Source organism: Streptomyces sp. WAC05374, assembly GCF_004353505.1.
Classification (GTDB): Bacteria; Actinomycetota; Actinomycetes; order Streptomycetales; family Streptomycetaceae; genus Streptomyces.
Map to the genome: position 1 here is coordinate 56,893 of NZ_SMNQ01000008.1, position 230,686 is coordinate 287,578.

A 230,686-nucleotide genomic window follows, 5' to 3' on the forward strand; every position below is an offset into this window, starting at 1 on the left:
GCTCCGCGGCAGCCGTACGCAGAACCGGCGCGCCGCGCGGGTGCGCAACGCGTACCGGATCGCCAGCGCGCACACCACGCCGAACAGCAGCGCCCGCGCGGAGTTCAGCGACCCGGACAGGTCGCCCGCACCGAGGCTGATCGCGACGGTGAGCATCAGCCAGCCGACCGCGTCGATGGCGATGGCCGACGCCAGCGCGAGCCGGCCCGCCGCCGACTCGCCCATGCCCCGGTCCGCCAGGATGCGGGACAGCACCGGAACAGCGGTGATCGACATGGCCACCGCGACCATCAGCACGAACGCGGGCAGCGGTGCGCCGCCGCGGACCGCCGGGCCGGCGGTGAGGAGCACCCATCCGGTGAGCAGCAGACCGGTGAGCAGGGGAGGCACCAGGGAACCGGCGGCGACCCAGGTGACGGTCCGGCGCGGCGGCCGGTCCGGGCCGATGCGGAGTTTGTGCGCGAGGCCGACGAGGAAGAGCACCAGGCCGATCTCGCCGAAGAGTTTGAGCAGGTCGAACACGGGGCCGGGCAGCAGCGCGTCGAGGGCGGTCTTGCCGAACAGGGCGATCACGGCGGGCCCGGCCAGCAGGCCCACCGTGATCTCCCCGATGACCTCCGGCTGACGCAGCCGCCGGGCGGCCGACCTGCCCGCCGCTGCGAGCAGCAGGACGACGGCGAGCGCCGTCACCGCGTGCGTGACCCGCAGCAGGAGGTCCAGGACGTCCATGACGTGGGGGGTCCTTCCCGATCAGCTCGTCGCGGGGTCAGCTCAGCCGGGTGAAGTAGTCGTACGCCTTGGGCAGCACCTGGGTCAGCCGCTGCGTCTTCTCCCGGATCTGCTCGAACTCCCGCTGGGCGGCTGCGCCGTCGGCCAGGGCCAGCGCGGGGGAGGGCTTGAGCTCGATGCCGCCCATGCCGAGCAGGATGCACATGTACGAGTACGGCGGGAGCCCGTGGTAGTACGGGTAGACCGTCTCCGAGTCGGGAAGCTGTACCTTCCACTTCTCGATGCGCTCGGCCAGGGAGTCGGGGATCTTCCGGGTCTTGGTGTCGCGCCAGTACTGCGTGTCGTTGCGCTTCGCGGCCACGTAGTGCAGCACCAGGAATTCCCGTACGCCGTCCATCACATGGGAGATGGCGCTGTTGTACAGGTCGCGGTGCGTCTCGTTCCAGTCCGCGGCCGGGAAGTTCTTGACGAGCTGCTCGATGGCGTGGTGGATGAAGAAGATACCGGTGGATTCCAGCGGCTCCACGAATCCGCTGGAAAGGCCGATGGCCACGCAGTTCTTTACCCACGAATTCCGGCTGCGGCCGATGCGCATACGGATGTGATTGGCCTCGACATCGGCGGCGGCGGGTCCGACGAATTCGCGGAGCGTGCGCTCCGCCTCCTCCGGGGAGAGGTAGTCCTTGGCGTACACGTATCCGGTGCCGACACGGCCCGTCAGCGGAATCGTCCAGATCCATCCGGCGTCCTGGGCGGTCGCCGTGGTGCAGGGGAGAATGCCGCGGCGCTCCATGTCCATGGGCACCTGGAGCGCGACCGCGCTGTCATTGGGAAGGGTGTCCTGGTAGGAGATGAACGGCTCCTCCAGGGCCTGGTTCACCAGCAGGCCGCGGAATCCGGTGCAGTCGATGAACAGGTCGCCGGTGAGGTCGCCGTGCTCGGCCGTGCGCACCTTCGAGATCCAGCCGCGGTCGTCCAGGGAGACCTCGCGGACGTCGTCCACGATGTGCGTGACGCCGCGCTCGACGGAGTACGTCGTCAGGTACTTGGCGAGCAGCGCGGCCTCGAACTGGTACGCGTAGGGGAACTGCGTCTTGCCCTGGTGCTCGGACATCGTCAGGCCCTGCATCTCGTCCGCGCCCTCGTCGAAGGGCTGGTCGATCAGGGTGCCGTCCCGGTGGCGGGGGCTGAGGCCGGCGTCGATGACGGAGGCCATCACGAAGCAGTCCTTGTCGAACCGGTCCGTCGGGCCCTGCTTGAGCCACCAGTCGGTGAGCGGGAAGCCGTTGACCGACCGCATCTGCTCGAAGGGGTGGTAGAAGTAGTGGCCCTTCTCGCGCCAGTTCTCGAACCGGACGGCGAGCTTGTACGTGGCGTTGCATGCCGGCATCCAGTCCTTCTCCTTGAGCCCGAGGAACTCGAAGAAGTGGCGGATGTCGCTGAACGTGGCCTCGCCGACGCCGACCGCGCCGATGTTCCCGGATTCCACGAGCGTGATGTTTATTCGGTCACCGAACGCGGCCTTGAGGTAGGAGGCCGTCATCCAGCCCGCCGTCCCGCCGCCCACGATCACTACGTTGTTGAGCACTGATTACTCCCGTCGGTAGCTCCACGAGTTCCGGTTCCGGAAGGCCGGATTTCCGGTCGCCGATGGCACCGGCCCGACCGTGCATTTCTCGGGGTGGCGCCACCGATGAAGAACCCTAGGCAGGCGCGGAAGGGCGGAACAGATCATTAAGCGTTGGACGAAAATCGCAGGCCGTCACCATGCTTGACGCGATGTCAGCACTGTGTCAGCGGGAAGCGGCAACATTGCCGCGCGAATGGTGGCGGGCGTCGGCCCAGTGGCGTACCGCACCGGGGTGGCAACGGGTCGCCCGCATACTGCAATGGAGTTGTGCATGACACAGCAAGTCCATGTCCCGCCGTTCGCCGTGATTCCCGGCGCCCAGGTGGACCGTGTGCTGTCCGGCAACGAGAAGGGCACCGTCGACCTGGTGGAGGCGGCGTACCGGGTGCACGGCGAGGGCGACACGGTCAACCCGCCCTCGTACTTCCTGCGCTTCCCCGACCGCCCCTCCGCACGCATCATCGCCCTGCCCGCGTCGATCGGCGGCGGTACGCGGGTCGAGGGGCTGAAGTGGATATCGAGCTTCCCGCAGAACGTGGGCCGCGGCATCCCCCGCGCCTCGGCGGTGCTGGTGCTCAACGACTACGACACGGGCTACCCGTTCGCCTGTCTGGAGAGCTCCATCATCAGCGCGGCCCGCACCGCCGCCTCGGCGGCGCTGGCGGCCGACCGGCTCTCCCGCGGCCGCACCCGGCCGGCCCGGGTGGGCTTCGTGGGGACCGGGCTCATCGCCCGGCACATCCACACCTATCTGGCCCGGACCGGCTGGGACTTCGACGAGGTGGGCGTCCACGACCTGTCCGCCGAGCACGCCGCCGGCTTCCGCTCGTACCTCGGGGAGAGCGGGGTGCGGGGCCGGATCACCGTGCACGAGCGCGCCGAGGACCTGGTGCGCGGCAGCGACCTGGTGGTGTTCGCGACCGTCGCCCCGGCCCCGCACGTCACCGACCCGGACTGGTTCACGCACAATCCGCTCGTCCTCAACGTCTCGCTGCGCGACCTGGCTCCCGAGGTGCTGCTCGCCTCGGCGAACGTGGTCGACGACGTCGAGCACTGCCTGAAGGCCGACACCTCCCCGCACCTGACCGAGAAGCTCACCGGCGGGCGGGACTTCATCGACGGGACGCTGTACGACGTGCTGACCGGGCGGCTGACGATGCCCGCCGACCGGCCCGTGGTCTTCTCCCCGTTCGGGCTCGGCGTCCTCGACCTCGCCGTCGGCAAGCACGTGTACGACATGGTGCGCGCCGGCGGGGACCTTCACGTCGTCGACGGCTTCTTCCACGAGATCGACCGCTACGGGCGCGCCGGCGAGGCCGGCGGCCGTACCTGAGACGGGGTGGTCCCAGTGCCCGTGATCTCCGCGCCGGAGGACTTCCATGTGGACGATCTCTATGTGGACCTCCGGCCGGCCCTCGACACAGCGCTCTACCTGAAGTGCGAGGGCTTCAACTTCGCCGGCTCCATCAAGCTGAAGGCCGCGGCGTCGATGATCGCCGACGCCGAGAGCAGAGGGGCGCTCACCGGCGACTCGGTCATCGTGGAGTCCTCGTCGGGGAACCTCGGTGTCGCCCTCAGCATGATCGCGGCCGACAAGGGTTACCGCTTCCTGTGCGTCACGGACACCCGCTGCAATCTGGTCACCCGGCGGCTGATGGAGGCGATGGGCGCCCAGGTGCACATCATCACCGAGCCCCATCCGGAGACCGGCTTCCTGGGCGCCCGGCTCGACCACGTACGCCAGCTCTGCGCGTCCGACGACCGCCACCTGTGGCTGAACCAGCACGCCAACCCGTACAACTGGCTGGCCCACTACCGCACCACCGCCCCCTCGATCGCCACCCACTTCCCCGACCTCGACGTGCTGTTCGTCGGCGCGGGCACCACGGGCACGCTCATGGGCTGCGCGCGCTACTTCAAGGAGTCCGGCCGTCCGGTGACGGTGGTGGCCGTCGACTCGGTCGGCTCGGTCACCTTCGGCGGCCCGCCCGGGCTGCGGATGATCCCGGGGCTGGGCGCGGGCGTACGGCCGCAACTGCTCGACGAGTCGTTCGTGGACGACGTGGTGCACGTCCCGGAGGTGGAGGCGATCCGGGTCGCCCACCGGCTGGCGACGGCCGGCTTCCTGTTCGGCGGCTCCACCGGGACGGTCATCGCGGGGGCCTCGGGGTGGCTCGCGGAGCACCGGCCGGACGGGCGGGCGACGGCGGTGGCGATCTCGCCGGACCTGGGGGAGCGGTACCTGGACTCGGTGTACCAGACCAACTGGGTCAGTGACATCTACGGCTCGCACGCGCTGGACCGGGACGCGCTCCGGTCCCGCTGACGACCGTCGCCGCAGGTCAGTACGGCTCCCGTCGCCCCCAGGTGACGGGAGCCGTGTCGTTGTGCCCGCGTCCGGAGGCGTCGGGACCGCGCCAACCGGAACCGATCCGGCCACCGTGCGGGCTTACGGTTGACGCATCTCACCATCACCTGTCATCGTCGACTTACACCCGTTGGGCGGTCATGACGACCCTGAAGGAGCTGGGACAGTGAAGAAGCAGCCGATCACCGTGAGGGTGGCGAGCTGGAGCGCCTTGAACCCGGGGCGTGCGATCGCCACATGGTTCGCGTTCGTGGCCCTGTGCCTGGCCGTGGGCATCGCGGTGGGTACCAACAGCGCGGTCGCCAAGGACTACCAGGTGGGCGAGTCCGGCCGGGCCGAGGCCATCGCCACCGCGGCGGGCCTGGAGCGCAAGCCGACCGAGCAGATCATGTTCAGCGCCCGGTCCGGCGCGCTGGACGAGGCGAAGGCCCGCGAGGCGGCCCAGGACCTGACCGGCCGGATGAAGGGGCTGCCCGAGGTCCTCGAGGTCGAGGAGCCGGTGCTCTCCGGGAACGGCCGGATGCTCATGGTCGAAGTGACCATGAAGGGCGTCAAGCGCGAGGCGATGAAGCACGTCGACCCGCTCCAGGAGCAGACGGCCGCGGTGCAGAAGGCCAACCCCGACCTCGTCGTCGAGGAGACCGGTGACGCCTCGGTCAGCAAGGGCCTGAACAAGCAGCGCAGCGACGACCTCGCCCAGACCGAGATGATCACCTTCCCGGTCACCCTGGTCACCCTGCTGATCGTGTTCGGCTCGCTCGTGATGGTCGGCGTCCCGCTGCTGCTGGCGCTCTCCTCGATCGCCGCCGCGGTCGGCCTGTCCATGGTGGTCTCCCACCTGATCCCCGACGCGGGCGTCGGCATGAACGTCATTCTGCTCATCGGCATGGCGGTCGGCGTCGACTACACGCTCTTCTACCTCAAGCGCGAGCGCGAGGAACGCGACAAGGCGGCGGGCACGCTCAGCCCCGAGGCGCTCGTCGGCATCGCCGCCGCGACCGCCGGACGCGCCATCATCGTCTCCGGCCTCGCGGTGATCATCTCCAGCGCCACCCTGTTCCTGGCCACCGACATCATCTTCTCCTCGCTGGCCACCGCCACCATCCTCGTGGTCTTCGTCGCCATGGTCAGCTCGGTGACCGTCCTGCCCGGCCTGCTCGTCAAGATCGGCCGGCGCACCGACCGCCGCGCCGCCCGCGCCGCGGCACGCGGCAAGCAGCTCCGCCAGCGGCACCCCGAGCGCACCGGCCGGGTGTTCACCGCCCTGCTGAACCCGGCGCGCAAGCACCCGGTGGCCACGCTGATCGTGTCCACACTGGTCATGGTCGGCCTGGCGCTGCCGGCGTTCGGCATGGAGCTGCGCGTACTGAACAAGGACACGCACTCCCGCGCCATCCCCGAGATGCAGACCTACGACAAGCTCAACGACGCCTTCCCGGACCGCCGTTCCGAGCACTGGGTCGTCGTACGCGCCGAGGACGACCGGAAGGCCGAGGTCGCCACGGCACTCGACGCGCTCGCCCAGCGCGCCAAGGGCGACCCGATGTTCTCCAAGAACCCCCCGGCCGTGGAGACGTCGAAGGACGGACGGGTCAGCGTGATGACCCTCGCCGTGCCGCACCGGCTCAGCTCGCCCGAGGCGACCGGCTCCCTGGAACACCTGCGCCAGGACTACCTGCCGGCCACGCTCGGCACGGTGGAGGGCGCCGAGTACGGCGTCGACGGGCCGGTCGCGGTCGACGTCGACTACCTCAAGCACCAGAACGACAAGCTGCCGATCGTCGTCGGGTTCCTGCTGCTGCTGACCTTCCTGATGACCGTGCTGGTCTTCGGCTCGATGGTCATCGGCCTGGTGGGCGTCCTGCTCAACCTGCTGTCCGTCGGCGCGGCCTTCGGCCTGGTGGTCGTCTTCTTCCAGTGGGGCCTGGCCTCCACCGTCTTCGGGTTCGACGAGAGCGCCACCAACGCCATCGGCTCGCGGGTGCCCCTCTTCCTCTTCGTGATCCTCTTCGGCCTGTCGATGGACTACCAGGTCTTCGTCGTCAGCCGCATCAAGGAGGCGGCGCTGAACGGGGTGCCCACGCGGCAGGCGGTCCTCGACGGCATCGAGAAGTCGGCCAAGGTCGTCACCAGCGCGGCCATCGTGATGGTCACCGTCTTCGCCAGCTTCATGTTCCTGCACCTGGCCGAGATGAAGCAGATCGGCTTCAGCCTCGCGGTCGCCGTCCTCCTGGACGCCTTCATCATCCGCGTCATGATCCTGCCCTCGGCCCTGATCCTGCTGGGGGACGCCAGTTGGTGGCCCTCCACGAAGATGCGGCGCGCCCGGCGCGCCGCCGTACCGGGAACCGGTGAGGGCCACGCGGCCACCACCACCGCCCCGGCGGCTCACCTCCGCTAGCCGCCGGGCCACAGACGGGCGTCGGACCGGGTCCCCCGCCGGTTCGGCGCCTGTTCCCGTTCGCCCCATACCATTTCGGTACGCGAACACCGCCGAGATGGTATTTCCTCCGGTCGAGTGATCCTGGGCAGAATTTCCAGCGGCTGCCGATAGCTATGGGGGTTTCAGGACGTGGAGATCAACCTGCTGGGATCGCTTTACCTGACACAAGGACGCGAGCAGTACACCATGGCGTCGAAGCGGGCAAGTGTCGTATTGACGCTGCTGGCTCTCTCGCCCGGTTCGCCGGTCCTCTTCGACCAGATCGTGGACGAGTTGTGGGCGGACCGGTCGATGACCAACGCGCGCAACGCACTCCAGGCCAACGTCGGACGACTGCGCAAATTCCTGAAGATGGTCACGGGCCGGGACGGCGACGCGCTCGTCCGAACGGTGGGCAGTGGTTACGTCCTCGATGTCCCGGCCCATGTCGTGGACGCACACAGGTTTGTCGAGTTGGCCGATACGGGCGCCGCACTCGTCCACCGCGACCCGGCCGAAGCCGTTGTGCGGCTCGAATCGGCACTCGCCCTGTGGCGCGGCCCGGCCCTCCTGGACACCTGTGACGGCCTGCGCTGCCGGGTCCAGGCGGCCCACCTGGAGGAGCGCCGGATCACCGCGTACGAGGACCTCACGGCGGCCCGGCTGCGGGTCGACGCGGAACGCGTTCCGCTGGCCGAATTGCGCCAACTTGCCATTGAGCACTCGGGTCGTGAGCGGCTCAGTGAGCTGCTGATGCTCGCGCTCTACCGCGACGGCCGGCAAGCGGAGGCCCTCGAGGTCTTCCACGGCGCGCGCCGCCGCCTCGCCGACGATCTCGGCCTGGAGCCGGGGCGCGGGCTGCACCGTGCCTACCAGGCGATCCTCACCCAGGACGACGTCCTGGGCGAGCCGCGCCAGGTGCTGCTCCACGCCGGCCGCGCATAGCGGCCCTCCGGGCCCCCGGGGTCCGTCCCCGTCCGATCCGTGTTCACACCGCATTCATTCGGGGCAAACCTTGTGAAGTCCCCGTGGAGAAAAGTGCGGTGGACGCGCTCTGGGCGTCCTGTTAGCGTGTGAATCACCTCGGCATTTTCATGCCGGGGTATCGCACGTTGAGCATTCGGGTGCACGGGGGTAATGTGAACATAGAGTTACGGCATGCCAGAATAGTGACCGTCATAGAGCGGGTCGGAAGCATTTCGAAGGCGGCGACCGAGCTGAGCGTCCCGCAATCCAGCCTGACCGCACAGTTGAGACGGATTGAAAATGCCGTGGGCGGCAGACTGTTCGTACGGTCCTCCGCCGGTGTCGTTCCCACCTCGCTGGGCGAACGGCTCATCCCCATGCTCACCGAACTCGTCCAGCGCGCCGACATGGTGATTGTCGAGGCGGCCGCCCACGCCTCGAAAGTCTTCCGTTTCGGAAATTCCGAGTGGACGCCACCGTCCCTGCACAGCGCCCTCCAGTCCTCCCTGCCCTCCACGGAGGTGCAGACCGAGACGCTCAGCCCCGCCGCCGCCGTGGACGCGGTGCGCCGCGGCTGGCTCAGCGCCGCGCTGGTGCCCTGCATGTCCCTCGTCGAACCGGACGACACCACCGAACTGGCCCTCGACACCGCCGTCATCGTGCGCGAACCGGTCTGGCTCGCCGTGCCCCGGGGCCATCCGCTGTCCGACGGGCCGGCCGTGGAGACCCGCCACCTCGCCTCCCTCAACTGGGTCCGCTACGCCCGCGACCACTGGTTCCACCCCATCGAGAAGCAGCTCTTCACCCGGTTCCCGCGCACCGAACCCGAGGTGCTGCACTACGTGGACGGCCACCACGAGGCCATGAGCTGGGTGCGCGACGCCAACGCGGCCGCCCTCACCACCCCCACCGGCGCTACCAGCGACGTCTCCCTGGTGCCCATCTCCGGGACGGAGAGCACCGAGATGGTCATGGTCTGGCGCAGCGGCTCCGTCGCCCGCGCCACCCTGGCCCGGCTCGTGGAGACCGTGCGCGGCTACTACTGCGCGTACGCCCGGACGATCCCCCGCTACTGGGACTGGATGAAGGAACACCCGGCCGACTTCCCCGAGTTGCTGCGCTACCTCAGGACCGTCTGAGCGCTGTCAGCCGGCCATCAGCCCGCTGTCAGGGTGGTTCGCCAGCATCGTCGGCATGACGACAGCGAACCGCGTGGACGCCGACGGCCGTGCCACGATCAAGGAAATTATCTGCGACATCCTCGAGATCGACGCGGAGGAGATGACCGACACCAGCCGCTTCAAGGAGGACCACGAGGCGGACTCGATGGGCGCCATCGAGATCCTCTCGCAGCTCGAGCGCGCCTTCGGGATCGACATCGACCAGGCCGAACTGGCCCGGATGGTCAACCTCGAGGGCGTCGTCACCGTCGTCGACGAAGCCGTGGCGGCCAAGGCGGCCTCCCACTAGCCATCGGCACCGGACGACGGGAGCGCAAGGTGTACGACAACGACCAGCGGCCGCCGCGCCGAGTGGTGATCACCGGGCTCGGCACGGTCAGCAGCATCGGGCTCGGCGTCACGGCCTTCCTGGACGGACTGCGGTCCGGACGCAGCGGGGTCAAGCCGATCACCGCCTTCGACACGACGGGTTTCGCGCACGCCAACGGGTGCGAGGTCGACGACTTCGACCCGGCCGAGTGGATCCGGCGGGTCGACCCCGACGAGCTCGGGCGGGCCACACAGTTCTCCGTCGCCGCGGCCCACATGGCGGTGGCGGACGCGGGCCTGACCCTGGAGGAACTCAGGGCGCGCCGGGCGCTGGTCTCCGTCGGTACCACCGACGCGGAGTCCCGCGACCTCGACGCCCTCGTGGACGTCCAGCTCAAGGACGGCCCCGAGCAACTGCCGCCCGGCGTGGTGCGCCGGGCGCAGGCGGGCCGGCTGTCCACCGGCATCGTGCGGGAACTGGGCCTCACCGACGTGGAGGCCCTCACCCTGCCCACGGCCTGCGCGGCCGGCAACTACGCCATCGGCAGCGGCTTCGACGCCATCCGCGGCGGCGAGGTGGAGGTCGCCCTGTGCGGCGGCGCCGACGCGGTGTGCCGCAAGACGTTCGCCGGGTTCTACCGGCTCGGCACCATCGCACCCGAGGTGTGCCAGCCGTTCGACAAGGACCGCAAGGGCATCCTGACCGGCGAGGGCGCCGGCATCCTGCTGATGGAGAGCCTCGAGTCGGCGCGGGCGCGCGGCGCCCGGGTCTACGCCGAGGTCCTGGGGTACGGGCTCAACTGCGACGCCCACCACCCCGTCGCCCCCGACCAGGGCAGCCTGGCCCGGTGCATGGAGGTCGCGCACCGCAACGCGGGGGTCAAGCCCGAGGACATCGACTTCATCTCCGCGCACGGCACCGGCACCCGGGCCAACGACGTGACGGAGGCCGGGGCCATCCGGCAGGTCTTCGCCACGCCCCCGCCCACCATCTCCATCAAGTCGATGATCGGCCACTCCATGGGCGCGGCCAGCGCCCTCGCCTCGGCCGCCTGTGCGCTGGCCCTCACCGAGGGCTTCATCCCGCCCACCATCAACCACCGGGAGACCGACCCCGAGTGCGGCCTGGACTGCGTGCCCAACGAGGCGCGGCCCGCCGAACTGAACGTCGTGCAGAACAACGCGCTCGCCTTCGCGGGCAACAACGCCGTGCTGATCCTCGGCCGCTACCGGGAGGCGGAGTGATGTCCCCACTGGTCCTCACCGCCTGGTCGGCGGTCTCCCCGTACGGCGTCGGCAGCGGGCCCTTCACCGAGGGCGTCAACGCCGGGCGCAGCGCCGTCGCGACGCTGGACCGCACCGCGTTCCCCGGCCCCTTCGACCGGGGCGGTCTCGTCCCGGACTTCACCGCCGCCGAGTACGTCGGCCGCAAGGGCACCCGGACGATGGACCGGGTGACGGCCATCGCGGTGACCGCGGTCGGCCGGCTGCTGGCGTCCTGCGACGCCGAACCGGTCCAGCGGCCCGAGCAGACCGCCCTCGTCCTGGGCACCGGCTCCGGCAGCGTCCAGAGCATCATGGACTTCACCCGCGACTCCCTGGCCGGCGAGCGCCCGTACCACGTCGACCCGGCCCGCTTCCCGAACACCGTGATGAACCGCGCCGCCGGGCAGAGCGCCATCTGGCACGGCATCAAGGGCCCCAACACCACGGTCGCGGGCGGCTGGCTCACCGGCCTGCTCGCCCTCAGCTACGCGGTGCGGCTGCACCGCGGCGGGCACTGCGCCCGGGTGCTGTGCGGCGCCGCCGAGGAGTACTCCACCCAGCGGGCCTGGCTGGAGTGGCACGGCCGCACCGCCGAGGAGCGGTCCGCACCGCTCGGCGAGGGCAGCGCGGTGTTCCTGCTGGAGACGCCCGAGGACGCGGCGGCCGCCGAGCGGGCACCGCTGGCCAGGATCCGCACGACCCGCTTCCGGGCGTACGGGGAGCAGGGCGAGGCGCGGGCCGCACTCGCCGCCTGTGTGCGCGACGCCCTCGAGACCACCGGCGTGGCCGCCGAGGACGTCCGCCTGGTGGCCCCGCTCGGCGCCGGCGGTGAGCTGGCCGCCCTGGAGGAGGCCGGGGTCACCGACGCGCTCGGCGCGACGGACGTCCGCTGGATCCGCTGCCGCCCTCTGCTCGGCGACACCTCGGCCGCCTCCACCAGCCTGCAACTGGCCGCCGTCCTCGCCGCCGCCGGCCCGTCCGGCCTCGCGCCCGGCGAAGCGGCCCTGGTCACCGGCATCGAACGCGACGGCACCGTGGGCTGCGCCCTGCTGTCCGGCGCCTGACCGGCCCCACCACCGCCACCCCCCACGGCCCCGGCCGCCCGGGGCAGCCGCCCCGGGTGCGCCGGGGCGGCTGCCTGCCCGCGCGCGGAAGGCACCGTCACAGTCAAGGAGACATCAGCATGTCAGCGAACGACCGCCCCGTCGCCCTGGTGACCGGAGGCTCCCGGGGAATCGGCCGCCACGTGGTGACCCGGCTCGCCCGGGACGGGTACGACGTGGCGTTCTGCTACCAGTCGAACAAGGAAGCCGCCGACGCCGTGGCCGAGGAGGCCGGCGCGGCCGGGGCACGGGTGCACACCGCGCAGGTCGACGTGGCCCGTCACGACGCCGTACGCGGCTTCGTCCGCGACAGCGAGAAGGCGCTGGGGCCGCTGGGCACCGTCGTCTCGTGCGCCGGCATCGTGCGCGACAACCCGCTGGTCATGCTTGCCGAGGAGGACTGGGACGCGGTGCTGCGGGTCAACCTCGACGGCACGTACAACGTCTGCAAGGCCGCCGTGTTCGCCATGATGAAGCGCCGCACCGGATCGGTGATCACCCTGTCGTCGGTGGCCGGCGTGTACGGCAACGCCACCCAGACCAACTACTCGGCCACCAAGGCCGGGATCATCGGCTTCACCAAGGCGCTCGCCAAGGAGTCCGGCCGCTACGGCATCCGTGCCAACGCCGTCGCCCCCGGATTCATCGAGACCGACATGCTCTCCGGCCTCGCCGACGACCACGTGGCGAAGATGACCGAACGCATCCCGCTCGGCCGGTTCGGCCGGCCCGAGGAGGTCGCCGACCTGGTCGCCTTCCTCGCCTCCGACCGCGCCACCTACATCACCGGCCAGGTCTTCGGCGTCGACGGCGGCCTCGTCGTCTGAAGCCCCCACCCACACCGGAAGGCGGGACACCCCCATGCCCAAGAAGAACAAGACGCCGCGCTTCTACTTCTCGCTGCGCAGCCCCTACTCCTGGCTCGCCCACCGGGAACTGACCGCCCGGCACCCGGAGCTGGTCGACCGGCTCCAGTGGGTGCCGTTCTTCGAGCCGGACCCCGAGAGCGCACGCCTCCTCACCGAGCAGGGCGGCACCTTCCCGTACTCCGAGATGTCCCGGGAGAAGAACCGGTACGTCCTCCAGGACGTCGGCCGCCTCACCAAGGCCCGGGGCATCACCGTGACCTGGCCCGTCGACCGGAAACCGGTGTGGGAGGTGCCCCACCTCGGCTACCTCGTCGCCGCCCGCGAGGGACGCGGCCAGGACTACATCGCCGCCTGCTACCGGGCCCGGTTCGGCGAGGGCCGCGACATCTGCGACCGCGCCACCGTCGCCCTCATCGGCGACCGGCTCGGCCTCGACCCGGAGCGGCTCGCCGGCGCGAGCGACGACCCGGAACTGCGCGCCGAGGGCGTGCGCGCCCTGCTCGACGTGTGCCGGGACGGCGTCTTCGGCGTTCCGTTCTTCGTGCACGGCTTCACCCGCTTCTGGGGACTCGACCGGTTCGACGCCTTCGTCGAGCACCTCCGCTCCCAGGCCCTGCCCGCCACCTCCGTACCCGAGCCGCTCGTCGGCGCGGTCGGCCTCGGCCGGTCGGCCGACGACGGGCACGCGGGCGGCTGCGGCTGACGGGCGTCAGCCCTGAATCAGCCCGCTGTCAGCGCGCTCGTCGACGATCGACGGTGTGAACTCGATGACCTTCGCTAGGGGATTGGTATGACGACTCAACGCCACACGGCCGGCCTGCCGCTCACCGCCGGGCAGAAGGACATCTGGTTCGACGAGAAGCTGTCCGGCGGCGGCGCCACCTACAACACCGCCATCTACTGGGACATCCGCGGGCCGCTCGACCAGCGGGTGTTCCGCGCCGCGCTGGAACGGCTCGTGGCGGAGTCCGAGTGCCTGCGCGCCCGCTTCACCGACGTCGACGGCGAGCCCCGCCAGTTCGTCGAGGAGCTCACCGAGCTGCCGCTGACCGTCACCGACGTCAGCGGCGCCGACGACCCGGCCGGGGCGGCCCGTGCGGCGATCCGCGCCGACCTGCGCGTCCCGCTCGTGCCGACGGCCGAGCCGTACGTACCGCTGTTCCGCCTCAGCGTATTCACCCTCGCCGAGGACCGCACCTTCTTCTGCCTGCTCAACCACCACCTTGTCTCCGACGGGTTCAGCTACGTCATCTACTGGCAGCGGCTGTCCGCCATCTACGAGGCGATGCTCGCCGGGACCTCCCTCGACGAGGGCCGCTTCCCGCCGCTGAGCACCCTGATCGATGCCGAGGCCGCCTACGGGGACTCCCCGCGCGCCGAGCGCGACCGCGCCTACTGGGAGGAGCGGTTCGCCGACCGCCCCGAGCCCGTCAGCCTCGCCACCCGCGACGCCGAGCCCGCGCAGGGCTTCCGGCGCGAGGAGACCGTCCTGCCGGAGGGCACCGCCGAACGGCTCCGCGCCGTCGCCTGGGACGCGCGGGTCACCTGGCAGACCGTGCTGGTCGCCGCCCTCGGCGCGTACACCCGGCGGATGGCCGGCACCGACGACGTCATCCTCTCCCTGCCCGTCACCGCCCGGGTCGGCGGCACCATGCAGGGCATACCCGGCATGGTCGTCAACTACGTGCCGCTGCGGCTGCCCGTGACGCCCGGCATGACCCGCGGCGACCTGCTGGCCGCCACGTACACCGCGTTCTCGCAGGCGCTCAAGCACCAGCGCCACCGCGTCAGCCGCATCCGCCGCGCCATGGGCCTGGCCAGCGACGACCGGCGGCCGTTCGGGCCGTTCATCAACATGATGCCGCAGATCGAGAAGCTGGCCATCGGCCCCTGCGACGCCACCCTCTACAGCCCCTCCACCGGCCTCGTCGACGACCTGGAGTTCACCGTCGCCGACAAGGGAGCCGACGGCATCGGCGTCGACCTCAGCGGCAACGAGTCCCGCTACGAGCAGGACGAGGTCCGCGCCCACCTGCGGCGCTTCACCGACTTCCTGGACCGGTTCGTCACCGCGGCCGCCGACGCGCCGCTCGACACCCTCGACCTGCTCGCCCCCGGCGAATCCGACCTGCTGGACGCCGCCCTGACCGGTCCCGTACGCGCCGAGCCCTACCGAGGCGTCGTCGAGCGCGTACGGGACCACGCCACCACCCGCCCCGGCGCACCGGCCGTCACCGACGACGGCGGCACCCTGACATACGCCGAACTCGCCGGCCGGGCAAGCGCCCTGTCCCGGCGCCTCGCGGACGGCACCGGACCGGTGGCCCTGCTCACCGAACCGGGGCGCGACTTCGTCACCGCCGAACTGGGCGTGCTCGGCTCCGGCCGCGCCTTCCTGCCCCTCGACCCGCGCGCCCCGCTGGCCCGCCTCACCGGCCTGCTCACCGACAGCGGCGCCACCTGCGTGCTGGCCGACTCCACCCACCACGCCCTCGCCCGCCGGGCGGCCGGTGACCTGCCCGTCCTGCTCCTGGACGGCGCCCAGGACCCCGCCGACGACCTCGCCCCCGTCGCCGGAGGCCCCCTGGACCTGGCGTACGTCATCTACACCTCGGGCTCCACCGGCAAGCCCAAGGGCGCCATGGTGCAGCGCGGCGGCATGATCAACCACCTGCTCGCCAAGGTCGAGGAACTGGGCCTGGACCACACCGACGCCCTCGTCCACAACGCGCCCGTCACCTTCGACGTCACCGTCTGGCAGACCCTGACGACCCTCCTCGTCGGCGGCCGCGTCCGTGCCGTCTCCCGCGACGACGCCGCCGACCCCGACGCCCTGTTCGGCGTCATCGCGGCCGAGCGCCTCACCGTCCTGGAGGTCGTGCCGTCCCTGCTGCGCGCCACCCTGGACGCCTGGGACACCACCGGGCAGGCGCCCCAACTGCCCGCCCTGCGCTGGATGATCTCCAACGGCGAGGCCCTCCCCGCCGGCCTGTGCGCCCGCTGGTTCGCCCGCCACCCGCACATCGCGCTGGCCAACGTCTACGGACCCACCGAGTGCTCCGACGACGTCACCCACGCCTACGCCCGCACCGCCGCCGACATCCGCGCCGACGACGCCTCCATGCCCATCGGCCGCCCGCTGCGCAACACCCGCCTTTACGTCCTCGGCGACGACCTGCGGCCCGTCCCGCAGGGCGTCCCCGGCGAGCTGTTCATCGCCGGCACGGGCGTCGGCCGCGGCTACCTCGGCGACCCCGGCCGCACCGCCACCACCTTCGTACCCGACCCGTTCGCCGCCGACGGCACCCGCATGTACCGCACCGGCGACCAGGTGGTGCTGCTCGCCGACGGGCAACTGCTCTTCACCGGGCGCCGCGACCACCAGGTCAAGATCCGGGGCCAGCGCATCGAGCTGGGCGAGGTCGAGGCCGCCCTGCGCGCCCTGCCCTCTGTCGGTGACGCCGTCGCCGCCGCCGTCACCGACCCGGCCGGCCACCAGCGGCTGGTCGGCTACGTGGTCACCGACGCCGACACCGCCGCCGTCCGCGAGCGGCTCGCCGAGGTGCTGCCCGACCAGATGGTGCCGTCCCTGCTGCTCGCCCTGCCCGAACTGCCCCTGACCCCGCACGGCAAGGTCGACCGCAAGGCCCTGCCCGCCCCCGACTTCACCACCGTCCACACCGGCGGCGCGCCGCGCACCGACGCCGAGCGCATCCTGTGCGAGGTGCTCGCCGAGGTCCTCGGGCTGCCCCGGATCGGCGTCGACGACAGCTTCTTCGCCCTCGGCGGCGACAGCATCAGCGCCATCCAGGTCGTCAGCCGCGCCCGCAAGGCCGGCCTGGCCGTCACCTCCCGGGACGTCTTCCAGCACCGCACCCCCGCCGCCATCGCCGCCGTCGCCCACCTGACCGGGCAGCGGGCGGAGGCGGTCATCGAGGACGGCGTCGGCGAGATCCCGCTGACCCCCGTCATCGACCAGTTCCGCGAGGAGGCCTCCCACCTCCCCGCCGCCACCCGCCAGTACGCCCAGTACGTGACCGTCTCCGTGCCCGACGGCGCCGACACCGCCCGCCTGGAGGCCGTCATCGGCGCCCTCCTCGACCGGCACGACGCGCTGCGGATGCGGCTCACCGCGCCCGTCCCGGGCCTGTGGAACCTGGAGGCCCTCCCGCCGGGCGCCGTCGCCGCCTCCGACGTGCTCACCACCGTCCCCGTGCCGGCCGGCACCGACCCGGACACGGTCCTCGCCGAACAGATCGAGGCCGCCCGCGCCGCCCTGAGCCCCGAGGACGCCCGGCTCGTACGGGCCGTGCTCCTCGACCCCGGGCCCGCCGCGCCCCGCCGGCTGCTGCTGGTCATCCACCACCTGGCCGTCGACGGGGTGTCCTGGCGCATCCTGCTCGGCGACCTCGAAACCGCCTGGCACGCCGTCACCGCGGGCCGCGACATCCGCCTCGACCCGGTCCCCACCTCCTACCGGCGCTGGGCCCGCACCCTCACCGACCACGCGCGCACCGCCGCCCGCGTCGCCGAACTCCCGCTGTGGAACGCCCAGTACGAGGGCGGTGCCGCCGAACTCGGCGACCGCCCCCTCGACCCGGCCCGCGACGTCCACGGGACCGCCGGCCGGCTGCGGATCGAGCTGCCCGCCGACCGGACGGAAGCCGTCCTCACCCGCGTACCCGCCACCTTCCACGCCGAGGTCAACGAGGTCCTGCTCACCGGCCTCGCCCTCGCCCTCACCGACCACGAACGCCGCCGCACCGGCCGCACCGCCACCCGCGCCCTGGTCGAGCTGGAGGGCCACGGCCGCGAACACCTCGGCGACGACACCGACCTGTCCCGCACCGTCGGCTGGTTCACCAGCGTCTTCCCCGTGGGCCTCGACGTCGGCGAACTCGACCGGGCGTCCGTGCGGGACGGCGGCGACGCCTGCGGCACCGCGCTCAAGCGCGTCAAGGAGACCCTGCGCGCCCTGCCCGACCACGGCTTCGGCCACGGCCTGCTGCGCCACCTCAACCCCCAGACGGCCGGCGCCCTGGCCCGCCGCGCCACCCCCCGCGTCGGCTTCAACTACCTGGGCCGCTTCAGCACGGACACAGGCGGCGACTGGGCCATGCGGGCCGGCGCCTCCGGCCTCACCGCCGCGCCCGACACCCCGCTGCGGCACGCCCTGGAAGTCGTCTCGATGACCGAGGACCGCCCCGAGGGGCCCGTGCTCGTCGCCGAATGGACCTGGGCGGACGGCCTCCTCGCCGAGGACGACGTCCGGCGCATCGCCGACGACTTCTTCCGCGCCCTCGGCGCCCTGGCCGACCACGCCGGCCGGCCCGGCGCCGGCGGCCGCACGCCCTCCGAGTTCCCCCTGGTCACCGTCACACAGGCGGAGATCGAGGCGTACGAGAACGACACCGACGGGCTCCAGGACATCCTGCCGCTCTCCCCGCTCCAGCGCGGCCTGCTCTTCCAGGCCCAGTTCGACCGGCACGGCATGGACGCCTACACCCTCCAGGTCGTCATGGACGTCGACGGTCCGCTCGACCGGTCCGCGCTGCGCGCCGCCGTCGCCGCCCTCCTCGACCGCAACCCGGGCCTGCGGGCCGCGTTCCGCGAACGGGACAACGGCGACCCGGTCCAGCTCGTCCCGGCCACCGTCGAACTGCCCTGGACCGAGACCGACCTGACCGGCGTCCCGGCGGCGGACGTCGACGCCGAGGTGAAGCGGCGCACCGACGAGGAGTGGCTGCACCGATTCGACGTCACCCGCGCCCCGCTGACCCGCTTCTCCGTGTACCGACTGGGCGAGGACCGCCACCGCGTCGTGTGGACGGCGCACCACATCCTGGTCGACGGCTGGTCGCTGTCCGCCGTCCTCGCCGAGGAGCTGGTGACGCTCTGGTCCAACGGCGCCGACCCCTCCGCGCTGCCGCCCGTCGCCCCCGTACGGGCCTACCTGGAGTGGTCCGCCGCCCAGGACAAGGAGGCCGCGCGGGAGGCGTGGCAGAAGGAGCTGGCCGGCATCGACGAGCCGACCCGGCTCGGCCCCGCCGACCGCGGCCGCGTCTCCGTCCTGCCCGAGACCCTCGCCACCGAACTGCCCAAGGCGCTGACCGACGCCGTGACCGCCTGGGCCCACGCCCACGGCCTGACCATGAACACCGTCGCCCAGGGCTGCTGGGCCGTCGCCCTCGGACGGCTCACCGGCCGCCAGGACGTCACGTTCGGCGCGGTGGCCTCCGGGCGCCCCGAGGAACTCCCCGACGTCGAGCAGATGGTCGGCGCCTTCATGCACACCCTCCCGGTGCGCGTGAAGCTCGACCCGTCGCTGACGCTCGAGGCGATGCTGGCCGACCTCCAGGACCGTCAGCTCCGCCTGGAGCGGCACCAGCACCTCGGCCTCGCCGACGTCCAGCAGGGCGCCGGGATCGGCGAGCTGTTCGACACGGTCGTCAGCTTCCACAACTACCCCTCCGGCGTGCTCGACCGCATCGGCGAGCGCATCCCGGGGCTCGGCATGCGCGCCTGGGAGGCCCGGGTCATCGCCGAATACCCCCTCGCCCTCGGGGTGTTCCCCGGCGCGCGGGCCGGTGAGCCGATGCGCCTGGAGGCCCAGTACCGGCCCGACATCTTCGGCCCCGACGAGGTGGACGCGATCCTGCGCCGCTTCACCCGCGTCCTCCAGGCCCTCGCCGACGCGCCCCGCACCACGCTCGGCACCCTCGACGCCCTCGGCGCCGACGAGCGCCGCCTGCTGCTCGACGACTGGTCCGGCGCGGCCGCCACGGCCGCCCCCGCCACCACGCGGGCCACCGACGTCTTCGAGACCCGCGCCGCCGCGGCACCGCACAAGGAGGCCGTCGTCCTCGGCGCCGACCAGGTCGCGTACGAGGAGCTCAACGCCCGCGCCAACCGCCTCGCCCGGCTCCTCGCCGACCGGGGCGTCGGCCCCGAGCAGGTCGTCGCCGTGATGCTGCCCCGCACCCCCGAGATGGTCGTGGCCGCCCTCGCGGTGCTCAAGGCGGGCGCCGCCTACCTGCCCGTCGACTCCGCCTACCCCGTGGACCGCATCGCCTACATGCTCGACGACGCCCGCCCGGTGGCCCTGCTCACCGACACGGCGACCGCCGGACGCACGGGCGCCCTCGGCGTCGACACCCTGGTCCTCGACGAGCCCGGAACGGCACAGCGGCTCGCAGCCCTGCCCGGCACGGACCTCGCCGACACCGACCGGGTGAGCCCGCCGCGGCCCGAGCACCCGGCGTACATCATCTACACCTCCGGCTCCACCGGCCGGCCCAAGGGCGTCGTCGTGGCCCACACCGGGCTGCTCGCCATGGTCGCGAGCCTCGTCGAGCGCTTCGGGCTCGACACCGGCACCCGGGTCCTCCAGTTCGCGTCCTTCAGCTTCGACGCCTCCGTCTGGGAGTTCATGCTCGCGCTGCTGACCGGCGGCACCCTGGTGATCGCCGACGAGGAGTGCCGCACCCCCGGCGCTCCGCTGGTCGACCTGATCAACCGGGCCCGCGTCAACCTCGCCGGACTGCCGCCGGTCGTCGTCGGCGGCCTGCCCGAGGGCAGCACCCTCCCCGCCGACCTGCGGCTCGCCGTGGCCGGCGAGGCCGTCCCCGCCGAGATCGTCGAACGCTGGGCCGGCCACGTCCGCCTCTACAACGGCTACGGCCCCACCGAGGCCGTCGTCAGCTCCACCGTCAGCGGCCCCCTCAGCGGCACCGGGCGCCCGCCCATCGGCCGCCCGACCACCGCCCACCGCGTCTACGTCCTGGACCGGCACCTGCGGCCCGCGCCCGTCGGGGTCGTCGGCGAGCTGTACGTCGGTGGCGGCCTCGCCCGCGGCTACCTGGCCCGCCCCGAGCTGACCGCCCAGCGCTTCGTGGCCGACCCCTTCGGCCCCGCCGGGCAGCGCATGTACCGCACCGGCGACCTGGTGCGCTGGCTCCCGCACGGCGAACTCGACTACGTCGGCCGCGCCGACGACCAGGTCCAGCTCCGCGGCTTCCGCATCGAGCTCGGCGAGATCACCTCGGCCCTGCTGGCCCAGACCGGCATCGACCAGGCCACCGTGGTCGTCCGCGAGGACGAGGCGGGCGACCGCCGCCTGGTGGCCTACGTCGTGGCCGCCGACCCCGCCGCCCTCTCGGACGCCTCACTCAGCGGCACCCTGCGCGAACGGCTCGCCCAGGTGCTGCCCGACTACATGGTGCCCTCGGCGGTCGTCGCCCTCGAAGCCATGCCGCTCACCCCGCAGGGCAAGCTCGACCGCAAGGCGCTGCCCGCGCCCGACCTCGCCGGAGCCGCCCGGGGCCGTGTCCCGCGCACGCCCGTGGAGGAGATCCTCTGCGGCCTGTTCGGCGACATCCTCTCCGTACCGCACGTCTCCATCGACGACGACTTCTTCGAGATCGGCGGCCACTCGCTGCTGGCCACCCGGCTGATCAGCCGCGCCCGCACGGCGCTGGGCGTCGAGCTGCCGATCCGCGCCCTGTTCGAGGCCCGGACCGTCAGCGCCCTCGCCGCCGTCGTCGAGGCCGCCGCCCACGCCCGGCCGCCGCTGCGGCCCGCGCCCAAGGACGCCGTACGCCCGCTGTCGTTCACCCAGCAGCGGCAGTGGTTCCTCAACCGCCGCCAGGAGCACGCCGACGGCACGTACAACACCCCGATGGCCTTCCGCCTGACGGGCCGGCTGGACGCCGCCGCCCTCCAGGCCGCCCTGACCGACGTGGCCGAGCGGCACGAGGTCCTGCGCACCGTCATCCCCGACACCGACGGCGTGCCGTCGCTGCGGGTGCTCGACGCGCGCACCGGCGGACCGGTGCTCAAGGCCCGCACGGTCACCGAGGAGGGCCTGGCAGCGGCGCTGGCCGCCGAGGCCGACCAGGGCTTCGACCTCACCGCCGAACCGCCGCTGCGCGTACGCCTGCTGTCCACCGGACCGGACGAGTGCGTGCTGCTGCTGGTCTTCCACCACATCGCCTTCGACGGCTGGTCGATCGTGCCGCTGCTCACCGACGTGTCCACCGCCTACCGGGCCCGCTGCGCCGGGCGCGCCCCGCAGTGGGCGCCGCTGCCGGTGCAGTACGCCGACTTCGCGGTCTGGCAGCGCGAGCTGCTCGGCTCCGAGGACGACCCGGACAGCGTCGTGTCGGGTCAGCTCGCCTTCTGGCGGGACGCCCTGGCCGGCCTGCCGGAGGAGCTCGCCCTGCCCACCGACTTCCCGCGCCCCGAGGTGGCCGGGTCCTCCGGTGACGTGGTGATGTTCGACCTGGAGCCCGAACTGCACGGCGCGCTGACCGACATCGCCCGGCAGACCGGCACGACCGAGTTCATCGTCTTCCAGGCCGCCCTGTCGGCGCTGCTGACCCGGCTGGGCGCCGGCACCGACATCCCGCTGGGCGTCTCGGTCGCCGGACGCACCGACGAAGCGCTCAACGACCTCGTCGGCATGTTCATCAACTCCCTGGTGCTGCGCGGCGACACCAGCGGCGACCCCACCTTCCGCGAGCTGCTCGACCGGCTCCGGGAGACCGACCTCGCGGCCTACTCCCACCAGGACGTGCCGTTCGACCAGGTCGTCGACGCGCTCAAGCCGGCCCGCTCGCTCTCCAGGCACCCGCTGTTCCAGGTGGTGCTGAGCGTGCAGAGCCACGGCGACCAGCCGCTGACCCTGCCCGGCCTGACGGTGAAGCCCGAGTACGTCGGCTCCGACCGGGCCAAGCTCGACCTGGTCATGGAGCTGCTGCCGTGGCCCGGCGAGGGCGGCATGCGCGGCCTGTTCAACTACAGCACCGACCTGTTCACCCGGGCCACCGCCGAGCGGATGGTCGCGCAGTTCCAGCAGGTGCTGCGCACGGTGGCGGCCGACCCCGGTGTCCGGCTCAGCGGCCTGGAGCTGCTGACCGGCGAGGAGCGGGAGCGGGTGCTGCACACCTGGAACGACATCGCGCGGGAGCTGCCGCCGGCGACGCTGCCCGACCTGTTCGCCGAGCGGGCCGCCCGCACCCCGGACGCGCCCGCCGTCGGGACGGGCGCCCACGCCCTGACGTACGCCGACCTCGACGCCCGCTCCCACCGGCTGGCCCGCCATCTGATCGCGACGGGCGCCGGCCCCGAGCAGGTCGTCGCCGTCGCGGTGCCACGCCCCGCCGACCGTGCGGTCGCCGTGCTGGCGGTGCTCAAGGCGGGCGCGGCTCATGTGCCGCTGGCGGCGGACGAGCCGGCCGGCCGGGTCAAGGCCCTGTTCGCCGACACCCGCCCGGTGTGCGTCCTGACCACGGCGGGCCTCGCGGGCCGGCTCCGCAGCACCGGCGTGACCACCGTGGTCCTCGACGGACCGGAGGTGCGCGCGGGCTCGTCCGAGCCGGTCACCGACGCCGACCGTACGAGTCCGCTGCGGCCCGAGCACGCCGCCTACCTGATCCGCACCGAGGACACGGCGGGCCGCCCGCGCGGCACCGTCGTCGAGCACCGGGCGGCCGCCGCCCACCTCACCTGGGCGCTGGAGACCGGCCGGGCCGCGGCCACGACCGGCCTGTTCGGCCCGCTGCTCGCCGGCACCGGCGTACCGGCCGACGAGCCGCTGCCGCTGGACTGGGCGACGCCGCAGCCGGTCACGCCCGTCCGGGGCGCCTGGAACACCCGGGTGTACGTCCTGGACGAGTGGCTCAGCCCCGTACCGCCCGGTGTGACGGGTGAGTTGTACGTCGGCGGGCCCGTGCTCGCCCGCGGCTGCGCGGGCCGGCCCGGCGCCACCGCCGAGCGGTTCGTGGCCGACCCGTTCGGCCCGGCGGGCTCACGGCTCCACCGGACCGGGGTGCGCGTCAAGTGGGACCAGGAGGGCAACCTGCTGGACCCCGGCGCGTCCGCCGCTCCGGCGCCCCTGGACGACACGGCCGCCGGGACGGGCGGCGAGCCCCTCAGCCCGGCGGAGGAGGTGCTGTGCGGGATCGTGGCGGACGTGCTGGGTGTGGAGGCGTTCGGTGCCGAGGAGAACTTCTTCGAGGCGCCGGGGGCGAGCATGGACAGCATGAAGTCGCTGCGGCTGGTGAGTCTGGCGCGCAAGGCGGGGCTGGAGGTGAGCATCGCGGACGTCTTCGTCCACCAGACGGTCCGTGCCCTCGCGGCCACCCTCACGGCGGAGCGGCTGAGCCCGGCGGAGGAGGTGCTGTGCGGGATCGTGGCGGACGTGCTGGGTGTGGAGGCGTTCGGTGCCGAGGAGAACTTCTTCGAGGCGCCGGGGGCGAGCATGGACAGCATGAAGTCGCTGCGGCTGGTGAGTCTGGCGCGCAAGGCGGGGCTGGAGGTGAGCATCGCGGACGTCTTCGTCCACCAGACGGTCCGCGCCCTCGCGGCCACCCTCACCGCCAAGCCCCCGGCCCCCGCCCCCGATCCGGCGCCGGTACCGGCGCCCACTGCCCGCCAGAGCACCCGCATCATGGCGGACGCCATCGACGCGACCGACAGCCTCGAGCACGCCGACCCGTTCGCCCCGGTGCTGTGCATCAGGCCGACCGGCAGCCGCCCGCCCGTCTTCTGCCTGCACAGCGGCGTCGGATTCGCCCTGTCGTACCTGCCGCTCACCCGCCACCTCGGCGAGGAGTACCCGCTGTACGGCCTCCAGGCGCCCTGCGTCGTCGCCGGCGCGCCGCTGCCCGGCAGCATCGAGGAGATCGCGGCCGACTACATCCGGACGATCAAGGAGGTGCGGCCCGAGGGCCCGTACCACCTGCTCGGCTGGTCCCTCGGCGGCCTGCTCGCCTACGAGATCGCCGTCCAGCTCCGGCTGGCCGGGGACGAGGTCGGCCTGGTCGCCAACCTGGACTCCTACCCGCGCACCGGCGTCAGCGACGAGCGGGACGAACAGAGCCTGCTCGCCTGGCTGCTGGAGGGCATCGGGCACCACCGGTCCGAGTTCGGCGAGCGCGACCTCGTCCCCGGGGACGTCCTCGACGCGCTGCATCGCGACGACAGCCCGATGGCACGCATGGGGGAGCAGCGCATGACCCGCATGGTGGACCTGATGATCCACCACCAGTCGCTCAACACCCGCTACCGGCCCCGCGACTTCGACGGCACGATGCGGCTCTTCCTCGCCGAGCGGTCGGAGTGGGGCGAGGCCGGCACCGGCCAGGTGGAGAAGGGCCCCGACAAGGACCGGCTCTGGAAGCCGTACTTCACCGGCGACCTGCGCGTCCACCGCCTCGACTGCACCCACGACGACATCCTCAACCCCGGCCCGCTCGCCGAGCTCGGCCCCGTCGTCGCCGCCGAGCTGGACCGGTTCCACCAGGAGCGGGACGGACGTGAGCGGTCATGACGACAGCGACGTACGAAGGAACCGGCCGCCCCGGCGCCCTGGGCGCCCTGCTCACCGAGGTCCTGGCCGTCACCGGCCGCCGGCTGCACCACCTGGGCCGGGCACCGGGACGCGTGGTCGGCGTGGCGCTCAGCCCGCTGGTGTCGATGGTGATGCTCGGCTACCTCTTCCGGGACGCCATCAGGCTCCCGGCGGGCGGGGAGTACGGCGAGTACGTCTTCGCCGGCGGTGCCGTCCAGGTCGCCCTCGCCTGCGTCGGGCCGACCGCGATCTCGGTCGCCATGGACTTCAAGGGCGGACTGGTCGACCGGTTCCGGTCCCTGCCCATCAGCCGGTCCGCGGTGCTCTTCGGGCACACCCTCGCGGACCTGCTGGTGGGGCTCCTCGGACTGGCCGTCGTCACCGGCGCCGGGCTGCTGCTCGGCTGGCGGACGCGCACCGGGGTCCTGCCGACGCTCGCCGCGTTCGGGCTCATCGCGCTCTTCGTGTACGTGATGCTGTGGCTCGGCGTCCTGCTGGCGATGACCCTGCGCAACGTGGAGACCATCAGCGTCGTCACCCCGTTCATCGTCGTGGTCCTGCCGTTCCTGTCCAACGCCTTCCTCGCCCCGCAGTCCATGCCCGCGGCGATCCGCCCCGTCGCGGAGTGGAACCCGGTCAGCGCCGTGATCGCGGCCTGCCGCGACCTGTGGGGCAACCCGGCGACCTCGGGGGGCAGCTTCCCCGCCGAGCACCCGGTGGCCGTGGCCGCCGTGACGCTCGGCGTGCTGTTCGCCGTCTGCTCCGCCGTGAGCCTTCGCCGCTACCGCACCGCGGGCTCCTGAACCCGCCGCCTGGAGGAAAACCGACCATGACCACGCAGCAGCCCGCGCCCGCGGACGCGACCGGCACCACGCCGCCACTCCCGCTCGGCGCGTACGACCTCACCGACCCGCAGACGTTCCTCGACGTCGACCCGCACGCCCTGTGGCGCCGCTTCCGGTCCGAGAGCCCGGTCCACTGGCACGCCACCGACACCCCGGTGCCCGGCTTCTGGGCGGTCTCCACCTACGCCGACGTCGTCACCATCTACCGGGACAACAAGCGGTTCACCTCCGAGCAGGGCAACGTCCTCGCCACCCTGCTCCAGGGCGGCGACTCCGCCTCCCGCAAGATGCTCGCCGTCACCGACGGCCCGCGGCACCGCGAGATCCGCAACCTGATGCTCAAGTCCTTCTCGCCCCGCGTCCTGGAACCCGTCGTCGCCGGCGTCCACCGCCGCACCCGGGAACTCGTCGCCGAGGCCCTGGAACGCGGCGAACTCGACTTCGTCACCGACGTCGCCGACCACATCCCGATCAACACCATCGGCGACCTGATGGACGTCCCCGCGGCCGACCGCGAACGGCTCGTCGAGTGGAACACCCAGACCCTGTCCCGGCACAGCTCCGAGGACAGCATGCTCGACGAGGTGATGGCCCGTAACGAGATCCTGCTCTACTTCTCCGAACTGGCCGCCGAACGCCGCCGCAACCCCGGGGACGACGTCATCAGCGCCCTCGCCACCGCCACCGTCGACGGCGAGCCGCTGTCGGAGGAGGAGATCGTCTTCAACTGCTACAGCCTCATCCTCGGCGGTGACGAGTCCAGCCGCATGTCCTCCATCGGCGGCCTCATCGCGTTCTCCGAGAACCCCGAGGAGTGGCGCAGGCTGAAGGACGGCGAGGTCTCCGTCGACAGCGCCACCGAGGAGGTGCTGCGCTGGACCACCCCCGCCATGCACTTCGGGCGCCGCGCCCTCGTCGACGTACCCGTACGCGACCAGGTCGTCCGCGCCGGGGACGTGGTCACCCTGTGGAACAGCTCGGCCAACTTCGACGAGGACGTCTTCGCCGACCCGTACCGCTTCGACATCGGCCGCACGCCCAACAAGCACGTGGCGTTCGGGCACGGACCGCACTTCTGCCTCGGTGCCTTCCTCGGCCGCGTGCACGTGAACGCCATGGTCGACGCGCTGCGCACCATGGTGTCCGGCATCCGGCTCCAGGGCCCGCCGCAGCGCCTCTACTCCAACTTCGTCCACGGCTACAGCGGACTGCCGGTCGGCCTCACCGCCGAACCGGCCGCGGACGCCGCGGCGGGGAAGGCGGGCTGACATGCGGGACACGGACATACGGGAGGAGAGGCGGACCACGGGCGGCACCACCCTGGCCGTCCTGCACATCGAGGGCGGCGTCGAGTCCTGGGACGCCGGCCGACTGGGCGAGGTGCGCCACCGGGTGGAGGAACTGCTGGCCGAGTGCGGCGCGGTGATGCTCCGCGGACCGGGCGTGGCGGACGCCGACGAGTTCCACCGGGCCGTCACCGCCTTCGGCGACCCGCTCATCGACAGCTACCGCGGCGGCAACACCCCGCGCATGGCGGTCTCCGACGGCGTGTTCACCTCCACCGAGTACCCGGCGCGCTTCGACATCTCGCTCCACAACGAGCTGTCCTACGCCCACCGCTGGCCCAGCCGGCTGTTCTTCTGCTGCCTGGTCGCGCCGGAGACGGGCGGGGCCACCCCGGTCTGCGACGGCCACGCCCTCCTGGCCGACCTGGACCCGGCGGTCCGTGCGCGCTTCGCGTCGGGCGTCGTCTACCGCCAGCACCTGCACGGCGGGCTCGGCCTCGGCAAGTCGTGGCAGGACACCTTCGAGACCGACGACCGCGGTGTGGTCGAGGAGTTCCTGGCGGCCTCCGAGGCGGAGTACCGGTGGACCGCCGAGGGCGGGCTGCGCGTCAGCCAGCACCGCCCGGGCGTCCGCGCCAACCCGCTCACCGGCCGGGACGTCTGGTTCAACCAGGCCGACCAGTGGCACCCGTCGAACCTGCCGGGCGACGAGGGGCGGACGCTGCTGTCCCTGATCGACGACGTCGACGACCTGCCCCACTGGGTGACCTACGGCGACGGCACGCCCATCCCGGAGGAGGACCTCGCCGAGGTGCGCGCGGCCGCGCGGCGCAACAGGCTCGTCGAGCCCTGGCGCCCCGGCGACATCATGATCGTCGCCAATATGTCGGTGCTGCACGGCCGGGAGGCGTACACGGGACCGCGCAAGGTCGTCGTCTCGATGACGTGACCCGCGCGAGGCGTACGTACGGAGGCCCGGTCACCGCGACCGGGCCTTCGCCGTTCCGCCGCCGCTACGACCGCGACGCGAAGACCGAGTGGCGGCCCGACTCCACCAGGCCGTCGTCGCCGAGCGGGGCGACGGTGAACCCCCGGTCGCGCAGCTCCGCGCAGAGCACGTCCAGCCGGCCCTCGGTGGCCGTGCCCGGCTCGTCGTGCACCTCCAGGGCGATCCGCCCGATCAGCGGCCAGTGCGCCTCGTCCACCCCGCGCAGCACCTCCGCCTCGGCCCGCTGCACGTCCACCTTCAGCATGTCGACGCGGTCCAGGCCCTCTTCGGCGATCACGTCCGACAGCCGCCGCGTCGGGCACACGTACGGCACCTCCCGGAACTGGTACGCCAGCATCTCGTCCAGCAGCTCCACGTCCTCGCCCAGCTCCGCCGCGGCCGGCTTGTCGAGCACCTGGCGCTTGATGAACTCCCGGTCCGCCTCGGTCTCCGCGTGCGACGAGCGGGCCGACATCGTCGTGTAGCCGGGGTAGAAAGTGAAGTCCGCCTCCCCGTCAGTGTCGGACAGCGCGCACCGGAAGAGCTTCGCCGGCACGCCGTACGCGGCCATGTTCCGCTCCAGCTTCTCGAAGACCGGAGGCAGCGGCTCGAAGGCGTGGATGCGTGCGTCCGGGCACACCGTGCGCACGAACAGCGAGTAGAGCCCGATGTTCGCCCCCACGTCGAAGACCACGGCGTCCGGCGGCAGGGTCACCCCGTCCGGGAGGTAGGCGCGGCGGACGAAGATCTCCTCGTAGAGGAACGCGGTCTCGTGGGCGTTGACGCCGGCGATCCGGCTCGGATCGATCCCCATGGCGCTCTCCTGACTGGTCGCGGACGTACGGCGGTTCCAGCGTGCCGCAGCGTGCTGACGGGGTGCTGACGCTCCGTCGCCCCCGCCACCAGGGACTTTCGCCGAATGCTTAAGGAGGTGGTTGCCTCCCTCGCGCCTCCCTAGTGTCGATTTTCCACCAACCTGCCGGAGGCACAGATGAGCGTTCTCGACGAGATCGTCGAAGGGGTGCGTGCCGATCTGGCGGTGCGCATGAAGGAGGTGCCCGAGGCGGCGCTGCGCGAGCGGGCGGCCGCCGCCGGGCCGCCGGTGGACTGTGCCGCCCTGCTGCGCACGGGGGAGGGGCCGTCGGTCATCGCCGAGGTGAAGCGGGCCAGCCCCTCCAGGGGCGCGCTCGCCGAGATCGCCGACCCGGCCGCCCTCGCCGCCGAGTACGCCGCCGGGGGCGCCGCCGTGATCAGCGTGCTGACGGAACAGCGCCGGTTCGGCGGCTCGCTGGCCGACCTGGACGCCGTACGGGCACGGGTTCCCGTCCCGGTGCTGCGCAAGGACTTCACCGTCGGCGCCTACCAGCTCTGGGAGGCGCGGGCACACGGCGCCGACCTGGCGCTGCTGATCGTGGCCGCGCTGGACCAGCCCCTGCTGGCCGACCTGGTGGCGCAGGCCACGGAGATCGGCCTGACGCCGCTGGTGGAGGCGCACGACGAGGCGGAGGCGGAGCGGGCGGTCGCCGCCGGGGCCCGGGTGATCGGCGTCAACGCCCGGGACCTGCGGACCCTGGACGTGGACCGCGGGACGTTCGCCCGCGTGGCGCCGCACCTCCCGGACGGTGTGGTCAAGGTCGCCGAGTCGGGGGTGCGCGGCCCGGTCGACGTCGCCGGGTACGCGAGCGCCGGCGCCGACGCGGTCCTGGTCGGCGAGGCCCTCGTCACGGGCCCCGTCCCCCGCGCCACGCTCGCCTCCTTCCTCTCGGCCACCCGCCGTGCCCCGGTGAGGTGAGCCCGGGGGCCACGCAGGCCCCCCGGCCCCCTCCAGCCCTCACACCGCCACCGCCACCGCCTCCGACCGTTTCGTCGTGACGGCGGCCCACCGCTCCAGGACCGCGGCCGCCGAGCCCGAGTCGATGGACTCGGCGGCCCGCGCCACACCGGAAGCCAGCCGCTCGGTGACGGAGCCCCGCCCGCCCGACGGCTCCAGCGCCGCGAGCCCCGCCGCGGCGGACAGCAGGACCGCGTCCCGCACCGGGCCGGACGCCCCGGCGAACACCTCCCGCGCCACCCGGGCGTTGTGCGCCGGGTCCCCGCCCCGCAGGTCCTCCGGACGCGCGAGCGCCATGCCCAGGTCGCGCGGGTCGAACACCTCGGCCCGCACCGCCGAACCGCTCACCGACCAGACCGTGGAGGTCGTGGTGACCGTCAGCTCGTCCATCCCGTCGTCGCCCCGGAACACCAGCGCCGACACCCCCCGCCGCGCCAGCACGCCCGCCAGCAGCGGTGCCAGCCGCGCGTCCGCCACACCCAGCGCCAGGGCCGTCGGGCACGCCGGGTTGACCAGCGGCCCCAGCGCGTTGAACACCGTGCGCACACCCAGCTCCCGGCGCGGCCCGGCCGCGTGCCGCATCGCCGGGTGGAACGCCGGCGCGAAGCAGAACGTGATGCCCGTCTCCTCCGCGACCTCCGCCACATCGGCCGGCGGCAGCCGCAGCGCCACCCCCAGCTCCTCCAGCACATCGGCCGAACCGCACGCGGACGACGCCGACCGGTTGCCGTGCTTCACCACCCGCGCCCCGGCCCCGGCCGCCACGACGGCCGACATGGTGGAGATGTTGACGCTGTTCGAACCGTCCCCGCCGGTCCCGACGATGTCCACCGTCGGCCCGGGCACCTCCAGCGGCACCGCGTGCCGCCCCATGGCCCGTACCAGGCCCTCGATCTCCTCGACCGTCTCGCCCTTGGCGCGCAGCGCCACCAGCAGCCCCGCCAGCCGGACCGGCCCGGCGGTGCCCGACATCACCTCGTCCATCGCCCAGTCGGTGTCGTCGGCGGTCAGACTCCGGCGCTCCAGCAGCGTGTTCAGCAATTCCGGCCAGTTGGGGGAAACCTGCGGTTCGGCGGTCACGGGAATTCTCCTTGGACGGCACCTGAGGAAATGTCTCCGTCCAGTCTCCGAATGACGACGAGCACCCACCAGACCACTGCCCGCCGAGATATACGGACCAATCCGAAGGGGGGAGGGCCCCCATGGCCCTGCACATGGCGGTCGAGGTCGTCAGGGATTCCGAGACATCCCTGACCGCCCAGATCCAGAGCTTCATCAAGAGAGAGATTTCCGAAGGAATTCTCCATCCCGGCACCCGCCTGCCCTCCAGCCGACGACTCGCCCACGACCTGGACGTCTCGCGCAGCGTCGTCGTCGAGGCGTACGGCCAGCTCGTCGCCGAGGGCTACCTGGAGGCCACCCAGGGCGCCGGCACCCGGGTCGTCACCCACATCGACGCCGCACCGCCCGTCGTCCCCACCCTGCTGGACGAGGGCGGCCACGTGCCCGCCGTCCGCTGGGACCTGCGCACCGGAGGCCGCAACCTGCCCGCCTTCCCGCGCCGCGAGTGGCTCGGCTGCTACCAGCGCGTCCTCCAGTCGGCCGCCCCCGCCGACCACGACTACCCGCCGCTCGCCGGCGAGCCCGGCCTGCGCGCCGAACTCGCCCGGTACCTCGGCCGGGTGCGCGGGGTGCGCGCGACCGCCGACCAGGTCATGGTCGTCGCGGGGTTCGCCCAGGCGCTCGGCCTGCTCTGCGCCGTACTGCGCCAGGACGGCACCGGCGCCCTCGGCATCGAGGACCCGGGCCACCCCGGACAGCGGCAGTTCGTCCAGGAGAGCGGGGTGCGCCCCGTCCCCGTCCCGGTCGACGAGGAGGGCATCGACGTCGAGGCGCTCGCCGGCACCGGGGTGAGCGCCGTTCTCGTCACGCCCGCGCACCAGTTCCCCACCGGCGCCGTCCTCTCCGCACGCCGCCGGGAGGCGCTGGTGCGCTGGGCACGCGACACCGGCGGCCTGATCATCGAGGACGACTACGACGGGGGCCTGTGGTACGAGCGCGGCCCGCGCCCCCTCGCCCTCCAGCGCCTCGCCCCCGACCACGTCGTCTACGCGGGCACGGCCAGCAAGTCGCTCGCCCCCGGGCTGCGCCTGGGCTGGCTCGCCGCGCCACCGGACCTGCTCGCCCAACTCCTGCGCACCCGCGCCCGCCACGACCTGGGCACCGAGAGCCTCACCCAGCTCGCCTTCGCCGAACTGCTGCGCAGCGGACTGTTCGACCGCCACCTGCGGCGCCTCAACGCCCACTGCCGGGACCGCCGCGACACCCTCGAGGAGGCGGTCCGCCGGTACCTGCCGGGCGCCCGCGTCATCGGCCGCGCGGCGGGCCTGCACGCCTACGTCGGGCTGCCGCGCGGCACCGACGAGGCGGCGCTCGTGGCGGCCGCGCTGCGCCGCTCGGTGGTGGTGCGCGGCGGCGCGGCCTACCACGTCCGCCCCCGGTGGGACGCGCCCGCCCTGGTGGTGGGCCACGCGCACCTGCCGCGCTCGGGCGTGGCGGAGGCGGTACGGGCGATCGGCGAGGCCCGCCGCCTCAGGTGAGCGCCGCCCCCGCCCGCGTACCCCGGGCGGTCGCCAGGAAGTTCTCCATCATCGTCAGCCCCCCGGTCGTCATGATGCTCTCGGGGTGGAACTGCACGCCCTCGACGGGCAGCGTGCGGTGCCGCAGGCCCATCACATAGCCGTGGTCCACGGCGACGGCCGTGGTCACCAGCTCGTCCGGCAGCGGCTCGGCGACCACCAGCGAGTGGTACCGGGTGGCCTCCAGCGTGTGGCCCAGCCCCGCGAACACCCCCGCCCCGTCGTGCCGCACCGTGCTCGTCCGCCCGTGCATCACCTGATCGGCCACCTCGACCCGCCCGCCGTGGGCCAGCGCGATCGCCTGGTGCCCCAGGCACACCCCCAGCAGCGGCACCCGCCCGGCGAACGCGTGCACCAGCTCCACGTGGCCCGACTCGGCGGGGTGACCGGGACCCGGGCCCAGGACCACCGCGTCCGGCCTCGAGGCGACCAGCTCCCCGGGGGGACGGGTCAGCGACCGCACCACCTCCGTCCGGGCGCCCAGCGTGCGCAGGTACTGGTCGATGATGTGGACGAAACTGTCGTACGCGTCGATCAGCAGCACCCTCGGCCCGCTCACGGCAGCAGCTCCTCACCGGTCAGCGCCCAGTGGGCGGCCCCCATCTTCGCCAGCGTCTCCCGCCACTCCGCCTCCGGCTCCGACTGGGCCACCATGCCCGCCGAGCTCTGCGTGGAGTACGTCGTCCCGTCGTACTCGACCGTCCGGATGCACAGCGCGAACTCGCTCCACCCACGCACGTCGGCCAGCCCGACCGCCCCCGCGTAAGCGCCGCGCCGCTCGCGCTCCAGACCGTCGATGATCTCCATGGCCCGCACCTTCGGCGCGCCGGTCATCGTCCCGGCCGGGAAGGTCGCGCGCACCGCCCGCCAGGTGTCGACGCCCTCCTCCAGCCGTCCGGACACCGTCGAGACCAGGTGAAAGACGTGCGAGTAGCTCTCCACCGCCATCAGCCGGTCCACCGGCTGGGTGCTGGGCCGGCTGACCCGGCCGATGTCGTTGCGGCACAGGTCGACGAGCATGATGTGCTCGGCCTGCTCCTTGGTGCTCTCCCGCATCTCCTTCACGCGCCGCTGGTTCTCCTCCTCGTCCGCGCCGCGCCGCGCCGTCCCGGCGATCGGGCGCATCACGATCTCGTCGCCCTCGATCCGGAAGAACAGCTCCGGGCTGGCACCGATCAGCGTGCTGCCCGCCCGGGGCATCAGGTACATGTACGGGGAGGGGTTGCGGGCGCGCAGCCGCCGGTAGACGTCGACGGGCGTCAGCGTCGTCGTCACGTCGATGCGGTGGCCGATCTGGATCTGGTAGATGTCACCGACCCGGATGTGCTCCAGGCACACCCCGGCCCACTCCAGGAACGTCTCACGGCTGACGCTGTCGCGCACCGACAGCGGGACGGGCGCCTCCGGCACGGCGGCCGGACGCCCGCCGGCCCGCTCCCGCGCGGCCTCGCCGGCCATCACCGCGACGGCGTCGGCGGTGCCCGGCGCCCGCCGCGGGAACGCGGCGCTCTCCGCCCGCAGCAGCCGCACCTCACCGGTCGTCAGGTCGTACCAGACGGTGTCCCGGAAGAGCGTGAGCGTGATGTCGGGCCCGTTCGGCGCCTTGGTCCGGGCGGGCAGCGTCTCCATGTGCCAGACCGACTCGTACGCGAACGAGGTCAGGAACCCGAAGGCGTACGACGTGTCCGGCACGTCCGTGGCGACGTCGAACAGCCCCTGCGCCCGGGCCAGCAGCTCCCACACCGCGTCGCCGTCGCCGGGCAGCTCCAGATGGTGCGCCGCCCCCTCCGGCGCCGCGGCCCCGTCCCGCAGGCCCGCCTCCGTGGCGGCCGCCACGAGGGCGTCCACCACACGGGGGGCGCCGTCGATCTCGGCGTACCCCGCGAACACCCGGATCTCCGCCAGGCGCCCGAACCCGACGGCCGCCCACCGGCGGTCGGGCTCGGCGCCGTCCGCGCTCTCGAAGAGGAACACGCCCTCCTCCCCGTGGACGGCACGCAGCCGCTCGTACACATCGAGGCAGTCGTGCCCGGGCAATCGCGTCGCGGTGACCCGCACCGCGATCCTTTCCGCTTTCCGCATGGTGAACTCCCGTCGACAGCAATGCGATCAGCAAAACAGCGCGCGCGGCGGCCGTGCCAGACCAATCAATTGCCGTTCATGCGGACCACTTGGCCAATTGCTTGACCCGGTGCGCCCGGTGCACTGAGCTGATCCGTGTTTCCACCGGCCACAGGCAAGAGCGAAGGGAACCGAGGACGATGAATTCACCATCCTGGCGGGATTTCCCCGCGGCCCAGCAACCGCAGTGGCCGGACGAGGCGGAACTGGGCGCCGTGACGCGGTGGCTGGCCGCCGCGCCCCCGCTGGTCTTCGCCGCCGAGTGCGACCTGCTGCGCCGCCGCATGGCGGCGGTCGCCCGGGGCGAGGCGGTCCTCCTCCAGGGCGGGGACTGCGCCGAGACCTTCGAGCGGGTCACCGCCGACGCGATCCGCGGCAAGCTCCAGACCCTGCTCCAGATGGCCGTGGTGCTCACGCACGCCACCGCCCTGCCGGTCGTCAAGATCGGCCGGATGGCCGGGCAGTACGCCAAGCCCCGTTCCTCACCCGTCGAGCGGCGGGACGGCACCGAACTGCCCTCCTACCGCGGCGACGCGGTCAACGGGCTGGAGTTCACGGCCGGGGCCCGGCGCCCGGACCCCTGGCGCATGCGGCGGATGTACGAGAGCTCCGCCATGACCCTCAACCTCGTCCGGGCCCTGACCACCGGCGGCTTCGCCGACCTGCGCCAGGTCCATGCCTGGAACCAGGGCTTCGTCGCGGACTCGCTGGCCGGTGAGCGCTACGAGCAGCTCGCGGACGAGATCGACCGCAGCCTCGCCTTCATGCAGGCGTGCGGCGTGGACACCGGCGAACTGGACACGGCCGAGTTCTTCGTCGGCCACGAGGGCCTCCTGCTCGACTACGAGTCGGCCCTCACCCGCGCCGAACCGGACACCGACCGCACCTACGCCACCAGCGGCCACCTGCTCTGGATCGGCGAACGGACCCGCGACCTCGACGGCGCCCACGTCGCGTACTTCTCCCGCGTCCACAACCCCATCGCCGTCAAGCTCGGCCCGACCACCACGCCCGACACGGTGCTCGGCCTCATCGACCGGCTCGACCCCCGGCGCGAACCCGGCCGGCTGACGTTCGTGGTCCGGGCCGGAGCCGACCGCGTCCGTGACGTGCTGCCCGACCTCATCGAGAAGGTCACCGCCGAGGGCGCCCTGGTGTGCTGGGTCAGCGACCCGATGCACGGCAACACCATCACCGCGCCCAGCGGCCACAAGACCCGCAGCTTCGACACGATCCTCGACGAGGTGCGCGGCTTCGTGGAGGTCCACCGCGAGCTGGGCACCCACCCGGGCGGCGTGCACGTCGAACTCACCGGCGACGACGTCACCGAGTGCGTCGGCGGCGGCAACGCGGTGCTGCCCGAGAACCTGCACCACCGCTACGAGACGGCCTGCGACCCGCGCCTGAACCACACCCAGTCGCTGGACCTGGCGTTCCTGCTCGCCGAGATGTACCGCGACCGCCCCGGCGTCCTCAGCTCCCGGCCGGCTCCCCGTCGATGACCGCGAAGGGCGGCTCCCCGGCCAGGTAGAAGTGGTCGCCGGGGAGCGTCCGGAACCGGAAGGCGCCCCGCGTCCGGTCCCGCCAGGCGGCTGCGTCGGCGGCCGGGACCCGCGGATCGCGGTCCCCGACGAGCGCCGTGACGGGACACCGCAGCGGCGCGCTCCGGCCCGGGCCGTAGGAGGCGAGCATCCGGAAGTCGGCGCCGATGTAGGGCATGACCAGCTCCACGAAGGCCGGGTTGCGCAGCAGTTCGGCGTCCGTGCCGCCCAGTTCCACCAGCGTCCTGGCGATCGACTCGTCGTCCCAGGTGGTGGCCACGTCGGGGTCCGGCCGCAGCAACTGCGGCGCCCGGGCGCCCGAGGCCACGAAGTGCTCCACCCGGACCCCCTCGTCCTCCAGCGCCCCCACCACCTCGTATGCGACGATCGCGCCCATGCTGTGGCCGAAGAACACCGTGGGCCGGTCGTCCATCCAGGGGCGCAGCGCCGCCGCTATGTCACCGGCCATCGTGGCCAGCTCGGTGGCGGGCGGCTCGGCGATGCGCTCGGCCCGGCCCGGATAGCACACCGCGTGCACCTCGAACCCCGTCAGCGCCTTGCCCCAGCCCCGGAAGAAGTAGGGCGAACCGCCGGCGTGGGGAAAACAGACCAGCCGCCGGTCCGCGAACGGCCGTGGCTCGACGCACTGTGTCCACATCTTCTGCCCCCAAGGCCCCGCGTCGTGTGCATGTCGCCTCCACGATCCTGACCGGGACTGACACGCCGCTGACGCCGCCACCTCGGCCCGGCCCGCCGCGTTAGGGGTGTCGACCGCCGCGTACCGCCGACGCGCGAGCCCGACCGCTGGAGCCCCCGTGACCACGTGCAGCGTCCCCCTGACCCCCGTACCCGGCCCCCGTGGCCTGCCCGTGCTGGGCAACCTGCCGGAGTTCGGCAGGGACCCGCTGGCGTTCCTGACCAGGCTGCGGGACGAGTACGGGGACGCCGTGCGCTGGTCGCTGGGGCCTCGGCGGGGCCTGTTCCTGTCCCACCCCCAGCACATCGCCGAGATGCTGACCGCCCGTGAGCACGCGTACGAGATCCTGGAGATCGGCTGGGCGTTCAAGCGGGTCGTCGGCCAGAGCGTGATCATGAGCAAGGGCGACGACTGGCGCCGCAAGCGCTCACTGGTGCAGCCGACGGTCCGGCCGCGCCAGGTGAGGGCCTACGCGGCCACCATGGTCGACTGCGCCCGGTCCGCGGCCGGCCGGTGGCGGGAGGGCGAGCGGATCGACGTCCAGCGCGAGATGGCGCTGATCACCCAGCGGGTCGTGCTGCGCTGCCTGTTCGGCAACGACCTGGGCGACGCGACCCGGGCGCTGGCCGGGGCGATGAACGTGGCCGAGCACGTGATCGGCGCCGAGCTGCGGAGCATGAGCCTGTTCATGCCCGGCTGGGTCACCACCCCGGCGCGGCAGCGGCTGCGGGCCGCCGTGGCGACCATCGACGGCGAGGTGCACCGGCTCATCCGGGCGCGGCTGCGGGACGCGGCCGGCGCCGCCGGGACGGCCGAGGACCGCGACGACCTGCTGAGCCGGCTCCTCGCGGCCCGCGACGAGGACGGCCGGCCGCTGTCGCCCCGCGAGGTGCGCGACGAGGCGGTCACCCTGTGGGCGGCCGGCCACGAGACGACGTCGACCGCCCTGACCTGGATGTGGTACCTGCTGTCGGCGCACCCGGCGGTCCGGGACCGGTTCGAGGCCGAACTCGACCGCGTGCTCGGCGGCCGCCCGCCGGCCATCGACGACTACGAACGGCTCACCTGGACCCAGCAGATCGTCAAGGAGAGCCTGCGGCTCTACCCGCCCGCCTGGCTCCTCGCCGGGGTCGCCCGCGAAGGGGCCACCCTCGCCGGCCGGCGCATCCCCGCCCGCACCATCGTCTGGTGCAGCCAGTGGACCACCCACCGCGACCCGCGCTGGTTCCCCGAGCCCCGCGCCTTCCGGCCCGAACGCTGGGACGCCGACAGCCCCGACGCCGTGCCGGACCACGCCTGGTACCCCTTCGGCGGCGGCCAGCGCACCTGCCTCGGCGCCCGCTTCGCCCAGGTGGAGGCCGTCCTGCTGCTGGCCACCCTGGCGCAGCGCTTCCGCCTGGACCTGCCGGCCGCCGGGGTGACGCCCCGGGTCGGCCTGTTGCTCCAGCCGTCGGCGCCCCTGATCGCCACGCTCCGGGCCGCGCCGTGACGCGGGGGACGGGCGCCCTGCCGTGACGGCGGGGCGAGGCGGTCCCGCTACAGCGTCCGGGGGACGTGCTGCGTCACGCAGTGCACCCCGCCGCCGCCCCACCCGAGGGTGCGCGCCGGGGCGCCCACGACCTCGCGGGTGGGGAACAGGGTGCGGAACTGGGCCAGGGCCAGGGAGTCGGCCGGTTCACCGGACAGCGGCACGACGACGCTGCCGCCCGTCTCGTAGTAGTTGGTGTAGCTGAACGTCTCCACCAGCAGCCCGTTGTGCCGGTAGTGCGGCTGGTGGTGCAGCTCCACGATCTCGAACCGGCGTCCGCGCGCGTCCGTGGCGTCGCGCAGCACCGCCCGGTTGGCCGCCATCCGGGCGTGGTTGGGGCTGGAGGGGTCGGGCTGGGTGTGGAGGAGGACCTTGGCCGGGCCGAGGTACGCGGCGACGAGGTCGACGTGCCCGTTGGTGATGTCGTCGTTGTGCAGCCCGTACGGCAGCCAGACGACCTTGCTCGCCCCGTACGCGCTCAGCAGCGCGGCCTCGATCTGAGCCCGGGTCATGGAAGGGTTGCGGTTGGGGTGGAGCAGGCACTCCTCGGTGGTGATGAGGGTGCCCTGCCCGTCCGTGACGACCGCCCCGCCCTCCAGGACCATGTCGACGGGCCGCCGCTCCACGCCCAGGTGGTCGCAGACCCCGACGGGCAGGAAGTCGTCCTTGTCGTACGGGTACTTCTCACCCCAGCCGTTGAACCGGAAGTCCAGCCCGACCTTCCGGGTCCTGCCCGCGTCGACGGCGAATACCGGGCCCGTGTCGCGCGTCCAGCAGTCGTTGACCGGGTGCTCGATCACGGTGACCGTACTGCCGCACCGGGCGCGGGCCTCCGCGCCGCGGCCCGGCTCGGCGACCATGAGCACGGACTCGAAGCGGGCGATCTGCCGGGCGATGCCGGCGATCTCGTCCTGGACGTCGCGCAGCAGCCCGCCCCAGCCGACGGCCGGGTCCCAGGGCCAGGCCATCACACAGCCGGAGTGCGCCTCCCACTCCGCCGGGGCGTGGAACACGGTGGTGACCTCCTTGCTCATGGCGCCGACGGCGCGGCCGGGGACCAGCAGGGCGGCCGCGGCGGCCGTCAGCGCGGCGCCGCCGAAGGCCCTTCTGCTCAGGTGCGGTACGCGGGACGTACGGGGCGTGCGGGGCAGGCTCATGTCGTCTCTCCTCGGCGGTACGTGACGGGGCTGCGGGACGTGCGGAGGTGCGCCCGGGACGGGGGACGGCCACCCGGGTGGAGGGGAGGAGCGGGGCGGGGCGGGCGGGGGAGCCGTCAGGAGGCGTCGGCCGCCGGCGCGGTGGACCCACCGGCGCCCGGAGCGGCGGACGGGCCCCCGTCCGCGCCCCCGTCCGCGTCGGCGGGTGCGGCGACGTCCGGTGCGGCGGCCGCCGCACCGGACGTCGCGGATCTTGTCCTGCGGGCGGCGGACCACCAGGTAGACCAGCCCGGCGAGGATGATCACCGCGGTGCCGATGAGCCCGGCCCACACCTGGTACCAGGGCGCGCCCGGCGGGGCGAGGATGGTGCGCGGCCAGCAGACGTTGACCACCTCGAAGGCGGTCCACAGCACGGCAAGTGCGTTCAGGACGGTGCCCTTGCGCCCCTGCCGGATGTGCCCGGCCGGCACCCACGTGCCGCGCAGGCGGGCGACCAGGGCGGCCAGCGAGGTGAGGAAGAACGGCAGGAAGGTCGCCGCCGTACCGAAGGCGATCAGGCTGCCGATGGCCGTCGCGTCGAGACCGAGCAGCAGCGCCGTACCGCTGACCAGGGTGGACGCGACCAGACCGCCGATCGGCGCCTGGCGCCTGTTGACCTTCCGCACCTGCCGGGAGAAGGGGAAGACCCCGTCGCGGGCCAGCGAGTACAGCCCGCGCGCCGCGCCGCCCTGCGAGGCCATGGCGCAGGCGAGGAAGCCGACCAGGACGACGGCCACGAACGGCTTGTCGGACCAGGAGCCGAAGGAGTGCACCACCGCCGTGGTCACCGGGTCGATGTCCTCGCCGAGGACGACCTTCTCGGGGGCGGGGTGGGACAGGGCGACGGCCATGGCGTTGAGGATCACGACCGCGCCGACGCTGAGCAGCGCCCACCACATGGCGCGGGGCACCTGCCGGCCCGCGTCCCTGGTCTCCTCGGAGGTGGAGACGCAGGCGTCGAACCCGATGAAGGCCCAGCCCGCCACGGCGACGGCCGCCAGGAAGGCGAGCACGGTGGAGCCGCCGGACAGGGCCTCGGCGCCCATGGTGTCCGTGAACAGGACGAAGTCGTGCTCGCGGAAGAACAGCAGCAGCGAGAAGCCGACCAGGACGGAGGCCACCGCCTCGGCGCCGATGCCCAGCGACACGATGAGGCTCAGGACCCTGATCCCGTACGCGTTGATGAGCATGCAGCCCAGCAGGATGCCGACGGCGACCGCCACCATCGCCCCGGGCGTGGGCGTGATCCCGAAGAGCGCGAACACCCAGGGGGCGGCGAGGTAGGCCACGGTGGTGTTGCCGAACATCACGGCGAACTGCCACACCCAGCCGCCCATCCACCCGAAGGCGGGCCCCATCAGGCGGCGGCTCCACTGGTACGGGCCGCCCGCGAGCGGCCACTGGGACGCCAGCTCGGAGTAGACGTTCACGACCAGGCACTGGCCGAGCAGCACCACCGGCAGCGCCCAGATCCAGGCGGGGCCCGCGACGGTCGTGCCCACCATGGCCACCGCGTACAGGGCGACGACGGGCGACACCACGGCGAAGCCCATGGAGATGTTCCCCAGGATGCCGAGGCTGCGGCGCAGCTCCTGCCGGTAGCCGAGGTCGCCCAGGCGGGCGGCGTCGGCGTCGGCGTCATGCGTCCTGGGCGGGGAGGGCGTGGGCTTCATGGTCACCTCGTGCAGCTAAATCTAACGTTGTTAGGTATCGGGGTGCGGGGAACTTAACGCGCCATTGGCCGAATGTGAACCCCTCCCGCCCGGTAACCTGTCGGCGGAACCGAGGGGGAACACCGCGATGGGCCGACCGAGCCAGCCGCTGCTGAGCCGCGAGAGCATCGCGCGCACCGCCCTGGAGCTGCTCGAGGAACTGGGCCCCCAGGCCCTGACCATGCGGGCCCTCGCCCAGCGCCTCGGAGTGCGCGGGGCGTCCCTCTACCACCATGTGGCGTCCAAGGACGATCTGCTCGACGCCGCACTGGAGCGGATCAACGAGGAGATCGACCTCGCCCCGCTCGACGACCCCGACTGGCGCGAGGGCATCGCCGCGTACGCCCGCGGCTACCGCCGCGTCTACCTCCGCCACCCGCACATGATCGCCCTGGTGGCCCGGCGCCGGGTGGAGGCGGACAAGGCCCTGCGCGGCTACGACAGGCTGATCGCCGCCCTCGTCCGGATCGGCTGCACCCCCGCCAGGGCGGCCGAGGTCGCCGCCGCACTCGACTATCTGGTCCTCGGCTCCGCCCTGGAGACCTTCACCGCCGGCTTCACCCGCGCCCCGGACGGCTACCGCCCCGCGTACCCGTCCCTCGCCGGCGCCCTCGAAGGTGCCGGCGACGACCCCTCGGGCCTGGCCGGCCTCGACGACCGCGGCTTCGAGACGGGCCTCGCCCTCCTCCTCGACGGCCTCGCCGCCACCGTGGCGTGAACCCGCCCCGGCGCGCCGGACGGAGCCGGCGGCCCGTGCGGCGCACCTCCGGCGCCGCCCGCCCGCGGCGGGGCGCCCGGGCCGGCGGAGGGCCTCCCGCGACCGCTTACCCTTGAACAATGACCAGCAGCAGCGACCGGAGCCTCGCAGTGGACGTTCAGGGACCCAAGAGCTACGAAATCCGCACCTATGGGTGCCAGATGAACGTTCATGACTCCGAGCGCCTCTCCGGCCTGTTGGAGGAAGCCGGCTACGTCCGCGCCCCCGAGGGTTCCGACGGCGACGCCGACGTCGTGGTCTTCAACACCTGCGCGGTCCGCGAGAACGCCGACAACAAGCTGTACGGCAACCTCGGCCGGCTCGCCCCGAGGAAGACCCAGCGGCCCGGCATGCAGATCGCCGTCGGCGGCTGCCTCGCCCAGAAGGACCGCGACACGATCGTGAAGAAGGCGCCGTGGGTCGACGTCGTCTTCGGCACGCACAACATCGGCAAGCTGCCGGTGCTCCTGGAGCGCGCCCGCATCCAAGAGGAGGCCCAGGTCGAGATCGCCGAGTCGCTGGAGGCGTTCCCCTCCACGCTGCCGACCCGGCGCGAGTCCGCCTACGCCGCGTGGGTGTCCATCTCCGTCGGCTGCAACAACACCTGCACCTTCTGCATCGTCCCCGCGCTGCGCGGCAAGGAGAAGGACCGCCGTCCCGGCGACATCCTCGCCGAGATCGAGGCCCTGGTCGCCGAGGGCGTCTCCGAGATCACCCTGCTCGGCCAGAACGTCAACGCGTACGGCTCCGACATCGGCGACCGCGAGGCCTTCAGCAAGCTGCTGCGCGCCTGCGGCTCCATCGAGGGCCTGGAGCGGGTCCGCTTCACCTCCCCGCACCCGCGCGACTTCACGGACGACGTGATCGCCGCCATGGCCGAGACGCCCAACGTCATGCCGCAGCTCCACATGCCGCTCCAGTCCGGCTCGGACACCGTCCTGAAGGCGATGCGCCGCTCGTACCGCCAGGACCGCTTCCTCGGCATCATCGGCAAGGTCCGGGAGGCCATCCCGCACGCCGCGATCTCCACCGACATCATCGTGGGCTTCCCCGGTGAGACGGAGGAGGACTTCGAGCAGACCATGCACGTGGTGCGCGAGGCCCGCTTCGCGCAGGCGTTCACCTTCCAGTACTCCAAGCGCCCCGGCACCCCGGCGGCGACCATGGACGGGCAGATCCCCAAGGAGGTCGTGCAGGCCCGTTACGAGCGCCTGGTCGCCCTCCAGGAGGAGATCTCCTGGGAGGAGAACAAGAAGCAGGTCGGCCGCACCCTGGAGGTCATGGTCGCGGAGGGCGAGGGCCGCAAGGACGGCGCCACCCACCGCCTCTCCGGCCGCGCGCCCGACAACCGCCTGGTCCACTTCACCAAGCCGGAGCAGGAGGTGCGCCCCGGCGACGTGGTGACCGTCGAGATCACCTACGCGGCCCCGCACCACCTCCTGGCGGAGGGCCCCACGGCCCACGTCCGCCGCACCCGCGCGGGCGACGCCTGGCAGAAGCGCACCACCGCCGCGGCCGCCAAGCCCGCCGGCGTCATGCTCGGCCTGCCCCGGATCGGCGCCCCCGAGCCTCTCCCGCCGGTCACGGGCGGCTGCACGGTCGGCTGACCCGGCGCCGGACAGTCCCACCCGGGCCGGGCCCGCACGGCCCGTCGCCCGGCTCCCACGGCCGGCGTCGGCACGTGGGAGCAGCGGGGCAGCGGCTACGCTGCGGATCATGCTTGTCGCCGCCGCCGTCTGCCCCTGCCCGCCGCTCCTCGTGCCCGACGTCGCCGCCGGGGCCGCGCCCGAGCTCGACAGCGCCCGTACGGCGTGCTCGGACGCGCTCGCCGTGCTCGCCGCCTCGCGCCCGGACCGGCTCGTCGTGATCGGGCCGGAGGCGGGCGAGGGCCTCGAGCGGTACCCGGCCGGCTCGGTCGGCGACTTCCGGGGCTTCGGGGTCGACGTCCGGGTACGGCTCGGTGCGGGTGCGGGTGCGGGTGCGGGTGCGGGTGCGGGTGCCGGTGGCGACCGGCCGCTGCCGCCCTCGCTCGCCGTGGGCGCCTGGCTCCTGGGGCGCGCCACCTGGGCGGACGCCCCCGTGGAGGGGCTCGCCGTGGGCGAGCGGCTCGCGCCCGCGCGGTGCGCCGAGGCCGGCCGGGAGCTCGCCGCACGGGCCGGGCGGGTCGCCCTGCTGGTGCTGGGTGACGGCAGCGCGTGCCGCAGTGTCAAGGCGCCGGGCTACTTCGACGACCGCGCCGCCGCCTTCGACGAGCGGGCCGCCCGGGCGCTCGGCTCCGCCGACACCGGCGCCCTCGCGGCCCTGGACGAGGGCCTGGCGTACGAGCTGAAGGCGGCCGGACGGGCGCCCTGGCAGGTCCTCGCGGGCGCCGCCGAGGGCGCCGGCCTGGAGGGCCGCCTGCTCCACGAGGACGCCCCGTACGGCGTCGCCTACTTCGTCGCCGCCTGGTCCTGACCCCGGCAGGCGGACGGCCGTGGAGCACGGGTGGTGCTCCACGGCCGTCCGTCCGGGTGCCGTGGCCGGCGGTAACGGGGTCAGGGGGCCGGCGGCGTCGGCGGCGTCGGCGGCGTACCGCCCTCGTCCTTGTGGGCGATCCGGCCCAAAGCGTCCTTGGCCTTCCCCGTACCCGATTCGATCTTGTCGCTGTACTTGCCCTTGGTCCTCCGGTCGACCATCTTCGCGGCCTTGTCCAGACCGTGGTCGATCTTGCCCTCGTGCTGCTGCGCGAGGCCGGACACCTTCTCCTTGGCGGGGGCGAGCTTGGCCTTCAACGAATCCAGGAAGCCCATGGGGCACCTTCCCTCGGAGTAACCGTCGTAAGTGATGTTACTTACGGGCGCTCTCTCCGGCCTCGTTGTCCGCCGCCTCCTCGGCCGACTGCTGCTTGGGAATCTCCACGCCCTCGGCGGCGCCCTCGGTGGCCGCGGCCTCGTCCGGCTGCCCCGTCGCCTCGGCGGTGTCCGACGCCTCCGGCTCCGCGCTCTCCGCACCGGCCTCCGCGACGACGGTCGCCGCCGCCGCCTCCTCCGAAGACTCCTCGGACTTTTTCCTGCGAAACCGTGAAAACACGCCCATATCAACTCCAAAGCGTACTCGTGTGGGCGAAATTCCGCCTCGTCCGGAGCGTCCCATTGCGTCGCTCCGAGCGGCCGGTCCGTAAACCGGCGGTCGGAACCTCGCAACAGGCAACGACGCCGATGTCGTGCCGTCACGTAACTCGTTCGGGGACGGCCCTGAAGGTTTGCGAGACTGGGACGGTGAGAAGTGCAACCCCCGCCCCGCGGGTCATCGCCGTCGTCGGCCCCACCGCGGCCGGAAAGTCCGATCTGGGCGTCCACCTCGCCCAGGAGCTGGGCGGAGAAGTCGTCAACGCCGACTCCATGCAGCTCTACCGGGGGATGGACATCGGCACCGCCAAACTGACGCCCGAGGAGCGCGGTGGCATCCCCCACCACCTCCTCGACATCTGGGACGTCACGGAGGCGGCCAGCGTCGCCGAGTACCAGCGCCTGGCCCGTGCGGAGATCGACCGGCTCCTCGCCGCCGGCCGCACGCCCGTCCTCGTCGGCGGCTCCGGGCTGTACGTACGCGGGGCCATCGACGCCCTGGAGTTCCCCGGCACCGACCCCGCCGTGCGCGCCCGCCTCGAGGCCGAGCTGGACGAGCGCGGCTCCGGCGCCCTGCACGCCCGCCTCGCCGCAGCCGACCCCGAGGCCGCGCGCGCCATCCTGCCCAGCAACGGCCGCCGCATCGTGCGGGCCCTCGAGGTCATCGAGATCACCGGCCGGCCCTTCACCGCGAACCTCCCCGGCCACGACTCGGTGTACGACACCGTCCAGATCGGCGTCGACGTCGCCCGCCCGGAGCTCGACGACCGGATCACCGCGCGCGTGGACCGGATGTGGGAGGCCGGGCTCGTCGACGAGGTGCGCGCCCTGGAGGCCCGCGGCCTGCGCGAGGGCCGCACCGCCTCCCGCGCGCTCGGCTACCAGCAGGTCCTGGCCGCGCTCGCGGGGGAGTGCACCGAGGAGGAGGCGCGCGCCGAGACGGTACGCGCCACCAAGCGCTTCGCGCGCCGCCAGGACTCCTGGTTCCGCCGCGACCCGCGCGTCCACTGGATGAGCGGCGCCGCCGCCGACCGCGCGGAACTTCCGCATCAGGCGCTGGCGTTGGTCGAACGAGCGGTTACAGCCTGATCACGTGATGGCATCGGGACGCCCTGCCCGTCATTCCAGCGGTCGGGGCCGTGCCATCATCGAGCATCGATCGACCAGTGGAACCCTAGTTGGGAGGGCGCGTGGCGATGGAGGCCGGCCCTCGCGACAGAGAACACCAGGAAGCACCGGACGAACCCCAGGTGGCCAGCAACGCACCGGGCCTGAGCCCGGACGGTCCCGACCTCAACGAGGACGGGACGCAGGAGATCACCCCCGACGAGGTCGAGGTCGAACTGCGCCCGCAGCGCAAGCTGCGCATCTGGCAGCTCGCCCCCATCGTGGGCCTCGCCGTGATCGGTTCGCTGATGTTCGGCTTCCCCCTCGCCTTCGGCTCGGGCGACGGCGGCGCGGTCCTCGCCATGCTGGGCCTGCTGCTCTGCGGCTGCGCCGCCGGCTGGGGCATGATGGCCGCCCGCCGCGTGGGCTACACATGGCCCGGCCTGCCCGCCCGGGGCTCCGGCGAGCGCCCCGACTGGCGCGTGATCGCCCTGTACGCGGTCGGCGTCGCCGTCCCGGTGGTCCTCGCCGTCTGGCGCGTCGCCCGGCTGCGCTGACGCGTCCCGGTGGCCGCCGGGCGGGCTGACCGGCCCGTTGCCGGACCCCACCCGTAGGATTGATCCCGTGACCACCGAACCCGTGACCAGCGCGCCGATCGCCTTCCTCAAGGGCCACGGCACGGAGAACGACTTCGTGATCGTGCCCGACCCGGACAACGCCATCGACCTGCCCGCCGGTGTCGTCGCCCGTCTGTGCGACCGCCGCGCCGGCATCGGCGGCGACGGGGTGCTGCACGTGGTCCGGTCCGCCGCGCACCCCGAGGCGCGCGACATGGCCGGCGGGGCCGAGTGGTTCATGGACTACCGCAACGCGGACGGGTCGGTGGCCGAGATGTGCGGCAACGGCGTCCGGGTCTTCGCCCGCTACCTCCAGCACGCGGGGCACGTCACCGCCGGGGACGTCGCGGTCGCCACCCGCGGCGGCGTCAAGCGCGTCCACCTCGCCAAGAACGGTGATGTCACCGTCTCCATGGGCCGCGCCCGGCTCCCCGAGGACGGCGTCACGGTCACCGTCGGCGCCCGTAGCTGGCCCGCGAGGAACGTGAACATGGGCAATCCGCACGCGGTGGCCTTCGTCGAGGACCTCGACCACGCGGGCGACCTGCGCACGGAGCCGCCGTACGAGCCGGCCGCCGTCTACCCCGAGGGCGTCAACATCGAGTTCGTCGCCGACCGCGGCCCCCGCCACGTGGCCATGCGCGTCCACGAGCGCGGCGCCGCCGAGACCCGCTCGTGCGGCACGGGCGCGTGCGCGGTGGCCGTCGCGGCCGCCCGGCGCGACGGCGCCGACCCCGCCGCGACGGGGACCCCGGTCACGTACACCGTGGACGTCCTCGGCGGCACGCTGGTGATCACCGAGCACCCCGACGGGGAGATCGAGATGACCGGCCCCGCGGTGATCGTCGCCGAGGGCAGCATCGCCCCGGAGTGGCTCGCCTCCCTCCGCGCCTGAGGCACGCGGCCCGCTCGCGGTGATCACCCGCCGCGCTCGTCCCGTGTGCTCGTTCGGCATGCTCGTCTGAGACCCGAGCTGAACCTTTGCGCACTCGTCGCTCGAATGGGTGATCCCGTTCACGCTGGGCGAGAGCGGGTCAGCGCTACGTGGTGGGCTCGGTAGCATCAAGCACCGGCCCGGCGGGCACGCCTTGCCCGCCCCACCGCCGGTCGACGCCGTCGGAGGTGCCCATGAGCGCAGAGGCCACCAACCTGAGTGCCGAGGCCACGAACCCCGCGCCCAGCCGTCGGCGCGGCCGCCCGAGGATCGACCTCCGGAGGCTCGGCCGCGCCGCCCTGCTCGGCCCCGGAGCGCGGGACCGGCTGCCCGACGCCATCAGCCATGTCGCCGAGGCCCACCGCGCCCACCACCCGGACGCCGACCTCGCCGTCCTGCACCGGGCCTACCTGCTGGCCGAGTCCTCGCACCGGGGCCAGTTCCGCAAGAGCGGCGAGCCCTACATCACCCACCCGCTGGCCGTCACGCTCATTCTCGCCGAACTGGGTGCCGAGACCACCACCTTGACCGCCTCCCTCCTCCACGACACGGTGGAGGACACGGACGTGACCCTGGATCAGGTGCGGGAGGAGTTCGGCGAGGAGGTCTGCTACCTCGTCGACGGCGTCACCAAACTGGAGAAGGTCGACTACGGCGCCGCCGCCGAGCCCGAGACCTTCCGCAAGATGCTCGTCGCCACCGGCAACGACGTACGCGTCATGTCCATCAAACTCGCCGACCGGCTGCACAACATGCGCACCCTCGGCGTGATGCGTCCCGAGAAACAGGTCCGCATCGCCAAGGTCACCCGCGACGTCCTCATCCCGCTCGCCGAACGGCTCGGCGTACAGGCCCTCAAGACCGAGCTGGAGGACCTGGTCTTCGCCATCCTCCACCCCGCCGAGTACGAGAACACCCGCGCCCTGATCGCCGACAACGCCACCGCCGGGGACGCGCTCGCCGCCATCGCCGACGACGTCCGGGGGGTGCTCAGGGAGGCCCGCATCCCTGCCGAAGTGCTCGTACGGCCGCGCCACTTCGTCTCCGTGCACCGCGTCCGGCTCAAGCGCGGCGAACTGCGCGGGACCGACTTCGGACGGCTGCTCGTCCTGGTGGGGGAGGACGCCGACTGCTACGGGGTGCTCGGTGAGCTGCACACCTGCTTCACGCCGGTGATCTCCGAGTTCAAGGACTTCATCGCCGCCCCCAAGTTCAACCTGTACCAGTCGCTGCACACGGCCGTCGCCGCGCCCGACGGAGCCGTCGCCGAAGTCCTCATCCGTACGCACCAGATGCACAAGGTCGCCGAAGCGGGCGTCGTCGCCCTCGGCAACCCGTACGCGGCGCCGGCGGAAGGCGCCGAATGCGCGGGCGAGGACGGCGAACGCACCGACCCCACCCGGCCCGGCTGGCTCTCCAGGCTCCTCGCCTGGCAGCAGGCCACTCCCGACCCCGACACCTTCTGGACCTCGCTCCGCGCCGACCTGGCCCAGGACGGCGAGATCACCGTCTTTCCCCCGGACGGCGGCACCCTCGCGCTGCCCGCCGGCGCGACGTGCGTGGACGCCGCGTACGCCCAGTACGGCGAGGCGGCCCACACCTGTGTCGGCGCCCGCGTCAACGGCCGCCTGGCCGCGCTGGGAACGGTCCTGAACGACGGGGACACCGTGGAGCTGCTGCTCGCCCGGGGCGAGGCGGGGCCGGACAGCCGCCCGGCGGACCGGCCCGGCGACGCGGCCCCCGGCGACGACCCCCGCGAGACCCCCGCCCAGGGACGCCCGGGCGCCGCCGCCCCCGCTGCGGCCGGTCCGGCAGACGCGAACCGGCCCGGCGACGCGGACCGGACCGGCGACGCCCCGGGCACCCGTGCCCTCGGCGCCCTGGAGGCCCATGCCGCCGAGGACCCGGCCGCCGGCACCTGTTCCGGCGACCCCGGCCCCGGCACCCCCGGCCCCGGCACCCCCGGCCCGGACGACCTCGGCGCCGACGACCCGGCCGCCGGGCCGTCGCCCGACTGGCTGCGGCACGCCCGTACGCCGGCCGCCCGGATCGCCATCACCGGCTGGCTCGCCGCGCACCCCGAGGGCGTGAGGGTCCCGGCGGCCGCGCCCCGCCGGCCGGCCGCCGCCATGAGCGCCGACCACGCGCCCGCCCGGGAGACCGGGGCCAGCGCGGTCGTGACCGGCCTGCCGGACGCGCCCGTACGGCTCGCCCGCTGCTGCACGCCCGTCCCGCCCGACGCGGTCACCGGTTTCCCGGTGCGCGGCGGGAATGTCACCGTCCACCGCGTCGGATGCCCCGCCGTACGGCGCATGGAGGCGGCCGGGCGGGTACCGGTCGAGGTGCGGTGGGGCGAGACGGCCGAGTGCCGGGTCACCCTGGTCGCCGAGGCGTTCGGACGGCCCCGGCTGCTCGCCGACCTCACGGAGGCCATCGCGACGGCGGGCGCGGCGATCGTCTCGGCCACCGTGGAGCCGCCCAGCGAGCAGCGCGTACGGCACACGTACACGCTCCAGCTCCCCGACGCCGCCGAGCTCCCCGCCCTGATGCGCGTCATGCGCGACGTGCCGGGCGTCTACGACGTGAGCCGCCCCCAGCAGCCGGCCACCACCTCCACCATCTGACCTCGCCGGCTCGAGGTCGACCGAACACCGGCCGACCGCCGACCGAGCCTTGACCGACTTCGCTCGTCCTTGACCGAGTCCGTCCGAGCCCGTCCGAGTCCGCGCCCGAGTCCGTCCGAGTGCGTTCGCGTGCGCGGAGGCGCGCGCCGTCGCGGTACCGGGTCGGCGCGCTGGTAGCGGTTGCTCCATGCCCCTCTCATCGCGTGCACCTCGCACCACCCGCACCACCCGCACCTCGCGGCGCCTCCGCGTGGCGCTGGTCGCGGCGGCCTCGGCCGGTCTCCTCGGCGCGGCGCTGCCCGCTGCCGAGCCCCTCGGCATCGGCGACCCCCTGTTCCCGCAGCTCGGCAATCCCGGGTACGACGTCCTCGCGTACGACATCGCCCTCACCTACCGGGGTGACAACACCAAGCCGCTGGACGCCGTCACCAAGATCGACGCACAGGTGACCGATCGCCTCGAGCGCATCAACCTGGACTTCACGCACGGCACCGTGCGCACGGTCGAGGTCGACGGGCGGCCCGCCGGGTTCGCGACCAGCGGCGAGGACCTGGTCATCGAGCCGGCGCGGGCGATCGGCCCCGGCGAGCGGGTGCACATCGCCGTCACCCACACCAGCGACCCGGCCGGCCCCAGGAACGCGGGCGGCTGGGTCCGTACCGCCGACGGTCTGGCGATGGCCAACCAGGCCGACGCCGCGCACCGCGTCTTCCCGGGCAACGACCACCCCGCCGACAAGGCGTACTTCACCTTCCGCGTCACGGCGCCCAAGGGCCTGACCGTGGTGGCCAACGGGCACAGGGTGGCCCGGGCACTCGCCGGCGACACCCAGACCTGGCTGTACCGGGGTGACCGGCCCATGGCCACCGAGCTGGCCCAGGTGTCCATCGGCCGCTCCACCGTGGTCCGCCGCACGGGCCCCAACGGCCTGCCCATCCGTGACGTCGTGCCGTCCGCCGACGCCGACCGGATGGAACCCTGGCTGAAGAGGACCCCGGCCCACCTGGAGTGGATGGAGCGCAAGGTCGGCCGCTACCCCTTCGAGACGTACGGCGTGCTCGTCGCCGACGCCGAGACCGGCTTCGAGCTGGAGACCCAGACGCTCTCCCTCTTCGAGCGCTCGCTGTTCACCAGGGGCACGCTCCCGAAGTGGTTCGTCGAATCGATCATGGTGCACGAGCTGGCCCACCACTGGTTCGGCAACAGCGTCTCGCCACGCCGCTGGGCCGACCTGTGGCTCAACGAAGGACACGCCACCTGGTACGAGGCGCTGTACGCGGAGGAGACGGCGAAGCAGCCCCTGGAGCGGCGCATGCGCCAGGCCTACCTCGACTCCGACCGCTGGCGCGCGGCGGGCGGGCCGCCGGCCGCGCCCAGGCCACCCGCCGCGGGTCAGAAGATCAGCCTGTTCCGGCCGGTCGTCTACGACGGCAGCGCCCTGGTCCTGTACGCGCTGCGGCAGGAGATCGGCGAGGACGCCTTCGAGCGGCTGGAGCGGCGCTGGGTGACGCGGTACGCGCACGGGACGGCGAGCACCGCCGACTTCGTACGGCTCGCCTCGGAGGAGGCCGGGCGGGACCTGACCGAGTTCCTCCACGGCTGGCTGTACGCCGAACGCACCCCCAAGATGCCGGGCCACCCGGACTGGCGCAGCAAGGCTCCGGCCAAGGGCGCCACCAAGGCCCCGGCCCCCGCCGCCAAGCGCTGACCGGCCCTCTTGACCAGCCCTCCTGACCGGCCCTTTCGCGCCCCGGAAATCGGGGTGACGGGCCCGGCGGTACCGTGCGACCATCAACGGGTCGGCGGCGCTGCCGGGTCCCTGGAATGCCAAGGGCCCGCCCCGGGAATCATTCGGGGGAGTCACGCGTTGTGACTGACGTACCGAGTACTGTTCGAGCCGTTCGGGCCCTCCGGGCCGCTCGGACGACCCCACTACGTAAGGATCCAATGACCTCCTCTTCATCCCCTTCCCAGGACGCGCAGAGCTTCGCGGACAAGAGCCGCACGGAAAGCCTTCGGGCCGATGCCCTGATGGAAGAGGACGTCGCCTGGAGCTACGAGATCGACGGGGACCGGGACGGCGACCAGTTCGACCGCTCCGAGCGTGCCGCGCTGCGCCGTGTGGCGGGCCTCTCCACCGAGCTCGAGGACGTCACCGAGGTCGAGTACCGGCAGCTTCGCCTGGAGCGCGTCGTGCTGGTCGGCGTATGGACCTCGGGGACCGTCCAGGACGCGGAGAATTCCCTCGCGGAGCTGGCGGCGCTCGCCGAGACGGCGGGCGCGCTGGTGCTCGACGGAGTGATCCAGCGCCGTGACAAGCCGGACCCGGCCACGTACATCGGCTCCGGCAAGGCGTACGAGCTGCGCGACATCGTGCTCGAGACCGGGGCCGACACCGTCGTCTGCGACGGTGAGCTCAGCCCCGGCCAGTTGATCCACCTCGAGGACGTCGTCAAGGTCAAGGTGGTCGACCGGACCGCCCTGATCCTCGACATCTTCGCCCAGCACGCCAAGTCCCGAGAGGGCAAGGCGCAGGTCTCGCTGGCCCAGATGCAGTACATGCTGCCGAGGCTGCGAGGCTGGGGCCAGTCGCTGTCCCGGCAGATGGGTGGCGGTGGCTCCGGTTCCTCGGGCGGCGGCATGGCCACCCGTGGTCCCGGTGAGACCAAGATCGAGACGGACCGGCGTCGGATCCGCGAGAAGATGGCGAAGATGCGCCGGGAGATCGCGGAGATGAAGACCGGCCGCGAGATCAAGCGGCAGGAGCGGCGGCGCAACAAGGTCCCGTCGGTCGCCATCGCCGGCTACACCAACGCCGGCAAGTCGTCCCTGCTGAACAGGCTCACGGGCGCGGGCGTCCTGGTGGAGAACGCGCTGTTCGCCACCCTCGACCCGACCGTGCGCCGGGCCGAGACGCCGAGCGGCCGGCTGTACACGCTGGCCGACACCGTCGGCTTCGTCCGGCACCTGCCGCACCACCTCGTCGAGGCGTTCCGCTCCACCATGGAGGAGGTCGGTGACTCCGACCTGATCCTGCACGTGGTGGACGGCTCGCACCCGGCGCCGGAGGAGCAGCTCGCCGCCGTGCGCGAGGTGATCCGCGACGTGGGCGCGGTGGACGTGCCCGAGATCGTGGTGATCAACAAGGCGGATGCCGCTGACCCGCTCGTACTCCAGCGGCTCCTGCGCATCGAGCGGCACTCGATCGCGGTGTCGGCGCGGACCGGCCAGGGCATCGACGAGCTGCTCGCGCTGATCGACGCCGAGCTGCCGCGACCGCGGGTCGAGATCGAGGCGCTCCTGCCGTACACGCAGGGCGCGCTGGTCTCGCGTGCGCACGCCGAGGGCGAGGTGCTCTCCGAGGAGCACACGTCGGAGGGCACGCTGCTCAAGGCGCGGGTGCACGAGGAACTGGCGGCGTCGCTGGCGCCGTACGTGCCCGCGGCGCACTGATCGCGGCGCGCTGACCGCGGCGTTCTGACCGCGGCGACGGCGGCACCGGCCCGCGGCGGCGGCGGCTCGACCGGCACCGTCCGGCCACGGCGCCACGGCCGCCGTGCCGAGTGAACGGCCGAAGGCCCGCCCCCTCCTGGTGAGGGGGCGGGCCTTCGCCGTGTCGCTTACCCGCGTGCTCGCGGCCGCCTACTGGCCGGCGAACTTGTCACTCATCATCGTGTAGATCTGCTCCGCGCCCCGGTCGAGCCGCGGACCGGCGAGCCAACCGGCGGTCACCGGGCCGATGGAGGTGTTGGACACCAGCGCCAGCTTGTTGCCCGGCTTCTCGATGAACCAGCCACCACCGGAGGAACCGCCCGTCATGGTGCAGCCGATGCGCCACATGGTCGGCGTACCGGGCGCGAGGGTGAGGCGGCCGGGACGGTCGACGCACTTGTGCATCAGCGCACCGTCGTACGGCGCGCCGGCCGGGTAGCCCCAGGCCCCCATCGCGGGGATGCCCATGGCCTCGGGGGCGGCGAAGTCGATGTCGAGGGCGACGCCGACCGTCTCCTCCAGCGACTTGGTGCCGTTCTCGGGCTTCACATGCATCACGGCGTAGTCGTACGGGGCGCCCTCGCCGCCGGTGGGACCGCCCTGCGAGATCCACTCGCCGGAGGTCGCCACCCAGTCCGCCCAGTAGACGCCGTAGGGGGCGACCTCCTGAGGCTGCGCGCTCTCGAGCTGCGCCGGGGACTTGCCCAGGTCGTTGTACGCCGGGACGAAGGCGATGTTGCGGAACCAGCCGCCCGCCTTGCCGGCGTGCACGCAGTGGCCGGCGGTCCAGACGAGGTTGGACTTGCCGGGGTTCTTGGGGTCCTTGACGACGGTCGCGGAGCAGACCATCGAGCCCTCGGGGGCGTCGAAGAACACCTTGCCGACCGGAGCGGCGTTCTTGTGGTACGGCTTCTCCTCGGCCACGGCCTGGACCGGCCGCGGCTCGGGGTCGGTGGCGCCCTGGTCACCGGTGGCGGCACCGGCGGCCATGGTCTTCTGCGGCGACTTGGCGGACTGCATCCGCTCGGGCTTCCACAGCCCCTCGATCACCGGGTTGACGAAGTCCTTGGCCTCACGCAGCCACTTGTCCTTGTCCCAGTTCTTCCACTCGCCGTTCTTCCACTTCTCCGGGTCGACGCCGTGCTCCTTGAGCTTGTCGGCGAGGTCGGCGGGAAGCTCGGCCCCTCCCTGTCCACCGCCCTGGCCGTCGGCGGGCGTCGCCGAGGCAGGCGTGTCGGCCGCCTTGTCCTCCGTGGGGCCACAGGCGGTGGCCGTCAGCGTGAGCGCCGCGGCCAGGCCGGTGGCGGCCAGGAGCGGACGTATGGATCGCATGAGAACGATTCCCCCTGATAGTGCATGTGCTGTGCGAAATGCCATGAACCTGTCACGCAAGCGGGCGGTCCTCCGGGACCGCCCGCCTGAGAATGCGCACCTACTCTATGCCGGTCGTGGCACAGCCAGTTGCCGTTCGGCCCGGACCTGCACGGAGTCTCCACCGGCACCGCGCCGGCACCGTCCCCGCCGCGCCGGCACCGTCCCCGCCGGGTCGGCACCACCCCGGGCTGCGGCCGCGCGGGCAGCGGCCGCTCGGCACCGTCACCGCCATCGGACGTGCCGGACGCGCCGGGTGGGCGGCGCCCCGGCACTCGCCGGAACGCCCGCTCCACCCGCCCCGTCAACGAGCCGGCCCCGTGGCCTACCTGCCGGCGAACTTCTTGCTGACCGCCTCGTAGATGCCCTTCGCCTCGTCACCGAGACGCGGACCGGCCAGCCACCCCGCCGTCACCGGGCCGATGGAGGTGTTGGACACCAGCGCGGGCTTGCCGTCCTGGCCCTGCGCGACCCAGCCGCCGCCGGAGGAACCACCGGTCATCGTGCAGCCGATGCGGTACATCGTCGGCTGCTGCGCGTCGAGCGACAGCCGGCCCGGCTTGTCCGCGCACTGGAACATCTGCTGGCCGTCGAACGGCGGCGCCGCCGGGTACCCGGTCGCCTCCATGTTCGCGATCTTCGGCGCGGCCGGTGCGTTGAACTCCACCGGAAGCGCCGAACCGACCGTCTCCTCCAGCGACTTGCCGTTGCCGCCCTTCTCCGGCGTCACATGGATGACCGCGTAGTCGTACGGAGCGCCCTGACCACCGGTCGCGGCACCCTGGGAGATCCACTGCTCGGAGGTCTGCGCCCAGTCACCCCACCACACGCCGTAGGGCGCCATCTCCTCGCGGGTCGCCTTCTCCAGCTCGGCGCCGGTCTTGCCGCTGTCGTTGTACGAGGGGACGAACGCGATGTTGCGGTACCAGCCGCCGTCCTTGCCCGCGTGCACACAGTGGCCCGCCGTCCACACCAGGTTGGACTTGCCCGGGTTCGCGGGGTCCTTCACCACGGTCGCCGAGCAGACCATCGAACCCTGGGGGCCGTCGAACAGGACCTTCCCGGCCTCCGGGACGCCGGAGTGGTACGGCGCCTTCACGGCCTGGGCCTCCACCGGCTCGGGCGTCGGGTCCGTGACGCCCTCGTCACCGGAGATGTCCTCGTCCTCGACCGGCCGTTCGGGCTGCTCGGCATCCCTCATCCGGTCCGGGTCCCACAGGTCCTCGATGATCGGGTTGACGTAGTCCTTGGCCTCACGCAGCCACTTGTCCTTGTCCCAGTTCTTCCACTCGCCGTTCCGCCACTTGTCCAGGTCGATCCCGTGCTCCTTGAGCCGGTCCTTCAGGTCCTCCGGAATCGTGATCTTGCCGTCGGACGTCTGGCTCGCGGAGGCGGTCGGCTCACCGCCCGCGTTGTCCTCGCTCGGGCCACAGGCTGTGGCCGTCAGCGCCAGCGCCGCGGCGACGGAGGCTGCGGCGAGCAGCGGACGAATGGGTCGCATGTCGTGATCCCCCTGGGACTTCGTGACAGAGCACTGCTGAGTACTCCTGAACTCGGCTGAAACGGCACCGGAGTGCGGCCCCCAACTATGCCGGTGCCGATGGGGACGGCGTGCGGCAGGGCCGTGGTTCCCCCACCGCAAGGATCTTCGTCGTGACCGTGATCAGACACACATGCCGTCGTTGGTACGTACGGGGGACACGAGGTCGGTTCCCCACACCGGCCCGCGGCGGACCAGCTACACACCGATGGACAACGGAATCGTTACCGGGAGGACCCCAAGTCGTGGCCGTGACCGAATCAGCCCCGGTGGCACCGACGTCCAGGCAGGAGGGGATTCTGCGGCGCCAGTCACTGCGTGAATCGGCCGCCCGCACCTATGCGCGCTCCTTGCCCATCGTCCCCGTGCGGGCGCGCGGACTGACGATCGAGGGCGCCGACGGACGGCGCTACCTCGACTGCCTCTCCGGCGCCGGCACACTCGCTCTCGGGCACAACCACCCGGTCGTCCTGGAGGCCATCAAGAAGGTCATCGACTCCGGGGCCCCGCTCCACGTCCTCGACCTCGCCACGCCGGTCAAGGACGCCTTCACCACCGAGCTGTTCGCCACCCTTCCCAGCCAACTCGCCGACGACGCCCGCATCCAGTTCTGCGGCCCCGCCGGCACGGACGCCGTCGAGGCGGCGCTCAAGCTGGTGCGCAACGCGACCGGCCGCGGCGGCCTCCTCGCCTTCACCGGCGCGTACCACGGCATGACGGCCGGTGCCCTGGCCGCCTCCGGCGGCGCCACCGACGTACGGGTCACCCGCCTGCCCTTCCCGCAGGACTACCGCTGCCCCTTCGGCGTCGGCGGCGAGCGGGGCGCCGACATCGCCGCCCGCTGGACCGAGAACCTCCTCGACGACCCCAAGTCCGGCGTCCCCACCCCCGCCGGAATGATCCTCGAACCGGTCCAGGGCGAGGGCGGCGTGATCCCCGCACCCGACACCTGGCTGCGCCGGATGCGCGCGATCACCGCCGACCGTTCCATCCCCCTCATCGTCGACGAGGTGCAGACCGGCGTCGGCCGCACCGGTGCCTTCTGGGCCGTCGAGCACAGCGGCATCGTCCCGGACGTCATGGTCCTGTCCAAGGCCATCGGCGGCTCCCTCCCCCTGGCCGTCATCGTCTACCGGTCCGGGCTGGACGTCTGGCAGCCCGGCGCCCACGCGGGCACCTTCCGCGGCAACCAGCTCGCCATGGCCGCCGGCGCGGCCACCCTCGCGTACGTCCGCGAGAACCGCCTCGCCGAGCGCGCCGCCACCCTCGGTGCCCGCATGCTCGGACAGCTCCAGGGCCTGGCCGCCACCGACCCCCGCATCGGCGACGTCCGCGGCCGGGGACTCATGATCGGCATCGAGCTCGTCGCCCCCGACACCACCGCCGACGTCCCGCCACCGGACCCCGCCCTCGCCGAGGCCGTCCAGCGCGCCTGCCTCCAGCGCGGCCTCATCGTCGAACTCGGCGGCCGCCACAACGCCGTCGTACGCCTCCTCCCCCCACTGACGCTCACCGACGAACAGGCGACGGCCGTCCTCGACCGCTTCGCCGACGCGCTCGCCGGAACCACACGCACCACCCCGCCCCCCAGCGCCCCAGGACCGTCCTGCTGAACCCGAACCTCCTCACCAGAAAGACCCCTCCGTGAACCCCATCCCCGTACCCCAAGCGCCCGGCGCCGACGGCCCTCCGACCGCTCCCGGCGGCCCGCGCCCGGGCGAGTCGACCACAGTGCCCCGGCAGCACACCGGAGGGTACGAAGACCTGCCCGGTCCCACCGCGGCCGGCACCCGTGACCACCTCGACACGGCCGACCACCTCGACCACCCGGACGCCCACCACGCCGCCGACGCCGCGACCATCGAGAACCTCCTCCGCTGCTGGGTGCGGGAGAAGAACCTCGCCCAGCCGGCCGGGAGGACCCTGCGCATCCCGCTCGACGCCAGCGGCACCGCCCTCCTCGTCCCCGTCCACTACTGGTCGCCCACCGGCTGGCACCGCTTCGGCCGCCCCGTCCTCGAAGGCGCCCCGCACACCGCCCCGCCCGCCGACGCGGTGACCGTCGCCGCCCTCATCAGCCGCGAATCCGCCCCCGCCGACGGCCCCCACAGCGATCGCCAGGACCCCCCGCACCACGGGACGCACCAGGACTCCCGGGACCACCGGGCGCACCACGCGGCCCAGGGGGACCGCCGGGCGCACCTGGCCGCCCAGGGCATCGAGGCCCAGCGCGGCCACCGGCCCCATGACCAGCGGACCGCCCATGACGTCCGGGACCCGCAGGACCATCGCGACACCCGGCACCGTCCGGCCCAGCGGGACCAGCAGGAGCGCCGGGACGGCTCCGACCTGGTCGGACGGGTCGCCGACTCCACCCGCCGTACCGCCGAGTTCATCGCCCACCGGCGCCGGCACCCCGGCCCCACCGCCGACGCCGACCTCTTCCTCACCGCCGAACAGTCCCTGCTGCTGGGTCACCCCCTCCACCCCACGCCCAAGAGCCGCGAAGGACTCTCCGACTCCGAAGCCCGGCTCTACTCACCCGAACTGCACGGCTCCTTCCCCCTCCACTGGATGGCCGTCGACCGGTCCGTACTCGCCACCGACTCCGCCTGGACCGAACAGGGCCGCCCCCGGAGTGCCGAGCACCTCACCGCCCGCCTCGCCGGCGACCTCACCCTCCCCGCCAACACCGCGGCTCTGCCCCTGCACCCCTGGCAGGCCCGCGAACTGCTCCACCGCCCCGCCGTCACCGAACTCCTCTCCGCCGGTCTTCTCCACGACCTGGGCCCCCACGGAGACCCCTGGCACCCCACCTCCTCCGTCCGCACCGTCCACCGGCCCGGCGCGCCGGCCATGCTCAAGCTGTCCCTCGGCGTACGGATCACCAACTCCCGCCGCGAGAACCTCCGCAAGGAACTCCACCGGGGCGTCGAAGTGCACCGGCTGCTGCGCACCGGCCTCGCCGAGGAGTGGCAGGCCACCCACCCGGGCTTCGACATCGTCCGCGACCCGGCGTGGCTGGCCGTCGACGCCCCGTCCGGCGAACCCGTCCCCGGACTCGACGTCATGCTCCGCCACAACCCCTTCGGCCTCGGCGACGACGCCGTCTGCATCGCGAGCCTCACCGCGCCACGCCCCTGGCCCGGCAGCACCCGCATGCGCTCGCGCCTGGCCGTCACCGTGTCCCGGCTCGCCGCCCGCACCGGCCGGCCCACCGGAGCCGTCGCCGCCGAGTGGTTCCTGCGCTACCTCGACCAGGTGGTCCGCCCCGTCCTCTGGCTGGACGGCACGGCAGGCGTAGCCCTGGAGGCCCACCAGCAGAACACCCTGGTGATCCTTGACCCCGACGGCTGGCCACGCGGCGGCCGCTACCGCGACAACCAGGGCTACTACTTCCGTGAGTCCCACCGGGCCGCACTGGAACGCCGCCTCCCCGGCATCGGCGCCCGCAGCGACACCTTCGTCACCGACGACGTCACCAACGAGCGCTTCGCCTACTACCTCGGCATCAACAACGTCCTCGGCGTCATCGGCGCCTTCGGCGCACAGGGCCTGGCCGACGAGCGCCTCCTCCTCGCCGCCTTCCGCCAGTTCCTCACCACCGCCACGAGCCTCGGCTCACCACTGCCGGCCTTCCTGCTGGAGAGCTCGACCCTGCGCTGCAAGGCCAACCTTCTGACCCGGCTCCACGGCCTCGACGAACTCGTGGGCCCCGTGGAGACCCAGTCCGTCTACGTCACCATCACCAACCCCCTTCGCCGCTGACGGACACACCCCCGCCCGAACCGCCGAGAGGACAGCGCCCCGTGCCCCCCACCGATGCGAGCTCCGACACCGGTTCCCATTCCTCCGTGCCGACCGGCCTGGGCACGGAGGACACCCTGGACCTACGGTTGCCGGACGAGCTGATCAAGCTGTTCGGCGCGGACGACCCGGCCATCGGCCACCAGCCGCTGGACCGCGGTGCCGACGACCTGCTCGACACCCTCGCGGGCTGGGGCCCTGCCCCCACTCCTCTCGGCACGTTCCAACTCGTGCCCGTACGACTCGAGCGCGACCTCACCCTCCTCACCCGGTGGATGAACGACCCGGCCGTCGCCGCCTTCTGGGAACTGGCCGGGCCCGAATCCGTCACGGCCGCCCACATCCGCGCGCAACTGACCGGCGACGGACGCAGCGTGCCATGCCTGGGCGTGCTCGACGGCACGCCCATGAGCTATTTCGAGATCTACCGCGCCGACCTCGACCCGCTGGCCCGCCACTACCCGGCGCGACCTCACGACACCGGTATCCACCTGCTGATCGGAGGCGTCGCCCACCGCGGCCGGGGCATCGGCACCACCCTGCTCCGAGCCGTCTCCGACCTCGTCCTCGACAACCGCCCGCGCTGCGCACGCGCCATCGCCGAACCGGACATCCGCAACACCCCCTCCGTCTCGGCCTTTCTGAGCGCCGGCTTCCGCTTCTCCGCCGAACTCGACCTTCCCGACAAGCGAGCTGCCCTCATGATCCGCGACCGCACCCTGCGACACGTGCTGTGAACAGCCTGCTGCTTTACATACACCGCTCGACCCGCATCGGTTCCACTCGGAGGAGGCCCCGTGCCGAAGTCCCCTGCCACCCCTGACTCCGCGGAGCCGCCAGCCCCGCCGATCGCGTCCGCCGCAGTGATCCCCCCTGCCTCGCAGCCACCACAGGCCCCCTCCGCCGCAGACGCTTCATCAAGAACCACCACCCCGTCAGCCCCGCCGACAACCGCCACCCCACCGGCCCCGCCGGAACTCAACCCGCAGGCATGGGCCCGGGCCTCCCGCCACCTGCTCGCCAAGATGCTCGGCGAATTCGCCTACGAAGAGCTCATCGAGCCGACCCCGCTGCCCACCGCGCAGGACGTCAACCGCGCCGCTGTGGGGTCCGCCCCCCAGGGCACACCGACCCCGTCGGCCGCAGCAGGCACCCCGGATGTGCCAGAGACGCCGGCCGCAGATGACCGGCCGACCGCACCGGGCGAGCCGGCGCAGTCGGACCAGCGGGCCACGCCGGACCAACAGCCCATGCCGGACCAGCCGACCACGCCGGACCAACACTCCACGCCGAACCAACAGCCCACGCCGGACCAACAGCCCACGCCGGTCCAACACTCCACGCCGGACCCATCGACCACGCCCGTCCAGCCGACCACCCCCGACCAGTCGGTCACAGCCAACCACCCAGCCGGCCAGCCGCTCACCCACCCGTACACGCTCACGCTCGACGACGGCTCCGTACTCGCCTTCGCGGCCCGCCGGACCGCTTACGGCAGTTGGCGGGTCGACCCCGACTCGATCACCCACGACGGCCGTCCCTTCACCGACCCGCTGGACTTCCTGGTCCAGTCACGTCACCTGCTGCGGCTGGACGGCGCCACGCTCGGCCACCTCCTCCGCGAGCTGACCATCACCCTCGCCGCCGACGCCCGGCTGCACCACACCGCGCTTCCGGCCGGCCGGCTCGCCGACCTCGGATACGCCGAACTCGAGGGCCACCAGACCGGCCATCCGTGGATCGTCTTCAACAAGGGCCGCATCGGCTTCTCCGCCTCCGACGCCGCCCGCTGGGCACCCGAGGCACGCCGATCCGCACCGCTGCCCTGGATCGCGGTCAGCACCGGGATCGCCGCGTACCGCGGCGTACCCACGCTCGACACCCCCGCGCACCTCTACGAGCGCGAGCTCGGCCCCGCCGTGCGCAACACCTTCGCCACCGCGCTCCGGACCCGGGGACTCGACCCCGCGAGGTACCTCTACCTCCCCGTACACCCCTGGCAGTGGGACGAGGTGCTGCTGCCCCTCTACGCGCCCGCCATCGCCGAGGGCGCGATCGTGCCCCTGCCCACCGACAGCGACCTCCGGCTGCCGCAGCAGTCCATCCGTACGTTCCTCAACGTCAGCCGTCCCGACCGGTACAGCGTCAAACTCCCCCTGTCCGTGCTCAACACCCTCGTCTGGCGCGGACTGCCCACCGAGCGGACCCTCGCCGCTCCCGCCGTCACCGCCTGGGTCCAGGCACTACGTGATGGAGATCCGTTTCTGCGCGACGACTGCCGTGTGATCCTCCTCGGCGAGGTCGCCTCCGTCACGGTCGAGCACCCCCTGTACGACAACCTCCCCGAGGCTCCCTACCAGTACAAGGAGCTCCTCGGCGCGATCTGGAGGGAACCGCTGCGCCTCCCGCCCGGCGAGCGCGGGCGCACCCTCGCCTCCCTCCTCCACACCGACCCCGAGGGCCGGGCCTTCACCGCCGAGCTGGTGACCCGCTCGGGGCTCCGCCCCGAAACCTGGCTCCGCCACCTCTTCGCGGCACTCCTCCCACCCCTGCTGCACTTCCTGTACCGCTACGGCACCGTCTTCTCCCCGCACGGCGAGAACGCGATCGTGGTCTTCGACGACCGGGACGTCCCCGTACGCCTGGCGATCAAGGACTTCGTCGACGACATCAACGTCAGCGCCCGCCACCTGCCCGAGCACGACACGATGCCGGAAGAGGTACGGCAGGTGCTCCTCACCGAGGAGCCCGGCTTCCTGACCCAGTTCATCCACTCCGGCCTCTTCGTGGGGGTCTTCCGCTATCTGGCGCCTCTGTGCGAGGAGCAACTGGGAGTACCGGAGGAGGAGTTCTGGTCACTCGTACGGGCAGAGATCCAGCGACACCACGCGCGCTTCCCGGACCTCAAGGACCGTTACGAGCTGTTCGACCTGCTCACACCGCGTATCGAGCGGCTCTGCCTCAACCGGAACCGGCTGCACCTGGACGGTTACCGCGACCGCTCCGACCGGCCGCACGCCGCCATCCACGGCACCGTCCCCAATCCGCTCGCGTGATCCGATTGTCAGTGCCGCGCCGTAGGGTGGACTGGCTATGACGAAGCCATCCCTCCCCGAGCTCCTCCACGCCGCCGTCGCCGCCGTCGGAGGCGTGGAACGGCCAGGCCAGGTCACCATGGCCGAGGCCGTCGCGCAGGCCATCGACGACGGCTCCCACCTCCTGGTCCAGGCCGGCACGGGCACCGGGAAGTCCCTCGGGTACCTGGTGCCCGCGCTGGCGCACGGCGACCGGGTCGTGGTCGCGACCGCGACGCTGGCCCTCCAGCGGCAGCTCGTCGAGCGCGACCTGCCGCGCACGGTGGACGCGCTCCATCCGCAGCTCCGCCGTCGCCCGGAGTTCGCGATGCTCAAGGGGCGCTCGAACTACCTCTGCCTGCACCGCCTGCACGAGGGCGTCCCGCAGGACGAGGAGGAGGGGCTCTTCGACCCGTTCGAGGCGGCCGCGCCCAGCAGCAAGCTCGGCCAGGACCTGCTGCGCCTGCGCGACTGGTCGGACGAGACGGAGACCGGGGACCGGGACGACCTGACGCCAGGCGTGTCGGACCGCGCCTGGTCGCAGGTCTCCGTCACCTCCCGCGAATGCCTCGGCGCGTCGAAGTGCGCGTACGGTGCGGAGTGCTTCGCCGAGGCCGCGAGGGAGCGGGCCAAGCTCGCCGACGTCGTCGTCACCAACCACGCGCTGCTCGCGATCGACGCGATCGAGGGCGCCCCGGTCCTTCCGCAGCACGAGGTACTGATCGTCGACGAGGCCCATGAGCTGGTCTCCCGTGTCACCGGCGTCGCCACGGGAGAGCTCACGCCCGGGCAGGTCAACCGGGCTGTGCGCCGTGCGGCCAAGCTGGTCGACGAGAAGGTCGCCGATCAGCTCCAGACGGCGGCGGAGGGCTTCGAGCGGCTGATGGAGCTCGCACTGCCGGGCCGCCTGGAGGAGATCCCCGAGGACCTGGCCTACGCGCTGATGGCCCTGCGCGATGCGGCGCGGGCGGTCATCACGTCCCTCGGCTCCACACGCGACAAGTCCGTCCAGGACGAGGACGCGGTGCGCAAGCAGGCCATGGCCTCCGTGGAGAACGTCCACGCTGTCGCCGAGCGCATCACCCAGGGCTCCGAGTACGACGTCGTCTGGTACGAGCGCCACGACCGCTTCGGTGCGTCCCTGCGGGTGGCGCCGCTGTCCGTCTCCGGCCTGCTGCGCGAGAAGCTCTTCGCCGAGCGGTCGGTCGTCCTCACCTCCGCCACGCTCAAGCTCGGTGGCGACTTCAACGGAGTCGGCGCCTCTCTCGGTCTCCCGCCGGAAGGCACCGTCGGCACGGAGGACGAGGACGTCCCGGTGTGGAAGGGGATCGACGTCGGCTCACCCTTCGACTACCCGAAGCAGGGAATCCTGTACGTCGCCCGGCATCTGGCCACCCCCGGCAGGGAGGGCAGCCGGGGCGACATGATGGACGAGCTCGCCGAGCTGGTCGAGGCCGCCGGCGGCCGTACGCTCGGCCTCTTCTCCTCCATGCGGGCGGCCCAGGCAGCGGCCGAGGAGCTGCGCGGGCGGCTCGACAAGCCGATCCTGCTCCAGGGCGAGGACACCCTGGGCGAGCTGATCAAGAACTTCGCGGGGGACGCGGAGACCTGCCTCTTCGGCACGCTGTCGCTGTGGCAGGGCGTCGACGTTCCGGGGCCGAACTGCCAGCTCGTCGTGATGGACCGCATCCCGTTCCCCCGGCCCGACGACCCCCTGATGAGCGCCCGCCAGAAGGCGGTGGAGGAAGCGGGCGGGAACGGTTTCATGGCGGTCGCGGCGACGCACGCCGCGCTGCTCATGGCCCAGGGCGCCGGCCGGCTGGTCCGTGCCACGGGCGACCGGGGCGTGGTGGCCGTACTGGACCCGCGCCTGGCCAACGCGCGGTACGGCAGTTACCTCCGCGCCTCGCTGCCGGACTTCTGGTACACGACGGATCGCAACCAGGTGCGCCGCTCCCTCGCCGCCATCGACGCCGCCGCCAAGTCCTCCGGCGCCTGACGCTCACGTCCTGCCGGGGCTTCGGCCGGTACGTCCCCGGGCCGCGCCGGACAAGGGGCGCGGGCCCCCGTAAGCGCCTGGCGCCCGGACGCCGCCCTGCCCGGACCAGCCGTTACGCCTCCCAACGTGGCCCGCAGTCGGGGGCCACGTTGGGAGGCCGCACGTAGCGGCCCTGAGCGGCGCAGCGCGGCCGTATGAGTGGGTCCTGGCGCCTCGGCGCAAGCTGATCATGGTGGAGCCCGGGAGCAGGGCGGACGCGGGCCTGCACAGGGCGCCGGGCCAGCGCGGTGCTGTCACCGGGAGAGGTCACGAGGCAAGGGCATCCCGGGCATGAGCAGGGCCCCGGGACCGGCGCAGGTGGTCCCGGGGCCCGGTCGGGGCCGGCGCGGTGTGTCACACGCGCCGCAGTACCGCCACCACCTTGCCGAGGATGGTCGCCTCGTCACCAGGGATCGGCTGGTAGGCCGCATTGTGCGGGAGCAGCCAGACGTGGCCGTCCTCGCGCTTGAAGCGCTTGACCGTGGCCTCGCCGTCCAGCATGGCCGCCACGATGTCGCCGTTCTCCGCGACCGGCTGGCGGCGGACCGTCACCCAGTCGCCGTCGCAGATGGCGGCCTCGATCATCGAGTCGCCGACGACTTTGAGCACGAACAGCTCGCCGTCGCCGACAAGCTGGCGGGGGAGGGGGAAGACGTCCTCGACCGACTCCTCGGCGAGGATGGGGCCACCGGCCGCGATACGGCCGACCAGCGGGACGTACGACGCGGCGGGCTTGCCCGTGGTGTCGGTGGGCTGGGTGCTGGGCTGGTCGGAACCACGGACTTCGTAGGCCCGGGGGCGGTGCGGGTCCCGGCGCAGGAAGCCCTTGCGCTCGAGGGCCATGAGCTGGTGGGCCACCGAGGAGGTGCTGGACAGCCCCACCGCCTGGCCGATTTCCCGCATCGACGGCGGGTAACCGCGCCGCTGCACCGAGTCCCGGATGACCTCGATGACCCGCCGCTGCCTGTCCGTGAGCCCGGAGCTGTCCGCCCGAATGCCTGGAGGTCGGCCGGGCAGGGCGCGCGCCGGCTTGGCGGGCCCCTCCGCGTTCGTGGTCACATCATTCATGGCATGCACCGGCTCGAGTCGGCCCTGGGAACGGTCCTGGGCAGTGATGGTGGCACTGTCTGCGGTGGTGGTCACGTCGGCCCCTCTCGAAATGGTCTCCCTAGGCGGACAACGGTAGTTGCTTTCGAAAGGTTGCGCCAAACACACGTTCGAGTGAAAAATTGCAGATTGGCTTACATGTGCGTGTGACTAGGTGTATGTGCGATCACTTGCTGATCTTCACGCCAGCGATGCCGGAGCAATGACGCGGCGACGATCTTGCGGTGGCGCTTATGGGGAGTGGTGCTCGTGCGGTGTCAATTCAAGCCATCACGGTAACCCCCGCCGCCATGGCCGGGTGAGGCGGGGCGGCGGGCGGTGCCGCTGACGCGGACTCGCGGGCGTCGATTCCCGGACGCCCTGGACACCGCGGGCGCTGCGGACGCCGAGGGTTTTCGGAGGCAATGGACCTTGCCGGTGGGGCGCGAGGCCCCGGCAACATCACTCCGGTCGATTCCGTAGCGTAATCACCGAGGCGATCACGGCGAATCCGGTCGTCCGAGGCGGTCATTGCGGATCATTCGCCGGTCCCGCTCGGCGTCCTGCGCGGATGTCTGCCGCGTGCGCCGTTCCTCGAAGGCCTCCCGCGATCCTGGGTGATCGCCGGCGGGTCTCCAGTCTGTCATTCCCGGCCCCCGAATCGGTGGCGCCGCGCCCCCTCGCGTAGGCTCTGGGCCGGCCACCGATACCGCGGCGCGCGACACGCGCCATGTGCTCAATGGACCACGAGACACCAGATCTAGTGGTTGGATTGCACCGGCCACCCACAAGTTGTGGTCCCCGGTCATCTCGGGGTGGTGGTCATCGCCTATGCTTGTGGCTGCTTCGAGGGGCTCTGACGGGCCCTGACGAGGCTATTCAGTCGTGCTGTGAAGGAGGGTTGGGAGATGCACTGCCCCTTCTGCAGGCACCCCGACAGCCGTGTCGTCGACAGTCGCACCACCGACGACGGGACGGCCATCCGCCGCCGCCGCCAGTGTCCCGACTGCTCCCGCCGTTTCACCACGGTGGAGACGGCGTCACTCATGGTGATCAAGCGCAGCGGGGTCACCGAGCCCTTCAGCCGCACCAAGGTCATCTCCGGTGTGCGCAAGGCGTGCCAGGGGCGCCCGGTCACCGAGGACGCCCTCGCCCAGCTCGGCCAGCGGGTCGAGGAGGCGGTGCGCGCCACCGGCAGCGCGGAACTGACCACTCATGACGTCGGACTCGCCATACTCGGCCCGCTGCGGGAACTCGACCTCGTCGCGTACCTGCGCTTCGCGTCCGTGTACCGGGCGTTCGACTCACTCGAAGACTTCGAGGCCGCCATCGCGGAACTCCGTGACGGCCGGCCCCCCGCGGAGGACAGCGGGACCGGCGCGACCCCCGAGGTCCCGGTTCCCGCGGCTGCCGCCGACTGATCACCGGTCCGGCGTGGGACCGGCGATCGGCCGCTGAGCGGCAGCGGCACATGACGTGTCACGGGTGCTGTGCGTGGTGCCCGTGACGACAGACAGAAACCGTGCCTTGGGAAGATCTGGGCACTTCAGGGTGTTTTTGCCCGTATATGGGAGGCGGCATGACAGAGACGGCGAGCGGCCCGGCACGAGGGTCCCGTACCAAGGGGTCCAAGGTGAACAAGGGTCTGCGTATCGAGCGCATCCACACCACCCCCGGCGTGCATCCGTACGACGAGGTCGTGTGGGAGCGTCGTGACGTCGTCATGACCAACTGGCGCGACGGCTCGGTGAACTTCGAGCAGCGTGGCGTCGAGTTCCCCGACTTCTGGTCGGTGAACGCGGTCAACATCGTCACCAGCAAGTACTTCCGCGGGGCCGTCGGCACCCCGCAGCGCGAGACCGGTCTCAAGCAGCTCATCGACCGGATCGTGAAGACCTACCGGAAGGCCGGTGAGGAGTACAACTACTTCGCCTCGCCCGCCGACGCCGAGATCTTCGAGCACGAACTGGCGTACGCCCTCCTGCACCAGATCTTCAGCTTCAACTCCCCGGTGTGGTTCAACGTCGGCACGCCGCAGCCCCAGCAGGTCTCCGCCTGCTTCATCCTGTCCGTCGACGACTCCATGGAGTCGATCCTCGACTGGTACAAGGAAGAGGGCATGATCTTCAAGGGCGGCTCCGGTGCCGGCCTGAACCTCTCCCGCATCCGCTCCTCCAAGGAGCTCCTCTCCTCCGGCGGCAATGCCTCCGGCCCGGTCTCCTTCATGCGCGGCGCCGACGCCTCCGCCGGAACGATCAAGTCCGGTGGCGCCACCCGCCGTGCCGCCAAGATGGTCATCCTGGACGTCGACCACCCCGACATCGAGGACTTCATCGAGACCAAGGTCAAGGAGGAGGAGAAGATCCGCGCCCTGCGCGACGCGGGCTTCGACATGGACCTGGGCGGCGACGACATCACGTCCGTCCAGTACCAGAACGCCAACAACTCCGTCCGCGTGAACGACGAGTTCATGAAGGCAGTGGAGTCCGGCAGCAAGTTCGGCCTGCGTGCCCGTATGACCGGTGAGGTCATCGAGGAGGTCGACGCCAAGGCGCTCTTCCGCAAGATGGCCGAGGCCGCGTGGGCGTGCGCCGACCCGGGCATCCAGTACGACGACACGATCAACCACTGGCACACGTGCCCGGAGTCCGGCCGCATCAACGGCTCGAACCCGTGCAGCGAGTACATGCACCTGGACAACACCTCGTGCAACCTCGCCTCGCTGAACCTGATGAAGTTCCTCAAGGACGACGGCAAGGGCAACCAGTCGTTCGACAGCGAGCGCTTCGCCAAGGTCGTCGAGCTGGTCATCACCGCGATGGACATCTCGATCTGCTTCGCGGACTTCCCCACCCAGAAGATCGGCGAGAACACCCGCGCCTTCCGCCAGCTCGGCATCGGTTACGCCAACCTCGGCGCCCTGCTGATGGCCACGGGTCACGCGTACGACTCCGACGGCGGCCGTGCGCTCGCCGGTGCCATCACCTCCCTGATGACGGGCACCTCCTACAAGCGCTCCGCCGAGCTGGCCGCGGTCGTCGGCCCGTACGACGGCTACGCCCGCAACGCCGAGCCGCACAACCGCGTGATGAAGCAGCACGCCGACGCCAACGCCAAGGCCGTCCGCATGGACGACCTGGACACCCCGATCTGGGCCGCCGCCACGGAGGCCTGGCAGGACGTGATCCGCCTCGGCGAGAAGAACGGATTCCGCAACTCCCAGGCGTCCGTCATCGCCCCGACCGGCACCATCGGCCTGGCGATGTCCTGCGACACCACCGGCCTGGAGCCCGACCTCGCCCTGGTCAAGTTCAAGAAGCTGGTCGGCGGCGGCTCGATGCAGATCGTCAACGGCACGGTCCCGCAGGCGCTGCGCCGCCTCGGCTACCAGCCGGAGCAGATCGAGGCGATCGTCGCCCACATCGCCGAGCACGGCAATGTGATCGACGCCCCCGGCCTCAAGCAGGAGCACTACGAGGTCTTCGACTGCGCCATGGGCGAGCGTGCCATCTCCGCGATGGGCCACGTCCGCATGATGGCCGCCATCCAGCCGTGGATCTCCGGCGCGCTCTCCAAGACGGTCAACATGCCGGAGACGGCGACCGTCGAGGAGGTCGAGGAGATCTACTTCGAGGCGTGGAAGATGGGTGTCAAGGCGCTCGCGATCTACCGCGACAACTGCAAGGTCGGCCAGCCCCTCTCCGCCAAGAAGAAGGAGCAGGAGAAGACCGAGGTCACCGAGAAGGCCGAGGAGACCATCCGCGCGGCGGTCGAGAAGGTCGTCGAGTACCGTCCCGTCCGCAAGCGGCTCCCCAAGGGCCGTCCGGGCATCACCACCTCCTTCACGGTGGGCGGCGCCGAGGGCTACATGACGGCCAACTCCTACCCGGACGACGGTCTCGGTGAGGTCTTCCTGAAGATGTCGAAGCAGGGTTCGACGCTCGCGGGCATGATGGACGCCTTCTCCATCGCCGTCTCCGTGGGCCTCCAGTACGGTGTGCCGCTCGAGACGTACGTCTCGAAGTTCACCAACATGCGCTTCGAGCCGGCCGGCATGACGGACGACCCGGACGTGCGGATGGCGCAGTCGATCGTCGACTACATCTTCCGCCGCCTGGCGCTGGACTTCCTGCCCTTCGAGACCCGCTCGGCGCTCGGCATCCACTCGGCCGAGGAGCGTCAGCGCCACCTGGAGACCGGTTCGTACGAGCCGGCCGACGACGAGATGGACGTCGAGGCCCTGGCCCAGTCCGCCCCGCGTCAGCAGGAGGCCCCGAAGGCCGTGGCCGCCGCGCCGGCGAAGACGGAGGAAGCGGCTCCGGCCCCGAAGCAGGCGCACACCTCGGCGGAGCTCGTCGAGATGCAGCTCGGCATCAGCGCGGACGCGCCGCTGTGCTTCTCGTGCGGCACGAAGATGCAGCGGGCCGGTTCCTGCTACATCTGCGAGGGCTGCGGGTCGACCAGCGGTTGTAGCTGACGCAGCCGATGCGGCCGCCGTCGCGGCCGCTGACGCCGACTGACTGATCGGAAAGGGGGAGCCGGAACATCCGGCTCCCCCTTTCCGTGCGTGCGTGCTCGTCTCGCGTGTGCTCGGGTCGTCCGTGCTCGCCACGCTTGTGCTCGCGTCGTGTGGCTCGCGTCGCGTGTGCTCGGGTCGTCCGTGCTCGCCACGCGTGTGCTCGCCACGCGTGTGCTCGCCACGCGTGTGCTCGCCACGCGTGTGCTCGCCACGCGTGTGCTCGCCTCGCGTGTGCTCGCGTCGTGTGGCTCGCGTCACGCGTGGGGAGGTGCGTGGGGAAGCGTGTGCACGGGCGCGTGTCCGGCGCGCCGGCTCAGGCGGGTTCGGTGCCCATCAGCTCGGTGAAGGACTGCGGGTCGGCGTCGAAACCCCGTACGGCACGGCGCCAGCCCCATCCCCCCGTACCGTCGCGGAGGAATTCCACGACCGTGACGGCGGTGGCGTTGCCGAGGTCGGTGAAGTCGTAGCTGTCCAGCTCCTGGTAGCCCTCCTTCACCAGAACCAGGGCATTGGTGATGTCCGAGAACGTCCTCCGTCCGCCACTCTGCTGTATGGCCACGCCCACGACCACGCGCGCGTAGGCCGGGGAAAGGCGGTTCAGCTCCAGGGTCATGGCCTCGTCGAAGCCGAAGCCCTGGCCGGTGCGGCTGTCCCGGTTGAGGGTGATCGTCCCGTCCGGCGAACGGCTGCCGAAGTGCACCAGGTAGGCGGGTGCGCCATGAGGGTCGTCCGCCTGGTAGACGGCGGCGATGATGTCGAGGTCGTGATCGGGTACGCCCGCGGGGCTCGGATCCCACTTGAGCGTCACCTCGACCTTGCCGACCCCCTTGTTGACACTGTTCATGGGTTTCCCCTCTCTCGCGCGGACGTGGTCAACTGCCCGTGACCCGTAGCTCTTTGCTTATGGTGTCACGCGCTCAGTGGGGTATCCGGCGTGGCGGCCGCTGCCGGGGGACCTCGTCCCGGAAGGCCTCGATGCGGCTGCTGACCTGACGGATGAGGTGGGTGTCCTCGATGCGGTCCAGGTAGAGACAGCGGCGGGCCACGCCCTCCAGCTCGAAGGCGAAGTAGATCGCCATGAGGGGGTTGATGAACAGCTCACTGCCACGGGTGCGGGAGGTGAACTGGACGTCCCCGAAAGAGCCCTGGACGGCGGCCGCTATGGAACCGTTGACGATGCTCGGGAAGTCGGGCGTACGGCTCCGCGCGTGCGCCACCGCGTCCACGAAAAGAGCACCCTCACGCGTGGTCCGGGGGACGGAAAAGGCTCCCAGGTAGGCGCCGTCCCTCTCCAGGGTGGCAATGTTTTCCAGAACCAGGCCGTGGCTGACGCCGTGGTACGCGTCGACGCCGAACCCGATCGAGGCGATGAGGCGCTCGGGCACCTCCAGACCGGCGAGGGCGGCGACGCTGGCGAGGTCCTCCTCGGGCGTACCGAGTCCGGACTCGTCGCCCCGCATGAGGATGTCCGTCCCGCCGTCGACGAGGACGACCGCGTCGATGCCGTAGTGCTCGATCAGCGCCTTGTACGCCGCACGCAGCGGCTGGACCCCGACACGGGAGAAGGCGTGGACGGTGCTGGGCAGGCGGTGCAGCGCCAGCCATTCGGCGAGGGTGCGCTCCGGGAAGTACGTCTGATGCGGTGCTGATTCCGGGGTGACGACGGCGACGTCGGGCGCCAGCCACGCGTCGAGGGGGAGGCCCTCGATGGAGCTGAAGGCCAGGTTGGCGAGGTGGACCTCTTTGCCCTGGTGGCGCAGTGACAGGGCGAGCGGGAGCCCGGCGTAGATGTCGAATCCGCCACCGGCGCCCGCGACGAGGACGCGCTCGGCCGATTCGAGGCGGGCGAAGAGCGGGTTGACGTGCAAGGAGGTCATCCGGCCATTGTGCCGGGGCGTTGATGACCATGGTCGGAGGTATTTTCGACTCGTACCCGGACGTGTGTGCCACCACCGGGAACCGATGGGTGTGCGCTGCGCGAGACCGGGAACGGCGCGAGGTCCGGCGCCGTACGATGGCGCGGTGCTGGTCAAGTGGATTCGCTGCACCGTGGTGGACCGACGTGGGTTCGAGCGGGGACAGCGGAAGTGGGCGGGGCTGTTGGGTGAGCCGGGATTCCGTGGGCAGGGCGGCGGTTGGAGCCGGAGCCGACCCGGCGTCGCGCACGTCTTCGCCTTCTGGGAGAGCCGCCCCTTCTACGACTCGTTCATGGCGCGCTCACACGACCGGCTGGCGGCCTCGCAGTCGGGCACGTACAAGGACATGCAGGTCAAGCTGTTCGACCACCGCTTCGACGTGAAGACGGGATTCGAGCCCCGTTTCACCGACGCCGACGTCGTCCGCGTCGCGCACAGCCGGATTCGTGAGGAGCGGGTCGAGCACTACGCGCTGATGCAGGAGAAGGTGTGGAACCCGGCCATGGCCGGTTCCCCGGGCATGCTGCGCGGCATGTTCGGGGAGGCGCCCGGAAACGAGTTTCTCGTCCTGTCCATGTGGCAGTCCGCCGCCGAGCACGGCAAGTACCGCACGGAGCGCGTGGAGCGCCTCGCCCTGCGCGCCCAGATCGAGGCGGACGTGGCGGCGCTGACCGGGGACGTCGTGGACCTGGAGTCCGCCTGGACGGTGTGAGGCGGGGCTGTGGGGGGCGGCGCTGCCGCCCAACCCTCACCCGGCCGGGCAGCACCCGGCTCCCACCGCAGGGCCCGATCCCCCACCCGGCAGACACCACCCGCCCCGCACGCCGGTCAGCCCCAGGCGCCCCACGCCTCACGCCTCACGCCCCCACGCGACGCCGGGGTCCTGCGATGGCGGAGCGGGTACGCCGGATGGAGCCGGGACACCGGGCCGGGTGGTCCCGGCCGGAACCGCCGATCTAGGGTCGTGGCATGGCACGACCGCGGCGCATCGTCCTCCTGCGGCACGGCGAATCGGAGGGCAATGCCGATGACACCGTGTACGAACGCGAGCCCGATCACGCGTTGAGGCTCACCGAGCGGGGCAGGCGGCAGGCGGAGGAGGCCGGCGAGCGGCTCCGGGCCCTGTTCGGGGACGAGCGCGTGAGCGTCTACATCTCGCCGTACCGCCGCACGCACGAAACCTTCCGGGCGCTCCGGCTCGACCCGGCGCTCGTACGGGCCAGGGAGGAACCGCGGCTGCGCGAGCAGGACTGGGGAAACTGGCAGGACAGGGAGGACGTCCGGCTCCAGAAGGTGTACCGGGACGCGTACGGGCACTTCTTCTACCGCTTCGCCCAGGGCGAGTCCGGGGCCGACGTGTACGACCGGGTCGGCGCCTTCCTGGAGAGCCTCCACCGCAGCTTCGAGGCGCCCGACCACCCGCCGAACGTGCTGCTGGTCACCCACGGCCTCACCATGCGGCTGTTCTGCATGCGCTGGTTCCACTGGACGGTGGCGGAATTCGAGTCGCTGTCCAATCCACCCAACGGCGACACCCGGATACTGCTGCTCGGCGAGGACGGGCGCTACAGACTTGACCGGCCGTTCGAGCGCTGGCGAACCCCCGAGTCGTACGGCACCACCGGATAGAGTGGCAGGGCGATGACCGCTGAATCCTCTTCCGACCGGCGCTTCGACCGCGCCCTGGCCAGCCTGCGCGGCCTGGCCGTGGGGGACGCCCTGGGCTCCCAGTTCTTCGTACCCGCCAACTATCCACTGCTCAAGCGGCGAGAGCTGCCGCCCGGGACCTGGCAGTGGACCGACGACACCGAGATGGCCTGCTCCGTCCTGGCCGTGCTCGCCCGGCACGAACGCGTCGACCAGGACGCACTCGCCCGCTCGTTCGCCGAGCACCACGACTTCGACCGCGGCTACGGCCCGGCCGTCAACCGGATGCTCCGGCTGATCCGCGAGGGCGGCGACTGGCGGGAACTGGCGGCCGGACTGTTCAAGGGGCAGGGCTCCTGGGGCAACGGCTCCGCCATGCGCATCGCACCTCTGGGCGCCTGGTACGCGGACGACCCCGAGCAGGCGACGCACCAGGCGGAGATCTCCTCGTACACCACCCATCAGCACCGGGAAGCCGTCGTGGGCTGCATGGCGGTCGCGGCCGCCGCCGCACTCGCCGCCGATCCGGCGGGGCCGCCCAAGCCGGAGGAGCTGCTCGACGGAGTCGTCGCGCTGGTGCCGCGCAGCGCCGTGGGCGCGGGGCTGCGCCGGGCCCGCGACATGCTGGACTACGGCGACGCGGCGACGGTGGCGGCGGTGCTGGGCAGTGGCCGGCGTACCAGCGCCCACGACACGGTGCCCTTCGCGCTCTGGTCGGCGGCCCGTGCCCTGGGCGACTACGAGAGGGCGTTCTGGACCACGGCACAGGTGGGCGGGGACGTCGACACGACGTGCGCCATCGCCGGGGGAGTGGTGGCCGCCACGGCAGCCGGGGCCCCGCCGGCCGAGTGGCTGGAACGGACCGAGGCACTGCCCGACTGGGTGCCCGCCGGGCCGGTCGGCCGCTGACGCACGTGTCACGGTCCTGACACAGAGCGGGGGCCGAACGGGGTGAGGACCGGTTCCCGGGCATACCCTTTCGGCCACGCCGCCGCGTTGATCATGACAAGCGCGCGCTGACCAGACACCGGGGCCGTACGACACCGCCGCCATGACGTGTACGACGTGTGCGGGCCCCGGTCGGGAGGGGGTCCCGTGCCAGACACGCCGTCCGCATCGCCATCACCGGAGCCGGAGCCGTCGCCATCAAGTCCGGTGGAGCCGGAGCCGTCGCCATCAAGTCCGGTGGAGCCGGAGCCGTCGCCATCGGGTCCGGTGGAGCCGGAGCCGTCGCCATCGGGTCCGGTGGACCCGGAGCCGTCGCCATCAGGTCCGGCGGACCCGCAGCCGCAGCCGCAGCCGTCGCCGTCCGCGGAGCCGCAGCCGTCCGCGGAGCCGGCGCCGTCACCGGCGCGCCCTGTGGAGTCGAAGCCGTCACCGTCGGGGGAGCCCGAGTCCGGACCGGCCGTGGAGCCGCGGCCGTCACCGGGCGCGGGCGCGGGGGGTGCGGCACCGGCTGCTGCTCCCTTCGTGGACGCTGGACCGCCGGGTGCCCGGGCACGCGCCGGGGCGGGGGCGGCGGCCATGGTTCCGCCCGGGTTCAGGCCCGTCGCTCCGCCGCCGGTCGAGACCTGGCTGACGCGCATACGTCCCCGCCCGCCCGGTCCGATACCGGCGGCCGCCCTCTGGTCGGCCCTGGCCACGGCCGTCTTCAGCGCCCTGCTGCTCGGTGACGGCCTCGGACTGAACCTGCTGATCGTCGCCGTACCGGCCACCCTCACCGTCTACTTCGCCGCCGCCGCGTCCGGCCGCCGCCTCCGCCCCTGGACCATGGTGTGGGGGCTGGCCGGTCTGGCCCTGCTGGTGGTACCCGCACTGCGCGACGCGGGCTGGCCCACCTTCCTCGCCGTCGTGTCCGCCGTGGGCCTGGCGTCGCTCGCCCTGCACGGCAGCCGCACCTGGCTCGGCATTCTCTTCAGCCCCGCCGGCCTCTTCGACTCGATCGGTTCGGGTCTGGTCTGGGGCTGGCGCGGACTGCGTGAGCGGGCGGGCGGCGCACAGGGCCGGGTGGGGCCGGTGCTGCGTACGATCGCCGTGGCCGCGGGCCTGCTGATCGTGTTCGGCGCGCTGTTCGCGGGCGCGGACGCCGCCTTCGCCGACCTGATCGGCTCGCTGGCGCCGGAGGTGTCGGTCACGGACGGGCCCTGGCGCTTCATCCTGTTCGCCCTGGGCCTGGTGGGTGCGCTCGCCGCCGCCCGTACCGCCGCCGCGCCGCTGCGATGGGACGGAGTGAAGGTCCGGCCGGGCCGACCGCGAGCCCGGCTGGAATGGGCGCTTCCGCTCATCGTGCTCAACCTGCTCTTCGCCGCCTTCAACGCCGTCCAGCTCACGGTCCTCTTCGGCGGTTACGAGAAGGTGCTGAACCAGACCGGCCTCACCTACGCCGAGTACGCACGCCAGGGCTTCTGGCAACTGCTCTGGGCGACCCTGCTCACGCTGGCCGTCATCGGCCTGGCCCTCCGGTGGGCGCCTCGCGACGGTGCCCGCGACCGCACCCTGGTCCGGTCCGTGCTCGGCACCCTTTGCCTGCTCACCCTGGTGGTGGTGGCCTCCGCGCTGCGGCGGATGGATCTGTACGTCGACGCGTACGGGCTCACCCGGCTGAGGGTCTCGGTGGCCGCGATGGAGCTGTGGCTGGGCCTCGTACTCGTACTGATCATGGCCGCCGGCATCGTCGGCGCCCGGCGCCTGCACCTGCCGCGCGCGGTCGCGGTGAGCGCGGCGGCCGGCGTCCTCGCCTTCGGGCTGGTGTCGCCGGACGGCCTCGTCGCGGAGCGGAACGTACAGCGCTATGAGAGGACCGGCAAGATCGACATCGGTTATCTGGACGGGCTCTCGGCGGACGCCGTGCCCGCGCTCGACAGGCTGCCCGAACCCCTGCGGTCCTGTGCCCTGCGGAACATCGCGAGCGACCTCGGTGCCGACGAGACACCCTGGTACGGGTCGAGTCTGGGGGAGACCCGCGCCCGGAGCATCCTCGACGAGCGCGGTGTCTCGGTCGAGGGCTACACCTGCACGCCGCGGCGCGACGACATCGGCGACGAGTTCGACGAGTACGACTACTGACGGCTGTGCCGGAAGGACCAGAGGACCGGACGGGAACGGGAGCGAGTGCCACGCTCCTGTCCCGCCCGGTCCGGCCGTGCCCGGCGTGCATCTGTGCCGCCTCTGCCTCCGGTTGTGTGCCGCCATCCACTGAGAAGCCTGCTTCGGTGTTCCGCCTCGTCATTCACGAATGCGACAGTGTGATGGCTGAGCGGTGCCGAGGGTCGATCCTAGGGGCAGTGAGCTGCTCCACACGCCTCATCAGGTGGGCGGTAGCTGGGTTGGGCTGCGGGCCCAGGGCGCCGAAGCCCACGTGTCCCTCGGCCTGGCCGGCGAGGGGTTGCCGGTCTGACGCTGCTCCCGCCCGATGTGTGCGGAAGTGAACGAGCTGAATCGGTTGCGGCGGAAATGCTCGACCGGGTCGTGATTCCGTTCCCGTGGCCGCCGACCGGCTGAACGAGCGCTGGTGGGGAAGGAGCGCCGCTCGTACGCGGTGCCCGCCGGGACCGGCGTCGCGGCGGGCCTCCATGGCCGGATCGCAATCCGGGTATCGCGGGCGGGGTCGGGCGGCGTAACCTGTCTGGCGCCATGCCGTACGAACCACCCACCCACACCGTCGAGCGCTCGATCAGAGCGACCACCGGCGCCAAGATCATCGCCGGAGTCGACGAGGTCGGACGCGGAGCGTGGGCCGGTCCCGTCACGGTCTGTGCCGCTGTCACCGGACTGCGCCGGCCACCCGCCGGACTGACCGATTCCAAGCTCATCAGCCCCAAACGCCGTGCTGAATTGGCCGAGGAACTGGAGAAGTGGGTCACCTCGCACGCCCTCGGGCATGCCTCCCCGGAGGAGATCGACGAGCTCGGGATGACCGCGGCACTGCGCCTGGCCGCCATCCGCGCCCTGGACGCACTCCCCGTGCGCCCTGACGCGGTGATCCTGGACGGCAAGCACGACTACCTGGGGCAGCCCTGGCGGGTCCGTACGGTGATCAAGGGCGACCAGTCCTGCATCGCCGTGGCGGCCGCCTCGGTTCTCGCCAAGGTGCGGCGGGACGCGATGATGGCCGAGCTGGAGGCGGAGTCCGAGCAGTACGCCGTCTTCGGGTTCGGGGACAACGCCGGTTACCCGTCGCCGGTGCACAAGGCCGCGCTCCGGGAGTGGGGCCCCACGCCGTACCACCGGCTCAGTTGGGCGTACCTCGACGCGCTGCCCCAGTGGCGGCACCTCAAGAAGGTCCGTATCTCCGCGGAGGCGGCCGAACTCGAAAGCGGGGGCCAACTCGGCTTCGATTTCTGAACGCCGGGCAGCGCCCCGCCCAACAGCCGGCCGCATTCGAGCATCAGTTGTATGCGTCATCCGTACACGTCGCATGTATGCGCCACCCGCCGGTGCCACTCGCACCGGCGTTTGATAAACATCCAGTTATGCCTCTCATCCCCGAGGAGCCTCAGATTCACGAGAGTGCCCAGGGTCCCCGCGCCACTCCGGCCGCAGGCCGCCCCGCGCCGACCCCCCGACCCGTACCCGGTCCGCGTTCCGCGGCCTCGCCGCGCCCCGGTCGCCCGGGTCCCGGCCCGGCCCGGCCGACCCCTCCGGCGACGACGCCCCGCCAGCACAACGGCGCGGCGCAGCCCCCGGTGCCCCGTCCGGAGAATCGTTCCGCGCAGCGTTCCGCGGCGCGGACCCAACCGCAGATCCAGTTGATCCCCGCTCCCGCGGACGGCGCGCTCGACGCCGCCGAAGAGGCGGTCGACCTGCTGCTCGAGACCGGCCGTGCGCCGGGCGACATCCTCGTCCTGACCACCGGTGACCCGCACCCGTGGGCGACCCACGAGCTGTCCTTCGGCGACGCCGCCTACTGGGCCCAGCACGACGCCCGTGACGACGTGTTCTTCGCCGACGCGGCCGCCGTGGAGCGTGCCTCGACCCGGCCCGTGGTGGTCGTCGCGGTCAACGGCGGCGGCGACGACGCGGCCGTCCGTGCCCTGCCGGCGGCGATGACCCGCGCGAGCGCGCTGCTCATCGTGTGCGGCGATCCGCAGCGGATCAACTCCGTGCTCGGCGCGGGCGTCTGAGCCACCCGGCCCAGCGCCCGCCGCCGGGCCGGCACCTGGCTTCCGGCTCGGTGGTTGGCTTCGGGTGCCTGGCGTCCGGTTCGGTGGCTGGTCTCCGGCTCGGTGGTTGGCTTCGGCTTGGTGGTTGGCTTCGGGTTGGTGCCTGGCGTCCGGTTCGGCGCGTGACTCCGGTCTCGTGCCTGCCATCCGGCCCGGTGCCTGAAGCCGGGCCCAGTAGTGGCTACTGCCCGGCGCCGCCCCTGCCCTGCGGCACCGCGCCGGGCGTCCGGTGCCACCGGTCGGCGACGCCGCCCGGGTGCGAGGGTGAAGGTTCGGCTGCCACATGGTCGGCCATGCCTCGCCCGGCCACTACCCTCCGCCCGGCGATACCGCCTCGGCGGTGCCGGATGGCGGCCTGCCAGTGGGTCCGGTTCAGTGGCGCGTCCGGCTGGTCGGTTGCCGCTTGCGGCGGCATCGAGCGATGGACCGCCCGTCGGCTGCCGGTGTGGCAGTTCGTTGCGGCCACCGGCCCGGCCATGGGCCATGGGCGGGCGGTGGTGGATGGATGATCGCGTCAGCGGGCCGCCGTGCGCCGCAGCGGCTCGGCCGCGCCGCTCGCGGTGCGCGGGGCCGGCAGTATGTCGTCGGCCGACGCGTCCGCCAGGTCGCCCGGCGTCGAGGTCGAGTGGGGGCGTCGCCCGCCGCGTCCCTCACCGAGCACGTGCCAGCCGCTGCGGGTCAGCGTGATGTACGCGCCGCAGCGCAGCCCGTGCAGCGTGCAGGCGTCCCGCAGGCCCCACATCCAGGCCCCGTCCTCCTCCGTCCACCGTTTGTCGCCGTCACGGCAGTAGAGCAGGACGGCGGTACGCACCGGAGTGCGACGCCGCAGATCGTGAGGTATGACCCTGCGCAGGTGCGCGAGCAGGGAGTTGCGGAACTCCCAGCCGTCCGCGGGCACGGCGCGGCGCGCGAACGAGGCGCTGGCCGTCAGCCGCTCCTCGTGGTCGAGGACGGCGACGACGGCGGTGGCGGGTGTCGGCCGGTGGCGGGCGTGCAGGCCGCTGACGACCTCGCGCGGATTGCGCAGCAGCGGAATGCCGGCCGCCGCCCACTCGGCGGGTTCGAGCATTCGGGCGAGGCGGCTGGCGGAGTCGGCGGGCGTGCTGATCGAGGTGGCTGCGGACGAAGCGAATCCGAAGGTCACGGTCCTCCCTTCGCATACGCGCCCACAGAGCGGGCAGGGTCGAGTGAGGGACGCACCGGCACAGCCCTTCCGGACCGCGAACGGGCCGTGCGGGGAGCGGATTCCAATTCTTGCTGGCGGAACGGGCAAGCGGCAACGAGCAATTGAGGCCGCTGACTGGAATGGGCTGGTATGACGCTCATATCCTTCCCAGTCAGCCCCGGGATGACGCGTCCCCTCATCCCTGAACGGCGAGGACCAGCGGAAACACCCCCTCCGCGCCTGCCCGGCGCAGCAGCCGTGCCGCCACCGCCAGTGTCCAGCCGCTGTCCGAAAGGTCGTCCACCAGCAGTACGGGCCCACCGGCCGCGGCCAACTCCTCGGCCAGCTCGGGCGGAACCGTCAGGGCACGGTGCAGCCCCAGCACCCGCTGCGCGCTGTTGGTCCGCGAGATCCTGGCGTCCACCGCCTCCGGTACGTACGCGACGGAACCGAGCAGCGGCATCCTGCCCACCTCGGCGATGCGGCGGCCCAGCGAGCCCACCAGCAGCGGCCTGCTGTGCGAGGCGACGGTGACGACTCCCACTGGCCTGGGCGGGGCGTCCGGCGCGCCGGAGGCCCAACCACCCGGTCCCTTCGCCCAGTCGGCCAGCACATGGACGACGGCGTTCACCACGTCGTCCGGTACCGGCCCGTCCGCCGCCGTCGGCGCCAGCATCGGACGCAGCCGGTTGCCCCACCCGATGTCGGACAGCCTGCCGAGTGCCCGCCCCGGGTAGGACAGCTCACCGGCCGGGATGCGGCCCTTGAGGTCGACACCGGCGGCCGGCAGTCCGGTCGGCCACATCTTGCGCGGCTCGACCTCCACGCCGGGACGCCCCAGTTCACCCCGGGCCGCGTCCAGTGCCGCCGCCGACACCTTGGCGTCGAACCGGGGCCCCGCACAGTTGTCGCAGCGCCCGCACGGGGCCGCCTGCTCGTCGTCGAGCTGCCGTCGCAGGAACTCCATCCGGCAGCCCGTCGCCGAGGCGTAGTCACGCATCGCCTGCTGCTCGGCCTCCCGCTGGCGGGCCACCCACGCGTACCGCTCGGAGTCGTACGACCAGGCCTGTCCCGTGGCGGTCCAGCCACCCTTCACCCGGCGTACCGCACCATCGACGTCGAGCACCTTGAGCATCGTCTCCAGGCGCGTACGGCGCAGCTCGACGAGGGGTTCCAGGGCCGGCAGGGACAGCGGCCGGTCGGCGTGTGCCAGCACATCGATCGTCCGCCGCACCTGTTCCTCGGGCGGGAAGGCCACCGAGGCGAAGTACTGCCAGATGGCTTCGTCCTCCTTGCCCGGGAGCAGGAGGACCTCCGCGTGCTCGACACCGCGCCCGGCCCGGCCGACCTGCTGGTAGTACGCGATGGGGGAGGACGGCGAACCGAGGTGTACGACGTATCCGAGGTCCGGCTTGTCGAACCCCATGCCCAGCGCCGAGGTGGCCACCAGCGCCTTGACCCGGTTGGCCAGCAGGTCCTCCTCCGCCTGCTGCCGGTCCGCGTTCTCCGTGCGGCCCGTGTACGAGGCCACGATGTGGCCGCACTGGCGGAGGTACGCGGTCACCTCCTCGGCCGCCGCGACCGTGAGCGTGTAGATGATTCCCGAGCCGGGGAGTTCCCCGAGGTGGTCGGCGAGCCAGGCCAGGCGGTGTGCCGCGTCCGGCAGCCGCAGCACCCCGAGGCTCAGGCTCTCCCGGTCCAGCGGGCCGCGCAGGACGAGCGCGTCCGTGCCCGCCCCGGTGCCGAGCTGTTCGGCGACGTCCGCCGTCACTCGTGCGTTGGCGGTCGCGGTCGTGGCCAGGACGGGAACGCCGGGCGGCAGGTCGGCGAGCATGGTGCGCAGCCGCCGGTAGTCGGGCCGGAAGTCGTGGCCCCAGTCGGAGATGCAGTGCGCCTCGTCGACCACCAGCAGACCGGTGGCGGCGGCCAGCCGTGGCAGGACCTGGTCGCGGAAGTCGGGGTTGTTGAGCCGCTCCGGACTGACCAGCAGCACGTCGACCGCGCCCTCGGCCACCTCCTGCTGGATCGTCTCCCACTCCTCGGTGTTGGAGGAGTTGATCGTCCGGGCGTGGATTCCGGCCCGGGCCGCCGCCTCCACCTGGTTGCGCATCAGCGCGAGCAGTGGCGAGACGATCACGGTCGGGCCGCTTCCCCGCTCGCGCAGCAGTGAGGTGGCGACGAAGTACACGGCCGACTTGCCCCAGCCGGTGCGCTGCACCACGAGCGCCCGCCGCTTCTCGGCGACCAGCGCCTCGATCGCCCGCCACTGGTCCTCCCGCAGCCGTGCGGAACCGCTGTCGTCCCCGACCAGGCGGGCGAGCACGGCGTCGGCGGCCGCACGGAGATTACTGGGTCCTGCGTGGGTCGTGTGCTCCATGCCCCCATGCAACAGCACGGGTCTGACAACGGCGAACCAGCCTCGGCGCGGCGCCACGACCCAGTCGCGACCGCACGCGTATACCAGCTCGGCGTCCGGCGCGCGAGCGACCCGGCGGGGCTGTGGACAGCGGCGATCCGCAGTGATCCGGAGTTATCCACAGGGGTCGACGGCCGAGGCCGTTCGCCGGGATCGTCGTGGCCATGAACAAGCATCACGACACCACCGGACCCACCGACGACCAGCAGCAGATCACCCTGCGAGGTCCTGCCGAACTGGCCGACGCCCTGCCGTACATGATGGGTTATCACCCCACCGACTCGATCGTGATGGTCGCGCTGCACGGCGACCGCGGCCGGTTCGGCGGCCGCCTCAGGCTCGGTATCCCGCGCTCCCCGCGCGAGTGGCCGCCGGTCGCCGAGCAGCTCGCCGAATGCCTCATCGAGGGCTGCGAGCGGCGCGGCTCCCGGCCGGACGGCATCGTCGTCTTCCTCTGCCAGGACCCGGCCGAGGGTGAGACGGGCCGCCGCGTCATGGAGCGCCTGCGGCCTCTCGCCCAGCGGCTGCGCACCGCCTGCGGCACCCTCGACGTTCCTGTGTACGAAGCGCTCTGCATCTCCGACGGCCGCTTCTGGTCCTACTGCTGCCCCGACACCCGCTGCTGCCCGCCCGACGGCAACCCCCTCGCCCTGCCCGGTACGTCGGTGATGGCGGCCGCCGCGGCCTACGCCGGCATCCAGGTGCGCGGCTCGCTGCGGGACATGGAGGAGCGGCTGCGACCGTGGCCGTACGGGAAGGCCACGGCCACCGAGCAGCTTCAGGCGCTCGACACCGCCGGCGCCGCCCTGGTGCCCCGCATCCTCGACCAGGACGGCCGTGACACGGTGCGCGTGGAGACGATCGAGCTGGCGGAGCGGCTCGTGCGGCGCCTTGCGGACGGCCCGCGGGTCATGGACCCGGCGGCGGCCGACGCGCAGGACGACGCGCTGATCGGCCACGACGAGGCGGCCTCGGTCATCCTCGGGCTCCAGGACCGGGAGACCCGGGACCGGGCTGCGGAGTGGATGGAGGGGGAGCAGGCGGCCCCCGCCCTGCGACTCTGGCGCGCACTGGCCCGCCGCTGTGTGGGCGCCTACGTCGAGCACTCCGCCGCGCCGCTGACCCTCGCCGGCTGGGTGGCCTGGTCGACCGGCGACGAGCCCAGCGCCCGGGTGGCGCTGGGGCTCGCGCTGGAGGTCGACCCCGAGTACGTCTTCGCCAGGCTCCTGCACCAGGCGTGCAACGAGGGCCTGGACCCGGAGTCGCTGCGCCGGTGCCTCCGCCAGGAGCGCGACGCGCGTGCCGCGGCCGAGGCACGGGCCGGGTCCGAACCACAAAGCGCTACCGGGCCCCAGGCCGCTACCGGGCCCCAGGCCGCTACCGGGCCCCAGGGCGGGGCAGGGACCACCGCCGGATCCGGCGCACCGACAGCACCCGGGGCACGAAGCTCCTCCGTGGCACGAACCGCCTCCGGGACACGAACCGCGTCCGGTGCCCGCGTGGGCTCCGCTGCGCGGGTGTCCTTGAGCGTGCGCAAGGCGGGTCGCCGTCGTACGAGGCTTCGGCCGGTGCGGCAGCCGGCAGCGGACCGGGGTGCCCCCACCCCACGCCCCGGGACGGTCGGGCCGGAAGGGGGCGCTGCCCCGTCCCGGCTCCGGGCGGCCCGTCGCAGCGGCGGGCGCGGGACCAGGAGCGGACGGTGACAGCCGTGACCACGACAGGGGTGGCGCCGTTGCCTTCTGTGGCGGAGTCGCCCGACCCGTTCCGTCGTACCTCCAGCGACTGTCCGGAGCGCACAGAAGGCTCAGCACACCACCCATGGACCGCTCTGTCCCCTCCCGGCCCCACGGCCCGCCGTTCCGACAGCCGTCCGCCACCGGGCTCGCACGCCCGGGCCCCGGGCGGCCCCCCGGTGAGCTGCCGCCCGTGCACGACGCCCTCGTCTGCGTCGCCCTGCCCTCCTTCACCGTCTCGGCACCGCACGGCCAGCTCACCGGTCAGGGCCTCGAAGGCGTCTACCAGTCCGGCCGCCGCGTCCTCTCCCGCTGCCACCTGCGCGTGGCCGGCCGGGACCCGGTCGTGGTGCAGGGCCGGATGCTCTCCGCCGACCGGGCCAGGTTCGCCGCCGTGGTCCGCACCGCCGCGGACCTCGGGCCCGATCCGGGTGTGGTGGTGGAACGGTCCAGGGACGCGGACGGCACCGAACGGATCACCTTCCGCAGCGCAGTGGGCCGCCCCCTGCGGCTCCCCGTCGAGATCGCCCTCGGCACCGACCTCGCGGAGCTGGGCGCCGTCGCCTCCGGACGGCCCTGTCCGGAACTGCGCCCGACGGTCCACGGCTCGGGGCTCCGCTGGTCGGCCTCCGACGGTGCCTGTGCGACCGTCAGCGTGGAACCGCCTCCCAAGGACACGCTCGCCTCGTCCGGACTGCTGTGCTGGGAGCTGGAGCTTCAGCCCGGCCGTGCCCGCACCATCACCATCGACGTCCGGCTGCGCTCCACCCGCACCGCGCCGCGGCCCGTGGGCGCCCGCACGGGCGGCCACAGCGTCCCCGAGGCCCGCGCCGAGGGCGACGATCCCCGCGCGGAGAAGCTTCTCCAAGCCGGCCTCGGTGACCTGCGTGCCCTTCTCGTGCGCGATCCGGACCACCCGGCCGACCTCCACCTGGCCGCGGGCGTGCCGTGGCGCTGCGGCCCCGCCCCGGCGGAGGCCCTGTGGGCCGCCCGCATGGTCCTGCCACTCGGCACCCAGCTCGCCGCCACCACCCTGCGCACCCTCGCCCGTGCCCAGCTCACCGGCCCCGGCCCCGGAGCGGGACGTATCCCCGGGCCGCTCCGCGACACCGGCCCCCACCTGCCGCCGAGCTGCACCGGCACAGAGGCGACCCTGGCCTTCCCCGTCGTGCTGGCCGAGGCCCGGCGCTGGGGCCTCCCGGAGCAGGACGTCGCACAGTTGCTCCCGGCGGCCGAGCGATGCCTGCAGTGGCTGCGCGCCACCGCCGACGAGAGCGGCCTGCTGTGCGAGCCGGGACCGGTCCGGCTCCAGCGCGCCGAGACGCAGGCGCACGCCCACCGGGCCGCCCTGCTCGGTGCCGACCTCCTGGAGGCCTGCGGCCGTCCCGGCGCGGACGACTGGCGGGACTGGGCGCACCACCTGCGCCACCGGTTCCGGGAGGAGTTCTGGCTCGACGACCGCACGGGCGGGCGCCCCGCCGCCGCGCGTACACCCGAGGGCCGGCCGCTGCCCCACCTGGGAGGCGGCGCAGCCCACCTGCTCGACACCGGTCTCCTCGGCGGCGGCTTCGCCGAGGGGCTGCTCGACAAGGTGCAGACCGAGCAGCTCGCCAGACTGCTCGGGAGCCCCGCCCTGGACACCGGATGGGGGTTGCGCGGCCTCGGAGCCAAGGAGCCGGCCTACAACCCCTTCGGTCACCGTTCCGGGGCGGTACGGGTCCATGAGACGGCCGTCGCCGTCAGCGGCCTGGCCGCGGCCGGCTACGACAAGGAGGCGACGTCCCTGCTGCGCGGCCTGCTCGACGCGGCCGAGTCCTTCGCGTACCGGCTGCCCGAGATGTACGCGGGCGACCAGCGCACGAGCGACAGCGTTCCGGTGCCGCACCCCGCCGCGTGCCGCCCTGCCGCCATCGCCTCGGCCGCCGGCATCCAGATACTCACCACCGTGGCCGGAATCCGCCCCGACGCTCCGGCGGGCACGGTCGCCCTGCACCCCATGCCCGGTGCCCCCCTGGGCGCGCTCCGGCTGTCCGGGCTGTGCGTCGCGGGGGCGCCGTTCGCGGTGCGGGTCAGCCGGCTGGGGCTGGGCATGGTGGAGGAGGCAGCCGCCGGTCTGCAACTGGGAGTGTGACCCGGTGCGGGCCCGGCCGTGTCGCGAAGGCACGCCGACCGTGACGGGGGAGGGAGAAGTGACCACCGGGGACACCGGGGGACGTGTTTATCGTCAGGAAGACGACTATGATCGCCGCATGTCCCCCTACGACCCATCGGCCTTTCCGCCCTTCGCCGTGACCGTCGACCTGGTGGTGCTCACGGTTCGCCGTCATGCGCTGTGCGCACTGGTCGTACGGCGTGGAGAACCGCCGTTCCAGGGACGCTGGGCGCTGCCCGGCGGGTTCGTACGGCCCGACGAGGACCTCGGTGCGGCCGCCGCACGCGAGCTGGTCGAGGAGACGGGCCTGTGCGCGCACGATCCGGGCACGCCGCTCCCGGAAGCCGGCAACGGCGCCCACCTCGAGCAGCTCGCCACGTACGGAGACCCCAAGCGCGACCCCCGCATGCGAGTCGTCAGCGTCGCCCACCTGGTGCTCGCACCGGATCTCCCCGCGCCTCGGGCGGGCGGTGACGCCAACAGCGCCCGCTGGGCACCCGTCGAGGAGCTGCTCAGCCAGGAGGGCGTTTCGGACCGGGAGGGCGAGCAGCCGGCGCCGCTCGCCTTCGACCACGCGCGCATCCTGGCCGACGGGGTGGAGCGCGCCCGCTCGAAGATTGAGTACTCGTCACTGGCCACGGCCTTCTGCCCGCCCGAATTCACCGTCGGCGAGCTGCGCCGGGTCTACGAGGCGGTGTGGGGGGTGGCCCTCGACCCGCGCAACTTCCACCGCAAGGTGACCGGTACGCCAGGGTTCTTGGTGCCCTCCGGGGGCACCACGACTCGTCAGGGCGGCCGGCCCGCCCAGCTCTTCAGAGCCGGAGGAGCGACCCTGTTGAACCCGCCGATGCTGCGTCCGGAGGTCTGACACCTCCGGCACCATTCCTCAATCCTGCGCAAAAAGTCCGAAATGTAGCGTTATCTTGCTGCGGTACCCGCCCTGCCGCCGAGCGGTTCCTCTACCGCGGGAGAAGCGATGCTCCAGGCAATCGGACTGACCAGCACCCCCCGCCGCAACCGTCCGCCCGCCGTGGACGATCTGACCTTCGAGGCCCGGCCCGGCGGTGTCACCGCACTGCTCGGCGCCACCGGCTCCGGCAAGAGCACCGCCCTGCGCATGATGCTCGAACTCGAACCCGGCCGCGGCGTCACCTACTTCCGCGGCCGCCCCCTGCACCGCATCGCCCACCCCGCCCGCGAGGTCGGCGTGCTCCTCGGCGACGTACCGGGCCACCCCGCACGGACCTGCCGGGGCCAGCTCCGGATGCTCTGCGCGGCCGCCGGCGTACCCGCCTCCCGCGCCGACGACATGCTCGACATCGTCGGCCTCGCCGGTCTGCGCGAGCAGCGGCTCGGCACCCTCTCCCTCGGTATGGAGCGCCGACTGGCTCTCGCCGCCGCCCTGTTGGGCGACCCGCACACCCTCCTCCTCGACGAACCGGCCGCCGGACTGTCGCCCCGCGAGAACCACTGGCTGTTCAACCTGCTGCGGGCCCACGCCGCCCACGGCGGCACCGTGCTCTACACCACCGCCGACCCCAAGGAGGCCGCCCGCACGGCGGACCACGTCGTCACCATCGACCAGGGGCGGCTGGTCGCCGACCAGGAGGCCGCCGCCTTCGCCCGAACCCGGCTGCGCCCCCGCGTCGCCGTCCGCACCCCGCACGCGGCCCGCCTCGCCGCGGTCGTCAGCCGCGAGGCACGGGCGGCGCAGCGCTCCGTCGAAGTGGTCGCCGAGGAGGGCAACCGGCTGTGCGTGTACGGCAGCGACTGCGCGGAGATCGGGGAGACCGCCTTCCGCCACGGTGTCCTCCTCCACCAACTCGCCCACGAAACCGGCGACACGGGCCCGGTCCCCACCCCCGCCGCAGCCTCCGCCCAGGCCCCTCACATCCCGGCCCCCACCCAGGCTTCCGCCCCCGCGTCCTGCCCCGACCCGGCCACGCCGCCCGGACCCGCAGCCACCACCAGCGCCACCGGAACCGTCTCCACCCCCACAGCAGGCGCTCCCGAGCACCTGAGACTCTCCCTGCCCGAGCCGCAACCGGTGCCTTCGGCCTCGCCCCTCCCCGCCGGAGCGGTCGCCACCGGGGCGACCCTCGAACAAGCCGAGCCCCCCGCCCCCACACCCGTCCCGGCAGCGCGCCCCCAGCCGGACACGGGCCTGCTCCCGCCCCCGCTCGCCCCCAGGCCCGTGCGCAGCCCCCTGCGCCCCTTCCGGTACGAACTGCGCCGACTCCTCGGCGTGCCCGTGACGTACCTGACCGCCGCCGCCGTCCTCGTCGCGTCCACCTTTCTCGCCGTGTTCCTGGCGCGGTTCGGCGGCACGCCCCTGCCCACCGTGCTGGCCGCCTGGCCGGGGCTGCTCCCGCTGCCGCCCGCCGCCCTGGGCGCCGGTCTGCTGGGCGCGCTGTCCTTCGGGGACGAGTACCGCCACCCCGTCCTCTCCTCCGGCCGCGGCACCGTCCCGCGCCGCCTCGGCCTGCTCCTCGCCAAGGTCACCGTCACGGCGGCCACCGCCCTGCTGCTCGCACTCCTCGTCGCCCTGGCCGACTTCGGTGCGCTGCGCCTGGTGTACGGCGGTGACGTGATCCCCGTACCGGGAAACTGGCCGGCGCTCTGTGCGAGTTGGGCCGGCCTCTCGGTGGGCTGCGCCTGGGCCGGACTTCTGGCGGCGGGGTTGTTCCGGGCCACCGCCGCGGGTGTCGCGGCCGTACTCGCCGTGCCGGTCGTCATCACCCCGCTCGTACAGCTCGTGGAGAGGACACTCGCAGGCGCGTCCGTGCGTTCGATCGCGGGGCTCCCCGCCAGGTTGCGCGAACTCGCCTGGACGCAGTGGCCGTACGAGATCGATCGCTGGCTCCTCGCCGGGGCGCGGCTGGTCGCTCAACCCGTGGGTACGGCGCTGGTCCTGTCACTCACGACCCTCGCGTGCGCTTATCTGTTCACCGGGCTGCGGCGCAGGGCCCGTTGGTGACCGAGCGGTGACCAAAGCGCTCCAAACGGTCACAACTCCCTAGGAAATTGCCCGGTTCCTTCCGATAAGGCGTCAATTGAAGAGCGAGCGCCGATCACCCTTTCGTGTGCTTTTCACCAAAGACCTCAAGGGTCGTGGAGACCGCGCCGACAAAGGATGCGTGAGTACCCTTGCGCACACCATGATGACCGCCGCCCGCCCCGTGGAGACCGGCCTCGCGGCCCCGGGCGGACTGGACCGCTACCCCTTTGCGGAGGCCCCCGTCGCCGACCGCGTCGGGCCTCCCGCCTGGGAGGGCGCCGACACGGAGCTGGGCCGGGTGGGCCGGCGGACCGCCGGAAGCCGCGGCCGCGGACTGCACGGCCAACTCGTCCAGCAGCTCGGCCAGATGATCGTCTCCGGCGACCTGGGTGCCGACCGGCCGCTCGTACCCGAGGAGATCGGCCAGCGCTTCGAGGTCTCCCGCACCGTCGTGCGCGAGTCCCTGCGCGTCCTCGAGGCCAAGGGGCTGGTCAGCGCCCGCCCGAACGTCGGCACCCGCGTCCGCCCGGTCAGCGACTGGAACCTGCTCGACCCCGACATCATCGAGTGGCGCGCCTTCGGCCCGCAGCGCGAGGACCAGCGCCGGGAGCTGAGCGAGCTGCGGTGGACGATCGAGCCCCTGGCGGCGCGCCTCGCCGCCGGGCACGGCCGTGAGGACGTCCAGCAGCGGCTCGGCGACATGGTCGAGATCATGGGCCACGCTTTCGCGCAGGGTGACGCGATCACCTTCTCCCGCGCCGACGCGGAGTTCCACAACCTGCTGATCCAGCTCGCCGGCAACCGGATGCTCGAGCACCTCTCCGGCATCGTCTCCGCCGCCCTCCAGGTTTCCGGCGCTCCCGCCATTAGCTGTGACCGCCCCAGCGAGCCCTGTCTCGCCCACCACGCGCGCATCGTCGACGCCCTGGCCGCCGGCGACGGCCCGGCCGCCGAGGCGGCCATGCGCCAACTGCTGACGGTGCAGCCGGAGGTGGAGCGGGTCGTTCCCGCCCCCCGCGAGCACTGAGCCCGGCCGGCATCGAGCCGGCCCGCAGCGGCAGGCCGTCCGGCGCATGAAGCACCACGTCGCCTTCGCGTACGGCGTGTGTCGCCGGGCCCCAGGGGTCACCCCCGGGGGGCCCGGCGCGCCCCGCCCCGCCCCACGAAGCGGCGCAAGCCGAACGCCCCGGCCGACCGTGCGGGCACCTCCGGGAACCGCGCTCGATAACGCGCCCACTGCGTCGGGCCCGCCGGACAAAGGGTCCGAGCACCGGAGGCCACCTCCGCAGGAGCCCCGCACCGGGGCCCACGCGCCACAGCCGGCCGGCCCGCCAAAGGCGGCCCGCACCACCCGGGGCCTGCGCCACAAGAGCCCCACCTCACATGGCTCACGCCCCACGGACGCCGCAAACTCCTACGCGCCCCAGACGGTCCGCACCCCACAGGCGCCACACACCACCCATGCACCACAGGCGCCACAGACGGCCCGTCCGTCGCACGAGCCGCAGACAGCCCCACCCGTCACACGAGCCACAGACAGCCCGCCCGTCACAGGCGGCCGGACGGCCGCTCGCCCGGCGACAGCCCGTACCCATGGCGGAAACAGAAGGGATTCGGTGGCCCGATGGGGGGTGACCTCCGGGTCTGGGGGTATTTGGATGCATACGGGGTGTGACTCGGGCCACGCGAATTGGGCGTAACGCTCCTCGAAGCCCTGCGATGACCTAAGAGGTGACAGCCGAGGAGGGAATACAGCCGCCGTTCATGGCGCTGTCCACCTCCGAGGTTCAGCCCGCGTCGTCGGCACATCCCCAGCCGACGGTCGTCGGCTCCGGCCCGATCATGGGCGGGGCCGGAAGCCGTTTCCATCGTTCCGAGAGGTTGTTCGTGTCGGCCAGCACATCCCGTACGCTCCCGCCGGAGATCGCCGAGTCCGAGTCTGTGATGGCGCTCATCGAGCGGGGAAAGGCTGATGGGCAGATCGCCGGCGATGACGTGCGTCGGGCCTTCGAGGCTGACCAGATTCCGCCAACCCAGTGGAAGAATGTTCTGCGCAGCCTCAATCAGATCCTCGAGGAAGAGGGTGTGACGCTGATGGTCAGTGCAGCGGAGTCGCCGAAGCGCACCCGCAAGAGCGTCGCAGCGAAGAGCCCGGCAAAGCGCACCGCCACCAAGACCGTCACCGCCAAGACGACCGTGACGAAGCCCGTCGCGGCCGCCGCCGCGGCTCCGGCGGCCCAGAGCGCGGACGCCCCGGCCGACGAGGCCGGTACCCCCGCCAAGAAGGCGGCCGCCAAGAAGACCGCCGCGAAGAAGACGGCGGCGGTGAAGAAGACCGCCGCAAAGAAGACCACCGCCAAGAAGACCACGGCAAAGAAGGACGCCGACGAGGTCCTCGAGGGCGAGGAGCTGCTCGAGGACGTCGCGCCCGGCAAGGGCGAGGACGAGGAGGCCGAGGGCGAGAACAAGGGCTTCGTGCTCTCGGACGAGGACGAGGACGACGCGCCCGCGCAGCAGGTCGCCGTCGCCGGTGCCACGGCCGACCCGGTCAAGGACTACCTGAAGCAGATCGGCAAGGTCCCCCTCCTCAACGCCGAGCAGGAGGTCGAGCTCGCCAAGCGCATCGAGGCCGGCCTGTTCGCCGAGGACAAGCTGGCGAACTCCGACAAGCTGGCCCCCAAGCTCAAGCGTGAGCTGGAGATCATCGCCGAGGACGGCCGCCGCGCCAAGAACCACCTGCTGGAGGCCAACCTCCGCCTCGTGGTCTCCCTGGCCAAGCGGTACACCGGCCGCGGCATGCTCTTCCTGGACCTGATCCAGGAGGGCAACCTGGGTCTGATCCGCGCGGTCGAGAAGTTCGACTACACCAAGGGCTACAAGTTCTCCACGTACGCCACCTGGTGGATCCGTCAGGCGATCACCCGCGCCATGGCCGACCAGGCCCGCACCATCCGCATCCCGGTGCACATGGTCGAGGTCATCAACAAGCTCGCGCGCGTGCAGCGCCAGATGCTCCAGGACCTGGGCCGCGAGCCCACCCCGGAGGAGCTGGCCAAGGAGCTCGACATGACCCCGGAGAAGGTCATCGAGGTCCAGAAGTACGGCCGCGAGCCCATCTCGCTGCACACCCCGCTCGGCGAGGACGGCGACAGCGAGTTCGGTGACCTGATCGAGGACTCCGAGGCCGTGGTCCCGGCCGACGCGGTCAGCTTCACGCTCCTCCAGGAGCAGCTCCACTCGGTGCTCGACACGCTCTCCGAGCGTGAGGCCGGCGTGGTCTCCATGCGCTTCGGCCTGACCGACGGCCAGCCCAAGACGCTGGACGAGATCGGCAAGGTCTACGGCGTGACCCGTGAGCGCATCCGCCAGATCGAGTCCAAGACCATGTCGAAGCTGCGCCACCCGTCGCGTTCCCAGGTGCTGCGCGACTACCTCGACTGAGCCGTCCGAGGTCTCGTACGAGACGGAGGGCCCGGTTCCCGGAGGGGAGCCGGGCCCTCCGGCGTACCCGCGACCGGTGGCGGGCCTTCCGGGGCACCCACCACCAGCGCCGGGCCCTCTGGCGTGTCCGTGCCGCTGGGGTGCGGGGCGCGCCGCGCTGGTCGACTCTGGGTGAAGCTGGTTCACCGGAGAGTCAGGAGACCGCATGCGTCGTCCCATCAGCCGGAAGCGGACCGCGGCCGTTGCCGCCATCGTGGCCACGGCGGTCCTGCCACTCAGTACGCCCGCGCCCGCGACCGCGGACAGCGTCGTCGTCGGAGGACAGCCGGTGCGCGCCTCCGACAGTCCCTGGGCCGTCGCCCTCTCCAGCCGTGACCGGTTCGGGGGTACGCGCGCGGGGCAGTTCTGCGGCGGTGTCGTCGTCGCGCCCACCAAGGTGGTGACCGCCGCGCACTGCCTGGGGCCGACGGTGCTGGGTACCGACGCCAAGGAGCTGACCGACCTCAAGGTCATCGCCGGCCGCACGGAGCTGCGCGAGGCGGGCGGGCAGGAGATCGCGGTGACCGGGGCGTGGATCAGCCCCACGTACGACGCCGACACGCAGTCCGGGGACCTGGCCGTGCTCACGCTGGCGAGCGCGCTGCCGCCTACGTACGTCATCAAGGCCGCCCGGCGGGGCGATCCCGCCTACCGTCCCGGGACGAGCGCCGCGGTGTACGGCTGGGGCGACACGACGGGCGGGGGATCCTACGCGTACGGGCTGCGCTCGGCGAACGTACGGGTGCTGCCGGACGAGGTGTGCGCGCGGGCCTACCCGGCGCAGGGCGGCGGGGGGTACATGGCCGCCACGATGCTGTGCGCGGGGGACCCGGAGGGCGGCAGGGACGCCTGCCAGGGCGACAGCGGGGGACCGCTGGTGGCGCGCGGGCGCCTGATCGGGCTGGTCTCGTGGGGCAGCGGCTGCGGTGAGCCGGGCAGCCCGGGGGTGTACACACGGATCTCGGCCGTCCTGCCGAGGTTCTGACCGCGACGCGCGGTCGCCGGCCCGTGGCCACCGTCAGGAAGCGGCGGGAGAGCCCGGGGGCCGGTGGATGGCCTGCGGCCACCGTCAGGAAGCGGCGGGGAGCCCAAGGGGCCAGTGGGTGGCCTGCGGCCATCACAAGAAAGCGGCGGGGGACCCCTGTGGAGGCCGGACCGGTCCAGGAGCGGTTGACGTCGGGTGGGGCCCATCACGTCACAGCTCGGCGCCCGTGAGGCGTCGGCGGCACCCGTAACGGCTCTCCGCTCCGCATGAGCGCTCCCGCCCGTACAGCGCGGCTGACGCGCCCGCGCGGCACCATTCGGTGAACGCCCTCACGAGGCGCCCGCACGCGGCACCGCCAGCGCCCCCGAAGACATGTGATGAGAACGGGCGACCGCCCCCTGGTGTGGAGGGGGCGGTCGCCCGTCGGCCGGTCCTGGACCGGTCCCTGGCTCGTCGTGGATGCGAGTGTCAGCGGTCCTCTTCGACTGCGTTCGGCACGGTGGTGAGCCGGTCCGTCTCATCCTGTATTTCCGCGGCGATCTTCTTGAGTTCCGGCTCGAACTTGCGCCCGTGGTGGGCACAGAAGAGCAGTTCACCACCGCTGGTCAGCACGACGCGCAGATATGCCTGGGCGCCACAGCGGTCGCAGCGGTCGGCGGCCGTCAGCGGGCTCGCGGGGGTCAGAACAGTAGTCACGTCGCCTCTTCTCTAGCTCGACGAGCTGTCGTACCAGGGTCAACATCCAACCAGGCCGAAAACGTTCCCGCTCGTGGCTTTTCCCTGAAAGTTTTTCCAGGGAGGCTGTCTGCTGCCGGTTGGCGGCGAATGAGCCGTATTGCTGTGCTCTACGGGTTTCGCGTTGCTTGTCTCGTTCAGTCTCGTGCAGCCCTCCCGGCTGGTTGCCGGTTGTTCATGAGGACGTGCCCGGAGCCTAAATGGTTCATGCCTGGAAGGGAACGTGATGTCCACGTCACCCCATCGAGGGATCGAACACCCTTGCGACTCTGGACTAGCATGAGTTTTCACATGGGTGGCGTGACAACGGCTCTACCAGGCCTCTGTACGCTCTGACCCGGTGACAGAAGCGTGGCTCTACCCCCACAGGCCACTTTCCAAATTCAGCGAGGAGCGAACCGCGTGACCGCCGAGACGTCCGTGCCGTCCAGTGCGCTGCTGACCGCAGACCGTGACGGTTCCAACTACACCGCGCGGCACCTGCTCGTCCTTGAGGGGCTCGAGGCGGTTCGCAAGCGGCCCGGCATGTACATTGGGTCCACCGACAGCCGGGGCCTGATGCACTGCCTGTGGGAGATCATCGACAACTCCGTCGACGAGGCCCTGGGCGGGTACTGCGACCACATCGAGGTCATCCTCCACGACGACGGCTCGGTGGAGGTCAGGGACAACGGCCGCGGCATCCCGGTCGACGTCGAGCCGAAGACGGGCCTTTCCGGCGTCGAGGTCGTCATGACCAAGCTGCACGCCGGCGGCAAGTTCGGTGGCGGTTCGTACGCCGCCTCCGGCGGTCTGCACGGTGTGGGCGCCTCCGTGGTGAACGCGCTGTCGGCCCGGCTGGACGTCGAGGTCGACCGCAGCAGCTCCACGCACGCCATCAGCTTCCGCCGCGGCGTCCCGGGGATCTTCACCGAGTCGGGCCCCGACGCCCCGTTCGACCCCGCCAACGGGCTGCGCAAGACCAAGCGCGTGCCGAAGACCCGCACCGGCACCCGCGTGCGGTACTGGGCGGACCGCCAGATCTTCCTCAAGGACGCCAAGCTCTCCCTGGAGACCCTGCACCAGCGCGCCCGCCAGACCGCCTTCCTGGTGCCGGGCCTGACCATCGTGGTCCGCGACGAGCGCGACCTCGAGGGCCAGGGCAAGAGCGAGGAGACGTTCCGGTTCGACGGCGGCATCAGCGAGTTCTGCGAGTACCTGGCGCAGGACAAGGCCGTCTGCGACGTGCTGCGGCTGACCGGCCAGGGCACGTTCAAGGAGACGGTGCCCGTCCTGGACGAGCGCGGCCACATGACGCCCACCGAGGTCACCCGTGAGCTCGGCGTGGACGTGGCCCTGCGCTGGGGGACGGGGTACGACTCCACGATCAAGTCGTTCGTGAACATCATCGCCACGCCCAAGGGCGGCACCCATGTGACCGGCTTCGAGCGCGCGATCACCAGGACCGTGAACGAGGTGCTGCGCTCCGCGAAGCTGCTGCGCGTCGCCGAGGACGACATCGTCAAGGACGACGCCCTGGAGGGCCTCACCGCCGTGGTGACCGTCCGGCTCGCCGAGCCGCAGTTCGAGGGCCAGACCAAGGAGGTCCTCGGCACGTCGGCGGCCAACCGGATCGTCGCCAATGTGGTCGCCAAGGAGCTGAAGGCGTTCCTGACCTCCACCAAGCGGGACGCCAAGGCCCAGGCCCGCGCGGTGCTGGAGAAGGCCGTCGCCGCCGCGCGTACCCGGATCGCCGCCCGTCAGCACAAGGAGGCGCAGCGCCGCAAGACCGCGCTGGAGTCCTCTTCGCTGCCGGCGAAGCTGGCCGACTGCCGCAGCGACGACGTGGAGCGCAGCGAGCTCTTCATCGTCGAGGGTGACTCCGCGCTGGGTACGGCCAAGCTCGCCCGGAACAGTGAGTTCCAGGCGCTGCTGCCGATCCGAGGAAAGATCCTCAACGTGCAGAAGTCGTCCGTCTCGGACATGCTCAAGAACGCCGAGTGCGGCGCGATCATCCAGGTCATAGGGGCGGGCTCCGGCCGGACCTTCGACATCGACGCCGCCCGGTACGGCAAGATCGTCCTGCTGGTGGACGCCGATGTCGACGGCGCCCACATCCGCTGCCTGCTGCTGACGCTGTTCCAGCGCTACATGCGGCCGATGGTCGAGGCGGGCCGCGTCTTCGCCGCCGTACCGCCGCTGCACCGCATCGAGCTGATCCAGCCCAAGAAGGGCCAGGACAAGTACGTGTACACGTACTCGGACAACGAGCTGCGGCAGACGCTGCTGGAGTTCCAGCGCAAGGGTGTCCGGTACAAGGACTCCATCCAGCGTTACAAGGGCCTCGGTGAGATGGACGCCGACCAGCTCGCGGAAACCACGATGGACCCCCGGCACCGCACCCTGCGCCGGATCAACATCGGCGACCTGGAGTCGGCGGAGCAGGTCTTCGACCTGCTCATGGGCAACGACGTGGCGCCGCGCAAGGAGTTCATCACCAGCTCCGCCGCGACCCTCGACCGCTCCCGCATCGACGCCTGACCCGTCCCGGGCACTCCTGATGCCCCGGCTCCCCAGTGTGGCGGAGCCGGGGCATCGGTCGTCAAGGTCACCTGATGGGGTGAAGACCACGGAGAGAAGAGTCCGGGATCTTCCCGGTCTGCCCATCCTTGTGCACGCGGCCGAAACGGTTCGCCGACAAGGAGAGTTGATCGGTGGAGAACAGGGAAGGACACGATCCCGCGACGGCGCGGATCGATGACCCTTGGTATGACGCGCCGGCCTCCGGCTGGTGCGAGGCGGAGGGCGCGCCGGCCCGGGCGGCAGCCGTGCCCGGCCCCACCGGGCCGCCTCAGGAGCGGCCGCGCGGTGCGGCCGACATCTACCTGGAGGTGCAGCGCAGCGCCGCCTTCCAGGAGGTGCGCGGCCGTTACCGGCGCTTCGTCTGGCCCGCCGTCCTGGCCTTCCTCACCTGGTACCTCGCCTACGTCGTGGCGGCGACCACGGCCCCGGAGCTGATGGCCCGCCCGGTGGCCGGGGCGGTGAACGTGGCCATGGTCGCGGGGCTCGGCCAGTTCCTCACCACGTTCCTGCTGACCTGGGCGTACGCCCGCCATGCCCGGCTTCACCGCGACCGTGCCGCGCTCGACCTGCGGTGGGCCGTGTTCGACCGGGAAAGAGGGCAGGAACCGGTGCGAGGGGCGGTCCAGCGTTGACCGGCGACCACCAGGTACTGGCCCTCCTGCTGTTCAGCGCCTTCGTCGCGGGCACCCTGGCGATCACGACCTGGGTGAGCCGGCACCGGCGCGGATCGGCGGAGGAGTTCTACGCCGGAGGGCGGCTGTTCTCGCCCATGGAGAACGGCTTCGCCCTCGCCGGCGACTACATGTCCGCCGCGTCCTTCCTGGGCATCTCCGGCCTGATCGCCCTCTTCGGCTATGACGGGATGCTGTACTCCGTCGGGTTCCTGGTGGCCTGGCTCGTCGTGCTGCTCCTCGTCGCCGAACTCGTACGCAACTGCGGACGGTTCACGCTCGCCGACGTGATCGCGGCGCGCATGCGGGAGCGGCCGGTGCGGATCGCGTCGGGAACTTCCTCGGTCACCGTGTCCGTTCTCTATCTGGTGGCGCAGATGGTGGGGGCCGGCAGCCTCGTCGCGCTGCTGCTGGGCGGGACGAGCGAAGCCGCGCGCTCGTGGACCGTGATCGGCGTGGGTGCACTGATGGTGATCTATGTGTCGTTGGGAGGGATGCGGGCCACCACCTGGATCCAGATCGTCAAGGCCGTGCTGCTGATGGCGGGGGCGCTGGCGCTCACCGTGCTGGTGCTGATGCGGTTCCACGGCGACATCGGCCACCTGCTGACCACGGCGGCGGAGCGCAGCGGTCACGGCCTGGCCTTCCTCTCGCCCGGTCTCAAGTACGGCGGGGACTGGATCTCGCGCCTGGACTTCATCAGCCTCGGTCTGGCGCTGGTCCTGGGCACCGCCGGACTGCCGCACATCCTGTCCCGCTTCTACACCGTGCCGACCGCGCCGGCCGCCCGCCGCTCGGTCGTCTGGGCCATCGGCCTCATCGGCGGTTTCTACCTGATGACGATCGTCCTGGGCTTCGGCGCGGCCGCGATCGTCGGTACCGAGGAGGTCCGGGAGTCGAACGCCGCCGGCAACACGGCGGTGCCCCTGCTCGCCCTCGACCTGGGCGGGGGAGCGGGTTCGACCGGAGGGGCGGTGCTGTTCGCGGTGGTCGCCGCGGTGGCCTTCGCGACGATCCTCGCCGTCGTCACGGGCATCACCCTGGCCTCGTCGGCCTCGGTCGCCCACGACCTGTACGCCTCGCTGAGACGGCCGCACAGGAAGCGTCCGCAGCGGTACGGGGAGGTGGCGGTGGCGCGTGTCGCGGCCGTCGGCATCGGCGCGGTCGCCATCGGCCTCGGCCTGCTCGCCCGGGACCTGAACGTCGCCTTCCTGGTCGGCCTGGCGTTCGCGGTGGCCGCCTCGGCGAACCTGCCCGTGCTGCTGTACTCGCTGTTCTGGCGGAACTTCACCACGCGCGGGGCGGTCTGGTCGGTGTACGGAGGGCTCGTCCCCGCCGTGCTGCTGGTGGCTCTCTCACCGGTCGTCTCCGGCAGCCCCGACGCGCTCTTCCCCGGCGTGGACTTCCAGGTCTTCCCGCTCCAGAACCCCGGCGTGGTCTCCATCCCGCTGGGCTTCCTCGCCGGCTGGCTCGGCACCGTCACCTCGCCGGAGGCCCCGGACGAGGCCAGGCACGCCGAGACGGAGGTACGTGCCCTCACGGGCGCGGGTGCGGTGTAGGCGCCCTACGACGCGGCCCATGTGTAGCGGTGTTCGGGGCGACCGGTCTCGCCGTACCTCAACGACAGACGCACCCGTCCCGCCCGCTCCAGCAGCTTCAGGTACCGCTGGGCCGTCTGCCGGCTCACCCCCGCCAGCTCCGCGATCTCCTGCGCGGACAGCGGGCCTTCGGCGGCCAGCAGCACCTGCCGGACGAGCTCGGCCGTGGTGGGGGAGTGCCCCTTGGGCAGATCGGGCGCCCCCGAACTCACCGACAGGGCACCGAAGATCCGGTCCACCTCCGCCTGCTCGGCCTCACCACCCCCGTCGAGCGTGCGCCGTAGCGCCGCGTACGCCTCCAGCTTGGGCCGCAGCCCCGCGAAGTTGAACGGCTTCACCAGGTACTGGAGCGCGCCATGGCGCTGAGCCGCCTGCACGGTGGCCACGTCACGGGCCGCCGTCACCATGATCACGTCCGTCTGGTGCCCGCGCCGGCGCAGCTCCCGTACGACCGCCAGCCCGTTCTCGTCCGGCAGGTAGTGGTCGAGCAGGATGAGATCGACCGGCAGCTCCTCGACCCGGGCGAGCGCCTCCGCCGCCGTGTGCGCCCGCGCGACCACCTCGAAACCGGCAACCTTGGCCACGTACGCGGCATTGATCTCCGCCACCCGGACGTCGTCGTCCACGACCAGCACCCCGATCACCGCGACCCCCCGGGCGCGGCCGCCTCCGCCTCAGCACCGTGTGACCGCGGCGGCTCGGGTGCCTCGGGCTCCGTCAGGGCCTCCGGGAGGACGACGGTGAACTCGGCACCGCCGCCGGGCGCCTCGCCCACCCGGGCGCTGCCGCCCTGGCGCTGCGCCAGGCGCCGCACCATGGCCAGCCCGAGCCCGCGGCGGCCGCCGTGCGCGGGGCGGTCCTTGGTGGACCAGCCCTCCGTGAAGACCAGCTCCCGCCGCTCGGCCGGAACCCCCGGCCCGCTGTCCGCGACCCGCAGGACCGCCGTACGTCCCTCCGCGCGGAGCTCGACCTCCACGAGCGGTTCGGCCGATCCGGCGGCGGCGTCGACGGCGTTGTCGACGAGGTTGCCGACGACCGTCACGAGCTCCCGCGGCTCGACCAGTCGGTCCGGCAGCAGCGTCCCCGCCGTCAGGCGCAGCGAAACGCCCCGCTCGGCGGCCACCGTGGCCTTGCCCACGAGCAGTGCGGCCAGCAGCGGATCATGGACCTTCTCCGTGACCTGCTCGGCCGTCGCCCGGTGCACGCCCACCACTTCGGTGACGAACTCCACCGCCTCCTCGTGCATCTCCAGCTCCAGCAGCCCCAGCAGCGTATGCATCCGGTTGGCGTGCTCATGGTCCTGGGCGCGCAGGGCGTCGATCAGGCCGCGCGTGGAGTCCAGCTCGCGCCCGAGCCGCTCCAGCTCCGTCCGGTCGCGCAGCGTGGCCACGGCGCCCCCGTCGTCCGTCGGCATCCGGTTGGCGATCAGCACCCGCTGCCCGCGCACGGTCACCAGGTCCTCGCCGGTGACCCGCCCAGCCAGCACGTCCGTCGTACGCCCCTCGCCGAGTACCTCCTCCAGCGGCCGGCCGGTGGCCTCCGGTCCCACACCCAGCAGCCGCTGCGCCTCGTCGTTCAGCAGCCGGACCCGCCCGGCTCCGTCCAGCGCGACGACACCCTCCCGGATGCCGTGCAGCATCGCCTCACGCTCGGCGAGCAGGGCCGAGATGTCGGAGAAGGCCAGGTCGTGCGTACGGCGCTGGAGGCGGCGCGAGATCAGATAGGCGGCCAGCGCCCCGACCGCCAGGGCGCCGCCCGCGTACGCGAGCAGCCCCGGGATCGCGGCGAGCAGCCGGGCCCGCACGCTGTCGTACTCGATGCCCACGGACACCGCGCCGACGATCCCGCCCGACGCGTCCCGCAGCGGAACCTTCCCGCGGGCCGACCGCCCGAGCGTGCCGCTGTCGATCTCCATCACGTCCCTGCCCGCCAGCGCCGCGCTGGGATCGGTGGAGACCACCCTGCCGATCTGAACGGGATCGGGATGGGACCAGCGCACCCCGCGCCGGTCCATGATCACCACGTACTCGGCGCCCGTCGCCCGTCGGATCCGCTCGGCCTCCGCCTGCACGGGGCCGGTGGCGTGCGGCGGCGTGCCGGTCAGCTCCTCCGCGACGTCGGCCGAGGCGGTCGCCTCCGCGATCGCCAGGGCCCGGCGCATCGCCTGATCGTCGAGCTGCGCGCTCAGCGGCGCCAGGAAGAGGCCGGTGGCCAGCACCGTCACGCCGGCCACGATGGTCAACTGCATCAGCAGGACCTGCGAGAACACCCGCTGCGGCCAGCCGAACCGGCGGCGCCGCCCGGCCGGCCCGTGCGCGGCCGGCGCGGCGGGGGCGGACGACGAGGTCGTTGCGGGGCTCATGCCAGGAACCGTAAAGGGAGCCCCGGCCCCGGCGAAATGTCTCGCGTCACGCCGACCCGGCCGGGCCGGTCCCGGGGCCCGCCCGCCGGCGGAGCGCCCTGCCCCCGCCCGCCTATCCTGGGGGCCGCAAGCCGCCGAACGCGGAGCCGACCGAGAAGGGTGCCCCTTGAGCAGCGTGCCGCAGCAGATCCCCGTCGTCGTCCTCGCGGGATTCCTCGGGTCGGGAAAGACGACCCTGCTCAACCATCTGCTCCGCAGCGCCAGAGGCACCCGCATCGGCGTCATGGTCAACGACTTCGGGTCCATCGAGATCGACGCCATGACCGTCGCCGGGCAGGTCGGCTCGACCGTCTCCCTCGGCAACGGCTGCCTGTGCTGCGCCGTCGACGCGAGCGAGCTCGACACCTACCTGGAGGTGCTGACCCGGCCCTCCTCCCGCCTCGACGTCATCGTCATCGAGGCCAGCGGCCTCGCCGAGCCGCAGGAACTGGTGCGGATGATCCTCGCCAGCGACAACGAGCGGATCGTGTACGGCGGCCTCGTCGAGGTCGTGGACGCGGCCGAGTTCGACGCCACCCGGGAGCGGCACCCCGAGACCGACCGACACCTCGCCATCGCCGATCTCGTCGTCGTCAACAAGGCCGACCGGGTCGCCCCCGAGGAGCTGCGGCGCGTCCACGCGGCGGTCACCGGGCTCGCCGACCGGGCCGCGGTGATCGACGCCGCGTACGGCAGGGTCGACCCTGAGCTGCTCTTCGACCGCGCCGCCCGCACCGACGACGGCGGCCCCCGCCAGCTCACCTTCGAGGACCTGGACGATCAGTACGTCGTCGGGGACGCCCACCCGCACGCGGCGTACGAGACGGTGTCCTTCACGGCCGGCGAACCGATGCACCCGCGCCGACTGCTGGACTTCCTCGACTCCCGCCCCGAGGGCCTCTACCGGATCAAGGGATTTGTCGACTTCGGCGCCGCCGACCCGGCCAACCGCTACAGCCTGCACGCGGTCGGCCGCTTCCTCCGCTTCTACCCCGAGCCCTGGCCGTGCGGCGAAGAGCGCCTCACCCAGCTCGTCCTCATCGGCTCAGGCACCGACGGCGGCGCGCTGCTCAAGGCCCTGGACGACTGCCGCGTCACCGGCCCGCAGGACGCCCCGGAAGAGCACACGATGTGGGGCGTCCTGCGCTACGTACCGGAGCCCGGGGAAGCGGCCGACGGCGACCGCCCATAAGGGCGTTCCCGGCCCCGGCGGGCCATTTCCCGGCGCTGACGGCCACCGGCGCGCCCACCCCCCGGCGGGCGCGCCGTGAACACGCCCACCCCTCGGGCGGGCGCGCCGTCACTGACCGGACCGTTACGACGCCGGGCCCGCCAGCACTGCCACCGGCTTGTCCAGCGGCGTGCCCGAACCGTCCCGGCGCGGGTCGGCCTCGGGAAGCTCCACCGGGGTGCCGTTCTGCTGCGCGGCGCGCGCCGGTGCGGCGCCCGCCCAGGCGAGCACCAGGACGTCCTCGCCCTTGAGGAACCGCTGGCAGCGCACGCCGCCCGTCGCGCGGCCCTTGCGCGGGTACTGGTCGAACGGCGTCAGCTTCGCCGACGTGGCCGCCGTCGGGTCCAGGGAGCCGGCCGCCCCGGCGGCCGTGAACACCACCGCGTCCTGGGCCGGGTCGACCGCCGTGAACGAGATCACCTCGGCACCCGCCGCCAGCTTGATACCGGCCATACCGCCCGCCGGACGCCCCTGCGGCCGCACCTGGGAGGCCTGGAACCGCAGCAACTGGGCGTCCGAGGTGATGAAGACCAGGTCCTCCTCGCCCGTGCGCAGCTCGGCCGCGCCGACGATCCGGTCACCCTCCTTGAGGGAGATGACCTCCAGCTCGTCCTTGTTCGCCGGGTAGTCCGGCACCACCCGCTTGACCACGCCCTGCACCGTGCCGATCGCCAGGCCGGGCGACGACTCGTCGAGCGTCGTGAGACACACGACCGACTCGTCCTTCTCCAGCGTCAGGAACTCCGACACCTGGGCCCCGCCCGACAGGTTCGGCGCGGACGCCGTGTCCGGCAACTGCGGCAGGTCGATCACCGACAGCCGCAGCAGCCGCCCGGTCGACGTCACCACGCCCACCTCGCCGCGCTGCGTCGCGGGCACCGCCGAGACGATCACGTCGTGCTTGGTGCGCCTGCCACCGCTGTCCGGCAGCGGCTCACCACTCGCCGTACGGGCCAGCAGCCCCGTCGACGACAGCAGCACCCGGCACGGGTCGTCCGCCACCTCCAGGGACGCGGCCGCGACCGGCGTGCCCGCCGACTCCAGCAGGACGGTGCGCCGCTCCGTACCGAACTTCTTGGCCACCGCGGCCAGTTCCGACGAGACCAGCTTGCGCAGCTCGGCGTCCGACTCCAGGATGCGGGTCAGCTCCGCGATCTCGCTGTTCAGCCGGTCGCGCTCGCCCTCCAGCTCGATCCGGTCGAACTTGGTCAGCCGGCGCAGCGGCGTGTCGAGGATGTACTGCGTCTGGATCTCGCTCAGCGAGAAGCGCTCGATCAGCCTCTCCTTCGCCTGCGCCGAGTTGTCGCTCGACCGGATGACACGGATGACCTCGTCGATGTCGAGCAGCGCCACCAGCAGGCCCTCGACCAGGTGCAGCCGGTCGCGCTTCTTGCCGCGCCGGAACTCGCTGCGGCGCCGGACCACCTCGAAGCGGTGGTCCAGGTAGACCTCCAGCAGCTCCTTCAGCCCCAGCGTCAGCGGCTGGCCGTCGACCAGCGCCACATTGTTGATACCGAAGGACTCCTCCATCGGCGTCAGCTTGTAGAGCTGCTCCAGCACGGCCTCCGGGATGAAGCCGTTCTTGACCTCGATGACCAGCCGCAGCCCGTGCTCACGGTCGGTGAGGTCCTTGACGTCCGCGATGCCCTGGAGCTTCTTCGACGCCACCAGATCCTTGATCTTGGCGATCACCTTCTCCGGTCCGACCGCGAAGGGCAGTTCGGTGACGACCAGGCCCTTGCGGCGCGCCGTCACGTTCTCCACGGTCGCCGTCGCACGGATCTTGAAGGTTCCGCGGCCGGACTCGTACGCGTCCTTGATCCCGGACAGGCCCACGATCCGGCCACCGGTCGGCAGGTCCGGACCCGGCACGTACCGCATGAGGGTCTCGAGGTCGGCGCCCGGGTGCTTGATCAGGTGCCGGGCGGCGGCGATGACCTCGCCCAGGTTGTGCGGGGGCATGTTGGTCGCCATGCCCACGGCGATCCCGGACGCGCCGTTGACCAGCAGGTTCGGGAAGGCGGCGGGCAGCGCGACCGGCTCCTGCTCCTGGCCGTCGTAGTTCGGCGAGAAGTCGACGGTGTCCTCGTCGATCGACTCCGTCATCAGGGACGTCGCGTCGGCCATCCGGCACTCGGTGTACCGCATGGCGGCCGGCGGGTCGTCGTTGCCCAGCGAGCCGAAGTTCCCGTGTCCGTCCACCAGCGGCAGGCGCATCGAGAACGGCTGAGCCATGCGCACCAGCGCGTCGTAGATCGACGCGTCACCGTGCGGGTGCAGCTTGCCCATCACCTCGCCGACGACGCGGGCGCACTTGACGAAGCCGCGCTCCGGCCGCAGCCCCATCTCGTTCATCTGGTACACGATGCGGCGGTGCACCGGCTTCATGCCGTCGCGTGCGTCCGGCAGGGCCCGGGAGTAGATCACCGAGTACGCGTACTCGAGGAAGGAGCCCTGCATTTCGTCGACGACGTCGATGTCGAGGATCTTCTCCTCGAAGTCGTCGGGCTGCGTGGTCTTCGTGCTGCGGCGGGCCATCGCGGCTGCGGCTCCTTCACCAACAAGGTTGATCTGACGCCGACCATTGTGGACCGTCCCACTGACAACGCCGACCGCGACCCGGAAGAGGGACGCGACGGGGAACCGGGAACTTCGCCGGGTGTCAGTCCGCTTGCATACAGTGGCAGGACTTCCACAGCGGTCCGCGGCGGGTCGCAGCAGGTGAATACAGTGGCAGGACCACCGCGGCGCCCCGCGGCGGACTTTCCGCACAGCGATCGAAGGGACGTACATGCCCATGGGTCACACGGCCACAGCCCAGGCCGGCTCCGGCGGCCTGACAGCGACCGAGCACCGCCTGGCCAACGGCCTGCGCGTGGTGCTCTCCGAGGACCACCTGACCCCGGTCGCCGCGGTCTGCCTCTGGTACGACGTCGGCTCGCGCCACGAGGTGGAGGGCCGCACCGGCCTGGCCCACCTCTTCGAGCACCTGATGTTCCAGGGCTCGAAGCAGGTCCACGGCAATGGCCACTTCGAGCTGGTGCAGGGGGCCGGCGGCTCGCTCAACGGCACCACCAGCTTCGAGCGCACCAATTACTTCGAGACCATGCCCGCCCACCAGCTCGAGCTGGCCCTGTGGCTGGAAGCCGACCGGATGGGCTCGCTGCTCGCCGCGCTCGACGACGAGTCCATGGAGAACCAGCGGGACGTCGTCAAGAACGAGCGCCGCCAGCGCTACGACAACGTTCCCTACGGCACGGCCTTCGAGAGGCTCACCGCCCTCGCCTACCCGGAGGGCCACCCCTACCACCACACACCGATCGGCTCCATGGCCGACCTGGACGCCGCCACCCTCGAGGACGCGCGGAACTTCTTCCGCACGTACTACGCGCCGAACAACGCCGTCCTGTCGGTCGTCGGAGACATCGACCCCGAGCAGACGCTCGCCTGGATCGAGAAGTACTTCGGCTCCATCCCCTCCCACGACGGCAAGCAGCCGCCCCGGGACGGGACGCTGCCCGAGACCATCGGCGAGCAGCTCCGCGAGGTCGTCGAGGAGGAGGTCCCGGCCCGTGCCCTGATGGCCGCCTACCGGCTCCCGCACGACGGCACGCGCGAGTGCGACGCCGCCGACATCGCCCTGACCATCCTGGGCGGCGGCGAGTCCTCGCGCCTGCACAACCGCCTGGTGCGTCACGACCGCACGGCCGTGGCCGCCGGCTTCGGCCTGCTGCGCCTGGCCGGAGCGCCCTCGCTCGGCTGGCTGGACGTCAAGACGTCCGGCGGCGTCGAGGTGCCGGACATCGAGGCCGCCGTCGACGACGAGCTGGCCCGGTTCGCCGCCGAGGGCCCGACCTCCGAGGAGATGGAGCGCGCCCAGGCACAGCTCGAGCGCGAGTGGCTGGACCGGCTCGGCACGGTCGCCGGCCGCGCGGACGAACTGTGCCGGTACGCCGTCCTGTTCGGCGACCCGCAGCTCGCCCTGACCGCCGTCCAGCGCGTCCTGGACGTCACCGCCGAGGAGGTGCAGGCCGTCGCCAAGGCCCGCCTGCGCCCCGACAACAGGGCGGTGCTGGTCTACGAACCCGTCAGCACCGACCACAGCGAGCAGGAAGAGAAGGGGGCCGGCCAGTGAGCGACGCCGCCACGTCCTTGACGTCCATGGAGTTCCACCCGCGGCCCCGCCCCGGGACCGCCAAGCCCTGGGCCTTCCCCGCCCCCGCCCGCGGCACGCTCGACAACGGCCTGACGGTCCTGCGCTGCCACCGTCCCGGCCAGCAGGTCGTGGCCGTCGAGATCTTCCTCGCCGCCCCGCTGGAGGCGGAGCCGCAGGGCCTCGACGGCGTCGCCACGATCATGGCGCGAGCCCTGTCCGAGGGCACCGACAAGCACTCGGCCGAGGAGTTCGCCGCCGAGCTGGAGCGCTGCGGCGCCACCCTCGACGCGCACGCCGACCACCCGGGCGTGCGGATCTCCCTCGAAGTCCCGGTCTCCCGGCTCACCAAGGCCCTCGGGCTGGTCGCGGAGGCCCTGCGCGCCCCCGCCTTCGCCGACAGCGAGGTCGAGCGCCTCGTCCGCAACCGGCTCGACGAGATCCCGCACGAGATCGCCAACCCCTCCCGCCGGGCCGCCATGCAGCTCTCCAAGGAGCTCTTCCCGGCCGACTCCCGGATGTCGCGGCCCCGGCAGGGCAGCGAGGAGACCGTCGCCCGCATCGACGCCTCCGCCGTACGCGCCTTCTACGAGGCGCACATCCGCCCCGCCACCGCCACCGCGGTCGTCGTCGGCGACCTCACCGGCGTCGACCTCGACGCGGTGCTCGCCGACACCCTCGGCGCCTGGACCGGCGACCTGGCCGAGCCGCGCCCCGTGCCGCCCGTGACGGCCGACGACACCGGCCGCGTGGTCATCGTCGACCGCCCCGGCGCCGTGCAGACGCAGCTTCTCATCGGCCGCATCGGCGCCGACCGGCACGACCGGGTCTGGCCGGCCCAGGTGCTCGGCACCTACTGCCTGGGCGGCACCCTCACCTCCCGCCTGGACAAGGTCCTGCGCGAGGAGAAGGGCTACACCTACGGCGTACGGGCCTTCGGCCAGGTGCTGCGCTCCGGCCCCGAGGGCAACGGCGCGGCCATGCTCGCCATCAGCGGCTCGGTCGACACGCCCAACACGGGTCCGGCGCTGGAGGACCTGTGGAAGGTGCTGCGCACCCTCGCCGCCGAGGGCCTGACCGACGCCGAGCGCGAGACGGCCGTGCAGAACCTGGTGGGCGTCGCCCCGCTCAAGTACGAGACGGCCGCCTCCGTCGCGGGCACCCTCGCCGACCAGGTCGAGCAGCACCTCCCGGACGACTACCAGGCGCAGATGTACGCGCGACTGGCTGAGACGGGCACAGTGGAGGCCACCGCTGCGGTCGTCAGCGCCTTCCCGACGGACCGTCTGGTCACGGTCCTCGTCGGCGACGCGGCACAGATCAAGGAGCCCGTCGAGGCGCTCGGAATCGGTGAAGTGACCGTTGTCACCGGCTGATTGACGCGGCCGCTCACCGACGAGCGACGCGGCCCCTCACCGACGAGGGACCGTGAGCAGCGGACCCCGGCATTCCGCCCGATGCCGGGGTCCGCCCGTTTGTCCGCTTTGTTGCGGAGGTTCGGTGTCTGCCCTGTGGCGTGCGCTACAAAAAACCGTGTCTGTTTGGTGATTGAAAGATCGGCCGCTTAGCGTCTAAGCGCTGCCCGACCGGTACCCGCCGCACCCGCGGCACCGGGCAGCGATCGCCGAGTCCCCGTCAGGCGCGAGCCTGGGGAGCCGGGGACCCATGAAGTCCCTGGGGTGAATCGGACGCCTTCGCACCCGCGGAGGGGCCCGTAGGAGACCTTCCTGCTCCGAACCCGTCAGCTAACCCGGTAGGCGAGAGGGAAGGAAAGGACCAGCCACTTCATGGCGTTCACCCGTGCCACCGGGAAGCACCGTGCCCCGAGCCGTCTGAGCCGTAAGAGCGCACACGTCGCCGGAGTCGCGGCCCTCGCCACCACCGGCGTCATCGGAACCCTCGCTTCCCCGGCGCTCGCCGCCGCACCCGACGCCGCCCCGGGCTCGCTGGAGGACACCGGCCTCAACCAGGCGGTCATCACCGACACGCTCGCCGAGCAGCTCGACGCCCAGGCCGAGGCCCAGGAGCTGGAGGCCCAGGAGGCCGCCGCCAAGGCCGCCGCCCAGGCGAAGGCTGAGGCGGAGGCGAAGCGCAAGGCCGAGGCCCGCGTGAAGGCCGCCCGCGAGGCCAAGGAGCGCGCCGACCGCGAGGCCGAGCGCCAGCGGCTCAACGCCTTCCAGCTCCCCATCGCCGGCACGTACGTCAGCACCGGCTACCAGACCGGCGGCGCCATGTGGTCCTCCGGCAGCCACACCGGCATCGACTTCCACGCCGCCTCCGGCTCCACCGTGGTCTCCGTGGGCGCCGGCACCGTCGTCGAGGCGGGCTGGGGCGGCGCGTACGGCAACAACGTCGTGATCCGGATGAACGACGGGACGTACACCCAGTACGGCCACCTGTCGTCCGTGAGCGTCTCGGCCGGCCAGACCGTGATGCCGGGCCAGCAGATAGGCCTCTCGGGCTCCACCGGCAACTCCTCCGGACCGCACCTCCACTTCGAGGCCCGCACCGGCGCCGACTACGGCTCCGACATCGACCCGATCGCGTACCTGCGCTCCCACGGCGTCAACGTCTGACCTTCGTGTGCGTTCCTCAAGGCCCCGGTCCGGGATACGGACCGGGGCCTTCGCCGTGTCCGGGCGTCCCGGAGGCGACGTCCTGGCCAAAAAGAACTCCATGGATTCCGGGTGGCTATCGGAAATTCCGGCCCCCTGCAATAGAGTCACGGAACAGACGTCGAGCGGTTGAGTTTCGCGCGGATTAAGGTGGGGGTTCTGGTATGCGCATTCCGGCGCACTCGGTTTGCACGGCGATCCGCGACGACATCGTCACCGGCGTGTACGAGCGGGGCAGCCGGCTCACCGAGGAGCACCTGGCCCGCCGCTACGGCGTTTCACGCGTCCCGGTCCGCGAGGCGCTGCGCACCCTGGAGTCGGAGGGCTTCGTCACCACCCGCCGCCATGTCGGCGCCTGTGTCGCCGAGCCGACCGAGCACGAGGCGGCCGACCTGCTGGAGATGCGTACGCTGCTGGAGCCGCTGGGCGCCGCACGAGCCGCCCAGCGCCGCACGGAGGCCCACCTCAAGGTGCTGCGCGGACTGGTCAGGCTCGGCCAGGAGCGGGCGCGCCGCGGCCAGCGGGAGGACCTCCGCTCGCTGAGCGGCTGGTTCCACGAGACGCTCGCCCAGGCGTCCGGCAGCCCGGCGCTGACCACCCTGCTCACCCAGCTCCGGCACAAGATCGCCTGGATGTACGCGGTCGAGCAGCCGGACCGGCCGGCGGAGGCCTGGGCCGAGCACGGTGCGATCGTCGACGCCGTCGCGCGCGGCGACGCCGACCGCGCCCGGGCGCTCACCGCGCTCCACGTCGAGCGGTCGCTGCCCCTGCACCGGCTGCGCCGCCCGGAGCGTCCCGAGCGCCCGGCCGGCCATGTGAGGACTTCGCAACATCGCGTAAACACCGCGAGCGCCCGCAATTAACAGCGGCACCGTATACAAAGAGGGGGAATTCCGCCCCCTATTTCGCATGCCCGGAAATAAGTGCGCCCCTCGAAAGAATGGCCGCGGGTGAAGCCGTGTGGCGCTCGGCAATGCGATGGGGAAATGCGGCCGGGTGAGGGCGGCCCGGGGTGCGGGCGGCGTCCCCGGCAAGCGAGGCGGACCCCGGGGACGGATGGGCGCCCGGGGGCAAGGGAGGCGGACCCCGGGGACGGGAACGGGCGACCCCGAGGGACCAGAAAGGAGCCGCACCCACCGTTTCCGGGGGCGCGGCTCCTTGTGCTGCGGTCGTGCGGGGCGGTCAGACCGTCTCGGGAAGCTCCTCGAGGCCCTCGGCGACCAGCTTCGCCAGGCGGTCCAGGGCGGCGTCCGCGCCCTCGGCGTCCGAAGCGAGCACGATCTCCTCGCCGCCCTGCGCGCCCAGGCCCAGCACCGCGAGCATCGACGCGGCATTGACCGGGTTGCCATCGGCCTTGGCGATCGTCACGGGGACGCCGGCGGCCGTGGCGGCACGGACGAAGATGGAGGCGGGGCGGGCGTGCAGGCCCTCGGCCCAGCCGACGTTGACGCGGCGCTCAGCCATGGTGTTGCCCTTCGAGTCTCGGCGGTTGTCTAGACCAGTTGTGGAACTCAGTCTCTCATGTCCGGCGGGGTGCTCTCACCGGCCCCGTCCGCACGGGCGGCCGACCGGCCCGTCCCGCCCCCGCGCGGCCACTCCCGCGTCCGTCGCTCCGCGTTGTCGCTCTGCGTTGTCCACAGCACCTCCGCGAGCGTCTGTCGGCCCCGTACCCTGGGGCCCATGCGGACCCCGTCGGATCAGCCGGAACACGTGTACCCCGACCACTGGGAGGCCGACGTGGTGCTGCGGGACGGCGGCACCGCGCGGATCAGGCCGATCACCACGGATGACGCCGAGCGCCTGGTCAGCTTCTACGAGCAGGTCTCGGACGAGTCGAAGTACTACCGGTTCTTCGCACCCTACCCCCGGCTCTCAGCCAAGGACGTGCACCGCTTCACCCACCACGACTACGTGGACCGGGTGGGGCTCGCGGCCACGATCGGCGGCGAGTTCATCGCGACCGTCCGTTACGACCGGATCAACGCGCAGGGCCTGCCCGCCAGCGCCCCCGCCGACGAGGCCGAGGTCGCCTTCCTCGTCCAGGACGCCCACCAGGGGCGGGGCGTCGCGTCCGCGCTGCTCGAACACATCGCCGCGGTCGCGCGCGAGCGCGGCATCCGGCGGTTCGCGGCCGAGGTGCTGCCCGCCAACAATAAGATGATCAAGGTGTTCACGGACGCCGGGTACACCCAGAAGCGCAGCTTCGAGGACGGCGCCGTACGCCTCCACCTCGACCTGGAGCCCACCGACCGGGCCCTCGCCGTGCAGCGCGCGCGTGAACAGCGTGCCGAGGCGCGGTCCGTGCAGCGGTTGCTCGCGCCCGGCTCCGTCGCCGTCATCGGCGCCGGCCGCGCCCCCGGCGGGGTCGGCCGCACCGTCCTGCGCAACCTCCTCGAAGCGGGGTTCACCGGCCGTACGTACGCCGTCAACCGCGCCCTGCCCGAGGGAACGACCTCCCTGGACGGGGTGCCCGCCCACCGTTCCGTCGCCGACATCGGGTCGCCCGTCGACCTCGCCGTCGTCGCCGTACCGGCGGAGCGGGTCCCCGAGGTCGTCGCCGACTGCGGCGAACACGGCGTACAAGGGCTGGTCGTCCTGACCGCCGGTTACGCCGAACAGGGCGCCGACGGCCGGGAGCGGCAGCGGGAACTGGTGCGCCAGGCCCGTTCCTACGGGATGCGGATCATCGGTCCCAACGCGTTCGGGATCATCAACACCGCGGCCGGCGTGCGGCTCAACGCCTCGCTCGCCCCGCACCCGCCGGTGCCCGGGCGGATCGGACTGTTCACCCAGTCCGGCGCCATCGGCATCGCCCTCCTGTCCGGACTGCACCGGCGCGGCGCCGGCCTGTCGTCCTTCATCTCGGCGGGCAACCGCGCGGACGTGTCGGGCAACGACATCCTTCAGTACTGGTACGACGACCCCGACACCGATGTCGTGCTGCTCTACCTCGAATCGATCGGCAACCCCCGCAAGTTCACCCGGCTCGCGCGGCGTACGGCGGCGGTCAAGCCGGTCGTCGTCGTCAAGGGCGGCCGGCACAGCGGCAGCGCGCCCCCCGGGCACGCGGTACCGGTCACCCGCATCCCGCACACCACGGTCGCGGCGCTGCTCCGCCAGGCCGGTGTCATCCGCGTCGACACGGTCACCGAACTGGTCGACGCCGGCCTGCTGCTCGCCGGGCAGCCCCTCCCGGCGGGCCCGCGCGTGGCCATCCTCGGCAACTCCGAGTCGCTGGGCCTGCTGACGTACGACGCCTGCCTCACGGAGGGGCTCAGGCCGCTGCGGCCGCGCGACCTGACGACGGCGGCCACACCGGAGGACTTCCGTACCGCCCTGTCCGAGGCCCTCCGGAACGACGCGTGCGACGCGGTCGTCGTCACGGCCATCCCCTGGGTCGGCGAGAACGGGGTGACCGAGTCCGGCGACGGCGAGGTCCTCGCCGAGGCACTGCGGGCCGCCTCCGCGGAGGCACCGGCGAAACCGGTGCTGGTCGTCCACGTGGAGATGGGCGCCCTCGCCGACGCCCTCGCCGCCGCGACCAGCACGGGCCCCGCGGCACCGCCCGCCCCGGCGGTCACCCCGCGCACCGCACCCCCGACGCCACCCGCGCCACCGGCCACACCGACCGCCCCCACCACTCCGGGGACCCCACCCACCCACCGCATCCCCGCCTACCCCGCCGCCGAGCGGGCCGTACGGGCGCTGGCCGAGGCGGTCCGGTACGGGCAGTGGCGGCGCCAGGTGACCGACCCCGGGCGCGTCCCCGAGTACGAGGGCATCGACGAGGCGGGTGCCGCCGCGCAGATCGAGCGGGCGCTCGCGCGTGACGTGGACGAGCGCGGCGTCACCCTGCCTGCCGACGCCGCCAGGGAACTGCTCGGGCGCTACGGCATCCCCGTACGCCCCGCGCTGCCCGCGCCCACCCCCGACGCCGCCGTCCGTGCCGCCGCCGGGCTCGGGTACCCGGTCGCGCTCAAGACCACCGCCCCGCACCTCCGCCACCGCCCCGACCTCGGCGGCGTACGCCTCGACCTGGCGACCGAGGAGCAGCTCCGGACCGCGTACGACGAGCTGACCGAGACCCTCGGCAAGCCCGAGGAGCTCCAGCCGGTCGTCCAGGCCATGGTTCCGCGCGGCGTCGACACCGTCGTCCGCGCCGCCATCGACCCCGCCGTCGGCGCCGTGCTGTCGTTCGGGCTCGCGGGCGCGCCCTCCGAGCTGCTCGGGGACACCGCCCACCGCCTCGTCCCGGCCACCGACCGGGACGTCGCCGAGCAGATCCGCTCCATCCGCACCGCCCCGCTCCTGTTCGGCTGGCGTGGCTCCGCGCCCGTGGACACCGCCGCCCTCGAAGAGCTGCTGCTCCGGGTGTCACGACTGGTCGACGACCACCCGGAGATCGTCGCCGTGGCGCTGGAACCGGTCGTCGTCGCCCCGCAGGGCCTGTCCGTCCTCGGCGCGACCGTCCGGCTCGCCCCCCCCCCCCCCCCCCCCCCCCCCGCGCCCCCCCCCCCCCCCCCCCCGCCGGCCCCGCGCCGCCCCAGCCGGCGACCCGGCTCCCGAGCGTGCCGTGCAGTCACCGCGCCCCCGTAGGATGGAGTCCATGGCGAAGACCGGTACGACCACCCAGGGGCTGCGCGCGGCGATCGAGCGCAGCGGCTACTACCCGGCCCTTGTGGCCGAGGCGGTGGAGGCCGCCGTCGGCGGGGAGCCGATCGCGTCGTACCTGGTCCACCAGGAGACCACCTTCGACGCCAACGAGGTGCGCCGCCACGTCACGGTCCTCGTCCTGACGGCCACCCGCTTCATCGTCAGCCACACCGACGAGCAGAACGCGGACACCAGCTCGCCGACGCCGTACGCCACCACCTCCACCGAGTCGGTCAAGCTCGGCCGCATCTCGTCCGTGGTCCTCAGCCGCGTGGTCGCCAACCCCGAGTCGTACACGCCCGGCACGCTGCCGCGCGAGGTGGTGCTGACCATCGGATGGGGCGCCGTCTCGCGGATCGACCTGGAGCCCGCCGCCTGCGGCGACCCGAACTGCGACGCCGACCACGGCTACACCGGCAACTCGACGGCCGACGACCTGAGCCTGCGCGTCAGCGAGGCCGGCGACGGCCCCGAGACGGTCCGCCAGGCCCTCGCCTTCGCCCAGGCGCTGTCCGAAGCCACCGCGGCCACCCGCTGATGGCCCAGCCCGCACACATGGCGTCCGCCTGGCCCGACGAGCCGACGCCGCTCGCCCTCGGCACCGCGCCCGTACCCGAGTACGGCTCCGGCTCCCTCGCCGACCTGCTGCCGACGATCGCCGCCGGCCTGGACGTACCCGGCTTCGAGCACCGGATCGCCGAGCTGACGCCGGCCGACCGGAACTGCGTGTTCCTGATCGACGGCCTCGGCTGGGAGCAGATCAAGGCCCACCCCGACGAGGCCCCCTACCTGACGTCGCTGCTCGGCGGCTCCCGGGGCGGCTCCGGCCGGCCCATCACCGCGGGGTTCCCCGCCACCACCGCGACCTCGCTCGCCTCGGTCGGCACGGGACGCCCGCCCGGCGAGCACGGCCTGCCCGGCTACACCGTGCGCGACCCCGCCGTCGGCGAGCTGATGAACCAGCTCCGCTGGAAACCCTGGACGCCGCCGCACGTCTGGCAGCCGTACCCCACCGTGTTCCAGCTCGCCGACGCGGCGGGCGTCCACACCGCGCAGGTCTCCTCACCGACCTTCAGGGAGACGCCGCTCACCAAGGTCGCCCTCAGCGGCGGAACGTTTCACGGGCGGCTCACCGGCGAGGAGCGGATGGACCTGGCCGCCGAGCAACTGGCCGCCGGGGACCGCTCCCTCGTCTACACGTACTACAGCGAGGTCGACGGCAGCGGCCACCGCTTCGGCGTCGACTCCGACGCCTGGCGGGGCCAGCTCATGTGCGTCGACCGGCTCGTCCAGCGCCTCGCCGACCAGCTCCCGCCCCGCACGGCGCTGTACGTCACCGCCGACCACGGCATGATCGACATCCCGTTCGACGAGCAGTCCCGCATCGACTTCGACGAGGACTGGGAGCTGCGCGCCGGAGTCGCCCTGCTCGGCGGAGAGGGCCGCGCCCGCCACGTCTACGCCGTGCCCGGCGCCGAGGCCGACGTACTGGCGTGCTGGCGCGAGGTGCTCGGCGAGCAGTTCTGGGTGGCGAGCCGCGACGAGGCGATCGCGGCCGGCTGGTTCGGCCCGGCGATCGACGAGCGCGTGCACGGCCGGATCGGCGACGTCGTCGCCGCCGCCCACGACGACGTCATCATCACGGCGTCCGTCAACGAGCCGAACGAATCCGCGATGGTCGGTGTGCACGGGTCGATGACACCCGTCGAGCAGCTCGTTCCGCTGCTCGAAGTGCGTACGTGACGTACCCGCGCAGCCGTACGTCCGTACACCCACCCTCCACCGTCCCGACCCGAAAGGCCGTCACCTCCCCATGCCCGAGCTCGTGTTCTTCTCCGGAACCATGGACTGCGGAAAGAGCACCCTCGCTCTCCAGATCGAACACAACCGCTCCGCACGCGGCCTGCAGGGCATGATCTTCACCCGTGACGACCGCGCGGGGGAGGGGAAGCTCTCCTCCCGGCTCGGCCTGGTCACCGACGCCGTCGAGGCCGCCGAGGGCTTCGACTTCTACGCCTATCTCGTCGCCCACCTCTCCAAGGGCGGCCGCTGCGACTACGTGATCGCCGACGAGGCGCAGTTCCTCGCGCCCGAGCAGATCGACCAGCTCGCCCGTGTCGTCGACGACCTCGAACTGGACGTCTTCGCCTTCGGCATCACCACCGACTTCCGCTCCAAGCTCTTCCCCGGCTCCCAGCGACTGGTCGAACTCGCCGACCGGGTCGAGGTGCTCCAGGTCGAGGCCCTGTGCTGGTGCGGCGCGCGAGCCACCCACAACGCGCGCACGGTCGGCGGCGAGATGGTCGTCGAGGGTGCCCAGGTCGTCGTGGGCGACGTCAACGCCGGTGACGACGCCGGTGAGGTCGGGTACGAGGTGCTCTGCCGCCGCCACCACCGGCGCCGTATGACGGCCGCCACCGCCCGCGCCGCCGCCCTCTCCCCGGACGTCCTGCCGGTCCCGTACGAGGACGACCAGCTCACCCCGGGCCGGCCGGCCGCACGCTAGTTCACCGTCGGCAGGCCCCACGGTGGTTCACCGTCGGCCGGCTGAACGGTGGTTCACCCCCGGCCGACCTCACGGTGGTTCACCCTCGGTTGGCCCCACGGTGGTTCACCCTCGGCCGGCCGACCGCACGATCGTGAACACCGCGCCCTCGGGGTCCACGACGGTCGCCAGCCGCCCGGCCGGGTCGTCGCGCGGAGCCTGAAGCACGCGGCCGCCCAGCTCCGTCACCCGCTGCGCCGTGGCGTCGGTGTCCGCGACCTCGAACCAGGTCATCCAGTGGGCGCCCCGGTCGCGCGGCAGCGCGTTGCCGACCCCGCGCAGCGCGGCGACGGGCCGGCCGTCCACCTTCAGGGTCACCAGGTCCGGACCGGCCGGGGGGACGGGATCGGTCTCGTACCCGAACACCGTTTTGTAGAACTTGCCGACCGCCTCCGTCTCCTGCGTCAGCAGCTCGTTCCACGTGGGCGTGCCCGGGACGCCGACGACGGCCGTGCCGAGGTGCGCGGCGGCCTGCCAGACCCCGAAGACGGCGCCCGTCGGGTCGGAACAGATCACCAGCCGCCCCGCGTCGGCGGCGTCCAGTGGCCCGACGGCGACCGTGCCGCCGCTGCACCGGATCGATTCGGCGGTCTCGTCGGCGTCGTCGGACGCGAGGTACGTCGTCCAGGCGGTCGGCAGGTCCCGGTCGGCCGGAAGCTGGCCGATACCCGCCACTTCCTCGCCGTCCAGCAACCCTCGCACGTACGGGCCGAGCTGTTGCGGGCCCGGCTGGAACCGCCAGCCGAAGAGCGACCCGTAGAACTCCTGTGTCGCGTCAAGACGGTGCACCATCAAGCTCACCCAACAGGGCGTACCAGGTTTGCGCCGAGCCGCCTCGGTCATCGTCACTCTCTCCTCGGACCATCGTCGTGGCCGTGCGGGGGACAGGGCGAGTACGTGCCGTGCCCCGGTGTCGCCACCGGCTGCAGGCCCGGCTGTACGCCCCGTCAGATGCTTGCACCACAGGCCGCGCGGTGCGCCCCGGCCGCGCCGTGGATTGGCGCGATCCCGCAGGAGGATGCCCCAAAAATCGTTGCCCATCCTCGCCGGTGCCGTTCCGCCACGCCGGGACGCCGCCGTCTGCGCGAGGATGGCGTCATGAACCCCATCATCACGGCAACCGCACTCGCCGACGAGCTGTCCGGCGCCCGCCCTCCGGTCCTCCTGGACGTCCGCTGGCAGCTCAGCGGCCCGCCCGGACGGCCGGCCTACGCGGCGGGGCACATTCCGGGCGCCGTGTACGTCGACCTCGACACCGAGCTGGCCGGGCCGCCCGGCGCCGGGGGACGGCACCCGCTGCCGGACGTGACGGCGTTCGGCGCGGTGATGCGCCGGGCGGGTGTGTGCGCCGGCTCACCGGTCGTGGCCTACGACGGCGGGCAGGGCTGGGCGGCCGCCCGTGCGTGGTGGCTGCTGCGCTGGGCGGGCCACGCGGACGTACGGGTGCTCGACGGCGGCCTCGCGGCCTGGCGGGGCGAGCTGTCGACCACGACGCCCACGCCCCGGGCCGGGGACTTCACGCCCCGGCCGGGCGCGCTGCCGCTGCTGGACGCGGACGGGGCGGCGGCCCTGGCGCGGACGGGCCTGCTGCTGGACGCGCGGGCGGGGGAGCGGTACCGGGGCGAGGTGGAGCCGATCGACCCCGTGGGCGGCCACATCCCGGGCGCGGCGTCGGCCCCGACCACGGAGAACGTGGACGAGAACGGCCGGTTCCTGCCGCCCGAGGCCCTGGCCGCCCGCTTCAAGGCCCTGGGCGCGACCGACGCCCCGGAGGTGGGCGTCTACTGCGGCTCCGGCGTCTCGGGCGCGCACGAGGTGCTGGCCCTGGAAATCGCGGGCATCCAGGCGGCGTTGTACGCGGGCTCCTGGTCCGACTGGTCCTCCGACCCGACCCGCCCGGTCGCCACGGGCCCCGCACGCGGCTGACCCGCCGGGCCCGAAGCCCGGGCAGCGACCCGCGACCGCCCGGGCGGACGGAATTCACCCATCCGCGAGGCGTCCGTCGGCCAACCGACCGCCCGCACACAAGGAGCCACCGCCCGCACACAAGGAGCCACCGCCCGCCCGGCAAGGCACCCGCCCGCCCGGCAAGGCGCCGGCCCGCCCGGCAAGGCACCCGGCCGGGCGCGAGGGCACCCGGCCGGACCGGCAGTTACTCCTGCTTCTTGCGGCGCGTGCCGAAGACGATCTCGTCCCAGCTCGGTACCGCCGCCCGGCGGCCGGGACGGACGCCGTCCGCTTCGGCCTGGCGGTCGGTGGTGCCCGTCAGACGGTCGCGGTGACCGCTCACGGCGCGCGGCATCAGTACGTCCGCGTACGCCGAGCCGGCGCCCGCCGACGCGGCGGGGGCGGCAGCAGCCGGGGGCTCCTCCGCCTCCGCTTCCTGGACGGGCTCGGCCGCCGTGGCCTCGGCCGCCGGGCGCTCGGGGACGACCAGGTCGCCCCGGAAGCTCGGCACCGCCTCCAGCAGGCTGGTCAGCGAGTCGCGCTCGGACTCCTCCTCCGGCTCGGGCGCGGGAGCCGGTGCGGCGGGGCGCTCGATCTGGCGGTCCAGGGCCCGGTCCAGCGGCCGGTCGCGGGGGAGGCGTGCGATACGCGGTACGAACGGGAAGCTCGGCTCCTGGACGGCCACCGAGTCGTCGGTCTCGCCGATCAGCGCGCGTGCTTCGTCGTCCACGGCCTGGACCAGCCGGCGGGGCGGGTCGTAGGTCCAGCTCGCCGAGTGGACCTCGCCCGCGACGCGGTAGACCAGCAGGACTTCCCAGGTGCCGTCGTCGCGGCGCCAGGAGTCCCACACCACGGTGTCCTTGTCGGCGCCGCGCAGCAGCAGCCGCTCCTGCACCGCCTCGCCGAGCTGGGGGCCGGTGTTCTCGCCCGGCCGGCGCACAGGGGTCTTGCGCGCCCGCTCGGCCATGAAGGCCCGTTCGGCGAGGACGGGGCCCTCGAAGCGGCGTACGCGCTCGACGGGGATGCCGGCGAGCTGGGCGACCTCCTCGGCGGAGGCACCGGCGCGTATACGCGCCTGGATGTCGCGGGGGCGGAGGTGGCTCTCGACCTCGATCTCGATCTGGCCGAGGCGGGCACGGTCGTTGCGCACGGCGGCGCGCAAACGTTCGTCGATCGGAAGCGTGTACTCCGTGTTGTCGGCAGCCTTCAGCACCAGTCGTGTGCCGTCGTTGGAGACGGCCACGACACGCAGTTCGGGCATGGGGACCTCCCGGGTGGTGCCTGCCGACGTCACCTGCGTCGCTGCTTCCGCTAGTCGAGTGTGGCCTGCCCGGGTGCAGCCTGCCACAACCTTGCCGAGTTGCCCGGCGTGTCGGGCATGGGCCCTGGAACGCCGTTATGGCACGGTTACCTGTTCGCCACTCAGGGTGACCGGCGTGGTCACTCCGTGCAGCAGGCGGCCGTGCGGTGCTGCGGCGCCGCCGGAACGAGTGCCGCTGTCGGCCCCCTCCCGTTGGTCCCGGGACACCCGAAAGGGATCGGGGCCCAGGGCTCGCCACAGTACTCCATTCGGGCCACCTGGGTGGACCGGCGCGCCGCCGAAGTTCTCCCCCGGTACGGCAGTTGGGCACTCATGACCATGCATCACACGTGGTGTCCTTCACAGAATCCCCAGAAATGGAACTTTTCGCTTCGCCCAAAGGTCTCTTCTCCCTGCATGCTGGGACAGATGGGTGAACGAAGGTCATGGATGGACGAGAAGGTGTACACGCGGAATACCGGGACAGAAGGGATGAAGGGGAAGAGGAAGCGGCTCGACCTGAACACCGCCCAGGTGGCGGGCAGCGCGGTCGCGGCCGTCGTGGCGGCCAAACTGGCCTCGAAAATGGGCGTGTACGGCACGGTGCTGGGCGCGGGTGTGATCAGCGTCATCGCCACCTGCGGCGGTTCGGTGTTCCAGCACCTGTTCAGAAGCACCGGGGAGCGGGTACGCGGGGTCACGGCCCAGTCGGTCCGCCCCCGAGCCAGGCGCCCCGGCCGCCCGCGGGTCCCGTCCGTAGCCGGCGACCCCCGAACGCGCCCGCCGGCCGACCCCGCGACCGGCCTTGCGCCCGGCCCCGGTTCCGTAAGCGGCGACGGGTTCGGTGAGGCCACCACGTACGGCACGCGCGTGCGGGGCTGGAGGCGCTCGGCCGTCGCCGCGGCGCTGGTCTTCGGCGTGGCCATGGCGGGCATCACCGCCTACGAGCTGGTATCCGGCGAGGACTTGAGCGGAGGCAGGGGAACCACCATCAGCACCGTCGTCCGCGGGGGAAACGACTCCGCGCCCAACCGGCCGTCGATGCCCTCCACCGACCAGCCGACCACCTCCGAGCCGCACCGGGAGGGCCGGCCCCACGGCGAGCGGTCGGCCGAGCCGGACCGAGGGCGGGACGGCACCGGCACCCCGGCCCCCGTGCCCACCCCGGACCCGACGCCGCCGCCCACACCGACCCCCACACCGCCCCCGACTCCCACCCCGCCCCCGACTCCCACCCCGACCCCGCCGGCCACCCCGGCACCGTCGCCGGACGGTTCGGCCGAGTGAGCCGGGCGGACGGCGGGCGGGAGGCGGCGGTTCAGGCGCCCAGGACCCGCCGCAGGTAGTCGTTGCCGAACACCCGGTCCGGGTCCAGGCGGTCACGCAGCGCGGTGAACTCACCGAACCGCGGGTACACGTCCGCGAAGTACGCGGCGTCCCGCGTGTGGAGCTTGCCCCAGTGCGGCCGCCCGCCGTGCGCGGTCATGATGCGTTCCGCCGCCGTGAAGTACGACCGGTACGGCGTGCCCTTGTACATGTGCACCGCGATGTACGCGGTGTCCCGGCCCGACGCGGTCGAGAGGGCGATGTCGTCGGCGGGCGCCGTGCGGACCTCCACGGGGAAGCTGACGCGCAACGGCGAGCGGTCGACCATCGCCCTCAGCTCACGCAGCGCGCCGACCGCCGCCTCCCTCGGAAGCGCGTACTCCATTTCAAGGAACCGCACCCTGCGCGGACTTGTGAAGACCTTGTACGGAATGTCCGTGTACGTACGCGCCGAGAGCGCACGGCTGGAGACCTTGGCGATCGCGGGGACGACCGGGGGAACCGCCCGGCCGATCGAGTTGACCACCTGGAACAGGCCGTTGGAGAGGAGCTCGTCCTCGATCCAGCCGCTGATCCGCCCCGGAGGGGCGGCGGGGCCGGCGCTGCGGTTGTTGCGCTTGGTGCTGCAATTGCCCGTGTGGGGGTACCAGTAGAACTCGAAGTGCTCGTTCTCCGCGTGCAGCGCCTCGAACTCCGCGGTGACGCGGTCGAAGGACATCGGCTCCTCGCGCGCCGTGAGCAGGAAGATCGGCTCCACGGCGAAGGTGATCGCGGAGACGACCCCCAGCGCGCCGAGCCCGATCCGGGCCGCCGCGAAGATCTCCGGGTTCTCCTTCTCCGAGCAGGTCAGCACCCGCCCGTCCGCCGTGACCAGCTCCAGCTCCCGGATCTGCGCGGCGATCGACGCCGAGTCGCGCCCCGTGCCGTGCGTCCCCGTGCTGGTGGCCCCGGCCACCGTCTGCTCCATGATGTCGCCCATGTTGGTGAGCGACAGGCCCTCCCGCGCGAGAGCCGCGTTCAACCGCTTCAGTGGGGTGCCGGACTCCACCGTCACGGTCAGCTCCCGCCGGTCGATCCGGCGGATACCGGTCAGCAGGTCCGGCCGGATCAGCACACCGTCGGTGGCGGCGATGGAGGTGAACGAGTGCCCCGTACCGACCGTCTTGACCCGCAGGCCCTCCTCCGTCGCGGTCCGCACCGTGTCCGCCAGCTCCTGAACGGAAGCGGGACGGGCCTCCCGCACGGGCCGGGCGGCCACGTTCCCCGCCCAGTTACGCCACGTGCTGCTGCTCCGGCTGTTCCGGGTCCTGCTCACGCTGCTCACGCTGCCCCTGCCCCTCCCGCGTCGGCACCGGCCTGCGCAGCCGGCGGTACCCCAGGAACGCCACCACGGCCGCGAGCACTCCCGCGATGCCGGGCACCGCGTACCCCGCGGCCGCCCCGTGCGCGTCGACCACCCAGCCGGCGGCCGAGGAGCCGAGCGCCACGCCGACCGCGAGCCCGGTACCCGTCCAGGACATGCCCTCGGTCAGTTTGGTGCGCGGTACGTGGGCCTCGACGAGGGCCATGGTCGTCACCATCGTCGGCGCGATGGCAAGGCCCGCGACAAAGAGCGCCACGGCCAGGAACGGCAGGCTCCCGGCCAGTTGGAGGGGGATCATACTCACGGCCATCGCACAGACACCCACAACCCACCTGCGGGACGGCTCGCCCTTGAGGTGCAGCAGCCCGAAGACGGCGCCCGCCACGCACGACCCGAGCGCGTACACCGCCAGCACCAGGCTGGCCGCGGCCTTGTGGCCCTCCTCCTCGGCGAACGCCACCGTCACCACGTCCACCGCGCCGAAGATCGTGCCGGTGGCGACGAACGCGGCCACCAGCACCTGCAGCCCGGGGGAGCGCAGGGCCGAGCCGCCGGTGTGCTGCTCGATCGGATGGGGCTTCGGCTCGGTGCCGCGCTGGGCGGTCAGCCACCACACACCCACCGCCAGGAAGACGGCCGCCAGCAGCGGGCCCGCCTCCGGGAACCAGACGGTCGACAGTCCGATCGAGACGATCGGGCCGAAGATGAAGCACACCTCGTCGATGATCGACTCGAAGGAGTACGCGGTGTGCAGCTCGCGCGCCGACCCCTGGTAGATCGTCGCCCAGCGCGCCCGGGTCATCGCCCCGATGCTCGGGACGCAGCCCGCCGCCGCCGAGAAGACGAACAGCGTCCACTCCGGCAGCCCCTGCTGCGCGCAGACCAGCAGCCCCGCCACCGCCACGACCGTGATCAGGGTGGCCGGGCGCAGCACCCGGCGCTGGCCGTACCGGTCGACCAGGCGGGAGACCTGCGGGCCCAGCACGGCGGCGGAGACCGCGAGCGTCGCGGACAGCGCGCCCGCCAGCCCGTAGCGGCCGGTGAGCTGGGAGATCATCGTGACGATGCCGATGCCCATCATGGCCAGTGGCATCCGGCCGAGGAAGCCCGCGGCGGAGAAGGCCACCGTGCCGGGGGCGGAGAAGATCGCGCGGTAGGGACTGGGCAAGGGGATACTCCGGCCGGTGAGGCATAGGGCGCGCGGGGCGTAAGGCGTATGGGCAGCCTTCACAGGTTACGTCCGATCGGGTGACAGCGCACGGCGGTTTTCCGGCTGTCAGACCCTGGTGGCAGGATCGATCCCATGTCCGATGCCATGGCCGATCAGCGCGATCCCGCCCCGTACGACGCCCTGCTGCTGCTCTCCTTCGGAGGGCCGGAGGGGCCCGACGACGTGGTCCCGTTCCTGGAGAACGTGACCCGGGGGCGGGGCATCCCCAAGGAACGCCTCAAGGAAGTGGGGCAGCACTACTTCCTCTTCGGCGGCGTCAGCCCGATCAACGACCAGAACCGCGCACTGCTCGCCGCCCTGCGCAAGGACTTCGCGGACGCGGGCCTCGACCTGCCCGTGCACTGGGGGAACCGGAACTGGGCGCCGTACCTCACCGACACCCTGCGCGAGATGGTCACCGCCGGCCACCGCCGCATCGCCGTCCTCGCCACCAGCGCGTACGCCTCGTACTCCGGCTGCCGCCAGTACCGCGAGAACCTGGCGGACGCCCTGGCCACGCTCGAGGCGGAAGGGCTGCCGCTGCCCCGGGTGGACAAGCTCCGGCACTACTTCAACCACCCCGGCTTCGTCCGGCCCATGGTCGAAGGGGTCCTCAAGTCGCTGGCCGAGCTCGACGAGTCCGTCCGCGACGGCGCCCACCTCGCCTTCACCACGCATTCGATCCCGACCTCCGCCGCCGACACCTCCGGCCCGGTCGAGGAGCACGGCGAGGGCGGCGCGTACGTCCGGCAGCACCTGGACGTCGCCCGGCTCATCGCGGAGGCCGTACGGGACGAGACGGGCGTCGAGCACCCCTGGGAGCTGGTCTACCAGTCGCGCAGCGGCGCCCCGCACATCCCGTGGCTGGAGCCCGACATCTGCGACCACCTGGAGGCCCTGCACGGCGCCGGGGCCCCGGCGGCCGTCATGGTCCCCATCGGCTTCGTCTCCGACCACATGGAGGTCCTGTACGACCTGGACACCGAGGCCACCGCCAAGGCCGCCGAGCTGGGCCTCCCGGTGCGCCGCTCGGCGACCGTGGGCGACGACCCGCGCTTCGCGGCCGCCGTCCGCGAGCTGGTCCTGGAGCGCGCGGCGGCCGAGCGCGGCACAGTGGTGGAGCGGTGCGCGCTGGGCGCCCTGGGCGCGTCGCACGACCTGTGCCCGATCGGCTGCTGCCCCGCCCGCGCCGAGCGGCCCGCGGCGGCCGGCGCCGACAGCCCTTACGCGTGAGGAGACGCCGTGACCGACCCGCGTGACCCGCTCCTGACCGAGCTGCTGGACCTGGCCCTGGAGGCAGGGCGCCGGGCCGGTGCGCTGCTGCGCGACGGCCGCCCGGCCGACCTCGGCGTCGCGGCGACCAAGTCGAGCCCCATCGACGTCGTCACCGAGATGGACATCGCCGCCGAGAAGCTGATCACCGCCTTCCTCGCCGAGCACCGCCCCGACGACGGGCTGCTGGGCGAGGAGGGCGCCGCCACCCAGGGCACCAGCGGTGTCCGCTGGGTCGTCGACCCGCTGGACGGCACGGTGAACTACCTCTACGGCCTGCCGACCTGGGCGGTGTCCATCGCCGCCGAGCGGGACGGCCGGACCCTGGTCGGGGTCGTCGAGGCCCCGATGCGCGGTGAGACGTTCCGCGCGGTGCTGGGCGGCGGCGCGTTCCTGAACGACCGGCCCGTCCATTGCCGGCCCTCGCCGCCGCTGGACCAGGCCCTGGTCTCGACGGGTTTCAACTACGTGACCCGGGTCCGCGCCCACCAGGCCGACGTGGCCCAGCGCCTGATCCCCCGGCTGCGGGACATCCGCCGCAGCGGTTCCGCCGCGATCGACCTCTGCGACGTCGCCGCGGGCCGCCTTGACGGGTACTACGAGCGTGGCCTCAGCCCCTGGGACATGGCGGCCGGGGACCTGATCGCCCGCGAGGCCGGCGCCCTGACCGGTGGCCGCCCGGGCACCCCACCGTCGGGCGACCTGACAGTGGCGGCCTCCCCGGGCGTCTTCGCGCCGCTCCAGGCCCTTCTGGAGGACTTCGGCGCCTGGCACGACTAGCCGCCGTACGGGGCCGCGCCCCCGCGTCCCCGGGCCCGGCCCGTGGGGCGCTTCCGGGGGCGACCGGAAGCCCCAGGGCGGGCCGGCGCCGGACCCCCGTGCAAACGAAGAGCCCCGGTGTCCCGCGGACGCTCCGCGGGACACCGGGGCCGTGCCCCGTTCAGCTCAGGCGCTCGCGGTGGTGACCTCCACGCCGTGTTCCGCCGCAAGGCGGTGCAGGTCGTCGAGCTCAGCCTGCTCGACGTCGGCCAGGAAGTCGTCTCCCGTCTCGCGAGCCCGTGTGAGGTCGGTTTCCGTGGCCCTTATGCGCTGCAGCAGTCCTGCGGTGAAAGCGTCCATCGTGCGCCCCCTCGTCATGGGTCGGTGGCACGGGGGTGTGCCGAGGGTTGTCGGGTGATCACGCACTGCACCTCTGGGGGAACAGAGCGGTTTGTGGCGCGCCACATACGGGGCGTGATCTCGGGTGTGCAGTCGTCCTCCCCAGGGGCTTCCTCACGGAAACCTCAACTCATCCGTGAATTCGCTTGATTCCCGAAGCGCTTCCCCGGGTCCCGGGCGCCCGCAGGCCGCCTTACAGCCGGTTTACGCGCGTTGGGGGCAGGATGGATACGCACAGTCAGTGCGACAGACCCGCCCGGAACCGGGCTCGTAGGAAGGAACAACGCCGTGCGCGTACTCGTCGTCGAGGACGAGCAACTGCTCGCCGATGCCGTGGCCACCGGCCTCCGCCGGGAGGCCATGGCCGTCGACGTCGTGTACGACGGGGCGGCCGCCCTGGAGCGCATCGGGGTCAACGACTACGACGTGGTCGTGCTCGACCGCGACCTGCCGCTGGTCCACGGGGACGACGTCTGCCGCAAGATCGTCGACCTGGGCATGCCCACCCGCGTACTGATGCTCACCGCGTCCGGCGACGTCAGCGACCGTGTGGAGGGCCTGGAGATCGGCGCCGACGACTACCTCCCCAAGCCTTTCGCGTTCAGCGAGCTGACCGCCCGGGTGCGGGCGCTGGGCCGGCGGACGACGGTCCCGCTGCCGCCCGTCCTCGAGCGCGCCGGGATCAAGCTCGACCCGAACCGTCGCGAAGTGTTCCGGGACGGCAAGGAGATCCAGCTCGCGCCCAAGGAGTTCGCGGTCCTGGAGGTCCTGATGCGCAGCGAGGGCGCGGTCGTCTCGGCGGAGCAGCTCCTGGAGAAGGCCTGGGACGAGAACACCGACCCGTTCACCAACGTCGTCCGCGTCACCGTGATGACTCTCCGTCGCAAGCTCGGCGAGCCGCCGGTGATCGTCACCGTGCCCGGTTCCGGCTACCGGATCTGATCCGTGGCAGCCACCCCCGCCCCCCCACAGGCGCCTCCGAAGCCCACCTGGGACCCCAGGGAGCCCGTCCGCCCCTGGCTGCGCCCGACGATCCGCATACGGCTCACGCTGCTGTACGGCGGGATGTTCCTGATCGCCGGCATCCTGCTGCTGTCGATCATCTACCTGCTGGCCGCGCAGGCCCTGCACATCGGCAGCGAGCTGCCGTTCAAGATCGTCAACGGCCAGGTCACCAGCAACGTCTGCAACTTCCCCGTGCGCGCCGAACCGGACGAGTTCAACCGTGCGATGAACGCCTGCGTCAACCAGCAGCGCCAGCACGCGCTGGACGACCTGCTGCGCCGCTCGCTCTTCGCCCTCCTGGGCCTGAGCGTCATCGCCTTCGCCTTCGGGTACGCGATGGCGGGCCGCGTCCTGTCGCCGCTGGGCCGCATCACGCGCACGGCCCGCAACGTGGCCGGTACGGACCTGTCCCGCCGGATCGAGCTGGACGGCCCGGACGACGAGCTCAAGGAGCTGGCGGACACCTTCGACGACATGCTGGACCGGCTGGAGCGGGCGTTCACCGCGCAGCAGCGGTTCGTCGCCAACGCCTCGCACGAGCTGCGCACGCCGCTGGCGATCAACCGCACCCTGCTGGAGGTCCACCTCTCGGACCCCGGGGCGCCGGTCGAGCTCCAGCAACTGGGCAAGACGCTGCTGGCCACCAACGAGCGCAGCGAGCAGCTCGTGGAGGGCCTGCTCCTGCTGGCCCGCAGCGACAACGAGATCGTGGAGCGCAAGCCCGTGGACCTGGCGGAGGTCGCCTCGCGCGCCATCGACCAGACCCGGGCCGAGGCCGACGCGAAGGGCGTGGAGGTCCGCGGCGAGCGGGCCCCGGCCGTCGTCCAGGGCAATGGCGTCCTGCTGGAGCGGATCGCCCTGAACCTGGTGCAGAACGCCGTCCGCTACAACGTCGACGAGGGCTGGGTGGAGGTCACCACCGAGACCCAGGCCGGGCAGGCGGTGCTGGTGGTGTCGAACACCGGACCGGTGGTTCCCGCGTATGAGATCGACAACCTCTTCGAGCCGTTCCGGCGGCTGCGGCAGGAGCGGACCGGCAGCGACAAGGGCGTCGGGCTCGGTCTGTCGATCGCCCGGTCCGTCGCGCGGGCTCACGGGGGACGTATCATCGCGGAGCCCCGCGAGGGCGGCGGCCTCGTCATGCGCGTCACACTTCCGCTGTGACACGCCGGTCGAGCCGTCTTGGTGTTCGCTTTACGCGGAATTTTCGTGACCTGTTCACGGGAGCTCCGTGTGTGATCGATCACAAGGGACCTTTTCCGGCCATCTACTCTCCGTGATCAAGAATTCCCCCGGAAAACCAGGAAAAGTCCGGGTTTCCAGGGGGTCGGATCACGGGAAGTACACGGGGTGGCGCCCTCTGGGCGCGGCTTCCGGACCGTGTACGGTCCCGTTCGCCATCCAAACCCGATCACTCTCGAGGGGTCCGGTTGGGTGTCGATTGAGTAACAGACCTTGATGTGAGGCAAAATCTCCGCCTCAGGTCGGGCACAAGTCCGGCCTCTCACGCGTTACGTGCGCTGGAGACACCGCAACCACCCAGAGGGGGAGAGCGACATGGCAACGGATTACGACACCCCACGCAAGACCGACGACGACGTCGACTCGGACAGCCTTGAAGAGCTGAAGGCCCGGCGCAACGACAAGTCGACCTCCACCGTCGACGTCGACGAGTTCGAGGCGGCCGAGGGCCTGGAACTGCCCGGCGCGGACCTCTCGAACGAGGAGCTGGCCGTCCGGGTGCTGCCCAAGCAGGCGGACGAGTTCACCTGCATGAGCTGCTTCCTGGTCCACCACCGCAGCCAGCTCGCCCGCGAGAAGAACGGTCAGCCGATCTGCCGAGACTGCGACTGAGGTCCGTCGGCCGTGGCAGGCGACACCCCGTCTCGGAAGCGACGCTTCCGGCTCCCCAGGAAGCCGGAGGCGTACCAGGGCGGCACAGGCCCGGCACCAGGCGCCCACGACGCGCCGGCCGAGCACTCCGCCCTCCTGCCCTCCCCCGGCACGCGTGACGACGAGCGGGGCCCCTCGGCCTCGCTCGCGGCAGCCGGAGGGGCCCAGGCACCGGCCGAGCAGGCCGGGACGCCCGGCGCACCCGCCGGCACACCCGACCGGGCGGGGCGCCTGGACGCCGTCCGGCGTGGCGTACGCAAGGGCCGCGAAGGCGCCAGGGCGGGCCTCGCCCACCTCGCCGACCGGCTCATCGAGAACGCCCCGCGCGTTCCCGTCCGGGACCTGGCCACCCTGCGCGGACAGTTCCCGGGTCTCACCCCCGAGCAGCTCGCGGACAGACTGATCGCGGGCGCGGCCAATGCCACCTCCACCGTGGGCGCCGGCGTCGGCGCGGCCGCCATGCTCCCCGTACCGCCCGCGATGCCGGCCGAGATGGCCGCCGAGATCACGGGCGTCGCGGCGATCGAGCTCAAGCTCATCGCCGAGCTCCACGAGGTCTACGGCCAGCGGCCCCCGGGCAACCTCAAGGAGCGCGCGATGGCGTACCTGACCTCCTGGACGGAGGAGCGCGGCATCGACGTCACCAAGCCCGCCACCATCAACGCCGCCCTCGGCGGCCGGATGAAGCGCGAACTGCGCCAGCAGATCATGAAACGCATGGTGCGCAACCTGCCGAACCTGATGCCCTTCATGGTCGGAGCGGCCGTCGGTGCCGTGATGAACCGGCGCGACACCAAGAAGCTCGCCGAGCGCATCCGCGCGGATCTCCGCACCCGTCAGGTGCCCTGGGACGCCCTTCCCCCACTGCCGCCGCTGGAGCAGCCGCAGAACCCCAAGGAGATCGGCTTCTAGGCCCCGCGGACCCCTCGTGGGCGAGACCCCCGCCGGTGGCCCCCGCGGGCCGCCCTCCCGGCCGCCGGGCACCCCTTACGGCGCCCCGTGAGGAGCCGGGCTACGCCTGCGCCCGTACGCCGTTCAGCGCCGCCGCCAGCGCCTGCGGGTCACGGCTGGAGAGGTACACGTACGGAGTCGGATCAGCCGGGTCCGTGACCTCGATCCGCACCGCCGCCGGGATGTAGCCCCGCATCAGCATGAACGCGCGCGGGTCCGCCTTGTACGTGCGCCAGGCGCGCGCCTCCTCGGCGTCCAGCACCTCCGGCTCGCCCAGCGCCGACACCGGAATGCGGGCGTCCCCGGCGACCAGCGAGCCCGCCACCACCCGGACGCGGGCGGAGCCGTACGAACTGACCGCCATCGCCGCGAGCGCGCCCGCGAGGATCAGTCCGCCGAGCATGGGCAGCGTGCCGAGCGGCAGCATGATCAGCGCGCCCGAGACGGCCACCAGGGCGGCCAGCAGCCACCAGGAGCGGGGGGCGGTGAGACGCTCGTCGTACTGCGGGGCGGAGACCGGGACGGGAGCCGATGCGGAAGGCTGCATACACCCAAGCTTGGCACGGCGCGACCGGTGGTCCGCCGCGCGGGTAAGGTCTCCCGCTGTGAGCACTGCACTGACGCCCCCCGCCGATGCCATACCGCCGGTACGGCACCCCGACGCGCCCGCGCCCGGCGAGGTCCTGGGAGCCCACTACGAGCACTGCTTCGGGTGCGGCGGCGGCCAGCCCCACGGGCTGCACCTGGAGGCCAGGGCCGGCGAAGGCGTGAGCGTCACGGCCGAGTTCACGGTCACGACCGACCACCAGGGCGCTCCGGGCCTCGCGCACGGCGGCATCCTCGCCACCGCGCTGGACGAGACGCTCGGCTCGCTCAACTGGCTGCTGCGGGTCATCGCGGTGACCGGCCGGCTGGAGACCGACTTCGTGCGCCCGGTGCCGGTCGGCACGGTGCTGCACCTGGAGGCCGAGGTCACCGCCGTACACGGCCGGAAGATCTACTGCACGGCGACCGGCAGGACCGGCGGGCCCGAGGGGCCCGTGGCCGTCCGCGCCGACGCCCTCTTCATCGAGGTCAAGGTCGATCACTTCATCGACAACGGTCGCCCGGAGGAGATCCAGGCGGCGATGGCCGACCCCGACCAGGTCCGGCGCGCCCGCGCCTTCGAGGTGAACCCCTGATGCGTAACCCTGTCGACGTCCTGATCCGCCGCGTGGACCCGGAGGTGCCCATCCCGTCGTACGGGCACCCGGGCGACGCGGGCGCCGATCTCGTCACCACCGAGGCCGCCGAACTGGCCCCCGGCGAGCGCGCGATCCTGCCCACCGGGGTGTCCATCGCGCTGCCCGACGGGTACGCGGCCTTCGTGCACCCCCGCTCCGGGCTGGCGGCCCGGTGCGGAGTGGCCCTCGTGAATGCCCCAGGGACGGTGGATGCCGGGTACCGTGGGGAGATCAAGGTGATCGTGGTCAACCTCGACCCGCGCGAGAGCGTGCGGTTCGAACGGTTCGACCGGATCGCCCAACTGGTCGTTCAGCAAGTCGAGAAGGTCCGTTTCCACGAGGTGGCGGAGCTTCCCGGCTCGGCGCGGGCCGAGGGGGGCTTCGGGTCCACCGGCGGCCATGCCGCCACGGAGGGCTGGACGGGTGGGAATCAATACGCTTCGGTCGTATCCGACCGGGAAGGACAGTGACGTGTTCGGACGTCGCAAGAAGAGCGGTGCCGCTGCGGACGCAGCGGGCGAGGCCGAGCAGGTCGTCGACGAGGTCGGCACCGACGACGCGGCGGACAGCGAGCCGCGCCGGGTGAACCTTCCGCCGGCGCCCCGGCCCGACGGCCCCTGGGACGTCTCCGAGGTCTCCAGGCCGGAAGAGGGCCGCGTGGACCTGGGCGGCATCTTCGTGCCCGGAGTCGAGGGCATGGAGCTGCGCGTGGAGGTCGCGGGCGACGCGATCGTCGCGGCGACGGTGGTGCTGCGCGACAGCGCCATCCAGTTGCAGGCGTTCGCCGCCCCCAAGAAGGAGGGCATCTGGGGCGAGGTCCGCGAGGAGATCGCCTCGGGCATCACCCAGCAGGGCGGTGTCATCGACGAGGTCGAGGGCCCCCTCGGCTGGGAGCTGCGGGCACAGGTCCCCGTCAAGCTCCCGGACGGGACCGGCGGTGTGCAGTTGGTGCGCTTCGTCGGCGTGGACGGCCCCCGCTGGTTCCTGCGCGGGGTCATCTCCGGGCAGGGCGCGGTGCAGCCGGAGGCCGCGGGCCTGCTGGAGCAGATCTTCCGCGACACGGTCGTGGTGCGGGGCGAGGGCCCCATGGCGCCGCGCGACCCGATCGTCCTGAAGCTGCCGAACGACGCGCAGATGGTGCCCGAGGGCGTGCAGCAGGAGGACCAGGAGACGTCGCGCTTCTCCGGCGGCATGGGCCAGCTCCAGCGCGGCCCGGAGATCACCGAGGTCCGCTGACCCGTACGGCAGGACTATCAGGTGGGCCGTATCCCGTACGCCGGGGTACGGCCCGCCGTGCTTCCACCGCCGGTTCCGCGGTCGGTGGGGTTACCTGCGGTTGTCCACAGGCGTTGCGGCCCTGTTCCGGCCCCGCACATACTGAACGCGCACAGTGACGGGGGGAGTACGCATGTCGCAGCAGCACAGCGGGGAAGGCACCGCCACGGCCGTCGCCCAGGGCCGGGCGCCCATGGTGCGCGTGGAGAACGTGCACCGGTCGTACGGGACGGGCGCCGCCGCCGTCCACGCGCTGCGGGGCGTCTCCTTCGAGATACCGCACGGCGAGCTCGTCGCCCTCAAGGGCCGCTCCGGCTCCGGAAAGACCACCCTGCTCAACCTGGTGGGCGGCCTGGACACCCCCGACCAGGGGCGGATCACCGTCGACGGCACCGACCTCGCCGGGCTCGGCGAGGACGGGCTGCTCGAGCTGCGCCGCGACCGGATCGGGTTCGTCTTCCAGGGGTTCGGACTGATCCCGATCCTCACGGCCGCCGAGAACGTCGGCGTACCGCTACGGCTCCGCCGGGCCGAGCCGCGCGAGCGGGACGAGCGCGTGGAGCTGCTGCTCGCCCTCGTGGGCCTCGCCGACCACGCGGCGCAGCGCCCGGGCGAGCTGTCCGGCGGCCAGCAGCAGCGCGTCGCCATAGCCCGCGCGCTGGCCAACAGGCCGGCCCTGCTCATAGCCGACGAGCCGACCGGCCAGCTCGACGCCGACACCGGCCTCGCGGTGATGGAGCTGCTGCGCGCGGTCGTACGCAGCGAGGGCGTCACCGCCCTGGTGGCCACCCACGACGCCCAGCTCCTCGGGCTCGCGGACCGTGTCCTGGAGCTGAGCGACGGCGAGCTGACCGAGCACTGAGCGCCGGTCGCCCGTCCCCGCGAGCCCGCGCCGCGGCCGGTGCGCCGGCCACCCGGTGTCGCCGGCGGTGCCGCCGTACCCGCCGCACCGGTCGTATCAGAATCCCGTCAAGACGCCCGGGAAGCGACCACCACGTCCGGTTCGCCCGTGCCGCTGGCCGTATGGTCTACGCACAGGCAGTCGAACGAACAATCACGACAATGAGGCCATGGGACGCGGCAAGCTTCGGATCTACCTCGGTGCGGCACCGGGCGTCGGCAAGACGTACGCGATGCTCTCCGAGGCGCAGCGCCGCGTGGAGCGCGGCACCGATTGCGCCGTCGCCTACGTCGAGCACCACGACCGCCCCCGCACGGAAGCGATGCTGAACGGCCTGGAGCAGATACCGCGCCGGGAGATCGAGTACCGGGGCACCGTCCGCACCGAGATGGACGTCGACGCCGTGCTCCAGCGGCGCCCGGCCGTCGCCCTGGTGGACGAGCTGGCCCACACCAACGTGCCCGGCTCGCGCAACGCCAAGCGCTGGCAGGACGTCGAGGAGCTGCTCGCCGCCGGCGTCGACGTCATCTCCACCGTCAACATCCAGCACCTGGAATCGCTCGGCGACGTCGTGGAGTCCATAACCGGCATACGGCAGCAGGAGACCGTCCCCGACGAGGTCGTCCGCCGCGCCGACCAGATCGAGCTGGTCGACATGTCCCCCCAGGCGCTGCGCCGCCGCATGGCCCACGGCAACATCTACAAGCCGGACAAGGTCGACGCCGCCCTCTCCAACTACTTCCGCCCCGGCAACCTCACCGCGCTGCGCGAGCTGGCCCTGCTGTGGACCGCCGACCGGGTCGACGAGTACCTCCAGCAGTACCGCGGCGAGCACAACATCCGCACCACCTGGCAGGCCCGCGAACGCATCATCGTCGGCCTCACCGGCGGCCCCGAGGGCCGCACCCTCATCCGCCGCGCCGCCCGCATGGCCGCCAAGGGCTCCGGCAGCGAGATCCTCGCCGTCTACATCGCCCGCAGCGACGGCCTGACCTCCGCGTCGCCCAAGGAGCTGGCCGTCCAGCGCACCCTCGTGGAGGACCTCGGCGGCTCCTTCCATCACGTCATCGGCGACGACATACCCTCCGCGCTGCTGGAGTTCGCGCGCGGAGTCAACGCCACCCAGATCGTGCTCGGCTCCAGCCGCCGCAAGGCGTGGCAGTACGTGTTCGGCCCCGGCGTCGGGGCCACCGTCGCCCGCGACTCGGGCCCCGACCTCGACGTCCACATCGTCACCCACGAGGAGGTCGCACGGGGCCGGGGCCTGCCCGTCGCACGCGGCGCCCGCCTCGGCCGGTCCCGGATCATCTGGGGCTGGGCCACCGGCGTCGCCGGCCCCGCCCTGCTGACCCTGCTGCTCACCCACGTCGACGCGGACCTCGGCATCGCCAACAACATGCTGCTGTTCCTGTCGCTGACCGTGGCCTCCGCCCTGCTCGGCGGCCTCGTCCCGTCCCTGGCCTCCGCCGCCTTCGGCTCGCTGCTGCTGAACTGGTTCTTCGCCCCGCCCCTGTACCGGTTCACCGTCGCCGACCCCCGCAACATCGTCGCGATCGCCGTGTTCTTCGGAGTCGCCGTCTCCGTCGCCTCCGTCGTGGACCTGGCCGCCCGCCGCACCCACCAGGCCGCCCGGCTGCGCGCCGAGTCCGAGGTGCTGTCGTTCCTGGCGGGCAGCGTCCTGCGCGGCGAGACCGCCCTGGACGCGCTGCTGGAGCGGGTCCGCGAGACGTTCTCCATGGAGTCGGTGGCGCTGCTGGAACGCGAGAACGACGTCGAGCCGTGGACCCGGGCGGGCAGCGTGGGCCGGCGGCCCGTGGCACGCCCCGAGGACGCCGACGTCGACATGCCCGTCGGCGACCACATGGCGCTCGCCCTGTCCGGCCGCGTCCTGCCCGCCGAGGACCGCCGGGTGCTGGGCGCCTTCGCCGCGCAGGCCGCCGTCGTGCTCGACCGGCAGCGGCTGGTCGGCCAGGCCGAGGAGGCCCGCAAGCTGGCCGAGGGCAACAAGATCCGTACGTCGCTGCTGGCGGCCGTCAGCCATGACCTCCGTACCCCTCTCGCGGGCATCAAGGCGGCCGTCAGCTCCCTGCGCTCGGACGACGTCGAATGGTCCGAGGAGGACCGCGCGGAGCTGCTGGAGGGCATCGAGGCGGGCGCGGACCGGCTCGACCACCTGGTCGGGAACCTCCTCGACATGTCCCGCCTCCAGACCGGCACGGTGACCCCGCTCATCCGGGCCATCGACCTGGACGAGGTCGTCCCCATGGCGCTCGGGGGCGTGCCCGACGGCAGCGCCGAGCTGGACATCCCCGAGAGCCTCCCCATGGTCGAGGTCGACAAGGGCCTGCTGGAGCGGGCCGTCGCCAACGTCGTCGAGAACGCCGTCAAGTACAGCCGCGCCGCCGCACCCGTCCTGGTGTCGGCCAGCGCCATGGCCGACCGCGTCGAACTGCGCGTCGTCGACCGGGGCTCCGGCGTGCCCGACGAGGCCAAGGACCGCATATTCGCCCCCTTCCAGCGCTACGGCGACGCCCCGCGCGGCGCCGGAGTGGGCCTGGGCCTCGCCGTCGCGCGCGGGTTCATGGAGGCGATGGGCGGCACCATCACGGCCGAGGACACCCCCGGCGGCGGCCTGACGATGGTCCTCACCCTCAAGGCGGCCACCCCGGCCGCCGCTCCCGAAGCCCACCCGATGGAGAAAGCAGGCCCCTCATGACGCGGGTGCTCGTGGTCGACGACGAGCCGCAGATCGTACGCGCCCTCGTGATCAACCTGAAGGCACGGAAGTACGAGGTCGACGCGGCGCCCGACGGCGCCACCGCCCTCGAGCTGGCCGCCGGCCGCCACCCCGACGTCGTCATCCTCGACCTCGGCCTGCCCGACATGGACGGCGTCGAGGTGATCAAGGGGCTGCGCGGCTGGACCCGCGTACCGATCCTGGTGCTCTCCGCCCGCCAGACCTCCGACGAGAAGGTCGAGGCCCTGGACGCCGGTGCCGACGACTACGTCACCAAGCCCTTCGGCATGGACGAGCTGCTCGCACGGCTGCGGGCCGCCGTGCGCCGGGCCGAGCCGGTGGGCGGCGACGACGGCACGATCGTGGTCGAGACGGCCGGGTTCACGGTCGACCTCGCCGCGAAGAAGGTGCAGCGCGGCGGGCGGGACGTCCGGCTGACGCCCACGGAGTGGCACCTGCTGGAGGTGCTGGTGCGCAACAGCGGGCGGCTGGTGAGCCAGAAGCAGCTCCTCCAGGAGGTGTGGGGGCCCTCGTACGGCACCGAGACCAACTACCTCCGGGTCTACATGGCCCAGCTCCGGCGGAAGCTGGAGGCGGACCCCTCGCACCCCCGGCACTTCATCACCGAGCCGGGCATGGGATACCGGTTCGAGCGCTGATTCCCCTGACAGTGAGGGCCGGTACGCTTTCTGTATGAGTGCTGCACCGCGTACCGAGAAGCAGGCCGGCCGGTTCCGCCGGATGCTCGACCGGCTGTCCAGCTCCCAGGGGGAGCTGGAATCCGAGGAGCTGCGGGAGGACACGCAGGCTTCGGGGTGCATCCGTATCTCGGACTGCGGCGACCGGCAGATCGTGAAGGTGACTGGTACCTTGCGGACGGTCACCCTGCGCCCCCTGGCCGGCGTGCCCGCGCTGGAGGCGGAGCTGTTCGACGGCACCGCCCCGCTGGACGTGGTGTGGCTGGGCCGGCGCTCCATCGTGGGCATAGAACCGGGCCGCAAGCTCATCGCCACCGGCCGGATCTCCATGAGCCACGGCCGCAGGGTGCTCTTCAACCCCAAATACGAACTCCGACCGCTCGGACAGGAGTAGCCGGTGACGTCACTCGACAAGCCGACCACCACCGACCAGGACGCCACTGACGCCACGCAGGGTGCCCACGACTCGAAGGCCGTGACGGAAGCGGCCCTGTTCGACGCCTTCGGCGGAGTACGCGGCATGGTGGAGACCGTTCTCCCCGGCCTGCTCTTCGTCACGATCTACACGATCAACAAGGACCTGCACCTGTCGGCCATCGCGGCGCTGGGCGTGTCCCTGCTGCTGGTCGCGGTCCGGCTGATCCGCCGCGACACCGTGAAGCACGCCTTCAGCGGCGTCTTCGGTGTCGCCTTCGGCGTGGTCTTCGCGATGATGACCGGCAACGCCAAGGACTTCTACCTCCCGGGCATGCTCTACACCCTGGGCCTGGGCGTCGCGTACATCGCCACCACGCTGGCGGGTGTCCCGCTGATCGGCCTCATCCTCGGCCCGGTCTTCAAGGAGAACCTCTCCTGGCGCACCCGCAACCCCGGACGCAAGAAGGCGTACGCCAAGGCCAGCTACGCCTGGGGCCTGATCCTGCTCGCCAAGTGCGCGATCCTCTTCCCGCTGTACTGGTGGGCGGACACCACCCAGCTCGGCTGGGTGCTGGTGACGCTGAAGATCCCGCCGTTCCTGCTCGCGGTGTACCTGACGTGGGTGTTCCTGGCGAAGGCGCCGCCGCCGATCGACGTGTTCGCGGAGATGGAGGCGGAGGAGCGCGCCGAGAAGGAGCGCAAGGCCGCGGCCGCCGCGCAGGCGGCCCAGCCGCACCGCCGCGAGGCCTGAGCCCCGCCACGCCCGGCCCGGGCGCCTGAGCCGCTACGGCCCGCGCCCGCCCGGCCGTGCGCGCGAGCCGCTACGGCCCGCGCCCGCCCGTACGACGAGGGGCCCGGGACCGTCACCGGTCCCGGGCCCCTCGATGGCGTCCCGCGCGGGCTCATCGGCGTTCCGCGCGGGCTCAGCGGCATCCCGCACGCGCCTCAGCCGGCGGCGTCCTCGCGGCGTACCGAGAGGAGGTCCTCGAGCTGCTCCTCGCGGGCCTGGGCCGCGACGAACAGCAGCTCGTCACCGGCCTCCAGCGTCTCCTCCGGGCTCGGCGTCAGGACGCGCGAGCCACGGATGATCGTGACCAGCGAGGTGTCCTGCGGCCAGGCCACGTCGCCCACGGACGTACCGGCCACGGCCGACTCCGGCGGCAGCGTGAGCTCCACGAGGTTCGCGTCGCCGTGACTGAAGCGCAGCAGCCGGACCAGGTCGCCGACGCTCACCGCCTCCTCCACCAGCGCCGACATCAGGCGCGGCGTGGAGACGGCGACGTCCACGCCCCACGACTCGTTGAACAGCCACTCGTTCTTCGGGTTGTTGACCCGGGCCACCACCCGGGGCACCCCGTACTCGGTCTTGGCCAGCAGCGAGACGACCAGGTTCACCTTGTCGTCGCCGGTCGCCGCGATGACCACGTTGCAGCGCTGGAGCGCGGCCTCGTCCAGCGAGGTGATCTCGCAGGCGTCCGCCAGCAGCCACTCCGCCTGCGGCACCCGCTCCACCGAGATCGCGGTCGGCGCCTTGTCGATGAGCAGCACCTCGTGCCCGTTCTCCAGCAGCTCGCCCGCGATGGAACGGCCCACCGCGCCGGCGCCCGCAATAGCGACCCGCATCAGTGACCGCCCTCCTCAGGCCCCTCGGCGAACGCCGCCTCGACCTTCTCGATCTCGTCCGTCCGCATCATCACGTGCACCAGGTCGCCCTCCTGCAGCACCGTCTGCGACGTCGGCAGGATCGCCTCGCCCAGCCGGGTGAGGAAGGCGACGCGTACGCCGGTCTCCTCCTGGAGCCGGCTCACCTTGTGCCCGATCCACGACGGGGAGGTGTGCACCTCGGCGAGCTGGACGCCGCCGCTCGGGTCCCGCCACAGCGTCTCCGCGCCGGACGGCAGCAGCCGCCGCAGCATCTGGTCGGCGGTCCAGCGCACGGTCGCGACCGTCGGGATGCCGAGCCGCTGGTACACCTCGGCGCGCCGGGGATCGTAGATGCGGGCGGCGACGTTCTCGATGCCGAACATCTCGCGGGCGACCCGCGCCGCGATGATGTTGGAGTTGTCGCCGCTGCTCACCGCGGCGAACGCCCCGGCCTCCTCGATCCCCGCCTCACGCAGGGTGTCCTGGTCGAAGCCGACGCCCGTGACGCGCCGCCCGCCGAAACCGGAGCCCAGGCGCCGGAACGCCGTCGGGTCCTGGTCGATGACGGCGACCGTGTGCCCCTGCTGTTCCAGGGTCTGCGCGAGTGCGGCTCCCACTCGCCCGCAGCCCATGATGACGATGTGCACGTCCGCTTACCCCGCACTCCTGGTCATCTTGCTGACCTGCGAAAACACCCTGCTCACTCTTCTCTCTCAGCCTGCGTGCGGTGTTGCCTGATGATGAGCTTATGCCGCCACACGGCTGTTGCCCTCATCCGAGGCGGCCGACGCGTGGTCCGGGCCCCCGCACGGAACGCGGTACGCGGCAAAAGCGACGGTCCGGTGGCCCACGTCACAGCTTTCTGTGCCGTCCGCGTTAAGGGAACGCAAGTTTCTGGCGGAACGACGGGTGGTGGGTGGGCGGGTCCGATTTCAAGCGCTTACGATCCTCTGCGTGTCCAAACTGACCGACGTGCCCAAACGGATCCTGATCGGCCGGGCGCTGCGCAGCGACAGGCTGGGAGAGACCCTCCTCCCCAAACGCATCGCACTCCCCGTCTTCGCGTCCGACCCGCTTTCCTCGGTGGCGTACGCGCCGGGAGAGGTCCTGCTGGTCCTCTCCATCGCGGGTGTGTCGGCCTACCACTTCAGCCCCTGGATCGCGCTCGCCGTCGTGGTCCTGATGTTCACGGTGGTCGCCTCGTACCGCCAGAACGTCCACGCGTACCCCAGCGGCGGCGGGGACTACGAGGTGGCGAACACCAACCTCGGCCCCAAGGCGGGCCTGACCGTCGCCTCCGCCCTCCTCGTCGACTACGTGCTGACCGTGGCCGTCTCCATCTCCTCCGGAGTGGAGAACCTCGGTTCCGCCATTCCCTTCGTCGTCGAGCACAAGGTGCTCTCCGCGATAGCGATAATCCTGCTCCTCACACTCATGAACCTCCGAGGTGTGAAGGAATCCGGCAAGCTCTTCGCGATTCCCACCTATGTGTTCGTCGCCGGTGTCTTCATCATGATCTTGTGGGGCGCGTACAAGGGAATCGTCCTCGACGAGACCATGAAGGCTCCCACCGCCGATTTCGAGATCCGCCCGGAACACGAAGGACTCGCCGGGCTCGCGCTCGTCTTCCTGCTCCTGCGCGCCTTCTCCTCCGGCTGTGCCGCGCTCACCGGCGTCGAGGCGATCAGCAACGGCGTGCCCGCCTTCCGCAAGCCGAAGAGCAGGAACGCCGCGACGACCCTCGCCCTGATGGGCGGCCTGGCCGTCACCATGTTCTGCGGGATCATCGGCCTGGCCATGGCCACCGACGTGAAGATGGCCGAGCAGCCCGCCCACGACCTGATCCGCGACGGCGTGCCGGTCGGCCCCGAGTACGTACAGAACCCGGTCATCTCCCAGGTCGCGGCCGCCGTCTTCGGCGACGGCACGTTCTTCTTCATCCTGCTGGCCGCCGCCACCGCGCTCGTGCTGTTCCTCGCCGCGAACACCGCGTACAACGGCTTCCCGCTCCTCGGCTCGATCCTCGCCCAGGACCGCTACCTGCCGCGCCAGCTCCACACGCGCGGTGACCGGCTCGCCTTCTCCAACGGCATCGTGCTCCTCGCCGGCGCCGCCATCCTGCTGGTGTGGCTGTACGGGGCGGACTCGACCCGGCTGATCCAGCTCTACATCGTCGGCGTCTTCGTCTCCTTCACGCTCAGCCAGACCGGCATGGTGCGGCACTGGAACCGCCACCTGAAGACCGAGCACGACCCGGCGCGCCGCCGCCGCATGATCCGCTCCCGCGCGATCAACACCTTCGGCGCCTTCTTCACCGGCCTGGTCCTCGTCGTCGTGCTGGCGACGAAGTTCACGCACGGCGCCTGGGTCGCCCTGCTCGGCATGGTCATCTTCTACGGGACGATGACCGCGATCCGTAAGCACTACGACCGGGTCGCCGAGGAGATCGCCGCCCCCGACGCGCCCAGCGACGACACCGTCCGGCCCTCCCGCGTCCACTCCATCGTGCTGGTCTCCAAGGTCCACCGCCCGACCCTGCGGGCCGTCGCGTACGCCAAGCTGATGCGCTCCGACAAGCTGGAGGCGCTCAGCATCAACGTCGACCCGGCCGAGACCAAGGCGCTCAAGGCCGAGTGGGAGCGGCGCGGCATCAACGTCCCGCTCAAGATCCTCGACTCCCCGTACCGCGAGATCACGCGGCCGGTCGTCGAGTACGTCAAGGGCATCCGCCGCGAGAGCCCGCGCGACGCGGTGAGCGTGATCATCCCCGAGTACGTGGTGGGGCACTGGTACGAGCACCTGCTGCACAACCAGAGCGCGCTGCGCCTCAAGGGCCGGCTGCTGTTCACCCCGGGCGTGATGGTGACGTCGGTGCCGTACCAGCTCCAGTCGTCCGAGGTCGCGAAGAAGCGCGAGAAGAAGCGCCAGGAGTGGAACGCACCCGGTTCGGTGCGCCGCGGCCCGGCCGTCGAGCGCCCCAAGGAGCCGACGGCGAAAAGCGGACGGCCGGGGACGTAGACTGGTGGGCTGCCGCCTGGCAGCCCCCGTCTCACTCCTGGAGTCACCCCGTCATGCCAAACGCACCCGAGTCCTCCCTCGTCGGGGAGGAGTACGAGGTCGAGGTCGGCCCCGTCGCGCATGGCGGCCACTGCATCGCCCGCACCGACGAGGGCCGCGTGCTGTTCGTCCGGCACGCCCTGCCCGGTGAGAAGGTCGTCGTCCGGGTCACGGAGGGCTCCGCGGACTCCCGCTTCCTGCGCGCCGACGCCGTCCGCGTCCTGGAGGCGTCCAAGGACCGGGTCGAGGCGCCCTGCCCGTACGCCGGCCCCGGCAAGTGCGGCGGCTGCGACTGGCAGCACGCCAAGCCCGGCGCCCAGCGCCGCCTGAAGGGCGAGGTCGTCGCCGAGCAGCTCAAGCGGCTCGCCGGCCTGACGCCCGAGGAGGCCGGCTGGGACGGCACGGTCGTGCCGGCCGAGGGCGACAAGGTCCCGGCGGGCGAGGTACCGGCCTGGCGCACGCGCGTCCAGTACGCCGTGGACGCCTCCGGCCACGCGGGCCTGCGCAAGCACCGCTCGCACGAGGTCCAGCCGATCGACCGCTGCCTGATCGCCGCGCCGGGCGTCAGCGAGCTGGGCATCGAGCAGCGGGACTGGTCCGGGATGGCCTCGGTCGACGCCATCGCCGCGAGCGGCTCCCAGGACCGCCAGGTCGTCCTCACGCCCCGCCCGGGCGCCCGCCTCCCGCTCGTCGAGCTGGACAAGCCGGTGTCGGTCCTCCGGGTCGCCGAGGACGGGGGAGTGCACCGCGTGCACGGGCGCCCCTTCGTGCGCGAGCGCGCCGACGACCGCACGTACCGCGTCGGCAACGGCGGCTTCTGGCAGGTCCACCCCAAGGCCGCCGACACCCTGGTCCGCGCCGTCATGCAGGGCCTGCTGCCCCGCAAGGGCGACACGGCCCTGGACCTCTACTGCGGCGTCGGCCTCTTCGCCGGCGCCCTCGCCGACCGCGTGGGCGACAAGGGCGCGGTCCTCGGCATCGAGTCGGGCAAGCGCGCGGTGGAGGACGCCCGCCACAACCTCCAGCACTTCGACCGCGTCCGCATCGAGCAGGGCAAGGTCGAACAGGCCCTCCCGCGCACGGGCATCACGGAGGTCGACCTCATCGTCCTCGACCCGCCCCGCGCCGGCGCCGGCAAGCAGACGGTCCACCACCTGGCCGGCCTCGGCGCCCGCCGCATCGCCTACGTCGCCTGCGACCCCGCCGCCCTGGCGCGGGACCTCGCCTACTTCCGCGACACGGGCTACAAGCCGCGCACGCTCCGGGCGTTCGACCTGTTCCCGATGACCCACCACGTGGAGTGCGTCGCCATCCTCGAACCGGCCGCAAAGGGCTCCTGACCTGCGGTTTTGCGCGTGCGCATTATGTGCGATGTGGGCGTTACGGGCGATATCTTGACGCTGAAATGACGCTCGTGACGCTCATTTGACGCTCGTTCTGATGGGGTGTCAGGCGACTTGCTGGACAGGTCAGGTCCTCGGAAGGGTGGCGTGTGTCGGTCACCAGATGCTGCGTGGTCCTTGCCGCGATCGGCTGCCTGTCCATGAACTGAGGACACGGTCAGCGTCGGATAGGAGTGACAGGACCGTCCGTGGCAAAGCCCTTCATGGCTCCTCCTCACTCAGTAGGATCACCGACGGAGCGTGGTGGGAGACGTGCGGGGGAGCGGCGGTATGGGAGCCGGAGGCCGTCGGTCGTCGTCGGAGCGCGTGCATTCGCGCAGGCGGGCTGCAGTGCGTAAGCGCGTCCGTGATCAGGCGCTCGTTGAGGTTCGGGGCTGTCTGCGGGACTGGGACGATGGCCGAGAAGCGGCTCGCGAGGCCAAGGCCGTGGCCGAGACGATCATCTCGCCCGAGTACGACGGCCGGGTGCTTGTCGAGCTGCTGCAGAACGCGCACGACGCTCACCCGGCGCGCAGCGCTGACGGGCGCATCGAGATCCTTTTCGACGAGGACGAGGGAGAGCACGGCACTCTCTATGTGGCCAACGGCGGCAAACCGTTCGGCGGCAGGGACTTCAAGGCGCTCTGCAGCATCGCCCTGTCCAGCAAGCGTGCCGATTCCGGGATCGGTCACAAAGGCGTCGGCTTCAAGAGCGTGTTGCACCTGTCTGACGCCCCCGAGGTCTACAGCGTGGCACGGGAGGGGTCCCGGATCCTCGACGGCTTCACCTTCCGTTTCGCCCGGCTCGACGACTTTGACGCGCTCGCTCGGGAGGTGGCGCCCGAACGCACCGATTTTGCGGCCCACTTGAGGGAGAACCTGCTCACGCTGAAGGTGCCGGTCTTCCTGGAGGACGCACCGCCAGCCGCCCAGCGCCTCGCGCGCCGGGGCTTCGTCACCGTCGTACGCCTGCCGCTGAAGTCGGCTGACGCGTGCTCGGCCGCCAGGGGCCAACTGCGGGAACTCATGGATGACACGGCCCCGTTCGAACTGTTCCTTGACCGCCTAGAACGCGTGCGGCTGGAGTGGCGGGCGGCGGGGGAGACCCGGCGCAGGACGTACGACCGTCAGGTGGAGGTGCTGTACCACTCCCGCGGCCTGAAGGTGCAGCAGGTCACGCTGCGCCGGCGGATTCGACTGATCGTCGTGTGCGGGAAGGCAGACGCGGACCTTGCCCGGGACGCGATCGCCGCGTCGATGGAGAAGAGCGGGATGCGGCGCGACTGGGCGGCCTGGGAGAAGAAGGCCGAGGTACGCGTGGCCGTCCCGGCCGGCGATCCCCTGGGGGCCGGGCGGCTCTACACCTTCCTGCCGATGGGCGAGCAGATGCTCGCGCCCGTCCGGGGGTACATCCATGCACCGTTCTTCGCGGAGATGAACCGCCGTTCGTTCAACGAGGCAGTGCCGTGGAACGACCTGCTGCTCGACACCGTGGCCGAGTTGTGCGCCCGCGCGGTGCTCGCTGCGGCGGACGGGCGGGCACCGATTCCGCCCGGCGCGCTCGTCGACCTGATGTGCTGGGAGCCCGAGAAGTTGGGGCGGCTGACCTCTGCCTTCCAGCGACTGGACCACGGCATCGCCCAGGTGCCGTTCGTACCGGTGATCGGGACGTCACCCGGGGCGCTGACCTCCCTGCACCGTGCTTTCCTGTGGGAAGGGAAGCACGGATCCACGGTCTTCACTCCGCAGGAGGTCGCCGCTGTCGGGGTCACGCATCTCGTCGACCCGAAGCTGCACCCCACCCGGCTGCGACGGCTTGCGCCCCTCGCCAGGGCCGTGGGCCGGGGCCTCGCTCCACCCATCGAGCGGCTCGCGTCCTGGGCGGAACGGCTCGCCAAGGCCGCCGTACGCGATCCGTTCGATCCTGACTGGTGGGCGGACTTCTATTACGACCTCTCCCAGGCATTCCCCGACGGGTCGGCCCTGGTCGGCAAGCGGATCGTCATCAGTTCCCGGTCGACGACGGAACCGGCCGGCGGGGAAGGCGTCTTCTTCGATCGCGATGCCCCGCAGGGCGGCTCCCTGCCACCCCTGCCCGACGGGGTGTCTGACCGCCTTCACTTCGTGCACGAGGGCATCGCCTGGTCCGGCAAGGGCCGCAAGCGCAGAGTCCAGGGTCGCAAGTGGCTCAGGACCACGAATCTCGTCCACGACTATGGGGCCGACCGGGTGCTCGAGGTCGTCGCCGCCGCATTGAGCGCCAACGGTGTGGATGACGGCGTACGCCTCGCATGTCTGCGCTATGCCTGCGCGGTCTCCCACGCACTGGAGAGCGGCGGCCGCAGGGCACTTCGTCTGAAGAATCTCCGCGTGCCGACCCGGGCGGGCTGGTTCGACGCGGGACGGGCCATGTTCGGGCCGGGCTGGTCCGGAGAGCACTCCTCCGTCGACAACACACTGACTCGGTTCCTGGAAAGCGTCCGGGGACTGTCGTCCGTGCTCACCGAGACGGAAGGTCGGCTCCTCCTCCGCCCCGAGGAGCTGTGCGGTGACACGGTCCCTGTGGCGGCGATGATGCGCTTCCTCGAAAGGCACCAGGTCGCGCATGGACTCCGTACCCGCTACGAGACCTTCAGTACCAAGATCGGGGGAGACGACCTCAATCGGCCCGCCCGGTTCTGGGCCCCGGGTCTGCGGAGCCGGCTGCCGCAGTGGAGGACTACCGCTGAGCGCTGGCCGAGCCGCCGTCAGGTCGGCTACACCAGCGTCGATTACCACGAACGCAACCTGTCCGCAGCCGTGCTGCCCGGTCAGGACGACTACGCGGCCTTCTCCGAGGAGGACCGCAGACTTTACGCGGAGCTGATCGTGCACGGCCTCGCCGTCGCCTGGCCCGACGCCGCACTGGAGATGCAGTTCGTGCGCCACAGCGACCCCGCCGGAACGCCCTGGCCCACTCCGCTAGCCGCCTTCCTCGCCCACGTGCCGTGGATCCCGCAGACGGTCGCCCTGGGTGCCATCTCCGAGGGGGCCACGTTCGCCACAGCCGACACGGCCTGGTGGTGGCATGGTGTTCAGCCCCCGCCCCAGTTCCTCAGGGTGGTGCCGGCGACCTTGCGCAGCAGGCGGTCCGCCAAGCTCTCGGCACGGCTCGGCCTGCTCCGCGTCCGCTCTTGGGACCATTCCGAAACCGCGCTCGACCGGCTCTGTTACCTCCCCGACCTCGTGCAGGCCGACGCCCACCTCCGGGATGGCAGACTTGCCCACGAGATCGGGCAGGAGTACGAGAAGGCGTGGGCGCAGCTGCTTCCGGCGGGGGCAGGGACGCGCACCGCTGACGGCGGGCCCCTAAGGGCACCGCGCCGACTGCTGATCACCCGGGCTGGCGTCCTCGGACCGCTGAACCCGGCGGAGGCGGACGAGACGGTTTTCGTTCCGGATCCGGACGGGGTCCAGAACCGGGCCCTCCTGGACCGTGTCCCCGTGCCCGTGATCCCGATCCGGGACAAGGAACTGGGCGGCCGGGTCCACACCTTCCTCGACCGGAGGACGACGTTCGACGTCCAGCGGTGCAGCGACGCCGAGCACGACATCCAGGCCGACCGGCTGCCCGTCAGTGACGCACCGCGCCTCCCGTTGGCGGAGTACGCGGGACCCTGGCTGCGTACCCTGGTCGCGGCCCTGGTGGAGTTCGACGAAGAACGCGCCTCCCGTCCGGCGCCCGTGGCCGTGGTTGACGTGGACAGCCTGCTGAGCCGCTGCGACGTGACTGTGGCCGACGAGGCGGCCGTCTGGATCGCCGGCCATCGCCTCACCGAGAACGGAGCGGAACGTGCCCTGCTGCACCCGCACCCCGACCGGCCCTGCGTCGTCGTGGTGCACAGTGGGCCGCGCTCCGGGTGGCGGGTGCTCCGCACCGCCGCCCCCGCCGTGGCCGCCCTCATTAGCGCGCCCTATCTCGCGGGCAGCCTGTGGACCGCGCTGACGAAACTCGAGGAGCGCGGCCTGAAGACCGACCGCGTCCCCGACGAGGACCTCTCGGCAGTCCTGGACCTGCGGCCGAACCAGCTGCGGGCCGTCCTCGCCGAGCGTGCCTCGCAGCGCTCCGGCAGCGTGCGGCTCGTCCCCCTCCTCGCCTGCCTCGATCTCGACCTTGCGGAGGAACTCCGGCAACGCGCCGAGGACTTCTCCCACCGCGCCGCCCTCTTAGTCTGGCTCACCGGCCGGATCGGCGCACCGGACGCGGAACTGCTCATGCGGCTGCTGGAGGACGACGACCGGGAACGGCAACTGAGTTCCCTCTCCATGCCCCTTGCCGACGCCAACCGAGCATGGCGCGAGCTGGGCCTCCCGGAGATCGACAACAGGGACCGCCACGAACGGCAGTTCGCAACCTGGCTCCAGCGGAACCGTCCCGCGCTCGCCGCACGGATACGGGACGCCTACGCGGACGTTCACCGGTCCGGACGCTCCCTGTCCGGGTACGTGAAGCTGCGCGACCTCTCCCCACTCGTGCCGGACCCGGCGTGGCACACGACACTGTGGAACCTCGCCGATGAACTCCTCCAGGCTCACGCGGACGCATGGTTGGCGAGACGGCTCCCCGCCGCTTCGTCGACGTCCCGCCCGCTGCGGCCGCTCGCTGAGGTGCGCGAGGCATCCAATATGGCGGTCCACAAGCAGGTGCCACGACTGCGGCAACTGATCGAGGAGTGGCAGCGGCTCCACTCCGCAAGTCACCCCGCAGTACTGCCGCCCGCCCAGGACGTCCTGCGGGAACTGGACGACGACGGACTGCTGGACTTCGAGGTCCTGTCTGTGAAGGCGTTGATCGCCTGGCTAAGGACCCGCGGTTACTGGCCCGAGGACATGCCGCTGTCGGACCGGCGCGCGGATCTCGGGCTGACCACGACTCGTTCGTCGGAGCCCACCGGGGACGGCAAGGTCACGGGCGGAGGTCGGCCCGGAGGGTCTGCACCCGGCCCCCATGTGATGCTGAACGGCAAGCCCGTGTCGGCGCGGCTCGACGATCTGGCGGCTCTTGCCCGCGATGTGGCCGCCGACCTCACGCCGGAGCAGCGGGCCACCTCGGCCACGTCTGCTACGGCGCTCGCGCCCCGGATTCCGCAGCCACGTAGCGCGTCCTCGTCCGGTGCGAGGTCGCACGGCGGTTCGTACCAGGCCCCCGTGACTGACCAGGACCGGGCCTTGGCGGTGGGCCTCGCGGGCGAGGCGGCGGTGGCGGCTTGGCTGCACGAGCAGTTCGGGGTCGAACCACAGGACTCGTGGAAGTCCGGCCTGCGGGTCCATGGGCTCGCAGGCGGGCAGCCGGGGGACGACCGGCTTGGTTACGACTTCCTCATCCACGACGGCGACGCGACCTACCTCTACGAGGTCAAGGCATCCACCGGCAACAGCGGCGAAATCGTCCTCGGCGAGTCCGAGGTGCGACGCGCTTCCCGTCTGAAGCCGGATGAGACGTATTTCATCGTGTACGTCTCCCATGTCCTCGATCGCGACCTCCGCGCGATCGCTGTCCTGCCCAACCCATTCGGCGCCCCCGACCTCGCCGGCTACGAACTGGTCAGCACCCAGCTGAGGCTCCGGTTCAACCGTGGTTGAACCACCTGTTCGTGCACGGTTGGCCGTGGGACGACGGAGGCGACTCGCCCTACCCGGCTTCCCACGCCCTCGCCATCCGTCATGACGAGTCGTTGGCTGGCCAGCGTTGGGATCGGCGGATCAGTGGTTGCCGGACCAGACGACCCGATTGGTGAAACTGCCCCGCTCCCGCGCTTTCGCCAGGCGGATTCCTTCCAGTCCTGCCGAGTCCACGCCTAGGTCCTCGGCAAGCGCGTACACAACCTCTAGCACGTCAGCGAGCTCATCCACTGCCGTCGCCTCATCCGCCGCAAGGAACTCAGCGACTTCCTCGCCCAGCTTGTCTCGCAGCCTGCTGCGGTATTCCTCAGGCCCGGCGATGTAAGTGATCGGCTTGGCTCCGGCAGCCCGAATAATCTCAGGGACCCGGTCCCTGACCAACTTGCTGTAACTGTCCAATTGCTCCCGCTCCTCGCCTCGCCCGACGGGTGCACCAGCGCTGCCCGCATGCTGCCGCAGCGTACGTTTCATCGAGAGGTTAAGACGTGCGGACTCGCAATCAGTTGGCGGATTCGGACACAAGCGGGGTACCTGCAGCGGCCGTGAGCTGTCGGAAGGCGCAGCGTCGATAAACGGATCTCGGAGTCGTCCCAGCGTAAGGTGCGGTGATGTCGCGTGCTGGCCGGTCCGTTGTATAAGGGGACACCGATGACACAGCAGCTCTGGAGCAGCCAGAGGCATCAGACCGCAATCGGCCGTGTCGGACTCTCACTCCCGGCTCGTCGTGCACTTGGCGACCTCCGGCTGGAGCCTGGGAGGAAAGTCCTTGACTACGGGTGTGGGCGCGGTGGCGATGTGCGTGTACTTCAGCAACTCGGTCTCGACGTCATGGGTTGGGACCCAGTGCACTTCCCCGAGGGACTGCTCAGGCCGGCCGACGTTGTCCTCCTCACCTATGTCCTGAACGTCATTGAAGACCCCGCCGAACGGCGTCAGACACTCCTGCGAGCGTGGGAACTCACCAGCTCCGTGCTCGTGGTGTCTGCACGGCTGCGGTGGGAGCGCAACCAGATCAAAGGGACAGAGCACAGTGACGGCATCCTGACTCAGCGCCGCACCTTCCAGCATCTCTACGCTGCCGGAGAACTGCGCGACTACGTCGAGGAAGCAACTGGCGTCCGCTGCGTGTCGGCGGCTCCGGGCATCGTCTACGCCTTCAAAGACGACGAGGCCCGCCTCAGCTACATCGCCCGCCAGATCGCGCCCGATGGCGAATGGCTGGCGTCCGAGGACACCGCCTCGGCGATCGCTTCCGTCGTCGATCACCTCGAACAGCGCGGCCGGATGCCTCAGCTGGAGGAAATGCCGCAGCCGATCATCGGCCTCCTAGGTCACCTGCGCCCTGTCGAACTGAAGCGCCTGGCCGAGCAGGCGGCAGACCCCGTGAAGGTGGAACGCAGCGCGGAGCGCGGCGCCCTCGACACGCTGCAGTTCCTCGCCCTAGAGCTGTTTCATGGCCGAGGTCCTGTAACCAGTCTGCCGCTGCCCATTCAGCTGGACATTCGCGCCTTCTTCCCCTCGTACACCGAGGCGTGTCAGCGAGCGGATCGGCTGTTGTTCAAGCTGCGCGACGACGCATACATCCGCCGGGCGATGAACGGATCGATCGCTGGCAAGTTCACCGCGACCGCCCTGTACGTTCACCGTCGGGCGCTTCACCGGGTGCCGACTGTGCTGCGACTGTATGAGCAGTGCGCGAGTATCGCTGCCGGCCGACCCGGCGAGTGGTCCGTCGTCAAGCTCCGGCACCAGGGGCGTGGCGTCAGCTGGCTCGACTACCCGGAGTTCGATACAGACCCCCACCCACGTCTCGCCGCGTCGTACGCTGTCGACCTGAAGAGCCTCAAGTCCTCCTTCACCTCGTACGCAGACTCGACCAACCGCCCCCTACTGCACCGCAAACACGAATTCCTCGCGGAGGACGATCCCGATGCGTCCAAGTACCGGCGGCTCACCGACGCCGAAGTACGCGCCGGCCTCTACGAGAGCCCACACCTGATCGGTACGGAAGACGGCTGGGAACGTGAACTCGTTCGCTGCGAAAGAGAATTGCGAGGCCACCGGCTCGTGCGGCGAACCACCAGCACATGAGCCTTCGACCAGCCTTCGATCCCGGTGTGATTGTCAGTGGTCCGTGAGACGCTCCCTCCATGACCACCACCCGAACTGGCGGCTCCTGCCCGCCCTCCTACCGAGCGCAGTCAACCCTCGCGTTGTCCGACCCCGAGGACCACGTCCGCGAACTCACCGACTGGGTTGAGCACGCCTCCGCGGTCACCGGCGTGCCGGGGGCGCAGGAGGTCTGGGACAACGCCTACAAGTGGCTGCGCCTCGCCCAGGGGCTGCGCACGATGACCTTCGACATGTCCTACGACGACGGCGGCATGTGCTCGGTAGGCGGCGACTTCGACGCCGTCTGGACAGAGATGATGGAGGAATGGCAGCTGCACCAGGTCCGGCTCGGCTACCTGCGCGCAGCACTCGAAGGGTTCGTCCGGCTGCTGCACCCCGACGCTGCACAGCCCTGGCTCGCCATCGAGGCGGCTGAGCAGCAGCTGCAGCACCACGCCGAAGCACTACCCGTGCACGCACGAGCGGTCGCCGAACATCTGGGGACACACTGCCCGGACCATGCGGGTAGCAGCGATGCACCGGTCGCGACAGGAGTGGCGCAGGCGGTTGCCCTGCACGAGAAGGCGGTACACGGCCGTGCGGGCATTCCCGAGCCGACCAACGACGCGGATATGAAGATCTTCGCCGCTGGGCACGCTGAGGTCTGCACCGTCAGGGAAGCCTCCACGGTGCTTTTGCTGGGGCTCCAGGTGCTGATGGCGGCAGCGGTGAAGGAGGATCGCGTCGCGGCCTTCGACGACAAGTACCTCCTCGACGGAATGTGGATTCCCGACGCCTCCGGTGACAGTCGGTGGGTGGACGAAGAGATGCCCTACGGCGAGTATCTGGCCGTTCTCCACCTTGCCCCCGGCGAGCCGCCCGAGCTCTGATCCCACCACGCCGTCTGCATTCCGGCGGCGGGCTGCGGACCGGATCGCCGACGAACATCGCTAGGTCCGCTGGGACTTCGGTCCAGTGGGTGGCTACTCTTCTGCATCCTGCGTGGTAACGCGAGGGAGGGCCGGAAGCGATGGCTTCCGGCCTCCGCTCGGGGCATTTCAGGTCATGCACCAACCCGAGTCGCAAGCACCCTCGTCCTCGTCGACGCTGCCATCACTCGGGGACGCATCAGGGATGGCCTGGGTGAGCGGGATGCCGTACCTCGTGAGATACACGGCATCCCTCCCGAGCGCGGCCCGGCGCCGATTGATCGTCTCCTCCAGCCGGACCGACAAGGCGAACAGCTCCGGTTCGTGCCTACGCTGGTGGCGCCATGCGCCGACGGTACGGAAGGGGCAGAAGAAGCACGAGCTCTTGGGTGGCACCGGCAGACCGGCTTCGGCGATGATGCGCTCGCAGTCGTCCCTGCGGAGCCCGAGGTCGAGCAGCGGGTATTCGATGACCTCGTGGGACTCGCTCCGTCGGCGGTTAGCTCGGTGGATTTCGTCGAGCGATATGCCGATGCCAACCGCCGCTGGATGCCCCGCGGTGGCGCCGTGCTCCCGGAGCCACCGCCCGACCACCTTGATCTTGAAGTCCGCCGTGCAGTTGCGTCGGCCCGGAGCGCCGTTGGCCATGCGCACCGGGATGGGGATCGACCGCGTGTCTGGCCGGTTCAGCCGCTGCATCAGCGTTTCGGTGGCCCCGCTGCGACGCCGGCGCTCGAGCTCGTGGATCTCCAGTCCGGCACCCGCGGCGTATGGGATGGCGATCTCGCGAACGTAGGCGAGGGTCGCCGGGTGCTCGCTGTCGTCGCCGACGTTGGCGAAGAGGAAGGTGCTGAAGTCGATCTCTCGGCGAGCGGCCAGTACGAGCAGGGCCGTGCTCTGGACGCCGCCGCCGTAGGAAATGACCTTCATGGGGTGTCGGTTGGGCTCGCTGGAGGCGGCTCGAGGAGTGGGGTCGGTTGGATCGGCTTGATGGGCTCCTGGGGTCTTCTGCAAGATCGACATGTGAGAGACAGTATGGACGCGTGAGATAAGAAGCAAGTGTTTCTCTCACCGCTCTCGGCGAACAGCGGAGGTTAGCGGCGGGCGCTGGCGGTCAAGGCTGAGCTAAGCGGTGGTCTGCGGCCTTGGCTTGATGGTGACGGAATATCCCTGGGACAGGACGGACGCCAGGAACTCGGCTGCGGCGCCCTGGTCAGCGCTTGTGAAAGTCCGTGCGGCAGGCGGTGACTGTCGAGGGGGGCGCGCCTCGCAAGCGCTCAGCCTTCGGCCACGAGGCTTCTGATTGGCACGCTGTCCGGCCCGGAGCACGGCGACTTCGGAGGCCACGATGGTTCGCTGCCGCTGTCGCCCGTCGTCCAGGATCGTTTCAAGGAGCCAGAGCGGAGAGCCGGAGATGAGCAGGTCGGCCTCGGCGATCTTGTGCCGGTTGCGCCACCGAGAGATGGCCTGTGCGTCCTGGCCGAGCACGCGCGCTGCCTCCTGGATACCGACGACGACCGGGAGTTGCTCCTTGTCCTCTAGGTCGTAGCCGAGCGGGATACCAGCCTTGTACGTCGCTAGCCGTTCTCGGTCGATTTTGCGGTCGCCTTCGCCGTCGAGCCGCATGACTGTGCTCAACAGCCAGTAGGGATTGCCCGATGCGATCAGATCGGGCACGTCGAGGGTGCCCGCTGTCCGCCATCTTTGGGATGTCTGCCGCTCCACGTGGAAGAGGAAGGCAATCTCGGCGTGCCCGAGGAGGAACGGGACGCGTACCTTTGCCATGAGACGCCCTTCCCCATCACCCTGTGTTCGTTCTCGTCGGCTATGTGCTGGCAGGCCACGCCGTGGCTGTGATCTTAGGCGTGCTCTACGCCTGGTCGCAGCTCCCACGAGCCCACTTCGGTGTAGTACCGGCCGAAGTGCTGGAGCCAGGCTGCGAGCGTCTCGGTCGTTCTGCGTGCCTGGTCCTCTGTATCTCCTGTCCGCTCGGCGATGGCCTGCTGGAGCTCGATGTTGCTGAGACGCTGTTCCGCGGTCAGCTGACTGAGTTCCGGGATTGCGTGCAGGCGGGCTTCGACCTCGGTGTTGAAGGCGTCTTCAGTGAGGCCGGCGGGAACGTCGAGCATGGCCAGGTCTCGCACGATGCCGGCCTCGACCAGTGAAGTGAATCTCTGTCGCCCGCTGTAGAGGGAGTAGACGTTCCCCGGTCTCCTTGTCTCCGGGAACCAGTACGGGGCTGCTTCGTCCTCGGACGGCGGAGTGACGCGCTCGCTTCTCAGGAGTTCTGCCTGCTGCCGCACGAGGGCAGCCGTGTGGGGTGTGGCTGTGGTCGAGCGGCCGTTGATCTGGCCTAGGACGCGCTGTACCTCGGGGTGGTCGATCGGCACCTCCAGCAGGAGTTCCACGTTGGCGTTCGGTACGCGTCCAGTGGCTTTGCCGGTCAGGTTGGCGGAGCCGACCAGACAGCGGCCGTCGGCACGGTAGAGCTTGGCGTGGAGGGACGGACACAAGGCAATGGAAATGCGTTCGTCACTCTGGGCAGCTTCGATGATCTCCGGGTCAGAGACCCCGGCGGCTACCTCCGCCGGGGTCCAGCGAGTGACGCACGTGATCTTCTGGACGGAGGAGGGCACCGCGGCGATGGTCTCCTCGAAGATCGCCTTCTTGATGAAGGGGGCGATGATGACCACCTCCTCGGCGGCGTCCTCCATCAGCTCCGCGATCTGCTGCCAGACATGGTCCGACTGCGTCACTCCTCTTCACTCCCGTCCTCGATGAAGTCACGGGCGTACCGACCCCAGTCGCTCCGGGCATCCGCGATGACACGGCGAGCCTTCTTGCTGGGGATCTCGTCCTCCATCCGTGCCCAAGAGAAGATGAGCAGCTTGAAGGTCTCGGTCGCACGGGTGAGCCGCTGGCGGAGCTCTGCTTCGTTCGCGTCCTCGGGCACGTCCTCAAGAACGGCCATCAGCTTGCTGTGCAGGGGGTGTTCCGTATTGAAGGACACCTGGAGCATGCCGGCGAGCAGGTCGATGTTGAAGAATGCGGATGAGTCCTGGGGACTGGAGATCCAGCGGACGCGCCAGTCGTTCTCCAGAGCCTCGTCCACCAGGGTCTGGGCGGTGTCCTCGTCGACATGGTGTCGCTCGGTCAGCGCGGCGAGCTGCTCCTGGCGCTTGTCGGCTTCCGTCGCCTCCTCGCCGAGGAGGTCGGTCGTACCCGTGTGCCCGTCCTCCTGCCGGCGCTTGACGGCGTCCGTGGCCTTGGAAGTGACGTTCTCGTCGTACCGCTTCTTGCTCTTCCGGCCGCCCAGCGTCTGCTGCTTTAGCTTCAGGCGCATCTTGCTCAGGAGGCCCTTGAGGTACTGGGCGAGGTCGATCAACGGCAGTCGGGGGTCGCCGAGTTCCCGGAGCCGGTCTTTGAACTCCTTGGGGGTTTCGTCGGGGTCCTGCTCAGACGACCAGTCGAAGTCGGCGAGTGACGAAAACACGACGGCGGTCTGCTTATTGTTGGTGACGCCGAACACCTCGTCGAGCTCGGGCGGGAAGTCCACCTCGATGCCCCACCACCGCTCCACGGGGTTGTAGCCGATGGCCCACGAGGTATCGAGATCGAGTTCGCGCCCTTTACGGACCAGGGAGACGCCAATGTTCCGACGGGCGTGCTGTCCCCACTTCTGGGCACCAGCGTCCCGGTTCGGGTTGGCCGCATCGGGCCACGGATGGCCGGAGACGTCGGAACGGCGGGCTTCAGGCCGGGCGATGGATGCGCGCACAGTTACGGTGTGCTGTGTGCCATCGACAGTGATGGGATAGCGGTAGACCCCGGGCTCCGCCTCGTTGCCCATGTGGAAGGGCTCGAACATGGGGGTGCTGCTGAACGGCTCGGGCGTTCCGGTCTTCGCCATGAGGTACAGAGGGTCATTGGGTTCGGCGTAGTAGGCGCCGTTGTCCCCTTCGTTGACTTTCTCGATGACTTTCCCGTCGCGAACGGGAGCCATCTTGATGTCCACGGAGCCGTCGTTCAGGTAGTGCCGGTACACACGGCCGATCAGCTCGGCGGTGTTGCGCAGGGTGGCGCCGGCGCTGTGCCATTTGACGCGGTCCAGGTTCGTCCAGACGACGAGGGTGCCGCTGGTGCCCAGGGGCACCTCGCTGAGGTCGTCCCAGTACTCCGGAACACGGTGAGGGACGGGGTCGGGAACCTCATCCTGTCCGTTGGTGATCTCGTCCAGGTCAAGGTAGGTGTACAGAGCGTTCGCAGGGCTGTTCTTCCACGACCAGACCTCGACCTTGGTGCACTGGGACATGCTGGAGTTGGGCAGGCCCATGCCGAAGCGGCCGATTCGGCTGCGGTCGTCGCCGAGACCGTCTCCGTATTTCAGGGCACGGCGCAGGAGTTCGCTGTCCATGCCCTTGCCGTTGTCGAGGACGGCGATCTTGTCCACCCGGTACCTGGTCTGGGTGGCACCTTCGATGGGGCTTTCGCAGGCGAAGACCTGTACCAGCGTGGCTTCGGCGTCGATGCTGTTGTCGATCAGCTCGGCGAGTGCGTAGGCGGTGTTCTTGTAGCCGCTGTCGCGCATGGCCTTGACGGTCAGCGAAGGGCTGACGATCCGATAGTTGTTTCCTTCGCCGGTCACGCTGTCTCCCATACGTCTTCCCAGTTGGTGAATGCTTCGGCGACGTCGCCGAACCCGGGGAGTTCCGGGTCGACGACGGTGACGATCTCGCAGGTTTCGGTTCCGCCGGCCTTGGGGCCGCGGATGACCCGGCCGACCATCTGGCTGTAGAGCACCAGGGACTTGGTTGGCCGGGCGATGACGGCGGCGCTGGCTGCCGGTGCGTCGAAGCCCGTGGTCAGAACTCCGAAGTTGCACAGGATCATCGGGCGCCGCGCCGCGCTCTTGAAACGACGGATGGCGTCGCTGCGGTGCCGGGGCGAGGACTCACCGGTCACGAATACGGCGTCGAAGCCAGCCGCGGACAGCACAGATGCGATGAGTCGGCAGTGCTGGACCGATGCCGCGAACACGAGGATGCGGCGGTGCTGCTTCTCAAGCAGCTCCATGATCGTCTGGACAACCTTGAGGTTCCACTGCTTGTCCTTCGCGAGCTCGGCGATGAAGCTGTCCGGGATCTCGAACGCTCGGGCCAGGCTCTGCTGGTCCCGGGCCGACAGATGCATGCCGGCTTCCGCGGCTACCGTGCGCATGATCGGTTTGGCCAGGTAGCCTTGGTCGATGAGGGCTGTCACGGGGTTCGTGTAGCCCTCGATCTCCAGCATGACCTTCTGGCGGGAGAAGAAGTCGGCGAGTTCTTCGTCCTTGGCGATGTCCGCCCACGTGCGGCCCGGCGTCGCGGTGAGGCCCAGCAGGCTGGAGTCATGTCGTACCGTCAGGTCGTCCACCACGCCCTGAAACGTGGGGGCGATGATCTGATGTGCCTCGTCGAACACGGTCAGAGTGCTGCGGGCGGCCAGCGTGCGCAGGAACTGCGGGTCAGATTTGGCGATTGAGACGGCCTTCTCCAGCCCGAGAACGACCAGGCCGTCGGTCACGTCCGCGAGATCCGGGGAAGCGCTGCCCCACACGCGGAGAACCGGCAGGGGACGGTCGCCGACTTTGCTCCAGGCGCGCTCGAACTCGGTCGCGGCCTGCTCCAGCAGTTCCTGCCCGTGAGCCAGCCACACCACCAGGGCGGGTCCGTGCTGCCGCAGATGGTCGCAGATCATGCTCATGCCGGTCCGCGTTTTGCCCACGCCCGTTGGCAGATGGAGCACGGCCCGGCGGGGGCCGTCGTACAGCAGCTCCTTGGTCCGGCGTGCCGCGCGGAGCTGATGGGGGAATAGGGCGTAGTCGGGAGCCGTTTCCCGCTTGAGGGACGGAAGTTGAGGCTGTGTGCGCTCGACCTCGAAGCCGAAGAACTCCAGAAGTTCCCTGCGCTCATCAGGTGTCCACTTCAACGAGTGCAGGTACTCCAGCGGTTGCCCGTCGCCCAGCGAGCCGAGCCGCTGCGCCAGCTCCCCTTGTTTGGGCGCGGGAACGAGACCGATCAGCGTGGCACGCTCGTCCTCATCGGCGACCAGGAGCTCGGCGTCGATCGCGATCGCGGCGACGGCTCGCAACCGCTCGTCACTGGCCGTGCCTCCTTCGATGAGGTCGAGGAGGCCGCACAGCTCCTTGCCGAGGCGCCGGCGGATGTAGTCCATGGGGGCGTTTGACAGGAGCGCCTCGAAGGGCATTCCCGGCGACCATGTCGTCACAGCCTCACCTGACCGATGCGGCTGACGGCGAGCCGTGAGCCGCTCGCACAGGACCGACCATCATCGTGAAGTTCCTCCCCCAACTCGACGCACACCAGGTAGCGCTCAACGTGCAGATACCGCGACGGTGCAGCGTGCGGACCACCCTAATCGGGACCACTGACATCAGGAGCACCATCAGGCGAAAAGCCCAGCCACGGACGGCATTTGGCCACACAGCGACCTGTCTGCCCGGCCTCAAAAGAGATCTCGCGGCACGCCGCTTGCGTGTGAGGCACACGCCGTAGAACATTTGTTCGGTAAGCGGCTTGCGACACCCCGCGTTCGAGTGATTCAAAGAGTGGATCTCGGCTCGCGGCTAGGATCACCGCGAGCTCCTGGTGGAACCCCGGATGCGGGAGAAGGTTTCCACCAGCAGTACATTGGTGTGCGACACGAGCGAGGCGGGGTGGCTGATGATGAACGGGCTGAATGGGTCGAATGCGTCCTATTTGGACTACAATGCCACCGCCCCGATCCGTCCCGAGGCCCTCGCGGCCGTCGTCGAGGCCATGCAGTCGGTCGGCAACGCGTCAAGCATGCACCACCCGGGACGGCAGGCGGCTGAGCGGGTCGACGTCGCCCGCCGGCAGCTAGCTGACCTTCTAGGCTGCTCGCCCGGCGAGATCATCTTCACATCCGGAGCGACCGAAGCGAACAACCTGGCCCTCCGGGCAGCGTTCACCGCCGGAAATACCCTGGTCACAAGCCCCGTTGAGCATCCGGCTGTCCTCGAGACAGCCCGCGCGATCACCGCCGAGAGCCCCGAGGATCTTGTACTCCTGCCGGTCGACACCGACGGCCTGGTGGGTCTCGACGCCCTCGATCTGGTCTTCGCCTCGCGCCCTGGGGGAGTGGTCTCCTTGATGTTGGCGAACAACGAGACCGGCGTCCTCACCGACCTCCGCGTCGCGGCCAAGGCGGCCCGTGAAGCCGGCGCACTCGTTCACACGGACGCCACGCAGATCATCGGCCGCCTCCCCGTGGACGTCACTGAACTCGATGTTGACCTCTTGTCGCTGTCAGCCCACAAGTTCGGCGGACCGCAGGGGGTCGGCGCGCTGTATGTACGGCGTGGGTCTCCACTCCCGCACCGGCCGCTCCTCGTGGGTGGCGGACAGGAGCGGGGCTGGCGCGCAGGCACGCTGAACGTGGCAGGGATCATCGGCATGGGGGCAGCGGCCGACGCCGCGCGCCGCGGTCTCGGCGAGGAGGTCGAGCGGATCGCAGTCCTGCGCGACCGCCTCGAAAACCTCGTGACCGGTGCCCTGCCCGGCTGCCGTATCAACGGCCGGCGTGATCAGCGCCTGCCGGGTGTGACGAGCATCACCATTCCGGGCGTGCCGGCGGACGCGGTCCTGGCGGCCATGCCTGACGTCGCCGCCTCGGAGGGCAGCGCGTGCGCGTCCGGTGCTCCGACACCGAGCCACGTGCTCCTGGCGATGGGTCTGTCCCGGGAAGACGCCGACAGCACGATCCGCTTCTCGCTGGGCTACGCCACCACTAATGCCGAGATCGAGCATGCCGCGCACGCCGTCAAACGCGCCGTGGCGCAGGTTCGTGACGCGCTGGCCGAAGCCCACGGTCCCCGCTGACCGTTATCCCGTTTACCACCTCGTTAGAGCAATCGCATTGGACACAGAGAGGTCCCGAATGTCAGACAGCCGGCTTGGGGAAGCCGCCCATTTTGCCTTCGCGCGACACGAAACGTTCGCGCCCCGCTTCGGCTGGCTGCACAAGGCGTACATGCAGGTCAAACGCGACCAGGGTGCGTTCCTCGCGGACGACGCGCCGGTGTTGTTCGGCGTGGGCAAGAACATGGTCAACGCCATGCGCTACTGGTCGCGTGCGTTCAAGCTGACCCGCGAGCACTCGCCCGCCCAGCGCACACAGGCCAAGTTTTCCTATCCCACCTGGGAAGCCCGCTGGCTTTTGGACGAGGACGGCGCGGACCCGTATCTGGAGGAGAACGGCAGCCTGTGGTTGCTGCACTGGTGGCTGGTCTCTTCCCGCCCCGGGGCCAAGAGTCACGCGCCGGCCTGGTACACGGCCTTCCACCTGGCGCCGTTCTCCCGGTTTACGACCGTGGACATGACGCAGGTGGTGACCCGGCATGTGAACTTCTCCTACGACAAGAGCCCGGAAGAGGCTTCGATCGTCCGGGACATCGACTGCCTCACCAAGATGTATGCGCGGAGCGCCCCGGAGAAGGCGGGCTCGCCGGGCAGCTACGAGGACCTCCTCGCCTGCCCGTTCCGCGACCTTGACCTGCTCACCTTCGTCGGGACGCGCGGCAAGCCCGAGTGGCAGTTCACCAGCGGGCACCGCACCTCGCTGCCCGCGCGAGTCCTGGCCTACGCCTGCCTCGACTACGCCGCCAAGTTCTCGCGCCAGGCCAACTCCATCTCCGTGGCTCGCCTCGCCAACGAGCCGGGCTCCCCGGGGCGCGCCTTCCGTGTCCGGGAGAACGAGATCGTCGCGGCGCTGCAGAAGATCGCCGCAGACCACCCGCAGCTCAACCTGACCGAGGCCGTAGGACAGCGCAGCCTCGCCTTCACGGCCGACCCCTTCGAGCTGGCCTGGGAAGTGCTGGACGAGCAGTACGACTTCGTCACCCGTCGACCTGGCTTTCCCACCCGTGAGGAGTGGGCTGCCAAGTTCCCCAAGCTCGCCGAGGCCGAGCAGAAGGAACTCGCCACTAAGGCCACGGACGCAACAGACGCGGCCGACACCACCGAGATGCTCTTTGCTGAGGAGACCGCGTGACCACCGCAACCCCCACGCGGACCCCGAGCAGCCCGGCGAGCTCCGCCCCGCAGTTCCCCGCGGGCATCGAACTTGTCGGCTCCCAGATGCGCTCGACCAACCTTGAGCGCGATGTCGAGGACACCCTGCACGACCCCTACGTCGGGGCCCGGGCCGTCGATGTTTTGGAGCGCATCGCGAGCGCGCTCGCCGACCAACGCCGTACCCGCGCCTGGTCGTTCACCGGCCCCTACGGCTCCGGCAAGTCCACCCTGTCCAACATCATCGACGCTCTGCTAGGGCGGGATGCCAAGCGGCGCAGCGAGGCCGAGCGCATCCTCGAAGAGGCCAGCCCCGCTCTCGCCCAGCGCCTCGCCGCAGCACGCGACGCCATCGCCCCCGAGGGATTCCTCGGAGGCGTGGCCACCGCGCGCCGCGAATCCGTCGTTGCCACGCTCTCCCGCGCCCTGCACACTGCGGCTGCGCGACGCTGGGGCAAGCGTGTCCCGAAGGCCATCGCCGCCGCCCTAGAGGCGTGCGCCGACACAGAGCGCGCCGGGGCCAAGGAGATTCTCGGCGCCGTCACGGCTCTGACCGCGGACGGGCAGCAGCCTCTGCTCCTCGTCATCGACGAGTTCGGCAAGACGCTGGAACACCTCGCCGGCCACAACGAGTTCGCCGACGCCCAGCACGACCTGTTCCTGCTGCAGGAACTCGCTGAGAAGGCGGCCGGCCCCAACGGGCTGCCCGTCTACCTGATGACCTTGCAGCACCTGTCGTTCATGGACTACGCCTCACGGTCCAGCGAACTGAAGACCCGCGAATGGGCCAAGATCCAAGGGCGCTTCGAAGACATCACCTTCGTCCCCCACCACGGCGACTCCCTGCACCTCCTGCGCCGCCGTCTCGACCGCTCGGCCGTCAACTCGGCGGGTCAGGCCCTGATCACCGCGTCGGCCGAGGCGTCCGCGGACATCTGGAGGCAGCACGGTCTCGGCGTTCTGGCCGAACTCGGCCCCGACCACTTCGCGGACCTCTACCCGCTGCACCCCATCACGGCCCTGGCCGCGCCGATCCTTGCCGCTCAGATCGGCCAGCACGACCGCAGCCTGTCGGGCTTCCTCAACAGCGGCGAGCCCAACACGGTCCGCCACTCGCTGTCCCGGCACAGCAACCAGAAGGCGGAGCACGCCAGCACGGTGCGGCTGCCGCAGCTGTACGACTACTTCCTCAACTCCGGGCGCACCACCCTGCTCTCCTCCGCCAACGCGAGCCGGTGGATCGAGGTCGACTCGCGCATCCGGGACGCCAACGGCCTCGCGGATGCCGACCAGGACGTGCTGAAGACCATCGGCGTCCTCAACTTGATCGACTCCGACGGGGCGCTCAGCGCCACCGCGCCCATGATTCACTTCGCGCTTCACGACCCTACCGACGTCGCCGACCCGGACGCCTTCACGGCGCTCGAAGAGCGGCTCGCCGACCTCGTCAACCGGGGCTTTGTGGTCCACCGCGAGTTCAGCGGTGAATACCGGGTCTGGCAAGGCACGGACGTCGACATCGACGGCCGGCTCAAGGAAATCATCAGCCGCTTCGATGACGCCTCGGTCATCAACCGGCTCGGCAGCCTCGTCCCGCAGGCATTCGTGGCCGGCCGCCACAGCCAGGTCACCGGCATGATGCGCGTGTTCTACACCGCAGTCAGCGGCCCGGAGACCAAGTCCGTCGCCGCCCCGGACGAGCTGAAGGAGCCTGCCGACGGCCTCGTCGTCTTCCACCTCGGCACCGACGCCGACCGGCCCAATGTCCACTCGCCCCTGCCGGTACTCGTCGGCACCACCCCCAACCCCGACGTGGTACTCAGCACAGCCACCTACCTTGTCGCGCTGAAGGAACTCAGCACCGAGCAGGACATCGACCACGTAGCCCGGCGGGAAGTCATCGAGCGGCTCGTGCAGGCCGAGGCCGAGCTGCTGGAGCTCCTGCAGGACGCCTTTTACCCGCCGTCCTCCGAAGCGTCCTGGAGCCTGTGGCACACCGGAATCGCCCCCGGCGAAGAACCCGCCGCCTCCGGCCTGACGGCCCGTAGCCTGAGCGGCCTGGTCTCCCTCGCCTGCGAGTCGGTGTACCCGCACACCCCGCACATCCGCAACGAGATGCTCGGCCGCCACGTCTTGACCAGCCAGGCCGCCCAGGCCCGCGGCATACTGCTGACGGCCATGCTCTCCGCCTCGGGCGAGGAGAACCTTGGCCTTATCGGGTACAAGGCCGAGCGGGCCATCTACAGCGGCGTCCTGGCCTACCTCGGCCTGCACCGCGAAAACGGGGTAGCCCAGGCCGAGAGCCAGCAAGAGAGCCTGCTCCCGTACGGCTTCTCCCCGCCCGGCGAGGGCCACGAGCACGCCCAACCCGCCTGGAACGCCCTCAACGAGGTACTGACCGGAGCCACCGAGCGGGTTAGCGTCGAGGAGGTCATCCGTGTCCTGATGAGCCCGCCGTTCGGGCTCAAGGCCGGCGTGGTTCCGGTCTTCCTGATCCCCGCCCTGGTCATCCGCCGCCACGACGTCGCGCTGTTCGAGGAAGGCACCTACCTGCCACGGCTGACCATTGACGTGGTCGAGCGACTCGTCAAGGGCCCGGCACGCTTCTCGGTGAAGTACACGCCGGCCGGAGACGGCCAGCGCGGCAGCATCATCAAGAAGCTGATGGTCTCGCTCGGCGTAGAGGCACCGCGCTCAAAGGCCCTGCGTAACCCCGACCTCCTCTCCGTAGCCAGCGCCCTGATCGTGCGTGTGGCTGACCTGCACAAGTACGCCCGCACCACCAAGAACATCTCCGCCGACGCCCGTACCGTGCGCAAGGCGATCGTCGGAGCGCTGGATCCCGACGATCTGATCTTCCATGCGCTGCCGAAGGCGCTTGGCTTGCCCGAGATCCCGGCCCGCACGCGCGTCGACGCGGAAGCGGCGAACACCTACGTCGAACGTCTCACCTCGGCGGCCGACGAACTGGTGGCCATCGACAGCCGGCTGAGGGCCGAAGTCGTGAGGGTCCTTGCACAGGAGTTCCGCCTGCCGGCCGAACTTACGGAGCTGCGCGCACAGCTCGCTGCCCGGCTGCGAGGCTTCGCCGGCGCGGTGCTGACTCCGGAACTGCGCGGCTTTGTCGACTTCGTCCTCAGCGACAGTCTTGAGGACGACGACTGGCTCGAGCCCATCGTCGTACGCCTGACCAACTCCGCCCTCGGTGACTGGGATGACCACGAAGCCAAGGTCTTCCCGCAGAAGGCCCGATCGATGGCTGCGGCCCTCGACCGAGTCGGGCACCTGCATCACGCCGGGAACGAGGTCCGCGGCCGGGAAGAGAAACTCGACGCCCAGTTGTTGACCTTGACTGACAGCGCCGGCGTGGAACAACGCACCCTGATCTATGTGCCGGAACAGGCTCGCAGCGAGGCCAGCAGTCTTGCCGCCGACGTCCTGAAGCAGGCCGAGAAGGCTCTCGGGCCGGACGGAGCGAGGATCCTGCTCGCGGCCCTCGCCCAGCGCGTGACCGATGCCGCGACAGCGGCGAGTGAAAGGAAGGCACAGGGATGACCGACGGAGCCGACACCCAGAAGGTCCGGCACGTTCTCGGTATCTCCGGCGGCAAGGACTCCTCAGCGCTCGCCGTCTACATGCGCAACCGAGTCCCGGAGATGGAGTACTTCTTCTGCGACACCGGTGCCGAACTCCCGGAAACGTACGAGTACCTCAACCGGCTTGAGGCCGCCCTCGGCAAGTCCATCGTGCGACTGAATGCCGACCGCGACTTCGACCACTGGATGGAGGTCTACCAGGGCACCCTGCCCAGTCCCCAGATGCGCTGGTGCACCAAGAACCTCAAGATCAAGCCCCTGGAAGACTGGGTCGGCGACGACAAGGTCATCTCCTACGTCGCCATCCGGGCCGACGAGAACCGCATCGGCTACGTCAGCACCAAGCCGAACATCGATGCCGTCTTTCCCTTCCGGGAGGACGGCATCGATAAGGACGGCGTTATGCGCATCCTCAACGAGGCCGGCATTGGCCTGCCCGACTACTACGAGTGGCGCACACGCTCCGGCTGCTACTTCTGCTTCTTCCAGCGCAAGCATGAGTGGGTCGGCCTCAAGGAACGCCACCCCGACCTCTTCGACCGCGCCGTCGAGTACGAGGACAAGGTCCGCTACCGACACACGGCTATGAAGGGCCGCAACTACACCTGGTCACAGGGCGAGTCGCTCCCGGAGCTGATAGAACGCAAGGACGAGATCGAGGCCAAGCACCAGGCGGCCCTTGATCGCGCTGCCAAGCGCATCAAGCCCAATCGGCCCCTCTTGGAGGTTCTCTCGGACGCTCTCGACTCCGACGACGACGAGGCCGGCTGCTCCGTCTGCCACCTCTGACACGCAAGCACACGCGGCCAGTGGCCCTAGCGACCCGCTAGGGCCACTGGTGTTTGCTAGAAATCCAACCAGCCCCGCACCCCCTCCGGTTGTGCTCCATGTGAGGGTCGGTCACCAGCGGCTCGACGGACGCAGCCCTCGCAGCCACAGCAACTTTGCGCTGCTCACGGTGGAGTGACTGGACGTCACATTTGGGGCAGGATGGGTTCAGGCCGCTCCTGCTACCTCTGTCGAGCCCTCATGTGCCACCATGAGTGACGGCATCACCCACGGGCATGTAACGGTAACGGAGAGAAATCGGGGATATGGAAACTCGCGAGATCTTTGATGCGGCACCGCTTTCGGTTTCTCAATTCCTGAGCGAGCCCAGTCAGGGCCTCTACATTCCTCCGTATCAGCGTGCATACAGCTGGGAGCTTCCCAAGATCAGGCGGCTTCTTAGTGACGTTGCGCACGGCCTGGACCAGCTAGCCGAATTCGAGGACTCGATTTGCTTCCTCGGTACCGTCATTGCCCTTCGTGACATCAACTATACGACCGTCGAGCCAAAATACAGGTCGCAGGTCCCTTCCAAGGTGATGACGATCATTGATGGTCAGCAGCGAATGACTACGCTGCTGTTGCTGACCACGGTCCTGCACGAGGAGATTCGAGTTCGCGCGGAGAAGCTCGCACGCGACGATGAGCCGTCAGTTTGGTGTTACAACCAAGCGCTTGATGTGACGGGGCGCCTGGCGAACTGCTTCGAAGAGGACATGCGTTATGGCGAACATCGTTACTACCCGCGGATGATTCGCTCTTACTACGATGTGTGGTCCCGTAACAAGGGTGAGGCCCGCTATCGGTCGCCCGTCGGTTACTATCTTGAGTCCTATGGGGCCTACGCGCGAGGCGAGGAGCCGGCGAAGCCCTACAAGCACGATGCCATCGACTTGGAGAAGATTGACGGCATCGACCTCGAGGCATACAAACACTTGGACCGCATGCGGGAACAAATGAGGTCCATGCTGCGCAGAGCGGTGAACGGTGCCGTCAAGCGAGAGGATGACATTCTCTTGCCTATCGGAGTCGACATAGCGCAGTCTCGGAATCTCCAATTCGCCCTTTTTAATAGCGAGTTCCCGGAGTCGGTCGTCGAGAGGTTGGGTGAAGACGCCAAGGAGGCTCCCCTCACCCGACTCATCGTCTTCGCGAACTACCTCCTGCATCGCGTCACCGTTGCTGTAGTTACGGCCAAACGCGAGGACTACGGCTTCGACATGTTCGAAGCCCTTAACACCACCGGTCAGCCGCTCACGGCGATCGAGACGTTCAAGCCTCGCGCCATCCAAGCGGAAGGTTTGGACGAGTGGCAGGAATCCGAGTCGAAACTTCACTTCGATGTGATCGAAGCCTATCTGGATAGGGAGGGAAGTATCTCGGCCGATAAGCGTCAGGCCGTCACCAGCAGCGTGCTGCTTCCGTTCGCTATGTTCCAGGATGGAACCAAGCTCACAAAGCGACTGAACGATCAGCGTCGTTATCTGAGGAGTGTCTTCGACAAGGATCCTGATGTTGAGGCGCGCCGCAAGGTTCTTGCCGGACTCGCCCAGGTAGCCCGTTTTTACGAAGGGCCTTGGGCCTCGGCGACAAAGGTGCCGGCGTGCGAGGACGCATCCCTGCGCCAGCGAGCGGGGATTTCTCTGGCCGCGCTCCGTGAAGGCGGGCACGACATCGTCGTCGGGCTGTTGACGCGGTACTACGCGGCACATCGCCTCGCGTCTCCGGAGACGGTCGAGTTGGCGACTCGGCAGTTCCTTATCGCGGCCCAATCGTGCGGAGCCTTCTACGCCCTCTGGAGGGGGGCGTTCGGCGGGACGGCGGGAATCGATGGTGTCTATCGGTCCCTCATGAATCATGTCCTGGACGATGATGATGACGATGCGCCGCAGTTTGCTCGATTTGGGCGCGCTCTCACCGAGGTTCCGCCAGTTGAGGCTCTGCAGTCGTATCTCCGAGAGCGGTTGCTGGAGCAGGGGATCCACGACAAGGAACAATGGGTCGCTCGGGCATACCTCACGCCTGTGTACCAGCACTCGAAGCCACTGACCCGTCTCCTTCTCTTGGCCGCGTCACAGAACTCGACCCCGGACAACGCCGAACCGGGACTTGTGGTCCGCGGTAAGAGTGGATTGCTTGAAACGCTGGATCCCGAGCGCTGGAGTGACGGTGCTTTCGCTACGATCGAGCATGTAGCCCCCCAGACGCCGACGGGTAACGGCGGCTGGAATAAGGAACTCTACGAGGATCCCGAGCTCATCGAGAGGATCGGGAACCTCACCCTCCTGCCGGCTGTTGAGAACGCGTCGGCGAGCAACAGGTCCTGGCATCTGAAGCGCCTCATGTTCCGGGCCCTCTCCGCCGCCACGGTCGAGGAGGCCGAGAAGATGCTGGCCGATGCCGAGGCGCAGGGGCTTCGCCTGGGCAGCGGCGCTCAGGAGATCGTCCGACAAGCTCAGTATCTCCCGCTGGTTGCCGCTGTAGCGCAGAGGGAGGACGAGTGGACGGCCGAGTTCGTTGCGGATCGATCGAAGAGACTGTGCGGCCTTGCCTGGGACGCCTTGACTCCGTGGCTCGGATTCGAGCAGTAGACGGCTCCGCGTCGAATAAGCCTGCCCGCGCGTGAGCAGGCGAAGCCGACGTAGGAGGGTGTGGAAGGGCGACGGCGCGCCTGATGAGGAGGCACCAACCGAAGGGATGGTGCCGCCACATCAGGCATGCGCTGTACGGCAGCGTCACGCTTCTCACGCCGTCTTTATGGGACACAGACCCTTTGGCGAAATAAACCTGCTCGGCCCGGCGTTTGTGATCACTCTGCCGAAGATGGGGAGGTGTCGGGTCTGAAGCTGTTCCACACGGCGAATAGCGGCGTGACCGAGGTCATGCCGTATCTTGCTGAGGCCGAGGCGGATGTGCAGGGTCTCGTCGAGGCACACATGGAGACGCTGCTGGATGTGAGGTTTCTGGCGAGCGAGTACGGCACGGGGCCGGTTCACGGAGGCCGGATTGACTCGCTCGGGCTGGACGAGAATGGGTCTCCGGTCATCGTGGAGTACAAGCGGGGCGTTGACTCGGGTGTTATCAACCAGGGCCTGTTCTACCTCAGCTGGCTCATGGATCACCGGGCGGAGTTCGAGCGCCTGGCCCGCGACCGGCTCGGGGCCACGGCCGCGGCCCAGGTGCTGTGGAGCGGACCGAGGCTGATCTGCGTCGCTGGCGACTTCACCCGCTACGACGTTCATGCCGTGCGCGAGCACCGGCGCAGCATCGACCTGGTCCGTTACCGGCTCTTCGGCAACGACCTGCTCGGCCTTGAGACTATGGCCTCGGTCAGCGGCCGGTCGCCAGTCACCCGACGCGTCCGCCGGCAGGGGACCGGGCCTGGGGGCGGCGGCCACGGCACGGCCCTGGTTGAGCTGGCGCAGGCGGTCGACGAGTCGCTGCTAGGGCTGGGCGACGGCGTGAACTATGTCCAGCGCAAGATGTACCGGGCGTACCAGCGCCTGCGGAACTTCGCCTGCGTGTGCCCGCCCCAGAGGACCAAGCTCCTCGTCTATCTCAAGGTTGACCCGAAGCAGGTCGACCTCGTCCCTGGGTTCACCCGGGACGTGACGGGTCTCGGTCACCACGGCACGGGCGACCTGGAGGTGCAGCTGCGCACCCTCCGGGATGTGGAGCGTGCCCAGGACCTGTTCCGCATGAGCTGTGCGGCGGCGTGAAGCGCTAACGGGTCCTAGCCGATCGCGTTTCCACGCGTCAATTCGATGGTCGTCTCGGTGATGCCTCTCGACGTACGGGCAGGTAGTGGCGGTGGACCATCAATCATCCGCGGGATCGCCGGTTTGGCTAACCGGCGATCCCGCGCTATGTTGCCCCGCTGACGGGGCTCCGATGTCCTGCCTTTCGCCGCCATGGTGAGCGCCGTGGTTGTCACTCTCGCCCTGGCTCACACTCCCGGTCGATGAATGCACTCCTTCGGCCCAGCCCAGACAGGCAGTCGTCCAGGCGGAATCAGGCCCTAGCTTCCTCCCCTGAGAAGGGGCAAGAGCGTCCTGCAGCGCTGTCCGAATCCCGCCCTACTGCCATGCGGTGGACGCGGGTTAACTCAGACGTTCGCCCAGAGCTGGGTTGGAGAACTGAGAGGAGAGCTCGATGGCAGACAGGGCATCCACACAGGTGGCGGGGACCAGCCCCGCGCTTCTGATCGCGGTGGAGGAGCTGGCGACTGCGCATGACCGCAGCGAGTCCGAGCGGTCCGACATCACCAGCTCGCAGAACAGCGCGGGAGATGACGGCGACAACCGCGACCTGAACCTCCCGAAGGAGTAGGGGGAACCCATGGAGCACCGGCTCGTCAGCCACATCGAGAAGGCTCTCGGCTGGGACGGGCCGGGTTCCGTGGGATCCGCGTTCGCGCGCGGCCGTCTCACGGACCCGGAGCTGCCCGCACGGCTGTTGACCCCGCTCAGACTGCTGGACCTGATCAAGCGCCGCCATCTGGCTAATCCGCAGCTGCGCTGTTATGCCGAAGGCGAGGAAGTGCACCCGTCCACGTTCCTGTCCACCAACGTCAACCGGCGCAGGCAGGCCGTGAGCCAGGCGGACATGGCGGCCCTCGGACGAATTCTCAACGACGGCGGCACCGTGGTCCTGGATCACGTGGACTTCTTCGACGCGACGCTGGAAGTCGCCTGCCGGGCCTTGGGCTGGTGGTCCGGCGAGCTCACCTCTGCCAACGCCTACCTCGCGGTGGGTGACACCGACGGATTCCACCTGCACTGGGACGACCACGAGGTCATCGCCGTGCAGCTTTCTGGCGAGAAGTCGTGGGAAGTGCGCGGTCCCTCGCGCCCGGCGCCGATGTACCGCGACGCGGAACGCAACCGCACGCCCTCCGAGGAAGTGCTGTGGAAGGGCACGATGCAGGCCGGGGACGTCATGCACATCCCACGAGGCTTCTGGCACACCGCGACCCGCCTCGGTTCGGGGAGTGGTGGACACTCACTGCACGTGACGTTCGGGTTCACCAAACGGACCGGTGTCACCTGGGCTAACTTCCTCTCTGACGCCGCCCGCGCCGACGACGCGTTCCGTCACGACCTGGAGGGCGTGCAGGGCACCGCACACCAGGTGCTGACGGACAAGCTCAGCGCCCTGGCCGCCACCTACAGCCCAGAGCGGTACCTGGACGAACTGCGGTCCAGCACCCCGCCCGCACGCCACATGCCGCACGTGGCCGCCTTCGGTCGGCCGGACGGAGTCGCGGCCGTCACCGAGTTCGCGCCCTCCATCGTCCGCTCCGGTGACACCGTCCAAGTGTGCGGTGGCGGTAAGCGGCTGACCTTCCACGAGCGCGCAGAACCGAGCCTGCGTGCGCTCCTGTCAGGTCACCCGGTCTACCTCGAGGGTGCCCCCGACGACATCATCACTTTGGCCGACTTGTTAATCACGGAGGGGCTGTGCGAACCGCTGACGGAACTATCGTCCTCGGGCTACACCGGTCTGGTCACGCCCGTGACCTACTCGAAGCAGCCGCCGACCTCGATGTAACACGCCTCGACACCGCGTCTAACTACCTGCGTCATCGCTCCCACGAGGTCCTGAAGACGACGGCAGGCGATCTTCTGCCGAAATTCTCGGTCTCCACCAAGGTCGGGTATTTCCCCGAGGGGCACAGCCTCGCTCCCGCCCGGCTCCGCGTAGCCGTCGAGCAAGCCATCAAGGATCTTGGGCGGGAGCCTGATCTGGTATTTCTCCACAACCCAGAGCACTCGGCACCCGACGCCGAGACGCTGGAACAGGCGTGCACGGTCCTGGCCGACGCAGCGCAGGCGGGGCTTTGCCGCTCCTGGGGCGTCTCGACCTGGGATCCGCGCTCGCTCATGGACTTCGACGTGCCAAGCCCTGATGTCCTTATGGCCCGAGCGGGGTTGCTGGTCGGGGTCGACGTCCTCGAAGCGGCCGAGGCCCTGGCGATGCGGTGGTGCCCGTCGCAGGTGTGGGGCATGAGCCCCTTCGGCGGAAGTACGGCCGAGGCGGTGTGGGAACGCTTCGATCCGAGGGTCTTCCTGCGAGGCTCCCCGTCCGCCACGAAGATCCAGGCTGCCTTCCGTTCCTCGTACGGCCTCCCTCGGGTCGACGCGGTCGCGGTCGGCACAGACGACGTCGCCCATCTGCGGGAGCTGACCGAGGCCCTGGCGTACGAGGTCGACGAGAACGTGGTCCGGGAGTACAGGCAGCTCCTCAAAGCCCGTCAGCGCGCCTGAAGTTCCTGCAGCAGCTGCTCCGCCGTCTTCCTCGCGGGGACCAGGCGGGGGTCCTCGGGATCGGCGTAAGGGCCGAGGATCTTCGCGGCGACGAACAGGGTCATCAGCATGCCGTCCCGGCTCTCCAGATCCTCACGCCGCTCGCTGCGGACGCGGTCTGCCAGAGCTGGGACGGCGAGCGAGGCCCCCCACAGACTTGCCGCGTCCAGGCCGCGAGGGGCCATGCCCCAGTCCTCCCAGTCGAACACACAGAACACCGGCGCCGTGATATTCGCCCAGTTGAAATCTGCATGGGCCGGCCGCCATTCGGCTACGGCCGCATCGACACCCGGGAAGACGTTGTGGATCGTTCCCCTGACCAGGTCCTGAGTGAGGGTCTCGGTATCCGGTGTCGCGATACGGTTTGTGTGCTGCGTGGCCAGGGCATCAAGCGAGGCGTTCAGCGCATTCCACCACTCCTCGGGCAGCTGTGGATCCTCCGCCACTACGGCGCTGCTCACTGGCGCCGCCGGCAGCACCTCCGTCTCGTCCGCTCGCCACATCACCGGCTCCGTGTCGTCCCGCCACGCGACGCCTGTGAGCCAGGCCGGTTTCGCGATCCCGCGAAGGGCCTCGGCGGACGCGGTGCCATCCCCTCCCTGGACCCCGATCCGATCGAGTCCGCGCCGCTCGATCCGCACCCACGTATTGCGGTCCGTACGCGCCCCCAGAGACCGGCGCTTGCGCACTACAGCCTCCCGGCTAAGGCGTACCTCAAGCGACCGTTCGACACGGTCCAGCACGGCTTCCACAGGCTCCTTGCGCAGGTCCACTGAACGCGGTGTCATGCGCCCGAACGTACCAAGTCCCAGCCACATCGCGAGGGAGTTTCGGGGCGAGGCGTACAGGTGCAGCTGACGAGGAGATCGATCCCGTGCTGCCCTCTAGGTGAAGACGCGCCCCGAACGGGGACAGGTGCGATACCGGGCGTACCGGGCGCAGGGCTGCCGTTGGGCGGCATCAGCGACATAAGCCGCTCGTGTCCGGTTCAGAGACTGCGGCTGATCGTGTGCCCGGTCGTTGGCGGGGAGATAGCTGGCGGCGCGGGTCGGAGTCGGACGCTGCGGGGGCGCCTTGCGGTATTAGTGCGCCGGGTGCCGGTTCCGTGGGCGAGGGTCTCGGAGAGGTCGGCCAGCAGCGAACTTGGGGTATCCGGGGACGCGGTGAGGGCCCAGGTGGGTCGGTCGGGACCTGGACCTGCCCAGACGGTCCAGGTGGCGAGGTTCTGGCTCGGGTGCTGGGCGGCGAAAGCGTCGAACCGGACCCCCGCGTCCCCGGCGGGGGACGTCCAGCCGATCCATCGCCTGTCCACAGTGTGCTTCCACCCGGCCTCGGACAGTGGCTGCGTGGCGGCGGCGACGGTCTTTTCGTCCACCAGGGCGCCGACGGCCGTGTCCCAGCCGTCGCCGTCTGCGAGGTGATCCAGCAGTTCCTGCAGCACTGGGGCCGGAGTGGCGGCGGTCGCGGTGAGGACCCACATGCGGTCGGAGACGGGCGTCTCGTACGCGGCTACGGTCCAGGCGGTCTCGCGGGGGTGGGCTTCGTGGACGCGCTCGATGCGCAGGGTCTGGGACTCGTGGATCGCGTGGGTCGTCTCGTCCGACCAGGTCCGCCACTTCTCCCACTCACCGTGGGCGGCGAGGAATGCCTCCAGCAGAGCATCGTGGTCGCCGGCATCAGCCGCGTACGCGGGGACCGTTTCCGGCGGGGGGTGTGGAGGTCCAGATTCGGCGGCGGGTGGGGACGTTTCCGCCTGGGCGGCGGCGCGCTCGGTGTCGGTCATGGGTGCCGGGCCTGGCCGCATGGCGGCGCCGTGGACCCTCTCGAAGGCGACCAGGGCTGCAGCGGGCGAGTCGAAGGTGTCGGCGACCTGCCGCAGATGGTTCTCGCCGTGGAGATAGACGCTCTTGCCGCTGCCGAGGTAGGTGCCGACCGCGACGGTGGTGTGGCCGTCCTCGGCGTGAGCGTGGATGAGGAGCTGGCCATGGCGTATGTCGTCATAGATCTTCTGGGCCGCGTCGGAGACCTCGAGGATTTCGCTGCGGGTGCACCAGGGCATTGGATAGTCGGCCCAGGTCCATTCCTCGGCCATGGCTTCCCGGAGCCGCGGGGTGATCTCGACGCTGACCCCGTCAGCGGCCAGTTGCTGGGCCGCCTTTTCGGCCCAGTAGGGCTCCTCGTGATCGATGCGGGCCAGGACCAGGGTGTTCTCGGCCACCACGGTCCAGTTGGCGGCCTCCAGGCCCACGTGGGGGATGTGGGCCTGGGAGCCGGTCAGGACGGCGGTCACGGCACTGGGGTGGGTGGGGTGGACGTCGAGGCGGACGTGCGCGTCGATGAACTGGGCGGTGGTCACGTGGGGGTGTCATCTCCTGTGCCGGGGGCCGGGCCTACGGGCCCGGCCACCGGCGTGTGCGGGGGGCTATCGGGTGGCGCGAGTGGTGCGGGCAGCCGTGGTGGTCGGGGGGCCCGCGCGGGTGGTAGGCGTGGGGCGTGGGCGCTGCGGAAGGATCCGTCCGGTGGCGTGCTGCCAGCGGGTGCGGATGGCGCCGAGGTCGGCGAGGGCCCGGCGGGCACCGACGACGAGCTGGAACGGTGTGTTCGCAGGGTCGCCGGCGTACGCCTCGATGCGGCGGCCGACGTGGTCGGCGGCGGCCAGGAGGGAGCGCTGCAAGGTGCGTTCGCCCCAGTGCTCGACGGAGCCGACCGGTCCGGCGAGAAGGCAGAGCACGTCGCCGGGTTCGCTGCCGTGCTCAAGAAGGCCGCGCTGTTGTGCTTCCCATAGGACGGTGACGGGGTCGATGGGCTCGTGGCGGCGTTCGAGGGTGGTGAGGCACTGCCACAGGCCGGCGTGCAGCGGCTGGGTGAAATCCTCGGGAAGCAGCCACCGTACGGACTCGATGCCCACGGGGTGGGCGGTGGCGGTAGCGAGCAGCAACCCCTCTTCCTCAGCGGCCTCGGCATAGTCGGGTGCGATGGCCGGCGGGGGTGGCGGGGTGCGGGGCAGGACGCCCGCGCGTGGCGGGAAGCGTGCTGCGATGTCGTCCACGACTGCGGCGAGCGCGTCGGCCTCGGCGAGCACCGTCTGGACGGGGTGAAGGAGGGAGGCGTCGTGGACGGTCTGGAGAAGGTGCTCGGCGGCGGCCCGCAGCCGGCGGCGGGCGTGTTCGGCCTCGACCATCCGAGCGTAGGCGGGTGCGTGGCGGGGCCAGGGGCAGACCTGGATGAGGGTGTGCAGATAGGACGCGGTCAGTCCGCGTGCCCGCTGCTGGCCCGCTGCGAGCACCTGGTTGAGCCACGTGGTGTTCTTCGCGTGCTCGGCCGGGTCGGGCGGCGGCAGGGTGCTGATCGCGGCGAACAGGGCGGCGTGCGCGGCGGTGGAGAACGAGTCGGCGGAGACCCCAGTCACGTCGCCGAGACGGTGCGGATCGAGAAGAAGCGCGCCGAGGAGGGCCTGCTCGACGTGGAACACCGGCTGCGGCGCCGGGATCGTGTCGAGGTCGTCCTCGTCGGGTTCGGGGCTGAGGGGCATCAGGCGGCCAGGGTGAAGTCGTTCGGGTCGAGGGTGACGCCGAGGTGCGGGGCGAGGAGGTGGCCGGCGAGCAGCGGCGGGACCGCGTTGCCGATCTGCGAGAACTGCTGGCCCTTGTTACCGGCCCACGGGTAGTCGCCGGGGAAGGTCTGCAGGAGGCCGGCCTCGCGAGCGGTGATCCGGATCGGCTCCGGTACTGCCGGCGCGTCCGTGTCCTTCGTCGGCGCCGAGAGCGGTGTGGCGACCCAGGTGCATTCGTTCGCACGGTGCCCGAAGAACAGCGTGCCCGCCGGCTCCTCGATGGACCGGACAGTGGCGTTGGCCTGGTTGTTGCTGCGCAGAGACCAGGACCAGCGATGCGCCTCGGCGGTGAACGTCGGCGCCGGGGCGGTGGCAGCACGGTTCTCACGGGTGCCGTGCCGCGCCGCCCACCCCGCGCCTTCGCGACGGGACTGCAGGACCACTCCGTCCGGTCGCGGCATCCAGGTTCCGCGGTCCCGGGCGTCGGAGAGCGTCTTGCGGGAGCCCGAGGGGAACGGTTCGGGCCCACCGCCGGGCCCGCCCCCGGCACAGACGGTGGGAACGGGCCGGTCGGTCGCACCCCACCCCAGAGCTTCGGCCATGCTCACCCAGCGGGCACGTCCCGGACCGAACAGCGAGTCGGGCTCGGCGACCCGGGCGTGCGTCGGCGTGGGAGGCTGTGCCGTACGGACTCGCGAGGCGAGCAGGATCGCCCGCTTGCGCGTCTGCGGAACGCCGAAGTCGGCCGCGTTGAGGATCCCGTACCAGACCGAGAAGCCCCAGCCGCGCAGGATCGCCGCGTACTGCTTCCACAGCGGCAGGACGTCCGGAACCTCCTCCATGGCGACCCACTCGGGCTCGCCGACCGTGTTCAGGGCGTGGAGGTAGCGCATCGGCTCGGCCGCGAGCAGGGAACGCTCGTCACGGCAGGCGGCGAGGAGGCGCTCGCGGGTGTCGCGTCCGGCGGCGAGGTCCTCGACCGCCGCATGCACCAGCGGCTGGTCCACCAGGCCAAGACGTTTGCCGGCCATGCTCCACGCCTGACACGGCGGAGAAGCGATCAGCCCGCGCGTCCGGCCGAGGAAGGGCCACGTCGGATACATCGCCACGTCGGTCCGGATCGTCAACTGCCCAGCGGCAGCACGGGTCCTGCACGCCCACTCGTCCCACTCCAGCCCCACGTCACGCACGCCGAAGACACCCAGTGCACTGCTCCAGCCGCCCGGCCCCGCGAAGAGGTCGAGTATCACGTGGCCAGCCCGAAGTCGTCCTGCGCCAGCGCGTCCGCATCCCCGCGGCACGCGCAGGGCGAGCAGCCGTCCGTGACACCCCGCTCCAACTCGTCCTCGTCGGCGAGCTCCTGCTGAAGGGCCGCCCACTCGGAGGCGGTGACGTGGTCGATCGGGGCCCGGCCGAGGGGGACGCGGGAGCGGTGCAGGAACGCCTCGCCCAGCAGCCGATTGCCGCTGGCGTTGGCGCGGGCATTGCCCTTTCGGATGGCAGCGTCGAATTCCACGACGTCCTCCCACTCGGCGGGGGAGTTGTCGCGGATGCGCCGCCACTGAGCATTGCCATGGAAAGGGCAGCCCAGGCATCTCGATTTCGGGGTTTCGGCCAGATCGAGAGAGGTGAGATAGCGAACGCAGTCGGAACGCGACCAGCCCATGTCGATCAGCGGATGTCGGTTCTGCATGTACTTCACGTCGGCGTCCTTGGCGCGGTGGAACTCGTCGGTGGATATGCCGATCCACTGCTCGACGAAAACGCCCTTTGGTACCCGAGTCGGATACGGGTAGCTGAGAAGATCGCGGATCTTCTTCTTGATGGGCTTCACCTTGTACTCCCCGGTGCACTGGCGCCGGGTCATCCCAGGACGCCCGTCCGTGTTGAGGATGTAGAGGGGCATGGAGGCGAAACGGTGATCCGGGTTCAGGGCGTCGTTGCGGATGTTTCCGGAGGAAACCCGGAGAACAGGTATACCGGCGGGCGTTGCTATTTCGCGTTCGAGGCGGTCGAGATGGTCATAGACGGATTTGGGCTCCCATCCGGTGTCGGCGAAGATCGCGTAGTCAATTTTCGGGAGGATGCCTTCGGCAGACAGGGCGAGCAGGGTGCTGGACTGGACGCCGGCACCGAGAGAAAGGGCGCGGAACTGGGGGGAAGGGTGAATGGGCAATCCTTGGGCGGAGCGTGGAGGCCGGGTCAGCGGGCGCGGGCTCGGGAGATGTCCGGTTGCGGGACGGGCAGGAGCGCGGGCACGAAGGAGCGCCGTGCGGCGAGGGCGGCGGTGGCCTCGCGGGCGCCGGTGACCGCAGCGGTGTAGTGGGGCAGGATGCGGTCGGTGATCCGCCAGGCGGCGCGGGCCGGATCGAGAGGGCCGGCGACGGTCGGCGGCGCGGGGATGCGGTCGGTGATGCCCTCGTGCAGCCCTTGGGGGATCACAGGGCAGACCAGGACCCGGCCTCGCCGGTGCTCGACGATGTACAGCTCCAGGTCGTCGTGCCGCCGCAGGGTGATTCCGTGGCTGCGGAAGGCGATGGCCGGCCTGGCGTCCAGCGGCGTCCACACGCGGTAAGTGTCAGCGAACTGGTCGGCGGCGCGGGTGTACTGGCGGTAGAGGGCCGTCCAGGTGCCGGGCAGACGGTCGGCGAGCTGGAGGGCGAACAGGTGGAAGGGGTGCAAGAAGTGTCTCGGCGGGAGAAGGTCAGCGTGTCCAGCTGGCGGCGTCGGGGCAGCGTCAACGCCGTACGCGGGGAGTGCGGGACGCTGAGGGGGCTGTGGTGGGGCCGGTCGCCCGCTGAACAGGCTTCGCTTGTTCTTGTATGGCGGCGAGGTCGCGGGTGATGCCGGTGGCGACGTAGTGGCACCCGATCGCGCTCAGGTCGAGCTGGTGGGCGGCATCGGCGAGGTGGCCGGTCATACGCGGTATGGCCTCGGCGTGGCGAGCGGTGCGTACCGCTTCGTCGTCTGCCGGGTAGCCGACGAACGGCGCGCCTTCGTACGGGTTGGCGTACAGCGCGCTGGCGAGGTCGTTGCCGGCCAGGGAGGAAGCGACCACGACCGAGGCCAGGCACTCCAGGCTGGCGCGGCTGCCGGCGATGTCGGCGTACGCGCCGCCGTCGAGCGCGCCCAGGCGTACGAGGGCGGTGGCCATCAGGTCCTGGACCTTGAGCAGGAGGGGGCTGATCCGGCGCAGCGCGTCGGTGCCGGGGGTGTAGGAGAGGTCCCGGACGCGTGCGTGCAGGGCCTCGAACTCGCCTGCCAGGTCACGGAGTTGTTCTGCCTGTTCTGCAAGGTTGAGCGAAGGCATGGGGCGGTGTGCTCCGGGAGATCGGGTTAGAGATGGAGGCGCAGCGGGAGATTCGGTCCGTGACCAGCTGGGCGTGACGCAGGGGCAATGCGTGGGTGGCGTCCGGGACGATCTCCAGCCGGGCGCCGGGCAGACAGGCGGCGAGACGACCGGTCCGCTCGGGCGGGATGTGGGCGTCGAGGCTTCCGGCCAGAAGGTGGACCCGCCCGCCGAGCTGCTGCAGCGAACCGGGGTCGGGCTGCTGATTGGCGAGGTCGTGCCACAGGGCAGCGAGGTCTCCGGTCGCCATGGTGTGCAGGCCCTGCCGGCACGGCAACGGCAATGCACCGGACGCCGACTGTGCGGGGGAGTGCAGGGCCCACCGGCTGGTGGTGGGAAGGCACCGCCGGACCGCGTCGAGCAGGTACGGCGCGTGCGTGCACGCGGACGCGAGAAGGTTGCGGCCCAGCGTGAGGAAGGACTGGGCCGGACCGGTGCCCGTGCGGGTGCTGATGCCGCCGTACGGGGGCGAGATCAGCACCAGCCCGCGGATCCGGGGCGCGAGGTGGGGGTGGCGCGCGACCAGGCGCATGAGCGTCATCGCTCCCATGGAGTGGCCGGCGAGCACGAGCGGGCCGCGTGGCGCTGTCGTCTCAAGAACCTGGGCGAGGTCGTCGGCCAGCTGGTCGAGGCTCAGGGCGGCGGTCCCGCGGGTGGAGTAGCCGTGCCCGCGCTGGTCGTAGCGCACGACGCCCATCCCTTCACGGAGCAGGAGCGGTACGTGCGAGCGCCACAGGGCAGCGGTGACCGAGAGCCCGTGCACCAGGACTGCCGTCACGGGTGCTTGTGCAGGATCGTCGATGTAGGTGGCGAGCCGGGCACCATCCGGGAGCCGTATCGATCTCATGCTGCGGTCCCGAAGTCGGTCTGCCGCGGTGCGTGCTTGGCGACGGCCCGCTTGGTGATGCCGTCGGAGGCCCGCTTCGAGGCGGCGGTCAGTTCGGCGGCGCCGGGCTCCAGGTACCACGGGCGCAGGTCGAGCATCGCCGCGCGCATACCGGTGGCGAAACACAGGGCAGTGCCCTTGGGCAGGGCGCGGATCGCGTCGGCCGGCAGGATCCGCTCCTGCCGCATCGACACGGAGGTCGACTTGCCGGACTCGGAATGTGAGGTGGACGTCGTCTCGACGTCATGGTCGCCGATCAGCCGCGACAGCTTGTCGGCGAAGTCCGGGTCGTCGATACCGGAGCCGATCACCTTCACGGTGGACGCTGACCACATGGCGTCCATGCCCGCGTCCCCCCAGACCTTCTGGCCCTGGCGGTAGGACTGCAGGATCGTGATCGGGATGATCCCGCGTGACCCGAGGTGCGAGTACAAGTCCGGAAGGTCCGAAATTTTGCACACGTTGGCGGCCTCGTCGAGGATCGCGAGCATCGGCGGGTCGAGCCGCCCGCCGGCGCGCTCGGCCTGCGCGGTCGCGGCGCGCATCACCGAGTCCGCGCACGCGGCGATCAGCGCTGCTGCACCGCCTCCGCCGTCCTTGCTCAAGAGGAAGAGCGTGTCGGTGGACGTGACGAACTCGGCCGGACGGAACTCGCGCACGTCCTTCTGCGGGGTGACCCAGGCGGCGATCTCGCTGTTCAGCAGCGCGGCGGCATACTGACGGGCGGTCTCGTAGATGCCATCGCGCGTCTCCGGCGGTCCCTCGACCGTCCCCTTGAGCTGGGCGGCGACGGCGGCGAAGTCGTGGTCGCGGAGGATGTCGAGCGGAGTGCGGTCGGCGGGGAAGGCCAGCCACTGCATGACGTCGGTGATCGGCCGCTCGTCGAGGGCAGCGGCCAGGAACAACTGGGACAGGATGTTGGATCCGGCCTTGGACCAGAAGTCCCCCTGCTGGCTCGCGTCCACCGAGGCGGCGAGGAAGTGGCCGGCCAACCGCCCGGCGCCGTCCAGGGTTTTGGCGTCCGCCAACGGGTTCCACCACATCTCGCGTGCTGCGTGCGCGATCTGCTGCGGATCCATCGACCACACCTGACCGACGCGTGCGCGGGCGTCGTAGGTGGCGGTGAATGCGTCACCCGCAGCCTTGTTCGAGGTCAGCAGAACCGGGCCGGGCGCGGCGAGTACGGAGGGGACCGCGAGCGAGGTGGTCTTACCCGAGCGCGGCGCCATGATGGCGACGGCCACATCCTCGTAGCCCATGCGCACCTCGTGCTTGGTGCCCTGCAGGTTGCCGAGCAGGATGCCGGTGTCGCGGGCCTCGATGTGCTTGGCGTCCTTCAGGCTCGGGCGCAGGGAGCGGGCCTTGGCGGTGATCGCCTTGGCCATCAGCGGTTCGATGTCCCGGGCCTTGGCCATGGCGGTGATCTTCTTCCGGCCCCCGCCGCGGCTCTTGTGCCGCGCCCACAGGACGCCGGTCACGGCGCCGAGGGCGAGCAGGGCTGCGATCGGGACGATCCGAGCGCCGACAAGCAGGGACGTTTCTCCGACCTGGGGCCAGAGCTGGTCAGGGTGGAGGAGGGCGGCGGTCGGCTGGTAGGGCGCCCAGTGGTCGGCGGTCAGCCATGCGGTGATGTTGCCGGACAGCCAGGCGAGATGGGACAGCGGGACGACGACGCCGAGCACTCCGAGGAGGAGGCGCAGGACGATGTCGTACCCGTCGGAGGAACGGTTGGAGGAGGGTGGCAAAGGGCTACGTGCTTCCGGGCGGGGACGAAGGGGTTAGCGGCTACGGGTGTTCTTGGCCGGTGACCGTCGAAGGGGACTCGGATTCGCCGGCGTGCTGGCGCGGCGGGCGGCGAGGGCGTGGACGCGTTCTTCCAGGGCGGAGGCGACCTGCGCGGCGGGGACTTCCCGCCGCGTGACGGTGATGAGATCCGGGTCCCGGGTGGGGAGGTTGACGACGGTGGCCGTACGCAGCACCGGGCTGGGGTCGGTCAGTGCTGCGGTGAACGCGGTGATCAGGTGGGGCGGCGTGTGCTCGCCGAATCGGGCCTGCCACAGAGGAGGGCCGGTGCGATCGAGGGCGGCTCCGACCCACCAGCAGCCGGTGGTCTCGTTGACCTCGACGCGGACCGTGCCGTCGGCCGAGGCGAGCCGGTTGTGGCTGTAGGCCGGTGACCAGCCGGATTTCTGGAGCGGTTCCAGCGGGTCCCAGCCGTCTGCAGGATCGGCGGCGGGACTGGTGAGGGTGTCGGTGAAAGCGGCGATGATTTCGACCGGGGTGCGGGCACCGAAGCTCGCGTACCAGGCGGGCCGGTCCGGCTGCTGGGCGTGATGGAGCGTCCACCACTGGCCGTCCGGGTCGGGCTCGAGCCGGAGGAGGGCCCTCTGGTCGGGGCTGGAGAGGATGACGCGCGGCATCAGGGGGTCGTGGCCGTAGCTCCAGCCGCAGGCCCGATGGAGAGGGACGGTGATCCAGGAGGGATCTCCGCCTCCGGACAGGTGGCGCGGGGCGACGAAGTCGACATCGACGATCTCGGGGGGCTTCGGCATGGTCACCTCCGCACCGTGCTGGCCCGGCCGGACGCGGGGACCGTGGTCGCGGTCGGTGGCGGGGCCAGGGTCGAGGGGGCGTGGCGGGCAGCTGTGTTGATGTCGAGGACGGCCTGGCCGTGGGAGGCCCAGTCGTCGAGGTAGCTCCAGGTTTCGGCGTGGTACTCGGCGAGGGCGTCGTCGTACGCCGGGTTTCCGGGGCAGGCGTCGGTAGCGAGGCTGTCGCGCGTCTGCCGCCATTCCTCTTGCAGTACATCCAGGCGGTCGAGCGCATCCTGCAGGACGCCCAGCTGCCATACCCAGCGGCTCTGTACCGCGTGGGAGGGGAGTTGGGCGAGCTGCGTCTCGGCGGTGGCCAGCAGGTGGCGGGCGCCGGCGTGGACGGTTTCGAATGCGGCGCTGGTGTCGGCGTCGCGCTGGCTCTGGCGGAGGCCGTAGGCGTTGTCGTCGTACGGCCAGCCGTCGAGGCCGGTGTGCTCGTCGGAGTACGCGTCCCAGGCGTCGAGGATCTTCTTGCTGTCGCGGATGAAGGCGTTGAGGTGACGCAGCACCTTGCGATGTGCGGCGGGGTCGAGGGGAATGGTGGGGTGTCCTATCGGGATCAGCGGCGAGCGGTGGAACGGGTGGTGTTTTCCTTCGCCGGGGGCGTCACGGCCTTTGGCCGGCGCCGCATGCCGCGGGTCTGCCTGCGGATGCCGGCGAGTCGGGCGGCGTGGGCCTCGACGACCTGCTCCGGGGTGAGCGGGCTCGGCTTCTGCACGGCGCCGTGGGCGGTGCGGTCGTACATGCCGCGCTGGAGCGGGGTGCGGTCAGCGAGCGTGGTGATGAAGGCGGTCACGAGGTGCTCCGGTGTGTTGCCGTCGAACCAGGCGTGCCAGATCCGGGGGCTCGCAGCGGAGGGTCCGGGTTGGTCCTGGACCTCGATGTGCCAGGACGTACGGTCTGGTTCGCGCCATGGCACGGTGCCGTCACCCTTCTCGGGCCGGCGCTCCACCCTGCACCCCGGTGGATCGGAGACGGCGGCCCCGCGGCCGTCGATGAGCCAGCCGGCAGCTTCCAGCGACGGCAGGGGGTTGCCCGGCTCGGCGGGTGCAGGTGTGACGAGGGCGTCGGTGAGGCCGGCGAGGACCTCGGCGGGGACGAGTTCGCCGAACTCGGCGTACCAGCCCGGTTCGCTGCCGGTGGGCTCGGCCCGCAGCCGCCACCATGCGGAGGTGGCGGACTGCGGGTCGAACTGCAGGCTGTGGCGGTGATCGGGGCTGCGCAGGACGATCTCGGCGCTGAGCGGGTCGGAGGTGGGTCTCCATCCGGCGGCGGCCAGGCCGTGGGTGACGTGGCGGGCGTCTCCGGGGCCGGCGAGGTGGCGGGGGCTGGTGTCGAACGGGATCCGCCAGGCGTGCTTGTCGGCGAAGGCGGCGAGCTGCCGTTCGCTCAGCGGCACGAGCCGCACTCCGGCTCGGTGGCGACGGCGCTGCCGTACAGGCCCCGGAGGCCGTCCAGGATGTAGTGGAGGGTGTGCTGGTCTGCCTGCTCCCATGCGGCGGTGCGCAGGTCCGTGACCAGGAGGCCGACCTCAACGGTGCGCGGGGTGTCCGGATGGTCCTGCACGGCGCGGGCGAGGGCGCGCAAGGTGTCGGCGAGCTGGACGGGCAGGCCGGTGTACTCATCGAGCAGAGGCTCGACGAGGGCGAGCGCCTCTTCGGGGTCGGGGCTCTCACGCAGGTAGTCGGTAAGAAGGGACAGGGTCTCGGTCGCCGTGCGGATCGTGTCCGGGGTGAGTGCGGGCATCAAGCTCCTCGGTTCGTGGGGTGTGGGTGATCAGCGGTAGGTGCGGGCGCCACCAGCGTTGGCGTGGGGGCGGGCGGTGGTGCGGGGCCGGCTGCTCCGGGCGGCGTTGCGAGCCCAGGTGGCGGCGCGGGCGGCGGTGATCCGGGCCTGCTGCCAGGCGCTGAGCTGGGAGGGCAGGACGGACACGGACGTGGTGCGGATCTGGGCGCTGTGTGGAACCCGGCCGAGCGGGCGCATCACGGGTTCGGGGCTGGCGAGCGCGGTCGAGAAGGCTTCCACCAGGTGCATCGGGGTGCTGGGGGCGAACTGGGCTGTCCAGCCGTTGCCTTGCTTGTCCTTCGACCCGGACCACCACATCGCCTCGCCGTCGGGGCCTTGGTGGAACTGCATCCAGGCGCTGCCGTCGGGGCTGGTCGCGGTCACGTGCTCGGCGTTGGGCGGACGGTCCCACCCCTGTTCGCGCAAAGGTGCCCACACGTTGGGGGCGTGCGCGGAGCGGGGGCGGGTGAGGGCGTCGGTGAGACCGGCGACGATCTCTACCGGTGTTTGCCGCCCGAGGACTGCCCACCACTGTTCTTGGTGGCCGCTCGCGGCACCGCGGATGGTCCACCCGCCGGGCAGTACGAAGGGGTCGTAGGTGATACGGACCGCGCGGTCCGGGCTTTCCATGGCGAGAGGGCCGCCGGCCTTGGACTTGTCCCGCCAACCCGAAGCGCGCAGGAACTCGGAGACGTGCCGGAGGTCACCGCCGCCAGCGAGGGCGCGGGGCTCGACGAGGTAGTGCTGCTGAGCCTGCTCGCCCGCCCCCCAGCCCTGCCACTGCTTTCTTTTCACCGGCGCCGCCGGACGACGAGTGGAGCAGGGGCCGGCGGCTTCGCCGGTGCGGTCTCAGGCCGGTTGCCGATGTGCTGGAGGATCTCTCGGTGTTCGTCCAGGTCCCCGCCGATGGCGTCGAGCTCGTTCGTGGCCCGCCCCAGGGCGAGCCACACCTCGGCGGGCAGGGCGCCGCGCTCGGCCTGGACCTTGGCGAACGTGCTGCTGACGGAGACGAGGTGGGTGACGCCGGCGAGGACGCCGTCCGCAGGGTCGACAACGCGTGCGATGACCTGCGTTGCTTCATGCGGGGGGAGTATCGCGAGGTGGTCGCCGAGATGGCCGAGCTGGCGGGCGATCTCGTCGGCCAGCCGCACCGGGGACGGGTTGGAGTGGGGCATGCTCCTCCAGGACGGGGGTTGGTATCAGTGGCGGTGGCCGATCCGCCGGGCTTCGCCGAGGACGGTCTCGGGGCGGGCAGGTGTCGGCGGGGTGGGGCGGTGGGGGCTGGTGGTGATGCAGGCGCGTAGGTACCGGCGGAACAGGGCGGTGGCGAGGCGGTGGCTGATCGGCGGGGGCTTGCGGGGTGTTACGGGGTTCTCCGATAAGGCTGTCGGTGCGCGGCGGGCGGCCCCGAGCAGGGAGCCGGGGCCGCCCGACGGGCGTTATGGGGTACGCCGGGACGGTGTGGGGCGCGAGGCGGAGGCAGCCCGTGGCGGCTGCTGTTTGACGGGGCGCGGCTTGTTGGCGCGGACTTCCCGCGCGGCCTGCTGGTAGGCGGTTTCGTCGAGCAGGTCGGGGTCGATGTTGACCTTGTATCCGGCCATCAGCAGCGTCGGGATCGCCCGGCTCGCCAGGTGCTTCTGCTCCTCGGCACCGAGGTGCTCGGGCACGGCGTGCCAGATGTACAGGGGGGTGCCGACGGGGTACTCGTGGCGTTCCATCCCGAGCTGTTCCAGCAGGTCGTGGAGCTTGGCCGGGGCGCCGGTGGGAGTGGCGGCGTGGATGGTAGTGGTCAACGCTTTGACGTAGATCTCGACGTCGGTGCCGTAATCATCGGCACGATTGCCCATGGGCGGTTCTCCAGTTCAGCGGCGTCGGGGTGCGGGGGCGGACGGCTGCCGCGCGGGGCTCGGCGGCGGGGTTGTGGCTGTCGACCGCTCGGGAGCCCGCGCGGCGTGATTGCGGGCGGCGAGGATCCGGTGGGCGGCGCGCGACAGCGCGTTGGCCGTATTGCCGAGGTCGGCAACGGGGTCGGGGTCGGGGTCTGCGCTCTCGGCGTCGGGGGCAGGGGACAAGGCGATCCAGGCCCTGACGACAACGTCCCGGGTGAGCGGCAGCAGGGCCGCTGGCCGGCCCGGCGATCTCGGTCAGGACCTCGGCGACCTCGGTGCTGCTCTCGGTGCGGGAGGCCCGCTCGGCGAGCTGGGCGAGGTAGCGCAGAGCCGCGTCGCGTTCGCCGTTCGGCGCGGTCAGCGCGTTCAGGGCGGGGTCAAGGTGGACGCTGTGACCGGCGCAGAGCAGGGCATGCGATGCCGCGGTGGCCTTCAGGCGCTGCTGCTCGATCGGGAGGCCGTGGGGAAGACGGTGGTAGTCCCCTCGCGGACCGGGAGCGGTCAGGAAGCCACCGGTGCGCTGGAGGATGTCCGCCGCCCGCTCGGTCCCGCCGATCGCGACGACCAGCCCGGTGCGTGAATCCTTGGTGATGGTGACGTACTCCAGCACCAGGAAGTCGGGCTCCCCTGGCTTCATCGAGCCCTGGAGGCCGACGTTCGTGTGGCGGCAGGGGCCGGCGGCATGACGGCGCTGGGGGCGGTCCGAGCTGCGGGGTGCTGGAGCGCCGTGCCGATGCCGAGCGCGTCGAGCTGCGGGCCGAGCGCGCGCAGGGCGCGGGCCTGGGCCCTGGTGTCGTCTGCGCCGAGGCGGTAGATACCGGTCTGCGGATCCTGGATGAAGCCGTGAGCCGCCAGGACGGCGCCGGCTGCGTCACCGACGGGCGCGGCGGCAACGCTGCCGTCCTGCTGCCAGGTCAGGACGACCCGATCCGGCTGGGACGGCTGGATGCCGCCCAGGGCGTTGTGCCGGACCTGGGCGAGCGCGGCTTCGTAGCGGGCGAGCAGGTCGCCGGCGACCTGCTCGGCGCCCAGGAACGGATCGTCCGCGAGCGCGATGCCGTTGGGCTCGGGTACGGCGCGGTACGCCTCGTCGGGCAGTGCGCGCGGGGCGACGGCGGCAATGAGGAATCCGTCGCGTTCGTCGTGCCGTTCCAGGACGACGAGCTGGGCTCCGTCCGGGCGGCTCAGGACGGCTGCCTGCTGGAGCGGGTGCTCAGCGAGTGACCCGGCGACGAGGTCCAGGTCCCAGATGCGGTCAGCCAGTTCGGCGAGGTCATCCTTGTGCTCGGGAGGGTGGTAGGAGCTGGTCCAGGTGCCCGGGAGTTCGCCGGCGAGGACGTCGGCGTACGAGGCGAGGCGCTCGGAGTTGGCGTGATCGTGCATGGTGTCCTTGGGCGAGGTGGGGTCAGCGGCGCAGGCCGGCGGCCACGGGAGGCGGTGGCGGGGCCGGCGCGATGCGCGGCGGGGGCGGGCAGGCGCAGACGGCGGAGCGCTCACGTTCGGTGGCGGGGACCTCTTCGGCGCAGATGCTGCGGCCGGGGTGCGGGACGTGCCGGTCGGCGAGGGCGTTACGGGTGTCGGAGAGGTCGCTACGGATGGCTCGGAGACGCTCGTCGGCGAGGTAGCGCAGACGGCGGGCGATGTGCGGGTCGGCCGCGTCGCCAAGGCCGTCGTGGAACTCGGTGGTGGCGATAAGGACTTCCTCGAGTGCGGCGAGGACACCGTCGTGGGAGGCGGTCAGTTCGGTGAGTACGCCGGCCGCATCCCAGGTGGTGGTGGCTTCGCGAATGCGCTGGGCGAGATGGGCGACGGTGGCGCCCAGCGGCAGATTGTGGACCGGCCGGCGGTCGGTGTCGAAGTCCTCGTCGCAGTCGACGTGGTATCCGACGGCCCGGAGCCGGGCGACGGCTTCGATCCCGAGGCGGGTGTCGTCGCCCTCGACGAGGTTGGTGGGGGCGCGGTGGTAGGTCTCGTGGACGCGGACCACCGGGACGAAGCCCGTACGCTGCAGGACGCTGTGGGCCTCGGGGTCTCCGCCGCGGGCGAGGACCTCCTCGGAGTGCGGGTCGCGGCGGACGGTCAGGAATCGGTCGGCCAGGGGCAAAGAGACGTTTCTCCTACGGTGATCGCCGTGCGGCTGCCGTGATGGTGGGCAGTGCCGGGAAGGCTGTGCGTGGCCGGGTGGGTGCGTTCAGGTGGGTCGCGGTGGTGTCGAGGTCCTGCTGGATGCCGTAGAGGCGGCGGGCGATCAGCTCCAGGCAGTGCGCCGTGGCGGCATCGGGCTGGTGGGCGATGCGGTGGGCGGTGTGTTCGACGAGTCCGCGCACTGTGGCCAACGGGCCGGTCTGCTCGTCGGCGAGCTGCGAGAGGATGGCCGCGAGCTGGGCTGATGCTGTGGAGGCGGGCCGGGCGAGGGCTGGCGGCCTTGGAGTGCTTCGTACGGGCATCAGGCGCAGGTCCTGCTCGATGCGGCGGGACTCGGCCGAGAGGCGTCGCAGGACCTCGGCAGGTTGCGTGTGCCAGGAGCCGTCGAGGCGGATCAGGTTGGCGATCAGGTCGAGGCGTCCGGGCTGGGCCTGGACGGCGATCCACCGGCAGTCGTTCGGCTCGCCGGGGACTTCGATGCCCGCGGCGCGGGCCAGCCGGTGGGCGGCTTCGGCCCATTCGGGGCCGGTCAGCTCACGGTCGTCGGGGTGGAGCCGGACGTCGAGGTGGAAGATCGCGCGCCGGTCGCCGTTCGCGCTGGCGGCGAACGGGTACTCCATGAGCGGGTCTTCGAGGTGCTCAGCCCACTGGAGGGACGTCCAGATCTTCTGCTCGTCGTCCAAGGTGTAGTAGTCGAGGCCCGGCCAGTGGGCGACGACGGTGTGCTCGGTCAGCCCCTCGTCCGGCGACACCGGACGTCCCAGCGCCTCGGTGAGCACGTCGTTCGGAGTGTGGGTCCGCTCGTGGAGACGGGGAATCACCGGCTGCTCCGGGCGTCGGCTATGTGCACCAACTGGTTGAGGGCGGTGGTGGTGTACCAACCGCAGTCGATCAGGGCGTTGTCGTCGGTGTACTTCGGCAGAAGGGCATCTTCCATGGCCCGGAGATGGATCAGGCAGTCCGGGCAGCGACGCGAGAGGTGCACGAGGTAGCGAGGGTGGGCGGTGATGTACGACTGCGCGCCGCCGGTCGCATCGCGCAGCCGCCATCCGTCCACGTCGGTCGGGGTGTGCCAGGACGGGGCGACCACGCGCATGGCGTCACCCCACAGTTCTCCGCCGGCGACCCCCTTCAGGACGACGACCGTGTCGCCGGCCTGGAAGTGCTGGTGCGTGATGTCCCGATCCGGGGTGAGCGGGTCGGGCGTCGGAGCGAACACCGGTGTGGGCGGGGGCTGGGACATGCGGTTCCTTTCCACGCGAGGCGGGTGGCGGTGGGAGGAACAATGGTCCGGAGGATCGCCGGTTTGGCTAACCGGCGATCGTCGGCTATGTTGCGCCGCGATCAACCGGATCGGCAGCGCAACTGACCGCATCTGACGAACCGTTGGTACGAGAGGCGGCGTCCGCAATTCGCTGACGCGATTGACCTTGTACCAGGCTGCCGCACGTTGTCAGTGCTGCCCGCTAAGTTCCTCCCGAACACGGGGGGTGCCTTGGGCCGGAAGAAGCAGGACATGTGGATCAGGCTGATGGTGCTGTTCACCAACATGGGGCGTTGCGTCTACTGCGACGCTGCCGAGTCAGCGGAGATCGATCACGTCGTCCCGGTAACGCATGCCGGGTGGGACCACTGGGTCAACATGGTCCCGGCCTGTGGGCCGTGCAATCAGGGCAAGAGCGACAAGGGGCTGCTGGCGTGGGTTGCTCAGCTGACGTATCAGCGCTACGGCGCGGAAGCCAGTACGTGGCCGCACGGGGACAAGGGCCTCTGGTGGATGCGGGAAAGGATCGAGCGCGCATTCGATGAGGTCACGGCGCGCATCGAGGGCGTCAAGTCGGAGCTGGACGACAAGGAGCGCCGCGACTGGTTCTTTGACCGTTATTGGTTCCTCGGGAAGAACGATCCGGTCTATCTCTGGCGTGCCTGGGTTTCGACCCGCGTGGAGAAGGCCCGCGAGGAGGGCTGGCCGAAGCCGCCCCCGCCACCGCGCATGAGGGTCGTACGAACCCGCCTGGGGCAGGTGATGGAACCGATCCCGGAGGACGAGACAGCGTGACGGTGGCCCCCCTACGAAGGGGGCCTGTCTGACGCACGACCCCGGCCGTGCACTGACGGCTGGTCATCGGAACGGGTTCTCCGTCCCGCGGTCGTCCTCGCCGGCGGCGTCGAGGAGTTCGAGCAGGTCGGTACCCTCCGCATCACGCTGGTCGATCCACCATCCGGCGCGGGTGATGGAGCGGGCCTTCTCCTCCAGCTCCGCCCAGTCCGCCTCGTCCCAAGACCCCTCGACGACCAGTGCGGTGTGAGCGGAGGTCATGAGCTGGTGGCGGGACAGCTCGCCCCAGGCCAGGGCCTTCTCCGGGCCCTCCAGTTGCGGCATGTCGAACTTTTCCGCCCATTCGACGGCAGCCTGCTGCTCTTCGGCGCGCTTGGCGGCGAGCCACTCCTTCGTGGACTCCGTGTCGGCGTCGCGAGCTGCCTTCCAGCAGTCGGTGCAGTCCCGGCCGGCGAGCCAGCGGGCGAATCCGGCGCGCTTGTCGGCGGGACGGTTGGACAGGTCATGGACGACCTCGTGGGAGCAGGAGTGCTCGACAGTCCACTGCGTACGGACAGCCATAGATGAATCTCCTCAAATGGGTATGAAGGTCAGAGGCTTGCGGGGTTGTTCTGGGCGGCCTCGTGCCGGCCTCGGGGTGGGCGGCGGTGTCGACCGGCCCGGGAGAGACGTCCAGCCGGGCCGAGGTGCGGGCGCGCGGCGAGCAGGACGGTGAGGGCGAACGCGGCGCCGGCGGCGGGGAGCGCGGCGCTGGCGAAGGGGTGCTCGGCGAGGCGTCCGGCGAGGGCGGTGCCGGCGGACTGGCCGGCACCGATGGACAGGATCAGCCACGCGTACGCCTCGCTCGTGCGGGCCGCGGCGGTAAGGGCGTCGGTGGTGACGTAGGCGCAGGCGACCACGACGGTGAGGAAGGCGCCGGGCACGATGACCGCGCAGGCGGCCGCGTACGGTCCCAGGAGGGCGAGAAGTGGGAGCCACCCGGCCAGGAACGCGGCCCCGGCAGTGATCATTCGGTCGGTGGTGGTGCTGGTCCAGGTGCGGCGTCCGTAGACGAGGCCCCCCAGGAAGCTGCCGGTCGAGAATGCGGCGGGCAGGATCCCGGACAGCATGTCCTCGTCGTGGTGCTCGGCCATGGCGATCGACCACACGTTCATGGATCCGATCGCGAACCCGATGCCGGTGAGAGAGACGAACAGCAGCACCAGGCCGGGGCTGACCAGCCGCCGCCCGGCCCCGCCGTCCGTGCTCGTCGGCTGCGCGGGACGCCAGCGCCGGGAAGGCGGCGCGCTCGCGACGGTGGCGGTGCCGACGAGACCAAGGGCGGCGGTGACGGCGAGAGCGAGGGACGGGCTGTGCGCGGAGGCGAGCGCGGCGGCGAGCAGGGGGCCGACGATGTACAGCAGACCCTGCGTACCGGTGTCGAGGGCGAGCGCCGCGTGCCGCAGTCGGGGATTGGGCAGCACACTCGGCCACAGCGCCCGCAGCCCCGCCTCCAGGGGCGGCGTGGTCAGGCCGGCTGCGACGACCACCGCCGTGGCGAGCGCCGGACTTACTTGGCGTCCGACCACAGGCAGAGCCACCAGCAGCACTGAGTTGAGTACGGCGGCGGGAAGGTGCACGGCGGTCTGTCCGCGGCGGTCCATCAGGCGCCCCTTGACCGGCTGGGACAGTGCGGAGGACAGCCCGTACAGGGCGCTGAGCAGCCCGCCGAAAGCGATGCTGCCTCCGGTCGCGGTGGCCCACAGGAGGACGGCGACCGGCGCCATGCCGTTGGGGAGGCGGCCGGTAAGAGTGCCGCCGAGCAGGCGGGCGACGTACGGGCTGCCCAGCACCGCGCCATAGGTAATGCGCGGGGCCGGGGCCGGGGGTGCGGTCAGGGACAACGGGTGCTTTCTCTCGGGGGAGCGGTGCCTAGCGGTGGCGGGCGGCGGTGGTGCGCGCTGGCGGCGCGGGTGGCGTGGTGTCCACGGCGGGGCGCGGACGGACCCGTAGGACGGGGGTGCGCTGCGGCGGCAGAACGGCGACGGTCGCCCCGAGGTCCTCGGCCGCGTCATGCACTTCGCGGGTGAGGAAGTCGATCTGCCGGCCGAGTGCGGTGAGCCGGGCGGCGACCTGCCGGCCCTGGACGGTCTCCAGTGCGCTGGCGAACTGGCCCGTGGTCTCCAGGAGTTCCTGAAGGCGGACCATCGGACCCGCGTGGTAGCCGCGTTGGGTGGCGCCGAGGAGCGCGTTGGACGCGTCACCGGCGTGCTGGGCCTCGATGACGTCCCGGATGAGTTCCTGCAGCGATACCTCGGGGGCGGGCACGGGGCGGTTGAACACAGAGACGTCTGCGCGCAGCACGCCGGGCGGGACCGCGGCGGGCAGCACCTGTCCGGCCTCGTATTCGTGGGCGAAGTACCCGATCACCCGCCAGCCGGGGGCGTCGGGGTCACCTCTGAGGGCGACCACCCTCGAGTCGTCGTCCTCGATCAGGTGGGCGAGGGTGATGGGCTGCCCGTCAGCGGCGTACCACGACTCGGTCAGCTCCAGCTCGCCTCGCCGCTGTGCGGCCTGGGCCCGCTCAGTCCACGCCTGCTGTTCTTCGTCGGTCAGCGGGGCCTTGTGATGCTGCTGCGGGTTCTGGTCGGCGAGGTTGCCGGCAACGAAGCCGTGGTCCGCCCACGCGGCGAGGTGGGGCCACAAGGCCGCATGCTGCCCGCGTTCTGCTGCCGAGCCGGGGGCAGCGGGCCGGTCGAGTGCCCTCCGGATCTCGGCGGCGGAGACGGCGAGGCCGTCCAGCACGGTCTGCCATCCGGTGAAGTGCCGGGCGGGCGGCAGCTCGTTGAGCGCGCGGCGGGCGGTATCGAGCAGTGCATCGGCATGCGGGGCGAGGTGCGTGGCGTACGCCTCCACGGCGGCCTTGTCGCGGTGGGCTCGTGCGGCTGCCGCGGCGCCTTCGTGAACGGTGCGGCCGTAGCGGTCGCGGGTCATGTCGAGCGCGACCTCGGTCTCGCGGGCGATGACGGCCATCCGGAGACGGAAGTCGCGTGCTCGGGTTCCGAGGTCGCGTGCCACGGGCAGCGGGCGTTCGGGAGCCGGGTCGCTTCCGGGCGTCATCGAGATCGCCCGCCACCGGAGGCCGTTAGGTGGACGGTCGGCGCGTAGGTGGGCTTCGGCGGGATCGGCCGGGCCGACGACGGCGAGGTGGTGGGTGCCGTGCCGCGCTGCGTCGTACGGCCGGCGGCGGCCTGTGCGAGACGGCTGCGGCGTTCCAGGAGCCCGTTCGGCCGCACGGGAGGTGGCGGGCTGGCCGAAGTGGCGGGGTCGAGAACGACGTCGGCGTGTACGGCGTAACCCTGGCGGCGCAGGTCGTGGACGGCCTGTCGAGTGCGGCGAGGGCCGTCCCGTTCCGGTTCGCTGAGCCTGAACAGCCCGGGTTGGCCGGCGACCGGTTCGAACTCTTCGCGCAGCAGAAACCATTGGGCGAGGTGCGAGGGCATGGAGGAGGTGAAGGAGGCGACGAAGCCGTGTTCCTTGTGAGTACCGAAGACAAAGTGGGTGCCGGGTTCCAAGAGGGTGGGCATCTCCTCACGTGGTCGGTGGTGGAGCAGGTCAGCGGCGGGGTGCCGGACGGGCCGCAGGCAGGGGACGCAGGGGTGCCGGCACGGCGAGAGCCGGGCGCCGGTGCGGTGCGCTCACGCGGGCTTGGCGCAGGAACGCGCGGCCCCAGGCCGTCGCCGACCGGTAGGCGAGGACGATGTGCGCGTCAGCCACGGGCGAGAGCCTCGCGGGTACGAAGAGCGGCCCGCAGGCTGAGTCCGTAGCCGTGCGCATGCTCGCGGGCCGCCGCCTCAAGCTGGTCGTACGACGCCTGCTGCGTCATCTGCCCCGGGTGCTTGCGGTACCGGTAGACCGGCAGGCGCAGCAGGATCCCCGGGGCGAGGACCGTGACGCCGACGGCCGCCATATAGTCCTCGCCCTGGACGAGGCCGCCCATTGGGGCTGCTCGTACGAGATCGGTGCGGGCGAGGATCGTGGTCGGCCCGATCGGGATCGTGTCCTGCGGCCGTGCCCAGTAGTTCATGACGTCGCCGGCCCCGTGTCGACCTGGCGGCGTCGGGCAGCGCCACAGGATGGTCGAGCCGTCGGGGTGCAGGTCCTCACTCCAGCCGGCGCACCAGCCCACCCCTGTGGATTCGAGGGCGGACAGCCGTGCCGTCATGGCGCCGTCGGTGAACTCGTCGTCATCGTCAGCCCAGTTCACGTACTTGGTGCGGACCTGGGTGAGGGCGAGGTTGCGGGCGCAGGCGGCGCCGACCGGGCGGGGCAGCGTGAGGGTACGGATGCGCGGGTCCGCCGCGAGAGGGGCGGGCAGGCGGCTCGGGTCGGCGCCGTCGAGGGCGATCACTGCCTCCCACGGCACGGACTGCCGGGTGAGGCTGGCGTGCATGGCGGTCAGGTAATCGAGGCGGTCCTCACGCAGGCGGCTGGCGATGACGATTGTGATCGGGGGCGTGGGCAGGGAAATCTCCGGGAAGCGCGGGCGGGAAGGGTCAGCGGCGGGCAGCGGTGCGGGGACCAACCGAAGGCGAGGTGGGGGCGGGACGGGCCGATGGCGCGGCGGCCGAGGCGGGGGCAGACCAGTGCGCCGGGTGGTTGCTGAACGGGGCGCGGGGGTCGGTGCCCCACGCGACGAGAGGACCGGCGGTGGCGTGCAGCACGCTGATCACTTCGATCCCGTGGGGGCGAAGGATGTACCCCCACTGCACGTCCAGATCGGCGGCGGTCTTCTCGGTGACCGTCATGCGGACCGGCGGGGAGCCGTCGGGCGTGACCAGGTGGTCCAGGGTGCTGCTGGCCCACTGTTCACCGCCGGTCAGCGACGAGAGGATCTCGGGCGGGGCACCGTCCAGGAGATCAGTGCCCAGCTCGTCCCATCCCACGGCGACGCCATCCACGAGATGCTGCGCCATAGCTTTGACGTCACGGCCGAACCGGTACCGGTGGGCAGTGAGGAGGATGGGCAGTTTCTCGCTCGGCTGGCCGTCGAGATGGACGTATATGCCGGTGTAACCGGTCTCGGTGGGGCGAGCGATGAAGGAACCGGTCGACAGGAGGGGCCTCCAGGGCGTTGCAGGATCACTGGGTGGGTGCTGGGCCGGCGGGCGGGACGTGCGGCGGGGTCGGGGCAGTTCTGTCGAGGCCGGTGCCTGGCCCGGCGGCGGGAGGTTCGGCCACGGGTCCTTCTAGACAGAGGCGCTGGGGCCGGCGGCCTTGGCGTCGGTGCGGCGGCAGCTGTAACCGAGGAGGCTGGACGCCTCAGGCACGCTCGGGACGGCGGCGATGTCCGAGCAGGTGAACGTGTAGGTGAAGGCGGGGCTGGGGCTGGTGCCGAGCCAGGCGCGGTCCTCCTTCTCCGGAATGATCCGCAGACCCGGGGCGGCGACGGCGTCGTGCTGGGTGTGCGTGTGGGAGAAGACGACGAGCGCGCCCGTGGTGGTCTTCAGCGCGTACGCGTCGGTGAACTGCGGGTCGGCGGCAGTGAAGCGGGTGGTGCCGCGCGGGCCGAACTTCCGGGTCGTCTCGTCGTGCACCTTGATCTGCCGCTGGGAGGTCTGGTTCGAAGTGAAGACCTTCTTCCCGGTCAGCTCGCCTCCGGTGGCGAAGTTGTCGGTCACCGCCGAGCGGAGCTGGCCGACCGGTGCGGCCAGGGACTTCGAGGAGGCGTCGATGGCGGTGGCGTAACCATCCTTGTCGAGCACGATCTGCGGGAGCTGCTTGGGATCGTCGACGTCGACGGTGGCCACCATCTCCCACTGCTTCGACTTCGTGTTCTCGGCCATGACCAGGACGCGGGCGTGCTGCTGCTGGCTGCCGCCCCTGGTGACGGCGGCGAACCACCGCTGCTGTCCGCTGTTCAGGCGCGGGATGTACAACTCGGTCGCCGACAGGTCGTACGACCACAGCCGGTACGGCTGGCGGTCCGCCTGCGGCAGCGCCTCGTCCTGCTTGAGGTCGGCCAGCGACATCGCGTAACGGGGACCGTCCTCGACGGTGTCGAGGAGCGCGCGGTCCTGCTTGACGTGCGCGAGGTTGTTGGTCGTCGAGTAGCGGGTGATGGCGTCGCGTGCCTGCGCCGGCGTGAGCGCGGGGGTCGCCACCGGCGCGGCGGTGGCGCTGGGCGCTGTCTTCTTGGCCGAGGGGTTGCTGGCGTCGTTGGTGCAGGCGGTCGTAGCCAGGGCGACGCAGAGTGTGGCGGTGATCAAGGGCAGGGTGCGGCGGATGGTGCGGATGGGGGCTCCTCGTACTGGGGAAGAGGGGGGAACGGGTAGGCGCGCGTGGCCGGTCCGGCGGTCGGCCTATCGGTGGCGCAAGGTGGCTGCGGCGCTGGTCGGCGCGGGAACGGGCTGCCGCGTGGTGAGGGTGGTCGGTGTGGTGGTGTGGCGGAGGTTGACACCGATGCCCTTTGGGGAGAGGTGGTGCACCAGGGCCTGCAGGCGGAGAGCGCGGCCGTCCTCGCCGTAAGCGGCGGGCAACAGGAATGCGGCTTGGTGCGGGTGGTACTGGAATCCGAGGGCGTAAAGCACCGTGCGGGCTTCCTCGGGGACGTCCCTGTACGGAGTGCCGAGCGCGCCGTCCTCGTACCAGGTCAGGGTCACGACGTCGGCCACCTGCGGCGGTCCGGCGCGGTGCGGCGGCTCTGGCTGGATGGTTGCGTTGTGCAGCACGGTGTCCAAGGCCCGCTGGTAGCGGGGCAGCAGGCGCCGGGTGACCTGCGCGGCTGCCCGCGCTGGCTGGGCACGAACGGCGATGCCGTTCGGTTCCTCGACTCCAGAGAAGTGATGGGGCTTGATGCCGGGCCCTTCGGGCTCCAGCGGTGCCACGACGAACTGGTGCCGGTACAAGGGTCGATCGGCGAGATAGAGCTGTCGTCCGTCCTGGTCGCGCAGGACGGCGTGGTGACTGAGGACGTACTGGCTGACGATGTAGTCGACGTGGCCGACGTCCCAGAGCGCCTCGGCGCTGGCGAACTGCTCGTCGCAGGAAGCGTGTCGGACGTATTCGGTGGTCCACTGGCCGGGCAACCGGTCGGCCAGGGCGTCGGCGAAGGCGGAGAGATCAGCGCGGAGTGTGGGCATGTGTTCCCAAGGAGATTCGTGGCGCTCTAGCGGCGGGAGCGCGGAGGGCCGGAGGCAGACGAAGGCCCCAACGACCGGGGACGGGCCGCGGCTGGCTGGACGGCCCTGTCTTCGTCCGGGCCTACTGCGGGCGGGGTGTAGTGGGCACGCAGGTTCTCCAGATCGGCCTGGGTGACCTGTGCCGGCGCCAGGCGGACACCGTGGGCGGCGTCACGTAGCAGGCGCACCGCCTGTGGTGTGTGGCGGTGCTCATGGCCGGCCCAGAGGGCTATGGCCACGAAGTGGCCGGCTATGTGGTCGAGTACGGGCGTGGTGGCTTCGACGAGCCGACGGGTGACGGCGCTGACCTCGGCGGGCGTCTCCGCCATGGCGAGCGCGGTGAGGTAGGGAGTCAGGTCGGGAAGCGGCAGCGGCTCGTCGGGGAGCAGGTGCGCGGCCAGGAAGGGCTCGGCGTCCCGGCGGGCGTAGCGGTGAAGCGTGTTGGGCGAGGTCTCGCGCTGTTCCGGATCTTGGTAGGGCAGGGAGGGGTCCGTTCTGATCGGCTGGCGGTGAGTGGCAGCAGGATCGTCGTGCGGTCACGGTCCGAAGAGGGCGGCCTGATCGGCGTGGACATCGGTCCAGCCGAAGACCACGCGCTCCATCGATTGGTGGCGGTCGGCGGCAGAACGCGGGGTCACTGCCAGTTGGGGTGAACTCGCGGGACTTCTCAGTGCATGCGGGCGTCGGTGTCGAAGAGGGCCAGCTCGTGGCTGTGCAGGAGGTGCTGCACGATGAAAGATCGACCGGCCACCTTCCACAGGCCCCTGCCGCGGTTGAGGTGGGCGATGGCGTCCATCTCGACGGAGGTCAGTCCGAGCAGGGAGGCCGCGGCGTGGAGCTGGTCGGTCTCCTGGCGGTAGATGATGCGGGTGCTGCAGTCGGCGAGCAGGCCCTCGGCCAGGGCGCGGCCCTGGGATCCGGCATCGCCGGCGGTGAGCAGGTCGGACAGCCGGTGGATCACCATGAGGTTGGCGATGCCGAGTCCGCGGGAGAGCTTCCATTGGGCCTGCATGCGCTGCAACAAGCCGACATGGCGCATCAGGCGCCACGCCTCGTCGTACACGATCCAGCGTCGGCCGCCGTTCGGGTCGGAGAGGGCGGACTCCATCCAGGCGGAGGCGCACGTCATCGCAAGGACCAGCGCCGTGTCGTCGCCCGAGCCGCCGAGTCGGGACAGGTCGATGGTGAGCATCGGCGCGCCGGGATCGAAGGCGATGGTGGAGGGGGCGTCGAACATGCCGGCCAAGTCACCGTGGACGAGGCGGCGCATGGCGTGGGCCAGGTCACGGGCCGCGTCGCCGAGCTGTCCCGACACCATCCCGGCGGCCTCATCCAGCGCGCCGGAGTTGTTGAGGGTGGCGGCGACGTCACCGAGGAGCGGGGTGCTGCCGATGTCGGCGGCGCGGGTGACGACGGCGTCGAGGGCGATGTCCAGGGCCGTGTGCTCCATGGGCATCAGGTCCCGGCCAAGGACGGTACGGGCCAGGGAGCCGAGCAGGAGAAGGCGCCGCTTGCGGATCTCGCCGACCCAGTCGGCCTCGGAGACGCTCGCCGGGCGCGGGGCCGCGTCCAGCGGGTTCAGCCTGCCGGGCAGTCCTGGCCCGAGGGCTACTGATCTGCCGCCGAGGGCTTCCGCCACTGGTGTCCACTCGCCCTTGGGGTCACACGGAACGTAGACGCGGTACCCGAAGGCCACGGAGCGCAGCGCGAAGGACTTGGCCAGGGCGCTCTTGCCCTGGCCGATGACGCCGGCGAGGAGGAGATTCGGATTGGTGAAGCCCTCGACCTTGCCGTACAGCGCGAAGGGGTCGAAGACGAAGGATGCCTCGGCGTGCACGTCGCGGCCGATGTAGATGCCTTCCGCGCCGAGGCCGCCTTCGGCGAGGAAGGGGTACGCGCCGGCGGCTACGGCGGTGGTAATGCGGTGTGCGGGCAGCTTCAGCCGGTTCTTCCGGGCGGAGGCGGGGCCGGGGCGTCCGCTCGGGGGGTAGAGAGCAGCGGGCGTCTCGTGCTCGGTGGAGGTGTTCTCGGCCTGGTGGGCGGTGGCTTCGGCGCGGGCTTTGGCGGTGGCTTCGGCGAGCTGGCGACGGGCCTGTTTGCGGCTGGCCCGGTCGGTTCCGTGGGGAGTGAACAGCGGAGACGCGGACGCGCGGCGGGCGCGGCGGGCGGGCCGGTGGCTCATCGGGGGCCCTCGATTCTGCGGGTGGTGCTCATCGCACGCAGGCCGTGGTGTGCGTGCGGAGGTCGGTGGGGGTGGTCTTGCGCCGGATGATGTGTCCGGCGGCGAGGTGGCGCTGGCAGATGGTCAGCACGGGTGGTCCCTCGGGCAGCCGTTCCGGGTGGCACGCGCTCACCTCGGCGTCTTCTGCCGTCGTGTTGCTGGGCAGCAGGTGGAAGGCCGAGTGGATCTCGGCGGTGGCCTGCCACACGCGGGTGTGCGCGGTGGCGAGGTGGCGGCCGGCGGCGGGGTGCGGTGGCCGGGTGGTCTCGGCGAGCCGGTCGAGGAGCTGGTGCAGGGCGGTGAGGTGGGCGTGCAGCACGTCAAGGTGCAGTCGGTCCACCGGCGTGGGGGAGGTGGCGTCCGGCCGTGCCAGAGCACGGGTGTGGTGGCGGACTCCGGCGCTCGCGGCGCGGAGGTAGGGGTGCGCGTCCTGTGGACGCGTGCGAGAGGTCAAAGGTGGTGGTCCTTCCTGCCCGGAGGCAGGGGCGGTGGTAGCGATTGCTCCTGCCGCGGCGTGATCGAAAAGGGGTTGGTCACAGGGCTGTCCGGGCGAGCGGCAGGGCGGTGAGGGTGAAGGCGTCGGGCTGCTGGTAGTTGAGCCGCCGCAGGTCGACGCCGGAGGTGACGGCGCTGGTCTCGATCTGCGCGCACGCTGCGTCCAAGAGGGCGTCGGTCTCGGCCGTGACGGTGACCAGGCCGGTCAGGGCCACGTCTGCGTGCCCGGCGATGAGCTGGCGCTCTCGCATTTTGACGTCGGCGTACTCGACGGAGTCTTCCTCGCTGTCGACCTGTCCACGGCGGGCGCGCTCGTTCGCGTCGGCGATGATCGCGGCCTTCTTCCGCTGGACGTCCCGCAGCGCGGACTCGAGCCCCTGCGGCGCGTATATAAGGGACAGGCTGCGCCGCACTCCGGCCGTGAACATGATCCCGTGCAGGAAGCCGGCTCCCATTTCGGTGCGCGGCCAGTTCTCCACCCAGTACGTGGCGTGGCGGGCGGAGTCGGTGGCGAGGCGGTCGTACTCCTCGAACTGGACGACGGGTCCGGCGGCCGCGGGGTCCGCCTCGGCGCGGCCGGTGTCGGACCACTGCTGGAGCGCGGCGAGTGCCTTCGGGTCGTAGGCGGTGCGGATGACGGCGGCGATCTCCCGGGCGCTCAGCCAGCCCGTGACCATGAGCCCGGCGTTCCGGGCGGCCTGGGCGATGGAGGCAGTCGTCTGCTCCATGACGGTGAACGCGCCCGGCAGCCCGCCGCCGGCCTGGCTGATCAGGCGCTTGGCGGCCTTCAGGTCCAGGGAGATGGCGAGGTAGGTCTCGTGCGGGGCGGCGGCCGGACCGGCCGAGGCGACCAGTTCCGAGTAGATCTGTCCGGCGACCGGGGCCTGGGGCTGCCCGTTCTGGGTCCAGTGGCGGGTGAGGGTGTCGCCGCTGTCGGGGACGGTGCGCTCCAGGACCTGCACGGTGGCGATGTGCCCGGTCCGGGCGATGCCCGCGAGCGCACGTCCCCAGCTGGCCACGTTGTGGTTCTGGGTGGCGGGGTCGAGGAGGGCGAAGGCGCGGGAGGTGACACGGGCGATGGCGGTCAGGGTCTGCCGGTGCGGGTCGTGGACCGCTGCAGCGCCGTTGGCGGAGTCGCCGGGGGTGACCACCTTGAGGGAGGCGGCGGTGCCGGGCAGGTGAAGGACGCCTTCCTGCCGCGGGCGGGTGACGGGCCGGGCGAGCCAGAGCGTCTGGCCGGTGCGCCGGCGCTGCGCGTAGCGGGCGACGATCGGCGCCCAGTCGATCAGGGAGCGGCCGTGCCGGCGGATCGCGACGAGAGCGCCCGATGCAGCCAATAGCGGGGTCAGGGCGACGGCGCCGAGCAGCCCAGTGGAGAGCACCGTCATCAGCAGCAGGGCCAGGGTGCACGACACAAGGACGAGCTGGGGAAGGGAGAGGCCGAGGAGGATGCCGCGACGGGACCGGTGCGGGAATTTCACCGTGACCGGGGCGACGGAAAGGTCAGTCATGGGGCGGGTCCTGGAGGCGCGGGTGGGGGCCCGGGGGCGGGAGCGCGCGGTGCGTCCCGCCCCCGGGAAGCGGGCAGAGGATCAAAGGCCGGTCGGGGGTGGGGGCGGCCCAGCCGGTCCGCTGGCCGTGGCGTTCTGTGAGCCGGAGGACGGCGGTGCGCCCTGGGGCGGCGGGGTCGTGGTCGGGGGAGCGGACTGCCATCCGCCGCCCTGGCTGGACGCGGCGCTCGGTCCGGACCCACCCGGGCCCGGGCTTCCTCCCACCTGGCTGCTGGTGTCGTCGGAGACGCTCGTCGGCGCGGGCTGGACGGCAGTCTCCAGACCGGACTTGATGGCATCCCCACCGGGCGAGACGCCCGTGCCACCGCCTTGCGCGTCTTCCTTGCCACCGCCTCCACCGGTCGAGTGGGAGGCGATGTCGCCCGGGAAGCCGCCTCCGCCCGCGGCGTCGGGGCCTTGCGGAGCGGCGCCCGCTCCGGCTGCCGCACCGCCGGTTCCGGCGGTGGCGGCTGCCGCCGCGGCCTTGCGGGTCGCGTTCTCGGCGTGTGCCTTGGCGACCTGGGCTCCGGCGCCGCCGGCGCGGTGGATGGACTCGCCGTCGGTTCCGTCGGCCGCCCAGTGCACGAACTTGAACACCGCGTACGGGCACAGCAGCACCAGGACCATGATCACGATGCCGGACATGACGTCGGCGAGGGCACCGATGCCGTCCTTGGCCTCGGTCTTGCCCATGGCGGCGATGCCGAGCACGAAGATCACGGTCATCAACAGCTTGGAGACGACGAGGGTGGCGGTGGCTTCGATCCAGCCCTTGCGCCAGCGGCGTGCGACCTCCCAGCCGCCGCCGGCACTGGCGAAGATCGCCAGGGTGACCATGACGAGGATGCCGACCTTGCGGACCATCATCACGCACCAGTAGAGGAAGGCGCCGATGGCGGCGCCGAGACCGGCCACGACCGGGACGAGCCAGCCCAGCCCGGCCAGGGCGCCGATCTGGCTCACCTTCACGATGCGGCGCACGGCCGACTCGATGTCCAGGCTCGCGGCCTTGAACAGGCCCTCGGAGATCGCGTCGACCACCTCCACGGCGACCGTGGTGAAGGCGATGGCGCAGAAGGCGAACAGGACGCCCGACATGGTGCCGGTGAATGCTTGGGTGAGGGCTTGACCGTCGCGTCTGATGGCGGCCCGGACGAGCTGTGCGCAGAACGTCGCGACCAGCAGGACCAGGCCCAGCGGCAGCAGCATCTCGTAGTTGTCGCGGAACCAGCCGGCGTTCAGGTCGACCTTGGTGGTGGTGTTGACGGCCTTGGCCGCCAGGTCGGCAGCGGCGGCGGCGAGTTCGCCTGCCGACTTCGCCATCCAGTCGCCGATGGCCTTGCCGGGATCCGAGGCGAAATCGACCGCGTCACCGACGGCGCACAGCTTGTCTGCCAGGGGGAAATCACAGAAACCCACGGAGAGTTGCCCCTCCTTTCTTGTGTCAGGCGCGGGTCACTGCGTGACGCTCGGAGCGATGGCGGCCAAGGTGCAGTCGTGGTTGGGACGGCACTGCACGGCCAGGGTCACGGCGCGTTCCTCGGCTCCACCGCCGCCCTTCTTCCAGGCGATCTGCTGCTTGCCGTTGACGGTGACGACGTAGATGTACGCCTTGGTGATCGCGGACGGGTCGTCGGCCAGGGCCTGCTTGAACGCGGAGGGGTAGTGGCCCTCGGTGACACTGGCGGTGGCGTGCTGGTCCTGGTCGGCCATGCGCGACCACAGCACCGGATCCGGGACTTGGCCGGAGACCGATGCCCAGTCGGCGTACGTGGGCTCGTTGGTCATCCACGCGCGCATGCCGGCGAGCTGCTGGTCGCGGCTGGTGTTGCGGGTGTCGTAGGACCACAGCATCTGGGCCACGGCCTTGGCGTAGGCGACCGGCTCGGCGATCTGCGGGGGCTTGGGCACCGATCCGGATCCGGCGACGGGCTTCGGGGCGGCCTCGGAGGAGGACGGGCTGCTCGCCGGCGCCGGAGCGGCGTGATCTCGACCCTGGCGGCCGTTGCCGTTCCCGCTGAGCCAGGCGACGGTGGCGGCGGTCGCGAGCAGGACGGTGACGACCAGAGCGACGATCGCGATCCGCTTGTTGGCCGACCAGCCGATGCCGTACGAGGACAGGGAAAGGGAGGGGAGTCGTTTCTGCATCAGTGGACCTGCGACCCGAGAGCCGAGAAGAAGGCGACGATGCCGTTCGCGGCGCCCAGGCCGAGGGCGGCGCCCGCGGCGACGACGGCGCCCTTCTTGCCGTTGGCCTCGGCCTGGTGGCCACCGGTGTGGTGGCCCCAGGCCCACACGCCGAGGGAGACGGCTAGGGCGCCGACGACGGCGATGATCCCGAACATGTTGATCGAGTTGACGACGTTCTTCAGCACGGCGAGGCCGGGCAGGCCGCCGCCCGCGGGGGTGATGCCGGGGTCGAAGGCGAGCTGGATGACGCGGTCTGCGAGAGGGAGGGGCATGGGTGTGGCGAGGCTCCTTGCGAACGCAGGCCAGGCGAGGGGCCGGCGGAAAGGGGGGAAGCGGAGGGGGAGGCGCGCTCGGCGCGCGGGAAGTGGCCGCGGCGGCGGCCCGCCCGCAGCAGCGGGGTGCGGGCGGGAGCGGCGTCAGAGGACGCGGCGGGCGGCGAGGATGTCCCAGTCCTTGATCGGGGTGATCCGGACGGGCTTTCCGGTGCGCGGGGCCTCGATCACGAGGCCCTCGCCCATGTACATGCCGACGTGCTCGGGGCGGCTCGCGGTGCCGCGGCTGAAGACCAGGTCTCCGGGCTGGAGGTGGCTGGGGGAGACGGGCTTGCCTTCGTTGACCTGCGTGTACGTGGTGCGGGTGAGGGTGATGCCGGCGTGGGCGTACGCCTGCTGCATCAGCGAGCTGCAGTCGCAGCGGCCCATCGGGTCGGGGCCGTGCGCGGCGGTGCAGCTGCCGCCCCACTGGTACTGCGTGCCGAGCTGGTGCATCGCCCAGTCCAGGGCCTTACGGGCCTTGGGGTCGGCATCCTTGGGGATCTTGTATCCCTTCGGGACGCTCCCCTCGGGGATGCGGCCGAAGCCGGATCCGTCCTTGGACGGAGAGCAGCCGGTGGTGCTCTCGGCCTCCTTGTCCGGTTTCTGGCCGTCCTTGTCCTTGCCGGAGCTGTCGGAGTTGCCGGGGAAGGTTTTGGCGATGGCCGTCTGGAGCGCGGTGGCGAGGTTCTCCCACTGTGCGTACGCGTCCGGGTAGCCGGACTTCTGCACGGCTTGTGCCGCCTGGGTGACGGTCATCTGCTGCCAGCCGTTGACCTTGAGCAGAGCCTTGTAGAAGCGCTCACTGGCGTAGACGGGATCACGGATCTGCTGGGCAGTGCCCCAGCCCTGTGAGGGACGTTGCTGGAACAAGCCGAGGCTGTCCCGGTCGCCGTAGTTGAGGTTGCGCAGCCGCGACTCCTGCATCGCGGTGGCGAGCGCGATGATCTGGCCCTTCTTGGGCACGTCGAGGCTGATGCCGGTGGCGACGATGGTCCGCGCGTTGGGGACCTGCTCGGCGGGCAGATCCAGGCCCTCGATGTGGACGTCCTTGCCGGACGCGCCGTCGAGGATGTCGGTAACGTGCTTGGCGACCTCGTCGGAGTCGATGTCGGTCAGGCAGCCGCTGAAAGAGCCGGAGGTCTGCACGGCTTCGGCGGAGGAGGCCATCATCATGGCCGTCCCGGCGAGCAGCAGTGGGGAGAGGAAGACGACGCCGATGCCGGCGGCGACCGCCTTCAACCGGCGCGGACCGCTCGCGCGTCAGCGATTTCGGGCATGGGTGGGTAGCAAGGCGTCATGAACGTGTGTCCTTGGGGGTGCGGTGTCCGGCGTGCCGCGTGCGCGTGGCGGGTGGAAGGGCGCGGCGGCCGGGGTGGGCGATCGTGATGGCCAGGGAGCGAGTTGCCGCTCGCTCCGCATGGCCGTGTCGTGGTCTAGGTGTGCCGGGGCAGGGGGTACCTCCGTGAGGCGTGGTGGGGAGTAGCCAGCGGCGGTGTGCGCCGGGCGGTTCAAAAACAGTAGGCCCGGATTGGCGGCTGACCAAAAAGTCGGCGTGAGGTGCCGGAATCCGCTACGTCAGCAGCGGACTTCTTGGTCGTCGGCGTATTCGCCTCTACAGTTTTTGGACTCCCCTCGCCCTCCTCCGTCTGCGGCCTGGGCTTCTTCATGCCCAATTCCGGCCTGTGCGGGGACTCGTATGCGAGACGGGAGCTTCCCTCCACGCTTCCACACCCGAATTGGGGCCCCTCTTTGCCTTTTTCCCTGCACCAGGGCGACGCTCTCAGCGTCCTCGCCGGCCTGCCGGACGACTGCGTCGACTCCGTCATCACCGACCCGCCGTACAACTCGGGCGGCCGGACCGCGAAGGAGCGCACCACGCGCTCGGCGAAGCAGAAGTACACCTCCGCCGACGCCCAGCACGCCCTGCCGGACTTCACCGGCGAGAACATGGACCAGCGCAGCTACGGGTTCTGGCTGACGCAGATCATGACCGAAGCCCACCGCCTCACGAAGACCGGCGGCACCGCGCTGCTGTTCACCGACTGGCGGCAGCTCCCCACCACGACGGACGCGATCCAGGCGGCCGGCTGGCTGTGGCGCGGTGTGCTGGCCTGGCACAAGCCGCAGGCCAGGCCGCAGAAGGGCCGGTTCACCCAGAACTGCGAATTCATCGTCTGGGCGAGCAAGGGGCCGATCGACGGCTCCCGGAACCCCGTCTATCTACCGGGCATGTACTCGGCTTCGCAGCCCTCGGGGACGCAGCGCCAGCACATCACGCAGAAGCCGGTCTCCGTCATGCGCGAGCTGGTCAAGATCAGCCCCGAAGGCGGCACGGTGCTCGACTTCTGCGCTGGCTCCGGCTCCACGGGCGTCGCCGCCCTGCTGGAAGGCCGCGACTTCATCGGCGTGGAGAAGACCGAGCACTACGCGTCCATCGCAGCCGACCGACTCACCGAAACGATCCGCGAAACCCTCACCCAGGACGACGTGGACCTCTCCGTCTGAGGCTGCGACCGCCTTTCCTGCGCAGAACCCGACGCCGCTTCTGGCCTCGAGCGGTATCCCGTCGTGACGCCGGTAGTCCGTCGACCGGCCCGCACTGCTTCCGCTTCCCCTTTTTTCCGCACCTCGTAGGAGGCCCCACGTTCCATGTCTGAATCCATAGAACCCTCGGACCGCGGGGAGTTGGAGCCGGTTCGTATTCCGGACCCCCACCTGGAGGGAATCGAGGCGAGCGTCCGCAGGCTGATGGAGCAGTCGGCGCAGCAGGCCCAGCAGCTTGACCATCTCGCCTCCGCCCCGGCTCCGGGCGGATCACCGTTCGCCGCGTTCGGCATGCCGGGACTCGGCGGACCGCCCCCGGCTGCGCCGCCGGAGCCGCGCCCGATTCTGGAACTGGACGGGGAGGAGCGCGAGGACGAGCTCGACGCGTTGTCCGACTGGGTCGACGACTTCTTCCTCCCGGTCTACGGGGCGGAGGTCACCACCGCGGCGCCCTGGTGCCTGCAGTGGCAGGAGCACGACGACGTCGTTGCATGGCTTCACGCCCTGTGGCTTGCGTACCAGCAGCACAAGGACCCCGAAGCCGGCCTCTCCGGCCTGTTCGTGTGGCACCGGGACTTCCTCACCCACGCCATCGCGGCGATCCGCGCGCCGGGCGGTCCGCTGTCGGCCTGCATGACCTCACCCGAGCGTCCCGCCCACCGGATCCTTCCGGGCCCGCCTCCCTCGGCGCGTACGGAGAAGGCGACGGCGAGCGCGGCGGAGGCGGCCGGCCCCCCTGAGCCGGACGAGCCGACGTCGTGAACGGTGGGCAGCAACCGGCTTTCGGCCTAAGTTTCGACCCCCGAGCCCTGACCGATCTCCTCCAGGCGCCCAGCGACATCCGCGATCTCACCCTCGCCTACCTGCAGGAAGTCGTGAACGCGCGGCGCTTCGGGCTCCGGCTCACGGGCGACCTGGAGGGCTACCGCAAGTTGTTCGTGGACTCCCGCAAGGACTGGCGCGTCGTCTACGGCGTCCGTCCGGCGCCCGCCGAGTCCTCTCACCAGCGGGAGATCCACGTCGTGGCGATCCGACCGCGGGCGGGCAACGACGTCTACGACGAGGTCGGCCGCCGCCTGGGCATGACCCGCCGGCCGCTGAGCGCCCGCACCCACGCGGCACGCTCCCGCTCCCCGCAGCTCACGACCCGAGGCCCCGCACCCCGGCCCGCTCCGCCGCCCTCCGCGCTGCCGGGCCTGCCCCGCCCCGCACTCAACCCCTCGCACCATCACGCCCGCTGAACGACGGAGTCCCGCCTATGCCCCCTGACCCCGCGCCGGCAGCAGTCCGGCGTGCGGTGTCCCCACTCGACCATCGCATCGAAGCCGTCACCGGCCATGACGTCGACACCCTGTGGGCGTACCGCGACCGCGGCGTCCTCGACGAGCCACATGCCCACCTGGTCGACCGGCACCGCGAGCTGGCCCGGGCCGAGACCGGCGTGACCTTCTACCGCGTCCTCCTCCACCGCCTGTCCAGCGGCGAGTTCCCCGTCGACGGCGCCCTGTTCGCGCGCATCGACCGCACCGTGGACCAGTTGGAGGAGGCCGCCACCGTACGCGACGCTGCCGCCCTGAAGGTGATCACTGCCCTGGAGCCCATCGAGGCCGCCGCCGCAGCGTCCTCGGCGCCCAGCGAAACGCCGCTGTCGACTGCCGACCAGGCGGCGCTGCTGGCCATCGCCGGCGGGGCCAAGCTCTACGAGCACCTCCTGACCGGCCGGATGTCGGTGACCACTGCCTCCGGCACCCGCATCCCCTACGCCGAACTACAGCAGTTGGAGGGTGCCGGCCTGGTCTCCCGTGATACCGGCCACGCCGTGCACGCCGGCCAACCCGTCGCACTGACCGATGCCGGCTGCGCCGCGCTGTTCGCCGCGCGCCGGCCGCCCACCACCCACGTGCCGAAGCCCCCGGCTCGCCCCGGGGCCTGGCCGTCCACCCCAACACGGCGCCGCTGAACTCCTGAAAGGCCCTTGTTGTCCCCCAGCGAACCGGCACCCGTCCGGAAGCCCCTTCCTCAAGTCGAATTCGACGTGGACGACCTCGACGCCGACGAGGAGGTTCACCTCGACTTCTACCGTCAGGTCGAAGTGCGTTCCGACATGCTCGTCCCCCTGGCGGAACACCACACCGCCAACGGTGTGCACAGCTACTACGTCCTGTTCGACCGCACCGCCACCTGGGGCCACCCCGGCACACCCCAGTACGTCGCCGTGCACCTGCAGCGGAACCAGCAGGAGCGGACGTTCGCCTTCGAGAAGGCTCCGCTGCCGCTGCCCGCCATGGCGCAGTCCTGGCTGATCCACCGCGGCTGCCCCTCCGATGCCATCGGCCTCGACCCCGAACTGGGTCCCCCGCCAGCGGACGAGGCGACGCGGGCGCTGGAGCAACGCCTCGCGGGTGACGGCGACCACTACGCGATGGGCTACTCCTACACCAGCGACGACCCGGACGACATGGTCACCGTCGTGGCTCTGCGCGCTCTCGACGAGCGAGCCCCCTCCCCGTTCCGCGTTGTGGTCGAGGAGGTCGACACGGACGCGTGGACCCACACCCTGCGCGAGGGCGGCTTCACCACGGTTGAGGAGGCCCTTCGGTGGTGCGACGACCGGCTCAGAGGCGAGGTCGGCCCTCTCCCGCCGGTCCGGCCGGCAGCGTCAGTCACCCGCCCGGCTGCCATGCCGAAGGCCCCCGCTCCGCGCCCGCCTAGCCGATCCCGCTGAATTCCGAGGCCGACCGGCGCGGCGGAACATAGCCGACGATCGCCGGTTAGCCAAACCGGCGATTCTCCGGACTCTTATACAGCCGCCGGGGCGAAGCCCCGGTGCCTTCCCCTCAAGCCTTATGCCTCATGGAGGTTTCTTCCGCATGCGCTCAACCCGTATTGCCATATCCGCTGCGATGCTCGGCGCGCTCGCTGTGCCGGTGCTGTCCGCCACCGCCGCGAGCGCGGCTCCCGTCGCCACCGCGGCAACTGCCCTTCCGGCGAGCAGTTGCTCGTCTCTGCCGCCGCTGCCGTACGAGGTGCACACGAAGGCGGTGACCATCCGGTCCAAGGCCACCACGAAGTCCACTGCGGTCGGGGTGCTCTACCGCAGCCACAAGTTCACCGTGCACAAGAAGAGCGGTAACTGGCTCTACATCACGGACAGGACGACCGGCGTAAAGGGCTGGGTCTCCGGCACGTACGTCTACCGAGACGTCCGCATGTGCCTTAGCTGACAGGCCGGCAGCAGTAACCGGCGTACTTCACAGCCGGGTTGTTCGACCGCCCGTCATTTTCCCTGCCTCTGAAGTTCCAGGTGGTTGTCTTCCGAAAAGGAGTTCCCGTTGTCCGACGACATACCCGAAGACACAGCGGATGTCCTGGGTGTGCTCACCGAACGGATCGAAGCCCACTTCGGAATGGGCATGGATCAGTTGAGGGCCGCAGTCGCCGTCGCGCCGGCCGCGAACCCCGACGCCACCGAGGTCGTCAAGTGGCACGGCCATCTCGTCGACTCCCAGGCTGTGCTCGACCGAGCGGAGGACGACCTCCTCGCCGCGCTGGAAACGCAGCCCGGTGAGGTGGACGACCCAACGATGGGCCTCGCCCAGCGCGTCAACGCGGCCGTCACGGCACGCGACGGCCGGGCCCAGGTCGTGGCCTGGCTTCTCGATCCGGACGCTCCGGGGAAGAAGGGCCTCGCTGCCGAACGCCTCGCCCGTCTCAGCCATGGAGCCCGCAAGGGCCCGGCGGTGCCGACCAGCGCTCCGCCCCGCCCCGCGGTTGCGCCGGCGTCGGTGCCGCGAGCGGGAAGGGCCGTGCTGTGAGCGTCCGGTTGAAGTCCAGCACCGCAGACGGCCGGCTGCAGGAGGTCTTCGGCGCCCCGGTCGCCGAGCTGTACGCGACGGCTACCGCACCCGATGCCCCTCCCGCGCTGACCCGCGCCCTGGAACTGCGCTCCTTCCTCGCCCTGGCCGAGGAGCAAGTCGCCCGCGTCCGCGACCGCGTGCACGAGGCGATGGCGCCCGACCGGGACATGGGCGAGCTGTCAGCCGGTGACCTCCGCTTCGACGCGCAGTGGCTGGAGGCGGCGCTCGATGCCCGCGCCGGCTACCGCGCCGCGCTCGGCGAGCTGCTGCGCACCATGCCACCCCCCGACCAGCAGTCCCGCCCCGTCCGTACGGCGCAGCCGGTGGTCGCCGCCGCCCTGCCCCCGTCCCTCGCCGCCCCGGCACCCGCGCGTGCCGGGGCGGCAAGGGCCCGCCGACCATGAAAGCCCCCGCTTGCCCCACTCGACGTCCACCGAGATAGCCGGACGGATCGAGGACCTGTACGGCGCACCGCTCGCCGACCTCGAAGCCCACGCCCGCGACCAGCCGCCGGGCATGCTCTCCGCCCTGCTCGGCATGCACGACGACCTCACCCTCGCCGAGCGCAGCATCGACTTCCATCGCGACCGCCTCGCCCAGCTCCTCCACCTCGAGCGGCAGATCGGCGGACACGAGGTCTCCCACCTTCTCGACGGCGCCCGCCGGCTCGCCGAAGCGGTCGCCGTCCGCGACGCCCAGACCAAGTCGGCGCTGGCTGTTCTGCAGAGCCTGGCGCGCGTCCCGGCCCCGGCACCGCCCCCGCCGACTCCCTCGCTGCCGCCCCCGGCCCCGCCCCGTCCGGCCGAGAGCACGGCGCGCAGCCGCTGACACGCAGGCGATTCCCCTTAATCATCCAGGAGTTCCTCCCTTGGCCATCACCGCTCTGCCCCCTGACACCAACGCCGACATCGCCCGGGTCACCGAAGCCCTCGCCATGATCACCCCGCGATGGAACGTCCGGATCCTGCTGGCCCTGTCCGGTCCGCCGCTGCGGTACAGCGAGCTGGCGGGCAAGGTGTCCTGGCTGCAGAACGGCCAGCTCCACCCCAAGCTCAAGTCGCTGTGCGACGCCGGCCTCGTCGAGCGCACCGAACACACCTCGCGGCACGTCACCTACGGCCACACCGACCGCGCCGCAGCCCTGCTGCCGGTACTGCCGATGATCGTCACCTGGGCCGAGGAACATCTGGAGAAGGCTGACCGCCCGCTGCCCGCGATCGAGCAGATCGAGGACAGCCTCACCCTGCTCACCCGGCGGCATGCCGCCGCCATCCTGTGGGTGCTGAAGTCCCGCGGCGAGGTCAGCGGCCGGGCGCTGGCCAGGATCGTCATGCCCAGCAGTGACTGGACCAACATCTACCCGCCGCTGCGGCAGCTCGTGGCCGACGGTCTGGTCGACACCGAGGGCACTGGCCAGCCCTACCGCCTGTCTGCGGCGGGCGAGGGCCTGGGGCCCGTCTTCGGTGCCCTGTCCGCGTGGTCCTCCGGGCAGCCCCTCACCCATGCTGCCCAGCACCCGGTCTGGGGACGCCCGGGGGCCGCATCCGCGCCGAAGCCGTGGGTCAGCAATCAATCGCTGCCAGCTCCCGCAACCTCGTCGGCTGCCCGGGCGGGAGGGGCCTCCCGCCCGACGTGGCACAACCGCGACCTGTTCTCGCACACCGCGACGGCCCGCCCATTGGCGGCGCTCGCGGCAGGGGGCCCGCGCCGATGACTGCCTCCTTCACTCCAGCCGAACTCCGCAACGCACTCTCCCTGTTGTCCTCGCCGGGCCTGATCCGGCTGATCACCGAGATCGACGACAACGGCCCGATCCCGCCGAGACGTCTCGCCGCCACCCTCCCCGACCTCTCTTCGCACCACCTTCGCCGGACCACCCACGTTGCCCGCGCGCACGGTCTCGCCCGCGTCGCACCCGGCGCCGGCCTTACCCTCACCGACGCAGGTTCCGAGCTGGCCGACGTCTACGACGCCACCGCCCGCTGGGCCCGCCGCCACGCCTACCCGACCCGGGTCTGCGACTTCACCACCCGCCTCCAGCACTCCCTGAGCCTCCTGGTCCCCGCGCTCGTGGCCGACCGAGCCGACGACTCCCCACGCCCAGCGGACGAGGAGACGATCAGCGCCGAGGCCGCAACGGATCTCGACCACCCCCGCGCTCTGCTGCTCCAGTGGCTGAACGCCAACCCGCAGGTCACCGTGCTCCTTGAAGCAGAGCCGGCCGCGTGAGCGCAGGCGTCACCCCCCGGCACGCCCACCACACCGGGGGACTGCTGCGCAGCATCTACCTGCCGCGCACGGTGGACGCCCTCGCGTTCGCCATGTCCACCTACGGCATCCCGCTCCTGGTGCTCGTCACCACGCGCTCCCCGGCGCTGACGGGCCTGGCGTTCGCCCTGGAGTGGATTCCCCGGCTGGCAGCATTCGGGTGGGCCGGCGGGATCGTCGACCGGCGCGGGGCAGCGGTCGTCTTCTTCCTCGCCTCCCTCGGCCGCGCGCTGGTCATCGCCGTCGGCGCAGTCCTTCTCTACCTCCACACCTCCGGCGCCGTGGCGAGCGTGACGGTGATGGCGCTCGCCGCCGTGACCGGGGTGCTCACCGAGTTCAGTTACATCGCGGCCGAGACCGCGGGCGCAGCCGCCGGCCGCCGCGCGGGTGAGCGGGCCCACCGTGTCCAAGCCGTCCTGCTCGGGATCGACCAGACCGCCACCCTGGCCGGCCCGGCACTGGCAGGTCTGCTGCTGCTCGCCGGACCTTGGCAGATGCTCGCGGTCATCACGGCGTTCTCGCTGCTCGCCGCGCTGCTCGCGCTGCGCACACCGCCGTCGCCGATCCCCCCGGCCCGCGCGCCGAAGGGCAACACGGGGGCAGGACTGCTCACCGGGTGGCGGACCATCCGGTCTCTGCCCGCGCTCGGCTGGCTCGTGACCGGCCTGACCCTGTCCAACCTTGCCATCGGCTTCCTCCAGGCGGCCGGTCCGGTGATCGTCGTCAACCACTACGGGCAGTCGACCACCGCCGTCGGTCTGGTCTGGTCCGCCGCTGCCGGAGCGACGCTCCTGAGCGTCACGCTCTGCCGGTTCGCGATCGACCGCCTGGGCCTGTGGCCAGTCGGCGCGGCCTACGCCGCCTTCGCCTCGATCGCCACCCTCGCCGCCGCCCAAGCCCCCGACTACCTGTCCTATCTGATCCTGGTCGCCGTCCTGATGGCGGCCGAGGGCGGCATGACGGTCGTCCTGCGCACCCTGCGCTCCCGCCTGATCCCGCCGAAGAAGTTCGGCAGCACCTTGTCGGTGACCATCCTCATCCTCCTGCTGCCCTTCCCCGTCGCCGGCGTGCTCACCGCGCTCACCCCGCCCGACGCGCTCGGCCACGTCATCACCGCGTGCGCCGTCCTGCAGGCCCTCGGCTTGTTCCCGGCCTTCGTCCGCCTGCGCACCGATCCCGCCCTGCGCACCTGACCCCCTGCGCTCCCCAGCCTGTGGAGAACTCCCCATGTCCGTTGCCTGCCCCAGGACGAACCGTACGAGCGGTCGCACCATCACCGAGCGGTTTCACGCCTTCGACGCGCGGCACCCGCACGTCTACCGCGCGCTGGAGCGCATGGCCGCCCGGCGGCTTGCTGCCGGAGCCACGCGCGTCAGCCTCAAGGACCTCTTCGAGGACTTGCGTCGACAACTCCCGCACGGGGTGCCCGGCCTGAACAACAACTTCACCGCCCTGTACGCCAGGCGGCTGATCGCCGCGCATCCCCACTGGGCCAGCGCCTTCGAGCTACGCCGCCGCCGTGCCGACTGAACACCCCTCTTCCCTCGTCCTGCCGTCCAACGATCCGGAGAACTCCTTCTTGACCGCTCGCCCCCTCGTGCTCGTCGTCTCTCCCGGCGATGAGACCTATCGCGGCTACTGCCTGGAGCAGGTGGCCGCCGCGTACGACGTCGTCCTGCTGACCGGCACCGAGCCGTCGTGGGAGAAGCCGTACATCGTCGACCACACGGTCGTCGACCTCCACGACGACGCCGCGCTGCTCGCCGCGGGCCGGGCTCTGGCGGCGCGCCACCACCTCGCCGGCGTCGTCACCTGGCAGGAGTGGCACCTTGTCTCCACCGCCCGCCTTGCACGCGCGCTCGGTCTGCCCGCGGACTCCGTCGAGGTGATGCGGGCCTGCCGCAACAAGGCCACCGCCCGTACGCTGTTCGCCCGCCACGGGGTGCCGTCGGCCGCCTCGATGAAGGCCCGCACCCTGGCGGAGGCGGCACGGGTGACGGCGACCATCGGGTTCCCCGCCGTCATCAAACCCGCCGCGTTCGCCGGCAGCATCGGCGTGATCCGCATCGACCGCCCCGAGGAACTGCCCGCCGCCTTCGAGTTCGCCTCGGCCGGAGCGAGCCAGAGCCGCGAGGACACCGGTGTCCTGGTCGAGGAGTACCTCGACGGCCCGGAAGTCTCCGTCGAGTGCGTCACCCACCGCGGTGAGACGACCGCGGTCGCCGTGACCCGCAAGAGCCTCGGGCCCGCCCCGTACTTCTACGAGACCGGGCACACCGTCGATGCCACCGACCCGCTCCTCGCGCAGGTCGCCCCCGCGGCCACCGCCGCGGTAAAGGCCCTGGGGATCACCGACGGCGTGCAGCACGTCGAGATGCGCCTCGTGGATGGCCGACCCCGGCTGATCGAGGTCAACGCGCGCATCGGCGGCGACCTGATCGGTCACCTCGTCCGTCTCGCCACCGGCATCGACCTGCCGAAGGCCGCCGCCGACCTCGCCTGCGGCCGATCCCCAGACCTCACCCCTACTCGCCACCAGGCCGCAGGCATCCGCATGCTCTACCCGGCCGCCTCCGGCACGCTCAAGCAGCGGCAGGTCAACCAGCCGTTCGCCGCCCACACCCCCTGGCTGCGGCAGGTGCAGTGGATGCGACAGGTCGGCGACCCGCTCCTCCTCCCGCCCAAGGGCGACCTGTTCACCGCCCGGGCCGGGTTCTACATCGTCACCGGCCGCGACACCGCCGAGGTCAACGAACGCCTCGACACCACCGCCGACGAAATCACGGTGACCACGCAGGCGGCCCGATGAGCCACCAGCCCGACCCGCGCCACGACATCGACGGAGACGTCTACGTCTCCCCGCGCTACCTCGCCTCCACCACCGGGACCGGCGACCCCGCCCTCGCACCGCTCCTTGACCTCGGCTGGGACCTCCAGCACGACGAGGACGGCAACGTGTATGTGAGCGCCCCCGACCGGCGCGTACGCCTGGGCTACCTGCCCGAAGGAGAGGACGACGGCCTCTGGCGCATCAACGCCTACCGCGATCCGTTCGGCCCGCCAACCTGGGGCGCCTGCTTCAACGACCGCACCCCCACCGAGGTCGTCCGCGCCTTCACCACCGCGCTTGCCACGGCGTACGAACAGGGGGCGGACGCCTACCTCGCCAGGCCGGTGGTCGGCATCGACGAGCACGAGCCCTTTCTCGCCGTTGTCCCGCTGCTCCAGCAGGGCTGGGAGATGGGCCGCCCCCGCAGGGGCGTCTTCGCGGTAAACGCGCCGGATGGGCTCGCCGGGATGGAGTTCACCACCGGCGACCTCGATCCGGCAGCCGAGCTGACCACGCGCGATGCCCGCTGGCAGCTGTGGGCCGGCAAGTCCATCGACCGTCCGGTCTGGTACGCGACCGCCAGCACCGACACCCCCGTCCTCCTGCTCACCGCCGTCACCCAGTGCGTCTCCGACCCGGCCCCGCTGCCCCGTTGGCGACAGGACACCTACAGCTACATCAAGGGCATGGCCCAGCTCACCCCCATCCTGCCGCCCGAGCCGCCGGCCCCCACCCCACTCGATGTCCAACGGGCTGCCGCAGCACGCCGCCCGGCCGCGCTCCCCGCTCCCAGCGTCCCGCGCTGGAGCACCACCAGCCGTCCGGCCCTGCCCGGCCCGCGCCGTTAAACCGCCCCGTTGACCAGAGGATCCTCTTGTCCCTGCACGTCGGCGAGTTCTTCACCGAACTCCGCCTCCCCTTCCCCAGCGGCACCACCGTAGGCAGCACGTACTACGCCACGCCCATCGCGGGCGCACCCCTACGACTGCAGATCGGCTTCACGGATACGCAGTACCGGAACACCTACGGCGGCCTGCGCCTGACCGTGGTTCACATCGACCGGGGCACGATTGACGCGGTGGCGCTCAGCTTCTCCGAGCACGGCACTTTCCGCCGCCGTCAGGGGACCTTGCACCAGCGCAACATGCCCGACACCTTCAACATCACGCTCGCCAGGCCGGGGCAACCCCCATGGGAGGGAGCCGACTTCACGGGTCTGCGCGATGCCATCGAGCAGTACACCGCCGTCTGGTTCCCCGGCGCGTGGACCGCGTCCGCGCCGAACCGCGCTGCGGCCAAGACCGCCCACCAGACTCCCGCCCCGCCGCCGGCGCTTCCGGTCGCTGGCCGGACCCGATGACCTCCCACCACCTGATCAAGGAGCACCTCTTCCCGTGCACGCTCGTATCGTCCGTGGCGCCGTCCGATCCGCTGCCGTCGCCGCCGCGGTGACCGGCACCCTCACCTGGGCACCGACCGCGACCGCCCAGTCGTCCGAGCCGACGCCCTCGGCATCCGCTGCCTCCACCGAGACACCGGCCCCGGATGCGGGCAGCATCGCGATCACCAAGAAGGACGCGGCCGGGGACGTCCTCCCCGGCGCCGAGTTCCTCCTGCTCGACTCCACCGGCAAGGAGGCCGGACGCGGGAAGACCGACGCGCAGGGCAAGCTGACCTTCCCCGACCTCGCTCCCGGTGTGTACCGGCTGAAGGAAACGTCTTCCGGCAGCCCGCTTCACGAGGTCGTCGCCGACCAGGACGTCATCGTCACCCCAGGTGTGGCCACACCGCTGACGATCACCGACCCGTTCAAGGCCGCCAAGGTTCTCCTCCAGGCCAAGGACGACAAGACCGGAAAGCTGCTGCCCGGATCCACCGTGAACATCGGAACAGGCAGCGAGACCCTGCTCACCCTGACCACCGGGTCGCAGGGAACAGCCACCGGAGAACTGCCCGTGACCAGCCGGAAGACCGAATTCTGGGTCAAGCAGGTCAAGGCCCCCGCCGGCTACGACCTCTACAAGCCGTCGAAGACGTTCACCGCAGGCCCCGGTGCGCCGGTCACCGTGACCGTCACCAACGCCAAGACCGCCACCACGCCGAAGCCTGACCCGTCGGATAAGCCGACGCACGAGCCCACCGGCGCCCCGTCCACACCTGCGGACAAGCCGAGCGACAGCGGGACTGGCGGGACGAAGCCCTCCCCGGCGGGCACCAGCACGCCGGACGCCGTCTCCACGCCCACCGCAGCGGCCGACGGGCTGAACGACAACACGACGCCGAAGACTCCGGCTGGCTCCCTCGCCCACACCGGCGCCGACGCCACCACGTGGATTGCCGGCGGCGCCGGTCTCCTCGTCGCCGCAGGCGCGGTCGCCCTGGTCCTTGCCCGCCGTCGTACGGCGGCCCAGCCCGAGCCGGACGACACCAGCGAGACCAGCTAACCGAAGATCACCCCGCCGTCAGCAGGCCCCCGGGATGTCATCCCGGGGGCCTGCTCTCGTCTACCACCGGGCGGCGGCAGGGTCAGCCGCTGGAGGGCTGCGTGCCTTCCCCGAACATCGGCACGTCGGCCACGGTGACGTCCAGGCGCGGCCGTACGAAGCGCAGCGGGTGTCTCCACGCACCTCGGTCGATGGCGGTGTCGGCACTGACTTCCGCGACCAGGTCGGGAACAACGAGGATCGGGTCGAGGGGTTCGCGGCTGCCCCAGGTGGCGGTGAACCGTACGCCGGTCCACGGGTGGCCGGGGCCGGCGGGGTGGAGGTGGTCGGCGAGCCGGGCCGCGGCGTCCGGTCTCAGGGGCGTGGTGCGCCCGACCGCACGCAGTCGGCCGTCTTCGTCGTAGCGTCCGAGGACGAGTATCTGCGGGCGCCGCAAGGTGCCGGTGATGCCTGCGATGATCGCTTCGGTGGTGTCGCGGCGGCGGACCTTGAACCAGCCTCTGGCTCCCGGCAGGTAACGCTGACCCATGCCCTTGATTACCAGGCCCTCCACGCCCGGGACTTCCGTCCAGGAGGTCAGCCACTCCTGGGCGAGGGCCGGGTCGGTCGTCATCGGGCACAGCGTCCACGGTGGCGACAACCCGCGCTCCCGGAACAGACCCTCCAGAGCAGCGCGGCGGCGCTCGTACGGTTCGGCGAGCAGCTCCTGGCCGTCGATCTGAAGGACGTCGAAGGCGATGAAGTGCGCGGGCATGGCGTCGGCTAGCTGCGCCACGGTCCGGCCGCTGGAGGAGGCACGACGCTGGAGCGCCTCGAAGGAGAGCCGGTCTTGCGACCACACGACTACTTCGCCGTCGAGGACTAGGGCGGGCGGGAGCTGGCGCGCGGCGGTGACGAGGTCGGGGAAGTGGCGCTGGATCAGCGAGCCGCGCCGCGACTGCAGGAGCGTCGAGCCACCCGGCCGGGCCGAGGTGAACAGCAGCGCCCGATAGCCGTCGAACTTTGCCTCGAACGCCAGGTTGCCCGGCAGGACGCCGGGTGCGGTTACCGTCTCGCGGGCTTGGGCGAGCATCGGCTCCACGGGAGGCTTCAGCACCATCGCGCCGCGTCGTTCAGCCGAGGTAGTTCTCGGGATGGGCCGACTTCTGCACCTTCCAGGACTTGCCCGAGCACCCCGACGGCAGGGGCGGGAAGCGGTGGTCCTTCACGTCGGTGCTCCAATGGTGTTCGCCGCCGCAGTCGCATTCGTAGACCCGCTGGCGGGCACGATCTCACCGGGATGCCACGACGTCATCTTCTCACTCATGGGTTCTGTCTACGACGACGCTGCGCACAACGCGACCCAGGCGCTCTCCCGGGGGTTGGCCCGCGTCCGCACGCTCGTCGTGCTCGCGGGCCCATGTCGCTATCCGTTCCCCTGGCCGAGTTCGAGCGCCGGAATGAGAACGGCGCAGGCGTCGCAGTCGGTGCAGGCGCGCGCCCCGTCCCGCATCAGCGCGTCCAGGGCCTCCAGCGTGCCCACCTCGGTCCCGCCGCCTGCGGCATGCCGGCACATGGCGTCATGCACGACCGTCCGCCCCCGGCGCTCGGGGGCGGGACGGACCACCCAGCCGGGGGCTGGCCGCGGCGGCGGACCTGGCAGACGACGCGTCGGCACGCCGGACAGATCCACGCCCGCGATGGGCGTCAGCTGCCGATCGGTCACCCAAACCGTGTACTCCGCAGCCTCGACCCCGTCGGGGCGCGCCACCCAGGAAGGGACGCCGACGAGATAGCGCCATGGAGAAGGGCCGGGCACCTCCCGACGTTCGTGGAGACGGACCCGAACGGTCTGCCCGTCCGGCAAGGTCAGCTCTATCTCGGCCGGAGCCGATCCGGCCGTCCGCCGATCACCGCTCGGGCCGTCCACCTACCCAGCCCCGGTTTCCAGCTCCCGCACCGCCGTACGCAACGCGACCCGCTGCCCGGTCCCGGCCTCACGCCAGTACGGGTGCCACCAGACCTGGACCGACAGCTCCAGCAGGCGCCTACGCAGTGCGGTCGTCCGCTCAGGCTGGACCGGGTCGGCGAGGCTCCGATAGGTCCGCTCCCAGGCAGACTGCGCGGCGATCAGGTCCTCGGGGAAGCAGAGCATTGCATACGGTTATTGCATCACGTGTTCGATTTCTGTCGCATCTGTGCAGGTAGGCGCAGGGAGGGTCCTGTCCCTTCCAACCTTGAGCACTCTCACCGAAGCCTGAGCCAGGGTGACGCGATCAGACGCCGCCAAGAAGTAGCCGCGCTCTGGGGCTCTCGCCTACCTCTGTGGGCCGCGGGAGACCCCGCGGATCCGCGTACGGCCTATGACTGCGTGAACTGCGAAACGCTAACTTCCGGGCCTCGGGTCAAGTCCCATGCGCCCAGGACTACGCCCACACAGGCTTGGGCAGTCGCTACGGTGGGGTACGCCAACTCAGATGCGGAATCCGGTACAAGGGGGCGCGGTGCATATGCGTGCCGTGAGGGAGCCAGCGAGGCCAAGCGAAACCCATCAGGGGATCGAGTGGCTGACCAACTTCGGCCCCAGGGACACTGAGACGGCTCAGCAGTTGCTCGACAGCCTGCATATCGTGTCGGAGACGACGTTCAGGCAGGGGCTGCTGGAACATCTGGGGTCAGTCCTAGCTGGTGAAGCCACCATGGAGAAACCGGCGGCACTGTATGGCGTCCGCTCCTGCAAGCCGACGGACACGATGTTCATCAACGAGGTGTCACCACAGGTTTCCGGTGTCGATGGCGGCGGTAGCGAGTTGATCGTCCAGAACATCATCCGCGATGTGCAGCGGAGCCTGGACACCTCCGTAGTGACGCGCAACGCCATGACGATTGATCTTCTTCGGGCGCGTCGTGCACGGAGCCTAGTGTTCGTTTCCGACTACGCCGGCTCCGGCGAGGAGTCTCTGGCGTACGCGCGGGCCTGGCTGCGTAATGCGACGATCCGCAGCTGGCGCTCCCTGAAGTTGGTCCGGCTGCACCTGGTCCTCTTCGCCGCAACGACCACCGGACTGCGGCGCATCCGTGCCAGTGGGCTGTACGACGGGGTGTCGGTGCTGCACCGCGGGATGGACTTTCCTTCGGCTGAGTGGCATAAGGACCAGCTCTGGAGGATCAGGAAGCTGTGCGAAGACTATGCACGGCGGCCCGAAGACGGTGCAGGCTGGTCGGGCAGCGAGGGTCTGCTCGTGTTCGAGCACACCGTGCCGAACAATCTGCCATCCATCCTGCGCCAATCCAGGGGGCGGAGCCGGCGTTCCGACGGTAAGTGGGCACCGTTCTTCGAGCACCGCACCGCACCGCCGGGACTCATGCGTGACCTTGTCGGATACCGGCCAGGGCGCAACGCAGAACCCGGGCCGCGTGGCATGGGGCGAGTCCAGGTGACAGGAACAGGCAAGCTCCACGTGCGCTATCGCGGAGGCATCAGGGACCTTGTTGAGGTCCTTGGTCACATCGCGAACGGCCATAGGCACCCCGAACAACTGGCGACCGATGTTTCAGTATCCGTTCTGGTTGCCAGAAACCTCGTCCTTCAGGCTCAGAAGCTGGGATTGGTGGACTCTGAAACGCGGCTTACCGACGCAGGATGGAGGGAGTTGCGGGCAGCCAAGGCGAAGCCCCGGCTTGTCGTGAGCCGCTTGCGGGGCAGTCAGGAACCTTACTACCCTGGCACCTTGCGGGAGAGTCGGTGACGGCCTAGCGCAATCGGCGAGGTCATCGCCGAGTCAACGGTCTGCATTTGCAGGTCAGGCTGCGGTCGTGAGCCGCACGCTGTGGACAAGCTGTCGAACGCCTGGATGGTGCGAGGCGCACGGTCTCCTACGTGGGGCCTGGCGCGCGACTCGCACCACCCGCCGGGGGCGGGATACACCGAAGGTAGGCCACCCATCGACTCTCCCGCGCTCTACAGGAGCCTCGGCCGCAGGAACGGCGTCACTTCCTCAGTCATCGACGAGGCTTTGGAGCAGATGCGACGAGTCCGAAGTCAAGGACTCACACCTGTACTGACGCTGGGGCACCTGGCCCACCAGACTGGGGCACCTTACCTTTACCTGCGAAGGGTCGTCCAGCGTCGACAAGACCCATACACCGAGTTCTCGCGCCCCAAGCGTGAGCGCGGCAAATCTCGCACAATTGCAGCCCCAGCGCCCGTATTGATGGACGTGCAACGCTGGCTCCTGACCAACGTAGTCAGCCCGATCCCAGCACACGGGGCGAGTTACGCCTACCAGCAGGGACGCTCTGCCGTGCAATGCGCGCAACTTCACCTTGGTGCCTCGTGGTTACTGAAATTCGATCTCCATGACTTCTTTCACTCCGTCAACGAGCGTACTGTGCAATCAATCCTGCGGGCGGTCGGCTACAACAGTCTCGTCTCGTTCGAAATGGCCCGCGTCTGTACCCGTGTCCCGGGCGGAATCACCTGGCCTCACATCAGGAGTGCATACCAGGCCATCCCCGGCTACAGCGCGCCGGTCCTGGGCTACCTCCCACAGGGAGCCCCCGCGAGTGGCGCACTTGCCAATCTGGCCGCCCGTCCGATGGACGAGGCTCTCTCATCCGTCGCCGACCGGTATCGCATGACGTATACGCGCTATGCGGACGACATGACCTTTTCAACTCTGAGAAGCCTCGACCGCTCCACGCTCACACGCTGCGTCTCCGAGATCTCGGCAGCGGTGTCCGACGCCCGGTTCCGGCTACACAGGAAGAAGACCCGCGTTGTGCCGCCAGGTGCCCGCAAGATCGTCTTGGGTCTCCTCGTGGACGGCGAGAGACTCCGACTTCCGCGGCACACGAGAAGGGGACTAGAAGATCACGTCCGCGGTGTCGCCAAGTTCGGGATTGGGGCCCACGTCGAGCACGCCGGCTACAGCTCCCTGCAAGGTTTCGTCAACCACATCGACGGGCTGCTTGCGTACGGGCATGGTGTGGACCCTGCGTGGTCGAAGCCACTGGCTGCCCAGTGGGAGCACCTGATGAACGCTGCGGGTCTTACGGCCCAGGAACGCCGCCTCTGGTGAGCAGAAATCGGCCTCCCCTATCGTGCACGCCATCTGCACCCCTCATGATCGCGGGTGTTGCGACGATTTCTCGACGAGACGAACTGCGATCCGTCAACCCCTTCAGTGAGATTCGCTCATGGTTGGTGCGACAGGACAGGGATCGGCTGTGACTCGTGATGTGTGAGTGATTCTCAGCGAAGGTTGGTCACGGCGCGGACCGGCCTGCGAAGTAGGAGATCCACCATGTTCGAGCCAGCGGTCGACCCAGGCGGGCACGGAGAGGGCAAGCTGCTGCTGGACAGCGTAGCTCGCAGGGCGGAGCTCCTGGATCCGCTTCAGGCGGTCGCCGTGGCGCTGGATGGCGCGAACCTCCAGCACTCCGGGCCGCCCGGCCAGGCCGGCGGCGACGGTGGTGCACTGGTCGCTGTAGCCGGGCGGCAGATCGCAGGTGCAGTGTTCGTCCACGGAGGCGAGCGGCAGGCCCCAGCCGGGCGCCGCGAGCAGCGCCATGAGCCGCCGGTGGCCGGTGGTGCCGGAACCTTCCGCGAACGTGGGGTCGATGATCCAGCGCTCGCCACCGTCGCGTTCGTGGTGGCCGAGCCAGCCGGTCACGGCCAGCGGCGCCCCCAGGGTGCGGATCAGACCGACACGGCGCAGCAGCCCGCTGGTCAACCAGGCCGACGCCGCGGTGCCCCGACGGCCCGGCCGCCGGTAGGGGCGCTCGGCCGGGTGCCACCGGGTCGGCATGTCGCGGTGGCATGGCGTCATGCCGTAGGCGCCCATCTGCCGGTCCTGGACGTCGACCGCGCGCAGCCAGTCGTCGGGGTCCAAACCCAGCAGAGTGACGGAGGCGGACGTGTCCAGCACGCGCAGCACCACCAACCCGTCCTCGACGTGGGTACGGGCCCCAGGCACCCCCTTGATGTCGCCGTACTCGTCGGCGCGCGGCAGCAGCGCCTCGGCCAGGTCCAGAGCCTGGGTCTCCTCCGGGTCGTGCTGCTCGACCGGGTCGGCCCCGAATCGGATCAGGAGGCGGTCAGAGCGGGGGTCAACGTACTCGATGCCCCACGGGTGCAGAGTGGTGATCCGACGCCAGGCCAGTGCGGCCATCACCCGGGCCTCCAGCAGCATCTGGTCGGCGTCCGGCTGCGGGATCAACAAGGAGCCAGGCGCTGCGGCCTCGACCCGGCGCCGGGCGGACTGCCAGGGCATCCCGGTGTACAGACGCAGCAGTTCGGCGCGACGTTCGACGGCGGTTGTCTTCATAACTCGAAGCTCCTCAACACCGCGGAGCCGTCCCGACACAGCACGCGCGGCGGAGAGCCACGAAGAACATGCGGACCATGCAGCGGCGCCGGCCAAGTTGGCTTCTCCACGGCGTGCTCGATGTCGGGTCGAGCACAGGGCAGGGACCCCGCCGGGCCCACCACTCCGGATTTAACCACATCGACCCGGGGCAGGCCCTGGCCGCGGGGGTGACGCGCCGCGGCTAGGCGTGGATCGGGGGTACGTCGTAGCGGCTGACGGCCAGGTACGTCTCCGGCGTCGCCGCTTCGAGAAGACCCTCGTCACCCTGCAGATCAAGCATGGGTTCCTCGGGACGGCGCAGCAGGTCGCTCCAGTCGCTCGTCGCACCCCGCTCGTAGGCTGCACGGAGCAGGGGGCGCAGCCGAGGACGGGCTTCCTCCTGTTGCTCGCGGAAGATCCGCCGTCGGGTGAGTCGCTGTTCTTCCTGAGCTTCCTCGCTGAGCCCCGAGTCGTCGGCCAGCTGGTCCTCGGCGCGCAGCCCCGGGGTGCGGCGGGCGATGGCGAGGTCTTCCTCGTGGAGGCGCTCGCAGGCGGCGAACAGCTTCCGGGACATGCCGAGGTGGACCTCGGTACCGGGAATGCGGCAGGTGAGGAAGTCGTCGAGCCCCATGGAGCGGATCCCGGCGCGCAGGGTGTGCTGCTCGACGTGGGGCGCCACTCCGCGGGCGTCGGCCCGCATGGCGAGCGTGAGGGTGTCGTCTTCCAGGGGGGTGGTCAGGCCGGAGCGCCGGTGACGGGAAGTGCGGTCGGCAGGCACAGGCACCGTGCGCAGCTGGGAGGAGGGAGCGGACCGCAGCGCCAGGTAGGCGAGCATCTGGGCGCGGGCCGCGCCGATGAGCGCGTCGTCGCTGTCGCCGAGGCGGTCTTCGAGGTTCCCCGGGCCCGCTTCGTCGTCGGGGTCGGATCCGGCTGGGGGGAGGGGCGGCAGGCCGGGGTGCAGGTCGTGGTCGATGGTGAGGAAGAGGTCGTCTCCGGGCCGCACGGAGGCTCCGACCAGTACGGTGCGGTGCGCGTACGAGCCGAGGATCTTGCTGCCGGCCTCCAGTTGCGCCCATCCCTTGCGGAGCGCGCCGACGCCGACGGCACCGCCCTTGGCCTCGATAAGCCAGTACATCTCCTCCGTCTCGTGCCGTCCCCACAGGTCGGGCAGCTTCGTCTTCGGGTCCTTGAAGGTTTCGCTCAGGGCGGGGATGGGGCCGCCGAGTTCGAGGTGTTCGGTCTGCCCGAGGCCGAGCAGCGAGCGGCAGGCCCACTCGGTCATCGTCATGCCCAGCCGGTAGGCGGCGGCGTTCTTCGCCGTGCGCTCGGTTCCGTGCGCGTAGACCGGGTTCAGGGTCAGGCGCCGACCCTTGGCGCCCGGTACGGGGTGCCGGGGCTCGACGGGGTGCGCGCCGAGGTAGGCGTACAGCGGGGCGACCCGGGCGACGAGTTCTCCGTGCGCGTACTGCGGCTGGTTCTGCAGGTGCGGGGTGACGTCGCGGCCGACCTCGGTGGCGGCCTTGATGATCTCGCGCCACGTGGTGGTCGGGGCGTACCAGCCATCCGCTGCCGGGAACCCGTCCGACCCGGTCCACGCCTTGTGCTCGGCCGTCCGCCACTGCCTCTTGGGCTTGTCCGCGGGCCCGTTACGGAACAGGACCGGTATGTCGAAGCTGTCGGCGTAGGTGAGCGGCGGCTCGTCGGGGACGTGTGCGGGGATCATGGGGTCCATGGGGATAACCCTGGCACGGGCCTGGGCTCTCCCCGGGGCCGGGCGGCGGGCTGCTGCTCGGCATGGCTCTTGGGTCATGGAGCAGTTGCGGCCATGACCCATGGCGGCTGGTGGTGTCGGCCTGCCCCCCGTCTCCTCACGTTGTACCGCTCACGGTCGGTCGGGCCAGAAGATCGACGAGGGGAGTCGGACGGAGGGCAGGTGCACCGCCTGGATCGGTCCCAGAGCGGCGGCAGCAGCACGAAGGGCTTCGTCGTAGGTGCCGGAGCCAAGGACCTCAGCAGAGCAGGCAGGACAGTCTCCGGGGCGGCGGGCGTGACCAGCGCTGCGATCTGCGGAGCCTCGGACGTGCGCGAAGGCGTCGTCGGGAAAGTCTGCCCGCACGGCATGCCAGACCCCGACCCGTTCGGCGTCGGGCAGCCCGGCCGCCACCGCCGGCCGCATCGGCGGCAGCAGGCGCCCGTGGTCCTGGACGAGGAACACCCGGTCGGTGAAGTCGACGCTGTCCCCCTCGGGGCGCTCCTGCTCCAGCCACGCCCGGGCCTCCTCGCGGGTGCCCGGGCACCACAGGTAATCCGTCGGGAACCGTGTGGTGTCGTAGCGGGTGTCGAACTCCGCCCAGTGAGCGTCATTCCAGCGACTGCCCGGGATGAAGGGGATGGCCCGTACCACGACGTACTGGTACTCGTCGCTCTCGTGATCTTCCATGGCGTTGGGGGCGGTGAGCGCGCCGGCGGGTTCCATCCGTGCCCGCCCGGAACCGTTCCAGCTCAGCACGGTGATCTCCCGGTGCAAGGGTGCCGGGTACAGGCGCCCATCGGGGGTGGCCTGCCCCCACAGCTGGTTGATCAGCTCCGCCAGATCCCGCACCGTTCGGGCCGCCCCGACGGGGGTGTCGACATGGTGGCCGGAGGGATGGGCAACGTAGTTACGCAGCTTGGCCAGCGCGTCTTCGACCGCGCGGCTGCGCCGCCCGCGGAGCAGACCCGCCGTACGCGCCCACACACGGAGCCCGTGCAGCATCCCGTTGAACTCGATGGCGTTGGAGTCGACGACCAGCTTCGCGCGTTGCCGCGTCATCCTGTCCGCGCGCTTCTTGACGTCGTCGTACGACGTGACGGTGTAGGAAACGTCCGGGGCCTGGGGGAGACGGAACGTGATGGTGCCGGAGCACCACTCCATGAAGCGGTCGCGCAATGCCTGCTCGTAGATGAGGAGCGCCTGGTCGCCGACCATGGTGTACACGTCGTAGCACAGCACGCCATAGGCGAAGACGGTGCGAAGCCGCTCGAAGGAGTCGCGTGTTCCTGCCGCGACGCCCTCCGCCAAGTCGCAGTCGGCGATCTGCCGCTGCTGGAACTCCGTGGCGTCTTCGGGCCTCATACGGCCGCCGAGCCCACAGGGGTTGAACGCCAGAGACAGGTCGTCCGCAGCGCGCAGCTCCTCAAGCGGCCGGATCTCCATGTACTTCTCCTCACGATGGGAAACGGGCCAGCTTGCACCTCCGGGCCTCTAGTTGGCCACCTCTTTCCTTCAGGTGACTTCGTGAGAGCGACGCGAAGGGGCGGAAGGCAACAGTTCGCCGGGGGCAGACAGGAAAGAGCGCGGAAAGACTGGCCAACGCGTTCGAGACCATGTCAACGTAGACGACCTTGCAAGAAACCCCAGGTCAAAGAGGTGATTGCCCGTGACCATGGCTCCCGTTGGCCCCGGATTCTCCACCACCATCGAGGCCCTCCGGCTGCGCGAGTGGCAGCTCGGGCCCGGCCAGCCCACGCTCGTGATGGATCAGTTCTCCGCCGACGACTTCAACCTGATCGTGGACGACCGTGCGGACGTGCACGTCAGCAGCAAGGACGGCCGCTTCTACCTCGGCTGGTTCCCGCTCGGCCGTCCCGGTACCGACGGCGAAGGATGGAAGATCGCCGTCACCGGCACAGCCAAGGTGCGCGGCTACCACCTGTCCTTCGACACCGAGACGCCGGCCGACATCGTCGCCGCCGCAGTGGCACGCGTGCTGGAAACCTCACGGCGGGTGTGACACCGCAGGGATCGGCCGGAGGTCCTCACCGAGGGCGGCTCGCCGACACGGGACGGCAGCCCCGTACCACCGTTCACCGTTTTCCTCACACAAGGAGGCTGTTCGTGACGCATCCGGAGATGACCGTTGGCGAGCTCATCACCCGCCTGTCCGACTACGACCGGAACGCTCCGGTCCGCCAGGCCATGAACCCGTTCTTCCCCATGGCACACCGCCTCGCGCAGGTCATGCAGTCCGTGGACGAGACCGGCCGGACCGTGGTCTACCTCGCGGAGGGGCGGGACGAGAACACACAGCTCGGCCATCTGCCGCCCGAGGTCGCCGTCGCCCTTGCCTGGCAGGGCCCCGTCCAGGCACCACCGCGCCGCCCTCGCCGAACTGCCGGCGGCAAGTAGAACCGCATCAAGCCTTTGGAGGCGCCCCTGTACCCCGACTTCCCGCTCGACCCGTCCACCCCGCCCGGTGGTCAGCCCGCGTTCTGGGTCGGTCCCCGGCACCTGGCCGGTGACGACAAGCGCCTCTACGACACCGTCGCCGACACGCTCGCCGGCCTGGGCTGGACGAGCCTGACGATCGTCCGCGGTCGCAACCAGCCGGACGAAGCAGATGAGGACCGACAGGTCCTGCGCAGCACCGTCCTGCACATCAGCCCCGACACCCTCCGGTGGGCCCAGTGGAGCCTGGCGGACGAGCCGTTC

192 protein-coding genes and 1 riboswitch (2 of these 193 running past the window's edge) are annotated in these 230,686 nt (G+C 71.3%); of the genes, 114 read left to right on the top strand and 78 right to left on the bottom strand.

The window, feature by feature from the left end:
- Together E2B92_RS17510 and E2B92_RS17515 are read right to left on the bottom strand one after the other, a co-directional pair.
- Positions 1 to 729, bottom strand: the 5' portion of a protein-coding gene (locus E2B92_RS17510; protein ID WP_126883989.1) for a cation:proton antiporter. 621 nt of this gene lie to the left of the window's left edge; the window shows 729 of its 1,350 coding nt (coding positions 1-729); the start codon lies at positions 727 to 729; its stop codon lies off the left edge, out of view.
- A gap of 37 nt (positions 730 to 766) precedes the next feature.
- Positions 767 to 2,317 carry a tryptophan halogenase family protein gene (locus E2B92_RS17515; protein WP_126883988.1) on the bottom strand — a complete coding sequence of 517 codons (1,551 nt, stop codon included), beginning with the start codon at positions 2,315 to 2,317 and terminating at the stop codon, positions 767 to 769.
- A 313-nt stretch (positions 2,318 to 2,630) separates the two neighbouring features.
- On the opposite strand from E2B92_RS17515, the gene sbnB reads away from it, so the two are divergent.
- The 14 genes from sbnB to E2B92_RS17585 all read left to right on the top strand — a co-directional run bounded on the left by sbnB (position 2,631) and on the right by E2B92_RS17585 (position 28,275).
- Positions 2,631 to 3,692 (top strand): 2,3-diaminopropionate biosynthesis protein SbnB, encoded by a 1,062-nt coding sequence (sbnB, locus tag E2B92_RS17520; protein WP_126883987.1) that lies wholly within the window; start codon positions 2,631 to 2,633, stop codon positions 3,690 to 3,692.
- 15 nt (positions 3,693 to 3,707) lie between these two features.
- Positions 3,708 to 4,685, top strand: a complete 978-nt coding sequence (gene sbnA, locus E2B92_RS17525; RefSeq protein WP_126883986.1) for a 2,3-diaminopropionate biosynthesis protein SbnA — start codon at positions 3,708 to 3,710, stop codon at positions 4,683 to 4,685.
- Positions 4,686 to 4,893: 208 nt separating this feature from the next.
- Positions 4,894 to 7,128: an MMPL family transporter gene (locus E2B92_RS17530; protein WP_235023863.1), complete on the top strand. Its 2,235-nt coding sequence runs from the start codon at positions 4,894 to 4,896 to the stop codon at positions 7,126 to 7,128.
- A 171-nt stretch (positions 7,129 to 7,299) separates the two neighbouring features.
- A complete protein-coding gene (locus E2B92_RS17535) occupies positions 7,300 to 8,094 on the top strand; it encodes an AfsR/SARP family transcriptional regulator (RefSeq protein WP_235023864.1) in 795 nt (264 codons plus the stop codon).
- 149 nt (positions 8,095 to 8,243) lie between these two features.
- Complete coding sequence (locus E2B92_RS17540) at positions 8,244 to 9,254, top strand: LysR family transcriptional regulator (RefSeq protein WP_235023877.1); 1,011 nt, start codon at positions 8,244 to 8,246, stop codon at positions 9,252 to 9,254.
- Between the two features lie 55 nt (positions 9,255 to 9,309).
- Positions 9,310 to 9,585, top strand: coding sequence for an acyl carrier protein (locus tag E2B92_RS17545; RefSeq protein ID WP_126884013.1), 276 nt, complete (start codon positions 9,310 to 9,312; stop codon positions 9,583 to 9,585).
- A gap of 29 nt (positions 9,586 to 9,614) precedes the next feature.
- The gene (locus E2B92_RS17550; protein ID WP_185923529.1) at positions 9,615 to 10,850 is read left to right on the top strand and encodes a beta-ketoacyl-[acyl-carrier-protein] synthase family protein; all 1,236 of its coding nucleotides are present in this window, start codon (positions 9,615 to 9,617) and stop codon (positions 10,848 to 10,850) included.
- Positions 10,850 to 11,935 (top strand): beta-ketoacyl synthase N-terminal-like domain-containing protein, encoded by a 1,086-nt coding sequence (locus E2B92_RS17555; RefSeq protein WP_126883985.1) that lies wholly within the window; start codon positions 10,850 to 10,852, stop codon positions 11,933 to 11,935. Before E2B92_RS17550 ends, E2B92_RS17555 begins: the two co-directional genes overlap by 1 nt.
- A 119-nt stretch (positions 11,936 to 12,054) precedes the next feature.
- Entirely contained in the window at positions 12,055 to 12,801 is a 747-nt protein-coding gene (gene fabG / locus E2B92_RS17560) for a 3-oxoacyl-[acyl-carrier-protein] reductase (RefSeq protein WP_126883984.1), read from the top strand.
- A 34-nt stretch (positions 12,802 to 12,835) separates the two neighbouring features.
- Positions 12,836 to 13,546 (top strand): 2-hydroxychromene-2-carboxylate isomerase, encoded by a 711-nt coding sequence (locus tag E2B92_RS17565; protein ID WP_126883983.1) that lies wholly within the window; start codon positions 12,836 to 12,838, stop codon positions 13,544 to 13,546.
- Positions 13,547 to 13,633: 87 nt separating this feature from the next.
- Positions 13,634 to 25,174, top strand: a complete 11,541-nt coding sequence (locus E2B92_RS17570; protein ID WP_126883982.1) for a non-ribosomal peptide synthetase — start codon at positions 13,634 to 13,636, stop codon at positions 25,172 to 25,174.
- On the top strand, positions 25,171 to 25,998 hold the full coding sequence (locus E2B92_RS17575; protein ID WP_126883981.1) for an ABC transporter permease: 828 nt from the start codon (positions 25,171 to 25,173) through the stop codon (positions 25,996 to 25,998). Before E2B92_RS17570 ends, E2B92_RS17575 begins: the two co-directional genes overlap by 4 nt.
- A gap of 26 nt (positions 25,999 to 26,024) precedes the next feature.
- A complete protein-coding gene (locus tag E2B92_RS17580; RefSeq protein WP_126883980.1) occupies positions 26,025 to 27,308 on the top strand; it encodes a cytochrome P450 in 1,284 nt (427 codons plus the stop codon).
- A gap of 1 nt (position 27,309) precedes the next feature.
- A complete protein-coding gene (locus tag E2B92_RS17585) occupies positions 27,310 to 28,275 on the top strand; it encodes a TauD/TfdA family dioxygenase (protein ID WP_126883979.1) in 966 nt (321 codons plus the stop codon).
- 64 nt (positions 28,276 to 28,339) lie between these two features.
- Here the strand turns inward: E2B92_RS17585 and E2B92_RS17590 are convergent, their stop codons facing one another.
- Positions 28,340 to 29,128, bottom strand: coding sequence for an FkbM family methyltransferase (locus E2B92_RS17590; protein WP_126883978.1), 789 nt, complete (start codon positions 29,126 to 29,128; stop codon positions 28,340 to 28,342).
- A 177-nt stretch (positions 29,129 to 29,305) separates the two neighbouring features.
- On the opposite strand from E2B92_RS17590, the gene trpC reads away from it, so the two are divergent.
- Positions 29,306 to 30,106 carry an indole-3-glycerol phosphate synthase TrpC gene (gene trpC / locus E2B92_RS17595; RefSeq protein ID WP_126883977.1) on the top strand — a complete coding sequence of 267 codons (801 nt, stop codon included), beginning with the start codon at positions 29,306 to 29,308 and terminating at the stop codon, positions 30,104 to 30,106.
- 39 nt (positions 30,107 to 30,145) lie between these two features.
- On the opposite strand, the gene trpD is transcribed toward trpC, so the two are convergent.
- Positions 30,146 to 31,225 carry an anthranilate phosphoribosyltransferase gene (gene trpD / locus E2B92_RS17600; protein ID WP_399431048.1) on the bottom strand — a complete coding sequence of 360 codons (1,080 nt, stop codon included), beginning with the start codon at positions 31,223 to 31,225 and terminating at the stop codon, positions 30,146 to 30,148.
- A 122-nt stretch (positions 31,226 to 31,347) separates the two neighbouring features.
- Between trpD and pdxR the strand changes: the two genes are divergently transcribed.
- Entirely contained in the window at positions 31,348 to 32,745 is a 1,398-nt protein-coding gene (gene pdxR / locus E2B92_RS17605) for a MocR-like pyridoxine biosynthesis transcription factor PdxR (RefSeq protein ID WP_126883976.1), read from the top strand.
- On the opposite strand, the gene E2B92_RS17610 is transcribed toward pdxR, so the two are convergent.
- Both E2B92_RS17610 and E2B92_RS17615 read right to left on the bottom strand, forming a co-directional pair.
- A complete protein-coding gene (locus tag E2B92_RS17610; RefSeq protein ID WP_126883975.1) occupies positions 32,738 to 33,343 on the bottom strand; it encodes an anthranilate synthase component II in 606 nt (201 codons plus the stop codon). The genes pdxR and E2B92_RS17610 overlap by 8 nt on opposite strands.
- Positions 33,340 to 34,866: an anthranilate synthase component I family protein gene (locus tag E2B92_RS17615; RefSeq protein WP_126883974.1), complete on the bottom strand. Its 1,527-nt coding sequence runs from the start codon at positions 34,864 to 34,866 to the stop codon at positions 33,340 to 33,342. Before E2B92_RS17615 ends, E2B92_RS17610 begins: the two co-directional genes overlap by 4 nt.
- Positions 34,867 to 35,045: 179 nt before the next feature.
- On the opposite strand from E2B92_RS17615, the gene E2B92_RS17620 reads away from it, so the two are divergent.
- On the top strand, positions 35,046 to 36,407 hold the full coding sequence (locus tag E2B92_RS17620) for a class II 3-deoxy-7-phosphoheptulonate synthase (RefSeq protein WP_126883973.1): 1,362 nt from the start codon (positions 35,046 to 35,048) through the stop codon (positions 36,405 to 36,407).
- Here E2B92_RS17620 and E2B92_RS17625 read toward each other — a convergent pair.
- Entirely contained in the window at positions 36,379 to 37,104 is a 726-nt protein-coding gene (locus tag E2B92_RS17625) for a thioesterase II family protein (protein ID WP_126883972.1), read from the bottom strand. The two genes, E2B92_RS17620 and E2B92_RS17625, sit on opposite strands and share 29 nt — an antisense overlap.
- Positions 37,105 to 37,261: 157 nt before the next feature.
- Here E2B92_RS17625 and E2B92_RS17630 point away from each other — a divergent pair, with 157 nt between their 5' ends.
- On the top strand, positions 37,262 to 38,632 hold the full coding sequence (locus E2B92_RS17630; RefSeq protein WP_133087595.1) for a cytochrome P450: 1,371 nt from the start codon (positions 37,262 to 37,264) through the stop codon (positions 38,630 to 38,632).
- A gap of 47 nt (positions 38,633 to 38,679) precedes the next feature.
- Here the strand turns inward: E2B92_RS17630 and E2B92_RS33445 are convergent, their stop codons facing one another.
- A complete protein-coding gene (locus tag E2B92_RS33445) occupies positions 38,680 to 41,541 on the bottom strand; it encodes an amino acid permease (RefSeq protein ID WP_235023865.1) in 2,862 nt (953 codons plus the stop codon).
- Between the two features lie 127 nt (positions 41,542 to 41,668).
- Between E2B92_RS33445 and E2B92_RS17645 the strand changes: the two genes are divergently transcribed.
- The 3 genes from E2B92_RS17645 to E2B92_RS17660 all read left to right on the top strand — a co-directional run bounded on the left by E2B92_RS17645 (position 41,669) and on the right by E2B92_RS17660 (position 44,791).
- The gene (locus E2B92_RS17645) at positions 41,669 to 42,298 is read left to right on the top strand and encodes a TetR/AcrR family transcriptional regulator (protein WP_126888710.1); all 630 of its coding nucleotides are present in this window, start codon (positions 41,669 to 41,671) and stop codon (positions 42,296 to 42,298) included.
- 119 nt (positions 42,299 to 42,417) lie between these two features.
- Positions 42,418 to 43,944 (top strand): tRNA (N6-isopentenyl adenosine(37)-C2)-methylthiotransferase MiaB, encoded by a 1,527-nt coding sequence (miaB, locus tag E2B92_RS17655; protein WP_126888709.1) that lies wholly within the window; start codon positions 42,418 to 42,420, stop codon positions 43,942 to 43,944.
- A 109-nt stretch (positions 43,945 to 44,053) separates the two neighbouring features.
- On the top strand, positions 44,054 to 44,791 hold the full coding sequence (locus tag E2B92_RS17660) for a class III extradiol dioxygenase subunit B-like domain-containing protein (RefSeq protein WP_126888708.1): 738 nt from the start codon (positions 44,054 to 44,056) through the stop codon (positions 44,789 to 44,791).
- Between the two features lie 80 nt (positions 44,792 to 44,871).
- Here the strand turns inward: E2B92_RS17660 and E2B92_RS17665 are convergent, their stop codons facing one another.
- Positions 44,872 to 45,126 carry an antitoxin gene (locus E2B92_RS17665; RefSeq protein ID WP_126888707.1) on the bottom strand — a complete coding sequence of 85 codons (255 nt, stop codon included), beginning with the start codon at positions 45,124 to 45,126 and terminating at the stop codon, positions 44,872 to 44,874.
- A 37-nt stretch (positions 45,127 to 45,163) separates the two neighbouring features.
- Positions 45,164 to 45,412: a hypothetical protein gene (locus E2B92_RS17670; RefSeq protein WP_126888706.1), complete on the bottom strand. Its 249-nt coding sequence runs from the start codon at positions 45,410 to 45,412 to the stop codon at positions 45,164 to 45,166.
- A gap of 182 nt (positions 45,413 to 45,594) precedes the next feature.
- On the opposite strand from E2B92_RS17670, the gene miaA reads away from it, so the two are divergent.
- From miaA to hflX, 6 genes are all read left to right on the top strand, one after another.
- Complete coding sequence (gene miaA, locus E2B92_RS17675) at positions 45,595 to 46,533, top strand: tRNA (adenosine(37)-N6)-dimethylallyltransferase MiaA (protein ID WP_126888705.1); 939 nt, start codon at positions 45,595 to 45,597, stop codon at positions 46,531 to 46,533.
- Between the two features lie 107 nt (positions 46,534 to 46,640).
- On the top strand, positions 46,641 to 47,108 hold the full coding sequence (locus E2B92_RS17680; RefSeq protein WP_126888713.1) for a hypothetical protein: 468 nt from the start codon (positions 46,641 to 46,643) through the stop codon (positions 47,106 to 47,108).
- An 82-nt stretch (positions 47,109 to 47,190) separates the two neighbouring features.
- Positions 47,191 to 48,063 (top strand): diaminopimelate epimerase, encoded by an 873-nt coding sequence (gene dapF / locus E2B92_RS17685; RefSeq protein ID WP_126888712.1) that lies wholly within the window; start codon positions 47,191 to 47,193, stop codon positions 48,061 to 48,063.
- Between the two features lie 233 nt (positions 48,064 to 48,296).
- Positions 48,297 to 50,726 carry a RelA/SpoT family protein gene (locus tag E2B92_RS17690; protein ID WP_133087596.1) on the top strand — a complete coding sequence of 810 codons (2,430 nt, stop codon included), beginning with the start codon at positions 48,297 to 48,299 and terminating at the stop codon, positions 50,724 to 50,726.
- Positions 50,727 to 50,913: 187 nt separating this feature from the next.
- Positions 50,914 to 52,434 carry a M1 family metallopeptidase gene (locus E2B92_RS17695; RefSeq protein ID WP_126888875.1) on the top strand — a complete coding sequence of 507 codons (1,521 nt, stop codon included), beginning with the start codon at positions 50,914 to 50,916 and terminating at the stop codon, positions 52,432 to 52,434.
- Positions 52,435 to 52,673: 239 nt separating this feature from the next.
- Entirely contained in the window at positions 52,674 to 54,179 is a 1,506-nt protein-coding gene (hflX, locus tag E2B92_RS17700; RefSeq protein ID WP_126888874.1) for a GTPase HflX, read from the top strand.
- A 189-nt stretch (positions 54,180 to 54,368) separates the two neighbouring features.
- Here hflX and E2B92_RS17705 read toward each other — a convergent pair whose 3' ends face one another.
- A complete protein-coding gene (locus E2B92_RS17705) occupies positions 54,369 to 55,550 on the bottom strand; it encodes a trypsin-like serine peptidase (protein WP_126888873.1) in 1,182 nt (393 codons plus the stop codon).
- Positions 55,551 to 55,914: 364 nt separating this feature from the next.
- Complete coding sequence (locus E2B92_RS17710; RefSeq protein WP_126888872.1) at positions 55,915 to 57,090, bottom strand: trypsin-like serine peptidase; 1,176 nt, start codon at positions 57,088 to 57,090, stop codon at positions 55,915 to 55,917.
- Positions 57,091 to 57,374: 284 nt separating this feature from the next.
- Here E2B92_RS17710 and E2B92_RS17715 point away from each other — a divergent pair, with 284 nt between their 5' ends.
- From E2B92_RS17715 to E2B92_RS17735, 5 genes are all read left to right on the top strand, one after another.
- Entirely contained in the window at positions 57,375 to 58,742 is a 1,368-nt protein-coding gene (locus tag E2B92_RS17715; protein WP_126888871.1) for a diaminobutyrate--2-oxoglutarate transaminase family protein, read from the top strand.
- Positions 58,743 to 58,773: 31 nt separating this feature from the next.
- Entirely contained in the window at positions 58,774 to 60,897 is a 2,124-nt protein-coding gene (locus tag E2B92_RS17720; protein WP_133087597.1) for an IucA/IucC family protein, read from the top strand.
- Positions 60,898 to 60,938: 41 nt separating this feature from the next.
- Positions 60,939 to 61,673, top strand: a complete 735-nt coding sequence (locus tag E2B92_RS17725; protein WP_126889593.1) for a GNAT family N-acetyltransferase — start codon at positions 60,939 to 60,941, stop codon at positions 61,671 to 61,673.
- 513 nt (positions 61,674 to 62,186) lie between these two features.
- Entirely contained in the window at positions 62,187 to 63,992 is a 1,806-nt protein-coding gene (locus E2B92_RS17730; RefSeq protein ID WP_126888324.1) for an IucA/IucC family protein, read from the top strand.
- A 37-nt stretch (positions 63,993 to 64,029) separates the two neighbouring features.
- Entirely contained in the window at positions 64,030 to 66,009 is a 1,980-nt protein-coding gene (locus E2B92_RS17735) for an ATP-dependent DNA helicase (protein WP_126888317.1), read from the top strand.
- Positions 66,010 to 66,402: 393 nt separating this feature from the next.
- On the opposite strand, the gene lexA is transcribed toward E2B92_RS17735, so the two are convergent.
- On the bottom strand, positions 66,403 to 67,191 hold the full coding sequence (gene lexA, locus E2B92_RS17740; protein ID WP_126888318.1) for a transcriptional repressor LexA: 789 nt from the start codon (positions 67,189 to 67,191) through the stop codon (positions 66,403 to 66,405).
- 851 nt (positions 67,192 to 68,042) lie between these two features.
- Here lexA and nrdR point away from each other — a divergent pair.
- Positions 68,043 to 68,555: a transcriptional regulator NrdR gene (gene nrdR, locus E2B92_RS17745; protein WP_126888319.1), complete on the top strand. Its 513-nt coding sequence runs from the start codon at positions 68,043 to 68,045 to the stop codon at positions 68,553 to 68,555.
- A gap of 158 nt (positions 68,556 to 68,713) precedes the next feature.
- Positions 68,714 to 71,611 (top strand): vitamin B12-dependent ribonucleotide reductase, encoded by a 2,898-nt coding sequence (locus E2B92_RS17750; RefSeq protein ID WP_126888320.1) that lies wholly within the window; start codon positions 68,714 to 68,716, stop codon positions 71,609 to 71,611.
- Between the two features lie 355 nt (positions 71,612 to 71,966).
- Here E2B92_RS17750 and E2B92_RS17755 read toward each other — a convergent pair whose 3' ends face one another.
- Both E2B92_RS17755 and E2B92_RS17760 read right to left on the bottom strand, forming a co-directional pair.
- Positions 71,967 to 72,497, bottom strand: coding sequence for a TerD family protein (locus E2B92_RS17755; RefSeq protein WP_126888321.1), 531 nt, complete (start codon positions 72,495 to 72,497; stop codon positions 71,967 to 71,969).
- Positions 72,498 to 72,570: 73 nt separating this feature from the next.
- Complete coding sequence (locus tag E2B92_RS17760; protein WP_126888322.1) at positions 72,571 to 73,530, bottom strand: DUF1152 domain-containing protein; 960 nt, start codon at positions 73,528 to 73,530, stop codon at positions 72,571 to 72,573.
- Between the two features lie 145 nt (positions 73,531 to 73,675).
- Here E2B92_RS17760 and E2B92_RS17765 point away from each other — a divergent pair, with 145 nt between their 5' ends.
- The 6 genes from E2B92_RS17765 to E2B92_RS17790 all read left to right on the top strand — a co-directional run bounded on the left by E2B92_RS17765 (position 73,676) and on the right by E2B92_RS17790 (position 80,339).
- Positions 73,676 to 74,281, top strand: a complete 606-nt coding sequence (locus tag E2B92_RS17765) for a YdbC family protein (RefSeq protein WP_126888323.1) — start codon at positions 73,676 to 73,678, stop codon at positions 74,279 to 74,281.
- 257 nt (positions 74,282 to 74,538) lie between these two features.
- A complete protein-coding gene (locus E2B92_RS17770) occupies positions 74,539 to 75,198 on the top strand; it encodes a histidine phosphatase family protein (RefSeq protein ID WP_126887735.1) in 660 nt (219 codons plus the stop codon).
- Positions 75,199 to 75,210: 12 nt separating this feature from the next.
- A complete protein-coding gene (locus E2B92_RS17775) occupies positions 75,211 to 76,125 on the top strand; it encodes an ADP-ribosylglycohydrolase family protein (RefSeq protein WP_126887734.1) in 915 nt (304 codons plus the stop codon).
- A 336-nt stretch (positions 76,126 to 76,461) separates the two neighbouring features.
- Positions 76,462 to 78,282, top strand: coding sequence for a DUF4153 domain-containing protein (locus tag E2B92_RS17780; RefSeq protein WP_235023866.1), 1,821 nt, complete (start codon positions 76,462 to 76,464; stop codon positions 78,280 to 78,282).
- A 567-nt stretch (positions 78,283 to 78,849) separates the two neighbouring features.
- Positions 78,850 to 79,560 carry a ribonuclease HII gene (locus E2B92_RS17785; protein ID WP_126887733.1) on the top strand — a complete coding sequence of 237 codons (711 nt, stop codon included), beginning with the start codon at positions 78,850 to 78,852 and terminating at the stop codon, positions 79,558 to 79,560.
- 128 nt (positions 79,561 to 79,688) lie between these two features.
- Positions 79,689 to 80,339, top strand: coding sequence for a hypothetical protein (locus E2B92_RS17790; RefSeq protein WP_126887732.1), 651 nt, complete (start codon positions 79,689 to 79,691; stop codon positions 80,337 to 80,339).
- Positions 80,340 to 80,892: 553 nt separating this feature from the next.
- Here E2B92_RS17790 and E2B92_RS17795 read toward each other — a convergent pair.
- Both E2B92_RS17795 and E2B92_RS17800 read right to left on the bottom strand, forming a co-directional pair.
- Positions 80,893 to 81,522, bottom strand: a complete 630-nt coding sequence (locus E2B92_RS17795; RefSeq protein WP_126887731.1) for a hypothetical protein — start codon at positions 81,520 to 81,522, stop codon at positions 80,893 to 80,895.
- A 217-nt stretch (positions 81,523 to 81,739) separates the two neighbouring features.
- Entirely contained in the window at positions 81,740 to 83,920 is a 2,181-nt protein-coding gene (locus E2B92_RS17800; protein WP_126887730.1) for a RecQ family ATP-dependent DNA helicase, read from the bottom strand.
- Positions 83,921 to 84,123: 203 nt separating this feature from the next.
- Here E2B92_RS17800 and E2B92_RS17805 point away from each other — a divergent pair, with 203 nt between their 5' ends.
- The 5 genes from E2B92_RS17805 (at position 84,124) to E2B92_RS17825 (ending at position 91,869) form a co-directional block, all read left to right on the top strand.
- Positions 84,124 to 85,662, top strand: a complete 1,539-nt coding sequence (locus E2B92_RS17805) for a DUF4192 domain-containing protein (protein ID WP_126887729.1) — start codon at positions 84,124 to 84,126, stop codon at positions 85,660 to 85,662.
- 214 nt (positions 85,663 to 85,876) lie between these two features.
- Positions 85,877 to 87,823, top strand: a complete 1,947-nt coding sequence (locus E2B92_RS17810) for a glycogen debranching N-terminal domain-containing protein (RefSeq protein ID WP_399432203.1) — start codon at positions 85,877 to 85,879, stop codon at positions 87,821 to 87,823.
- A gap of 118 nt (positions 87,824 to 87,941) precedes the next feature.
- Positions 87,942 to 88,712: an NUDIX hydrolase gene (locus tag E2B92_RS17815; protein WP_126887727.1), complete on the top strand. Its 771-nt coding sequence runs from the start codon at positions 87,942 to 87,944 to the stop codon at positions 88,710 to 88,712.
- 108 nt (positions 88,713 to 88,820) lie between these two features.
- Entirely contained in the window at positions 88,821 to 90,821 is a 2,001-nt protein-coding gene (locus tag E2B92_RS17820) for an ATP-binding cassette domain-containing protein (protein WP_133087598.1), read from the top strand.
- Positions 90,822 to 90,981: 160 nt separating this feature from the next.
- On the top strand, positions 90,982 to 91,869 hold the full coding sequence (locus E2B92_RS17825; RefSeq protein ID WP_126887615.1) for a FadR/GntR family transcriptional regulator: 888 nt from the start codon (positions 90,982 to 90,984) through the stop codon (positions 91,867 to 91,869).
- Between the two features lie 760 nt (positions 91,870 to 92,629).
- Here the strand turns inward: E2B92_RS17825 and E2B92_RS32995 are convergent.
- Entirely contained in the window at positions 92,630 to 92,797 is a 168-nt protein-coding gene (locus E2B92_RS32995; protein WP_179166852.1) for a hypothetical protein, read from the bottom strand.
- Between E2B92_RS32995 and E2B92_RS17830 the strand changes: the two genes are divergently transcribed.
- Positions 92,730 to 94,283, top strand: coding sequence for an RNA polymerase sigma factor (locus E2B92_RS17830; protein WP_126887614.1), 1,554 nt, complete (start codon positions 92,730 to 92,732; stop codon positions 94,281 to 94,283). The two genes, E2B92_RS32995 and E2B92_RS17830, sit on opposite strands and share 68 nt — an antisense overlap.
- Before the next feature lie 205 nt (positions 94,284 to 94,488).
- Positions 94,489 to 95,307 carry a serine protease gene (locus E2B92_RS17835; RefSeq protein WP_126887613.1) on the top strand — a complete coding sequence of 273 codons (819 nt, stop codon included), beginning with the start codon at positions 94,489 to 94,491 and terminating at the stop codon, positions 95,305 to 95,307.
- A gap of 468 nt (positions 95,308 to 95,775) precedes the next feature.
- Here E2B92_RS17835 and E2B92_RS17840 read toward each other — a convergent pair whose 3' ends face one another.
- The gene (locus E2B92_RS17840; RefSeq protein ID WP_073755413.1) at positions 95,776 to 96,003 is read right to left on the bottom strand and encodes a DUF7455 domain-containing protein; all 228 of its coding nucleotides are present in this window, start codon (positions 96,001 to 96,003) and stop codon (positions 95,776 to 95,778) included.
- A 441-nt stretch (positions 96,004 to 96,444) separates the two neighbouring features.
- Between E2B92_RS17840 and E2B92_RS17845 the strand changes: the two genes are divergently transcribed.
- The 3 genes from E2B92_RS17845 to E2B92_RS17855 all read left to right on the top strand — a co-directional run bounded on the left by E2B92_RS17845 (position 96,445) and on the right by E2B92_RS17855 (position 100,834).
- Positions 96,445 to 98,562 carry a DNA gyrase/topoisomerase IV subunit B gene (locus E2B92_RS17845; RefSeq protein ID WP_126887612.1) on the top strand — a complete coding sequence of 706 codons (2,118 nt, stop codon included), beginning with the start codon at positions 96,445 to 96,447 and terminating at the stop codon, positions 98,560 to 98,562.
- Between the two features lie 173 nt (positions 98,563 to 98,735).
- A complete protein-coding gene (locus E2B92_RS17850) occupies positions 98,736 to 99,236 on the top strand; it encodes a DUF485 domain-containing protein (RefSeq protein WP_126887611.1) in 501 nt (166 codons plus the stop codon).
- Complete coding sequence (locus E2B92_RS17855) at positions 99,233 to 100,834, top strand: solute symporter family protein (protein WP_126887610.1); 1,602 nt, start codon at positions 99,233 to 99,235, stop codon at positions 100,832 to 100,834. The genes E2B92_RS17850 and E2B92_RS17855 overlap by 4 nt, the downstream gene beginning before the upstream one ends.
- A gap of 5 nt (positions 100,835 to 100,839) precedes the next feature.
- Here the strand turns inward: E2B92_RS17855 and E2B92_RS17860 are convergent, their stop codons facing one another.
- Together E2B92_RS17860 and E2B92_RS17865 are read right to left on the bottom strand one after the other, a co-directional pair.
- Entirely contained in the window at positions 100,840 to 101,517 is a 678-nt protein-coding gene (locus E2B92_RS17860) for a DUF7342 family protein (protein ID WP_126887609.1), read from the bottom strand.
- On the bottom strand, positions 101,514 to 103,235 hold the full coding sequence (locus E2B92_RS17865) for a sensor histidine kinase (protein WP_126887608.1): 1,722 nt from the start codon (positions 103,233 to 103,235) through the stop codon (positions 101,514 to 101,516). Before E2B92_RS17865 ends, E2B92_RS17860 begins: the two co-directional genes overlap by 4 nt.
- Positions 103,236 to 103,401: 166 nt before the next feature.
- On the opposite strand from E2B92_RS17865, the gene E2B92_RS17870 reads away from it, so the two are divergent.
- Entirely contained in the window at positions 103,402 to 104,466 is a 1,065-nt protein-coding gene (locus E2B92_RS17870; RefSeq protein WP_126887607.1) for a CobW family GTP-binding protein, read from the top strand.
- A 123-nt stretch (positions 104,467 to 104,589) separates the two neighbouring features.
- Here E2B92_RS17870 and E2B92_RS17875 read toward each other — a convergent pair whose 3' ends face one another.
- Complete coding sequence (locus E2B92_RS17875) at positions 104,590 to 107,043, bottom strand: DNA gyrase/topoisomerase IV subunit A (protein WP_126887606.1); 2,454 nt, start codon at positions 107,041 to 107,043, stop codon at positions 104,590 to 104,592.
- A gap of 259 nt (positions 107,044 to 107,302) precedes the next feature.
- On the opposite strand from E2B92_RS17875, the gene E2B92_RS17880 reads away from it, so the two are divergent.
- The 4 genes from E2B92_RS17880 to E2B92_RS17895 all read left to right on the top strand — a co-directional run bounded on the left by E2B92_RS17880 (position 107,303) and on the right by E2B92_RS17895 (position 112,136).
- Positions 107,303 to 108,640, top strand: a complete 1,338-nt coding sequence (locus E2B92_RS17880) for a M16 family metallopeptidase (RefSeq protein WP_133087606.1) — start codon at positions 107,303 to 107,305, stop codon at positions 108,638 to 108,640.
- Positions 108,641 to 108,666: 26 nt separating this feature from the next.
- Positions 108,667 to 110,034: a M16 family metallopeptidase gene (locus E2B92_RS17885; RefSeq protein ID WP_133087607.1), complete on the top strand. Its 1,368-nt coding sequence runs from the start codon at positions 108,667 to 108,669 to the stop codon at positions 110,032 to 110,034.
- Positions 110,035 to 110,270: 236 nt separating this feature from the next.
- Positions 110,271 to 110,433: riboswitch (cyclic di-AMP (ydaO/yuaA leader) on the top strand.
- Between the two features lie 12 nt (positions 110,434 to 110,445).
- Positions 110,446 to 111,234 (top strand): M23 family metallopeptidase, encoded by a 789-nt coding sequence (locus tag E2B92_RS17890; RefSeq protein WP_126889222.1) that lies wholly within the window; start codon positions 110,446 to 110,448, stop codon positions 111,232 to 111,234.
- Positions 111,235 to 111,437: 203 nt separating this feature from the next.
- Positions 111,438 to 112,136, top strand: coding sequence for a GntR family transcriptional regulator (locus tag E2B92_RS17895; RefSeq protein ID WP_126889223.1), 699 nt, complete (start codon positions 111,438 to 111,440; stop codon positions 112,134 to 112,136).
- A gap of 319 nt (positions 112,137 to 112,455) precedes the next feature.
- On the opposite strand, the gene E2B92_RS17900 is transcribed toward E2B92_RS17895, so the two are convergent.
- Positions 112,456 to 112,737: an HPr family phosphocarrier protein gene (locus E2B92_RS17900; protein ID WP_030021209.1), complete on the bottom strand. Its 282-nt coding sequence runs from the start codon at positions 112,735 to 112,737 to the stop codon at positions 112,456 to 112,458.
- Positions 112,738 to 112,953: 216 nt separating this feature from the next.
- Between E2B92_RS17900 and E2B92_RS17905 the strand changes: the two genes are divergently transcribed.
- From E2B92_RS17905 to E2B92_RS17920, 4 genes are all read left to right on the top strand, one after another.
- A complete protein-coding gene (locus tag E2B92_RS17905; protein ID WP_133087599.1) occupies positions 112,954 to 115,869 on the top strand; it encodes a bifunctional acetate--CoA ligase family protein/GNAT family N-acetyltransferase in 2,916 nt (971 codons plus the stop codon).
- A gap of 10 nt (positions 115,870 to 115,879) precedes the next feature.
- Complete coding sequence (locus E2B92_RS17910; RefSeq protein WP_126889098.1) at positions 115,880 to 116,464, top strand: DUF5998 family protein; 585 nt, start codon at positions 115,880 to 115,882, stop codon at positions 116,462 to 116,464.
- On the top strand, positions 116,464 to 117,669 hold the full coding sequence (locus E2B92_RS17915) for an alkaline phosphatase family protein (RefSeq protein ID WP_126889099.1): 1,206 nt from the start codon (positions 116,464 to 116,466) through the stop codon (positions 117,667 to 117,669). The genes E2B92_RS17910 and E2B92_RS17915 overlap by 1 nt, the downstream gene beginning before the upstream one ends.
- 70 nt (positions 117,670 to 117,739) lie before the next feature.
- Positions 117,740 to 118,432, top strand: a complete 693-nt coding sequence (locus tag E2B92_RS17920) for a thymidine kinase (protein WP_126889100.1) — start codon at positions 117,740 to 117,742, stop codon at positions 118,430 to 118,432.
- A 105-nt stretch (positions 118,433 to 118,537) separates the two neighbouring features.
- On the opposite strand, the gene E2B92_RS17925 is transcribed toward E2B92_RS17920, so the two are convergent.
- On the bottom strand, positions 118,538 to 119,314 hold the full coding sequence (locus E2B92_RS17925; protein ID WP_126889101.1) for a VOC family protein: 777 nt from the start codon (positions 119,312 to 119,314) through the stop codon (positions 118,538 to 118,540).
- Positions 119,315 to 119,569: 255 nt separating this feature from the next.
- Here E2B92_RS17925 and E2B92_RS17930 point away from each other — a divergent pair, with 255 nt between their 5' ends.
- Positions 119,570 to 120,397, top strand: coding sequence for a sulfurtransferase (locus tag E2B92_RS17930; RefSeq protein ID WP_126889102.1), 828 nt, complete (start codon positions 119,570 to 119,572; stop codon positions 120,395 to 120,397).
- A 226-nt stretch (positions 120,398 to 120,623) separates the two neighbouring features.
- On the opposite strand, the gene sepH is transcribed toward E2B92_RS17930, so the two are convergent.
- Positions 120,624 to 121,712 carry a septation protein SepH gene (gene sepH / locus E2B92_RS17935; RefSeq protein WP_126889103.1) on the bottom strand — a complete coding sequence of 363 codons (1,089 nt, stop codon included), beginning with the start codon at positions 121,710 to 121,712 and terminating at the stop codon, positions 120,624 to 120,626.
- A gap of 498 nt (positions 121,713 to 122,210) precedes the next feature.
- On the opposite strand from sepH, the gene E2B92_RS17940 reads away from it, so the two are divergent.
- Positions 122,211 to 123,005 carry a hypothetical protein gene (locus tag E2B92_RS17940; RefSeq protein WP_133087600.1) on the top strand — a complete coding sequence of 265 codons (795 nt, stop codon included), beginning with the start codon at positions 122,211 to 122,213 and terminating at the stop codon, positions 123,003 to 123,005.
- A 31-nt stretch (positions 123,006 to 123,036) separates the two neighbouring features.
- Here the strand turns inward: E2B92_RS17940 and E2B92_RS17945 are convergent, their stop codons facing one another.
- Together E2B92_RS17945 and E2B92_RS17950 are read right to left on the bottom strand one after the other, a co-directional pair.
- Positions 123,037 to 124,368 (bottom strand): D-arabinono-1,4-lactone oxidase, encoded by a 1,332-nt coding sequence (locus tag E2B92_RS17945; protein ID WP_399430865.1) that lies wholly within the window; start codon positions 124,366 to 124,368, stop codon positions 123,037 to 123,039.
- Positions 124,316 to 125,575: an MFS transporter gene (locus E2B92_RS17950; protein ID WP_126883461.1), complete on the bottom strand. Its 1,260-nt coding sequence runs from the start codon at positions 125,573 to 125,575 to the stop codon at positions 124,316 to 124,318. Before E2B92_RS17950 ends, E2B92_RS17945 begins: the two co-directional genes overlap by 53 nt.
- 147 nt (positions 125,576 to 125,722) lie before the next feature.
- On the opposite strand from E2B92_RS17950, the gene E2B92_RS17955 reads away from it, so the two are divergent.
- Both E2B92_RS17955 and E2B92_RS17960 read left to right on the top strand, forming a co-directional pair.
- Positions 125,723 to 126,850 carry a ferrochelatase gene (locus E2B92_RS17955; protein ID WP_126883466.1) on the top strand — a complete coding sequence of 376 codons (1,128 nt, stop codon included), beginning with the start codon at positions 125,723 to 125,725 and terminating at the stop codon, positions 126,848 to 126,850.
- 9 nt (positions 126,851 to 126,859) lie between these two features.
- The gene (locus E2B92_RS17960) at positions 126,860 to 127,669 is read left to right on the top strand and encodes an inositol monophosphatase family protein (RefSeq protein WP_126883460.1); all 810 of its coding nucleotides are present in this window, start codon (positions 126,860 to 126,862) and stop codon (positions 127,667 to 127,669) included.
- Between the two features lie 165 nt (positions 127,670 to 127,834).
- Here E2B92_RS17960 and E2B92_RS33000 read toward each other — a convergent pair whose 3' ends face one another.
- Positions 127,835 to 128,008 (bottom strand): hypothetical protein, encoded by a 174-nt coding sequence (locus E2B92_RS33000; protein ID WP_185923493.1) that lies wholly within the window; start codon positions 128,006 to 128,008, stop codon positions 127,835 to 127,837.
- 327 nt (positions 128,009 to 128,335) lie between these two features.
- Between E2B92_RS33000 and E2B92_RS17965 the strand changes: the two genes are divergently transcribed.
- The 4 genes from E2B92_RS17965 to E2B92_RS17980 all read left to right on the top strand — a co-directional run bounded on the left by E2B92_RS17965 (position 128,336) and on the right by E2B92_RS17980 (position 131,857).
- Positions 128,336 to 128,989 (top strand): response regulator transcription factor, encoded by a 654-nt coding sequence (locus tag E2B92_RS17965; protein WP_073755389.1) that lies wholly within the window; start codon positions 128,336 to 128,338, stop codon positions 128,987 to 128,989.
- Between the two features lie 3 nt (positions 128,990 to 128,992).
- The gene (locus E2B92_RS17970) at positions 128,993 to 130,216 is read left to right on the top strand and encodes a sensor histidine kinase (protein WP_126883459.1); all 1,224 of its coding nucleotides are present in this window, start codon (positions 128,993 to 128,995) and stop codon (positions 130,214 to 130,216) included.
- Positions 130,217 to 130,609: 393 nt separating this feature from the next.
- Complete coding sequence (locus E2B92_RS17975; RefSeq protein WP_003955561.1) at positions 130,610 to 130,906, top strand: DUF4193 domain-containing protein; 297 nt, start codon at positions 130,610 to 130,612, stop codon at positions 130,904 to 130,906.
- A 12-nt stretch (positions 130,907 to 130,918) separates the two neighbouring features.
- Entirely contained in the window at positions 130,919 to 131,857 is a 939-nt protein-coding gene (locus tag E2B92_RS17980) for a hypothetical protein (protein WP_126883458.1), read from the top strand.
- A gap of 100 nt (positions 131,858 to 131,957) precedes the next feature.
- Here the strand turns inward: E2B92_RS17980 and E2B92_RS17985 are convergent, their stop codons facing one another.
- Positions 131,958 to 132,443: a DUF3093 domain-containing protein gene (locus tag E2B92_RS17985; protein WP_126883457.1), complete on the bottom strand. Its 486-nt coding sequence runs from the start codon at positions 132,441 to 132,443 to the stop codon at positions 131,958 to 131,960.
- Positions 132,444 to 132,501: 58 nt separating this feature from the next.
- On the opposite strand from E2B92_RS17985, the gene E2B92_RS17990 reads away from it, so the two are divergent.
- From E2B92_RS17990 to E2B92_RS18025, 8 genes are all read left to right on the top strand, one after another.
- Positions 132,502 to 133,077, top strand: coding sequence for a PaaI family thioesterase (locus E2B92_RS17990; RefSeq protein WP_126883456.1), 576 nt, complete (start codon positions 132,502 to 132,504; stop codon positions 133,075 to 133,077).
- Positions 133,077 to 133,589, top strand: a complete 513-nt coding sequence (dut, locus tag E2B92_RS17995) for a dUTP diphosphatase (RefSeq protein ID WP_126883455.1) — start codon at positions 133,077 to 133,079, stop codon at positions 133,587 to 133,589. Before E2B92_RS17990 ends, dut begins: the two co-directional genes overlap by 1 nt.
- 1 nt (position 133,590) lies before the next feature.
- Entirely contained in the window at positions 133,591 to 134,355 is a 765-nt protein-coding gene (locus E2B92_RS18000; RefSeq protein ID WP_126883454.1) for a DUF3710 domain-containing protein, read from the top strand.
- 172 nt (positions 134,356 to 134,527) lie between these two features.
- Positions 134,528 to 135,256 (top strand): ABC transporter ATP-binding protein, encoded by a 729-nt coding sequence (locus tag E2B92_RS18005; protein ID WP_126883453.1) that lies wholly within the window; start codon positions 134,528 to 134,530, stop codon positions 135,254 to 135,256.
- A gap of 208 nt (positions 135,257 to 135,464) precedes the next feature.
- Positions 135,465 to 138,011: a sensor histidine kinase gene (locus tag E2B92_RS18010; RefSeq protein ID WP_126883452.1), complete on the top strand. Its 2,547-nt coding sequence runs from the start codon at positions 135,465 to 135,467 to the stop codon at positions 138,009 to 138,011.
- Positions 138,008 to 138,691 (top strand): response regulator, encoded by a 684-nt coding sequence (locus tag E2B92_RS18015; RefSeq protein WP_126883451.1) that lies wholly within the window; start codon positions 138,008 to 138,010, stop codon positions 138,689 to 138,691. The genes E2B92_RS18010 and E2B92_RS18015 overlap by 4 nt, the downstream gene beginning before the upstream one ends.
- Positions 138,692 to 138,725: 34 nt before the next feature.
- Positions 138,726 to 139,124: an OB-fold nucleic acid binding domain-containing protein gene (locus E2B92_RS18020; RefSeq protein WP_126883450.1), complete on the top strand. Its 399-nt coding sequence runs from the start codon at positions 138,726 to 138,728 to the stop codon at positions 139,122 to 139,124.
- A 3-nt stretch (positions 139,125 to 139,127) separates the two neighbouring features.
- A complete protein-coding gene (locus E2B92_RS18025; RefSeq protein WP_126883449.1) occupies positions 139,128 to 139,898 on the top strand; it encodes a DUF3159 domain-containing protein in 771 nt (256 codons plus the stop codon).
- A 194-nt stretch (positions 139,899 to 140,092) separates the two neighbouring features.
- On the opposite strand, the gene E2B92_RS18030 is transcribed toward E2B92_RS18025, so the two are convergent.
- A complete protein-coding gene (locus E2B92_RS18030) occupies positions 140,093 to 140,770 on the bottom strand; it encodes a potassium channel family protein (RefSeq protein ID WP_126883448.1) in 678 nt (225 codons plus the stop codon).
- Complete coding sequence (locus E2B92_RS18035; protein ID WP_126883447.1) at positions 140,770 to 141,438, bottom strand: potassium channel family protein; 669 nt, start codon at positions 141,436 to 141,438, stop codon at positions 140,770 to 140,772. Before E2B92_RS18035 ends, E2B92_RS18030 begins: the two co-directional genes overlap by 1 nt.
- A gap of 307 nt (positions 141,439 to 141,745) precedes the next feature.
- On the opposite strand from E2B92_RS18035, the gene E2B92_RS18040 reads away from it, so the two are divergent.
- From E2B92_RS18040 to E2B92_RS18050, 3 genes are all read left to right on the top strand, one after another.
- Positions 141,746 to 143,809, top strand: coding sequence for an APC family permease (locus tag E2B92_RS18040; RefSeq protein ID WP_126883446.1), 2,064 nt, complete (start codon positions 141,746 to 141,748; stop codon positions 143,807 to 143,809).
- A gap of 53 nt (positions 143,810 to 143,862) precedes the next feature.
- Complete coding sequence (locus E2B92_RS18045) at positions 143,863 to 145,188, top strand: class I SAM-dependent RNA methyltransferase (RefSeq protein ID WP_126883445.1); 1,326 nt, start codon at positions 143,863 to 143,865, stop codon at positions 145,186 to 145,188.
- Between the two features lie 489 nt (positions 145,189 to 145,677).
- The gene (locus E2B92_RS18050) at positions 145,678 to 150,852 is read left to right on the top strand and encodes a sacsin N-terminal ATP-binding-like domain-containing protein (RefSeq protein ID WP_126883444.1); all 5,175 of its coding nucleotides are present in this window, start codon (positions 145,678 to 145,680) and stop codon (positions 150,850 to 150,852) included.
- A 120-nt stretch (positions 150,853 to 150,972) separates the two neighbouring features.
- On the opposite strand, the gene E2B92_RS18055 is transcribed toward E2B92_RS18050, so the two are convergent.
- Positions 150,973 to 151,362: a nucleoside triphosphate pyrophosphohydrolase gene (locus tag E2B92_RS18055; protein ID WP_126883443.1), complete on the bottom strand. Its 390-nt coding sequence runs from the start codon at positions 151,360 to 151,362 to the stop codon at positions 150,973 to 150,975.
- A 177-nt stretch (positions 151,363 to 151,539) separates the two neighbouring features.
- On the opposite strand from E2B92_RS18055, the gene E2B92_RS18060 reads away from it, so the two are divergent.
- Both E2B92_RS18060 and E2B92_RS18065 read left to right on the top strand, forming a co-directional pair.
- Positions 151,540 to 152,982, top strand: coding sequence for a DNA phosphorothioation-associated putative methyltransferase (locus E2B92_RS18060; protein WP_126883442.1), 1,443 nt, complete (start codon positions 151,540 to 151,542; stop codon positions 152,980 to 152,982).
- 59 nt (positions 152,983 to 153,041) lie between these two features.
- Positions 153,042 to 153,893: a hypothetical protein gene (locus tag E2B92_RS18065; protein WP_126883441.1), complete on the top strand. Its 852-nt coding sequence runs from the start codon at positions 153,042 to 153,044 to the stop codon at positions 153,891 to 153,893.
- 168 nt (positions 153,894 to 154,061) lie between these two features.
- On the opposite strand, the gene E2B92_RS18070 is transcribed toward E2B92_RS18065, so the two are convergent.
- The 5 genes from E2B92_RS18070 to E2B92_RS18090 all read right to left on the bottom strand — a co-directional run bounded on the left by E2B92_RS18070 (position 154,062) and on the right by E2B92_RS18090 (position 160,178).
- Positions 154,062 to 154,862: a phosphoadenosine phosphosulfate reductase gene (locus tag E2B92_RS18070; protein ID WP_126883440.1), complete on the bottom strand. Its 801-nt coding sequence runs from the start codon at positions 154,860 to 154,862 to the stop codon at positions 154,062 to 154,064.
- A gap of 195 nt (positions 154,863 to 155,057) precedes the next feature.
- Complete coding sequence (locus E2B92_RS18075; RefSeq protein WP_126883439.1) at positions 155,058 to 155,717, bottom strand: hypothetical protein; 660 nt, start codon at positions 155,715 to 155,717, stop codon at positions 155,058 to 155,060.
- Between the two features lie 74 nt (positions 155,718 to 155,791).
- Positions 155,792 to 156,688, bottom strand: a complete 897-nt coding sequence (locus E2B92_RS18080) for a phospholipase D family protein (protein ID WP_126883438.1) — start codon at positions 156,686 to 156,688, stop codon at positions 155,792 to 155,794.
- A complete protein-coding gene (locus E2B92_RS18085) occupies positions 156,685 to 158,577 on the bottom strand; it encodes an ATP-binding protein (protein WP_235023867.1) in 1,893 nt (630 codons plus the stop codon). The genes E2B92_RS18080 and E2B92_RS18085 overlap by 4 nt, the downstream gene beginning before the upstream one ends.
- Positions 158,574 to 160,178, bottom strand: coding sequence for a DEAD/DEAH box helicase (locus tag E2B92_RS18090; RefSeq protein ID WP_126883436.1), 1,605 nt, complete (start codon positions 160,176 to 160,178; stop codon positions 158,574 to 158,576). The genes E2B92_RS18085 and E2B92_RS18090 overlap by 4 nt, the downstream gene beginning before the upstream one ends.
- A gap of 413 nt (positions 160,179 to 160,591) precedes the next feature.
- On the opposite strand from E2B92_RS18090, the gene E2B92_RS18095 reads away from it, so the two are divergent.
- The 9 genes from E2B92_RS18095 to E2B92_RS18130 all read left to right on the top strand — a co-directional run bounded on the left by E2B92_RS18095 (position 160,592) and on the right by E2B92_RS18130 (position 173,714).
- Positions 160,592 to 161,833: a cysteine desulfurase family protein gene (locus E2B92_RS18095; protein ID WP_235023868.1), complete on the top strand. Its 1,242-nt coding sequence runs from the start codon at positions 160,592 to 160,594 to the stop codon at positions 161,831 to 161,833.
- Positions 161,834 to 161,891: 58 nt separating this feature from the next.
- Positions 161,892 to 163,004 (top strand): DUF4007 family protein, encoded by a 1,113-nt coding sequence (locus E2B92_RS18100; RefSeq protein ID WP_126883435.1) that lies wholly within the window; start codon positions 161,892 to 161,894, stop codon positions 163,002 to 163,004.
- Positions 163,001 to 166,579: an ATP-binding protein gene (locus E2B92_RS18105; RefSeq protein WP_126883434.1), complete on the top strand. Its 3,579-nt coding sequence runs from the start codon at positions 163,001 to 163,003 to the stop codon at positions 166,577 to 166,579. Before E2B92_RS18100 ends, E2B92_RS18105 begins: the two co-directional genes overlap by 4 nt.
- The gene (locus tag E2B92_RS18110; protein WP_126883433.1) at positions 166,576 to 167,409 is read left to right on the top strand and encodes a phosphoadenosine phosphosulfate reductase family protein; all 834 of its coding nucleotides are present in this window, start codon (positions 166,576 to 166,578) and stop codon (positions 167,407 to 167,409) included. The genes E2B92_RS18105 and E2B92_RS18110 overlap by 4 nt, the downstream gene beginning before the upstream one ends.
- Positions 167,410 to 167,714: 305 nt before the next feature.
- The gene (locus E2B92_RS18115) at positions 167,715 to 170,039 is read left to right on the top strand and encodes a DUF262 domain-containing protein (RefSeq protein WP_126883432.1); all 2,325 of its coding nucleotides are present in this window, start codon (positions 167,715 to 167,717) and stop codon (positions 170,037 to 170,039) included.
- Between the two features lie 240 nt (positions 170,040 to 170,279).
- The gene (locus E2B92_RS18120) at positions 170,280 to 171,167 is read left to right on the top strand and encodes a DUF5655 domain-containing protein (protein ID WP_126883431.1); all 888 of its coding nucleotides are present in this window, start codon (positions 170,280 to 170,282) and stop codon (positions 171,165 to 171,167) included.
- Between the two features lie 433 nt (positions 171,168 to 171,600).
- Positions 171,601 to 171,777 (top strand): hypothetical protein, encoded by a 177-nt coding sequence (locus E2B92_RS33005; protein ID WP_185923492.1) that lies wholly within the window; start codon positions 171,601 to 171,603, stop codon positions 171,775 to 171,777.
- A gap of 9 nt (positions 171,778 to 171,786) precedes the next feature.
- Entirely contained in the window at positions 171,787 to 172,998 is a 1,212-nt protein-coding gene (locus tag E2B92_RS18125) for a JmjC domain-containing protein (protein WP_126883430.1), read from the top strand.
- A complete protein-coding gene (locus E2B92_RS18130; RefSeq protein ID WP_126883429.1) occupies positions 172,908 to 173,714 on the top strand; it encodes an aldo/keto reductase in 807 nt (268 codons plus the stop codon). Before E2B92_RS18125 ends, E2B92_RS18130 begins: the two co-directional genes overlap by 91 nt.
- Here E2B92_RS18130 and E2B92_RS18135 read toward each other — a convergent pair.
- The 16 genes from E2B92_RS18135 to E2B92_RS18210 form a co-directional block, all read right to left on the bottom strand.
- On the bottom strand, positions 173,702 to 174,541 hold the full coding sequence (locus E2B92_RS18135) for a hypothetical protein (RefSeq protein WP_185923491.1): 840 nt from the start codon (positions 174,539 to 174,541) through the stop codon (positions 173,702 to 173,704). The genes E2B92_RS18130 and E2B92_RS18135 overlap by 13 nt on opposite strands.
- Before the next feature lie 200 nt (positions 174,542 to 174,741).
- The gene (locus tag E2B92_RS18140; RefSeq protein WP_126883428.1) at positions 174,742 to 176,109 is read right to left on the bottom strand and encodes a DUF317 domain-containing protein; all 1,368 of its coding nucleotides are present in this window, start codon (positions 176,107 to 176,109) and stop codon (positions 174,742 to 174,744) included.
- Positions 176,110 to 176,175: 66 nt separating this feature from the next.
- Positions 176,176 to 177,285, bottom strand: a complete 1,110-nt coding sequence (locus E2B92_RS18145) for a DnaB-like helicase N-terminal domain-containing protein (protein WP_126883427.1) — start codon at positions 177,283 to 177,285, stop codon at positions 176,176 to 176,178.
- Positions 177,285 to 178,556, bottom strand: a complete 1,272-nt coding sequence (locus E2B92_RS18150; RefSeq protein ID WP_126883426.1) for a DNA cytosine methyltransferase — start codon at positions 178,554 to 178,556, stop codon at positions 177,285 to 177,287. Before E2B92_RS18150 ends, E2B92_RS18145 begins: the two co-directional genes overlap by 1 nt.
- Entirely contained in the window at positions 178,553 to 179,416 is an 864-nt protein-coding gene (locus E2B92_RS18155; protein WP_185923495.1) for a hypothetical protein, read from the bottom strand. The genes E2B92_RS18150 and E2B92_RS18155 overlap by 4 nt, the downstream gene beginning before the upstream one ends.
- Before the next feature lie 92 nt (positions 179,417 to 179,508).
- Positions 179,509 to 179,988, bottom strand: coding sequence for a hypothetical protein (locus E2B92_RS18160; protein ID WP_126883425.1), 480 nt, complete (start codon positions 179,986 to 179,988; stop codon positions 179,509 to 179,511).
- A 55-nt stretch (positions 179,989 to 180,043) separates the two neighbouring features.
- On the bottom strand, positions 180,044 to 180,616 hold the full coding sequence (locus tag E2B92_RS18165; RefSeq protein ID WP_185923490.1) for a hypothetical protein: 573 nt from the start codon (positions 180,614 to 180,616) through the stop codon (positions 180,044 to 180,046).
- Positions 180,573 to 181,502, bottom strand: a complete 930-nt coding sequence (locus E2B92_RS18170) for an alpha/beta fold hydrolase (protein WP_126883424.1) — start codon at positions 181,500 to 181,502, stop codon at positions 180,573 to 180,575. The genes E2B92_RS18165 and E2B92_RS18170 overlap by 44 nt, the downstream gene beginning before the upstream one ends.
- A complete protein-coding gene (locus tag E2B92_RS18175) occupies positions 181,499 to 183,286 on the bottom strand; it encodes a type IV secretory system conjugative DNA transfer family protein (protein ID WP_126883423.1) in 1,788 nt (595 codons plus the stop codon). Before E2B92_RS18175 ends, E2B92_RS18170 begins: the two co-directional genes overlap by 4 nt.
- Before the next feature lie 33 nt (positions 183,287 to 183,319).
- A complete protein-coding gene (locus tag E2B92_RS18180; protein WP_126883422.1) occupies positions 183,320 to 184,093 on the bottom strand; it encodes a DUF317 domain-containing protein in 774 nt (257 codons plus the stop codon).
- A gap of 2 nt (positions 184,094 to 184,095) precedes the next feature.
- On the bottom strand, positions 184,096 to 184,644 hold the full coding sequence (locus tag E2B92_RS18185; RefSeq protein WP_235023869.1) for a hypothetical protein: 549 nt from the start codon (positions 184,642 to 184,644) through the stop codon (positions 184,096 to 184,098).
- A gap of 50 nt (positions 184,645 to 184,694) precedes the next feature.
- Positions 184,695 to 185,534, bottom strand: coding sequence for a DUF317 domain-containing protein (locus E2B92_RS18190; protein ID WP_126883420.1), 840 nt, complete (start codon positions 185,532 to 185,534; stop codon positions 184,695 to 184,697).
- On the bottom strand, positions 185,525 to 185,881 hold the full coding sequence (locus E2B92_RS18195) for a hypothetical protein (RefSeq protein WP_126883419.1): 357 nt from the start codon (positions 185,879 to 185,881) through the stop codon (positions 185,525 to 185,527). The genes E2B92_RS18190 and E2B92_RS18195 overlap by 10 nt, the downstream gene beginning before the upstream one ends.
- A 30-nt stretch (positions 185,882 to 185,911) precedes the next feature.
- On the bottom strand, positions 185,912 to 186,715 hold the full coding sequence (locus E2B92_RS18200) for a DUF317 domain-containing protein (RefSeq protein WP_126883418.1): 804 nt from the start codon (positions 186,713 to 186,715) through the stop codon (positions 185,912 to 185,914).
- Positions 186,712 to 187,095, bottom strand: a complete 384-nt coding sequence (locus tag E2B92_RS18205; RefSeq protein WP_126883417.1) for a hypothetical protein — start codon at positions 187,093 to 187,095, stop codon at positions 186,712 to 186,714. Before E2B92_RS18205 ends, E2B92_RS18200 begins: the two co-directional genes overlap by 4 nt.
- A gap of 264 nt (positions 187,096 to 187,359) precedes the next feature.
- Positions 187,360 to 187,767, bottom strand: a complete 408-nt coding sequence (locus E2B92_RS18210) for a hypothetical protein (protein WP_126888828.1) — start codon at positions 187,765 to 187,767, stop codon at positions 187,360 to 187,362.
- 256 nt (positions 187,768 to 188,023) lie between these two features.
- Here E2B92_RS18210 and E2B92_RS32690 point away from each other — a divergent pair, with 256 nt between their 5' ends.
- Positions 188,024 to 188,389: a hypothetical protein gene (locus E2B92_RS32690; RefSeq protein ID WP_160159760.1), complete on the top strand. Its 366-nt coding sequence runs from the start codon at positions 188,024 to 188,026 to the stop codon at positions 188,387 to 188,389.
- A gap of 53 nt (positions 188,390 to 188,442) precedes the next feature.
- Here E2B92_RS32690 and E2B92_RS18220 read toward each other — a convergent pair whose 3' ends face one another.
- The 4 genes from E2B92_RS18220 to E2B92_RS18235 are packed head-to-tail and all read right to left on the bottom strand — an operon-like array spanning position 188,443 to position 191,197.
- Positions 188,443 to 189,192, bottom strand: a complete 750-nt coding sequence (locus E2B92_RS18220) for a hypothetical protein (RefSeq protein WP_133087601.1) — start codon at positions 189,190 to 189,192, stop codon at positions 188,443 to 188,445.
- A gap of 22 nt (positions 189,193 to 189,214) precedes the next feature.
- Entirely contained in the window at positions 189,215 to 189,913 is a 699-nt protein-coding gene (locus E2B92_RS18225; RefSeq protein ID WP_200836958.1) for a hypothetical protein, read from the bottom strand.
- A gap of 13 nt (positions 189,914 to 189,926) precedes the next feature.
- Positions 189,927 to 190,775: a relaxase/mobilization nuclease gene (locus tag E2B92_RS18230; RefSeq protein ID WP_126888827.1), complete on the bottom strand. Its 849-nt coding sequence runs from the start codon at positions 190,773 to 190,775 to the stop codon at positions 189,927 to 189,929.
- Positions 190,772 to 191,197 carry a hypothetical protein gene (locus E2B92_RS18235; RefSeq protein WP_030958056.1) on the bottom strand — a complete coding sequence of 142 codons (426 nt, stop codon included), beginning with the start codon at positions 191,195 to 191,197 and terminating at the stop codon, positions 190,772 to 190,774. The genes E2B92_RS18230 and E2B92_RS18235 overlap by 4 nt, the downstream gene beginning before the upstream one ends.
- A 273-nt stretch (positions 191,198 to 191,470) precedes the next feature.
- On the opposite strand from E2B92_RS18235, the gene E2B92_RS18240 reads away from it, so the two are divergent.
- Entirely contained in the window at positions 191,471 to 192,013 is a 543-nt protein-coding gene (locus E2B92_RS18240; RefSeq protein WP_126888826.1) for an HNH endonuclease, read from the top strand.
- Positions 192,014 to 192,076: 63 nt separating this feature from the next.
- Here E2B92_RS18240 and E2B92_RS18245 read toward each other — a convergent pair whose 3' ends face one another.
- The 8 genes from E2B92_RS18245 to E2B92_RS18280 all read right to left on the bottom strand — a co-directional run bounded on the left by E2B92_RS18245 (position 192,077) and on the right by E2B92_RS18280 (position 199,134).
- The gene (locus E2B92_RS18245) at positions 192,077 to 192,574 is read right to left on the bottom strand and encodes a hypothetical protein (protein WP_126888825.1); all 498 of its coding nucleotides are present in this window, start codon (positions 192,572 to 192,574) and stop codon (positions 192,077 to 192,079) included.
- A 29-nt stretch (positions 192,575 to 192,603) separates the two neighbouring features.
- Positions 192,604 to 193,845, bottom strand: coding sequence for an MFS transporter (locus E2B92_RS18250; protein WP_235023870.1), 1,242 nt, complete (start codon positions 193,843 to 193,845; stop codon positions 192,604 to 192,606).
- Positions 193,846 to 193,924: 79 nt separating this feature from the next.
- On the bottom strand, positions 193,925 to 195,112 hold the full coding sequence (locus E2B92_RS18255; RefSeq protein WP_126888823.1) for a hypothetical protein: 1,188 nt from the start codon (positions 195,110 to 195,112) through the stop codon (positions 193,925 to 193,927).
- Positions 195,109 to 195,567, bottom strand: a complete 459-nt coding sequence (locus E2B92_RS18260; protein WP_126888830.1) for a hypothetical protein — start codon at positions 195,565 to 195,567, stop codon at positions 195,109 to 195,111. The genes E2B92_RS18255 and E2B92_RS18260 overlap by 4 nt, the downstream gene beginning before the upstream one ends.
- 194 nt (positions 195,568 to 195,761) lie before the next feature.
- Positions 195,762 to 196,496, bottom strand: a complete 735-nt coding sequence (locus E2B92_RS18265) for a glycosyltransferase family 2 protein (protein ID WP_126888829.1) — start codon at positions 196,494 to 196,496, stop codon at positions 195,762 to 195,764.
- Between the two features lie 52 nt (positions 196,497 to 196,548).
- Positions 196,549 to 196,968, bottom strand: a complete 420-nt coding sequence (locus tag E2B92_RS18270; RefSeq protein WP_327437494.1) for a hypothetical protein — start codon at positions 196,966 to 196,968, stop codon at positions 196,549 to 196,551.
- A gap of 273 nt (positions 196,969 to 197,241) precedes the next feature.
- Positions 197,242 to 198,261 carry a hypothetical protein gene (locus tag E2B92_RS18275; RefSeq protein ID WP_235023872.1) on the bottom strand — a complete coding sequence of 340 codons (1,020 nt, stop codon included), beginning with the start codon at positions 198,259 to 198,261 and terminating at the stop codon, positions 197,242 to 197,244.
- 93 nt (positions 198,262 to 198,354) lie between these two features.
- Positions 198,355 to 199,134, bottom strand: coding sequence for a hypothetical protein (locus tag E2B92_RS18280; protein WP_126887826.1), 780 nt, complete (start codon positions 199,132 to 199,134; stop codon positions 198,355 to 198,357).
- Between the two features lie 239 nt (positions 199,135 to 199,373).
- On the opposite strand from E2B92_RS18280, the gene E2B92_RS18285 reads away from it, so the two are divergent.
- Complete coding sequence (locus E2B92_RS18285; RefSeq protein ID WP_126887825.1) at positions 199,374 to 199,826, top strand: hypothetical protein; 453 nt, start codon at positions 199,374 to 199,376, stop codon at positions 199,824 to 199,826.
- A 14-nt stretch (positions 199,827 to 199,840) separates the two neighbouring features.
- Here the strand turns inward: E2B92_RS18285 and E2B92_RS18290 are convergent, their stop codons facing one another.
- From E2B92_RS18290 to E2B92_RS18320, 7 genes are all read right to left on the bottom strand, one after another.
- Positions 199,841 to 201,355, bottom strand: coding sequence for a VirB4 family type IV secretion system protein (locus E2B92_RS18290; RefSeq protein ID WP_126887824.1), 1,515 nt, complete (start codon positions 201,353 to 201,355; stop codon positions 199,841 to 199,843).
- Between the two features lie 28 nt (positions 201,356 to 201,383).
- On the bottom strand, positions 201,384 to 201,848 hold the full coding sequence (locus tag E2B92_RS18295) for a DUF6238 family protein (protein WP_126887823.1): 465 nt from the start codon (positions 201,846 to 201,848) through the stop codon (positions 201,384 to 201,386).
- Positions 201,849 to 201,927: 79 nt separating this feature from the next.
- Positions 201,928 to 203,400: an SCO6880 family protein gene (locus E2B92_RS18300; RefSeq protein WP_126887822.1), complete on the bottom strand. Its 1,473-nt coding sequence runs from the start codon at positions 203,398 to 203,400 to the stop codon at positions 201,928 to 201,930.
- An 81-nt stretch (positions 203,401 to 203,481) separates the two neighbouring features.
- On the bottom strand, positions 203,482 to 204,858 hold the full coding sequence (locus tag E2B92_RS18305) for an SCO6881 family protein (RefSeq protein WP_126887821.1): 1,377 nt from the start codon (positions 204,856 to 204,858) through the stop codon (positions 203,482 to 203,484).
- Between the two features lie 36 nt (positions 204,859 to 204,894).
- Positions 204,895 to 205,587 carry a hypothetical protein gene (locus E2B92_RS18310; RefSeq protein ID WP_126887820.1) on the bottom strand — a complete coding sequence of 231 codons (693 nt, stop codon included), beginning with the start codon at positions 205,585 to 205,587 and terminating at the stop codon, positions 204,895 to 204,897.
- Positions 205,587 to 205,901 carry a DUF6112 family protein gene (locus tag E2B92_RS18315; RefSeq protein ID WP_064068923.1) on the bottom strand — a complete coding sequence of 105 codons (315 nt, stop codon included), beginning with the start codon at positions 205,899 to 205,901 and terminating at the stop codon, positions 205,587 to 205,589. The genes E2B92_RS18310 and E2B92_RS18315 overlap by 1 nt, the downstream gene beginning before the upstream one ends.
- Before the next feature lie 144 nt (positions 205,902 to 206,045).
- On the bottom strand, positions 206,046 to 207,182 hold the full coding sequence (locus E2B92_RS18320) for a C40 family peptidase (protein WP_126887819.1): 1,137 nt from the start codon (positions 207,180 to 207,182) through the stop codon (positions 206,046 to 206,048).
- Positions 207,183 to 207,692: 510 nt separating this feature from the next.
- On the opposite strand from E2B92_RS18320, the gene E2B92_RS18325 reads away from it, so the two are divergent.
- The 17 genes from E2B92_RS18325 (at position 207,693) to E2B92_RS18405 (ending at position 219,886) form a co-directional block, all read left to right on the top strand.
- On the top strand, positions 207,693 to 208,448 hold the full coding sequence (locus tag E2B92_RS18325) for a DNA-methyltransferase (protein ID WP_126887818.1): 756 nt from the start codon (positions 207,693 to 207,695) through the stop codon (positions 208,446 to 208,448).
- A gap of 243 nt (positions 208,449 to 208,691) precedes the next feature.
- Entirely contained in the window at positions 208,692 to 209,249 is a 558-nt protein-coding gene (locus tag E2B92_RS18330; RefSeq protein ID WP_185923689.1) for a DUF4913 domain-containing protein, read from the top strand.
- Positions 209,246 to 209,728: a hypothetical protein gene (locus E2B92_RS18335; RefSeq protein WP_126887816.1), complete on the top strand. Its 483-nt coding sequence runs from the start codon at positions 209,246 to 209,248 to the stop codon at positions 209,726 to 209,728. The genes E2B92_RS18330 and E2B92_RS18335 overlap by 4 nt, the downstream gene beginning before the upstream one ends.
- Positions 209,729 to 209,745: 17 nt before the next feature.
- Entirely contained in the window at positions 209,746 to 210,447 is a 702-nt protein-coding gene (locus E2B92_RS18340; protein WP_126887815.1) for a hypothetical protein, read from the top strand.
- A 15-nt stretch (positions 210,448 to 210,462) separates the two neighbouring features.
- Positions 210,463 to 211,212 (top strand): hypothetical protein, encoded by a 750-nt coding sequence (locus tag E2B92_RS18345; protein WP_126887814.1) that lies wholly within the window; start codon positions 210,463 to 210,465, stop codon positions 211,210 to 211,212.
- Positions 211,213 to 211,357: 145 nt separating this feature from the next.
- Positions 211,358 to 211,711, top strand: coding sequence for an SH3 domain-containing protein (locus E2B92_RS18350; RefSeq protein ID WP_235023873.1), 354 nt, complete (start codon positions 211,358 to 211,360; stop codon positions 211,709 to 211,711).
- Between the two features lie 108 nt (positions 211,712 to 211,819).
- Positions 211,820 to 212,302, top strand: coding sequence for a hypothetical protein (locus E2B92_RS18355; protein WP_126887812.1), 483 nt, complete (start codon positions 211,820 to 211,822; stop codon positions 212,300 to 212,302).
- Positions 212,299 to 212,748, top strand: coding sequence for a hypothetical protein (locus E2B92_RS18360; RefSeq protein WP_133087603.1), 450 nt, complete (start codon positions 212,299 to 212,301; stop codon positions 212,746 to 212,748). Before E2B92_RS18355 ends, E2B92_RS18360 begins: the two co-directional genes overlap by 4 nt.
- 10 nt (positions 212,749 to 212,758) lie before the next feature.
- Positions 212,759 to 213,172, top strand: coding sequence for a hypothetical protein (locus E2B92_RS18365; protein WP_133087604.1), 414 nt, complete (start codon positions 212,759 to 212,761; stop codon positions 213,170 to 213,172).
- Positions 213,173 to 213,212: 40 nt separating this feature from the next.
- On the top strand, positions 213,213 to 214,058 hold the full coding sequence (locus tag E2B92_RS18370) for a winged helix-turn-helix transcriptional regulator (RefSeq protein WP_126887487.1): 846 nt from the start codon (positions 213,213 to 213,215) through the stop codon (positions 214,056 to 214,058).
- Complete coding sequence (locus tag E2B92_RS18375; RefSeq protein ID WP_126887488.1) at positions 214,055 to 214,573, top strand: regulator; 519 nt, start codon at positions 214,055 to 214,057, stop codon at positions 214,571 to 214,573. The genes E2B92_RS18370 and E2B92_RS18375 overlap by 4 nt, the downstream gene beginning before the upstream one ends.
- Positions 214,570 to 215,805, top strand: coding sequence for an MFS transporter (locus E2B92_RS18380; RefSeq protein ID WP_126887489.1), 1,236 nt, complete (start codon positions 214,570 to 214,572; stop codon positions 215,803 to 215,805). The genes E2B92_RS18375 and E2B92_RS18380 overlap by 4 nt, the downstream gene beginning before the upstream one ends.
- Positions 215,806 to 215,839: 34 nt before the next feature.
- Positions 215,840 to 216,142, top strand: a complete 303-nt coding sequence (locus tag E2B92_RS18385; RefSeq protein ID WP_126887490.1) for a hypothetical protein — start codon at positions 215,840 to 215,842, stop codon at positions 216,140 to 216,142.
- Positions 216,143 to 216,209: 67 nt separating this feature from the next.
- Positions 216,210 to 217,421, top strand: a complete 1,212-nt coding sequence (locus tag E2B92_RS18390; RefSeq protein ID WP_185923673.1) for an ATP-grasp domain-containing protein — start codon at positions 216,210 to 216,212, stop codon at positions 217,419 to 217,421.
- Complete coding sequence (locus tag E2B92_RS18395) at positions 217,418 to 218,290, top strand: DUF317 domain-containing protein (protein ID WP_126887491.1); 873 nt, start codon at positions 217,418 to 217,420, stop codon at positions 218,288 to 218,290. The genes E2B92_RS18390 and E2B92_RS18395 overlap by 4 nt, the downstream gene beginning before the upstream one ends.
- 26 nt (positions 218,291 to 218,316) lie before the next feature.
- Positions 218,317 to 218,802: a hypothetical protein gene (locus tag E2B92_RS18400; RefSeq protein WP_126887492.1), complete on the top strand. Its 486-nt coding sequence runs from the start codon at positions 218,317 to 218,319 to the stop codon at positions 218,800 to 218,802.
- A 34-nt stretch (positions 218,803 to 218,836) separates the two neighbouring features.
- A complete protein-coding gene (locus E2B92_RS18405; RefSeq protein ID WP_126887493.1) occupies positions 218,837 to 219,886 on the top strand; it encodes a SpaA isopeptide-forming pilin-related protein in 1,050 nt (349 codons plus the stop codon).
- Between the two features lie 82 nt (positions 219,887 to 219,968).
- On the opposite strand, the gene E2B92_RS18410 is transcribed toward E2B92_RS18405, so the two are convergent.
- From E2B92_RS18410 to E2B92_RS18420, 3 genes are all read right to left on the bottom strand, one after another.
- Positions 219,969 to 220,985, bottom strand: coding sequence for an ATP-dependent DNA ligase (locus E2B92_RS18410; RefSeq protein ID WP_126887494.1), 1,017 nt, complete (start codon positions 220,983 to 220,985; stop codon positions 219,969 to 219,971).
- 306 nt (positions 220,986 to 221,291) lie between these two features.
- Positions 221,292 to 221,795 carry a DUF6233 domain-containing protein gene (locus tag E2B92_RS33980; protein WP_327437495.1) on the bottom strand — a complete coding sequence of 168 codons (504 nt, stop codon included), beginning with the start codon at positions 221,793 to 221,795 and terminating at the stop codon, positions 221,292 to 221,294.
- Positions 221,796 to 222,020 carry a hypothetical protein gene (locus E2B92_RS18420; RefSeq protein ID WP_126887495.1) on the bottom strand — a complete coding sequence of 75 codons (225 nt, stop codon included), beginning with the start codon at positions 222,018 to 222,020 and terminating at the stop codon, positions 221,796 to 221,798. It abuts the gene before it with no gap.
- 355 nt (positions 222,021 to 222,375) lie between these two features.
- Here E2B92_RS18420 and E2B92_RS18425 point away from each other — a divergent pair, with 355 nt between their 5' ends.
- Together E2B92_RS18425 and E2B92_RS18430 are read left to right on the top strand one after the other, a co-directional pair.
- The gene (locus tag E2B92_RS18425; RefSeq protein WP_443070286.1) at positions 222,376 to 223,614 is read left to right on the top strand and encodes a phosphoribosyltransferase-like protein; all 1,239 of its coding nucleotides are present in this window, start codon (positions 222,376 to 222,378) and stop codon (positions 223,612 to 223,614) included.
- 276 nt (positions 223,615 to 223,890) lie between these two features.
- Positions 223,891 to 224,946, top strand: coding sequence for a reverse transcriptase family protein (locus tag E2B92_RS18430; protein ID WP_260604392.1), 1,056 nt, complete (start codon positions 223,891 to 223,893; stop codon positions 224,944 to 224,946).
- Positions 224,947 to 225,048: 102 nt separating this feature from the next.
- Here the strand turns inward: E2B92_RS18430 and E2B92_RS18435 are convergent, their stop codons facing one another.
- The 3 genes from E2B92_RS18435 to E2B92_RS18445 all read right to left on the bottom strand — a co-directional run bounded on the left by E2B92_RS18435 (position 225,049) and on the right by E2B92_RS18445 (position 229,411).
- Positions 225,049 to 226,194 carry a hypothetical protein gene (locus E2B92_RS18435; protein ID WP_126887498.1) on the bottom strand — a complete coding sequence of 382 codons (1,146 nt, stop codon included), beginning with the start codon at positions 226,192 to 226,194 and terminating at the stop codon, positions 225,049 to 225,051.
- A 223-nt stretch (positions 226,195 to 226,417) separates the two neighbouring features.
- Positions 226,418 to 227,947, bottom strand: coding sequence for a gamma-glutamyltransferase (locus E2B92_RS18440; RefSeq protein ID WP_126887499.1), 1,530 nt, complete (start codon positions 227,945 to 227,947; stop codon positions 226,418 to 226,420).
- A 150-nt stretch (positions 227,948 to 228,097) separates the two neighbouring features.
- Positions 228,098 to 229,411, bottom strand: coding sequence for a hypothetical protein (locus tag E2B92_RS18445; RefSeq protein WP_126887500.1), 1,314 nt, complete (start codon positions 229,409 to 229,411; stop codon positions 228,098 to 228,100).
- A 223-nt stretch (positions 229,412 to 229,634) separates the two neighbouring features.
- Between E2B92_RS18445 and E2B92_RS18450 the strand changes: the two genes are divergently transcribed.
- From E2B92_RS18450 to E2B92_RS18460, 3 genes are all read left to right on the top strand, one after another.
- On the top strand, positions 229,635 to 229,988 hold the full coding sequence (locus E2B92_RS18450) for a DUF317 domain-containing protein (protein ID WP_126887501.1): 354 nt from the start codon (positions 229,635 to 229,637) through the stop codon (positions 229,986 to 229,988).
- Between the two features lie 104 nt (positions 229,989 to 230,092).
- Positions 230,093 to 230,383 (top strand): hypothetical protein, encoded by a 291-nt coding sequence (locus E2B92_RS18455; RefSeq protein ID WP_126887502.1) that lies wholly within the window; start codon positions 230,093 to 230,095, stop codon positions 230,381 to 230,383.
- Positions 230,384 to 230,398: 15 nt separating this feature from the next.
- Positions 230,399 to 230,686 carry the 5' end (the start) of a DUF317 domain-containing protein gene (locus E2B92_RS18460; RefSeq protein ID WP_126887503.1) on the top strand. 534 nt of this gene lie beyond the right edge of the window, so 288 of the gene's 822 nt are visible here — the first part of the coding sequence; it begins with the start codon at positions 230,399 to 230,401; the stop codon falls past the right edge of the window.

Bases quoted from the DNA above. Each gene is read 5' to 3' on its own strand.
- sbnB (WP_126883987.1), top strand. From the start codon at position 2,631: ATGACACAGCAAGTCCATGTCCCGCCGTTCGCCGTGATTCCCGGCGCC.
- E2B92_RS17540 (WP_235023877.1), top strand. From the start codon at position 8,244: ATGCCGGGGTATCGCACGTTGAGCATTCGGGTGCACGGGGGTAATGTG.
- E2B92_RS17545 (WP_126884013.1), top strand. From the start codon at position 9,310: ATGACGACAGCGAACCGCGTGGACGCCGACGGCCGTGCCACGATCAAG.
- E2B92_RS17555 (WP_126883985.1), top strand. From the start codon at position 10,850: ATGTCCCCACTGGTCCTCACCGCCTGGTCGGCGGTCTCCCCGTACGGC.
- fabG (WP_126883984.1), top strand. From the start codon at position 12,055: ATGTCAGCGAACGACCGCCCCGTCGCCCTGGTGACCGGAGGCTCCCGG.
- E2B92_RS17565 (WP_126883983.1), top strand. From the start codon at position 12,836: ATGCCCAAGAAGAACAAGACGCCGCGCTTCTACTTCTCGCTGCGCAGC.
- E2B92_RS17570 (WP_126883982.1), top strand. From the start codon at position 13,634: ATGACGACTCAACGCCACACGGCCGGCCTGCCGCTCACCGCCGGGCAG.
- E2B92_RS17575 (WP_126883981.1), top strand. From the start codon at position 25,171: ATGACGACAGCGACGTACGAAGGAACCGGCCGCCCCGGCGCCCTGGGC.
- E2B92_RS17580 (WP_126883980.1), top strand. From the start codon at position 26,025: ATGACCACGCAGCAGCCCGCGCCCGCGGACGCGACCGGCACCACGCCG.
- E2B92_RS17585 (WP_126883979.1), top strand. From the start codon at position 27,310: ATGCGGGACACGGACATACGGGAGGAGAGGCGGACCACGGGCGGCACC.
- E2B92_RS17590 (WP_126883978.1), bottom strand. From the start codon at position 29,128: ATGGGGATCGATCCGAGCCGGATCGCCGGCGTCAACGCCCACGAGACC.
- trpC (WP_126883977.1), top strand. From the start codon at position 29,306: ATGAGCGTTCTCGACGAGATCGTCGAAGGGGTGCGTGCCGATCTGGCG.
- pdxR (WP_126883976.1), top strand. From the start codon at position 31,348: ATGGCCCTGCACATGGCGGTCGAGGTCGTCAGGGATTCCGAGACATCC.
- E2B92_RS17615 (WP_126883974.1), bottom strand. From the start codon at position 34,866: ATGCGGAAAGCGGAAAGGATCGCGGTGCGGGTCACCGCGACGCGATTG.
- E2B92_RS17620 (WP_126883973.1), top strand. From the start codon at position 35,046: ATGAATTCACCATCCTGGCGGGATTTCCCCGCGGCCCAGCAACCGCAG.
- E2B92_RS17625 (WP_126883972.1), bottom strand. From the start codon at position 37,104: ATGTGGACACAGTGCGTCGAGCCACGGCCGTTCGCGGACCGGCGGCTG.
- E2B92_RS33445 (WP_235023865.1), bottom strand. From the start codon at position 41,541: ATGAAGCCCACGCCCTCCCCGCCCAGGACGCATGACGCCGACGCCGAC.
- E2B92_RS17645 (WP_126888710.1), top strand. From the start codon at position 41,669: ATGGGCCGACCGAGCCAGCCGCTGCTGAGCCGCGAGAGCATCGCGCGC.
- miaB (WP_126888709.1), top strand. From the start codon at position 42,418: ATGACCAGCAGCAGCGACCGGAGCCTCGCAGTGGACGTTCAGGGACCC.
- E2B92_RS17660 (WP_126888708.1), top strand. From the start codon at position 44,054: ATGCTTGTCGCCGCCGCCGTCTGCCCCTGCCCGCCGCTCCTCGTGCCC.
- E2B92_RS17665 (WP_126888707.1), bottom strand. From the start codon at position 45,126: ATGGGCTTCCTGGATTCGTTGAAGGCCAAGCTCGCCCCCGCCAAGGAG.
- E2B92_RS17670 (WP_126888706.1), bottom strand. From the start codon at position 45,412: ATGGGCGTGTTTTCACGGTTTCGCAGGAAAAAGTCCGAGGAGTCTTCG.
- E2B92_RS17680 (WP_126888713.1), top strand. From the start codon at position 46,641: ATGGAGGCCGGCCCTCGCGACAGAGAACACCAGGAAGCACCGGACGAA.
- E2B92_RS17690 (WP_133087596.1), top strand. From the start codon at position 48,297: ATGAGCGCAGAGGCCACCAACCTGAGTGCCGAGGCCACGAACCCCGCG.
- E2B92_RS17695 (WP_126888875.1), top strand. From the start codon at position 50,914: ATGCCCCTCTCATCGCGTGCACCTCGCACCACCCGCACCACCCGCACC.
- hflX (WP_126888874.1), top strand. From the start codon at position 52,674: ATGACCTCCTCTTCATCCCCTTCCCAGGACGCGCAGAGCTTCGCGGAC.
- E2B92_RS17705 (WP_126888873.1), bottom strand. From the start codon at position 55,550: ATGCGATCCATACGTCCGCTCCTGGCCGCCACCGGCCTGGCCGCGGCG.
- E2B92_RS17710 (WP_126888872.1), bottom strand. From the start codon at position 57,090: ATGCGACCCATTCGTCCGCTGCTCGCCGCAGCCTCCGTCGCCGCGGCG.
- E2B92_RS17730 (WP_126888324.1), top strand. From the start codon at position 62,187: ATGCCGGACCAGCCGACCACGCCGGACCAACACTCCACGCCGAACCAA.
- E2B92_RS17735 (WP_126888317.1), top strand. From the start codon at position 64,030: ATGACGAAGCCATCCCTCCCCGAGCTCCTCCACGCCGCCGTCGCCGCC.
- nrdR (WP_126888319.1), top strand. From the start codon at position 68,043: ATGCACTGCCCCTTCTGCAGGCACCCCGACAGCCGTGTCGTCGACAGT.
- E2B92_RS17750 (WP_126888320.1), top strand. From the start codon at position 68,714: ATGACAGAGACGGCGAGCGGCCCGGCACGAGGGTCCCGTACCAAGGGG.
- E2B92_RS17755 (WP_126888321.1), bottom strand. From the start codon at position 72,497: ATGAACAGTGTCAACAAGGGGGTCGGCAAGGTCGAGGTGACGCTCAAG.
- E2B92_RS17760 (WP_126888322.1), bottom strand. From the start codon at position 73,530: ATGACCTCCTTGCACGTCAACCCGCTCTTCGCCCGCCTCGAATCGGCC.
- E2B92_RS17770 (WP_126887735.1), top strand. From the start codon at position 74,539: ATGGCACGACCGCGGCGCATCGTCCTCCTGCGGCACGGCGAATCGGAG.
- E2B92_RS17775 (WP_126887734.1), top strand. From the start codon at position 75,211: ATGACCGCTGAATCCTCTTCCGACCGGCGCTTCGACCGCGCCCTGGCC.
- E2B92_RS17785 (WP_126887733.1), top strand. From the start codon at position 78,850: ATGCCGTACGAACCACCCACCCACACCGTCGAGCGCTCGATCAGAGCG.
- E2B92_RS17790 (WP_126887732.1), top strand. From the start codon at position 79,689: ATGCCTCTCATCCCCGAGGAGCCTCAGATTCACGAGAGTGCCCAGGGT.
- E2B92_RS17800 (WP_126887730.1), bottom strand. From the start codon at position 83,920: ATGGAGCACACGACCCACGCAGGACCCAGTAATCTCCGTGCGGCCGCC.
- E2B92_RS17805 (WP_126887729.1), top strand. From the start codon at position 84,124: ATGAACAAGCATCACGACACCACCGGACCCACCGACGACCAGCAGCAG.
- E2B92_RS17815 (WP_126887727.1), top strand. From the start codon at position 87,942: ATGTCCCCCTACGACCCATCGGCCTTTCCGCCCTTCGCCGTGACCGTC.
- E2B92_RS17820 (WP_133087598.1), top strand. From the start codon at position 88,821: ATGCTCCAGGCAATCGGACTGACCAGCACCCCCCGCCGCAACCGTCCG.
- E2B92_RS32995 (WP_179166852.1), bottom strand. From the start codon at position 92,797: ATGAGCGCCATCACAGACTCGGACTCGGCGATCTCCGGCGGGAGCGTA.
- E2B92_RS17835 (WP_126887613.1), top strand. From the start codon at position 94,489: ATGCGTCGTCCCATCAGCCGGAAGCGGACCGCGGCCGTTGCCGCCATC.
- E2B92_RS17865 (WP_126887608.1), bottom strand. From the start codon at position 103,235: ATGAGCCCCGCAACGACCTCGTCGTCCGCCCCCGCCGCGCCGGCCGCG.
- E2B92_RS17875 (WP_126887606.1), bottom strand. From the start codon at position 107,043: ATGGCCCGCCGCAGCACGAAGACCACGCAGCCCGACGACTTCGAGGAG.
- E2B92_RS17880 (WP_133087606.1), top strand. From the start codon at position 107,303: ATGGGTCACACGGCCACAGCCCAGGCCGGCTCCGGCGGCCTGACAGCG.
- E2B92_RS17885 (WP_133087607.1), top strand. From the start codon at position 108,667: ATGGAGTTCCACCCGCGGCCCCGCCCCGGGACCGCCAAGCCCTGGGCC.
- E2B92_RS17890 (WP_126889222.1), top strand. From the start codon at position 110,446: ATGGCGTTCACCCGTGCCACCGGGAAGCACCGTGCCCCGAGCCGTCTG.
- E2B92_RS17895 (WP_126889223.1), top strand. From the start codon at position 111,438: ATGCGCATTCCGGCGCACTCGGTTTGCACGGCGATCCGCGACGACATC.
- E2B92_RS17900 (WP_030021209.1), bottom strand. From the start codon at position 112,737: ATGGCTGAGCGCCGCGTCAACGTCGGCTGGGCCGAGGGCCTGCACGCC.
- E2B92_RS17905 (WP_133087599.1), top strand. From the start codon at position 112,954: ATGCGGACCCCGTCGGATCAGCCGGAACACGTGTACCCCGACCACTGG.
- E2B92_RS17910 (WP_126889098.1), top strand. From the start codon at position 115,880: ATGGCGAAGACCGGTACGACCACCCAGGGGCTGCGCGCGGCGATCGAG.
- E2B92_RS17915 (WP_126889099.1), top strand. From the start codon at position 116,464: ATGGCCCAGCCCGCACACATGGCGTCCGCCTGGCCCGACGAGCCGACG.
- E2B92_RS17920 (WP_126889100.1), top strand. From the start codon at position 117,740: ATGCCCGAGCTCGTGTTCTTCTCCGGAACCATGGACTGCGGAAAGAGC.
- E2B92_RS17925 (WP_126889101.1), bottom strand. From the start codon at position 119,314: ATGACCGAGGCGGCTCGGCGCAAACCTGGTACGCCCTGTTGGGTGAGC.
- E2B92_RS17930 (WP_126889102.1), top strand. From the start codon at position 119,570: ATGAACCCCATCATCACGGCAACCGCACTCGCCGACGAGCTGTCCGGC.
- E2B92_RS17940 (WP_133087600.1), top strand. From the start codon at position 122,211: ATGAAGGGGAAGAGGAAGCGGCTCGACCTGAACACCGCCCAGGTGGCG.
- E2B92_RS17955 (WP_126883466.1), top strand. From the start codon at position 125,723: ATGGCCGATCAGCGCGATCCCGCCCCGTACGACGCCCTGCTGCTGCTC.
- E2B92_RS33000 (WP_185923493.1), bottom strand. From the start codon at position 128,008: ATGGACGCTTTCACCGCAGGACTGCTGCAGCGCATAAGGGCCACGGAA.
- E2B92_RS17975 (WP_003955561.1), top strand. From the start codon at position 130,610: ATGGCAACGGATTACGACACCCCACGCAAGACCGACGACGACGTCGAC.
- E2B92_RS17985 (WP_126883457.1), bottom strand. From the start codon at position 132,443: ATGCAGCCTTCCGCATCGGCTCCCGTCCCGGTCTCCGCCCCGCAGTAC.
- dut (WP_126883455.1), top strand. From the start codon at position 133,077: ATGCGTAACCCTGTCGACGTCCTGATCCGCCGCGTGGACCCGGAGGTG.
- E2B92_RS18005 (WP_126883453.1), top strand. From the start codon at position 134,528: ATGTCGCAGCAGCACAGCGGGGAAGGCACCGCCACGGCCGTCGCCCAG.
- E2B92_RS18010 (WP_126883452.1), top strand. From the start codon at position 135,465: ATGGGACGCGGCAAGCTTCGGATCTACCTCGGTGCGGCACCGGGCGTC.
- E2B92_RS18015 (WP_126883451.1), top strand. From the start codon at position 138,008: ATGACGCGGGTGCTCGTGGTCGACGACGAGCCGCAGATCGTACGCGCC.
- E2B92_RS18020 (WP_126883450.1), top strand. From the start codon at position 138,726: ATGAGTGCTGCACCGCGTACCGAGAAGCAGGCCGGCCGGTTCCGCCGG.
- E2B92_RS18030 (WP_126883448.1), bottom strand. From the start codon at position 140,770: ATGCGGGTCGCTATTGCGGGCGCCGGCGCGGTGGGCCGTTCCATCGCG.
- E2B92_RS18045 (WP_126883445.1), top strand. From the start codon at position 143,863: ATGCCAAACGCACCCGAGTCCTCCCTCGTCGGGGAGGAGTACGAGGTC.
- E2B92_RS18055 (WP_126883443.1), bottom strand. From the start codon at position 151,362: ATGAAACGTACGCTGCGGCAGCATGCGGGCAGCGCTGGTGCACCCGTC.
- E2B92_RS18060 (WP_126883442.1), top strand. From the start codon at position 151,540: ATGACACAGCAGCTCTGGAGCAGCCAGAGGCATCAGACCGCAATCGGC.
- E2B92_RS18065 (WP_126883441.1), top strand. From the start codon at position 153,042: ATGACCACCACCCGAACTGGCGGCTCCTGCCCGCCCTCCTACCGAGCG.
- E2B92_RS18070 (WP_126883440.1), bottom strand. From the start codon at position 154,862: ATGAAGGTCATTTCCTACGGCGGCGGCGTCCAGAGCACGGCCCTGCTC.
- E2B92_RS18075 (WP_126883439.1), bottom strand. From the start codon at position 155,717: ATGGCAAAGGTACGCGTCCCGTTCCTCCTCGGGCACGCCGAGATTGCC.
- E2B92_RS18090 (WP_126883436.1), bottom strand. From the start codon at position 160,178: ATGCCCTTCGAGGCGCTCCTGTCAAACGCCCCCATGGACTACATCCGC.
- E2B92_RS18095 (WP_235023868.1), top strand. From the start codon at position 160,592: ATGCGGGAGAAGGTTTCCACCAGCAGTACATTGGTGTGCGACACGAGC.
- E2B92_RS18100 (WP_126883435.1), top strand. From the start codon at position 161,892: ATGTCAGACAGCCGGCTTGGGGAAGCCGCCCATTTTGCCTTCGCGCGA.
- E2B92_RS18110 (WP_126883433.1), top strand. From the start codon at position 166,576: ATGACCGACGGAGCCGACACCCAGAAGGTCCGGCACGTTCTCGGTATC.
- E2B92_RS18115 (WP_126883432.1), top strand. From the start codon at position 167,715: ATGGAAACTCGCGAGATCTTTGATGCGGCACCGCTTTCGGTTTCTCAA.
- E2B92_RS33005 (WP_185923492.1), top strand. From the start codon at position 171,601: ATGGCAGACAGGGCATCCACACAGGTGGCGGGGACCAGCCCCGCGCTT.
- E2B92_RS18125 (WP_126883430.1), top strand. From the start codon at position 171,787: ATGGAGCACCGGCTCGTCAGCCACATCGAGAAGGCTCTCGGCTGGGAC.
- E2B92_RS18135 (WP_185923491.1), bottom strand. From the start codon at position 174,541: ATGACACCGCGTTCAGTGGACCTGCGCAAGGAGCCTGTGGAAGCCGTG.
- E2B92_RS18145 (WP_126883427.1), bottom strand. From the start codon at position 177,285: ATGCCCCTCAGCCCCGAACCCGACGAGGACGACCTCGACACGATCCCG.
- E2B92_RS18165 (WP_185923490.1), bottom strand. From the start codon at position 180,616: ATGCCTTCGCTCAACCTTGCAGAACAGGCAGAACAACTCCGTGACCTG.
- E2B92_RS18170 (WP_126883424.1), bottom strand. From the start codon at position 181,502: ATGAGATCGATACGGCTCCCGGATGGTGCCCGGCTCGCCACCTACATC.
- E2B92_RS18180 (WP_126883422.1), bottom strand. From the start codon at position 184,093: ATGCCGAAGCCCCCCGAGATCGTCGATGTCGACTTCGTCGCCCCGCGC.
- E2B92_RS18195 (WP_126883419.1), bottom strand. From the start codon at position 185,881: ATGCCCGCACTCACCCCGGACACGATCCGCACGGCGACCGAGACCCTG.
- E2B92_RS18205 (WP_126883417.1), bottom strand. From the start codon at position 187,095: ATGCCCCACTCCAACCCGTCCCCGGTGCGGCTGGCCGACGAGATCGCC.
- E2B92_RS18210 (WP_126888828.1), bottom strand. From the start codon at position 187,767: ATGGGCAATCGTGCCGATGATTACGGCACCGACGTCGAGATCTACGTC.
- E2B92_RS18220 (WP_133087601.1), bottom strand. From the start codon at position 189,192: ATGCACGATCACGCCAACTCCGAGCGCCTCGCCTCGTACGCCGACGTC.
- E2B92_RS18235 (WP_030958056.1), bottom strand. From the start codon at position 191,197: ATGTCCCAGCCCCCGCCCACACCGGTGTTCGCTCCGACGCCCGACCCG.
- E2B92_RS18240 (WP_126888826.1), top strand. From the start codon at position 191,471: ATGTGGATCAGGCTGATGGTGCTGTTCACCAACATGGGGCGTTGCGTC.
- E2B92_RS18245 (WP_126888825.1), bottom strand. From the start codon at position 192,574: ATGGCTGTCCGTACGCAGTGGACTGTCGAGCACTCCTGCTCCCACGAG.
- E2B92_RS18255 (WP_126888823.1), bottom strand. From the start codon at position 195,112: ATGACGCCCGGAAGCGACCCGGCTCCCGAACGCCCGCTGCCCGTGGCA.
- E2B92_RS18270 (WP_327437494.1), bottom strand. From the start codon at position 196,968: ATGGCGCAGCATCTCGTGGATGGCGTCGCCGTGGGATGGGACGAGCTG.
- E2B92_RS18280 (WP_126887826.1), bottom strand. From the start codon at position 199,134: ATGCCCACACTCCGCGCTGATCTCTCCGCCTTCGCCGACGCCCTGGCC.
- E2B92_RS18290 (WP_126887824.1), bottom strand. From the start codon at position 201,355: ATGAGCCACCGGCCCGCCCGCCGCGCCCGCCGCGCGTCCGCGTCTCCG.
- E2B92_RS18300 (WP_126887822.1), bottom strand. From the start codon at position 203,400: ATGACTGACCTTTCCGTCGCCCCGGTCACGGTGAAATTCCCGCACCGG.
- E2B92_RS18310 (WP_126887820.1), bottom strand. From the start codon at position 205,587: ATGCAGAAACGACTCCCCTCCCTTTCCCTGTCCTCGTACGGCATCGGC.
- E2B92_RS18315 (WP_064068923.1), bottom strand. From the start codon at position 205,901: ATGCCCCTCCCTCTCGCAGACCGCGTCATCCAGCTCGCCTTCGACCCC.
- E2B92_RS18330 (WP_185923689.1), top strand. From the start codon at position 208,692: ATGGAGCAGTCGGCGCAGCAGGCCCAGCAGCTTGACCATCTCGCCTCC.
- E2B92_RS18340 (WP_126887815.1), top strand. From the start codon at position 209,746: ATGCCCCCTGACCCCGCGCCGGCAGCAGTCCGGCGTGCGGTGTCCCCA.
- E2B92_RS18350 (WP_235023873.1), top strand. From the start codon at position 211,358: ATGCGCTCAACCCGTATTGCCATATCCGCTGCGATGCTCGGCGCGCTC.
- E2B92_RS18375 (WP_126887488.1), top strand. From the start codon at position 214,055: ATGACTGCCTCCTTCACTCCAGCCGAACTCCGCAACGCACTCTCCCTG.
- E2B92_RS18385 (WP_126887490.1), top strand. From the start codon at position 215,840: ATGTCCGTTGCCTGCCCCAGGACGAACCGTACGAGCGGTCGCACCATC.
- E2B92_RS18395 (WP_126887491.1), top strand. From the start codon at position 217,418: ATGAGCCACCAGCCCGACCCGCGCCACGACATCGACGGAGACGTCTAC.
- E2B92_RS18410 (WP_126887494.1), bottom strand. From the start codon at position 220,985: ATGGTGCTGAAGCCTCCCGTGGAGCCGATGCTCGCCCAAGCCCGCGAG.
- E2B92_RS18420 (WP_126887495.1), bottom strand. From the start codon at position 222,020: ATGCTCTGCTTCCCCGAGGACCTGATCGCCGCGCAGTCTGCCTGGGAG.
- E2B92_RS18425 (WP_443070286.1), top strand. From the start codon at position 222,376: ATGCGTGCCGTGAGGGAGCCAGCGAGGCCAAGCGAAACCCATCAGGGG.
- E2B92_RS18430 (WP_260604392.1), top strand. From the start codon at position 223,891: ATGCGACGAGTCCGAAGTCAAGGACTCACACCTGTACTGACGCTGGGG.
- E2B92_RS18435 (WP_126887498.1), bottom strand. From the start codon at position 226,194: ATGAAGACAACCGCCGTCGAACGTCGCGCCGAACTGCTGCGTCTGTAC.
- E2B92_RS18440 (WP_126887499.1), bottom strand. From the start codon at position 227,947: ATGGACCCCATGATCCCCGCACACGTCCCCGACGAGCCGCCGCTCACC.
- E2B92_RS18445 (WP_126887500.1), bottom strand. From the start codon at position 229,411: ATGGAGATCCGGCCGCTTGAGGAGCTGCGCGCTGCGGACGACCTGTCT.